Source organism: Citrobacter sp. RHB21-C05 (assembly GCF_013889015.1).
In the GTDB taxonomy this organism is placed as follows: Bacteria; Pseudomonadota; Gammaproteobacteria; order Enterobacterales; family Enterobacteriaceae; genus Citrobacter_A; species Citrobacter_A sedlakii.
Window position 1 is genome coordinate 3,441,364 of sequence record NZ_CP057611.1, and the last position, 230,686, is coordinate 3,672,049.

General features: G+C 54.5%; 191 protein-coding genes, 4 tRNA genes, 3 rRNA genes, 6 pseudogenes and 1 riboswitch (1 of these 205 cut by a window edge). Of the genes and pseudogenes, 81 read left to right on the forward strand and 123 right to left on the reverse strand.

What is annotated here, in order from left to right; genetic code table 11:
- Nucleotides 1–8 precede the first annotated feature (8 nt).
- The gene (gene prpB / locus HVX72_RS16490) at nucleotides 9–887 is read right to left on the reverse strand and encodes a methylisocitrate lyase (protein WP_042286117.1); all 879 of its coding nucleotides are present in this window, start codon (nucleotides 885–887) and stop codon (nucleotides 9–11) included.
- Between the two features lie 248 nt (nucleotides 888–1,135).
- On the opposite strand from prpB, the gene prpR reads away from it, so the two are divergent.
- From prpR to HVX72_RS16505, 3 genes are all read left to right on the forward strand, one after another.
- Nucleotides 1,136–2,731 (forward strand): propionate catabolism operon regulatory protein PrpR, encoded by a 1,596-nt coding sequence (gene prpR, locus HVX72_RS16495; protein WP_181821908.1) that lies wholly within the window; start codon nucleotides 1,136–1,138, stop codon nucleotides 2,729–2,731.
- A 627-nt stretch (nucleotides 2,732–3,358) separates the two neighbouring features.
- Entirely contained in the window at nucleotides 3,359–5,959 is a 2,601-nt protein-coding gene (locus HVX72_RS16500) for an autotransporter outer membrane beta-barrel domain-containing protein (RefSeq protein ID WP_181821909.1), read from the forward strand.
- Nucleotides 5,960–6,089: 130 nt separating this feature from the next.
- Entirely contained in the window at nucleotides 6,090–6,722 is a 633-nt protein-coding gene (locus tag HVX72_RS16505; protein WP_181821910.1) for a LysE family transporter, read from the forward strand.
- A gap of 10 nt (nucleotides 6,723–6,732) precedes the next feature.
- Here HVX72_RS16505 and HVX72_RS16510 read toward each other — a convergent pair whose 3' ends face one another.
- The 7 genes from HVX72_RS16510 to HVX72_RS16540 form a co-directional block, all read right to left on the reverse strand.
- Nucleotides 6,733–6,864, reverse strand: coding sequence for a DUF2474 domain-containing protein (locus HVX72_RS16510; protein ID WP_060569116.1), 132 nt, complete (start codon nucleotides 6,862–6,864; stop codon nucleotides 6,733–6,735).
- Nucleotides 6,864–7,874: a cytochrome d ubiquinol oxidase subunit II gene (cydB, locus tag HVX72_RS16515; protein WP_060569117.1), complete on the reverse strand. Its 1,011-nt coding sequence runs from the start codon at nucleotides 7,872–7,874 to the stop codon at nucleotides 6,864–6,866. Before cydB ends, HVX72_RS16510 begins: the two co-directional genes overlap by 1 nt.
- The gene (locus tag HVX72_RS16520; protein WP_042286123.1) at nucleotides 7,874–9,274 is read right to left on the reverse strand and encodes a cytochrome ubiquinol oxidase subunit I; all 1,401 of its coding nucleotides are present in this window, start codon (nucleotides 9,272–9,274) and stop codon (nucleotides 7,874–7,876) included. The genes cydB and HVX72_RS16520 overlap by 1 nt, the downstream gene beginning before the upstream one ends.
- Nucleotides 9,275–9,394: 120 nt before the next feature.
- A complete protein-coding gene (gene ssaA, locus HVX72_RS16525; protein WP_042286124.1) occupies nucleotides 9,395–9,496 on the reverse strand; it encodes a small effector SsaA in 102 nt (33 codons plus the stop codon).
- A gap of 313 nt (nucleotides 9,497–9,809) precedes the next feature.
- Entirely contained in the window at nucleotides 9,810–12,785 is a 2,976-nt protein-coding gene (locus tag HVX72_RS22240) for an autotransporter outer membrane beta-barrel domain-containing protein (RefSeq protein ID WP_249418865.1), read from the reverse strand.
- Between the two features lie 416 nt (nucleotides 12,786–13,201).
- A complete protein-coding gene (locus HVX72_RS16535; RefSeq protein ID WP_249418866.1) occupies nucleotides 13,202–16,195 on the reverse strand; it encodes an autotransporter outer membrane beta-barrel domain-containing protein in 2,994 nt (997 codons plus the stop codon).
- 449 nt (nucleotides 16,196–16,644) lie between these two features.
- Nucleotides 16,645–18,198: a peptide MFS transporter gene (locus tag HVX72_RS16540; protein ID WP_181821912.1), complete on the reverse strand. Its 1,554-nt coding sequence runs from the start codon at nucleotides 18,196–18,198 to the stop codon at nucleotides 16,645–16,647.
- 370 nt (nucleotides 18,199–18,568) lie between these two features.
- Here HVX72_RS16540 and paoA point away from each other — a divergent pair, with 370 nt between their 5' ends.
- From paoA to HVX72_RS16570, 6 genes are all read left to right on the forward strand, one after another.
- Nucleotides 18,569–19,141, forward strand: coding sequence for an aldehyde dehydrogenase iron-sulfur subunit PaoA (gene paoA / locus HVX72_RS16545; protein WP_181821913.1), 573 nt, complete (start codon nucleotides 18,569–18,571; stop codon nucleotides 19,139–19,141).
- Nucleotides 19,138–20,088 (forward strand): xanthine dehydrogenase family protein subunit M, encoded by a 951-nt coding sequence (locus tag HVX72_RS16550; RefSeq protein WP_181821914.1) that lies wholly within the window; start codon nucleotides 19,138–19,140, stop codon nucleotides 20,086–20,088. Before paoA ends, HVX72_RS16550 begins: the two co-directional genes overlap by 4 nt.
- Before the next feature lie 3 nt (nucleotides 20,089–20,091).
- Nucleotides 20,092–22,290 (forward strand): aldehyde oxidoreductase molybdenum-binding subunit PaoC, encoded by a 2,199-nt coding sequence (paoC, locus tag HVX72_RS16555; RefSeq protein ID WP_181821915.1) that lies wholly within the window; start codon nucleotides 20,092–20,094, stop codon nucleotides 22,288–22,290.
- Between the two features lie 9 nt (nucleotides 22,291–22,299).
- Complete coding sequence (locus tag HVX72_RS16560; protein WP_060571143.1) at nucleotides 22,300–23,232, forward strand: XdhC family protein; 933 nt, start codon at nucleotides 22,300–22,302, stop codon at nucleotides 23,230–23,232.
- Nucleotides 23,232–23,786 (forward strand): NTP transferase domain-containing protein, encoded by a 555-nt coding sequence (locus HVX72_RS16565; protein WP_181821916.1) that lies wholly within the window; start codon nucleotides 23,232–23,234, stop codon nucleotides 23,784–23,786. Before HVX72_RS16560 ends, HVX72_RS16565 begins: the two co-directional genes overlap by 1 nt.
- Before the next feature lie 310 nt (nucleotides 23,787–24,096).
- Entirely contained in the window at nucleotides 24,097–24,465 is a 369-nt protein-coding gene (locus HVX72_RS16570) for a hypothetical protein (protein ID WP_060571141.1), read from the forward strand.
- A gap of 35 nt (nucleotides 24,466–24,500) precedes the next feature.
- Here HVX72_RS16570 and ompA read toward each other — a convergent pair whose 3' ends face one another.
- The 5 genes and pseudogenes from ompA to HVX72_RS22245 all read right to left on the reverse strand — a co-directional run.
- Nucleotides 24,501–25,544, reverse strand: coding sequence for a porin OmpA (gene ompA / locus HVX72_RS16575; protein WP_181821917.1), 1,044 nt, complete (start codon nucleotides 25,542–25,544; stop codon nucleotides 24,501–24,503).
- A gap of 113 nt (nucleotides 25,545–25,657) precedes the next feature.
- Nucleotides 25,658–26,287, reverse strand: a complete 630-nt coding sequence (locus tag HVX72_RS16580) for a helix-turn-helix domain-containing protein (protein ID WP_181821918.1) — start codon at nucleotides 26,285–26,287, stop codon at nucleotides 25,658–25,660.
- A 203-nt stretch (nucleotides 26,288–26,490) separates the two neighbouring features.
- A pseudogene (locus HVX72_RS16585) lies at nucleotides 26,491–26,778 on the reverse strand (GNAT family N-acetyltransferase); the annotation flags it as partial.
- A 355-nt stretch (nucleotides 26,779–27,133) separates the two neighbouring features.
- A pseudogene (locus HVX72_RS16590) lies at nucleotides 27,134–27,524 on the reverse strand (hypothetical protein).
- Nucleotides 27,506–27,849 (reverse strand): annotated as a pseudogene (locus HVX72_RS22245) (glycoside hydrolase family protein); the annotation flags it as partial. The pseudogenes HVX72_RS16590 and HVX72_RS22245, both read right to left, overlap by 19 nt.
- A gap of 137 nt (nucleotides 27,850–27,986) precedes the next feature.
- On the opposite strand from HVX72_RS22245, the gene HVX72_RS16595 reads away from it, so the two are divergent.
- Genes HVX72_RS16595 through HVX72_RS16605 form a run of 3 tightly spaced genes read left to right on the forward strand, consistent with a single transcriptional unit; the run spans nucleotide 27,987 to nucleotide 30,912 of the window.
- The gene (locus tag HVX72_RS16595; protein WP_181821919.1) at nucleotides 27,987–28,349 is read left to right on the forward strand and encodes a GtrA family protein; all 363 of its coding nucleotides are present in this window, start codon (nucleotides 27,987–27,989) and stop codon (nucleotides 28,347–28,349) included.
- Complete coding sequence (locus tag HVX72_RS16600; RefSeq protein ID WP_181821920.1) at nucleotides 28,346–29,269, forward strand: glycosyltransferase family 2 protein; 924 nt, start codon at nucleotides 28,346–28,348, stop codon at nucleotides 29,267–29,269. The genes HVX72_RS16595 and HVX72_RS16600 overlap by 4 nt, the downstream gene beginning before the upstream one ends.
- Nucleotides 29,266–30,912, forward strand: coding sequence for a DUF6056 family protein (locus HVX72_RS16605; RefSeq protein ID WP_181821921.1), 1,647 nt, complete (start codon nucleotides 29,266–29,268; stop codon nucleotides 30,910–30,912). Before HVX72_RS16600 ends, HVX72_RS16605 begins: the two co-directional genes overlap by 4 nt.
- 329 nt (nucleotides 30,913–31,241) lie before the next feature.
- Here the strand turns inward: HVX72_RS16605 and HVX72_RS16610 are convergent, their stop codons facing one another.
- Together HVX72_RS16610 and HVX72_RS16615 are read right to left on the reverse strand one after the other, a co-directional pair.
- Nucleotides 31,242–32,336 carry an acyltransferase gene (locus tag HVX72_RS16610; protein ID WP_181821922.1) on the reverse strand — a complete coding sequence of 365 codons (1,095 nt, stop codon included), beginning with the start codon at nucleotides 32,334–32,336 and terminating at the stop codon, nucleotides 31,242–31,244.
- A gap of 59 nt (nucleotides 32,337–32,395) precedes the next feature.
- Nucleotides 32,396–32,515, reverse strand: a complete 120-nt coding sequence (locus tag HVX72_RS16615) for a tail fiber assembly protein (RefSeq protein WP_233459399.1) — start codon at nucleotides 32,513–32,515, stop codon at nucleotides 32,396–32,398.
- Between the two features lie 370 nt (nucleotides 32,516–32,885).
- Between HVX72_RS16615 and HVX72_RS16620 the strand changes: the two are divergent.
- A pseudogene (locus tag HVX72_RS16620) lies at nucleotides 32,886–34,052 on the forward strand (IS3 family transposase).
- Nucleotides 34,053–34,063: 11 nt separating this feature from the next.
- Here the strand turns inward: HVX72_RS16620 and HVX72_RS16625 are convergent.
- The 4 genes and pseudogenes from HVX72_RS16625 to proB form a co-directional block, all read right to left on the reverse strand.
- Nucleotides 34,064–34,411 (reverse strand): annotated as a pseudogene (locus tag HVX72_RS16625) (Arm DNA-binding domain-containing protein); the annotation flags it as partial.
- 163 nt (nucleotides 34,412–34,574) lie between these two features.
- Nucleotides 34,575–34,650: transfer RNA gene (locus tag HVX72_RS16630), tRNA-Thr, on the reverse strand.
- 113 nt (nucleotides 34,651–34,763) lie between these two features.
- A complete protein-coding gene (gene proA / locus HVX72_RS16635) occupies nucleotides 34,764–36,017 on the reverse strand; it encodes a glutamate-5-semialdehyde dehydrogenase (RefSeq protein WP_181821923.1) in 1,254 nt (417 codons plus the stop codon).
- An 11-nt stretch (nucleotides 36,018–36,028) separates the two neighbouring features.
- Complete coding sequence (gene proB, locus HVX72_RS16640) at nucleotides 36,029–37,132, reverse strand: glutamate 5-kinase (RefSeq protein WP_042286149.1); 1,104 nt, start codon at nucleotides 37,130–37,132, stop codon at nucleotides 36,029–36,031.
- A 288-nt stretch (nucleotides 37,133–37,420) separates the two neighbouring features.
- Here proB and phoE point away from each other — a divergent pair, with 288 nt between their 5' ends.
- On the forward strand, nucleotides 37,421–38,473 hold the full coding sequence (gene phoE, locus HVX72_RS16645; protein ID WP_060571109.1) for a phosphoporin PhoE: 1,053 nt from the start codon (nucleotides 37,421–37,423) through the stop codon (nucleotides 38,471–38,473).
- Between the two features lie 45 nt (nucleotides 38,474–38,518).
- Here phoE and crl read toward each other — a convergent pair whose 3' ends face one another.
- The 3 genes from crl to gpt form a co-directional block, all read right to left on the reverse strand.
- Nucleotides 38,519–38,920 carry a sigma factor-binding protein Crl gene (gene crl / locus HVX72_RS16650; RefSeq protein ID WP_042286152.1) on the reverse strand — a complete coding sequence of 134 codons (402 nt, stop codon included), beginning with the start codon at nucleotides 38,918–38,920 and terminating at the stop codon, nucleotides 38,519–38,521.
- A 57-nt stretch (nucleotides 38,921–38,977) separates the two neighbouring features.
- Complete coding sequence (gene frsA / locus HVX72_RS16655) at nucleotides 38,978–40,222, reverse strand: esterase FrsA (protein WP_042286154.1); 1,245 nt, start codon at nucleotides 40,220–40,222, stop codon at nucleotides 38,978–38,980.
- Between the two features lie 99 nt (nucleotides 40,223–40,321).
- Entirely contained in the window at nucleotides 40,322–40,780 is a 459-nt protein-coding gene (gene gpt / locus HVX72_RS16660) for a xanthine phosphoribosyltransferase (RefSeq protein WP_003863205.1), read from the reverse strand.
- 260 nt (nucleotides 40,781–41,040) lie between these two features.
- Here gpt and pepD point away from each other — a divergent pair, with 260 nt between their 5' ends.
- Nucleotides 41,041–42,498, forward strand: a complete 1,458-nt coding sequence (gene pepD, locus HVX72_RS16665) for a cytosol nonspecific dipeptidase (RefSeq protein WP_181821924.1) — start codon at nucleotides 41,041–41,043, stop codon at nucleotides 42,496–42,498.
- A gap of 41 nt (nucleotides 42,499–42,539) precedes the next feature.
- Here pepD and dinB read toward each other — a convergent pair whose 3' ends face one another.
- Entirely contained in the window at nucleotides 42,540–43,595 is a 1,056-nt protein-coding gene (dinB, locus tag HVX72_RS16670; protein WP_042286158.1) for a DNA polymerase IV, read from the reverse strand.
- Between the two features lie 262 nt (nucleotides 43,596–43,857).
- Between dinB and dpaA the strand changes: the two genes are divergently transcribed.
- Nucleotides 43,858–44,598, forward strand: a complete 741-nt coding sequence (dpaA, locus tag HVX72_RS16675; RefSeq protein WP_042286159.1) for a peptidoglycan meso-diaminopimelic acid protein amidase — start codon at nucleotides 43,858–43,860, stop codon at nucleotides 44,596–44,598.
- Here the strand turns inward: dpaA and HVX72_RS16680 are convergent.
- On the reverse strand, nucleotides 44,569–45,336 hold the full coding sequence (locus HVX72_RS16680; protein WP_181821925.1) for a class II glutamine amidotransferase: 768 nt from the start codon (nucleotides 45,334–45,336) through the stop codon (nucleotides 44,569–44,571). The two genes, dpaA and HVX72_RS16680, sit on opposite strands and share 30 nt — an antisense overlap.
- A gap of 48 nt (nucleotides 45,337–45,384) precedes the next feature.
- Complete coding sequence (gene lpcA, locus HVX72_RS16685) at nucleotides 45,385–45,963, reverse strand: D-sedoheptulose 7-phosphate isomerase (protein ID WP_028017728.1); 579 nt, start codon at nucleotides 45,961–45,963, stop codon at nucleotides 45,385–45,387.
- Nucleotides 45,964–46,202: 239 nt separating this feature from the next.
- Here lpcA and fadE point away from each other — a divergent pair, with 239 nt between their 5' ends.
- From fadE to HVX72_RS16705, 4 genes are all read left to right on the forward strand, one after another.
- On the forward strand, nucleotides 46,203–48,647 hold the full coding sequence (gene fadE, locus HVX72_RS16690; protein ID WP_181821926.1) for an acyl-CoA dehydrogenase FadE: 2,445 nt from the start codon (nucleotides 46,203–46,205) through the stop codon (nucleotides 48,645–48,647).
- Nucleotides 48,648–48,756: 109 nt separating this feature from the next.
- On the forward strand, nucleotides 48,757–49,527 hold the full coding sequence (locus HVX72_RS16695) for an amidohydrolase (protein ID WP_181821927.1): 771 nt from the start codon (nucleotides 48,757–48,759) through the stop codon (nucleotides 49,525–49,527).
- 936 nt (nucleotides 49,528–50,463) lie between these two features.
- Entirely contained in the window at nucleotides 50,464–51,321 is an 858-nt protein-coding gene (locus HVX72_RS16700; protein WP_181821928.1) for a DUF4225 domain-containing protein, read from the forward strand.
- Nucleotides 51,322–51,389: 68 nt separating this feature from the next.
- Entirely contained in the window at nucleotides 51,390–51,743 is a 354-nt protein-coding gene (locus HVX72_RS16705) for a hypothetical protein (RefSeq protein WP_181821929.1), read from the forward strand.
- Nucleotides 51,744–52,095: 352 nt separating this feature from the next.
- Here HVX72_RS16705 and HVX72_RS16710 read toward each other — a convergent pair.
- Nucleotides 52,096–52,172 (reverse strand) — tRNA-Asp (locus HVX72_RS16710).
- Nucleotides 52,173–52,306: 134 nt separating this feature from the next.
- The gene (gene dnaQ / locus HVX72_RS16715; protein ID WP_082636886.1) at nucleotides 52,307–53,038 is read right to left on the reverse strand and encodes a DNA polymerase III subunit epsilon; all 732 of its coding nucleotides are present in this window, start codon (nucleotides 53,036–53,038) and stop codon (nucleotides 52,307–52,309) included.
- A gap of 64 nt (nucleotides 53,039–53,102) precedes the next feature.
- Here dnaQ and rnhA point away from each other — a divergent pair, with 64 nt between their 5' ends.
- Entirely contained in the window at nucleotides 53,103–53,573 is a 471-nt protein-coding gene (rnhA, locus tag HVX72_RS16720; RefSeq protein WP_042286171.1) for a ribonuclease HI, read from the forward strand.
- On the opposite strand, the gene HVX72_RS16725 is transcribed toward rnhA, so the two are convergent.
- Nucleotides 53,570–54,292 (reverse strand): class I SAM-dependent methyltransferase, encoded by a 723-nt coding sequence (locus HVX72_RS16725; protein WP_042286174.1) that lies wholly within the window; start codon nucleotides 54,290–54,292, stop codon nucleotides 53,570–53,572. The genes rnhA and HVX72_RS16725 overlap by 4 nt on opposite strands.
- Before the next feature lie 33 nt (nucleotides 54,293–54,325).
- Here HVX72_RS16725 and gloB point away from each other — a divergent pair, with 33 nt between their 5' ends.
- Together gloB and mltD are read left to right on the forward strand one after the other, a co-directional pair.
- Nucleotides 54,326–55,081 (forward strand): hydroxyacylglutathione hydrolase, encoded by a 756-nt coding sequence (gloB, locus tag HVX72_RS16730; RefSeq protein WP_042286175.1) that lies wholly within the window; start codon nucleotides 54,326–54,328, stop codon nucleotides 55,079–55,081.
- 71 nt (nucleotides 55,082–55,152) lie between these two features.
- Nucleotides 55,153–56,520 carry a murein transglycosylase D gene (gene mltD, locus HVX72_RS16735; protein ID WP_042286177.1) on the forward strand — a complete coding sequence of 456 codons (1,368 nt, stop codon included), beginning with the start codon at nucleotides 55,153–55,155 and terminating at the stop codon, nucleotides 56,518–56,520.
- Between the two features lie 51 nt (nucleotides 56,521–56,571).
- On the opposite strand, the gene HVX72_RS16740 is transcribed toward mltD, so the two are convergent.
- The 3 genes from HVX72_RS16740 to HVX72_RS16750 all read right to left on the reverse strand — a co-directional run bounded on the left by HVX72_RS16740 (nucleotide 56,572) and on the right by HVX72_RS16750 (nucleotide 59,529).
- Nucleotides 56,572–57,342, reverse strand: coding sequence for a class I SAM-dependent methyltransferase (locus HVX72_RS16740; protein ID WP_181821930.1), 771 nt, complete (start codon nucleotides 57,340–57,342; stop codon nucleotides 56,572–56,574).
- 77 nt (nucleotides 57,343–57,419) lie between these two features.
- Nucleotides 57,420–58,220, reverse strand: coding sequence for an endonuclease/exonuclease/phosphatase family protein (locus tag HVX72_RS16745; protein ID WP_042286179.1), 801 nt, complete (start codon nucleotides 58,218–58,220; stop codon nucleotides 57,420–57,422).
- Nucleotides 58,221–58,350: 130 nt separating this feature from the next.
- Nucleotides 58,351–59,529 carry an MFS transporter gene (locus HVX72_RS16750; RefSeq protein ID WP_181821931.1) on the reverse strand — a complete coding sequence of 393 codons (1,179 nt, stop codon included), beginning with the start codon at nucleotides 59,527–59,529 and terminating at the stop codon, nucleotides 58,351–58,353.
- A 104-nt stretch (nucleotides 59,530–59,633) separates the two neighbouring features.
- Between HVX72_RS16750 and yafC the strand changes: the two genes are divergently transcribed.
- Nucleotides 59,634–60,539: a DNA-binding transcriptional regulator YafC gene (gene yafC / locus HVX72_RS16755; RefSeq protein ID WP_181821932.1), complete on the forward strand. Its 906-nt coding sequence runs from the start codon at nucleotides 59,634–59,636 to the stop codon at nucleotides 60,537–60,539.
- Between the two features lie 24 nt (nucleotides 60,540–60,563).
- Here the strand turns inward: yafC and dkgB are convergent, their stop codons facing one another.
- The 7 genes from dkgB to gmhB form a co-directional block, all read right to left on the reverse strand.
- Nucleotides 60,564–61,367, reverse strand: a complete 804-nt coding sequence (gene dkgB, locus HVX72_RS16760; RefSeq protein ID WP_181821933.1) for a 2,5-didehydrogluconate reductase DkgB — start codon at nucleotides 61,365–61,367, stop codon at nucleotides 60,564–60,566.
- Nucleotides 61,368–61,530: 163 nt separating this feature from the next.
- Nucleotides 61,531–61,607: transfer RNA gene (locus tag HVX72_RS16765), tRNA-Asp, on the reverse strand.
- 54 nt (nucleotides 61,608–61,661) lie between these two features.
- A 5S ribosomal RNA gene (gene rrf / locus HVX72_RS16770) occupies nucleotides 61,662–61,777 on the reverse strand.
- 128 nt (nucleotides 61,778–61,905) lie between these two features.
- Nucleotides 61,906–64,810, reverse strand: a 23S ribosomal RNA gene (locus HVX72_RS16775).
- Nucleotides 64,811–64,994: 184 nt separating this feature from the next.
- Nucleotides 64,995–65,070: transfer RNA gene (locus HVX72_RS16780), tRNA-Glu, on the reverse strand.
- 84 nt (nucleotides 65,071–65,154) lie between these two features.
- Nucleotides 65,155–66,696 (reverse strand): 16S ribosomal RNA (locus HVX72_RS16785).
- Together the 16S, 23S and 5S rRNA genes with 2 tRNA genes alongside form the textbook arrangement of a ribosomal RNA operon.
- A gap of 375 nt (nucleotides 66,697–67,071) precedes the next feature.
- On the reverse strand, nucleotides 67,072–67,632 hold the full coding sequence (gene gmhB / locus HVX72_RS16790) for a D-glycero-beta-D-manno-heptose 1,7-bisphosphate 7-phosphatase (RefSeq protein ID WP_042289808.1): 561 nt from the start codon (nucleotides 67,630–67,632) through the stop codon (nucleotides 67,072–67,074).
- A gap of 190 nt (nucleotides 67,633–67,822) precedes the next feature.
- Here gmhB and metN point away from each other — a divergent pair, with 190 nt between their 5' ends.
- The 6 genes from metN (at nucleotide 67,823) to proS (ending at nucleotide 73,411) form a co-directional block, all read left to right on the forward strand.
- Nucleotides 67,823–68,854: a methionine ABC transporter ATP-binding protein MetN gene (gene metN / locus HVX72_RS16795; protein ID WP_042289810.1), complete on the forward strand. Its 1,032-nt coding sequence runs from the start codon at nucleotides 67,823–67,825 to the stop codon at nucleotides 68,852–68,854.
- Nucleotides 68,847–69,500 (forward strand): methionine ABC transporter permease MetI, encoded by a 654-nt coding sequence (locus HVX72_RS16800; protein ID WP_042289812.1) that lies wholly within the window; start codon nucleotides 68,847–68,849, stop codon nucleotides 69,498–69,500. Before metN ends, HVX72_RS16800 begins: the two co-directional genes overlap by 8 nt.
- A 39-nt stretch (nucleotides 69,501–69,539) precedes the next feature.
- Nucleotides 69,540–70,355: a methionine ABC transporter substrate-binding lipoprotein MetQ gene (gene metQ, locus HVX72_RS16805; RefSeq protein ID WP_060570041.1), complete on the forward strand. Its 816-nt coding sequence runs from the start codon at nucleotides 69,540–69,542 to the stop codon at nucleotides 70,353–70,355.
- Nucleotides 70,356–70,473: 118 nt separating this feature from the next.
- Complete coding sequence (gene rcsF, locus HVX72_RS16810) at nucleotides 70,474–70,878, forward strand: Rcs stress response system protein RcsF (RefSeq protein WP_042289817.1); 405 nt, start codon at nucleotides 70,474–70,476, stop codon at nucleotides 70,876–70,878.
- Nucleotides 70,875–71,582, forward strand: coding sequence for a tRNA (N6-threonylcarbamoyladenosine(37)-N6)-methyltransferase TrmO (gene tsaA, locus HVX72_RS16815; RefSeq protein WP_181821934.1), 708 nt, complete (start codon nucleotides 70,875–70,877; stop codon nucleotides 71,580–71,582). The genes rcsF and tsaA overlap by 4 nt, the downstream gene beginning before the upstream one ends.
- Before the next feature lie 110 nt (nucleotides 71,583–71,692).
- Complete coding sequence (gene proS / locus HVX72_RS16820; RefSeq protein ID WP_181821935.1) at nucleotides 71,693–73,411, forward strand: proline--tRNA ligase; 1,719 nt, start codon at nucleotides 71,693–71,695, stop codon at nucleotides 73,409–73,411.
- A 50-nt stretch (nucleotides 73,412–73,461) separates the two neighbouring features.
- On the opposite strand, the gene nlpE is transcribed toward proS, so the two are convergent.
- The 3 genes from nlpE to HVX72_RS16835 are packed head-to-tail and all read right to left on the reverse strand — an operon-like array spanning nucleotide 73,462 to nucleotide 75,158.
- On the reverse strand, nucleotides 73,462–74,181 hold the full coding sequence (gene nlpE, locus HVX72_RS16825; protein ID WP_042289824.1) for an envelope stress response activation lipoprotein NlpE: 720 nt from the start codon (nucleotides 74,179–74,181) through the stop codon (nucleotides 73,462–73,464).
- Nucleotides 74,182–74,196: 15 nt separating this feature from the next.
- Complete coding sequence (gene arfB / locus HVX72_RS16830; protein ID WP_042289827.1) at nucleotides 74,197–74,616, reverse strand: alternative ribosome rescue aminoacyl-tRNA hydrolase ArfB; 420 nt, start codon at nucleotides 74,614–74,616, stop codon at nucleotides 74,197–74,199.
- The gene (locus HVX72_RS16835) at nucleotides 74,613–75,158 is read right to left on the reverse strand and encodes a YaeQ family protein (RefSeq protein ID WP_042289829.1); all 546 of its coding nucleotides are present in this window, start codon (nucleotides 75,156–75,158) and stop codon (nucleotides 74,613–74,615) included. Before HVX72_RS16835 ends, arfB begins: the two co-directional genes overlap by 4 nt.
- Nucleotides 75,159–75,346: 188 nt before the next feature.
- On the opposite strand from HVX72_RS16835, the gene HVX72_RS16840 reads away from it, so the two are divergent.
- Together HVX72_RS16840 and rof are read left to right on the forward strand one after the other, a co-directional pair.
- Entirely contained in the window at nucleotides 75,347–75,547 is a 201-nt protein-coding gene (locus tag HVX72_RS16840) for a YaeP family protein (protein ID WP_042289831.1), read from the forward strand.
- Nucleotides 75,534–75,794, forward strand: coding sequence for a Rho-binding antiterminator (gene rof / locus HVX72_RS16845; RefSeq protein ID WP_042289833.1), 261 nt, complete (start codon nucleotides 75,534–75,536; stop codon nucleotides 75,792–75,794). Before HVX72_RS16840 ends, rof begins: the two co-directional genes overlap by 14 nt.
- A gap of 86 nt (nucleotides 75,795–75,880) precedes the next feature.
- On the opposite strand, the gene tilS is transcribed toward rof, so the two are convergent.
- From tilS to rpsB, 20 genes are all read right to left on the reverse strand, one after another.
- Complete coding sequence (gene tilS, locus HVX72_RS16850) at nucleotides 75,881–77,179, reverse strand: tRNA lysidine(34) synthetase TilS (RefSeq protein ID WP_181821936.1); 1,299 nt, start codon at nucleotides 77,177–77,179, stop codon at nucleotides 75,881–75,883.
- Nucleotides 77,180–77,240: 61 nt separating this feature from the next.
- Entirely contained in the window at nucleotides 77,241–77,630 is a 390-nt protein-coding gene (locus HVX72_RS16855) for a VOC family protein (protein ID WP_042289838.1), read from the reverse strand.
- A 65-nt stretch (nucleotides 77,631–77,695) separates the two neighbouring features.
- Nucleotides 77,696–79,834 carry a lysine decarboxylase LdcC gene (ldcC, locus tag HVX72_RS16860; protein ID WP_060570037.1) on the reverse strand — a complete coding sequence of 713 codons (2,139 nt, stop codon included), beginning with the start codon at nucleotides 79,832–79,834 and terminating at the stop codon, nucleotides 77,696–77,698.
- Nucleotides 79,835–79,932: 98 nt separating this feature from the next.
- Entirely contained in the window at nucleotides 79,933–80,892 is a 960-nt protein-coding gene (gene accA, locus HVX72_RS16865) for an acetyl-CoA carboxylase carboxyl transferase subunit alpha (protein ID WP_042289841.1), read from the reverse strand.
- A 12-nt stretch (nucleotides 80,893–80,904) separates the two neighbouring features.
- Entirely contained in the window at nucleotides 80,905–84,387 is a 3,483-nt protein-coding gene (gene dnaE / locus HVX72_RS16870) for a DNA polymerase III subunit alpha (protein ID WP_042289844.1), read from the reverse strand.
- Nucleotides 84,388–84,411: 24 nt separating this feature from the next.
- Entirely contained in the window at nucleotides 84,412–85,008 is a 597-nt protein-coding gene (gene rnhB / locus HVX72_RS16875; RefSeq protein ID WP_181821937.1) for a ribonuclease HII, read from the reverse strand.
- Nucleotides 85,005–86,153 (reverse strand): lipid-A-disaccharide synthase, encoded by a 1,149-nt coding sequence (gene lpxB / locus HVX72_RS16880; protein ID WP_060570034.1) that lies wholly within the window; start codon nucleotides 86,151–86,153, stop codon nucleotides 85,005–85,007. The genes rnhB and lpxB overlap by 4 nt, the downstream gene beginning before the upstream one ends.
- Entirely contained in the window at nucleotides 86,153–86,941 is a 789-nt protein-coding gene (gene lpxA / locus HVX72_RS16885) for an acyl-ACP--UDP-N-acetylglucosamine O-acyltransferase (protein ID WP_042289853.1), read from the reverse strand. The genes lpxB and lpxA overlap by 1 nt, the downstream gene beginning before the upstream one ends.
- Before the next feature lie 3 nt (nucleotides 86,942–86,944).
- Entirely contained in the window at nucleotides 86,945–87,400 is a 456-nt protein-coding gene (fabZ, locus tag HVX72_RS16890; protein ID WP_003018528.1) for a 3-hydroxyacyl-ACP dehydratase FabZ, read from the reverse strand.
- A 103-nt stretch (nucleotides 87,401–87,503) separates the two neighbouring features.
- Nucleotides 87,504–88,529 carry a UDP-3-O-(3-hydroxymyristoyl)glucosamine N-acyltransferase gene (gene lpxD / locus HVX72_RS16895; RefSeq protein ID WP_181821938.1) on the reverse strand — a complete coding sequence of 342 codons (1,026 nt, stop codon included), beginning with the start codon at nucleotides 88,527–88,529 and terminating at the stop codon, nucleotides 87,504–87,506.
- A gap of 3 nt (nucleotides 88,530–88,532) precedes the next feature.
- Entirely contained in the window at nucleotides 88,533–89,018 is a 486-nt protein-coding gene (gene skp / locus HVX72_RS16900) for a molecular chaperone Skp (RefSeq protein WP_042289857.1), read from the reverse strand.
- A gap of 122 nt (nucleotides 89,019–89,140) precedes the next feature.
- Entirely contained in the window at nucleotides 89,141–91,570 is a 2,430-nt protein-coding gene (bamA, locus tag HVX72_RS16905) for an outer membrane protein assembly factor BamA (protein WP_042289859.1), read from the reverse strand.
- 31 nt (nucleotides 91,571–91,601) lie between these two features.
- A complete protein-coding gene (gene rseP, locus HVX72_RS16910) occupies nucleotides 91,602–92,954 on the reverse strand; it encodes a sigma E protease regulator RseP (RefSeq protein WP_042289862.1) in 1,353 nt (450 codons plus the stop codon).
- Between the two features lie 11 nt (nucleotides 92,955–92,965).
- Entirely contained in the window at nucleotides 92,966–93,823 is an 858-nt protein-coding gene (cdsA, locus tag HVX72_RS16915) for a phosphatidate cytidylyltransferase (protein WP_042289864.1), read from the reverse strand.
- A gap of 12 nt (nucleotides 93,824–93,835) precedes the next feature.
- On the reverse strand, nucleotides 93,836–94,594 hold the full coding sequence (gene ispU, locus HVX72_RS16920) for a (2E,6E)-farnesyl-diphosphate-specific ditrans,polycis-undecaprenyl-diphosphate synthase (RefSeq protein ID WP_042289866.1): 759 nt from the start codon (nucleotides 94,592–94,594) through the stop codon (nucleotides 93,836–93,838).
- A 306-nt stretch (nucleotides 94,595–94,900) separates the two neighbouring features.
- On the reverse strand, nucleotides 94,901–96,097 hold the full coding sequence (gene ispC, locus HVX72_RS16925; RefSeq protein ID WP_181821939.1) for a 1-deoxy-D-xylulose-5-phosphate reductoisomerase: 1,197 nt from the start codon (nucleotides 96,095–96,097) through the stop codon (nucleotides 94,901–94,903).
- 103 nt (nucleotides 96,098–96,200) lie between these two features.
- Nucleotides 96,201–96,758 (reverse strand): ribosome recycling factor, encoded by a 558-nt coding sequence (gene frr / locus HVX72_RS16930; RefSeq protein WP_042289871.1) that lies wholly within the window; start codon nucleotides 96,756–96,758, stop codon nucleotides 96,201–96,203.
- 333 nt (nucleotides 96,759–97,091) lie between these two features.
- Complete coding sequence (gene pyrH / locus HVX72_RS16935; protein ID WP_042289874.1) at nucleotides 97,092–97,817, reverse strand: UMP kinase; 726 nt, start codon at nucleotides 97,815–97,817, stop codon at nucleotides 97,092–97,094.
- Between the two features lie 152 nt (nucleotides 97,818–97,969).
- A complete protein-coding gene (gene tsf / locus HVX72_RS16940) occupies nucleotides 97,970–98,821 on the reverse strand; it encodes a translation elongation factor Ts (protein ID WP_042289878.1) in 852 nt (283 codons plus the stop codon).
- A gap of 138 nt (nucleotides 98,822–98,959) precedes the next feature.
- Nucleotides 98,960–99,685, reverse strand: coding sequence for a 30S ribosomal protein S2 (gene rpsB, locus HVX72_RS16945; protein WP_012904553.1), 726 nt, complete (start codon nucleotides 99,683–99,685; stop codon nucleotides 98,960–98,962).
- 322 nt (nucleotides 99,686–100,007) lie between these two features.
- Here rpsB and map point away from each other — a divergent pair, with 322 nt between their 5' ends.
- The 4 genes from map (at nucleotide 100,008) to HVX72_RS16965 (ending at nucleotide 104,933) form a co-directional block, all read left to right on the forward strand.
- Nucleotides 100,008–100,802, forward strand: coding sequence for a type I methionyl aminopeptidase (gene map / locus HVX72_RS16950; protein WP_042289882.1), 795 nt, complete (start codon nucleotides 100,008–100,010; stop codon nucleotides 100,800–100,802).
- Nucleotides 100,803–100,908: 106 nt separating this feature from the next.
- The gene (gene glnD / locus HVX72_RS16955) at nucleotides 100,909–103,581 is read left to right on the forward strand and encodes a bifunctional uridylyltransferase/uridylyl-removing protein GlnD (RefSeq protein ID WP_181821940.1); all 2,673 of its coding nucleotides are present in this window, start codon (nucleotides 100,909–100,911) and stop codon (nucleotides 103,579–103,581) included.
- Between the two features lie 31 nt (nucleotides 103,582–103,612).
- A complete protein-coding gene (dapD, locus tag HVX72_RS16960) occupies nucleotides 103,613–104,437 on the forward strand; it encodes a 2,3,4,5-tetrahydropyridine-2,6-dicarboxylate N-succinyltransferase (protein ID WP_042289888.1) in 825 nt (274 codons plus the stop codon).
- A 109-nt stretch (nucleotides 104,438–104,546) separates the two neighbouring features.
- A complete protein-coding gene (locus tag HVX72_RS16965) occupies nucleotides 104,547–104,933 on the forward strand; it encodes a DUF3461 family protein (protein ID WP_042289892.1) in 387 nt (128 codons plus the stop codon).
- A gap of 88 nt (nucleotides 104,934–105,021) precedes the next feature.
- Here HVX72_RS16965 and cdaR read toward each other — a convergent pair whose 3' ends face one another.
- The 3 genes from cdaR to dgt form a co-directional block, all read right to left on the reverse strand.
- Entirely contained in the window at nucleotides 105,022–106,179 is a 1,158-nt protein-coding gene (cdaR, locus tag HVX72_RS16970; RefSeq protein ID WP_042289894.1) for a DNA-binding transcriptional regulator CdaR, read from the reverse strand.
- Between the two features lie 147 nt (nucleotides 106,180–106,326).
- Entirely contained in the window at nucleotides 106,327–107,748 is a 1,422-nt protein-coding gene (degP, locus tag HVX72_RS16975; protein WP_042289896.1) for a serine endoprotease DegP, read from the reverse strand.
- A gap of 129 nt (nucleotides 107,749–107,877) precedes the next feature.
- Nucleotides 107,878–109,395: a dGTPase gene (dgt, locus tag HVX72_RS16980; protein ID WP_060570030.1), complete on the reverse strand. Its 1,518-nt coding sequence runs from the start codon at nucleotides 109,393–109,395 to the stop codon at nucleotides 107,878–107,880.
- A gap of 80 nt (nucleotides 109,396–109,475) precedes the next feature.
- On the opposite strand from dgt, the gene mtnN reads away from it, so the two are divergent.
- Genes mtnN through HVX72_RS16995 form a run of 3 tightly spaced genes read left to right on the forward strand, consistent with a single transcriptional unit; the run spans nucleotide 109,476 to nucleotide 111,628 of the window.
- Entirely contained in the window at nucleotides 109,476–110,174 is a 699-nt protein-coding gene (gene mtnN / locus HVX72_RS16985; protein ID WP_042289900.1) for a 5'-methylthioadenosine/S-adenosylhomocysteine nucleosidase, read from the forward strand.
- Nucleotides 110,167–110,967 carry a vitamin B12 ABC transporter substrate-binding protein BtuF gene (btuF, locus tag HVX72_RS16990; RefSeq protein WP_181821941.1) on the forward strand — a complete coding sequence of 267 codons (801 nt, stop codon included), beginning with the start codon at nucleotides 110,167–110,169 and terminating at the stop codon, nucleotides 110,965–110,967. Before mtnN ends, btuF begins: the two co-directional genes overlap by 8 nt.
- Nucleotides 110,968–111,004: 37 nt before the next feature.
- A complete protein-coding gene (locus tag HVX72_RS16995) occupies nucleotides 111,005–111,628 on the forward strand; it encodes a TRIC cation channel family protein (protein WP_042289905.1) in 624 nt (207 codons plus the stop codon).
- 120 nt (nucleotides 111,629–111,748) lie between these two features.
- Here the strand turns inward: HVX72_RS16995 and erpA are convergent, their stop codons facing one another.
- Together erpA and clcA are read right to left on the reverse strand one after the other, a co-directional pair.
- Nucleotides 111,749–112,093, reverse strand: a complete 345-nt coding sequence (gene erpA, locus HVX72_RS17000; protein WP_012904541.1) for an iron-sulfur cluster insertion protein ErpA — start codon at nucleotides 112,091–112,093, stop codon at nucleotides 111,749–111,751.
- 81 nt (nucleotides 112,094–112,174) lie between these two features.
- Nucleotides 112,175–113,596, reverse strand: a complete 1,422-nt coding sequence (clcA, locus tag HVX72_RS17005) for a H(+)/Cl(-) exchange transporter ClcA (RefSeq protein WP_042289908.1) — start codon at nucleotides 113,594–113,596, stop codon at nucleotides 112,175–112,177.
- A gap of 168 nt (nucleotides 113,597–113,764) precedes the next feature.
- Between clcA and hemL the strand changes: the two genes are divergently transcribed.
- Complete coding sequence (hemL, locus tag HVX72_RS17010) at nucleotides 113,765–115,045, forward strand: glutamate-1-semialdehyde 2,1-aminomutase (protein ID WP_181821942.1); 1,281 nt, start codon at nucleotides 113,765–113,767, stop codon at nucleotides 115,043–115,045.
- A gap of 113 nt (nucleotides 115,046–115,158) precedes the next feature.
- Here hemL and fhuB read toward each other — a convergent pair whose 3' ends face one another.
- From fhuB to hrpB, 10 genes are all read right to left on the reverse strand, one after another.
- Nucleotides 115,159–117,141: a Fe(3+)-hydroxamate ABC transporter permease FhuB gene (gene fhuB, locus HVX72_RS17015; RefSeq protein WP_181821943.1), complete on the reverse strand. Its 1,983-nt coding sequence runs from the start codon at nucleotides 117,139–117,141 to the stop codon at nucleotides 115,159–115,161.
- Entirely contained in the window at nucleotides 117,138–118,028 is an 891-nt protein-coding gene (fhuD, locus tag HVX72_RS17020) for a Fe(3+)-hydroxamate ABC transporter substrate-binding protein FhuD (RefSeq protein WP_042289916.1), read from the reverse strand. Before fhuD ends, fhuB begins: the two co-directional genes overlap by 4 nt.
- Entirely contained in the window at nucleotides 118,028–118,825 is a 798-nt protein-coding gene (fhuC, locus tag HVX72_RS17025) for a Fe3+-hydroxamate ABC transporter ATP-binding protein FhuC (RefSeq protein WP_042289917.1), read from the reverse strand. The genes fhuD and fhuC overlap by 1 nt, the downstream gene beginning before the upstream one ends.
- Nucleotides 118,826–118,873: 48 nt before the next feature.
- Nucleotides 118,874–121,138 carry a ferrichrome porin FhuA gene (gene fhuA / locus HVX72_RS17030; protein WP_181821944.1) on the reverse strand — a complete coding sequence of 755 codons (2,265 nt, stop codon included), beginning with the start codon at nucleotides 121,136–121,138 and terminating at the stop codon, nucleotides 118,874–118,876.
- Between the two features lie 213 nt (nucleotides 121,139–121,351).
- Entirely contained in the window at nucleotides 121,352–122,371 is a 1,020-nt protein-coding gene (locus tag HVX72_RS17035) for a fimbrial protein (protein ID WP_181821945.1), read from the reverse strand.
- A 5-nt stretch (nucleotides 122,372–122,376) separates the two neighbouring features.
- Nucleotides 122,377–124,869, reverse strand: a complete 2,493-nt coding sequence (locus tag HVX72_RS17040; RefSeq protein ID WP_181821946.1) for a fimbria/pilus outer membrane usher protein — start codon at nucleotides 124,867–124,869, stop codon at nucleotides 122,377–122,379.
- Nucleotides 124,870–124,905: 36 nt separating this feature from the next.
- A complete protein-coding gene (locus HVX72_RS17045) occupies nucleotides 124,906–125,619 on the reverse strand; it encodes a molecular chaperone (RefSeq protein ID WP_181821947.1) in 714 nt (237 codons plus the stop codon).
- A 55-nt stretch (nucleotides 125,620–125,674) separates the two neighbouring features.
- A complete protein-coding gene (locus tag HVX72_RS17050) occupies nucleotides 125,675–126,217 on the reverse strand; it encodes a fimbrial protein (RefSeq protein ID WP_181821948.1) in 543 nt (180 codons plus the stop codon).
- Between the two features lie 431 nt (nucleotides 126,218–126,648).
- The gene (gene mrcB, locus HVX72_RS17055; RefSeq protein WP_181821949.1) at nucleotides 126,649–129,183 is read right to left on the reverse strand and encodes a bifunctional glycosyl transferase/transpeptidase; all 2,535 of its coding nucleotides are present in this window, start codon (nucleotides 129,181–129,183) and stop codon (nucleotides 126,649–126,651) included.
- A gap of 143 nt (nucleotides 129,184–129,326) precedes the next feature.
- Complete coding sequence (gene hrpB / locus HVX72_RS17060) at nucleotides 129,327–131,756, reverse strand: ATP-dependent helicase HrpB (protein ID WP_181821950.1); 2,430 nt, start codon at nucleotides 131,754–131,756, stop codon at nucleotides 129,327–129,329.
- Between the two features lie 73 nt (nucleotides 131,757–131,829).
- On the opposite strand from hrpB, the gene thpR reads away from it, so the two are divergent.
- The 9 genes from thpR to panD all read left to right on the forward strand — a co-directional run bounded on the left by thpR (nucleotide 131,830) and on the right by panD (nucleotide 138,963).
- Nucleotides 131,830–132,360 (forward strand): RNA 2',3'-cyclic phosphodiesterase, encoded by a 531-nt coding sequence (gene thpR, locus HVX72_RS17065; protein ID WP_181821951.1) that lies wholly within the window; start codon nucleotides 131,830–131,832, stop codon nucleotides 132,358–132,360.
- A gap of 16 nt (nucleotides 132,361–132,376) precedes the next feature.
- Complete coding sequence (sfsA, locus tag HVX72_RS17070; RefSeq protein ID WP_181821952.1) at nucleotides 132,377–133,081, forward strand: DNA/RNA nuclease SfsA; 705 nt, start codon at nucleotides 132,377–132,379, stop codon at nucleotides 133,079–133,081.
- A 177-nt stretch (nucleotides 133,082–133,258) separates the two neighbouring features.
- Entirely contained in the window at nucleotides 133,259–133,714 is a 456-nt protein-coding gene (dksA, locus tag HVX72_RS17075) for an RNA polymerase-binding protein DksA (protein WP_003829221.1), read from the forward strand.
- Nucleotides 133,715–133,779: 65 nt separating this feature from the next.
- A complete protein-coding gene (gluQRS, locus tag HVX72_RS17080; RefSeq protein ID WP_181821953.1) occupies nucleotides 133,780–134,676 on the forward strand; it encodes a tRNA glutamyl-Q(34) synthetase GluQRS in 897 nt (298 codons plus the stop codon).
- Between the two features lie 105 nt (nucleotides 134,677–134,781).
- Nucleotides 134,782–136,179 carry a polynucleotide adenylyltransferase PcnB gene (gene pcnB / locus HVX72_RS17085; RefSeq protein ID WP_206255421.1) on the forward strand — a complete coding sequence of 466 codons (1,398 nt, stop codon included), beginning with the start codon at nucleotides 134,782–134,784 and terminating at the stop codon, nucleotides 136,177–136,179.
- Nucleotides 136,176–136,655 (forward strand): 2-amino-4-hydroxy-6-hydroxymethyldihydropteridine diphosphokinase, encoded by a 480-nt coding sequence (folK, locus tag HVX72_RS17090; RefSeq protein WP_060570018.1) that lies wholly within the window; start codon nucleotides 136,176–136,178, stop codon nucleotides 136,653–136,655. Before pcnB ends, folK begins: the two co-directional genes overlap by 4 nt.
- A gap of 118 nt (nucleotides 136,656–136,773) precedes the next feature.
- On the forward strand, nucleotides 136,774–137,565 hold the full coding sequence (gene panB, locus HVX72_RS17095; protein WP_181821955.1) for a 3-methyl-2-oxobutanoate hydroxymethyltransferase: 792 nt from the start codon (nucleotides 136,774–136,776) through the stop codon (nucleotides 137,563–137,565).
- 11 nt (nucleotides 137,566–137,576) lie between these two features.
- Nucleotides 137,577–138,431 carry a pantoate--beta-alanine ligase gene (panC, locus tag HVX72_RS17100; protein WP_181821956.1) on the forward strand — a complete coding sequence of 285 codons (855 nt, stop codon included), beginning with the start codon at nucleotides 137,577–137,579 and terminating at the stop codon, nucleotides 138,429–138,431.
- A 151-nt stretch (nucleotides 138,432–138,582) separates the two neighbouring features.
- On the forward strand, nucleotides 138,583–138,963 hold the full coding sequence (panD, locus tag HVX72_RS17105) for an aspartate 1-decarboxylase (RefSeq protein ID WP_042289947.1): 381 nt from the start codon (nucleotides 138,583–138,585) through the stop codon (nucleotides 138,961–138,963).
- 3 nt (nucleotides 138,964–138,966) lie between these two features.
- Here the strand turns inward: panD and HVX72_RS17110 are convergent, their stop codons facing one another.
- The 4 genes from HVX72_RS17110 to HVX72_RS17125 form a co-directional block, all read right to left on the reverse strand.
- Nucleotides 138,967–140,193, reverse strand: coding sequence for a polysaccharide deacetylase family protein (locus HVX72_RS17110; protein WP_181821957.1), 1,227 nt, complete (start codon nucleotides 140,191–140,193; stop codon nucleotides 138,967–138,969).
- Between the two features lie 85 nt (nucleotides 140,194–140,278).
- Nucleotides 140,279–140,719, reverse strand: coding sequence for a PTS sugar transporter subunit IIA (locus HVX72_RS17115; protein WP_042289954.1), 441 nt, complete (start codon nucleotides 140,717–140,719; stop codon nucleotides 140,279–140,281).
- A gap of 105 nt (nucleotides 140,720–140,824) precedes the next feature.
- The gene (locus tag HVX72_RS17120; RefSeq protein WP_042289957.1) at nucleotides 140,825–141,595 is read right to left on the reverse strand and encodes an ABC transporter permease; all 771 of its coding nucleotides are present in this window, start codon (nucleotides 141,593–141,595) and stop codon (nucleotides 140,825–140,827) included.
- Entirely contained in the window at nucleotides 141,592–142,518 is a 927-nt protein-coding gene (locus tag HVX72_RS17125; RefSeq protein WP_181821958.1) for an ABC transporter ATP-binding protein, read from the reverse strand. Before HVX72_RS17125 ends, HVX72_RS17120 begins: the two co-directional genes overlap by 4 nt.
- A 108-nt stretch (nucleotides 142,519–142,626) precedes the next feature.
- Here HVX72_RS17125 and can point away from each other — a divergent pair, with 108 nt between their 5' ends.
- Nucleotides 142,627–143,289 (forward strand): carbonate dehydratase, encoded by a 663-nt coding sequence (gene can / locus HVX72_RS17130; RefSeq protein ID WP_042289961.1) that lies wholly within the window; start codon nucleotides 142,627–142,629, stop codon nucleotides 143,287–143,289.
- A gap of 41 nt (nucleotides 143,290–143,330) precedes the next feature.
- On the opposite strand, the gene hpt is transcribed toward can, so the two are convergent.
- Nucleotides 143,331–143,867, reverse strand: a complete 537-nt coding sequence (hpt, locus tag HVX72_RS17135) for a hypoxanthine phosphoribosyltransferase (protein WP_042289964.1) — start codon at nucleotides 143,865–143,867, stop codon at nucleotides 143,331–143,333.
- Nucleotides 143,868–144,072: 205 nt separating this feature from the next.
- On the opposite strand from hpt, the gene HVX72_RS17140 reads away from it, so the two are divergent.
- Entirely contained in the window at nucleotides 144,073–146,463 is a 2,391-nt protein-coding gene (locus HVX72_RS17140) for a pyrroloquinoline quinone-dependent dehydrogenase (RefSeq protein WP_042289966.1), read from the forward strand.
- A 64-nt stretch (nucleotides 146,464–146,527) separates the two neighbouring features.
- Here HVX72_RS17140 and cueO read toward each other — a convergent pair whose 3' ends face one another.
- The gene (gene cueO / locus HVX72_RS17145; protein ID WP_181821959.1) at nucleotides 146,528–148,087 is read right to left on the reverse strand and encodes a multicopper oxidase CueO; all 1,560 of its coding nucleotides are present in this window, start codon (nucleotides 148,085–148,087) and stop codon (nucleotides 146,528–146,530) included.
- Nucleotides 148,088–148,253: 166 nt separating this feature from the next.
- Here cueO and HVX72_RS17150 point away from each other — a divergent pair, with 166 nt between their 5' ends.
- The 4 genes and pseudogenes from HVX72_RS17150 to HVX72_RS22250 all read left to right on the forward strand — a co-directional run.
- Nucleotides 148,254–148,601, forward strand: coding sequence for a YacC family pilotin-like protein (locus tag HVX72_RS17150; protein ID WP_042289971.1), 348 nt, complete (start codon nucleotides 148,254–148,256; stop codon nucleotides 148,599–148,601).
- A gap of 105 nt (nucleotides 148,602–148,706) precedes the next feature.
- Nucleotides 148,707–149,573: a polyamine aminopropyltransferase gene (gene speE, locus HVX72_RS17155; RefSeq protein ID WP_181821960.1), complete on the forward strand. Its 867-nt coding sequence runs from the start codon at nucleotides 148,707–148,709 to the stop codon at nucleotides 149,571–149,573.
- A 15-nt stretch (nucleotides 149,574–149,588) separates the two neighbouring features.
- A complete protein-coding gene (gene speD, locus HVX72_RS17160; RefSeq protein ID WP_181821961.1) occupies nucleotides 149,589–150,383 on the forward strand; it encodes an adenosylmethionine decarboxylase in 795 nt (264 codons plus the stop codon).
- 89 nt (nucleotides 150,384–150,472) lie between these two features.
- Nucleotides 150,473–150,724, forward strand: a pseudogene (locus tag HVX72_RS22250) (LysR substrate-binding domain-containing protein); the annotation flags it as partial.
- Here the strand turns inward: HVX72_RS22250 and HVX72_RS17165 are convergent.
- The 6 genes from HVX72_RS17165 to acnB form a co-directional block, all read right to left on the reverse strand.
- Nucleotides 150,699–151,469, reverse strand: coding sequence for a DeoR/GlpR family DNA-binding transcription regulator (locus HVX72_RS17165; RefSeq protein ID WP_060570714.1), 771 nt, complete (start codon nucleotides 151,467–151,469; stop codon nucleotides 150,699–150,701). The pseudogene HVX72_RS22250 and the gene HVX72_RS17165 overlap by 26 nt on opposite strands.
- Nucleotides 151,470–151,478: 9 nt before the next feature.
- Nucleotides 151,479–152,462 (reverse strand): D-threonate 4-phosphate dehydrogenase, encoded by a 984-nt coding sequence (locus HVX72_RS17170; protein WP_181821962.1) that lies wholly within the window; start codon nucleotides 152,460–152,462, stop codon nucleotides 151,479–151,481.
- On the reverse strand, nucleotides 152,452–153,723 hold the full coding sequence (locus HVX72_RS17175) for a D-threonate kinase (RefSeq protein WP_181821963.1): 1,272 nt from the start codon (nucleotides 153,721–153,723) through the stop codon (nucleotides 152,452–152,454). The genes HVX72_RS17170 and HVX72_RS17175 overlap by 11 nt, the downstream gene beginning before the upstream one ends.
- Nucleotides 153,720–154,673 (reverse strand): 2-keto-3-deoxygluconate permease 1, encoded by a 954-nt coding sequence (locus HVX72_RS17180; RefSeq protein ID WP_181821964.1) that lies wholly within the window; start codon nucleotides 154,671–154,673, stop codon nucleotides 153,720–153,722. The genes HVX72_RS17175 and HVX72_RS17180 overlap by 4 nt, the downstream gene beginning before the upstream one ends.
- Nucleotides 154,674–154,854: 181 nt before the next feature.
- Nucleotides 154,855–155,217 (reverse strand): protein YacL, encoded by a 363-nt coding sequence (gene yacL / locus HVX72_RS17185; RefSeq protein ID WP_042289991.1) that lies wholly within the window; start codon nucleotides 155,215–155,217, stop codon nucleotides 154,855–154,857.
- A 206-nt stretch (nucleotides 155,218–155,423) separates the two neighbouring features.
- Nucleotides 155,424–158,021, reverse strand: a complete 2,598-nt coding sequence (gene acnB, locus HVX72_RS17190) for a bifunctional aconitate hydratase 2/2-methylisocitrate dehydratase (RefSeq protein WP_042289993.1) — start codon at nucleotides 158,019–158,021, stop codon at nucleotides 155,424–155,426.
- A 400-nt stretch (nucleotides 158,022–158,421) separates the two neighbouring features.
- Here acnB and HVX72_RS17195 point away from each other — a divergent pair, with 400 nt between their 5' ends.
- Together HVX72_RS17195 and HVX72_RS17200 are read left to right on the forward strand one after the other, a co-directional pair.
- The gene (locus HVX72_RS17195; RefSeq protein ID WP_042289995.1) at nucleotides 158,422–160,008 is read left to right on the forward strand and encodes a DUF3300 domain-containing protein; all 1,587 of its coding nucleotides are present in this window, start codon (nucleotides 158,422–158,424) and stop codon (nucleotides 160,006–160,008) included.
- A gap of 12 nt (nucleotides 160,009–160,020) precedes the next feature.
- Nucleotides 160,021–160,812 (forward strand): DUF2950 family protein, encoded by a 792-nt coding sequence (locus HVX72_RS17200; protein ID WP_181821965.1) that lies wholly within the window; start codon nucleotides 160,021–160,023, stop codon nucleotides 160,810–160,812.
- Nucleotides 160,813–160,896: 84 nt separating this feature from the next.
- Here the strand turns inward: HVX72_RS17200 and lpdA are convergent, their stop codons facing one another.
- The 4 genes from lpdA to pdhR all read right to left on the reverse strand — a co-directional run bounded on the left by lpdA (nucleotide 160,897) and on the right by pdhR (nucleotide 168,011).
- Entirely contained in the window at nucleotides 160,897–162,321 is a 1,425-nt protein-coding gene (gene lpdA / locus HVX72_RS17205) for a dihydrolipoyl dehydrogenase (protein WP_042290330.1), read from the reverse strand.
- A 199-nt stretch (nucleotides 162,322–162,520) separates the two neighbouring features.
- Nucleotides 162,521–164,410, reverse strand: coding sequence for a pyruvate dehydrogenase complex dihydrolipoyllysine-residue acetyltransferase (aceF, locus tag HVX72_RS17210; protein WP_181821966.1), 1,890 nt, complete (start codon nucleotides 164,408–164,410; stop codon nucleotides 162,521–162,523).
- A 14-nt stretch (nucleotides 164,411–164,424) separates the two neighbouring features.
- Entirely contained in the window at nucleotides 164,425–167,088 is a 2,664-nt protein-coding gene (gene aceE, locus HVX72_RS17215; RefSeq protein WP_042290001.1) for a pyruvate dehydrogenase (acetyl-transferring), homodimeric type, read from the reverse strand.
- A gap of 158 nt (nucleotides 167,089–167,246) precedes the next feature.
- On the reverse strand, nucleotides 167,247–168,011 hold the full coding sequence (pdhR, locus tag HVX72_RS17220) for a pyruvate dehydrogenase complex transcriptional repressor PdhR (RefSeq protein ID WP_042290003.1): 765 nt from the start codon (nucleotides 168,009–168,011) through the stop codon (nucleotides 167,247–167,249).
- Nucleotides 168,012–168,573: 562 nt separating this feature from the next.
- Between pdhR and aroP the strand changes: the two genes are divergently transcribed.
- The 3 genes from aroP to HVX72_RS17235 all read left to right on the forward strand — a co-directional run bounded on the left by aroP (nucleotide 168,574) and on the right by HVX72_RS17235 (nucleotide 172,462).
- On the forward strand, nucleotides 168,574–169,947 hold the full coding sequence (gene aroP, locus HVX72_RS17225; protein WP_120714903.1) for an aromatic amino acid transporter AroP: 1,374 nt from the start codon (nucleotides 168,574–168,576) through the stop codon (nucleotides 169,945–169,947).
- A gap of 158 nt (nucleotides 169,948–170,105) precedes the next feature.
- Nucleotides 170,106–171,512: an MFS transporter gene (locus HVX72_RS17230; protein WP_042290006.1), complete on the forward strand. Its 1,407-nt coding sequence runs from the start codon at nucleotides 170,106–170,108 to the stop codon at nucleotides 171,510–171,512.
- The gene (locus tag HVX72_RS17235) at nucleotides 171,512–172,462 is read left to right on the forward strand and encodes a family 43 glycosylhydrolase (RefSeq protein ID WP_181821967.1); all 951 of its coding nucleotides are present in this window, start codon (nucleotides 171,512–171,514) and stop codon (nucleotides 172,460–172,462) included. The genes HVX72_RS17230 and HVX72_RS17235 overlap by 1 nt, the downstream gene beginning before the upstream one ends.
- 74 nt (nucleotides 172,463–172,536) lie before the next feature.
- Here HVX72_RS17235 and ampE read toward each other — a convergent pair whose 3' ends face one another.
- Together ampE and ampD are read right to left on the reverse strand one after the other, a co-directional pair.
- Nucleotides 172,537–173,391, reverse strand: coding sequence for a beta-lactamase regulator AmpE (gene ampE, locus HVX72_RS17240; RefSeq protein WP_181821968.1), 855 nt, complete (start codon nucleotides 173,389–173,391; stop codon nucleotides 172,537–172,539).
- Nucleotides 173,388–173,951, reverse strand: coding sequence for a 1,6-anhydro-N-acetylmuramyl-L-alanine amidase AmpD (gene ampD, locus HVX72_RS17245; protein WP_181821969.1), 564 nt, complete (start codon nucleotides 173,949–173,951; stop codon nucleotides 173,388–173,390). Before ampD ends, ampE begins: the two co-directional genes overlap by 4 nt.
- Nucleotides 173,952–174,038: 87 nt before the next feature.
- Here ampD and nadC point away from each other — a divergent pair, with 87 nt between their 5' ends.
- The 4 genes from nadC (at nucleotide 174,039) to hofC (ending at nucleotide 178,149) form a co-directional block, all read left to right on the forward strand.
- Entirely contained in the window at nucleotides 174,039–174,932 is an 894-nt protein-coding gene (nadC, locus tag HVX72_RS17250) for a carboxylating nicotinate-nucleotide diphosphorylase (protein WP_181821970.1), read from the forward strand.
- A gap of 192 nt (nucleotides 174,933–175,124) precedes the next feature.
- A complete protein-coding gene (ppdD, locus tag HVX72_RS17255) occupies nucleotides 175,125–175,562 on the forward strand; it encodes a prepilin peptidase-dependent pilin (RefSeq protein ID WP_181821971.1) in 438 nt (145 codons plus the stop codon).
- A 9-nt stretch (nucleotides 175,563–175,571) separates the two neighbouring features.
- Nucleotides 175,572–176,957: a type II secretion system protein GspE gene (gene gspE / locus HVX72_RS17260; protein ID WP_181821972.1), complete on the forward strand. Its 1,386-nt coding sequence runs from the start codon at nucleotides 175,572–175,574 to the stop codon at nucleotides 176,955–176,957.
- Complete coding sequence (gene hofC, locus HVX72_RS17265) at nucleotides 176,947–178,149, forward strand: protein transport protein HofC (RefSeq protein ID WP_181821973.1); 1,203 nt, start codon at nucleotides 176,947–176,949, stop codon at nucleotides 178,147–178,149. The genes gspE and hofC overlap by 11 nt, the downstream gene beginning before the upstream one ends.
- 72 nt (nucleotides 178,150–178,221) lie before the next feature.
- Here hofC and HVX72_RS17270 read toward each other — a convergent pair whose 3' ends face one another.
- Nucleotides 178,222–179,265 (reverse strand): GMP reductase, encoded by a 1,044-nt coding sequence (locus HVX72_RS17270; RefSeq protein WP_042290026.1) that lies wholly within the window; start codon nucleotides 179,263–179,265, stop codon nucleotides 178,222–178,224.
- A gap of 225 nt (nucleotides 179,266–179,490) precedes the next feature.
- On the opposite strand from HVX72_RS17270, the gene coaE reads away from it, so the two are divergent.
- Genes coaE through yacG form a run of 3 tightly spaced genes read left to right on the forward strand, consistent with a single transcriptional unit; the run spans nucleotide 179,491 to nucleotide 181,058 of the window.
- Complete coding sequence (gene coaE / locus HVX72_RS17275; RefSeq protein ID WP_181821974.1) at nucleotides 179,491–180,111, forward strand: dephospho-CoA kinase; 621 nt, start codon at nucleotides 179,491–179,493, stop codon at nucleotides 180,109–180,111.
- The gene (gene zapD, locus HVX72_RS17280) at nucleotides 180,111–180,854 is read left to right on the forward strand and encodes a cell division protein ZapD (protein WP_042290030.1); all 744 of its coding nucleotides are present in this window, start codon (nucleotides 180,111–180,113) and stop codon (nucleotides 180,852–180,854) included. Before coaE ends, zapD begins: the two co-directional genes overlap by 1 nt.
- A 9-nt stretch (nucleotides 180,855–180,863) precedes the next feature.
- Entirely contained in the window at nucleotides 180,864–181,058 is a 195-nt protein-coding gene (yacG, locus tag HVX72_RS17285) for a DNA gyrase inhibitor YacG (protein WP_042290032.1), read from the forward strand.
- A gap of 58 nt (nucleotides 181,059–181,116) precedes the next feature.
- Here the strand turns inward: yacG and mutT are convergent, their stop codons facing one another.
- From mutT to leuO, 23 genes are all read right to left on the reverse strand, one after another.
- Nucleotides 181,117–181,515 (reverse strand): 8-oxo-dGTP diphosphatase MutT, encoded by a 399-nt coding sequence (mutT, locus tag HVX72_RS17290; RefSeq protein ID WP_181821975.1) that lies wholly within the window; start codon nucleotides 181,513–181,515, stop codon nucleotides 181,117–181,119.
- Nucleotides 181,516–181,616: 101 nt separating this feature from the next.
- A complete protein-coding gene (secA, locus tag HVX72_RS17295; RefSeq protein WP_042290036.1) occupies nucleotides 181,617–184,322 on the reverse strand; it encodes a preprotein translocase subunit SecA in 2,706 nt (901 codons plus the stop codon).
- 61 nt (nucleotides 184,323–184,383) lie between these two features.
- Nucleotides 184,384–184,890 (reverse strand): secA translation cis-regulator SecM, encoded by a 507-nt coding sequence (secM, locus tag HVX72_RS17300; protein WP_181821976.1) that lies wholly within the window; start codon nucleotides 184,888–184,890, stop codon nucleotides 184,384–184,386.
- Nucleotides 184,891–185,164: 274 nt separating this feature from the next.
- On the reverse strand, nucleotides 185,165–186,082 hold the full coding sequence (gene lpxC, locus HVX72_RS17305; protein ID WP_042290041.1) for a UDP-3-O-acyl-N-acetylglucosamine deacetylase: 918 nt from the start codon (nucleotides 186,080–186,082) through the stop codon (nucleotides 185,165–185,167).
- Between the two features lie 100 nt (nucleotides 186,083–186,182).
- Complete coding sequence (gene ftsZ, locus HVX72_RS17310; RefSeq protein ID WP_042290043.1) at nucleotides 186,183–187,334, reverse strand: cell division protein FtsZ; 1,152 nt, start codon at nucleotides 187,332–187,334, stop codon at nucleotides 186,183–186,185.
- 62 nt (nucleotides 187,335–187,396) lie between these two features.
- On the reverse strand, nucleotides 187,397–188,659 hold the full coding sequence (gene ftsA, locus HVX72_RS17315) for a cell division protein FtsA (RefSeq protein WP_181821977.1): 1,263 nt from the start codon (nucleotides 188,657–188,659) through the stop codon (nucleotides 187,397–187,399).
- A complete protein-coding gene (gene ftsQ / locus HVX72_RS17320) occupies nucleotides 188,656–189,486 on the reverse strand; it encodes a cell division protein FtsQ (RefSeq protein ID WP_042290047.1) in 831 nt (276 codons plus the stop codon). Before ftsQ ends, ftsA begins: the two co-directional genes overlap by 4 nt.
- A 1-nt stretch (nucleotide 189,487) precedes the next feature.
- Entirely contained in the window at nucleotides 189,488–190,408 is a 921-nt protein-coding gene (locus HVX72_RS17325; protein WP_060570728.1) for a D-alanine--D-alanine ligase, read from the reverse strand.
- Nucleotides 190,401–191,876 (reverse strand): UDP-N-acetylmuramate--L-alanine ligase, encoded by a 1,476-nt coding sequence (gene murC / locus HVX72_RS17330; protein WP_181821978.1) that lies wholly within the window; start codon nucleotides 191,874–191,876, stop codon nucleotides 190,401–190,403. The genes HVX72_RS17325 and murC overlap by 8 nt, the downstream gene beginning before the upstream one ends.
- 57 nt (nucleotides 191,877–191,933) lie before the next feature.
- Nucleotides 191,934–193,001, reverse strand: a complete 1,068-nt coding sequence (gene murG / locus HVX72_RS17335; protein WP_181821979.1) for an undecaprenyldiphospho-muramoylpentapeptide beta-N-acetylglucosaminyltransferase — start codon at nucleotides 192,999–193,001, stop codon at nucleotides 191,934–191,936.
- Nucleotides 192,998–194,242, reverse strand: a complete 1,245-nt coding sequence (gene ftsW, locus HVX72_RS17340) for a cell division protein FtsW (RefSeq protein WP_042290057.1) — start codon at nucleotides 194,240–194,242, stop codon at nucleotides 192,998–193,000. The genes murG and ftsW overlap by 4 nt, the downstream gene beginning before the upstream one ends.
- Entirely contained in the window at nucleotides 194,242–195,558 is a 1,317-nt protein-coding gene (gene murD / locus HVX72_RS17345) for a UDP-N-acetylmuramoyl-L-alanine--D-glutamate ligase (protein ID WP_181821980.1), read from the reverse strand. Before murD ends, ftsW begins: the two co-directional genes overlap by 1 nt.
- A gap of 2 nt (nucleotides 195,559–195,560) precedes the next feature.
- Nucleotides 195,561–196,643: a phospho-N-acetylmuramoyl-pentapeptide-transferase gene (gene mraY / locus HVX72_RS17350; RefSeq protein WP_012904478.1), complete on the reverse strand. Its 1,083-nt coding sequence runs from the start codon at nucleotides 196,641–196,643 to the stop codon at nucleotides 195,561–195,563.
- Entirely contained in the window at nucleotides 196,637–197,995 is a 1,359-nt protein-coding gene (gene murF / locus HVX72_RS17355; protein ID WP_181821981.1) for a UDP-N-acetylmuramoyl-tripeptide--D-alanyl-D-alanine ligase, read from the reverse strand. The genes mraY and murF overlap by 7 nt, the downstream gene beginning before the upstream one ends.
- Nucleotides 197,992–199,479, reverse strand: a complete 1,488-nt coding sequence (gene murE, locus HVX72_RS17360) for a UDP-N-acetylmuramoyl-L-alanyl-D-glutamate--2,6-diaminopimelate ligase (protein ID WP_181821982.1) — start codon at nucleotides 199,477–199,479, stop codon at nucleotides 197,992–197,994. Before murE ends, murF begins: the two co-directional genes overlap by 4 nt.
- Nucleotides 199,466–201,220 carry a peptidoglycan glycosyltransferase FtsI gene (gene ftsI / locus HVX72_RS17365; RefSeq protein ID WP_042290065.1) on the reverse strand — a complete coding sequence of 585 codons (1,755 nt, stop codon included), beginning with the start codon at nucleotides 201,218–201,220 and terminating at the stop codon, nucleotides 199,466–199,468. Before ftsI ends, murE begins: the two co-directional genes overlap by 14 nt.
- A 152-nt stretch (nucleotides 201,221–201,372) precedes the next feature.
- On the reverse strand, nucleotides 201,373–201,738 hold the full coding sequence (gene ftsL / locus HVX72_RS17370) for a cell division protein FtsL (protein ID WP_012904474.1): 366 nt from the start codon (nucleotides 201,736–201,738) through the stop codon (nucleotides 201,373–201,375).
- Nucleotides 201,735–202,676 (reverse strand): 16S rRNA (cytosine(1402)-N(4))-methyltransferase RsmH, encoded by a 942-nt coding sequence (gene rsmH / locus HVX72_RS17375; RefSeq protein ID WP_042290070.1) that lies wholly within the window; start codon nucleotides 202,674–202,676, stop codon nucleotides 201,735–201,737. Before rsmH ends, ftsL begins: the two co-directional genes overlap by 4 nt.
- Nucleotide 202,677: 1 nt before the next feature.
- Nucleotides 202,678–203,136, reverse strand: a complete 459-nt coding sequence (gene mraZ / locus HVX72_RS17380) for a division/cell wall cluster transcriptional repressor MraZ (RefSeq protein ID WP_042290072.1) — start codon at nucleotides 203,134–203,136, stop codon at nucleotides 202,678–202,680.
- A 613-nt stretch (nucleotides 203,137–203,749) separates the two neighbouring features.
- A complete protein-coding gene (cra, locus tag HVX72_RS17385) occupies nucleotides 203,750–204,754 on the reverse strand; it encodes a catabolite repressor/activator (RefSeq protein WP_042290334.1) in 1,005 nt (334 codons plus the stop codon).
- 215 nt (nucleotides 204,755–204,969) lie between these two features.
- Nucleotides 204,970–205,461, reverse strand: a complete 492-nt coding sequence (gene ilvN, locus HVX72_RS17390) for an acetolactate synthase small subunit (protein WP_042290075.1) — start codon at nucleotides 205,459–205,461, stop codon at nucleotides 204,970–204,972.
- A gap of 2 nt (nucleotides 205,462–205,463) precedes the next feature.
- Nucleotides 205,464–207,188 (reverse strand): acetolactate synthase 3 large subunit, encoded by a 1,725-nt coding sequence (ilvI, locus tag HVX72_RS17395; RefSeq protein ID WP_181821983.1) that lies wholly within the window; start codon nucleotides 207,186–207,188, stop codon nucleotides 205,464–205,466.
- Nucleotides 207,189–207,515: 327 nt separating this feature from the next.
- Nucleotides 207,516–208,466: a transcriptional regulator LeuO gene (gene leuO, locus HVX72_RS17400; protein ID WP_042290078.1), complete on the reverse strand. Its 951-nt coding sequence runs from the start codon at nucleotides 208,464–208,466 to the stop codon at nucleotides 207,516–207,518.
- A gap of 656 nt (nucleotides 208,467–209,122) precedes the next feature.
- Between leuO and leuL the strand changes: the two genes are divergently transcribed.
- From leuL to leuD, 5 genes are all read left to right on the forward strand, one after another.
- Nucleotides 209,123–209,209, forward strand: coding sequence for a leu operon leader peptide (leuL, locus tag HVX72_RS17405; RefSeq protein ID WP_042290080.1), 87 nt, complete (start codon nucleotides 209,123–209,125; stop codon nucleotides 209,207–209,209).
- Between the two features lie 90 nt (nucleotides 209,210–209,299).
- Nucleotides 209,300–210,871, forward strand: a complete 1,572-nt coding sequence (gene leuA, locus HVX72_RS17410; protein WP_181821984.1) for a 2-isopropylmalate synthase — start codon at nucleotides 209,300–209,302, stop codon at nucleotides 210,869–210,871.
- On the forward strand, nucleotides 210,871–211,962 hold the full coding sequence (gene leuB, locus HVX72_RS17415) for a 3-isopropylmalate dehydrogenase (RefSeq protein ID WP_042290085.1): 1,092 nt from the start codon (nucleotides 210,871–210,873) through the stop codon (nucleotides 211,960–211,962). The genes leuA and leuB overlap by 1 nt, the downstream gene beginning before the upstream one ends.
- Nucleotides 211,963–211,964: 2 nt before the next feature.
- Entirely contained in the window at nucleotides 211,965–213,365 is a 1,401-nt protein-coding gene (leuC, locus tag HVX72_RS17420) for a 3-isopropylmalate dehydratase large subunit (protein WP_042290087.1), read from the forward strand.
- Between the two features lie 10 nt (nucleotides 213,366–213,375).
- Nucleotides 213,376–213,981, forward strand: coding sequence for a 3-isopropylmalate dehydratase small subunit (gene leuD / locus HVX72_RS17425; RefSeq protein WP_042290089.1), 606 nt, complete (start codon nucleotides 213,376–213,378; stop codon nucleotides 213,979–213,981).
- Nucleotides 213,982–214,069: 88 nt separating this feature from the next.
- Here the strand turns inward: leuD and HVX72_RS17430 are convergent, their stop codons facing one another.
- Complete coding sequence (locus HVX72_RS17430) at nucleotides 214,070–215,248, reverse strand: sugar efflux transporter (protein WP_042290091.1); 1,179 nt, start codon at nucleotides 215,246–215,248, stop codon at nucleotides 214,070–214,072.
- Nucleotides 215,249–215,365: 117 nt separating this feature from the next.
- Entirely contained in the window at nucleotides 215,366–215,479 is a 114-nt protein-coding gene (gene sgrT, locus HVX72_RS17435; protein WP_042290093.1) for a glucose uptake inhibitor SgrT, read from the reverse strand.
- A 93-nt stretch (nucleotides 215,480–215,572) separates the two neighbouring features.
- Here sgrT and sgrR point away from each other — a divergent pair, with 93 nt between their 5' ends.
- The 4 genes from sgrR (at nucleotide 215,573) to thiQ (ending at nucleotide 220,670) form a co-directional block, all read left to right on the forward strand.
- Nucleotides 215,573–217,228, forward strand: a complete 1,656-nt coding sequence (gene sgrR, locus HVX72_RS17440) for an HTH-type transcriptional regulator SgrR (RefSeq protein WP_060570737.1) — start codon at nucleotides 215,573–215,575, stop codon at nucleotides 217,226–217,228.
- Nucleotides 217,229–217,261: 33 nt separating this feature from the next.
- Nucleotides 217,262–217,386: riboswitch (TPP riboswitch) on the forward strand.
- 32 nt (nucleotides 217,387–217,418) lie between these two features.
- Entirely contained in the window at nucleotides 217,419–218,402 is a 984-nt protein-coding gene (gene thiB, locus HVX72_RS17445; RefSeq protein ID WP_181821985.1) for a thiamine ABC transporter substrate binding subunit, read from the forward strand.
- Complete coding sequence (thiP, locus tag HVX72_RS17450; protein ID WP_181821986.1) at nucleotides 218,378–219,988, forward strand: thiamine/thiamine pyrophosphate ABC transporter permease ThiP; 1,611 nt, start codon at nucleotides 218,378–218,380, stop codon at nucleotides 219,986–219,988. The genes thiB and thiP overlap by 25 nt, the downstream gene beginning before the upstream one ends.
- Nucleotides 219,972–220,670, forward strand: a complete 699-nt coding sequence (gene thiQ / locus HVX72_RS17455) for a thiamine ABC transporter ATP-binding protein ThiQ (RefSeq protein ID WP_042290102.1) — start codon at nucleotides 219,972–219,974, stop codon at nucleotides 220,668–220,670. The genes thiP and thiQ overlap by 17 nt, the downstream gene beginning before the upstream one ends.
- Nucleotides 220,671–220,755: 85 nt before the next feature.
- On the opposite strand, the gene HVX72_RS17460 is transcribed toward thiQ, so the two are convergent.
- Both HVX72_RS17460 and araC read right to left on the reverse strand, forming a co-directional pair.
- Nucleotides 220,756–221,523: a DedA family protein gene (locus HVX72_RS17460; protein WP_042290105.1), complete on the reverse strand. Its 768-nt coding sequence runs from the start codon at nucleotides 221,521–221,523 to the stop codon at nucleotides 220,756–220,758.
- An 85-nt stretch (nucleotides 221,524–221,608) separates the two neighbouring features.
- Nucleotides 221,609–222,487 carry an arabinose operon transcriptional regulator AraC gene (gene araC / locus HVX72_RS17465; RefSeq protein ID WP_042290107.1) on the reverse strand — a complete coding sequence of 293 codons (879 nt, stop codon included), beginning with the start codon at nucleotides 222,485–222,487 and terminating at the stop codon, nucleotides 221,609–221,611.
- Between the two features lie 339 nt (nucleotides 222,488–222,826).
- Between araC and araB the strand changes: the two genes are divergently transcribed.
- The 3 genes from araB (at nucleotide 222,827) to araD (ending at nucleotide 226,838) form a co-directional block, all read left to right on the forward strand.
- Nucleotides 222,827–224,536 carry a ribulokinase gene (gene araB, locus HVX72_RS17470; RefSeq protein WP_042290110.1) on the forward strand — a complete coding sequence of 570 codons (1,710 nt, stop codon included), beginning with the start codon at nucleotides 222,827–222,829 and terminating at the stop codon, nucleotides 224,534–224,536.
- A gap of 10 nt (nucleotides 224,537–224,546) precedes the next feature.
- Nucleotides 224,547–226,049: an L-arabinose isomerase gene (araA, locus tag HVX72_RS17475; protein ID WP_181821987.1), complete on the forward strand. Its 1,503-nt coding sequence runs from the start codon at nucleotides 224,547–224,549 to the stop codon at nucleotides 226,047–226,049.
- Nucleotides 226,050–226,142: 93 nt separating this feature from the next.
- A complete protein-coding gene (araD, locus tag HVX72_RS17480) occupies nucleotides 226,143–226,838 on the forward strand; it encodes an L-ribulose-5-phosphate 4-epimerase (protein WP_181821988.1) in 696 nt (231 codons plus the stop codon).
- Between the two features lie 38 nt (nucleotides 226,839–226,876).
- Here araD and HVX72_RS17485 read toward each other — a convergent pair whose 3' ends face one another.
- Complete coding sequence (locus tag HVX72_RS17485; RefSeq protein WP_042290118.1) at nucleotides 226,877–227,260, reverse strand: DUF4751 family protein; 384 nt, start codon at nucleotides 227,258–227,260, stop codon at nucleotides 226,877–226,879.
- Between the two features lie 430 nt (nucleotides 227,261–227,690).
- Here HVX72_RS17485 and polB point away from each other — a divergent pair, with 430 nt between their 5' ends.
- Both polB and rapA read left to right on the forward strand, forming a co-directional pair.
- Complete coding sequence (gene polB / locus HVX72_RS17490; RefSeq protein WP_181821989.1) at nucleotides 227,691–230,042, forward strand: DNA polymerase II; 2,352 nt, start codon at nucleotides 227,691–227,693, stop codon at nucleotides 230,040–230,042.
- Between the two features lie 280 nt (nucleotides 230,043–230,322).
- On the forward strand, nucleotides 230,323–230,686 hold the 5' end (the start) of the coding sequence (gene rapA / locus HVX72_RS17495) for an RNA polymerase-associated protein RapA (RefSeq protein ID WP_181821990.1). The gene runs 2,543 nt beyond the window's last position; 364 of the gene's 2,907 nt are visible here — the first part of the coding sequence; it begins with the start codon at nucleotides 230,323–230,325; its stop codon lies beyond the right edge, outside the window.

Genomic DNA, 230,686 nt, shown 5'->3' on the forward strand with positions numbered 1-230,686 from the left:
GCGAAGCGTTACTTCCGGTTCAGCGCGTCCAGCGCCTCCTCGTACTGGTAGTAATTGATGCTCTCGTACAGCTCGTTGCGGGTTTGCATCATGTCGATGACGCTTTTTTGCGTCCCTTCCTGACGCAGCACGTTATAGACCTGTTCCGCCGCGCGGTTCATCGCGCGAAACGCCGACAGCGGGTACAGCGCCATCGCCACGTGGGCGCTGCGCAGTTCATCGGTGGTAAACAACGGCGTCGCGCCGAATTCGGTGATGTTGGCGAGGATCGGCACATTGACCGCGTCGGCAAACTGTCGGTACATGGCAAGCTCGGTGATCGCCTCCGGAAACAGCATGTCGGCTCCCGCGTCAACGTAGGCCTGCGCGCGATCTATCGCCGCGTCCAGGCCCTCTACCGCCAGGGCGTCGGTGCGCGCCATGATCACAAAGTCGGGATCGGTTCGGGCATCCACCGCCGCGCGAATGCGATCCACCATCTCCTCTTTCGAGACGATCGCTTTGTTCGGTCGGTGACCACAGCGCTTAGCGCCGATCTGATCTTCAATGTGTAACGCCGCCGCGCCGGCTTTGATCATTGACCTTACGGTGCGGGCCACGTTAAAAGCCGACGCGCCAAAACCGATGTCGGCATCCACCAGCAGCGGCAGCGGGCAGACGTCGGTGATGCGACGAATGTCGGTCAGCACGTCATCAAGCGTTGAGATCCCGAGATCCGGCAACCCCAGCGATCCTGCCGCCACGCCGCCGCCGGAAAGGTAAATCGCCTGGTAGCCTGCGCGCTGTGCCAGCAGAGCGTGGTTAGCGTTAATGGCGCCGACTATCTGAAGCGGGTTTTCTTGCGTAAGGGCCGCGCGAAATGCCTGACCCGGCGAGTGTCGTGACATATTTTATCCTTTGTTATCAAGTTGTGAACATCGTTACTCTCCACAAAGCAAAGGCTATGCCAGGTGCCGCACCCGATTAAGAAAAATAAAAAACACTGATATGACAATACGATAGATAAACCCCGCTGGCAGATAGCGAAAAAAAGCGTGTCAGCTAACGTTTCATAAAATGTTCCGCGTTGTTTCATTGCAACATAATTGAAACACGACTAAACCCATTATTCGGTCTCTTCACGTTTAGGTTTGCTATGACAGCTTCGCCTCTCCCTCCACGGATCAATGACGACAAACCGGTCATCTGGACCGTCTCGGTGACGCGGCTGTTCGACCTGTTTCGCGACATCAGCCTCGAGTTCGATCATCTGGCGACCATCACCCCTATTCAGCTTGGCTTTGAAAAAGCGGTAACCTACATTCGCAAAAAGCTGGCGACCGAACGCTGCGACGCCATCATCGCCGCAGGTTCTAACGGCGCGTACCTGAAAAGCCGTCTCTCTGTTCCAGTGATCCTGATTAAACCGAGCGGTTTTGACGTACTGCACGCGCTGGCGAAAGCGGGAAAACTGACCGCCTCGATCGGTGTGGTGACGTATCAGGAGACGCTGCCGGCGCTTATCGCCTTTCAGAAAACATTTGGTCTGCAACTGGAACAGCGCAGCTACGTCACCGAAGAGGACGCGCGCGGGCAGATAAACGAACTCAAGGCTAACGGCATTGAGGCGGTGGTCGGCGCGGGGCTCATTACCGATCTCGCCGAGGAAGCCGGTATGACGGCGATTTTTATCTATTCTGCGGCCACAGTGCGCCAGGGATTCAGCGATGCGCTGGATCTGACGCGAATGACCGCCCGCGTAACGGCCTCTTACGCGTCCGATCGGGCGCTGCGTACCCGCTATGCCCTGGAGGATATCCGTGGCGCGTCCGGACAAATGGAACAGGTGCGTCAGACCATCATGCTCTACGCCCGCTCCCGCGCCGCGGTGCTGATTCAGGGCGAAACCGGCACCGGCAAAGAGCTGGCCGCGCAGGCCATTCATCGCGAAAGCGGCGTACACGCGGGGTCTCGCAGCAACATCGCCTCCCGTCCGTTTGTCGCTGTGAACTGCGGTGCGATTACGGAATCGTTGCTGGAAGCAGAACTGTTCGGCTACGAGGAGGGCGCTTTTACCGGCTCCCGACGCGGGGGGCGCGCCGGACTGTTCGAAATCGCCCACGGCGGAACGCTGTTTCTGGACGAGATAGGCGAGATGCCATTGCCCCTGCAAACCCGTCTGCTGCGCGTACTGGAAGAAAAAGAGGTGACCCGGGTGGGCGGTCATCATCCTCTCCCCATCGATGTGCGGGTTATCAGCGCCACCCACTGCAATCTGGAAGAGGCAATGAAACACGGTCAGTTCCGCCGCGATCTCTTTTACCGCCTGAGCATTCTGCGCCTCGCTCTGCCTGCGCTGCGCGATCGCCCTGGCGATATCGCTGCGTTGGCTGAGGGGTTTTTAAAACAGTCGCTGGCAGCCCTGAACGTCCCGTTTACCGATACCGTCCGCAGCGGTCTGGCGCAAAGCGCAGCCGTTCTGGTGACCTACCCGTGGCCGGGAAATATCCGCGAGCTGCGCAATATGATGGAGCGTCTGGCGCTGTTTTTAAGCGTCGACCCCATGCCGACGCTGGATGCGGATTTATTACAGCGGCTGCTGCCGGAACTGTCAGAACGTGACGAAGCCGTATCTCCATCCACACGACTGACGGCCAGAGAAGCGCTCGACCGCTTCAATGGCGATAAATCCGCCGCGGCTCAGTTTCTTGGTATAAGCCGCACGACATTCTGGCGGCGGTTAAAACAGTAATCCCCCGTTTCAGAATGTTCACTTTTATCGGAACTGACGTCTTTATAGATAACCAACGGATGCCAAAATATATTCTTACATCCGTCATCAGATTATTCGGCAAGCAAAAAACATTTAATTGATAATAATCCTAAAAACACAAACAAATTTCTCAAATATGTCACTGATTAAAAATTGACATTTATCAAGCAATATTTAAAAAGCGCGCTTACAAAGCGTAAAATTAATGATGCCACTACGTGATTACACAAGGGTCAAATGATGAATATTTTAATGTTATCCAACTACCTTTGAGTAATTTCACTTACCGCAACCCTGTACCATCCCTTTGTTTTACCTTGTTTTCCAGCATAGTAAACACATCCCCGGCATGAAAGGAAACATTAAGCATCATAACGAAAGACGGTGAGATTGCGGTTCCCGGTACTGTCTGTATGACGCAATTAATTGTTTAAATCTATCAATGTCAAGCAAGAGTAATAAATAAACGATTGAAACTTTTTGACTGACAGCGAATAGTTAAAAGGCAGGAACGCAAACATATAAGCAATCTATTAATGCCCGTTATTACAGACAGGCATTGTTGCTTATCACTTCTTTTATTTTAAAACTTACGGACGAGTGATCATGAAAAAACACACGTTATATTTTCGTTCTTCTTTGTTATCCCTCGCAATTTCAGCGGCGCTGGCCTCAACCGCAGCGGCAAATACTATCAATGCGCTGACCTTTCCCCCCCCTTCCGACGCTAATGCCATTATTACGATTAATAACGATAATAATGTCTTACTCTCGGCATCTGAAAATACAGACCCGGCCTGGGATCGCTTTGGCTCCCTGCGGGTGGGTGAAAATAGCGACGGCTCGCTGATCATTGACAATCGGGCGATTACCACCGACGCCGGGATGATTGGCAACAATGCAACGGGCAGCGTCACACTCCAGAGCGGCGCCGCGTGGACACTGAAAGGGCTAAATCTGGTGCTGGGAACCCACGACGGTTCCGGTACGCTTGTGGTTAACAGCGGCAGCCGCGTCAGCGGGATTAACGAACTGCGGATCGGCGAATACGCCGCACAGGCCTCTGGAGAAGTGAACATCGACGGAGCCGGTTCGTCTGTATCGTCCAACTGGGCGGTGGTGGGCGATCAGGGAAAAGGCAAACTGACTATCACCAACGGCGGCTCGCTTACCCTCAGTGAACACATGAACATTGGCTATGTGGGCAATACCCTGAACTCAAACCGCGAAGGCGCTGGCGAAACGCGGGTCGACGGCGCAAATTCACAGCTGAATGTCGCCCAGGGCATCTATCTTGGCGGGTTTACCACTACGCCTAATGACGCCACCGGCAGTCTGACCGTCAGCAATGGCGCGACGATCAACTCCGGCACGCTTATCTGGTTGGCGGTGGGCGAAGGCAGCACCGGTATCCTGAACATTGGCGGCGCGCAGGGAGAAACCGAACAGGCGGCAGGCTCAATTAACGTTCCACGAATTCATCTTGGGAATACCGACGGCGTCAGCACGGCGGTGCTCAACCTGAACCATAACAGCGATGATTTCGTGCTTGGCGCCAACATTACCGGCACCGGCGAGGTGAATCATCTCGGTTCGGGAACGTCCACCCTGACCGGTGCGAGCAATTACCGGGGCAATACCCACGTCGCCAGTGGGACACTGCGTGCCGGAGCGGTTAACACGCTGAGCGCGAACTCGGACTACCTTGTCGACAGCGGCGCCAGTCTCGATCTGAATGGTTACTCTCAAACGGTCAACTCGCTGGTGCTTGACGGAAACGCGACGCTGTCGGCTGACACACCGTCTGACGGTACGTTTACGCCCACCACGTTGACCATTAATGGCGATTACGCCAGCAACAACGGGCTACTGTCCCTCCGTACCGCATTGGGTGATGATCTTTCCGCGACCGACAAACTGGTGGTAAAAGGCGATACCTCAGGCACGACGCGCGTGAGCATCGTTAACGCAGGCGGCAGCGGCGCGCAAACAGTTGAAGGCATCCAGGTCGTCAATGTTGAAGGCGCGTCGGCCGGCAGCTTTGTGAAAGAAGGCCGTATTGTCGCGGGCGCGTATGATTATGATCTGACGAAACGGGATAACCAGAACTGGTATTTGACCAGCCTGGCCTCCGTGACGCCACAACCTCCCGTCCCACCGGTGGACCCTGAAGAACCTGAACAGCCGGAAGAACCCGATGTTCCGGTGCCACCTGCGCCGGAAGGCACGCATCAGTATCGCCCGGAAACGGGTAGCTATCTGGCGAACGCACTTGCCGCCAATACGCTGTTTAACACTCGCCTGCACGATCGTTTGGGCGAGACGCAATACACCGATCTGTTAACCGGTGAAAAGAAAGTGACCAGCCTGTGGATGCGACACGTTGGCGGTCATCAGCGCTTTAAAGACAGCTCCGGCCAGATCAGCACCCAAAGTAACCGCTACGTGATCCAGCTTGGCGGCGACATTGCCCAATGGAGCAGTGACGGCCAGGATCGCTGGCACCTGGGCCTGATGGGCGGTTACGCGAACAGTAAGAGCCGCAGTCACGCCAGTCTCACGGGCTACACGTCACGCGGCGAGATCAGCGGATATAGCGCCGGCGTTTATGGCACATGGTACGCCAATGACGCCGACAAAACTGGCGCCTATCTGGACGCATGGGTGCTCTATAACTGGTTTGAAAATACCGTATCCGGACAGGGACTGGCGTCAGAGAAATATGATTCCGACGGGATCACCGCTTCGCTGGAAACAGGCTATACCTTCAGCCTTGGCGCCAGTCGCGATGGGCGTACCCGTTACTGGTTGCAGCCAAAAGCCCAGCTTACCTGGATGGATGTGCAGGCGGACAATCACACCGAGAAAAACGGGACCCGGGTGGTCGATGAAACGGATGGCAACCTGCAAACGCGCCTGGGCATTAAAGCTTTTATGCAGGGCCATAATGCCATCGATGACGGTAAAACGCGCACCTTCCAGCCGTTTGTCGAAGCGAACTGGATCTACAACAGCCAGAACTATGGCGTGAAGATGGACGATATTCGCAGTGAAGTGAAAGGCACGCGCAATATCGGCGAACTGAAAGTGGGTGTGGAAGGGCAACTCAACGCTCGCCTGCAACTGTGGGGTAATGTCGCTCAGCAGGTAGGCGACAAGGGTTACAGCGATACGCAAGGCATGTTGGGGTTGAAATATACATTCTGACAGACGCGCCACCCGCGGCAACGCGGGTGGTTTTTCTCTTCCCTTCTCTCTTTGTGATCCCCCTCGCATCGCCATCCATCGGTGAAAAATAGGATGACATCAGATCGTTCATTTGACAGAAGCGTGGTGTATGGACCCTTTACATGCCGTATTTCTTACCGTCAGCCTGTTTGTCCTGACCTTTTTTAATCCCGGCGCGAATCTCTTTGTCGTGGTGCAGACCAGCCTCGCTTCCGGACGGCGCGCCGGAGTGCTTACCGGACTTGGCGTCGCCGCTGGCGATGCGCTTTATTCGGGGCTGGGACTGTTTGGCATGGCAACATTAATCACGCAATGCGAGGCGCTGTTTTCGCTGATAAAAATTGGCGGCGGCGCCTATCTGCTGTGGTTTGCATGGAACAGCCTGCGCCGCCAGGACACACCGCAAATGAGCCCGCTCGCGCAGCCGGTGGCGGCGCCGTGGACGGTCTTTTTCCGTCGCGGTTTGCTGACCGATTTATCAAATCCGCAGACAGTGTTGTTTTTTATCAGTATTTTCTCCGTCACGCTCAGCGCGGATACGCCGACATGGGCGCGGATGATGGCCTGGGCGGGCATCGTGCTTTCTTCCATTATCTGGCGCGTCTTCCTCAGCCAGGCCTTTTCGTTACCTGCGGTCCGTCGCGCGTATGGGCGGATCCAGCGCGTCGCCAGCAAAATTATTGGCGCAATTATCGGTTTGTTTGCCCTGCGCTTGATTTACGAAGGCATAACCCATCGCTAATCTTTTGTGCTCAGGAACGAAAGCCCGCAGAGGTCATCAGCACTCTGAACAGCGCGCCGACCGCCGCCAGCAGCAGAACGCTGGCGCACCAGATGGCGATCAGCCATACCACGCGGTGGGACCATTTTTTGATTTTCGCCATCAGTGATATCCCTCTCCGTGACGGATTTTTCCGCGGAATACGTAGTAGCTCCAGAAGGTGTACGCCAGGATCACCGGGATGATGATCAGCGCACCTACCAGCATAAAGCCCTGGCTTTGCGGCGGCGCGGCAGCTTCATGCAGGGTGATCCCCGGTGGAATAATATACGGCCAGATGCTGATCCCGAGCCCGCTGAAACCGAGGAAAATCAGCCCCAGGGTCAGCAGAAACGCGCGGGCATGAAAGTCCGGTCGATACAGACTGCGCCACAGCCACAGGCTGAAGACGATGACCAGCAGCGGAACTGGCAGGAAATAGTACAGATTCGGCAGCGAAAACCAGCGTTCGGCAATCGCGCTCTGCGTCAGCGGCGTCCACAGGCTGACCACCGCCATCACCAGCAACAGGACGATCAACAGCGGACGGGCCAACTGCCGCATCCGGCTTTGCAGCGGATCTTCGCTTTTCATGATAAGCCAGGTCGCGCCCAGTAATGCATAGGTGATGACCAGGCCGAGGCCGCAGAACAGGTTAAACGGCGTCAACCAGTCCAGTTGCGAGCCGCTGAAGGCGCGTCCACTGACCTGAAAACCGCTGACTACCGCGCCGACCACGATCCCCTGGCAGAAGGTCGCCAGTATCGATCCGACAATAAACGATTTATCCCAGAAGGCGCGGTGTGATTCCGTGGCCTTGAAGCGGAACTCAAAGGCCACGCCACGGAAAATCAGCCCGAGCAGCATCAGCAGCAGCGGAATAGTGAGCGCGTCGGCAATCACCGCGTAGGCCAGCGGGAACGCGCCGAACAGTCCCGCGCCGCCCATCACCAGCCAGGTTTCGTTACCGTCCCAGACCGGCGCGACCGAGTTTACCATCACGTCGCGGTCATGCTTATCGCGAATAAACGGAAACAGAATGCCAATCCCGAGGTCGAAGCCGTCCATGACGATATACATCAGGGTGGCGAAGACGATGATGGCAAACCAGATTACAGACAGATCGAGCGTCATCAGCGTTTCTCCTGATCGAGCGGTTCACCCACCGCGGAGATGGGACGTGCCGGGCGGCCATCGGTTTCAGAGGTCGGTTCCTCCAGCGGTTGCGGTCCCTTTTGGATCAGGCGGATCATATAGAGATAGCCGACGCCAAACACCAGCGAGTAAACCACAAAGAACGCCAACAGGCTGATGCTCATCTGTAGCGTGCTGTGCGCCGATACCGCGTCACGGGTACGCAACAGGCCGTAAACCACCCACGGCTGTCGCCCAACTTCGGTGGTCACCCAGCCCGCGAGGATCGCGATCAGCCCTGATGGTCCCATCCACAGCGCGAAATGCATAAAAGGGCGGGAGTGATATAACCGGTTTTTGTAGCGCAACCACAGGCTGGCGAGTCCCAGCAAAATCATCAGCACCCCCATCCCCACCATCAGACGAAACGACCAGAACACGATGGTTGAGTTGGGGCGCTCATCTTTTGGATAATCCTTCAGGGCGGGTACCTGCTTGTCGAGACTGTGGGTCAGAATCAGGCTGCCTAACGCGGGGATCTCCAGCGCATAGCGGGTTTCTTCCGCGTCCATATCCGGCCAGCCCACCAGCGTCAGCGGCGTGGGTTCGCCCGGCGTGTTTTCCCAGTGTCCTTCAATGGCGGCGATTTTCACCGGCTGATGCTCAAGGGTATTCAGACCATGCATATCGCCAATCAGCGCCTGCACCGGCGCCACCAGCATCGCCATCCACAGCGCCATGGAAAACATTTTGCGGATTGCGGGTGTATCGTTGCCCTTCAGCAGATGCCAGGCCGCCGAAGCGCCGACAAACATTGCGCTACTCAGAAACGCCGCCACCGACATGTGCAGCAGGCGGTAAGGGAATGACGGGTTAAAGATAACGGCGAACCAGTCCACCGGCACCACCTGACCGTTAATGACCTCGAAACCCTGCGGCGTGTGCATCCAGCTGTTGGACGCGAGGATCCAGAAGGTGGACATCAACGTGCCCAACGCCACCATGCAGGTGGAGAAAAAGTGCAGGCCCGGCCCGACTTTGTTCCAGCCGAAGAGCATCACCCCCAGAAAACCGGCTTCCAGGAAGAAAGCCGTCAGCACTTCGTAGGTCAGCAATGGGCCGGTAATACTGCCGGCAAACTGCGAAAAACCACTCCAGTTGGTACCGAACTGGTAAGCCATCACCAGACCGGAAACCACCCCCATGCCGAAATTCACTGCAAAGACTTTAACCCAGAACTGATATAACGAACGCCAGACCGGATTATTTGTTTTTAACCAAAGTCCTTCCAGTACAGCCAGATAGCTGGCTAAGCCAATAGTGATAGCCGGGAAAATAATATGAAACGAAACGGTAAAGGCAAACTGGATTCTTGCCAGCAAAAACGCATCAATATCCATATTTTCTCCCGTTTATATGACGATACCTGCGCATAGAGACAACGACATCCAATAATTAAACGTTAAGCGAAGCGTAAAAATACTCCCCCACGTTAAAACAGGGGGGAGAGATTCACCCGGTCAGGATTTTTTCTTTGGGGTGCTGTCTGGCTTATCGCCGGATTCCGGGGCTTCGGAAGGATCATCTTTTTCGACAGCGAAACGGTTAAGGTGATAAAGCATAGTGCCTCCTTCGGTTATTTTCGCGCGATGCAAATATCACCAATCGTTACCGTTTAAATAGACTTCGGCAACGCTCTGGATATTTTCCTCGCACCATCATTTATTGCCTGTTAACAAGCCTGTCTGACCATTAAGAATAGACGCTAAGCCCCGATATTCAAGGCAAGAAAATAGCGAAGCGAGGGAAAGGAAATAGTGTCAGTGGGAATTTGAGATTTTCGGATAAAAGCCGGATGGCGGCGGTGAACTGCGCCTCATCCGGCTTACATGATTGTTTACAGGCCCGGTCGCGCAGCGCCACCGGGCCGTTCCGTTAAAACGACGCTTTAATGCCAATCATCGCCGAGGTGTCGCTGTAGCCTTTATCGCCAATCTGCTGGCCGACGTTGCCCCACAGGGAGACGTTCTTCGTCAGCTGGCCTTCCACACCGGCCTTCAGCTCGCCGATATTGCGGGTGCCGTCCAGATCCACGTTGTCACCGTTCATCGACACGCCGAACTCCTTGCTATTGTGGATCCAGTTCGCTTCGACAAACGGCTGGAAGGTGCGGTCTTTACCGTCATCCAGTTTGTTGTGGCCCTTGCCGAACAGACGCACGCCGACGCGGGTCTGCACGTTGCCGTCACCGTGGCCTTCCACGCGGGTGCCGTTGGCTTCGCGGTGTTCGTCCGCCTTCACGCCCATCCAGGTGACCTGCGCTTTCGGCTGGATGTACAGCGCGTTACGCTCGCTGATGTCCGCCAGTTTCCAGGTGTAGCCGGATTCCACCGACGCGGTGAAGCCTTTTGAGTCGTACTCTTCGGATTCGACGCCGCGACCGGAAATGGTGTTGTCAAACCAGCTGTACTGCGCCCAGGTATCGACATACGCGCCTTCGTGGGTGGCGTTACCCTGTAACCAGGTGCCGTACAGACCGACGCTGTAACCGCTGATGCGGCTGTCGGCGCGGTTGCCGTTACGCTGGTTTTCCGCCCGAGCCTTCTGGTTGGCATAGCCCGCCATCAGACCAAGGTGGAAACGGTCGGTGTTGTCGGAAGACCACTGAGCGATGTCGCCGCCAAGCTGCATCACATAGCGGTTGGCCTGCATATCCAGCTGGCCGCTGCCGTCCTGCTGGCGGGTGTGACCACCGACGTTGCGCAGCCACAGGCTGGTCACCGCTTTCTCGCCGGTCAGGGCGTCGACGTAGTGGGTTTCGCCCAGGCGGTCGTGCAGACGGGTGTTAAACATCGTGTTCGCCGCCTGCAGGTTCATACCGTACAGACCCGCTTCCGGACGCACCGCGTGCTCGCGCGGCGTCTGCGGCTCAGGTTGCGTCGGCGCTTGCGGAGTCAGCGGATCTACCGGGTCCACTGGCTCAGTCGGATCAACCGGTTCCGGCTGTGGTTCCGGCGTCAGCGCGCTGGTCAGATACCAGTTTTTCTCATTCTGCCCTTCCCCACGTTGCAGGGTGTAGTCATACGCCCCCGCCACGATACGCCCGTTCTGGGTAAACACACCGTCAGAATTTCCCGCCACGCTGATAAGCTCAATACCGTCAGTGGTCAGGCCGCCTGCGCCGCCCGCGTTCAGCACCGTCACGTTCGTGTTACCGGAGGTGTTGCCCTGCACAACCAGCTTATCGGTTGCAGAGGTATCATCGCCCAGTTGGGTGTTCATCACGAGATTACCGTTGACGCCGGTATAGTCGCCGTTCACCGTCAGGGTTTTAAACGTCGCCGCGTCGCGGGTCAGCGAACGGGTCGTCGCGCTGGACGGCATAAAGGTCAGCGTCGAATCGTTCAGCGACAGGTTGGTCAGCTGCGAGTCTTTGGTCATATTCCAGACCGATTGCTCCGCCAGCGACAGGTTGCTCACCGCATCGTCAGTGGTTGCTGCGCCGCCATCAAAACGGGACTGGTTAATCGCGGTGATATCAATCGTCGCAGCATCTTTTGCCTCCAGCGTCCCGACAATATAGACTTTCTGCGGATTGATGGTCACGCGGGAGTCGGCATTTTCAGCCAGGATCGCGACAGCATCCGGGTCGTTGTAATTCACCCCCATCCGCACCTCGCCATTCAGGGTGATTTCGCCGCCCTTATCCGCATGGAGATAATTCCAGCTACCGCTGCGGGTGGCGTCGACAACGTCAATATCCAGACTGCCGTTAACGGCGATTTTCCCTGCGGCTAACGCCTGATCCATCGAGGCATACAGCCCGGTGCCCGTTGTCTGCTGATGCCCTTTCGCATCAAAAGTGATACTCAGATCGTTGCCGGTATAGACCGTCGAGCCCATTGAGTCGACGCCATCAAGCACCGTCTGATCCGCGCCTGCGTTAAGTCGCATCGTGGTGGTGCCGACGGTAGTGACAGCGGCATCCACATCGACGCCCGGAAAACCGTCTGACAGCCAGATACCGGACGCCACGCCGCCAACGGCGTTGACGGTGACGTCAAGGACTGTATCGCCAAGCGCTTCAACTTTGCCGCCGTTAGCGCTAATCCCGTCAGCAAACTGATCGGCTACCGAGGTCACGGTCGCATTCTGATAGCGAATAAGCGAACGGGCACTCTCTTCCATCGCTTCGGAAATGATCCCGCCAGCATACCCCGTCCCCTTACTGTTGAGGATAACGTTCTCAGCTTCAATGCGGGTGCCATATTTTGCATACACGCCGAAAGCATTGCTGTTTGCCCCGGTCACCGTGGTATTCACAGTGGTATTACCGCTTAAGAGAATGGAACCATTGTTTTTCGCGCCATAAATCCCGGCGATCCCTTTATCATCACGCTTATGGCTCATGTTAACCGTTAAATCATCAGCAACGATCTGCGCCTGTTGCGCATTCAGGGGGGCGCTGATGTTTTCTTCAGTCATAATCGTGACCGCAGACATAAAATCATAATCAGCGTCAAGCGGCAGATCCGGTCTGTTGGGTCGGGTTCCGGGAATATAATCACCCACAATCTGATTCACGGTAGAACCGGAACCTAAGTTAATGGTGCCGCTGTTGTACAGCAGCACCGTCCCGCTGGCCAGCATGAAATCGCCCGTTTCTAACTCCCCATGGCCACTCACCAGCGCCGTTCCGCCCGGGTTATTAATGGTCACGCTGCCGTTATTGGCGACGGAGATAGTGTTATGTTCACCCGAAGTACTGACGATGCTATATGTCCCACCGTCGGCAAGCTCCCCGCTTCCGGTCATCACGCCATTTTCATTATAAAGTTCAGCATGAACATAGTTGGTCATCAACAGGCTGCTGATAAGGAGCGCTGTTGTGGTTAATTTAAATTGTTTCATATCGGTATCCGTAACAGACATCGCGGCACTAAAACGTATTGCGTGCAATAACGTCATGGCCGATGTGCAATTTCTGGGTTAAACAAAAGTGAATAAACGCCGGTTATTCCGGGAGTGGTCTTTGCTGGTGCTCACGGTGGCTTCTGTGCGCCATTTTCCACCTGCACAGCAACAGGACAAATGAAATGACCTTAGCTAAAAAATTAAATTTATTATCTAAATATAAAAACAATACCTGTTTAATATATAAGCATTTTATTTATTAGCAGTGTTTTATTCTTTTAAATTCAGAGCGGGAAAATCTTAAGATCGCCCCGTTAAGCAATACCCACTTTTTTAGAGTGGGTATTTCCGCAGTGTAAGTATCACCGGTAAATGTCGGATAAGGCGCAACGCGCCTTATCCGAGGTGACTTATCAGAACGACGCTTTAATACCAATCATCGCCGAGGTGTCGCTGTAGCCTTTGTCGCCGACCTGTTGGCCGACGTTGCCCCACAAGGAGACGTTCTTCGTCAGCTGGCCTTCCACACCGGCCTTCAGCTCGCCGATATTGCGGGTGCCGTCCAGATCCACGTTGTCACCGTTCATCGACACACCGAACTCCTTGCTGTTGTGGATCCAGTTCGCTTCGACAAACGGCTGGAAGGTGCGGTCTTTACCGTCATCCAGCTTGTTGTGGCCCTTGCCGAACAGACGCACGCCGACGCGGGTCTGCACGTTGCCGTCACCGTGGCCTTCCACGCGGGTGCCGTTGGCTTCGCGGTGTTCGTCCGCCTTCACGCCCATCCAGGTGACCTGCGCTTTCGGCTGGATGTACAGCGCGTTACGCTCGCTGATGTCCGCCAGTTTCCAGGTGTAGCCGGATTCCACCGACGCGGTGAAGCCTTTTGAGTCGTACTCTTCGGATTCGACGCCGCGACCGGAAACGGTGTTGTCAAACCAGCTGTACTGCGCCCAGGTATCGACATACGCGCCTTCGTGGGTGGCGTTATCCTGTAACCAGGTGCCGTACAGACCGACGCTGTAACCGCTGATGCGGCTGTCGGCGCGGTTGCCGTTACGCTGGTTTTCCGCCCGCGCTTTCTGATTGGCGTAGCCCGCCATCAGACCAAGGTGGAAACGGTCGGTGTTGTCGGAAGACCACTGAGCGATGTCGCCGCCAAGCTGCATCACATAGCGGTTGGCCTGCATATCCAGCTGGCCGCTGCCGTCCTGCTGGCGGGTGTGACCACCGACGTTGCGCAGCCACAGGCTGGTCACCGCTTTCTCGCCGGTCAGCGCGTCGACGTAATGGGTTTCGCCCAGGCGGTCGTGCAGACGGGTGTTAAACATCGTGTTCGCCGCCTGCAGGTTCATACCGTACAAACCGGCTTCCGGACGCACCGCGTTTTCGCGCGGGGCCGGTGCTGGCCTCTGCGGTTCCGGTTGTGCTGGTGGTGCCACCGGATCGACAGGGTCCAGAGGGTCTACAGGGTCTGTGGGATCTACCGGATCGACAGGGTCTACGGGATCTACCGGATCCGGATCGGGTTCCGGCTGCGGGTCCGGCGTCAGGCCGCTGGTCAGATACCAGTTTTTCTCATTCTGGCCTTCTCCGCGCGCCAGAGTGTAGTCATACGCCCCCGCCACGATACGTCCGCTTTGTTTGAACTCGCCGTCAGAATTCCCGGCCACGCTGATAAGCTCAATACCATCGGTGGTCAGCCCACCTGCGCCACCTGCGTTCACCACCGTCACATTGGTGGCACCGGAAGTGTTGCCGTTAACGATCATCCGGTCAGTCTGAGAACTGTCGTCGCCCAACTGCGTGCGCATGATGATAGTGCCGTTATTGCCCGCGTAATCGCCGTCTACCGTCAGGGTTTTAAACGGCACCGTTTCGCGCGTCAGATTACGGCTACTCGCCATAGCCGGGGCAAAGTTCAGCGTCGCGTCATTCAGCGTCAGGTTAGTGACGCTGGAAGAGTCGGTCATATCCCAGCGGCTGCTGCTGCCGTTAAACGCCAGATCGATCACCCCGTCAGAGACTTTTTTCGTGCTGCCGTAGAGATACGAGTTGTCGCCGGTTTTAATGTTAACGACATGTCCGCGTTCGGAGTGAATGTCGCCCCACGCCATAAACTTATTGTTGTTGCTGATATCGACAGAACCGTAAATGGCGAGCAGATCGCCTTTCGCGCTCGCCAGCCCCTGCTGGCTGCCCAGCGTAACGTCGCCGAGAATGCGCGCGTTGGTGCTGCGTAACAGTTCAACCCGGTCGCCGCCCTGCGTCTGTACGTTCAGCGTGTTGAGCACAATGTCCTTCGCGTCCACGCCCTGGAGGCCGTACATATTGGTGCTTTCACCGCCGGTCAGAGAAATATCCACGTCGTTTATTCTGACGCTGGACTCTTCACTACCGTGAAACAGTGCGCCAATCACGCTGGTGTCTCCGGGCGCCGCTACCTTGACATTGAGATTATTCATCGTCAAATCAGAGACTTCGCCGAGGAAAGAGAGCCCGGTGTTTAAAGCAAACGTATAGACGTCTTCGTTATTAGTAACGTCGATATTCACGTTGTTAAAGTTGATCTTATTTTCTCTGCCGGGTCTGGCCGTGGTCACATAGTGATCTTCAAGCACCAGCCCCTTCACCCCACTTCTCGCGCTGTCCGTGTTAATACGGATATTGGTGTCGCCTTCAAAATCGCCGTTGCTGCCCACGTTCATCCCCTCCAGATAGGACGCGGAAGTGGACTGCAAATCGACGTTAATATCACCGGTCACCTTCGTACTCAGGCCGCGTAACTCCAGGGCTTCAACGGTCGTGGTGCCCACTTCGCTGGGGGACTTGCTGTCAGCATAGTTGACGGTCAGGTTGTCCAGCGCGATGGTTGAATCCCGATATGAGGTGATGGCGGAGGCCATAATGCTTGACGATACCGTCACCGGGTCGGTAATCGTCATATCAATACGGGTGTCGCCCGTAAGAACCACATTCCCGCTGTTGTCGGCAGAAATGCCAATCGTCGGAACGCCGGTCTGGGTGATAGAGAGATCTTCGGCTTTAAAAGTGCCGCCATAGACCCGAACCGCATCAGCGACGGAGCTGGAGAGCGTCTTATAGCCAATAGTGGAGCCTTTACCGAAATCCAGCATACCACCGCTGACATACACGCTGGCGCCGGTGTTGCCTTCCGGACTGACCATATCAATTTTACCGTTAACCGTAACGCTGGCGTCACTTGCCGATACGCCGATATATTCCATGGCGGCGCCATCGGCAATAGTTAACGTGCGATCAGCTACAGGCGTGCGGCTATCAATAACGATGCGTTCGCCTTCAGCGTAAACCGGAAGCGAAGCGGCAGACAAAATTGAACTTAATAATAAGGCGATTTTACTGGGTTTAAATAAATAAAAAGACATCACAGGTTTCATAATTAAAAAGTACTCCGTTACCTGACGAGCCATATTTTCCAGGCAAATATTCCCATTTGCCTGTACGACATAAATACGTGAGGGATAGTGACTTAAAAGATGGTTGCCAGCAGCAACCGTTTCGATAGGGCTATTTTCGCGGCTGAATGAGGGGATCTCAAATGAAATAACCTTAACTCCACCTCAGACAGTAAATCTGAAATAAAGAATATTAGCAGAGCTAAATTCTTTAAATAATCTTAAATTAAGAATTAAAAACCAGAAAAGTAAGAAAAGATCATTTCTTAAATCTCAAAGAAGAAATAACGCTTCTGCCCCTCCTCCCTTTAAGACTTTTCGTTATATGGCGATAAACTGCGGAAGATGCTTTTTTTATTTATGGCAAAAATAAACCGGCGCCTTTAGCACCGGTTTGAAAATAAAGGTTTTATTGTTATTCAGGCATGGCTTATCGGTTTTTGCTCCGTCTTCTGCTGGGCATTTTCCAGCATCCGGCGTACCGGTACAATCAACACTATTAATACGGCGGCGCAAATCAACAAGGCGATGGAACAACGGGCGAAGAGGTCTGGCAACATATCCAGTTGGTCGGCTTTTACATGACCGCCGATCAGTCCCGCCGCCAGGTTACCCAGCGCGCTGGCGCAGAACCACAATCCCATCATCTGTCCGCGCATTCTTTCCGGCGCCAGCAGCGTCATGGTCGCCAGACCGATCGGACTCAGGCACAGCTCGCCCAGGGTCAGCATCAGTATGCTGCCCACCAGCCAGAACGGCGACACGCCCGCCCCACCGTTGTTCAGCACGTTTTGCGCCGCCATCATCATCAGGCCAAAGCCCGCTGCCGCGCAGAGAATACCAATCACAAACTTGGTGATACTGCCCGGACGCACATTTTTACGCGCCAGAGCAGGCCACGCCCAGCTGAATACCGGCGCCAGCAGGATGATAAACAGGGCGTTGATCGACTGGAACCAGACAGCCGGGATCTCAAAATCGCCCACCATACGGTTGGTATAGTCGTTAGCAAACAGGTTAAACGAGGTTGGTTTTTGCTCAAACGCCGACCAGAAGAAAGCGGCGGAAACCAGCAAAATAAAGCAGACCAGCAGTCTCGCGCGTTCTTTGCGGGTCAGTCCGGCAAAGACAAACAGATAAATAAAGTACAGCGCCACGGAGGCGGCAATGACGTACACCAGCATGCTGGCGACCGCCACCGGATTGATAACGATCACCCCTTGCGCGATCAGCGTCACAATAATGGCGACGCCCACCGCCAGTGCGATCAGCCACGCGCCCACGCCGTTTTTCTTCGCCACCGGACTGTTCCAGGTGGAGTCCAGGCCAACTTCCCTGTCATAGCGTTTCATGGCCGGAACGGCAAACACGCGGAAGATGATCAGCGCCACCAGCATCCCGATCCCGCCGATACCAAAGCCCCAGTGCCAGCCGTGGGTTTTAATCAGCCAGCCGGAGATCAGCGGGGCGATAAACGACCCCATGTTGATGCCCATGTAGAACAGCGAAAAGCCACCGTCACGCCGCGCATCACCTTTTTTGTACAGGGTTCCGACCATCACTGAGATACAGGTTTTGAACAGGCCAGAGCCCAACACGATAAACATCAGGCCGATAAAGAACAGGTTATCGCCCATCCAGGCGGAGAGCGCGATAGACAGATGACCCAGCGCGATCAGAATCGAGCCATACCATACCGCCCGCTGCTGGCCGAGCCAGTTGTCCGCCAGCCAGCCGCCCGGTAACGCGGCCAGATACATCGTCCCGGCAAAAATCCCAACGATAGCGGAGGCATTTTCGCGCGCCAGTCCCATGCCGCCTTCGTAAACCGTCGCCGCCATAAACAGAATTAATAATGGACGAATGCCGTAAAAGGAAAAACGTTCCCACATTTCGGTGAAGAACAAGGCGCCCAACGGATAAGGATGGCCGAAGAACGTTCGGCTTTCGTTTTTATTAACAGAGGAATGCATAATTTCTCCCGAAAGGGTGTGTCGTTTTGCTTGTAGACACTGAATTGCCGCCGGTCCTGAGAATAGTCAGGCCGATCATTACATTCAGCGAAATATTATTTAACCATTTGATAACCATGCGGCAGTTTTGTCTAGTGCCGAAGGGGGGACTTTAAGGCAAAAACTCGACAATCGTCTAGTTTTATAGATTTTCTGTTGGCAAAAACGGAAATGTGATTGACTTCCCTTTATCGCTTCTCGCTGCGTGGCTCCCCTCTCTGTTTTAAGACTAATCCCAGCGCCAGTGCCGACTATGCTTAATGTTTAAAAAACGTCCTTAGCGATTCAAACACGTTTTTCATTTTCCTTTTTTACCGACCGGAGGCCTGGCATGAGCAACCTAGGCAATAACCAGGGTGAGAATCATCTGCCCGTAACGCCGCCACCTGAAATCGTCCCCATCACCCTGAATGTCAACGGCAAGCCGCAGCAGTTGCACGTGGATACCCGCACCACCCTGCTGGATGCGCTGCGTGAGCATCTGCATCTGACCGGCAGCAAAAAAGGCTGCGATCATGGACAGTGCGGCGCCTGTACCGTACTGCTGAACGGTCGTCGCATCAACGCCTGTCTGACTCTGGCGGTGATGCACCAGGACGCCGCAATCACCACCATTGAAGGGTTGGGCACGCCCGACGCGCTGCATCCTGTGCAGGCCGCTTTTGTGCAACATGACGGCTACCAGTGCGGCTACTGTACGCCGGGTCAGATTTGCTCTTCCGTCGCGATGTTGCAGGAGATCGAAGAGGGGATCCCCAGCCACGTTACGCTGGATCTGGTCTCGCCGCCGGAAATGACCGCGAACGAAATTCGTGAACGGATGAGCGGCAATATCTGCCGCTGCGGGGCATACAGCAATATCCTTGCCGCCATAGAAGATGCCGCCGGGGAACTGAAACCATGAAAGCCTTTACCTACGAGAAAGCGGCAACGCCCGCAGACGCGGCCTCCAGCGCCCGCCGTCATGGCAATGCGAAATTCATTGCGGGCGGCACGAATCTGCTCGATCTGATGAAGCTGGAAATTGAAACGCCCACCCACCTGATCGATGTGAACGGTCTGGATCTGGATCAGATTGAGGCCAGCGCCGACGGCGGCCTACGGATTGGCGCGCTGGTGCGCAATACCGACCTGGCGGCCGACGAGCGTATTCGCCGTGACTACGCGGTGCTTTCCCGCGCCCTGCTGGCTGGCGCGTCGGGTCAGTTGCGTAATCAGGCCACGACGGCGGGAAACCTGCTGCAGCGCACGCGATGCCCCTATTTTTATGATACCCACCAGCCCTGCAATAAACGCTCGCCGGGCAGTGGATGCGCCGCGCTTGGCGGATTCAGCCGTCAGCATGCCGTGGTTGGCGTCAGCGACGCCTGCATCGCCACCCACCCCAGCGATATGGCCGTGGCGATGCGCCTGCTTGACGCGGTTGTCGAGACGGTGAACCCGGACGGCAACGAGCGCCGTATTCCCGTCGCTGATTTTTATCGCGCCCCGGGCGACACGCCGCATCTCGAAAATGTCTTACAGCCAGGCGAGTTTATCGTTGCCGTTACCCTTCCCCCTCCCGTGGGTGGGACGCATATTTATCGTAAGGTGCGCGATCGGGCCTCATATGCGTTCGCGCTGGTCTCGGTTGCCGCCATTGTGCAGCCAGACGGCACCGGACGCGTGGCGCTCGGCGGCGTCGCGCACAAGTCCTGGCGAAAGGCGGAAGCCGACGCACAACTGCCGCACGGCGCGCAGGCGGTGTATGACGCGCTGTTTGCCGACGCGCATCCCACGGCGGAAAACGCATTCAAGCTGATCCTGGCGAAGCGGACGCTCGCCTCAGTGCTGACAGAAGCGGGGGCATAAGCGATGAAATTTGAAAAACCAGCAGGAACCAATCCTGTCGATCGGATGCGCGTAGTGGGTCAACCGCACGATCGTATTGATGGCCCCAAAAAAACCACCGGTACCGCCCCTTACGCCTATGAATGGCATGATATCGCACCGGATGTGGCGTACGGCTATATCGTTGACGCCGCGATCGCGAAAGGCCGTATTATTTCGATGAATACCCAGCCCGCGCTGAACGCGCCGGGGGTATTCGCGGTGGTGACCGCAGAAAACGCCGGTCCGCTCGGCAAGGGCGAGCGTAACGCCGCCTCGCTACTGGGCGGACCGGACATTGAGCATTACCAGCAGGCGGTAGCGCTGGTCGTGGCGGAGACCTTCGAGCAGGCGCGCGCGGCGGCCTCTCTGGTCCATGTTGAGTACCAGCGCAAGCCGGGCGCATACGATCTGGCAAAAGAGAAGCCGTTGGTCACCACCGCGCCGGAGGATCAGCCCGATCAGGACGTCGGCGATTTCGCCACCGCATGGGCAACGGCGGCGGTGAAGCTGGACGCGATCTATACCACGCCTGACCAGAGCCATATGGCGATGGAGCCTCACGCCTCGATGGCCGTCTGGGAAGGCGACAAACTGACCCTCTGGACGTCAAACCAAATGATTAACTGGGCACATACCGATCTGGCCGAAACGCTGAACATCCCGCAGGAAAATATCCGCGTGATCTCGCCTTATATTGGCGGCGGCTTTGGCGGCAAGCTGTTCCTGCGCAGCGATGCCCTGCTGGCGGCGCTGGGGGCGCGAGCGGTGAAGCGCCCGGTCAAAGTCATGCTGCCCCGCCCGCTGATCCCGAACAACACCACCCACCGTCCGGCAACCATCCAGCATATTCGCATCGGCACCGATCGCGACGGTAAAATCAGCGCTATCGCCCATGACAGCTGGTCCGGCAACCTACCCGACGGCACACCGGAAACGGCCGTTAATCAGACCCGGTTTCTCTATGCAGGCGCGCATCGTCATACCGGTTTGCGCCTCGCCAGGCTCGATCTGCCGGAAGGCAACGCCATGCGCGCGCCCGGAGAAACGCCGGGGTTGATGGCGCTGGAGATCGCGATCGACGAGATGGCGATCAAGGCCGGCGTGGATCCGGTTGAATTTCGCATTCTTAACGACACGCAGGTGGATCCGGCCAACCCGGATCGCCCTTTCTCGCGCCGTCAGTTGATCGCCTGTTTGCGCACCGGCGCTGAGCGCTTCGGCTGGCAACAACGTCACACCACGCCGGGAGAAGTCCGCGAAGGCAACTGGCTGATCGGCATGGGCATGGCGGCGGGTTTTCGCGATAACCTTGTCGCCCCTTCCGGCGCGCGGGTGGCGCTGGACGCCAGCGGTACGCTGACCGTTGAAACAGACATGACTGACATCGGCACCGGCAGCTACACCATCATCGCCCAGACGGCGGCGGAGATGCTCGGCCTGCCGCTGGAAAGCGTCGACGTCAGGCTGGGCGACTCCGCCTTCCCCATTTCCGCCGGTTCCGGTGGACAGTGGGGCGCCAATACCTCCACCGCAGGCGTATACGCCGCCTGCGTCAAGCTACGGGAATCCATCGCCAAAAAACTGGGCTTCAACCCCGAGACGGCGGTATTTGAAGCAGGAGAAATCTGCGGCGACGGACGCCGGGTTTCGCTTCGCGAGGCGACAGCAGACGGTGCGCTGAGTGCGGAAGATAAGATCGAGTTTGGCGATTTAGCGGAGAAATACCAGCAGTCCACCTTTGCAGGCCACTTTGTGGAAGTCGGCGTTGACGCCGCGACCGGCGAGATCCGGGTACGCCGGATGCTGGCGGTGTGCGCCGCGGGCCGCATTCTGAATCCGAAGACCGCCCGCAGCCAGGTGATTGGCGCCATGACCATGGGGATTGGCGCCGCGCTGATGGAAGAGCTGGCGGTGGACACGCGGCAGGGTTATTTCGTTAACCACGATCTGGCGGCGTACGAAGTGCCGGTACATGCTGATATCCCTGAGCAGGAGGTGATTTTCCTGGATGACACCGACCCGATCTCCTCGCCAATGAAAGCGAAAGGCGTCGGCGAGCTGGGGCTTTGCGGCGTCAGCGCGGCTATCGCTAACGCGGTCTATAACGCCACGGGCGTACGGGTGCGGGATTATCCGGTCAGACTGGATTCGTTGCTCAGTGAGCTGCCGGATGTGGTGTAAGGAGAGTGTATGCAGCAATCGCTTATCGGCCTGACGGACGCGCCGGGCAGGACGCCCCAGGCTGCCTTTCTGACCGATGATAGCCGGGATATTTTACGCTTTGCTCTGGAGGCGTTAGCGAACGGTATGGGGGCGGCGCTGGTGACGCTGGTCGACATCCGCGGCGGCGCGGCGCGTCCGCTGGGGGCGCAGATGACCGTACGCGAGGACGGACAGTATTGCGGCTTTGTTTCCGGTGGGTGTGTGGAAGGGGCGGTCGCCTTTGAAGCGATGGAGGCGATCCGCTGCGCTCAGGATCGCACTGTGCGCTACGGTGAAGGCTCGCCGTGGTTCGACATTGTGCTTCCCTGCGGCGGAGGGATTACCCTCAACATTCATACGCTGCGTTCGGCACAGCCGCTGCACGAAGTCTTGCATCAGCTTGAACGCCGCCAGCCCGTGACGTTGCGCTACTGCCCGACCTCACAAACGTTAGCCGTTCAGCCTGGTTACAGCAAAACACGCTGGCGCAACGGCGAATTTGCGCTGGGCTTTCGCCCCTGCGTGCGGGTCATGATATTTGGTCGCTCCGTGGAGGCGCAGACCACCGCGCTGCTCGCCGAAGCGGCGGGCTACGATGTGCAGCTTTGCGCCGACGCCACGCTTTTCCCGCCACCGGATGCCGATACGGCGGTACTTTTGCTCTGGCACGATCTTGACCGCGAATTTCCCGTTTTGCAGGCGGCGCTGGCGGCAAAGCCGTTTTATATCGGCGCGCTGGGCAGTTACCGCACGCACCAGAAACGGGTTGCCCGACTTTGCGAACACGGCTGGCGACAGAAGGATATCGCCCGCATCAACGCGCCTGTGGGCATTTTTCCCAAAGCGCGCGATGCCCGCTCGCTGGCGCTGTCAGTGCTGGCGGATGTGGCGGCGACGCGGCTGAAAAGCGAAGCATCCTGATGCCGTCGCCGGTGGTGATTATTCTGGCGGGCGGAAAAGGCGAACGCTTTACCAGGGCTGGCGCCTCCGGGCATAAGCTGGATGCGCGGATTGGCGCGGATTCAGTGCTCGGGCATGTGCTTCGGGCGGTTGACGATGCCGGGTTGCGCTGGCACCTTGTCCGGCCCGCTGGCGGAACAAGCGGTATGGGGGTATCCATTACGCAGGGGGTTCGCGCGACGGCTGAGGCGAGTGGATGGTTGCTCCTGCCTGCGGATTTACCGTTGATTCGTCCTGCGTCGCTGCAAGCTATCGCGGCGGGGTTAGCGCAATATTCGGTGGTCGTGCCCTGGTATCGTCAGCAGCATGGGCATCCGGTCGGGTTTGGACGTCGTTGGCTACCGCAGCTGCTGGCGCTGTCTGGCGACACGGGCGCGAAGGCCATCGTGCATACTGCGCGAACGGAAAACGAAGTCTACGATCTGGCGCTGGACGATGCGGGCATCACGTTTGATATCGACACCCCCGACGATTTGCGGGCGGCCCGCCTGCATAGTCATACAGAACGGCGGTAACAGGGAACGCGCGCATCCTGCGTCGGGCCGTTATAGTCCGGCTGTTACATGGCCTGACCTTCACGCTGGATGATTATAATACCCCTATGACCTTATCTTTTATTTTCCTTGCCTGCCACACGGTATGCCGGAATAAGCCGCAACGAATTAACCCGGTCGCATAGCAATGCGCACTACGGCCTGGATGTTTAATTCGTTATTTAAAAATAAACAATCTTTCTCTATAGCATTCGTAGCCAGTCTGGATAATTGCGTTGACTTACTTGCCAGGCCAACACAGATGAAAAGATTATCCCGAAATGTTTTGTTTATGACTTTATTTACGCTCACCGCCTGCAGCGCGACGGGAGCAGATAAGATTGAACCAATCCGACAGATGCAAATTCCGCTTGTGCAACCGAACGATAGCGCGGCGAAAATACCTTTATCGCAGCTTGCTTCGTTGTACCAGTACAATCATCAGCATATCTCTACGCTGTCGGCGTCGATAAAAACGCGTTATTTGCAGGAAGTGAAGCCGAAAGAGATATTTGAACACGATAATGACGTGCAGCGCGTTTACGCAGCGTTATCGAAACTGGAAGAGTTGCAGATGATGAATGAACATTACTTTACGGAGAGAAATGAGACGGGGTTACGCAAAATTGAAAACGCCTTGTCTCCGCTTATTCGTGGATAAAAAAAACCGACACGTCGTGTGTCGGTTTTTTTCATTTACGTGTCGCTGATTTCCACGACCACCCGGCGGTCCGGTGACAGACAGTTAATCAGTGTCTGCCCTTGCTGGCCGTCACACTGTGCGCCGGTGACGGATTCGCTTTCGCCACGACCCTCGGCGCGAATATTTTGCGCCGGGATCCCCAGCGTCATCAGCGCGTCGGCCACCGTCTGCGCGCGGCGGGCGGAGAGTTCCTGATTATACCCCTCGCTGCCAGTACGATCGCTGTACCCTACTACTACGGTGGATTTATCTTTCGCAGGCTGCAGACCCGGGCTGTTATAAAGCTGACGAATGGCTGACTGGCCTTCTGCAGTCAACGTTGCCGAGTTGTAGTCAAACATCACGTCAGATTTCAGGTTGAAATGCCGCGGTTCCGACGCGGGTGCGGGCGCGACAACCGGGACCGCCACGGCAGGCGCATCATCGTGTTGACCAAAGCGGTAGGTTACGCCGGCTGTCACGGAACTGACGTCACTGCTTACGCCAATCTGATTGGCGTTGCCGACGTTGCTGACCCACTGGTATTCGACACGGCCAGCCCAGTTTTTATTGAAGGCGTATTCCGTACCGACGGCCGCCAGTGGACGCACGCCAGTTTCAAAACGGTTATGCCCGCTGACGTCAGACTCCGCGCGATAGCCCATCGCCCCTGCACGGCCATAAACATCCCAGTTATTCGTGACGGCATAGCTGGCTTTCAGAGACATTTGCAGACCCTGCGCCTTCAGTTTTGCCCCCGAGCCACCGTGCTGACCGGCGATCTGCATATTGCCTAAGTAGTCGTAACCGCCTTCCACCGCCAGCCACGGGGTGATTTGATAGCCGGTGTAAATCCCTCCGCCGACGTTATCACGATCGATATTAAAATGATTCGAGTCATTATTATTTTCGACCGCTTTGGCACCGGTTTTCGCATCAAAATAATGTGACCAGCCAAATTTTGCGCCGCCGTACCAGGTGCCCGCGTCCGCTGCCGCGAAGGCAGATGTAGCGCTGAACGCATTCGCGATAATTAAAGCTATTACTGTCTTTTTCATGTATTTCCCGTTTACCTGAACCTGAGTTAGATTCGTTTGCAAAGTGACTCAGTGGGCAAACGATATAACGAAAGTCGCAACGGGTTAATTCGTTTTCTGTTTAATTTTAAATTTTAAAAACTCTCGGGAAGATGACCCAGTTCAAGCAGATACCCCCCGCGCTTGAAGGTGATATATTTCCCCTGTTTGAGCGCAGAGAGGACGTTCAGTATACTACTGCGCGATAAAAGCGTGCGATCCTGAATATAGTCAAGAATGGTGGTACGCATACGCGTTTCTTCAGGCAATAATATCATTTCATGCAGATGGTTACGTATTACCGAATAGGTACGTTGCTGCACGATCTGCGCATCGCGATATATCAGATATGCCGTATGGTAAGAGAGCAACGCCGCCACGTCTTCCCAGACGCCCTCCTGACGAAAGCGCGCCGCCGCCAATTGCGCATCAACACGCAGTACCGTGGAGACTGATTCTGCCCGCAATATATGACCTTGTGTCGGTTGTATCATTTCTGCGATTCCGAACAGATGCGGTTCGTAAACCGTAACGATCAAAAGACCATCCGAAGCGCGAAGAATGGACAGTTCGCCCTCCAGCAGTAAATACATCTGCTGGCGGCCTTTATAAGTCCAGGTCATCCGTTTTCGCGGTGCAACGGTCAGTTTTTCTGCGACCGGCTCAATGATCGCCGTCAGGCGGGCGATGGATTCCTCGGGGCGAACGGGAGGTAAAACAAGCATGACGGATCCTTATCACTGAAAAGTGATGTCAGTATAGTCCAGTCGGGACGCGCAATAAGATAGTCAAAAACGTATTCATGCTTCGTTGTAAAAAGTCAGGGGAAAGAAATGACTGCCGGGATGACTGCCGGGATGACTGCCCTGCGTGATTATCTAACCCTACAGGAATTTATTTTCCTGATGAGCATAAATGTTGTTTATTTTTAAATTTCGGACGCGTTACGCCGGGTAAATTGCTGTTCGATGATACGGTTTCCCCACTGGTCGCCCTGCCACTCTTTTTCAAGCCTGAAGCCAAAAGATTCATACAGCCGACGCGCCGCCGTCAGCTTATTAAAGGTCCATAAATGTACCGTATGGAAGCCTTTCTCATCACAAAACCGCATGGCTTCAGCCAACAGTCTTCGCCCGATGCCATGCCCCCGGCAGCCATCATTCAGAATGAACCAGCGCAGGTGCGCCTCCCCTTCCTGTAAATCTTCACCGTCAATACGCCCATGATTAGCAGGTCATCTTACCGAACACGCGAGCAAAATCGACCGCGATTATTAGCCGAAATGTCACAAATACGCCACGAGAGGAGAACATAGCTTACTTGAACGCAAGGTAATTATATGAAAAAGAAAGGTGCGATAATAGGAGTAAAACGCGACAAATAACCTATTGTATTTATTATTAAACAAAACCAATGTACCCAAAGTGATATCCATTTTCATTTCGCTCCCGATTGAAGAACAAAACAGGCTATTCCGTAGCCCTTTACCACGTCTGCCAGCTATACTTATCCAGTAGTAACTGCCGCAGACATTCGTCGGTTTCTAAATCCGCCTGCAGTTTTCGTCGCTGTCAGTTCCCGCTTTGTCCGCCCCCCTGCACGGTTCCTGCATCAAATCCGGTGATGGAGTTGGCCGCGTCGAGGGCGCGCTGACGCAGCTGCACAACGTGATCGTTAAAATTGCACTTAGTATGATTCGGGTCGTTAACATATTTCACTACATCACGGTAAATGGTTCGATAAATCACTTTGCCTTCGGCGCTGACCGCTGCCGCTTTCCGCTCGCCGGCGACGACTATTTTCTCTGCCTTTTTGTTCTTTTTTGCATACTCGCTGCTAAATCTTGTCGCTGTGGGCGTACCAGCCTTTGAGATAACTGGCATAATATGTACCGGCGAGCAGCGCCAGCAATATGACCAGCGCTGACAGTTTCGCTTTTATGGTTAATGGTCTATCCTCCAGCACGTCAGCGCACCTTCCTGACCACGGTGAGAAACCTGTCCGTGGCAACCATCTTTTTGACCTTTGGTCTATCGGCAATCCCGACTTCCATCGAAGATCCAACGCCTGATTTCAGCACATGCGCTTTTGCGGTCACCAGCATTGATGCGCTTAGAGACATCGAGGGGAAACACTTACTGGGGTCAATGTTGTATGGGCAGAAGGATGCTATCCCCACTTTCTGTGGTTTGGTCAGCGGCACTTTACTATTGCGAGCCACTCAAGCCAGCGCCTTATTACGTTCGATGGCGTGTACCTGATCGCATTTCGCCTGCGTCAGCTTCATTACGCCCTAAGGGAAATGTGTAAGTAATGGCATAAAGTTAAAACGCATGCGCGGTTGGAATCCTGACTATATGCTTGTCGATCAAAGCCCTGAGCAGTGCTACACTTCAGACTTTTCTGAATTCACTAGTTTTTATCATGTTGAAGTTATTTGCTAAATACACATCTATAGGTGTTCTGAACACGCTAATACACTGGGTTGTGTTTGCTATCTGCATTTACGGACTGCATACAACTCAGTTTCTAGCCAACTTCGCTGGTTTTGTTATTGCTGTGTCGTTCAGTTTTTACGCCAATGCGAAAATTACATTTAACGCTGCGACTTCAACCCTACGCTACATGCTGTATATCGGGTTCATGGGGGCGCTGAGCGCTACAGTGGGCTACGCTGCTGACTTGTGCGGAACTCCGCCACTGGTGACGCTAGTCACGTTTTCCGCTATTAGCCTGGTATGCGGATTCCTCTATTCAAAGTATATCGTCTTCAGGGATACGAAATGAAAATCTCTTTGGTCGTTCCGGTCTTCAATGAAGAGGCCACGATTCCTATTTTCTATAAAACGGTTCGCGAGTTTGACGAATTGAAACCATACGAAGTTGAGATAGTTTTCATCAATGATGGAAGCAGGGACGATACGGAGTCGCTCATTAATGCACTTGCAGTATCCGACCCACTTGTCGTTCCGCTGTCATTAACAAGAAATTTTGGCAAGGAACCAGCGCTGTTTGCCGGACTTGACCATGCAACCGGTGAAGCAGTAATTCCGATTGACGTCGATCTGCAAGACCCGATTGAAGTTATCCCTCACTTGATTAAAAAATGGCAGGCTGGCGCGGACATGGTACTGGCAAAACGCACTGACCGGTCAACTGATAGCCGTCTGAAAAGAAAATCCGCTGAGTGGTTCTATAAGCTCCACAACAAAATTAGCAATCCAAAGATTGAGGAAAATGTTGGCGACTTTCGCCTTATGTCCCGTGCAGTGGTAGAAAATATTAAGCTCATGCCAGAACGCAACCTGTTTATGAAAGGTGTTTTGTCATGGGTTGGCGGCAAAACTGACGTGGTTGAATACGCCCGCGCTGAGCGCGTGGCCGGTGATTCGAAATTCAACGGCTGGAAGCTCTGGAACCTGGCACTGGAAGGCATAACCTCGTTCTCAACATTTCCACTACGTATCTGGACATACATCGGGTTAGCTGTAGCCGGTGTTGCATTTCTGTATGGTGCCTGGATGATATTCGACACGCTGGCATTCGGCAATGCTGTTAGAGGATACCCATCTTTGCTGGTTTCGATTTTGTTCCTTGGTGGAATACAGCTAATAGGTATTGGTGTACTGGGTGAGTACATTGGTAGGATTTATGTTGAGGTTAAACAGCGACCTAAATATATTTTAAAATCAGGAAAGAAGATATGAAAAAAATAGGAATAACTGAAATCCTTTGCTGTGCAGCGATTTTCTTATTAGTTCTTGCACCATCATTATATATTCCAATGCATTCAGATGATTATTCATATTATTTGATGGGAATGTCATTTGATAAACATTATGCGCATTATATGAGCTGGAGTGGAAGGATCGTTGCCGACCTGATTAGCCCTCTTCTTTTAACCACTATGCCTCATTGGGCATATGAGATGATAAACAGCATAGCGTTCGCGCTCCTGATTATTTTCGTTTCTTCAATTCCAGCACGTTCTGAAGGCTCAAGAAGGCTGTCATTTGCCATTATAGTATCCTTAATCTTCATGCTTTACTGGATTGCAAATCCAAATCTTGGCCAAACTTCCTTCTGGATTGTCGGTTCAGCTAATTACCTGTGGACAAACCTATTTATAGCAATATTTTTGGCATACCTTCTCCGTTGCTCAAGGGGGGGGAGAACTAACATTCCACTACTGGCTGTATTAGCATTGCTTGCTGGTTGCTCAAACGAAAATACATCGGTGATGGTTTTGCTTATTACAACCTTCATAGTTTTCTATGAGCAATTATCAAAACAAGTAAAAATCACGGCTATAGTTGGTGTTTTAATTGGAGCAGTATTTTTAATTCTTTCGCCAGGTAATATGGCAAGAGCATCCGTACCTGTTTTTGAATCATGGTATTCAACAAGCATACTCCATAGAATATTTGTACATTTTTTTTATAGGTTTCCGCAAGCAGCTGCTGAGTACTGGCCTGTTTATATAGTGCTGGTTGCGTCCTTAGTAGTTGCCTCCTTTGCAGGTAGTTTGCGTAAACAATCGTTGGTTTATGTCACTGTATTTTTCATTGCCAGCATCATGGCTAATGCTATTCTTGTGGCATCTCCTGTTTTCCCTCCTCGCTCGATGAGTGGAGGCCTATTCTTTCTTCTTATAGCAACATCGTTTGCATTATCTGATGCAGTAGATGCGAAAGGTAAATTTGAAAAAGCGCTTATAGCTGCTTCGCTTGCATTCTCAATATTTTATTTCTTACCGTCATATACATTTTTCAATATGGCGATGCAGAAGACATATGCACAGTCTAAGATTAGAGACTCTATCGTCATTGATGGGAAGGAATCAGGTAAAGAAAATATTCATATACCGGAATTCTATTTCTCTCAACTAATAAAACCCTATGATAGATTCGATTTATCACACACAAGGTTTATGGCAAATTATTTCGGTGTGAAATCAATTAACACTTTCAAAATCAACTTTGATTATTCAATGATCGATAAAGGTATAGCGAAGGATGTAAACCTACGCATTAATGATAATACCTATATTAAAAAAATGTCTTTCTATCCTGAAACTTTTGGTATTAGAAACTTTATCGTAATGGAGTTGAACAAACCAATTAGTGCTTCAAAAACGCCTCGCCTGCATGGTTTCATGCATGTATATTTAAAAGGAAAGTCAAAATACATAAATGCAGACTTTGATCTTAACGCTATAGACCTGAATGGAAGGTATTTTATCGGCAAGGACATCAAAGGTGCAAAATATGATATGATAGATAGAATCTATATCGGGACATATAATACCACAACAGGTAAAAGAGTGTTTGAGAACACCATAAGGTTTTAAGTTATAAAGGTGCGGCCTCGGCCGCACCATATTTTAATTATGACATATAACTATGTACATCACTGCACCGCCCGCAGCAGTTAAATTCTGAGTGCTCCCTGTACTGGTTGATTTGACTGTATAAGCTCCAGCAGAATAGTTCATATCCCGTGTTGACATTGCCATGTTTCTTAAATCTATTGTGATCTCCCCATAAATACCACCGACTTGAACAATGACAGTTAGTTTGGCGACCCTGGCCTAAAAACAGTACAGTGCTAAATCAGAGATCAGGGAGGAGATTAATAATTCAAAAGGCCACTACCATGATGTAGGTGGCCTGATATCCCTTAAGATGCATTATACTTGGCATCTTTCTCAGATTTAATAATTTGTTTGCTGTACTGCTTACTCAACCTTATTACTGGCTTCTCAATGCCCACATGGCACAGCCAGGACAATACTAAAAGCGTAACAAGCATTACCAAGCCATGCGCTATCAATGTAGCGTCGGTAATTCCTGAGTAATAAAAATATTGCCTGAAGAACATGAAGGACGCACCATGCATCAAATATAAAGGATAGGATATATCCCCTAAAAATTTTAAGGCTATATGTAAGGGTTTGATTACAAGCAAATCACCTATCAAAAAAAACATTGAGCAGACAGCAACGGTGATCATTGTAAATACAATTTTATTGGTACCAACGATAATATTTATTTGATTTCCTTGTGCAGGATAAAAGATAAAAACAGCAGAAAACATGAAAGCTATCGCAGAGAATAAAAACTTATTCCTCCCTACGTACTTTAACAAAAGATGCGCGATGACAATCCCAAAAACAAAGAAATAAATCTGATTTATTGGATTAATATACGCAGCCCACTGCTCAGCAATGCCGCTAGATGGTTCAAGATAGAACGCTGAACAATATCCCAGAAGAAAAATTGATGCCAGTACCACAGTGATCAACCCAAATCTATTTTTAACCATCATTATAAACACAGGGAAAAAAATATAGAACACAACTTCATTGCCAATTGACCACCCACCCATCAATATATATTCAGTGGGATTTGTTAAACCAAAAATCAAAAATATATTTTGCGCATACTTCCATATATCTATAGCAAATCCGTTTAAATATTTATAGCCAAATATAGTGAATAGGATAAGCCCTACCCAATATACAGGGGCTAATCTCAAGAATCGCCTTACTATAAAAACAAAATAATCAGAAATGCTCCAACTATCATTTCTATGTGCTAAATAAAGAGCCATTCCGCTTATTATATAAAATGCTGATACTGCATAAATCCCCAACCGTCCTAAAACCGCCCCCGAATCATTTAACCCCCAACTAGTAAATGAGGTAGAAAAGTGATAAAAAACAATACTTAAAGACATTAAACCACGTAAATAGTCTATTGATTGAACGCGCATAGAAACCCCACATAAAAAGTATGCGCATAAAGTACCAAATTGCCAATGAGAGGTAAATTTTACTTCTGAGGTTTTTCAGGCCAGGTAACGTCAGGAGCAAGCGAAGTGACAACCCGGATTATCAGCAAACGATATTTTTTCCATGCTTTCAACTCTGCTATTTCATCATCATTCGCCATATCAAGATCCACGGCATCCTAAAGGGGGTCAATCATAACTGTGGTTTCAGCCAGCAATCTTATCTTGGTTTGATCAGCTTCAGCAATGCTCTCTTCTTTGGGAATTTCTGGCTTTGGCGGAGGAGTTAAAACGCCATTTTAATAGTACCTTGCGATTATGCATTCACCGTCATTTCCTTACAGAACAGATATGTCTCCTTCTGGCGGAGCCTGCTTACTTTCGCCATCCTATACGATGATATTTGTGATTAAACCGCTCCCATCAAACACTGCATAATTAACCATCAGGCGTATACTCTATAGTGGCACACTGAATTTGGCCACCTGAACAGAGGTGATATGCTCACCTCAGAACAACACAGGTGCACCAATGAAAAGAAGAAATTTTAGTCCTGAATCCAAACGAGAATCAGCTCTGCTGGTTGTCGACCAAAATTACACCGTCTCTGACGCTGCCAGGGCAATGGATGTTGGTCTTTCCACGATGACGACATGGGCCAAGCAACTGCGTGATGAGCGTCAGGACAAAACGCCAAAAACCTCCCCGATAGCGCCGGAACAAATCGAAATACGCGAACTGAAGAAAAAGCTCCAATCTATTGAAACGGAAAACGAAATATTAAAAAAAACTACCGCGCTCTTGATGTCAGACTCCCTGAACAGCTCTCGACAATCGGGATACTCAGGGCGCGTTATCCTGTAGCCACTCTCTGCCATGTGTTCGGGGTTCATCGCAGCAGCTACAATTACTGGAAAAACCGTCCTGAAAAGCCAGACGGCAGACGAGCTGCATTACGCAGTAAGGTACTTGAACTGCATGGCATCAGCCGTGGTTCGGCCGGAGCAAGGAGCATCGCCACTATGGCAACCCAGAAAGGCTACCAGATGGGGCGTTGGCTTGCTGGCAGGCTCATGAAAGAGCTGGGCTGGTGAGTTGCCAGCAGCCCACTCACCGGTATAAGCGTGGCGGTCATGAGCGCGTTGCCATCCCGAATCACCTTGAGCGACAGTTCGCTGTAACGGAGCCACACCAGTTTGGTGCGGTGACGTGACCTATATCTGGACAGATAAGCGCTGGGCGTACCTCGCCGTTGTTCTCGATCTGTTCGCAAGAAAACCAGTGGGCTGGGCAATGTCCTTCTCGCCGGACAGCAGACTCACCATGAAAGCGCTGGAAATGGCATGAGAAAAGCGCGGCAAGCCCGTTGGGGTGATGTTCTACAGTGATCAGGGCAGTTATTATACGAGCAGGCAGTTCAGGCAGTTACTGTGGCGATACCGGATCAAGCAGAGTATGAGTCGGCGCGGAAACTGCTGGGATAACAGTCCGATGGAGCGCTTCGTCAGGAGTCTGAAGAATGAATGGGTGCCAGTGACAGGTTACGTAAGCTTCAGCGATGCTGCACATGAAATAACAGCTTATATCGTTAGGTATTACAGCGCGCTCAGGCCGCACGAATATAACGGCGGATTACCACCCAACGAATCGGAAAATCGATACTGGAAAAACTCTAAAGTGGTGGCCAGTTTTAGTTGACCACTACATCCTGACCATCGGCTCACCTTCGTTCCGTGCCATTCAACCGCCACAGCCTGAAACGTGTTGTTGAGCTGCACATCGCGAACCAGCTTTTCTTCTTTCTTGGCGAAAGACGGATCGATGCCCTCGGCCAGCTTTTTCTTGGCTTCATCACGTAGTGCCCTCGCTTGTGCAAGGGACACTGCCGGATAGAACCCAAAAGCTATACGCTTCTCTTTTCCATTAAAGCGATATTTCATCCGCCGTTATCTGGAACCAGAGGGAACAACCTCAAGATACAAACCAGCACCATCTGCCAGCTTATAGGCTTTCTCTTTGAGTTTGGCAGCGTCTACCTGTCTCGCATTAAGCTTCATTGGGGGGCATCTCTCTGGACCGAACACAGAATGCCCCACTTATGCCCCCAACTGTGACTTGATTTCGGTTGAGTCCAGTTGATAACAAGAGATAAGAAGCTGGTCAGAAACCGCAGTATACGGGCTTTGAGTTGATTTCGGTAGGCCTGGGAAGAGCTTGAAATGGTGCCGATAATAGGAGTCGAACCTACGACCTTCGCATTACGAATGCGCTGCTCTACCAACTGAGCTATATCGGCCCTGAAAGGACGTGTCCACGAGCGTGAACACGGGGTAGAAGGTTAAAACTAACCGGGCGATGCGTCAATGGCCTTGCGATTCAAATGCCTATTTTTGCATCATCCGGTTGGTTTTACGCACGAATCGTATCGTCGCCGATGCCGATCCACTTGTATGTGGTCAGCGCCTCGAGCCCCATCGGGCCGCGGGCGTGAAGTTTCTGCGTGCTTACCGCCACTTCCGCGCCCAGGCCGAACTGACCGCCATCGGTAAAGCGCGTGGAGGCGTTGACGTAAACAGCGGAAGAATCCACTTCATTCACAAAGCGGTTTGCGTTGTGAATCGTACGCGTCAGGATAGCGTCTGAATGTTGGGTACCGTGTTCGCGGATATGCGCGATAGCATCATCAAGATCGGCAACGATTTTTACGCTCAGATCCAGCGACAGGAACTCATCGTCGTACTCTTCCGCTTTCACTGCTACAACGTGTGCCGGACCCGCGCTCAACGGCGCAAGCGCGTTAGCATCCGCATGCAGCGTTACGCCGCTTTCTGCCATCTGCTGACTCAGCGCGGGCAGGAAACGTTCGGCAATGTCCTGATGCACCAGCAGGGTTTCCACGGTATTACAGGTGCTCGGACGCTGGGTCTTGGCGTTGACGATGATATTCAGCGCCGGTTTAATGTCGGCGCTGTCATCAACAAAAATATGACACACGCCGATCCCGCCAGTGATGACCGGGATAGTCGACTGCTCGCGGCACAGCTTGTGTAGCCCGGCGCCGCCGCGTGGGATCAGCATATCGATGTATTTGTCCATCCGCAGCATCTCGTTCACCAGCGCGCGGTCAGGGCTGTCAATCGCCTGAACAGCGGCTTCCGGTAAACCGCAGGCTTTAAGCGCTTGCTGGATAACGCCTACGGTTACCGCGTTGGTCCGATACGTCTCTTTACCGCCGCGTAGAATGGCGGCGTTGCCGGTTTTCAGACACAGCGAGGCGACGTCCACGGTGACGTTAGGGCGCGCTTCATAAATCACGCCAATCACCCCCAACGGAACCCGGCGACGCTCCAGACGCAGTCCGCTGTCCAGCAGCCTGCCATCCATCACCTCCCCGACCGGATCGGCCAGATGGCATACCTTACGCACATCGTCGGCAATCGCCTTCAGACGCGCAGGGGTGAGCGCCAGACGATCGAGCATCGCTTCGCTCAGGCCGTTGTCACGCGCTCTCGCCACGTCCTCGGCGTTGGCGCTGAGGATGATGTCCCTTTGCGCTTCCAGCTCGTCGGCGATTTTTTCCAGCACGCGATTTTTTTCACGGCTGGAGAGCAGCGCCAGTTGGTACGACGCGGCTTTTGCCGCTTTGCCCATGTGTTCCAGCATCTGTCTGCTCCTTAGCGGGTAATCATATCATCACGATGAACGGCGACCGGGCCGTATTCGTAGCCCAGAATCGCATCAATCTGCTGTGAGTGGTGTCCGGCAATGCGGCGTAGCGCGTCGCTGTTGTAGCGGCTTACGCCGTGGGCGATGTCGCGCCCTTCCAGATTACAGATGCGGATCACTTCACCACGCGAGAAATTGCCTGTCACGCTTTTAATGCCTTTTGGCAGCAATGAGCTGCCGCGCTCCAGAATGGCGGCGGTCGCCCCTTCATCGACGCTAATTTCCCCGGCAGGCGGCGCGCCGAAGATCCAGCGCTTGCGGTTTTCCAGCGGCGAGGCCTGGGCGTGAAAACGGGTACCCACGGAGAGACCTTCCATTACGTCACCAATCACGCCCGGCTTGCTGCCTGCGGCGATAATAGTGTCGATACCGGCGCGGCAGGCGACGTCGGCGGCCTGCAGTTTGGTGCTCATGCCGCCCGTTCCCAGACCAGAAACGCTGTCGCCGGCAATCGCGCGCAGCGCGTCATCAATACCATAAACGTCTTTGATCAGTTCTGCCTGCGGATCAGTGCGCGGGTCTGCGGTGAACAGCCCCTGCTGGTCGGTCAGCAGCAACAGTTTATCCGCGCCCGCCAGGATAGCCGCCAGCGCCGAAAGATTGTCGTTATCGCCCACTTTGATTTCAGCGGTCGCCACCGCGTCGTTCTCGTTGATCACCGGAACGATATTGTTATCAAGCAGCGCGCGTAGCGTGTCGCGGGCGTTAAGGAAGCGTTCACGGTCTTCCATATCCGCGCGGGTCAGCAGCATCTGTCCGACGTGAATACCGTAAATCGAAAACAGCTGTTCCCACAGTTGAATCAGACGACTCTGCCCTACCGCGGCCAACAGTTGCTTGGTGGCGATGGTGGCGGGCAGTTCCGGGTAGCCCAGATGTTCGCGCCCGGCGGCAATCGCGCCAGAGGTAACGATAACAATACGATGTCCTGCGGCGTGCAGCTGCGCGCACTGACGAACAAGTTCTACGATGTGGGCACGGTTCAGGCGGCGCGATCCGCCCGTTAGCACACTGGTGCCGAGTTTTACCACCAGCGTCTGGCTGTCACTCATGATTCTCTGCCGTTCAAAATAGGGAAAATGATATCAAACGAACGTTTTAGCAGGACTGGCCCCGGTTGCCAACAAGCAGCGCACAAAGCATGAAATTTTGTTGCGCAGGATCAGCAAGCGTAGCGGCAAAGTTTGACGGTTTTATTACCGTGATAAATAAAACCTCTTTTTTAAAATTATTCTGACTTTGTCATAAAACTTTCATTGCAGAACGATAAAAACCATCCTGTTTTTTTCACGGGGACACTCCCAATGAATAGTTGCGCGTTAGATAAATCAGGACTGAAAATGAAAAAGAGCACTCTGGCATTAGTGGTGATGGGAATTGTTGCATCGGCATCCGTGCAGGCAGCAGAAGTGTATAACAAGAACGGTAATAAACTGGACGTGTATGGCAAAGTGAAAGCGATGCACTATTTCAGCGATGATAATGCAAAAGACGGCGACCAGACCTATATCCGTTTTGGCTTTAAAGGCGAAACGCAGATTAACGATCAGTTGACCGGTTACGGTCGCTGGGAAGCTGAATTCGCCGGCAATAAAACCGAAAGTGAGAGCGGTCAGAAAACGCGTCTGGCATTTGCCGGTCTTAAATTTGGTGAATATGGCTCGTTTGACTACGGTCGTAACCTCGGCGCGCTATATGACGTCGCCGCCTGGACCGACATGTTCCCGGAATTCGGCGGTGATGGCCTGGCGCAAACCGATAACTTCATGACCAAGCGCGCCAGCGGCCTGGCCACTTACCGCAACACCGACTTCTTCGGGATGATCGACGGCCTGAATATGACCCTGCAATATCAGGGCAAAAACGAAAATCGCGACGTGAAGAAACAGAACGGTGACGGCTTCGGCACTTCACTGAGCTATGACTTCGGCGGCAGCGACTTCGCGATTATCGGCGCATACGCCAACTCTGACCGTACCAATGAGCAGAATCAGCAGGCGCGCGGCCAGGGGCAAAATGCAGAAGGCTGGGCGACCGGTCTGAAATATGATGGTAACGATATTTACCTGGCCACTATCTATTCTGAAACCCGCAACATGGCGCCAATCTCCGGCGGTTTTGCCAATAAAGCGCAGAACTTCGAAGCCGTTGCGCAATATCAGTTCGACTTTGGTCTGCGTCCGTCTCTGGGCTACGTGCAGTCCAAAGGCAAAGATATTGAAGGCGTTGGTGATGAAGATATCGTGAAATATATTGATGTCGGCATGACGTACTATTTCAATAAAAACATGTCCGCCTTTGTTGATTACAAAATCAACCAGATCGATGACGACAATAAGCTGGGCGTGAGCAGCGATGACATCGTTGCGCTGGGTATGACTTATCAGTTCTGATGATACATTGCCGGATGGCGTTTCGCGCATCCGGCATTTTTCGCTTTATGCGCTTAACTTCACCGGTTCATCGGCGAAATCGTCAGCAGGTTCCAGCGAAAGCTGTAGTGAGTTCAATAACTCACGCAGCTTCTCGTGAAATTCTCGCAGGGTATATTCCAGTCGCTCAACCACTTCGGTATCCTTAATCGGAACCGCCTTCCAGTCCCCCGCTTTGTCAAACAGACCAAACTGGTAACTGTAAGTGAAGCGATTTTCCTGTGCTTCCAGTTCCATCCACCAGCCCCAGAATTCGCGCAGCTCAGGCGCAGGCTTCACGTTGACGCAAACTGCCAGGCAATCGAAAAAGAATCGATTATCTTCGCACTTGCCTTCACGGATGTAAGGACCTAGCGCGGTAAACTTCTTAATCAACCTGCTCTTCGGGTGTCCACTCGGTAACGTCATTGCGATCTCCTGTTATGAAGCAACTGTTTTACCAAAACAGTAGAATTTAGCAAATTATTAACACAATCTCTTTTCAATCCAGTGCGTGATTTCCTGGAGCGCTTTGTCAAAATTGCGATACACCGGGTTAAACGGTATCTCTAAAAGTTTACCATCGGCGGATGAAGAGGTGATTAAACGCGACTCCTCCTCCGGACTGAACGGATCGTTCTTCCAGAAGCCCGACAGCATGGGCGTCGGGCAGCGTCTGCCGAGCAGTCCCTGCACCTTCAGCGAGTAGCGATTAAGCTCAACGCACAGCGCGTCGTCGGAGGCGTCGTGCATCCCCAGCCGGCTCGCCAGCACGTCAAGATACATTTCCGGTACGGCGCGCTGGCGTTGCACGTCGCTAAGCAACGCGTGTACAACCGGGCCGAGGCAGGCTACCGCTTTCAGACGCGGCGACTCAAGATAAGCGAGGCGCACCGCCACGTTCGCGCCAAAGCGGAAACCAAACGCCGCCACGCGGGTGTGGTCCACCCACGGTATGTTAGGCAACGCTTTCAGCACATGCTGATGCAACAGGCTGGAATCCTGAGTGAGTTTCCACTTCGACGAGAACCCTACCGACGGCATATCCAGCGTCAGCATGGCGATGCCGCGCGGGGCGAAGTAACGCTCATACAAGGTGTAATAATCAGTTTGCATGGCGTCGAGGCCGCCGCACATCAGTACGGTCGGGAACGGCCCGTCGCCTTTCGGCATATGTAAAAAGCCGGTCACGGGCGAACCGCCGGGAATAGCGAACTCCATTTCACGCAGCGTACCGGGCAACCGCTGCGCCGCCTCTTCATAAGCCCGGTTAGCCAACGCCTGCGCCTGCTCAGCCAGCTCGTCGCCTTTCAGATGTGGGTAGGCGGCAATATTATACAGCGTGGACGCATGCAGCCAGTGGCGACCGCTGCGTTCAGCGTCCTGCTCCTGACAAGCCTTCTGCTGCCAGTCCATCGCCTGTTTCGACCATTCATAAATCCAGTTGCCGCCGCGGTAGCCAACCACCGTATCGTACAGTTCAGCGTCGGTGCGCTCGGCTTCGCTCATGACGATGCGCGCCTGCACGTCGAGGATTTCCCACGGGTCCACGCCGCGCCAGATCCACATCAGGCGGTTAATCATACGATACCAGTGGGGAACGTTTTTACCGTCCAGCGTGGATTGCACCGGCGACTGCGTACCGGCATTGAACCGACGAACCAGGGTCGACGTTTCAGGATGTTTAAAGCGGGGTTTGAACAGGGTTTCACTGAGGTTAGCCTGTGACATGCGTGCAGCCTCCTTAAATACTTACTGAGGCTTATTGTAACCTGTCATGGCGTAAAGAGAACAACGCCCGGCATTGCCAGGCGTTGAAACGTGCGGAGATTAGCGACCAGAAATCGGCGGAACGAAGACCACGCCCATATCCCATGGCTGCTCAATCCAGGTATCCTGCGGGATATCAATAACATAGTCGTCCACCAGCGGACGGCCTGCCGGTTTGGCAAAGATCGTGACGAAGTGGGCTTTCGGATACATTTCGCGGATAGCCACCGCGGTTCCACCGGTATCGACCAGATCGTCGATGACGATGAAGCCTTCACCGTCGCCTTCCGCGCGCTTGAGCACTTTCAGTTCGCGCTGGTTGTCGTGATCGTAGCTGGAGATGCAAACGGTATCGACATGACGAATACCCAATTCACGCGCCAGTAATGCGCCCGGTACCAGACCACCACGGCTAACGGCAATAATGCCTTTCCACTGTTCTGAAGGCATCAGGCGAGCTGCCAGTTTGCGTGCGTGAATCTGCAACATGTCCCAGGTGACGACGTATTTTTCGCTCATGTGAAGTGTCCCAGCCTGTTTATCTACGGCTTAAAAAGTGTTCGAGGGGGAAATAGGTTGCGCGAGATTATAGAGATCTGACGCAGCAAAAACCAGTGTTTCGCGGTATCCGCCCCTCTTTTTACGTGCTTTATACTACCCGCCGACAAAGAAAGTGGTATTCTCAACCGCATTGCGCAAGCCTGACTTGTGGTAATGATTAACCTGCTAACCCTGTGTGCGACAAGCCTGTTTGCCGTACACCGATGAGGAGACTCAACGTGTCTGAACTGTCTCAGTTATCACCACAACCGCTGTGGGATATTTTTGCCAAAATCTGCTCCATTCCGCATCAGTCCTATCATGAAGAACAGCTCGCTGAGCACATTGTTGGCTGGGCGAAAGAGAAAGGTTTCCACGTAGAGCGCGACCAGGTCGGTAATATCCTGATTCGCAAGCCCGCGACCGCAGGCATGGAAAACCGCAAGCCGGTCGTGCTGCAGGCGCACCTCGACATGGTGCCGCAGAAAAATAACGACACCGTACACGATTTCACCAAAGATCCTATTCAGCCCTATATCGACGGCGAGTGGGTAAAAGCGCGCGGCACCACTCTGGGGGCAGACAACGGCATTGGTATGGCCTCTGCGCTGGCGGTTTTAGCCGATGACAGCGTAGTCCACGGACCGCTGGAAGTGCTGCTGACCATGACCGAAGAAGCCGGAATGGACGGCGCGTTTGGTCTGCAGGCCAACTGGCTGCAGGCGGACATTCTGATCAATACCGACTCTGAAGAAGAGGGTGAGATCTACATGGGCTGCGCAGGGGGGATTGATTTTACCTCTAACCTGAAGCTTGAGCGCGAAGCCGTTCCGGCGGGCTTCCAGTGCGTTAAGCTGACCCTGAAAGGGTTGAAGGGCGGCCACTCCGGCGGCGAAATCCACGTTGGCCTCGGTAACGCCAACAAGCTGCTGGTGCGCTTCCTCGCCGGTCATGCGCAAGAGCTGGATCTGCGTCTGGTCGACTTTAATGGCGGCACCCTGCGTAACGCGATTCCGCGCGAAGCGTTTGCCACCGTTGCGGTTGCGGCTGACAAGGTCGAGGCGCTGAAAGCGCGGGTCAATACTTACCAGGCTATCCTGAAAAACGAACTGGCAGAGAAAGAGAAAAATCTCGTGGTTCTGCTGGAGACGACGACCAACGAGAAAGCGGCGCTGACCGCGCAGTCTCGCGACAGCTTTATTCGTCTGCTGAACGCGACCCCGAACGGCGTGATCCGCAATTCTGACGTCGCCAAAGGCGTGGTGGAAACGTCGTTAAACGTGGGCGTGGTCACCATGACTGACGACAACGTAGAAATTCACTGCCTGATCCGTTCGCTGATCGACAGCGGTAAAGACTACGTGGTGAGTATGCTGGATTCTCTCGGCAAGCTGGCAGGCGCGAAAACCGAAGCGAAAGGCGGCTACCCGGGCTGGCAACCGGATGCTAACTCGCCGGTGATGCACCTGGTGCGGGAAACCTATCAGCGTCTGTTCAACAAGACGCCGAACATTCAGATCATCCACGCAGGTCTGGAATGCGGTCTGTTCAAAAAACCGTACCCGGACATGGACATGGTTTCCATCGGGCCAACCATTACCGGTCCGCACTCGCCGGATGAGCAGGTTCATATCGAAAGCGTGGGTCATTACTGGACGCTGCTGACGGAACTGCTGAAAGCGATCCCGGCAAAATAAGTCGGTAATCCATACCGGATGGCGCTACGCCATCCGGTCGTCTATAACCCCAGCAGTAACTGCCGCTCCAGCTGCGGATCAAGCAGCGTAACGTGTAATCCCACCAGGCGAACGCCTCGCCCTCCCCGTCTTTCGTCCCAGGTTTTACGCGCGGTAGAAAGTAAATCGTCTTTGTTCAACCGCGGCCAGACGTGTTCCTGGGTGGTTTGCTGAAAATCATTAAATTTTAATTTCACCCCCTGACGGGCGATTAATAAATCCGGTTTGACCTTTGCCAGACGGCGTTCAAGCTCGGGGTATAAGCGCTCGATGATTGCCTCACATTCCGACCAGTGATGAATATCTTCCGCCATCGTCCGTTCGACACCCACGGATTTTCGCAGGCGCTCGCTGTTGACGTCCCGCTCGTCAATTCCCTGACTGCGCTCCCAGATAATGCGTCCGAATTTGCCAAAGCGTTTTAACAGCGTCGCCAGGTCAAAATGCTGAATATCGCCGCAGGTACGCAGTCCCATACTTTCCAGTTTTGCCGCAGAGACTTTTCCAACGCCGGGGATTTTTTCCAGCGGCAGCGTTTCGAGAAATGCCGGAACGTCTGCTGGCGTGATCACGTACTGCCCGTTTGGTTTATTCAGATCAGAAGCGATTTTTGCCAGAAATTTTACCGGTGCGACGCCCGCAGAGGCGGTCAACCGCAGTTCGTTAAAAATGGTCTGGCGAATTTCCTGAGCGATAAGCGTCGCGGAGCCATGACAGTGGGTGCTGTCGGTGACGTCAAGATAGGCCTCGTCCAGCGAGAGGGGTTCAATGCGCGAAGTGTAGCGGGAGAAAATTTCGCGGATATGTTCTGACGCTTCTTTATACGCATCGAAACGACCGGGTAATAAGGTGAGGTGCGGGCATAACTTTAACGCCATTCCGGTGGGCATCGCGCTGCGCACGCCAAACTTTCGCGCCGGGTAATTAGCGGTGCTGATCACGCCACGCCGCTCCCGGCTGCCGCCAATGGCGATGGGAATATCGCGCAGCGCGGGGTTGTCGCGCATTTCAACCGCGGCGAAAAAACAGTCCATATCAACATGTATGATTTTACGCATCGCCCCTCCCACACACTGTTTAAGTATACAGTATTTTTAGGGAATGAGAAGTCAATGAAGAACCCATAATGTGGTGTCAAAAGAGATGCAATTAAAGAAATGTCTTAATTCGTTTTAGCGTAAAGTGTAAACACGACACGCGGGGGTTGCGAAAAACTGCCGTGGTGCTAATGTGAGCGCTTAAAATCCAGATTCGTCCGATTTTGGGTACTGATATTTGCCGTTCTGGCATGTGTAACCGTTTTATCAAGGAACAAGCAGTATGCGTAAAATCGCATTGTTTATTGCGATGCTTTTGATCCCGTGCGTGTCATTCGCCGGTTTGCTGAGTAGCAATAGCTCCACGACGCCGATCAGCAAAGAGTATAAGCAGCAGTTGATGGGTTCGCCTGTCTATATTCAGATCTTTAAAGAAGAGCGCACGCTTGATCTCTACGTTAAGATGGGCGAACAGTACCAGTTGCTCGACAGCTATAAGATTTGTAATTACTCCGGCGGTTTAGGCCCTAAACAGCGCCAGGGAGATTTCAAAAGCCCGGAAGGTTTTTACAGCGTTCAGCGTAGCCAGCTCAAACCGGACAGCCGTTTCTATAAAGCCATTAACATTGGCTTTCCTAACGCCTATGACCGCGCACACGGTTATGAGGGCAAGTATCTGATGATTCACGGCGCCTGCGTGTCCGTTGGCTGTTACGCCATGACCGACAGCGGGATTGACGAGATTTTCCAGTTCGTCACCGGCGCGCTGGTGTTTGGCCAGCCGAGCGTTCAGGTCAGCATCTACCCGTTCCGCATGACCGACGCCAATATGCAGCGTCACAAGTACTCTTATTACAAGTCGTTCTGGGCGCAGTTAAAGCCAGGCTACGACTACTTTGAGCAGACCCGCAAGCCGCCGACCGTTTCCGTTGTCGATGGCCGCTATGTGGTCAGCAAGCCGTTGAGCCACGAGGTGGTTCACCCGCAGCTGGCGTCAAACTATACGCTCCCCGAGACAAAATAACGCCCACTCGCCTGGCATGATCTTTTGCCAGGTTTCATTGCCCGTCAGCGGTTGAGTGGCGATCACCGAGACCACATCGTTAGGTGTGGTCTGCGAGCTGAAGTCAATTTCCACATCCTGATCCAGCAGCGTAGCGACGCCAAACGGCGCCCGGCGCGTGATCCAGTACAGATTCGTTGAGCAGAACGCCATCACATAGCGTCCGTCTGACAGCAGCATATTGAACACGCCTTTTTCCCGCAGCACCCCCGCCAGCGTCGCGATATATTTAAACACCGAGGCCATGTTGCCCGGCGTGCGTGGGTAACGCAGGGTGAGCTTATGCAGCATCCAGCAAAACGCCTTTTCACTGTCTGTTTCGCCAACCGGACGGAAGTTGCCGGTTTCGAGAGATTTATAACCGCTAAGCTGCCCGTTATGGGCATACGTCCAGTTACGCCCCCACAGCTCGCGGGTAAAAGGATGGGTGTTCTCCAGCGCCACTTCGCCGCGATTCGCCTGACGAATATGGGCTATCACCGAGCAGGATTTTATCGGATACTCCTGTACCAGTCTGGCGATGGGTGAGTTAAAGCTGGGTTGGGGATCTTTAAATGTGCGACATCCTTTGCCTTCATAAAAGGTGATACCCCAGCCGTCTTTATGCGGTCCGGTGCCGCCCCCACGCTGTACCAGCCCGGTAAAACTAAAGCAAATGTCGGTGGGCACATTGGCGCTCATCCCGAGCAGTTCGCACATATATCACCTCCACAACAGCGGGGGACCAGTTTGCCCCCCAGCGAAGCCTTACTTAACCATCTCTTTTTCGATCAGTTGGATCAGGATATGGATCACTTTAATGTGGATTTCCTGAATACGATCGGCGTAGCCAAAATGCGGCACGCGAATTTCGATATCGGCCGTTCCCGCCATTTTGCCGCCGTCTTTGCCAGTCAGGGTGATCACTTTCATGCCCTTTTCGCGCGCTGCGGCGATGGCTTTGATCACGTTGCCGGAATTGCCGGACGTGGAGATCCCTAACAGTACATCGCCTTCGCGCCCCACGGCTTCGACGTAACGAGAAAAGACGTAGTCGTAGCCAAAATCGTTGCTGACGCAGGAAATGTGGCTGACGTCAGAAATGGCAATCGCCGGATAGCCCGGACGGTTTTCACGGTAACGGCCGGTCAGTTCTTCCGCAAAGTGCATAGCGTCGCAGTGGGAGCCGCCGTTGCCGCAGGAAAGCACCTTACCACCCGCCTTAAAACTGTCTGCCAGCAGGACCGCCGCGCGCTGAATGGCGTGAATGTTGGCGTCATCTTTTAAAAAGTTAGCCAGCGTTTCCGCCGCTTCGTTCAGTTCGTTACGAATAAGATCCTGGTACATGAGGATATCCTTCAGCATGAATGTAAATGACAGAATGCAGTGTACCGGATAGCACCGGAAGCGAGAAGCACAAGCCTCGCTCATCCCCCGTCCTTTTGATTTTTCGTGCCGCGACAAACGGCAACAATGTGAGCTTCGTTGTAATTATTTTGTAAACACATTGCTAAAAGAATTTACATCCACTACAACCTAATCATCACAAGTGGTCAGACCTCCTACAAGCAAGGGAGCTTTTCGTTATGATGATTTTGAGTATTCTCGCTACGATTGTTTTGCTCGGCGCGCTGTTTTATCACCGCGTGAGCTTATTCCTTAGCAGCCTGATCCTGCTCGTATGGACGGCAGCACTCGGTGTGGCCGGACTGTGGAACATCTGGCTGTTGGTGCCTCTGGCCATTATTCTGGTGCCGTTTAACGTGACGCCAATGCGCAAGTCGATGATTTCCGCGCCGGTGTTCCGCGGCTTCCGTAAGGTCATGCCGCCAATGTCGCGCACCGAAAAAGAAGCCATCGATGCCGGGACCACCTGGTGGGAAGGCGATCTGTTCCAGGGGAAACCGGACTGGAAAAAACTGCACAATTACCCGCAGCCGCGCCTGACCGCAGAAGAACAAGCGTTTATTGACGGTCCGGTAGAAGAAGCGTGCCGCATGGCGAACGATTTCCAGATCACGCATGAGCTGGCGGATCTGCCGCCCGAATTATGGGCCTTCCTGAAAGAACATCGCTTCTTCGCGATGATCATCAAAAAAGAGTACGGCGGTCTGGAATTTTCTGCCTACGCCCAGTCGCGCGTGTTGCAAAAACTGTCCGGCGTTTCCGGGATTCTGGCGATTACCGTTGGCGTACCCAACTCATTAGGCCCCGGGGAACTGCTGCAACATTACGGTACCCAGGAGCAGAAAGACCACTATCTGCCTCGCCTGGCCCGCGGTCAGGAAATTCCCTGCTTTGCGCTGACCAGCCCGGAAGCGGGTTCCGATGCGGGAGCCATTCCGGACACCGGTATCGTCTGTATGGGTGAATGGCAGGGTCAGCAGGTGCTGGGGATGCGCCTGACCTGGAACAAGCGTTACATCACGCTCGCGCCGATCGCCACCGTACTGGGGCTGGCGTTTAAGCTGTCTGACCCGGAAAAACTGCTGGGTGGTGAAGAAGAGCTCGGCATTACCTGCGCGTTGATCCCCACCTCGACGCCTGGCGTAGAAATTGGTCGCCGCCACTTCCCGCTGAACGTGCCGTTCCAGAACGGTCCAACGCGCGGCAAAGATGTCTTTGTGCCGATCGATTACATCATTGGCGGGCCGAAAATGGCCGGTCAGGGTTGGCGTATGCTGGTGGAATGCCTCTCGGTCGGCCGTGGGATCACCCTGCCGTCAAACTCGACGGGGGGCCTGAAGTCCGTCGCCATGGCGACCGGCGCTTATGCCCATATCCGTCGACAGTTTAAAATCTCTATCGGTAAGATGGAGGGTATTGAAGAACCGTTGGCGCGCATCGCCGGTAACGCCTACGTGATGGACGCAGCGGCGTCGCTGATTACCTATGGCATTATGCTCGGTGAGAAACCGGCTGTCCTGTCGGCCATTGTGAAGTACCACTGTACGCATCGCGGTCAGCAGTCAATCATCGACGCGATGGATATTACTGGCGGTAAAGGCATTATGCTGGGTGAAGGCAACTTCCTTGCCCGCGCTTATCAGGGCGCGCCAATCGCGATTACCGTTGAAGGCGCGAATATCCTGACCCGCAGCATGATGATCTTTGGTCAGGGCGCGATACGCTGCCATCCGTATGTACTGGAGGAAATGGCCGCCGCGCAGAACAACGACGTTAACGCATTCGATAAGCTGTTGTTTAAACATATCGGTCACGTCGGCAGCAATAAAGTTCGCAGTTTCTGGCTGGGTCTGACGCGCGGCCTTACCAGCGCCTCGCCAACCAGCGACGCAACCAAACGTTACTACCAGCATCTTAACCGTCTGAGCGCAAACCTGGCGCTGCTGTCCGATGTTTCTATGGCGGTGCTGGGCGGTAGCCTGAAGCGTCGCGAGCGTATCTCCGCGCGTCTGGGGGATGTATTGAGCCAGCTGTATCTGGCCTCGGCGGTGCTGAAGCGGTATGACGATGAAGGCCGTCATGAGGCTGACCTGCCGCTGGTTCACTGGGGGGTTCAGGATGCGTTGTATCAGGCAGAGCAGGCCATTGACGATCTGTTGCAAAACTTCCCAAATCGTCTGGTTGCCGGTCTGCTGAACGTGGTGATCTTCCCGACCGGTCGTCACTATCTGGCGCCATCGGATAAGCTGGATCATAAAGTGGCGAAAATCCTCCAGGTGCCAAACGCGACGCGCGACCGTATTGGCCGCGGCCAGTACCTGACGCCGAGTGAGCATAATCCGGTAGGCCTGCTGGAAGCAGCATTGCGTGACATCATTGCCGCCGAACCAATCCACCAGCGGATCTGTAAAGAGATTGGCAAAAACCTGCCGTTTACCCGTCTGGACGAACTGGCGCAGAACGCGCTGGCGAAAGGCTTGATCGACAAAGATGAAGCCGCCATTCTGGTCAAAGCCGAAGAGAGCCGTCTGCGCAGCATCAACGTGGATGATTTCGACGCCGATGCGCTGGCGACACAGCCGGTAAAGCTGCCGGAGAAGACGCGTAAAGTCGAAGCGGCATAACGCTTTCGCCTCATCGTTTAGCCCTGCTCCGGCAGGGCTTTTTATTGCCCCCGTTTCCTGAAACCTCGTGCTACAGTGTTTGGATGCTGTTCAAAAAGGAGTATCGACCATGCCTGCCCTGAAAATTACGCTGCTGCAACAATCGCTGGTGTGGATGGATGGTCCCGCTAATTTACGTCATTTTGACCTGCTGCTTGAACTGATGAGCGGACGCGATCTGATCGTTTTGCCGGAAATGTTCACCACAGGCTTTGCCATGGAGGCCGCCAGCAGCGCACTTTCTCAGGAGGACGTGATTGACTGGATGCGCGGCAAGGCGCGACAAACAAATGCGATGATTGCCGGTAGCGTAGCCCTGCCAGGCGAGACAGGAGCGGTAAACCGCTTTTTGCTGGTTGAGCCCGAAGGAACGGTACACTTTTACGATAAGCGTCATTTGTTTCGCATGGCGGACGAGCATAAATATTATCAGCCGGGTGACACCCGAAAAGTGGTCGACTGGCGCGGCTGGAGGATCCTACCGCTGATTTGCTATGACCTGCGCTTTCCGGTGTGGTCGCGTAACCGAAACGACTACGATCTGGCGCTGTACGTCGCCAACTGGCCCGCTCCCCGTTCGCTGCACTGGCAGACGCTGCTGGCGGCGCGCGCTATCGAAAACCAGGCTTACGTGGCGGGATGTAATCGCGTCGGCACCGACGGCAATGGACATCACTACCGAGGCGACAGTCGGGTAATCAATCCTCAGGGCGAAATCATTGCGACCGCGGACGCCCACCAGGCGACACGGATCGACGCAGACCTGTCGCTGAGCGCACTGAAGGAATATCGGGAAAAGTTTCCCGCCTGGCAGGACGCGGACGGGTTTACGTTAGGGTGAGCGTTGAAGCCATGCAAAAACGACGAAAGCCTGAATCATTTCACGTCCGGCATCGCCTTCTGACGCATTTTATAAAGAAATGAATTACACCTACAAGCACTATTTTATCGATCCCCTGCGCAACTGGTGAAATCTTTATATTTGACCAATGCGTATGTTTGACCTCTTTGAATGTATATACAGAAATTATACATTGTCGTCATTCAATAACAAACCATAAAAAAAGACATCACTACCAGCCTGTACAGCAGGATTAGGAAGGACGCATTTTTAGTAACCATGTTAAGCATATTATTTCACACCAATAATCTAATAGTTTTTCAAATGGCCAGAACCTACTATATAGAGGCTGGAGTCCACCCCGAAAATAGAGTAATAAAATAGCCTGAATCACTTACATGACAGACGCCTTCATACTTAAACAACTTAGGGATAAAACGTAGTGAAATCATATACTCCCTGGCACTCAAACTAAAAAGTAAATATATCTACAGCCCGATGCATACCACAACAGCCTGGAAGAATCTAGCTTACCCCAGGCAATTCAAAGATAGATACTGAAGATGCTTTTCATACAACTTTTAGATATATTCATCATTCTAATATTATCTATTATCAAAAAGCAAATAGTCTAATTATACAATTTATGAATTTATTACAACTAATAACCAAATGCAGGAGTTATGTAGTTACATACCGTTCAAGAACTGGTATTGTATCCCGGATTCGCTGATGAAATAAGGATAAAAAAATCTGTGGTAAGTAGATAAAAAGAAAAAAAGAATCCCACCGGTTTGTTGTACTTATGGGGCTGTACTATGGCAGTGACCAGCATGATGTAAAGTATGTACGATATAAACAACCATCTTATTACTATTTCATATTAAAAGAGAAAAACCGATAAATTTATCAAATAAAAAGCAAAGAGAATTTTATATGAATAAAAACATTCAAAGTGGAAATGATAAAGATAATGCTATAAGTGTCTTTATTAAATCACAAGGAGAGTATGAAGCTGCGGCTTTGAAAAAACTGACTATCACAGCTTCTGGTTTTATCAAACATGATAAAGTACGATATGATTTTGTGACAAATGTAGAAGCATTTATAGAAGCCCAACTCGAATGTATTAATGGCAATGGATCGCATGGAGAAAAAAATCTGGCTTTGAATTATTTACAACAGGAACAAGAATATCTTGAGAAACAGATAATCTGGTTGCAATCTAAACAGGTAAAACCAGCAGCATTAGTTGAAGTAAGAATCATAAATGGCGTATTATCATATATCGTGAAAAGCATTGGTTTAATCGGTGGAATAATTCAGATGGTATCTGGAGGTTTCCTTATGCTTGCAGGTTCCCCAACAGTCGTCGGTTCAGCCGTCGGCGCTATGCTCTTTTTGCATGGAATTACCAATGTATGGGAAAATGGCCGCAGTTTATTTTTTGGAGATGACAATGCAACAGGACCTATGACATATATATATGGTGAGGTCGCCAATATATTAGGTTTTGACAGAACTTATGGAAAGTTAGCCTTCGCTGGAATCGATCTAGGTTTATCCGCAGTTGCGTTATTCGGAACCAAGTTAGTACCAGACGCCTGTAGACTATTTCGTTATATCCCCTCAGATTATGAGATGGGTTTCCGAACGATGAGTGCTCTGGAATTGTCTGCTGAAATATTCCCTGATGCGGCAACATTATATTCCGGAACTCAAACCTATTTTTCTTTACCTGAGCCGATGCCTGAACCCCCTCCTCAACCGCTTATCCCTTTTAATGATTATTAGTTGTAATGACATGTATTCATAACATATTCTGACTTCTGTATAATGTTTTTGATATAGAGAAAATTAAAATGAATGAAGATGAATTAATCAAAATAATGTATGAAAATAATTTTTCAAAAAAACAAGTAAACAAATTAAAGAAACTCTCACAAAAATATTCAACCTCACTTTATGAGACAGTTTCTGAACTTGCACGTCGTTTCTTTCGCTCCTTATTCATGCATATTCTGACATTTATATTGGTTTTTCATTCATATATCCGCCTCAGTGAAGAGCATGGACACACTTTACAAAATATCTTATTTTCCATTGGGGTCTTATGCTTGGCATATGTAATAATAGATTTATTTGCTCCATTATCTCAGGGATACAAGGCCAGAAAAGTCATACAACAAGCCCAAAGAAAAGAGAACTCTAAATGAGTATATGCCTAGCCAAACCAATGATAACACCTGCTAATTATGAGTATTAATAATGAAGAACGATGATCCGTCTTATCAATTTGAACAGTGCGCAGACAGGTATTTTTTGCTTGAATATTGTGCACATACATCCAAAAACAAACACAACGGACTTAAATAAAAAATCAATATATCTGGCCACTATAGCTGACATTAAAAATAACATTACGAAAAATACCTAGAGCCCTCGATATGTTATCTTTTCTGAAGTATGAAGGATTATATTATGTCGTTCCGACTTTAGGGTGAGATGTTGAAGCCATGCAAAAACGACGAAAGCCTGAATCATTGCTGATTCAGGCTTTCTGAATAGTGGCGGAACGGACGGGACTCGAACCCGCGACCCCCTGCGTGACAGGCAGGTATTCTAACCAACTGAACTACCGCTCCGCGTTGTGTTCCACTTGGGAACGAAGCGCATATTACGGATTGGTATGCACCCCGTCAACGCTTTTTCTCATGTTTTTAATCATTTGCTCTAAATTTCACCCGGACGGCGATTTTTACATCATTAACGGCCTGACTTACGCCCGCCAAAGGCAACTTCCGCCCTTTTTCTCAACCAGGTCAAGACGCGATTCATGGGCGGCGACCTCCTCATCAGAGGCAAAAACAACGCGTAGTTTGCGAGCCTGACGCACAAGACGCTGGATTGTCTCTTCACCCTGTTGCTGCTGAGTTTCCCCTTCCATGGCAAAAGTCATCGACGTTTGTCCGCCCGTCATCGCCAGATAAACGTCGGCCAGGATTTGGGCATCGAGCAATGCGCCGTGAAGCGTACGTTTGCTGTTATCGATCTCATAACGCGAACATAACGCATCAAGGCTGTTGCGCTTGCCGGGGAACATCTTTCTTGCCAGCGCCAGACTGTCGGTAACTTTACAGAAGGTGTTGGTTTTAGGGATATCGCGATTGAGCTTCGCGAACTCGTAATCCATAAAGCCGATATCAAACGACGCGTTATGAATCACCAGCTCTGCGCCACGGATATAGTCGAGAAACTCATCGGCCACTTCGGCAAAGGTTGGCTTATCCAGCAGAAACTCATCCGCAATTCCGTGAACGCCGAACGCTTCCGGGTCCACCAGCCGGTCAGGCTTAAGATAGATATGAAAGTTATTGCCCGTCAGACGCCGGTTGATGACTTCCACCGCGCCGATCTCAATGATCTTGTGCCCCTCGTAGTGCGCACCAATCTGGTTCATACCGGTGGTTTCGGTATCGAGGACGATCTGTCGTGTAATTGCAGTGCTCATAGCGGTCATTTATGTCAGACTTGTCGTTTTAGGGTTCGATTCAATTACAGGAAGTCTACCAGAGATGCTTAAACAGGTAGAAATTTTCACCGATGGCTCCTGCCTGGGTAATCCCGGTCCGGGAGGTTATGGGGCGATTTTACGCTATCGCGGACGCGAGAAAACCTTTAGTGAAGGTTATACCCTCACCACCAACAACCGCATGGAGCTCATGGCGGCGATCGTTGCGCTGGAGGCGCTCAAAGAACATTGTGAAGTCATTTTAAGCACCGACAGCCAGTACGTGCGCCAGGGGATTACTCAATGGATCCACAACTGGAAAAAACGCGGCTGGAAAACGGCAGAGAAAAAGCCGGTAAAAAATGTCGATTTGTGGAAACGGCTTGATGCAGCGCTCGGCCAGCATCAAATAAAATGGGAATGGGTAAAAGGCCACGCAGGCCATCCGGAAAACGAACGCTGCGACGAGCTGGCGCGCGCAGCAGCCATGAACCCAACCCGGGAAGATGTCGGTTATCAGACAGAAGAAGCTTAAGCGTCCGGTTTGCGAAATTGCCGGGTGGCGCCCACGGCCTGGGGAATTCGCGCTTTGGTTTTGCTCTGTTTCATTGGGTTAAGCGTAAGCGGAATCGTGCGCTTACGCGCCACAATCGTCTGCATACAGCCCAATGCAGGAAGATGCGCGCTCAGCATTTTTCCGCCGTTCTTTTTCCACGGCAGCACATGAAAGCGGCTGTAATACATCACCTCAAAATTCAACAAGGACAGCCAGTCCAACTGGCGCATCAGCGTAAACATTCGGCTATTGTAAGGAGGTGACTTACGCAGCACCGGCACCAGCTTACGCAGCCCCATCAGGCTCACCGGGTTAAAACCGCTGAGCACCAGCCAGCCATCATCAATCAGTACACGATCGGCTTCGCGCAGTAGACGGTGAGGATCGTCGCACCAGGGGAGCGTGTGCGCCAACAGGCAGACATCGACCGATTTCGGGGCGAAAGGAAGATGTAGCGGATCGGCCTGAACCTGGACAGGCGAGCCTTTGGTCGACACATTGACCTGATGAGACACCGCGCAGGCTTCTGTGTTGATTTCTGCGCTTAAATTGCCCACCTTAAGCAGGTGAAATCCATACATTTTAGCGAACCACGGATTAAGCTGTTGTTCCAGCGCCTCACGATAGTACTCGCCCCAGGGCAAATCGCCCCAGCGATCGGGTGCTACAACTGTCTGAGGGTTCCTTGCCGGTTTCATCACAACCATCCGTTACGCATAGAGAGGTAATAAATGAATCTTAACAGTATTCCGGCGTTTGAGGACAACTACATCTGGGTTCTGAGTGATGACGAAGGTCGTTGCCTGATTGTCGATCCGGGCGACGCCGCGCCAGTCCTGCACGCCATTGCCGAGAATCATTGGCAACCCGAAGCCATTTTATTGACGCATCACCATAACGATCACGTTGGCGGGGTAAAAGAACTGGCGCAAAACTTTCCACACCTGGTGGTATACGGACCGGCAGAAACACAAAATAAAGGCGCTACGCATATCGTCAAAGAGGGCGATTCCGTGCCCATTTTGGGACATGAATTTAGCGTATTCGCTACCCCGGGTCACACTTTAGGACATATCTGTTACTTTAGTCATCCTTACCTTTTTTGCGGCGACACGCTTTTCTCGGGCGGTTGCGGACGGCTATTTGAAGGGACTGCCAGCCAGATGTATCAATCCCTTAAAAAAATAACCGCACTTCCTGATGATACGCTTGTTTGCTGTGCTCATGAGTATACGTTAGCAAATCTTAAGTTTGCTTTAAGCATTCTTCCGCACGATTCGTTCATAAATGATTATTATCGTAAAGTTAATGAGTTACGGGTAAAAAAACAAATGACACTACCCGTAATTCTGAAAAATGAGCGGCAAAATAATATTTTTCTGCGAACGGAAGATCCTGATTTAATTAATGAAATTAACAAAGAAACAATATTGCAACACCCTGAACAGCGTTTTGCATGGTTAAGGTCAAAGAAAGACACCTTCTGACAATTCCGGGTTGCCTTTTCAAAACTTCGCCGTTATGATCGGTCGTCTTTTAAGCAACTATTGACACACACATGAAGGCAAAAGCGATATTACTCGCCTCTGTCCTGCTCGTGGGTTGCCAGTCGTCTCAAAACGCAGGCAATGTCCAACAGCACGCACAGAGCCTTTCTGCAGCTGGTCAAGGGGAAGCAGGAAAGTTTACGAGTCAGGCGCGATGGATGGACGATGGGACGTCCCTCGCGCAGGATCAAGACTTGTGGGCTTTCATTGGCGACGAGCTAAAGATGGGAATTCCGGAGAATGACCGGATTCGCGAACAGAAACAAAAGTATTTACGCAATAAGAGCTATCTCCACGATGTAACTTTACGGGCAGAGCCGTATATGTACTGGATAGCCGGGCAGGTTAAGAAACGTAACATGCCGATGGAACTGGTACTACTACCCATAGTGGAGAGCGCTTTTGATCCTCACGCAACGTCTGGCGCCAATGCCGCAGGTATCTGGCAGATCATTCCGAGCACGGGACGCAATTACGGTTTAAAACAGACCCGCAATTATGATGCGCGTCGCGACCTTGTGGCCTCCACAACCGCAGCGCTCGACATGATGCAGCGTCTGAACAAGATGTTTGATGGCGACTGGTTACTGACCGTAGCGGCGTATAACAGCGGCGAAGGTCGGGTCATGAAGGCAATCAAAGCGAACAAGGCGCGTGGGAAATCCACCGACTTCTGGTCGTTGCCGTTGCCGCGTGAAACGAAGCTGTATGTGCCTAAGATGCTGGCCTTGAGCGATATTCTTAAGAACAGTAAACGTTACGGCGTGAGTCTGCCCACCCCGGACGAAAGCCGGGCACTGGCGCGTGTACGTTTGAGCAGCCCGGTTGAAATGGCGCAGGTTGCAGACATGGCGGGGATTTCCGTCAGCAAGCTGAAGACCTTTAACGCGGGAGTGAAAGGCTCCACGTTGGGCGTTAGCGGTCCACAGTATGTGATGGTGCCAAAGAAGCATGCAGAGCAACTGCGTGAGTCGCTGGCTTCCGGCGAGATTGCCGCCGTGCAGTCTACGTTGGTGGCCGATAACACGCCGCTGAACAGTCGTAGCTATACCGTTCGTTCAGGCGATACACTTTCCGGCATTGCTTCACGTCTCGGCGTGAGCACCAGAGATTTGCAGCAGTGGAATAAACTGCGCGGATCATCGTTGAAAGTGGGCCAAAGCCTGACGATCGGCGCTGGCAGCAGTGCACAGCGACTGGCCAATAACAGCGACAGCATTACCTATCGCGTGCGGAAAGGCGATTCGCTGTCGAGCATTGCTAAACGTCACGGCGTAAACATCAAAGATGTGATGCGCTGGAACAGCGATACGGCAAATCTGCAGCCGGGTGATCAGCTGACGTTGTTTGTAAAAAACAACGCTACGCCGGACTCCTGAAGGCGGTAATAAAAATAAAGGCACTGGATTCCCCCCCAGTGCCTTTTTTATTTATGCCGCTTTGTGGGCTTCAACCATTATCGTGTCGCTGCAGAATGAACCGTCGCCCTGTAAGTCGAAGTAAGCTTTTACTTCTGCCGAGGCACTCTCCTGATAAATACGGATCGCCTCCACCAGCGCTGCGGGAGTTCGCATTCTCGTAACCCATGAATGGAACTCCAGCGACAGACGATCGGTCAATAACGAGTCGGCCACGAGACTCGCCTCGCTGATCAACGACAGCCACTCGCCAGCAGAATAATTACGCACGTGGGAGGTGTCCCGCAACGCTTCAACGGTCTGTAACCAGATATCCCGTACCGGATGTCCTGGGGACATAACATCCATCACGATCAATACCCCGCCCGGCTTCAGTACCCGATTCACTTCCCGCAACGCCCGTCCGACATCATGCCAGTGATGTGCGGAGTATCGGCTAATAACCACGTCAAAAACGCCGTCTTCAAATGGCAAGGTTTCGGCATAACCCTGACGGGTAGTGATATTGCTAAACCCCTTCTCGTTTGCGGCGTGAGCGACAACATCGAGCATCTGAGAGGATAAATCATACGCCACCACCTCTTTGACGTTCTGCGCCGCGACGAAGCTGGCATGGCCGGCGCCACACCCCATGTCCAGCAAGCGGGCCTGCGGCAAAGAGGACAGGCGTGCCGCCAGACGCTGTAAGTCGCGTCCGGAGGCATGTACTGCGCTGGTTAAATAAGCGCTGGCCTGAGAGCCAAACTGTTTTTCAACGTTATCGTGGTGGGAGTGGAATGTCATTGTGCTGTCCTTTCGTTGTTGACAAGATAAAGGGCAGCACCGCGACAGGTCTGCCCCAACGGCAGACCTGACTCACCTTATTGATCAGGTTTGCCGGGACTGAATTCGACGAGTAGCGGATTGTGATCGGAAGCGCGCGTCACCAGTACGGAAGCCTCGCTGACGTTCAGACCACGGTAAAAGACAAAATCGAGAGGACGACCAAACGCCCGACGGCGCTGATCGTCAGTAAAGCGAACCTGCCGCAGGGACATCTCACGCGCAAAGCGATACAGCGCATTCATACGACGTCGGCTCCAGGCGTTAAAATCACCGGCCATAATTACCGGACCACTGTGATGCGCTATCTGGTCACCGATGGGAAGTAACTGCTTACTGTACACATCAACCCCCAGACTAAAGTTCACTGCGTGAATATTCACGACCATCAGCAGTCGCGTATCCGGTAACGGATAGACCGTGACCAGTGCAGACTTGGCGAGACGCAGTATCGGCTCACGCTCGCGAAGAGGACAACAATAAACCGGATGCGCGGCTGACAGCGTCATCACCCCGGACGGGTGCTGCGGCAACACAAACGCCGGTACCTGATCGGCCGCCAGATAGTTAGCGGTCGCAAACTGGACCAGCTCCGGCGTGGTCTGAGCTTCCTGTAATAACACCAAATGCGCGTCTTTACCGAAATTTTTCAGCACCGACAGCCATTCTGCCCGCTGCTGCTTGAATATGTTCCACACCAGGATGCGTATCCGATCTTCACTGCTTAACGGCGCCCCGGCGGGTAATGCCTGGCCGATGCTCGAAAACGACCCGGGCGGCAATATCCGCTCAGCGGGTTGTCCGGCAACGTAGCGCATGGCATAGGTGTTTTTTCGCACTTTTAACTTTCAAACCTCTGTAACGTCAACCAGTCCGGTGTCGGACTGGTTCTTCTGTTATAGGGATTTTAGCTCACACTTTCAACGACCAATTACTGTTTGTTTGTAAGTAAGCGCTGACTTAAGCCACTTACCCCAGTGCGACCACGCGTTGCGGCTTGTCCATTCGGCCACTGACGCCGAGCAATAAAAAAGCGCCCAAAACAATCAGCGCGCCGATCCACGGCGTCTGCGCCAGCCCAACATGCTCAACCGTCAGCCCGCCGATCACCGATCCCAGCGCAATGCCAATATTAAAGGCGGCAATATTCAGCCCCGACGCGACATCAACCGCATTTGGGGTAAACAGCTCAGCCTTTTGCACGACATAGACCTGCAGTCCCGGAACATTGCCAAACGCGAAAATCCCCATCACCAGTATCGTTGCCAGCGCAGCGTAGTGCAGGGTGGCCGTGAACTGAAACACCATCAGCAGGAGAAACAACGCCGCAAAGATAAATTTTAGCGCGGGTACCGCACCATGCTTATCTGCCAGTCTGCCGCCCCAGATATTCCCCACCGCCACGGATACGCCATATCCCAGTAAGATCCAGCTCACCGCTGAGGGTGAGAACCCCGCAAGCTCCTGCATCATCGGTGCGAGAAAAGTAAACGCGGTAAAGACGCCGCCATACCCGAGCGCGGTAATGGCATAAATAAGCAGCAAACGTGGATGCGTTAATACGCGCGGTTGATCGCGGAGGGATGCCGCGGCGCGTCCGGGTATGTTCGCCGGAATCAATAGCTGGCTGCCGATCAGCGCTATAACGCCTAACAGGGAAACCGCCAGAAACGTTTCACGCCAGCCAACATGTTGACCGATAAACGTCCCCAGCGGCACGCCAGTGACCAGAGCCACTGTCAGCCCACCAAACATAATAGCAATGGCGGATGCCGCTTTCTCTTTTGGCACCAGACTGGTCGCGATGGTGGAGCCAACGGAGAAAAATACCCCATGAGCCAATCCGGTAAGTAGCCGGGCAATAATAAGGGTCGTGTAACCCGGCGCCTGCCAGGCCAACAGATTACCCGCCGTGAACAATACCATCAGCGCGACCAGGAGCTGCTTACGCGGTAAGCGCCCTGTCAACGCGGTCAGCACTGGCGCGCCAATAGCAACACCCAGCGCATAGATAGAAACCAGCATCCCCGCCGAAGGAAGGGAGACAGATAACTGTTCGGCAATGGTCGGCACCAGCCCTACAATCACAAACTCGGTGGTACCAATAGCAAATGCGCTTATTGTTAGCGCGAATAACGCGAGAGGCATAAATTACTCCAGTTCATCACTATTCAGATGACACGCAGTATGCCGGGATGGTTTAATAACAAAAATATCCAAAATAACAATACAATTTTGCTTCAGAGGCAAAAATGAAAGCGACATCGGAAGAACTTGCTATCTTTGTATCAGTGGTGGAAAGCGGAAGCTTTAGCCGCGCAGCGGAACAACTTGGTCAGGCAAACTCAGCAGTCAGCCGGGCCGTTAAAAAACTGGAAATGAAGCTTGGCGTCAGTCTCCTTAACCGTACTACCCGTCAGCTCAGCCTGACGGAAGAAGGCGAACGTTACTTCCGGCGCGTACAGTCCGTACTGCAGGAGATGGCTGCGGCAGAGACCGAGATTATGGAGACGCGAACCACGCCGCGTGGCCTGCTGCGCATTGACGCGGCCACGCCAGTCGTTCTGCACTTTCTGATGCCGCTGATTAAACCGTTTCGTGAACGTTATCCAGAGATTACCCTTTCTCTGGTTTCTTCCGAGACCTTTATCAATCTTATTGAACGGAAAGTGGATGTGGCTATCCGCGCGGGCACATTGACGGATTCGAGCCTGCGCGCCCGACCATTGTTTACCAGCTACCGTAAAATTATTGCCTCGCCAGAGTATGTATCGCGTTTTGGTAAACCCGAGACGGTAGAAGAGTTGAAGCAGCACCTTTGCCTGGGCTTTAGCGAACCGGTCTCGCTTAATACCTGGCCCATCGCCTGTCGCGACGGTCAGCTTCACGAAATTATATGCGGTATTTCATCGAATAGCGGAGAGACGCTTAAACAGCTTTGCCTTAGCGGCAACGGCATTGCCTGTCTGTCAGATTATATGATTGATCGGGAGATCGAGCGGGGTGAGCTGATTGAGCTCATGGCCGATAAACGTTTGCCGGTAGAGATGCCATTCAGCGCGGTGTATTACAGCGATCGCGCGGTGAGTACTCGCATTCGGGCGTTCATCGACTTTCTGAGCGAACATATCAAAACAGCTCCCGAAGGAGCTGTCTGAAAGGGAGAAGGCACAGATCAGGAATTAATCCCACTGTGGCGCCAACCCCTCGGGACTGACCAGGCGATCGTTACAGTCCAGCGTGGCGATTGCGTGTTTATCTTCAGCATCCAGCTTCAGATTCAGCGCCTGAAGATTACTCGCGAGGTTTTCCCGTTTTGTGGAAGAGGGAATGACTGAAAAGCCTTCACCTATTGCCCACGCCAGGATCACCTGGGCTGGCGTTGCGCTATGCTTCGCTGCAATACGGGAAATCACTTCATCATTCAGAGCTTTACCATACGCCAGGGTCATGTAAGAGGTGATATGGATGCCGTGCTGTTTTGCCCACTCAACCACTTTACCGTTTTGCAAATAAGGCGACAGCTCAATCTGATTTGTCGCGATATTATCAACGCCTACGGCGGCAATGGCTTTTTCCATCAATGGGATAGTGAAGTTCGAGATACCGATTTCACGAGTGAGTCCTTGCTCTTTCGCTTCCAGCAATGCCTGCATAAATTCTGCAACCGGAACAGCATCATTAGGCGAAGGCCAGTGGATTAGCGTCAGATCGACATAATCGGTACGTAGCTTTTTAAGACTCTCTTTCAGGCTGGGAATGAGCTTGTCTTTGCTCAGATTTTCAGTCCAGATCTTGGTGGTGATGTATAACTCACCGCGTGGAATGCCGCTTTCTGCAATCGCCTGCCCTACTGCCGCTTCATTGTCATAAATTTGTGCCGTATCGACAGCACGATAGCCCAGCGCGAGAGCTGTTTTCACGGACGCAATAACCACGTCGTCCTTAAGACGAAAAGTACCTAAACCAAATGCCGGGATAGCCATAAAATTCCTCGTTAATTCTGTATGTTTGTAAACTCAAAGGATTATGACGTTCCGGTGCAGCTGGAAAAAGAGCGTAAAGCGCAGAGGATTTTTGCGAATTTGGCAATAATGGAACGGCAGGCAAAGAAAAAGCCCTGAGTGTTAACTCAGGGCTCTTAATAAGTGGCGGAACGGACGGGACTCGAACCCGCGACCCCCTGCGTGACAGGCAGGTATTCTAACCAACTGAACTACCGCTCCACCGAATTTTTCTACAACCACTGATTTTTACATCAGTTTACTGCTTAATTTGATGCCTGGCAGTTCCCTACTCTCGCATGGGGAGACCCCACACTACCATCGGCGCTACGGCGTTTCACTTCTGAGTTCGGCATGGGGTCAGGTGGGACCACCGCGCTACGGCCGCCAGGCAAATTCTTTGTGCTCTGTACGCAATACTTTATCGCATCAGCAGCGCTGGCTGCGCAAACTATTGCGTACTTAACTCTGAATCAATGCTGAAAATCTCTCAATTCCGCCAAAACATCTTCGGCGTTGTAAGGTTAAGCCTCACGGTTCATTAGTACCGGTTAGCTCAACGCATCGCTGCGCTTACACACCCGGCCTATCAACGTCGTCGTCTTCAACGTTCCTTCAGGAGACTTATAGTCTCAGGGAGAACTCATCTCGGGGCAAGTTTCGTGCTTAGATGCTTTCAGCACTTATCTCTTCCGCATTTAGCTACCGGGCAGTGCCATTGGCATGACAACCCGAACACCAGTGATGCGTCCACTCCGGTCCTCTCGTACTAGGAGCAGCCCCCCTCAGTTCTCCAGCGCCCACGGCAGATAGGGACCGAACTGTCTCACGACGTTCTAAACCCAGCTCGCGTACCACTTTAAATGGCGAACAGCCATACCCTTGGGACCTACTTCAGCCCCAGGATGTGATGAGCCGACATCGAGGTGCCAAACACCGCCGTCGATATGAACTCTTGGGCGGTATCAGCCTGTTATCCCCGGAGTACCTTTTATCCGTTGAGCGATGGCCCTTCCATTCAGAACCACCGGATCACTATGACCTGCTTTCGCACCTGCTCGCGCCGTCACGCTCGCAGTCAAGCTGGCTTATGCCATTGCACTAACCTCCTGATGTCCGACCAGGATTAGCCAACCTTCGTGCTCCTCCGTTACTCTTTAGGAGGAGACCGCCCCAGTCAAACTACCCACCAGACACTGTCCGCAACCCGGATTACGGGCCCACGTTAGAACACCAGCCATTAAAGGGTGGTATTTCAAGGGCGGCTCCACGCAGACTGGCGTCCACGCTTCAAAGCCTCCCACCTATCCTACACATCAAGGACCAGTGTTCAGTGTCAAGCTATAGTAAAGGTTCACGGGGTCTTTCCGTCTTGCCGCGGGTACACTGCATCTTCACAGCGAGTTCAATTTCACTGAGTCTCGGGTGGAGACAGCCTGGCCATCATTACGCCATTCGTGCAGGTCGGAACTTACCCGACAAGGAATTTCGCTACCTTAGGACCGTTATAGTTACGGCCGCCGTTTACCGGGGCTTCGATCAAGAGCTTCTCCTTACGGATAACCCCATCAATTAACCTTCCGGCACCGGGCAGGCGTCACACCGTATACGTCCACTTTCGTGTTTGCACAGTGCTGTGTTTTTAATAAACAGTTGCAGCCAGCTGGTATCTTCGACTGATTTCAGCTCCATGAGTAAATCACTTCACCTACATATCAGCGTGCCTTCTCCCGAAGTTACGGCACCATTTTGCCTAGTTCCTTCACCCGAGTTCTCTCAAGCGCCTTGGTATTCTCTACCTGACCACCTGTGTCGGTTTGGGGTACGATTTCGTGTTACCTGATGCTTAGAGGCTTTTCCTGGAAGCAGGGCATTTGTCACTTCAGCACCGTAGTGCCTCGTCATCACGCCTCAGTGTTAAAGTGAACCGGATTTACCTGGAACACACACCTACACGCTTAAACCGGGACAACCGTCGCCCGGCCGACATAGCCTTCTCCGTCCCCCCTTCGCAGTAACACCAAGTACAGGAATATTAACCTGTTTCCCATCGACTACGCCTTTCGGCCTCGCCTTAGGGGTCGACTCACCCTGCCCCGATTAACGTTGGACAGGAACCCTTGGTCTTCCGGCGAGCGGGCTTTTCACCCGCTTTATCGTTACTTATGTCAGCATTCGCACTTCTGATACCTCCAGCATGCCTCACGACACACCTTCAACGGCTTACAGAACGCTCCCCTACCCAACAACACATAGTGTCGCTGCCGCAGCTTCGGTGCATGGTTTAGCCCCGTTACATCTTCCGCGCAGGCCGACTCGACCAGTGAGCTATTACGCTTTCTTTAAATGATGGCTGCTTCTAAGCCAACATCCTGGCTGTCTGAGCCTTCCCACATCGTTTCCCACTTAACCATGACTTTGGGACCTTAGCTGGCGGTCTGGGTTGTTTCCCTCTTCACGACGGACGTTAGCACCCGCCGTGTGTCTCCCGTGATAACATTCTCCGGTATTCGCAGTTTGCATCGGGTTGGTAAGCCGGGATGGCCCCCTAGCCGAAACAGTGCTCTACCCCCGGAGATGAGTTCACGAGGCGCTACCTAAATAGCTTTCGGGGAGAACCAGCTATCTCCCGGTTTGATTGGCCTTTCACCCCCAGCCACAGGTCATCCGCTAATTTTTCAACATTAGTCGGTTCGGTCCTCCAGTTAGTGTTACCCAACCTTCAACCTGCCCATGGCTAGATCACCGGGTTTCGGGTCTATACCCTGCAACTTAACGCCCAGTTAAGACTCGGTTTCCCTGCGGCTCCCCTATTCGGTTAACCTTGCTACAGAATATAAGTCGCTGACCCATTATACAAAAGGTACGCAGTCACCCCATAAAGAGGCTCCCACTGCTTGTACGTACACGGTTTCAGGTTCTTTTTCACTCCCCTCGCCGGGGTTCTTTTCGCCTTTCCCTCACGGTACTGGTTCACTATCGGTCAGTCAGGAGTATTTAGCCTTGGAGGATGGTCCCCCCATATTCAGACAGGATACCACGTGTCCCGCCCTACTCATCGAGCTCACAACCGGTGTGGTTTTGTGTACGGGGCTGTCACCCTGTATCGCGTGCCTTTCCAGACACTTCCACTACCACACTGGCTGATTCAGGCTCTGGGCTGCTCCCCGTTCGCTCGCCGCTACTGGGGGAATCTCGGTTGATTTCTTTTCCTCGGGGTACTTAGATGTTTCAGTTCCCCCGGTTCGCCTCGTTAACCTATGTATTCAGTTAACGATAGTGTGACGAATCACACTGGGTTTCCCCATTCGGACATCGCCGGGTCAAAGGTTCATATCACCTCGCCGACGCTTTTCGCAGATTAGCACGTCCTTCATCGCCTCTGACTGCCAGGGCATCCACCGTGTACGCTTGGTCGCTTAACCTCACAACCCGAAGATGTTTCACTTCTGATTGCGATAATTGAGAGACTCACGAACAACTTTCGTTGTTCTGTGTTTCAATTTTCAGCTTGATCCAGATTTTTAAAGAGCAAATATCTCAAACATGACTCGTAAGTCAGTTTTGAGATATAACGGCCGGCGACTTTCACTCACACAAACCAGCAAGTGGCGTCCCCTAGGGGATTCGAACCCCTGTTACCGCCGTGAAAGGGCGGTGTCCTGGGCCTCTAGACGAAGGGGACACAAAGTCTCAATCGCAAGACGCCTTGCTTCTCTACATCTATCAGACAATCTGTGTGGACACTACAAAGGCAGGTTCTTTAAGGTAAGGAGGTGATCCAACCGCAGGTTCCCCTACGGTTACCTTGTTACGACTTCACCCCAGTCATGAATCACAAAGTGGTAAGCGCCCTCCCGAAGGTTAAGCTACCTACTTCTTTTGCAACCCACTCCCATGGTGTGACGGGCGGTGTGTACAAGGCCCGGGAACGTATTCACCGTGGCATTCTGATCCACGATTACTAGCGATTCCGACTTCATGGAGTCGAGTTGCAGACTCCAATCCGGACTACGACATACTTTATGAGGTCCGCTTGCTCTCGCGAGGTCGCTTCTCTTTGTATATGCCATTGTAGCACGTGTGTAGCCCTGGTCGTAAGGGCCATGATGACTTGACGTCATCCCCACCTTCCTCCAGTTTATCACTGGCAGTCTCCTTTGAGTTCCCGGCCGGACCGCTGGCAACAAAGGATAAGGGTTGCGCTCGTTGCGGGACTTAACCCAACATTTCACAACACGAGCTGACGACAGCCATGCAGCACCTGTCTCACGGTTCCCGAAGGCACAACCGCATCTCTGCAGTCTTCCGTGGATGTCAAGACCAGGTAAGGTTCTTCGCGTTGCATCGAATTAAACCACATGCTCCACCGCTTGTGCGGGCCCCCGTCAATTCATTTGAGTTTTAACCTTGCGGCCGTACTCCCCAGGCGGTCTACTTAACGCGTTAGCTCCGGAAGCCACGCCTCAAGGGCACAGCCTCCAAGTAGACATCGTTTACGGCGTGGACTACCAGGGTATCTAATCCTGTTTGCTCCCCACGCTTTCGCACCTGAGCGTCAGTCTTCGTCCAGGGGGCCGCCTTCGCCACCGGTATTCCTCCAGATCTCTACGCATTTCACCGCTACACCTGGAATTCTACCCCCCTCTACGAGACTCAAGCCTGCCAGTTTCGAATGCAGTTCCCAGGTTGAGCCCGGGGATTTCACATCCGACTTGACAGACCGCCTGCGTGCGCTTTACGCCCAGTAATTCCGATTAACGCTTGCACCCTCCGTATTACCGCGGCTGCTGGCACGGAGTTAGCCGGTGCTTCTTCTGCGGGTAACGTCAATGACTGCGGTTATTAACCACAATCCCTTCCTCCCCGCTGAAAGTACTTTACAACCCGAAGGCCTTCTTCATACACGCGGCATGGCTGCATCAGGCTTGCGCCCATTGTGCAATATTCCCCACTGCTGCCTCCCGTAGGAGTCTGGACCGTGTCTCAGTTCCAGTGTGGCTGGTCATCCTCTCAGACCAGCTAGGGATCGTCGCCTTGGTGAGCCGTTACCTCACCAACAAGCTAATCCCATCTGGGCACATCCGGTGGCAAGAGGCCCGAAGGTCCCCCTCTTTGGTCTTGCGACGTTATGCGGTATTAGCTACCGTTTCCAGTAGTTATCCCCCTCCACCGGGCAGTTTCCCAGACATTACTCACCCGTCCGCCACTCGTCAGCAAAGCAGCAAGCTGCTTCCTGTTACCGTTCGACTTGCATGTGTTAGGCCTGCCGCCAGCGTTCAATCTGAGCCATGATCAAACTCTTCAATTTAAGTTTGATGCTCGTGAATTAAACTTCGTAATGAATTACGTGTTCACTCTTCGAGACTTGGTATTCATTTTTCGTCTTGCGACGTTAAGAATCCATGTCACTTTGAGTGCCCACACAGATTGTCTGATAAATTGTTAAAGAGCAGTTGCGACGCGCTTCAGCGCTCTGTCGCGAGGTGGCGTATATTACGCTTTCCTCTTTCAGAGTCAACCCTGAATTTCAGGATTTTTCTCTTCAACCGGACCGGCTGTTTGTGTGAAGTGATTCACATCCGCCGTATCGATGGAGGCGCATTATAGGGAGTCGTCTCAGGAAGACAAGCGGAAAAATGCAGATTTATTTCAACCGCTCACCTTTTGAGCACAACGCTTACTTTTACTGCTGTTTTATCGCTAAAGGCAGGTCTGCCAGACTATTAATCACCCAATCCGCGGCATTTTCTGCTTCTGGCGTCACAGGCTTACCGGTACGTACCAACACTTTGGTTCCGACCCCTGCCGCCAGCGCGGCCTGCATGTCTTCTAATTTATCGCCCACCATATAAGACGCCGCCATATCAATATGCAGAAAATCGCGAGCAGAGATCAGCATGCCTGGATGCGGTTTACGACAATCGCAAACCTGACGAAACTCCTCTACGCTTCCCTGTGGGTGATGGGGACAATAATAGATACCGTCGAGATCAACATCGCGGTCTGCCAGCGACCAGTCCATCCATTCTGTTAAGGTTTCAAACTGCGCTTCAGTAAATTTGCCGCGCGCAATGCCGGACTGGTTGGTGACAACCACCAGCGCATAGCCCATTTTTTTAAGTTCACGCATGGCGTCAATGACACCGTCGATGAATTCGAATTCGTCGATCTCATGTACGTAGCCGTGGTCCACATTGATAGTGCCGTCGCGGTCGAGAAAAATTGCGGGTACAGACTTTGCCACCTTTTATAGCTCCTGAATAAGGCATGTGGCGCTAGTATCGCATTTTTCGGCAGGCAAGAAAGTGCTCATCGTAGAAAGCCTGATTGATTTAGACGTCTGGATGCCTTAACATCCATTTTGTTGACGGCGATTCACCGCTTCAGACAGACAAAAATGCTACGGCTAACTTCATTACGATAATAAATAATCAATGATTAAACTTTCGAATATCACCAAAGTGTTCCAACAAGGGACCCGCACCATTCAGGCGTTGAACAATGTCAGCCTGCATGTCCCTGCCGGACAAATTTACGGTGTGATTGGCGCATCAGGCGCCGGTAAAAGTACGCTAATCCGCTGTGTCAACCTGCTGGAGCGCCCGACAGAGGGGAGTGTGTTGGTAGGCGGGCAGGAGCTGACCACGCTTTCTGAATCTGAGCTGACCAAAGCGCGTCGCCAGATCGGCATGATTTTCCAGCACTTTAATCTGCTGGCCTCCCGTACGGTTTTCGGCAACGTGGCGCTGCCGCTGGAGCTGGACAACACGCCGAAAGAGGAGATCACACGTCGCGTGACCGAATTGCTGGATCTGGTGGGTCTGGGCGATAAGCACGACAGTTACCCGGCCAATCTTTCCGGTGGTCAAAAACAGCGTGTGGCGATTGCCCGTGCGCTGGCAAGCCAGCCCAAAGTGCTGCTGTGCGACGAAGCCACCAGCGCACTGGACCCGGCAACCACACGTTCGATCCTCGAATTACTGAAGGACATTAATCGTCGCCTCGGTCTGACCATTCTGCTGATCACACACGAGATGGATGTGGTTAAGCGTATCTGTGACTGCGTGGCCGTGATCAGCAACGGCGAACTGATAGAACAGGATACGGTCAGTGAAGTGTTTTCCCACCCGAAGACCCCGCTGGCGCAAAAATTTATCCAGTCCACGCTGCATCTCGACATTCCGGAAGATTATCTGGAGCGTCTGAAACCGACCCCCGAAGCCGATAGCGTACCGATGCTGCGCATGGAGTTCACCGGTCAGTCGGTTGATGCGCCGCTGCTTTCCGAAACAGCGCGTCGCTTTAACGTCAATAACAACATTATTAGCGCGCAGATGGATTACGCCGGCGGCGTGAAGTTCGGCATTATGCTGACGGAAATGCACGGCACTCAAGAAGAAACACAAGCCGCCATTGCCTGGCTGCAAGAACACCATGTAAAAGTAGAGGTACTGGGTTATGTCTGAACCGATGATGTGGTTGCTGGTTCGTGGCGTCTGGGAAACGCTGGCGATGACCTTTGTATCCGGATTCTTTGGTTTCGTTATCGGTTTACCGGTTGGCGTGTTGCTCTACGTCACGCGTCCCGGGCAAATTATCGAAAACGCGAAGCTCTACCGCATTCTTTCCGCGGTGGTGAATATCTTCCGGTCAATTCCGTTTATTATTCTTCTGGTCTGGATGATTCCGTTTACTCGCGTCATTGTCGGAACCTCAATCGGACTGCAGGCCGCGATAGTGCCGCTTACCGTTGGCGCCGCGCCGTTTATCGCCCGCATGGTGGAAAACGCGCTGCTGGAAATCCCAACAGGATTGATTGAAGCGTCACGCGCGATGGGTGCGACGCCGCTGCAAATCGTGCGTAAAGTTCTGCTGCCCGAAGCGCTGCCGGGTCTGGTGAACGCGGCGACTATCACGCTGATTACCCTCGTCGGCTATTCAGCCATGGGAGGCGCTGTGGGCGCTGGCGGTCTGGGCCAGATCGGTTACCAGTATGGCTATATCGGCTACAACGCGACCGTGATGAATACGGTGCTGGTATTACTCGTCGTTCTGGTTTATTTAATTCAGTTCGCAGGCGATCGCATCGTTCGGTCTGTAACGCACAAGTAACGTTAACCACAACACAAATAACTCATTAAGGAAATAAGCATGGCGTTCAAATTCAAGACCTTTGCGGCAGTAGGAGCCCTGATTGGTTCTCTGGCTCTTGTGGGTTGCGGACAGGATGAGAAAGATCCCAACCACATCAAAGTGGGCGTTATCGTCGGTGCTGAACAGCAGGTTGCCGAAGTTGCGCAGAAAGTCGCAAAAGAAAAATACGGGCTGGACGTAGAACTGGTGACGTTCAATGACTACGTGCTGCCTAACGAAGCGCTGAGCAAAGGCGACATTGATGCCAACGCCTTCCAGCACAAACCGTATCTGGATCAGCAGATCAAAGATCGCGGCTACAAACTGACGCCTGCGGGCAATACTTTTGTCTACCCGATTGCGGGCTACTCCAAAAAAATCAAATCGCTGGATGAACTGCAGGATGGCGCGCAGGTCGCCGTACCAAACGATCCGACCAACCTCGGTCGTTCGCTGCTGTTACTGCAAAAAGTGGGTTTGATCCAACTGAAAGACGGCGTGGGCCTCCTGCCAACCTCACTGGACATTGTCGGAAACCCGAAAAATCTGAAAATTGTCGAACTGGAAGCCCCGCAACTGCCCCGTTCTCTTGATGATGCGCAGATCGCCCTGGCGGTGATCAACACCACCTATGCCAGCCAGATCAACCTGACCCCGGCGAAAGACGGTATCTTTGTGGAAGACAAAGATTCCCCGTACGTCAACCTGATCGTCACCCGTGAAGATAACAAAGATGCGGAAAACGTGAAGAAATTCGTGCAGGCCTATCAGTCTGACGAAGTCTACGAAGCTGCCAATAAAGTCTTTAACGGCGGCGCAGTGAAAGGCTGGTAATTTTTAGGCTCTTTTCTCAAACTGTAATATCATTCAGGACGGGCACTTGCCCGTCTTGTCATTTATGCAAGCTCCTGATTCAATATCTGACAGTTAGATCATTCATTGAGGAAATATTATGCGTGCTTTACCGATCTGTTTATTGGCACTCATGCTGAGCGGCTGTTCCATGCTAAGCAGATCCCCCGTTGAACCTGTTCAAAGCACTCCAACCCCACCTAAAGCGGAGCCGGAAAAACCTAAAGCGCCGCGCGCAGCTCCTGTCAGAATTTATACCAGTGCTGAAGCGCTGGTCGGCAAGCCGTTCCGCGATCTGGGTGAAGTCAGCGGCGACTCATGCCAGGCAACGAATCAGGATTCTCCACCGAGCATCCCTACGGCCCGTAAGCGTATGCAGATTAACGCGTCAAAAATGAAAGCGAATGCCGTCCTGCTGCACAGCTGTGAAGTGACCAGCGGTACGCCGGGCTGCTACCGTCAGGCTGTCTGCATTGGTTCTGCGCTTAACATTTCGGCTAAATGAGTCATTTTCAGTTTGAGCAAATCGGTGTCATTCGCTCACCTTACAAAGAAAAGTTCGCCGTCCCTCGCCAGCCGGGTCTGGTAAAGAGCGCGCATGGCGAACTGCACCTGCTGCCGCCCTTTAATCAGGCCGATGCCGTCCGTGGCCTGGAGGCGTTCAGCCATCTGTGGGTGCTCTTTGTGTTTCATCAGACAATGGAAGGCGGATGGCGTCCGACCGTACGTCCGCCTCGCCTTGGCGGCAATGCGCGCATGGGGGTCTTTGCCACCCGCTCGACGTTTCGCCCAAACCCTGTCGGCATGTCGCTGGTTGAGCTAAAGGACATTTCCTGCCACAAAGAACGCGTCATTCTGAAGCTCGGCAGTCTGGATCTGGTTAATGGAACGCCGGTTATCGACATTAAGCCTTATTTGCCGTTCGCCGAATCGCTTACAGATGCCCGGGCCAGCTATGCGCAACATGCGCCAGTGGCCGAAATGCAGGTAAGCTTTAGTGATGAACTTGAGCGGCAATTCCCGACGCTGGAAAAACGCTACCCGCAGCTTAAAACATTTATTCGCGATGTGCTGGCGCAGGATCCGCGTCCCGCTTATCGTAAAGGTGAAGAAACAGGGAAAACGTACGCGGTCTGGTTGCATGATTTCAACGTGCGCTGGCGCGTAACGGAAACGGGATTTGAAGTCTTTGCGCTCGAACCCCGCTAATTTCATGCCCTTCTCTTTTGACATCCCTTTCTCGCTGGTAAACTAAATCACTTTTTTTGTGTCAGGCTCACGTTGAGCCTGTTCGATCGTCCAACTGGAACCGTAACAACATGCGTACTAGCCAATATCTGCTCTCCACTCTGAAGGAGACACCTGCCGACGCCGAGGTTATCAGCCATCAGCTGATGCTGCGCGCCGGGATGATCCGCAAGCTCGCCTCCGGGTTATATACCTGGCTGCCGACTGGCCTGCGCGTTCTGAAAAAAGTCGAAAACATCGTGCGTGAAGAAATGAACAACGCCGGCGCGATCGAGGTGTCTATGCCAGTGGTTCAGCCAGCTGACCTGTGGCAAGAGAGTGGCCGTTGGGAACAGTACGGTCCGGAATTGCTGCGTTTTGTTGACCGTGGCGAGCGTCCGTTCGTACTCGGCCCAACCCATGAAGAAGTCATCACCGATCTGGTGCGTAACGAACTCAGCTCATATAAGCAGCTGCCGCTGAACTTCTTCCAGATCCAGACGAAGTTCCGTGACGAAGTGCGTCCGCGTTTCGGCGTCATGCGCTCCCGCGAATTCCTGATGAAAGATGCCTATTCTTTCCACACCTCGCAGGAATCCTTGCAGGAAACCTACGACACGATGTACGCCGCCTACAGCAAAATCTTCACCCGTATCGGTCTGGAATTCCGCGCAGTGCAGGCTGACACGGGTTCGATTGGCGGTAGCGCGTCTCACGAATTCCAGGTGCTGGCGCAGAGTGGCGAAGATGACATTATCTTTTCTGACACCTCTGATTACGCCGCCAACATCGAGCTGGCCGAAGCCGTCGCGCCAAAAGCCCCGCGCGCTGCCGCGACGCAGGAGATGACGCTGGTTGATACGCCAAACGCGAAAACTATCGCGGAGTTAGTTGAACAGTTTGCTCTGCCGATTGAGAAAACCGTGAAAACGCTGTTGGTGAAAGCGGTTGAAGGCAGCAGCTATCCGCTGGTTGCGCTGCTGGTTCGCGGCGATCACGAACTGAATGAAGTTAAAGCGGAAAAACTGCCGCAGGTCGCCAGCCCGCTGACCTTCGCAACTGAAGCGGAAATCCGCGCCATCGTCAACGCAGGCCCGGGTTCACTTGGTCCGGTCAACATGCCGATCCCGGTTGTCATCGACCGTACCGTTGCGGCGATGAGCGATTTCGCGGCAGGCGCTAACGTTGACGGCAAGCACTACTTCGGCATCAACTGGGATCGCGACGTGGCAACGCCGGAAGTGGCAGACCTCCGTAACGTGGTCGCAGGCGATCCGAGCCCGGATGGTCAGGGTACGCTGCTTATCAAGCGCGGCATCGAAGTGGGTCATATTTTCCAGTTGGGTACCAAATACTCCGAGGCGCTGAAAGCCGCCGTTCAGGGTGAAGATGGCCGTAACCAGATCCTGACCATGGGCTGCTACGGAATCGGCGTAACACGTGTGGTTGCAGCCGCGATTGAGCAAAACTACGACGAGCGCGGCATCGTGTGGCCCGACGCTATCGCACCGTTCCAGGTCGCTATTCTGCCTATGAATATGCATAAATCTTACCGTGTGCAGGAACTGGCGGAAAAACTGTATGCCGAACTGCGAGCCCAGGGCATTGAAGTGCTGATGGACGACCGTAAAGAACGTCCAGGCGTGATGTTCGCGGATATGGAGCTGATCGGTATTCCTCACACTATCGTGCTGGGCGACCGTAACCTCGACAATGACGACATCGAATACAAATATCGTCGTAATGGCGAGAAGCAATTGATTAAAACCGGTGACATCGTTAGCTATCTGGTTAAACAGATCAAAGGCTGATGCACAAAAAACCCCGCAGCCGCGGGGTTTTTCTTTTTCATACTCATGCGCTATTGCTGAGCACAGCTTTTACCCGGCATAAACGTAATCGCTTTATCCGCGTTCAGGGTCTTCACTGGCGCTCCCGTGTCCGGGTTGGCTTCAAGCGTGAAGTGCCCTTCCACCGACAACAGGACGGGTTTTTCGCTGTTCCCTCTGGCAGCAAGATAACCGCGCTCAAGCTCGGCGTTATTCGCCACAGAAACACGCTTACCAGTTGCACAATCGGTAAAGGTCGCTGCATCTGCCATATAGAAATACATACCGCGCATCGGCATTGGGGTTACCGGTAAAGTGGCCTTCACGGGTTCGAGCGTATAGTTAAACTGCGACTCAACCGGGTTGCCTTCACGGTCGAGCATCTCAAGCGCATCGCCTTTAGCGCGATAATACGCTTTCTCGCCCTTACTGTCGGTGAGCACCAGCTTATCGGCGGTCCGCGCCCAGGTACCATAGGAAGCAAAGGAAGATGGTTCGTCACGGACGCCCTGGTAGCGTTCATTCATCACCCAGGTGCCATCTTTTTCAAGAAACAACGAGGTTTCAATTCCTTCACAATCTGCGCACGGTAAAATGCCCCGCCAGCTTTGCTGCATCGGTTTAAGTTCCGCAGCCTGCGTCGGTTGCAGGACATCGACTTCTGAACGGTTGTTACAACCTAACAATGAAAAAAGCGAAAGCGCTGCTATCGCCGAAATGAGTGTCTTTTTCACCCCGAATTCCTTCTGCATTTTTATTCCTGCCCGTCAATCCACGCGACGGACTTTACCGCGGAGGGCTTTCACTGTGGATTTTTGCGCTTTCGAAGACAATCTTCGTTCTTTCGAGGCGCGCGTTGGCCGGGTTGCCCGTCGGCTTTTTTGTTCCGCGGTGAGTTCTTTGATCACTGCCACCAGTCGGGCCAGCGCCGCTTCACGGTTTAGCGTCTGGCTTCGGTATTCCTGCGCCTTAATGATAATGACGCCATCAGGGCTAATCAGGTGATGACTGGCAGCAAGTAAACGTTCTTTGTAATACTCTGGCAGGCCAGAGGCCCGGATGTCAAAACGCAAATGGATCGCCGTTGAGGCTTTATTCACATGCTGTCCGCCTGCGCCCTGCGCGCGAATTGCCGTAATTTCCAGCTCATCATCGGCGATAGAGACGTTTCGCGAAATAACAATCATGCCGGTTGTTGCCAGGCAGCCAGATGAATTTCCAGATTATTCTGAGCATCCGAAAGCCAGATGGCTCCGTCCTGAATGGTGGCTTGCAACGTCATCGTCCGTTCCGCGAAGGCGCTTAACTTCGCCAGTTGCTCATCATCAAGATACCAGACTGCCAGATTCGGAAACTGTGCGCACTTATTCTGGTTCTGCTGCCACCAGATCTGCGCCGCTCGACTGTTGTAAGCAAACAGCGCAACGTTTTTCGCCTGGGTGCAGGCTTTCTTGATCCGCCGCTCTTCCGGTAACCCCAGTTCAATCCACAGATCGATCCCCAAATGGTCGTTACGCAGCCAGGCCTCCGGCTCGTCTTCTGCGCTCAAACCTCGCGTAAACTGCAAGCGCTCATCCGCATATTTGATCCACGCCAGCAGGCGCAGCATCATGCGCTCCTGGGTTTCTGAAGGATGACGGGCCAGCGTCAACGGCGCGTCCAGAAACTGGTTGCGGTCCAGGTCCGCCACATTTACCACGGCTTTGTATATTGTCGCTTTAAGCGCCATGAAAAAACTCCTTTCGAATCAGGCAAACATTGTAACGAAAACGACGACAAAAGGCTGTTAATGGTTCGGCTATCAAGCTGCTGATTTCGGCGGAATGGCTGTGGTATAGTCACCTTGCTAAACAGAGTTTATCTTCGTAGGCTTAGACTTGCATCCACGGTGAAGTCAGAATACTGACAGGAGGGCATGTGGAAAAATATTGTGAGTTAATACGCAGGCGGTATGCGGAAATAGCCAGCGGAGACTTAGGGTATGTCCCGGATGCGCTGGGGTGCGTTTTAAAGGTGCTTAACGAAATGGCCGCAGACAGCGACCTTTCAGAGTCGGTCAGGGAAAAGGCGGCGTATGCTGCTGCGAACTTACTGGTGAGCGATTATGTCAATGAATGAAACATATCAACCCATCAATTGCGATGACTACGACAACCTTGAGCTCGCCTGCCAGCATCATCTGTTGCTGACGCTGGAACTGAAAGATGGCGAAGTTCTGCAGGCAAAAGCCAGCGATCTGGTGTCGCGTAAAAATGTGGAATACCTGATTACCGACGTTGCAGGTGAAACGCGCGAACTGCGTCTCGACAAAATCGCCAGCTTCAGTCACCCGGAAATCGGTACCGTGGTGGTCAGCGAATCCTGAATAGTGGTCGCCGGATGGCGCTACGCTTACCCGGCCTACAATGTGCGGTTACTGTAGGAGGAATAAGCGTAGCGCCATTCGGCATTTTAGTCTGCTTCCCGCCATAACAGCTGTAGTCCCTCTTCCTCCACCGCCATCCCTTCATCAGTGACAAAAACGCCAGCGGCAGCAATGAGCGTATCGCCGTAAAACAGCAAAGGCGTAGTATCACGTCGCCAGGGTGGAACCCCGAGTTCCTGCCAAACCTTCTTCAGCTTACGTCCACCGTTCCGTCCGACGATATACAGCAGGCCCGGCGCTTTAAAGCGAATGGAAACCGGTTCATCCGTTCGCGGTGTTCTCAGTTCACCGCCGGGCGCCAGCGCGACTTCGCCCAGCCCGGCGGGCAGCATGAGCGGCTTGCGCCTGTCTCGCCATGCCAGCGTCGTTTCACTCTGACCGCCAACCGATTTTATCCACCACAGCTGCGCCTGGTAGCGGCGAACCTCATACGCGCCAAAACGCAAACAGGGTGCAGCGTCTTCACGCGCCAGCGCCACTTCCTGCCAGATGCGCTCAAGGCCGTCACGCGAGGGCATCGGCGCATCCTTCGTCGCCAGCCAGCGGCGGATCACTGCGGCGCGGCGAGACTGGCTCATCGACAGCAGCGGCGCGAGCTGCAGCGTACCGTGCGGGGTAACGCAGCCTGACAGCTCTTCCGCCAGCAGTTCATCCAGCAGGCTTTCCTGGCTGGCGCACAGCGCCGCGCTGCGCGCCGTCGCTTCAGCAAAATGCGGCCAGCGCTGTTGCAGAAGCGGCAGCACACGCAGGCGCAGGAAGTTACGATCGTAGGCATCATCCTGATTGCTTTCATCTTCAATCCAGCGAAGCTGATGATCCGTTGCCCACTTTTCCAGGTCGCGACGGCTTTGCTGCAGCAAGGGACGAATAAGGTGGGTACCCGCAAACGCGGACACCTCGGCCATTGCGGAAAGTCCCGCCGGCCCACTACCGCGCTTGAGCGCCAGCAGAAATGTTTCACATTGATCGTCAAGATGCTGGGCGGTCGCCAGCACTTCCCCTGGCAACAGCGCCTGTGCGAATGCTTTATAGCGCGCCTGTCTGGCATGCGCTTCCGTGCCCAGCCCTTCATGCGCCAGCTGTACGCGCTCAACCACCAGCGGCACCTGCCACTGCGCGCATACCGCCTCACAGTGCGCCACCCACGCATCGGCATGAGTGCTCAGGCCGTGATGAATATGAATCGCCCGTAGCGTGATACCTGGCTGCTGGGCCCGCCATTGCACGAGTTGATGCAGAAGAACGGTAGAGTCCAGCCCGCCGCTGTATGCGACGAGAATTTGCTGAGCGCTAAACAGTGAAGTCTTCAGGGTGAGTGTAGTCATGGCGATTATTTACAGTGACGTTGCCCGGCACGTTACCGGGCAATCCTCGCGATCGCAAGTCTCACTGTTCATACAGTTCGAGCGGCAGGCCATCCGGATCGTTAAAAAAGGTGAAACGCTTGCCGGTAAACGGATCAACGCGTACAGCTTCGCATTTGACGTTTTTCGCCGCAAGGTGCGCGATAGCCTTCTCCACGTCATCAACGCTGAAAGCCAGATGGCGCAGACCGCAGGCCTCCGGTCGGCTTGGGCGCTGCGGCGGAAAGGGGAACGAAAACAGCTCAATGACATATTGCCCGTTCAGCGCGAGATCGCCTTTCCAGGAATCACGCTCCTCTCTGTAAGCTTCACTCATCAGGGTAAAGCCCAGCACATCGCAGTAGAACGCCTTACTTACCGCATAGTCGGTGGCGATAATTGCAATATGATGAACCTGTTTTAATCCCAGCATAGTGTCAGTGTCTCCATGTTATGTTATCTGCACGTTACCCGCCCGGGGTCCGCGAAAGCAAGCCGTTACGCGCTTTTTAAGACTCGTACGTGGTACACGCCATCATCATCCTGTTTTGCGCCGTGAATATCCGTTTCAAAGCCAGGATAGTGGTGCCCTATCGAGCAGAGCATCAGGAGAAAGTCGAGCACCGCGCGGCTCTGCTCGGTGATCATCTCCCCCGGCATCAGCAGCGGCACGCCCGGCGGATACGGCAGGATCATATTAGCTGACACTCGCCCAACCAGTTGATCCAGCGTTACCGTCTCCACCTCGCCTTTGATCTGCCGCTGCCACGCCTGATGCGGCGTCATAATCATATCCGGCAGCGTGTCGAACGCCCGCAGCATGAGCCCGGAAAGATCGTGTTGGCGAATCAGTTTATGGATCCCCTGCGCCAGATCCTGAATGCGCATATTGCGATAAAAATCAGGATCTTCAGCGTACAGATCCGGCAACATGTTCTTCACTCGCAGGTTAAGATCATAGGCCCGCTTAAATTCGGTCAAACCGCGCAACAGTCCCATTGCCCGGGTTTTATCAATACCGATACTGAACAAAAACAGTAAATTGTAGGGGCCGGTTTTCTCAACGACCACGCCGCGTTCATCAAGAAATTTCGCCACCAGCGCGGCGGGGATGCCCTCATCGCTCATGTTCCCTTGCTCATCCATCCCCGGCGTCAGGATCGTGACTTTCACCGGATCGAGAAACATATGATCGTCGTCGGCGTCGGTGAAACCGTGCCAGTCCGCGCCTGGCGCGACAGGCCAGCATTCGGCTTCATCGACCTCCTCCGGCTGCCAGATATCAAAGAACCAGCCCTCGGACTCCTCTCGAAGCCGCTGAATCTCTTTGCGAAAATGCAGCGCCCGCTCCACCGAGCGGTTAATTAACCGCTTGCCCGGGTTACCGCGCAGCATCGCCGCTGCCGTTTCAATGGAGGCGACAATGGGATAGCTCGGCGAAGTGGAAGTGTGCATCATAAACGCTTCATTAAAGGTCTCTTCGTCGTACTCACCTTTAATATGAATCAGAGAAGCCTGGGATAGCGCGGCCAGCATCTTGTGCGTCGATTGCGTTTCGAAAATCACTTTTCCGGGCACCCGATCGCCACTCATGCCGCTTTTACCCTGGTAGATGGGATGAAAATGCGTATATGGCACCCAGGCGGAATCAAAGTGGATCGACGGCACATCCAGCGTCTGCTTGATCCAGTTGGTGTTGTAGAGCAAGCCGTCATAAGTTGAGTTGGTAATGACGGCGTGTACCGGCCACTGCGCCTGCGGCGTTTCGGTGACTTTACGTTCAATACTCGCGCGCGTGAACTCGCGTCGGGGGATGCCGCCCAGGATGCCGAGCGCATTCCGCGTCGGTTTCAGCCATAAAGGGACAACGTCGCTCATCATCAACAAATGCGCCAGCGACTTATGACAGTTGCGGTCAATCAGCAGCGTGCTCCCCGTCGGCGCGGCGTACATGCCAACGATTTTATTCGATGTCGACGTCCCGTTGGTCACCATGTAGCTCTGTTCAGCGCCGAAGGTGCGGGCAATATACTCCTCGGCTTCCAGATGCGGGCCGCTATGATCGAGCAGCGAACCGAGTTCTGTGACAGAAATCGAGACATCCGCCTTCAGCGTATTGCCGCCGAAAAAATCATAGAACAGACAGCCTACCGGACTCTTTTGATAGGCGGTTCCCGCCATGTGTCCCGGCGTACAGAAGGTGTATTTCCCCTCTTTCACATAGGTGAATAACGCTTTGGTGAAAGGCGGCGTAATATTGTCGAGATACTCACCGGTATATTGACGGATACGCGTGGCGATATCTTCCGCCTGTCCCAGCGCGTACTCAAAAAACCACAGCGCCATACGCATATCATGTACGCTGACATCCATGGTGGAATGGGTATTGATAAAAGCGTACAGCGGCAGATATTCGTTTAACTGATTAATGTCGCTGCACAGATCGAGACTGTATTCATCCCAGTCAAAAATAACGCCGCAAATACGCGGATTGTGTTCAATAAACTTCAGCAGATCGACGCTGTTTTGTGGCCAGATAATCTGGAACCCTTGCGATTGCAGCGCGCGCTCAAGCTCCTTAATGGGCTCATCTTTATAAAAAACGCCGTGTGGTCCCATAATGGCAATGATATTCATGCGCTCCTCCTGGAAAATCCTTAGCTAATCATAGACTGTTCAAACCGCAGGTAAAAAAAAGGGCCACAATTCGTGGCCCTTTTCAGAATGGTCAACGCTTACGCGTAGCCGTAGCTCATCAGACGCTGATAGCGACGGTTTTTCAGATCGTCAGTGCTTAGCACATCAAGATCCGCAAGGTCAGCCAGCAGTTGCGCTTTCAGCGACGCGGCCATTGCTTCCGGGTTACGGTGCGCGCCGCCCAGCGGTTCCTGAATAATGGAATCGATCAGCTTCAGCTCTTTCAGGCGTGGCGCGATAATCCCCATCGCTTCTGCGGCCAGCGGCGCTTTATCTGCGCTTTTCCACAGAATGGACGCACAGCCTTCCGGAGAGATAACCGAATAGGTGCTGTATTGCAGCATATTCACTTTGTCACCCACACCGATCGCCAGCGCGCCGCCGGAGCCGCCTTCACCGATAACGGTGCAGATGACCGGCACGCTGAGGCGCGACATTTCGCGCAGGTTACGCGCGATGGCTTCAGACTGGCCGCGCTCTTCCGCCCCGACGCCCGGGTAAGCGCCCGGGGTGTCAATGAAGGTCACGATCGGCATCTTAAAACGTTCGGCCATTTCCATCAGACGCAGCGCTTTACGGTAGCCTTCTGGCGCTGGCATACCGAAGTTACGACGGATTTTTTCTTTGGTTTCACGGCCTTTCTGATGGCCAATGACCATCACCGGACGACCATCCAGACGCGCGATACCGCCGACAATTGCTTTGTCGTCCGCATAAGCGCGGTCGCCCGCCAGTTCGTCAAATTCCTCAAACGCCAGGCGAACATAATCCAGGGTGTAAGGACGCTGCGGGTGGCGCGCCAGTTGGGCTACCTGCCATGCGCCGAGATCGGCGAAGATTTTGCGCGTCAGTTCTACGCTTTTTTCACGCAGACGATGCACTTCTTCATCGATGTTAATATCCAGTTTCTCGTCCTGACGGCTCACCGCAGTCAGAGAATCGATTTTTGCTTCCAGCTCGGCAATCGGCTGTTCAAAATCAAGGAAATTCAGACTCATAGTATTCCTGTATTAGTCAAACTCCAGTTCCACCTGCTCCGAACCAATGAGGCCACGGAGATCGTTGAGTAAACGATCGCTCGGAGAAACGCGCCACGTCGCGCCAAAACGCAACCGCGCGCGCGCATCCGCCCTCTGATAGTAGAGATGTACTGGAATTGTCCCCGAGCGGTGGGGTTCCAGAGACTGACGGAGTCGGTTTAAAAGCTGGTCATCAATTTGCCTGTCCGTCAGCGAGATAGCAAGCCCGCGAGCATATTTTTCCCGGGCTTCGTCAATATCCATCACTTCGCGGGCGGTCATTTTAAGCCCCCCGCTGAAGTCATCAAAGCTGACCTGTCCGCTGACGATAAGTATGCGGTCTTTTTCCAGCAGTTGCTGGTATTTATCCAGAGCGTCGGTAAATAACATGACTTCAAGACGTCCGGAACGGTCATCCAGCGTACAGATGCCGATACGATTGCCGCGCTTGGTGACCATAACCCTTGCGGCAATGACGAGCCCCGCAGCCGTGGTGACTTTACCACGTTCTGTCGGATGCATGTCTTTCAGCCTGTAGCCTCCGACATAGCGCTCAATTTCTTTTAAATACTGGTTGATGGGGTGCCCCGTCAGGTACAGACCCAACGTTTCGCGCTCGCCATCCAGCACCACCTGCTCCGGCCACGGCTGGCAGCTGGCGTAGGACTGCTCAATTTGTTCCGGCTCTTCCGCCAGTACGCCGAACATATCGGCCTGACCAATCGCTTCCGCTTTGGCATGTTGATCGGCGGCCTTTAACGCATCGCCAAGCGAATTCATCAACGCGGCGCGGTGGGGTCCCAGGCGGTCAAACGCCCCGGACATAATTAACTTTTCCAGTACCCGGCGGTTCAGTTTTTTGGTGTCAGTACGGGCGCAAAGATCGAACAGCTCGCGGAAGTATCCGCCGTTGTTGCGCGCCTCGATGATCGCCTCAATCGGGCCTTCACCAACACCTTTGATCGCCCCGATACCGTAAACGATCTCACCTTCGTCGTTAACGTGAAAGTGATACAGGCCGGAATTGATGTCCGGCGGCAGGATCTTCAGCCCCATCCGCCAACATTCGTCCACCAGACCTACCACTTTTTCCGTGTTATCCATATCGGCGGTCATAACCGCCGCCATAAATTCGGCGGGATAGTGCGCCTTCAGCCATAGCGTCTGATAGGAGACCAGCGCATACGCGGCGGAGTGTGACTTGTTAAATCCGTAACCGGCGAATTTCTCCACCAGGTCAAAGATTTTCATCGCCAGTTCGCCGTCGATCCCGTTCTTCTTCGCGCCCTCTTCAAAGACAGATCGCTGTTTGGCCATCTCTTCCGGCTTTTTCTTACCCATCGCACGACGTAACATGTCCGCGCCGCCGAGGGTATAACCAGACAGCACCTGGGCGATCTGCATGACCTGTTCCTGATACAGGATGATGCCATAGGTCGGTTCCAGTACGGGCTTCAGGCTTTCGTGCTGCCACTGTACGTCAGGATAAGAAATTTCTTCACGCCCGTGCTTACGGTCGATGAAGTTATCCACCATCCCCGACTGCAGCGGGCCCGGGCGGAACAGCGCCACCAGCGCGATCATATCTTCAAAGCAGTCAGGTTGCAGACGCTTGATCAAATCTTTCATGCCGCGGGATTCAAGCTGGAACACCGCCGTGGTTTCCGAGCGTTGCAGCATGTCGAAGCTTTTCTTGTCATCCAGCGGGATGGCCGCAATATCCAGCGGCGGCTCGCCGTTTTTCTCACGACGGGCGTTAATCATTTCCAGCGCCCAGTTGATAATCGTGAGCGTTCGCAGGCCGAGGAAGTCAAACTTCACCAGCCCGGCGTATTCCACGTCGTTTTTATCAAACTGCGTAACCGGGTGCAGCCCCTGCTCATCGCAATACAGCGGCGCAAAATCGGTAATTTTCGTCGGGGCGATAACCACACCACCGGCGTGCTTACCGGCGTTACGCGTGACGCCCTCCAGCTTACGCGCCATGTCGATCAGCGCTTTGACCTCTTCGTCGGCTTCGTAGATTTCCGGCAGTTGCGGCTCAGCTTCAAACGCTTTTGCCAGGGTCATGCCCGGATCGGGCGGCACCAGCTTTGAAATACGGTCTACGAAGCCATACGGATGGCCCAGCACGCGGCCCACGTCACGGATAACCGCTTTCGCCGCCATGGTACCGAAAGTAATAATCTGCGATACCGCATCACGCCCATACATGTCCGCCACGTGCTCGATCACCTGGTCGCGTTTCTCCATACAGAAGTCAACGTCGAAGTCAGGCATCGAAACACGCTCCGGGTTAAGGAAGCGTTCGAACAGCAGGTCAAATTCCAGCGGGTCGAGGTCGGTGATTTTCAGCGCGTAGGCCACCAGCGATCCCGCGCCGGAACCACGGCCTGGCCCGACCGGCACGCCGTTATCCTTCGACCACTGGATAAACTCCATCACGATCAGAAAGTAGCCGGGGAACCCCATCTGGTTAATAACCTGTAGCTCAATGTCCAGACGCTCGTCATATTCCGGGCGGCGTTTTTTACGCTCTTCTGCATCCGGGAACAGGAATTCAAGACGCTCTTCAAGACCTTCTTTCGATTTCTTGACCAGATAGTCTTCGGTGGTCATATCACCGGTCGGAAACTGCGGCAGGAAATATTCGCCCAGACGCACCGTCACGTTACAGCGTTTGGCGATCTCAACGGTGTTTTCCAGTGCTTCCGGAATGTCCGAGAACAGCTCGCACATCTCCTCTTCCGTACGCATATACTGCTGCGGCGAATAGTTACGTGGGCGCTTAGGATCGTCGAGAGTAAAACCGTCGTGAATGGCGACGCGAATTTCATGCGCGTCAAAATCATCGCTGTTAATAAAGCGCACGTCGTTGGTAGCGACGACCGGCAAGCCGCGCGCTTCCGCCAGTTCTACGGCTGCGTGCAAATAGCTTTCTTCATCCTGTCTGCCGGTACGGATCAGCTCAAGGAAGTAACGATCCGGGAAATGCGTTTCATAGAACGAGACGCACTCTTCAACCAGCGCGCTATTACCCCGCAACAGGCTGCGGCCAACGTCGCCCATGCGTCCACCGGAAAGCAGAATTAACCCCTCTTTCAGTTCGATCAACCAGTCGCGATCGATAACCGGACCCGCCGCGCCGTAGCCGCGTTGATAGGCTTTAGAAATGAGCAGCGTAAGGTTCTGATAACCGGTGTTATTCGACGCCAGCACCGTTAAATGGGTGAGTTCTTCGCCCATTTGTTCGCTCTGAACGTGGAAATCGGCGCCAACAATGGGTTTAATCCCGGCGCCATGACCCGCCCCGTAGAACTTCACCAGACCGCAAAGGTTGGTAAAATCGGTGATCGCCAGCGCGGGCATGCCCAGTGCGGCCGCCTTTTTCACCAGCGGTCCGGTTTTGGCCAGCCCATCGATCATGGAGTAGTCGCTGTGCACCCGCAGGTGGACGAAACGAGGTTCAGACATCTTCAGATTCCTTTAACCCAGAGATCAGGACGCGAGTCCCAGTGCGCGTTTGACCGGGCCAAAGCTGCGTCGATGGTGCTCTGTCGCGCCATGAGCAGCCAGCGCCTCCAGATGAAAAGCGGTTGGATACCCTTTGTGCTGGGCAAAACCGTACTGCGGGAAAACGCTATCCAGCGCGGCCATTTCCGCATCCCGCGTGACTTTCGCCAGAATAGACGCAGCGCTGATTTCCGCCACACGGCTGTCGCCTTTTACCACCGCCATTGACGGTACCGGCAGCGCGGGGCAGCGATTGCCGTCGATGAGCACGTATTCCGGCGCAATATGCAGACCAGCGACCGCACGCTGCATCGCCAGCATGGTGGCATGAAGAATATTCAGCTCATCTATCTCATGCGGCTCCGCACGGCCCAGACTCCAGCTTAACGCTTTTTCTTTGATTTCGTCATACAGCGCCAGACGGCGCTTTTCAGATAATTTTTTAGAATCGTTAAGACCCACAATCGGACGCGTCGGGTCGAGAATCACAGCGGCAGTCACCACCGCGCCGACCAACGGTCCCCGTCCAACTTCATCCACACCGGCGACTAAATGCGTGTGCGGATAAACAAATTCGATCATTGTGCTAACTCCAGAACCGCGTCAGCCGCCTGCTCGTCGGCATTGCAGCGGATCTGCTGATGCAGTTCGCGGAAAGTATCATGCATCGCATGGCTGGTTTTACCGTTAGCCAGAAGCGGCAGTAGCGCTTGCGCGAGTTTCTGCGGCTCGCACTCTTCCTGCAGCAGCTCTTTGACGAGTTCTCTCCCTGCCAGCAGATTCGGCAACGACACATAGTCGGTTTTCACCAGCCGCTTCGCCAGCCAGAAGGTAAACGGCTTCATGCGATAGCCTACCACCATCGGGCACTTCGCCAGCATACACTCAAGCGCGGCGGTTCCCGACGCCAGCAGCGCGGCGTCGCTGGCGACCATCGCTTCGCGTCCCATCCCGTCAAGCAGATGCACGGACAGTTCCGGTGCGACATCCGCTTTGATTTTCTCAAACTGTTCGCGCCGTTTGGCATTCACTAACGGCACCACGACTTCGAGATCGGGGTAATGCTGACGCAAGCGCTGCGCCGTTTTCAGGAAGTCGGCGCTGAGCATCTCCACTTCTGCGCCACGGCTACCGGGCAGCAACGCCAGGCAATGGGCGTCATGCGGAATGCCCAGGACATCACGGGCCGCGTTTTTATCCGGGTCAAGCGGCATGGCATCCGCCATCGTGTGTCCAATAAAACGGCACGGCACGTTATATTTATCGTAAAACGCTTTTTCGAAAGGCAGAAAAGCCAGCACCATATTGGTGGATCTGCCTATTTTGAAAACACGTTTCTGCCGCCACGCCCAGACGGACGGACTGACATAATGAATGGTTTTGATACCCTGTTTTTTCAGGTTGCCTTCCAGGGTGATGTTGAAGTCAGGCGCATCAATCCCTACAAAGACATCCGGCTTAAGCCCGGTAAAACGACGGGTTAAATCGGCGCGAATGTGCAGCAGGCGACGGAGGCGTCCAAGCACCTCAACAATCCCCATAACCGCCAGTTCTTCCATTTCGTACCAGGCTTCACAGCCTTCAGCCTGCATACGCGGCCCCGCTACGCCGACAAAACGGGCGTGGGGGACACGCGCCTTCAGGGCGCGGATCAAGCCTGCGCCAAGAATATCGCCGGAGGTTTCTCCGGCGACCAGGGCAATCGTTAAAGGACGCTGTTCAGCCATTAACGAATCAAACCGCGCGTTGAGCGGGCAAAAAAGTCGCTGAACGGTTGCACTTCCGGATACTGCTTCGCTAGCTCGGCGATTTCCGGTTTTGCTTCATCCAGCGTTTTACCGCTGCGATACAGCGCTTTATATGCGTTGCGGATCGCGGTGATCGCTTCGCGGGTAAAGCCGCGGCGCTTCAGCCCTTCAATGTTCACGCCAAACGGCGTGGCGTGGTTGCCCTGCGCGATAACGAACGGCGGAACGTCCTGAGCGACGCCAGAACAGCCGCCCACCATCACGTGCGCGCCGATAATACAGAACTGGTGCACGGCGGTCATGCCGCCGATGATGACGTAATCGTCCAGCGAAACATGGCCCGCGAGGGTTGCGTTATTCGCCAGAATACAGCGATCGCCTATTGTGCAATCGTGCGCCACGTGGGCGTTGATCATCAGCAGGTTATCGCTGCCCACCTTCGTTAATCCACCGCCCTGCACCGTGCCACGATGAATGGTTACGCTTTCGCGAATGCGGTTACGATCGCCAATTTCCACACGGGTCGGTTCACCAGCGTATTTCAGATCCTGGTTCACTTCACCGATAGAGGCGAACTGATAAATCTCGTTATCACGGCCAATTTTGGTGTGGCCATTCACGACAACGTGAGACTTCAGTACGGTACCCTCACCAATTTCAACATGGGGTCCAACGAGACAAAAAGGTCCAATGTGGACGTTAGCGCCAAGAGAAGCGCCTTCTTCCACAATGGCGGTTGGATGAATAAAGGCGGATTTATCAATCACGTATCAGGCCTCCCGGCTACGAGCGCACATCATCGTTGCTTCGCAAACTACTTTACCGTCGACCAGAGCAACCCCTTTGAAGCGGGTCAGGCCACGGCGCGTTTTCTCGAAAGTCACTTCCATGATCATCTGATCGCCAGGCACGACAGGACGCTTAAAGCGCGCTTCATCAATACCTGCGAAATAGTAAAGCTCTCCCGGCTCCAGTTTACCCACGCTTTTAAACGCCAGAATACCGGTAGCCTGTGCCATTGCTTCCAGAATCAGAACGCCCGGAAAGATCGGCTTGCCCGGGAAATGTCCCTGGAAAAACGGCTCGTTAACGGAAACATTCTTCACTGCGCGGAGAAAGCGACCTTCTTCAAAATCCAGCACCCGATCCACCAGCAAAAACGGGAAACGGTGCGGCAGAAGTTCTAAAATCTCTTCAATGTGCAGAGTATGAGTGTTAGTAGTCAAAATACTCTTCCTGTCCAAATATACTAAAAGCCAATAATAACACGGCCTGCCGCAATCGTATGAATGCCGACAGGCCGTAAAGTATGTGTGACCGGGTGAGAGTTTAGTCTTGTTGATTAACCTTGCGCTCAATCGCTTTGAGACGCTTGCTCATATCATCAATGTTCATCACCAGTGCGGCTGTCTTACGCCATACTTTGTTAGGTTGCAGCGGAATGCCTGAGGAATAGACGCCAGACTCCGTGATGGGACGCATCACCATCCCCATGCCCGTCACCGTCACCTTGTCGCATATTTCCATATGGCCATTAATGACGCTGGCGCCGCCAATCATACAGTAACGGCCAATCTTCAGGCTGCCCGCCATAATGACGCCACCGGCAACCGCCGTATTGTCGCCAATCACAACGTTATGCGCAATCTGACACTGGTTATCAATGATAACACCGTTGCCGATCACCGTATCATCCAGCGCACCACGGTCGATGGTGGTACAGGCGCCGATCTCCACGCGATCGCCAATAATGACGCGACCAAGCTGCGGGATCTTCACCCAGTTGCCGCGATCGTTGGCATAGCCAAAACCGTCAGCGCCAATCACCGTACTGGACTGGATCAGGCAATTCTCACCTATCTGGATGTCGTGGTAAACCGTTACATTCGCCCATAAGCGCGAGCCGGCACCAATTTTCGTATTTTTCCCGACGAAGCAACCCGCGCCGATAACCACGTTATCGCCCAGCGCTACGCCTGATTCAATGACCGCATTTGCGCCGATTGAAACATTGCTACCCAGCGTCGCCGTCGCATCTACCACCGCACTTGGTGCGATATTCTGCGCCGGCTGCGGCGTGGTATCTAAAATTTGCGCCATTCGCGCATACGTGAGGTAGGGATTCTTCACTACCAGCGCGGCGCTTTTAGCAAAAGGAAGATCGTCCTGCGTCATGACAACGGCAGACGCCTGGCATAACGCCAGGTGCTCACGGTATTTCGGATTCACCATGAACGTAATGTGACCCGTTTGCGCAGATTGCATGGACGCAACGCCGGTGATGACGATATCGCCATCACCGTGTAATTCTGCATCCAACTGCTCTGCTAAATCAGACAGTCGAATTGAAGGCATTACTTATTTAACCTGTTTCAGTACGTCAGCAGTAATATCTTTTACATCGCTGCTGTTGTAAGCAACGCTGTTCGCGTCAACGACCAGATCGATGCTCTGGCTGTTGGCAACGGATTTCACCGCAGTCTGGATACGGGTAACCAGTTTGCCACGTTCTTCGTTGGAACGACGTGCGCGATCCTGCTCAAAAGCCTGCGCTTTCTGAGAGAACGTCTGGCGCTGCGCCATCACGTCTTTTTCCAGCTTGGTACGTTCGCCACCTGCTTTCATGGACTGCAGACGCTGCATTTTGGACTGCAGGTCAGTTTCCATACGTTGCAGTTCGCTGGCGCGGCTTTTGAACTCGTTTTCCAGCGTTTTGGAAACGCCAGTCTTCTGCGCAACCTGCTGGAACAGGCTACCCATGTTGACGATTGCAATTTTGTCAGCAGCCTGTGCAGACGTAACCATTGCTAAACCGAGACCTGCCGCTAATAACCACTTTTTCACAATAAACTCCTTACCATCCCATTTGCACCCGAAGGTGCAGTTCTTTGCGTGGCCAGGCGACCCCATGCAAGATCGCCTAAAGTCATCGCTACACTACCATTACATTCCCTTGTGAAGAACCGTTACCAGGTTTTACCAATGTTAAACTGGAACTGTTCTGCTTTGTCTCCATCGTACTTTTTAAACGGCTGGGCGTAGGAGAATACCAACGGCCCCAATGGGGACATCCATTGTAATGCGATACCAGCGGACATACGGATATTGCTCGGATCGCTGTAATCAGGATAGCCTGAGAAACGGCTGGAATCCCAGTTTGTATCCCAAACGGTACCCATATCCCAGAAGAAGGAGGTACGTACCGAGTTCGCGTATTTATCGCTGATAAACGGCGTTGGGGTAATGAACTCAAGGCTGGCGACAGCCATTGCGTTACCGCCCACTGCGTCATCGGATTCACACGGCGCCGTGTTGGTGCTTGCACATTCGTTATCGTAGTCATCATCGCCATCATGACGGCTGCTGGCTGGCAGATAGACCGCTTTCGGACCGATGGTGTTCGACTGGAAACCACGTACGGTGCTGGAGCCGCCCGCATAGAAGTTTTCATAGAACGGCATCTCTTTGCCGCCGATACCATCACCGTAACCCCAACGCGTACGACCCAGCACAACCCATTTGTGGTCGTCATCGATCGGCACATAAGTCGCGGTGTCCAGCGTCGCTTTGTAGTATTCGTTATCAGAACCCGGAATGGTCACTTTACCGTTCAGGTTGATACGCGTACCTTCCGTCGGGAAGAAGCCACGGTCGAGCTTGTTATACGTCCAGCCGTAGTTAAAGGTGAAGTCATCCGCGGCGAAGCTGTTGCGATCGTTCGTCGGGTCCGGGTTTTCCCCCATCGAGTTCAGATAACGCCACATGGCGACCTGCGGCTGCATGTTGGACAGTTTGTTATGCACATAACCGAGGCCCGCGCGCAGCGTGTTGTATTCATTCACCGGGAAGCCCAGCGTCACGTCCGTACCGTAGCTCTTGTTGGTATAGTCGGACAGATCCGCGTCATCCGCCTGGAAATCGTTATAGAACACGCGACCGCCGAGACTTACGCCGTCAACGGTGAAGTACGGGTTGGTCACAGACAGTTCGGTATAGGTCTGGTAGTCGTTCTTCGTACCATTGATCCCTACCGCATAACCGGTACCCAACCAGTTATCCTGCTGTACGCCCGCCTGGAAGCTGACGCCGCTTTCTGTACCGTAACCGATACCGAAGTTGAAGCTACCGGTGTTACGCTCTTTCACCTTGTAGACCACGTCCACCTGGTCCGGGCTACCCGGAACGCGCTGGGTGTCAGTATCGACGGTTTCGAAGTAACCTAAACGGTTCAGACGTTCTTTACCCTGATCGACCAGATCGCTGCCCAGCCATGCCCCTTCCATCTGACGCATTTCACGACGCAGAACGGCATCTTTAGAGGTGTCATTGCCTTCAAAACGGATCTTACGTACGTAGAAACGGTTACCCGCATCAACGTTGACGCGCAGGTTAACGGTTTTATCCGTATCGTTGATTTCCGGCTGAGACTGAACGCGTGGATAGGCGTAACCATAGCGACCAAGAAGCTTTTTAATGTCATCTTCCATTTTGGTCACTTTGGTGCCGTTATACAGCTCGCCCGGCTCGATTTTGGTCAGGCTTTCGATCTCAGCAGAGTGACCCGCCAGGTTACCGCTCACCTGCACGCCAGAAAGCTTGTACTGATCGCCTTCCGTGACGTTAACGGTGATATAAATGCCTTTCTTGTCCGGCGTCAGGCTGACCTGAGTAGAGTCAATGTTGAAGCGCGCGTAGCCGCGATCCAGATAGTAGCTGCGCAGGGTCTCTAAGTCGCCCGCCAGTTTCTGTTTCTGGTATTTGCGATCGCCGACCACGTTCCACCACGGCACTTCGTCGCGCAACTGGAAGTGAGAGATCAGTTCGTTGGTACTGAAAGCATGGTTGCCAACGATGTTGATCTGCTGGATCTTCGCGGACACGCCTTCCTGGAAGACCAGTTTCAGGTCAACACGGTTACGCGGCAGCGGAGTCACCACCGCTTTAACGCTGGCGCTGTATTTACCGACACTGTAGTAGAAGTCTTCCAGCCCTTTTTCGATATCGGCAATGGTGGTGCGATCCAGAGATTCGCCGACACGCACGCCAGACGCCTCGAGGTTTTGCTTCAGCATATCGTCTTTCACCGATTTGTTACCGGAGAACGTGATGCTGGCAATAGTCGGGCGTTCTTTTACCTGAACCAGAAGGGTATCACCATCACGAAGGACGCGGACGTCCTCAAAGTTGCCGGTGGCAAACAGAGCGCGAATGGTATTACTGATATCTTCATCATTAACCGTGTCGCCTGTGCGCACCGGCATACTGAGGAGGGCCGCACCAACGGCGACACGCTGCAGGCCTTCGAAATGAATGTCCTTCACTACGAACCCTTCAGCACCGTATACGGTGGCGCTGCTAAACAGCAGCGACGCTATGAGCAACTTTTTCATCGCCATCGTTATTATGCGTTCTTCCTAACTAACTCTCTTACAACCGAGAGAAATCATTGAAAAGTGCAAGCCCCATTAACAGCACCAGCAAAATCGAGCCAATGCGATAACTAAAGTCTTGAACCCGCTCGGATACCGGCCCGCCCTTAAGCTTTTCAATCGCCAGGAACAGCAGATGCCCCCCGTCAAGAACGGGCAGCGGAAACAGGTTGATTATCCCGAGGTTCACGCTGATAAGCGCAAGGAACATCAGGTAATATATCACCCCGAACTCCGCTGACATCCCAGCCCCCTGAGCGATAGAAATCGGCCCACTGAGGTTGTTCAGTTTCACATCACCGGTTATCAATTTTCCCAGCATACTGACCGTCAGCTTCATCAACTGCCACGTTTTATCCGTGGCCTGTGCGATGGCGCTAAACGGCCCATACTGGCGTACTGTCTTGTACTCATCCGGCAGAGGAATGATTTTCGGCACAACGCCGGCAAAACCTTCCGCCTTTCCGTTACCCGATTTGGTATCCGGGATTAACGTCAAAGACAAGGCACTCCCCTGCCTTTCAATTTCCAGCGCTAACGGCTTACCGGGATTATCGCGCACAAGCGTCACGAAATTCATCCATTGCGTTAACGGTTGACCATCGACTTTAACGATCCTGTCGCCAGCTTGCAAACCCGCTTTACTTGCCGCGGACTGCGCCTGCACTTCTGACAGCACCGGTTCGATCTGAGGCCCGCGCGGTCGAATCCCCAAAGAAGATACAGGATCTTCCTTGTCTGGCTCAAATGCCCAATGACGCAAATCCAGCGTTTTCTCCTGACGCTGGTTACTGCCAAAAGGCGCGACGCTGAGCGTCGTCTGCTCGTCGCCGATTTTCGCGACCAACTGTAAACGCACCGCATCCCAATCAGGGGTTTCGATACCGTCAATGGCTTTAAGTTCCGTTCCCGGCGCAATTTGCGCGTCGGCGGCAATCGAGTTGGGGGTTATTTCACCAACCACCGGACGAACGCCAGGGACGCCGATGATAAACACCAGCCAGTAAGCGAAGATGGCAAAAAGGAAATTAGCAACCGGGCCGGCGGCGATAATTGCGGCACGCTGACCTACGGTTTTGTTGTTGAACGCGTGGTGGCGCAGTTCCGGAATCACCGGCTCAGCGCGCTCATCCAGCATTTTGACGTAACCGCCCAGCGGGATAAGGGCGATAACATATTCAGTACCAGACCTGTCGGTACGGCGCCAAAGCGCTTTACCAAAGCCAATGGAAAAGCGCTCTACACGGACACCGCAACGCCGTGCAACCCAGAAATGACCAAATTCATGCACGGTGATAAGCACGCCCAGTGCAACAATGAATGCAGCCAGATTCCAGAGAATACTCAGCATAAAACCTTCCGTTAAAGCGTTTTGAATACCAGTAACAACAGGCACGCAAAGACCGGTACTGCCGCCGTCAGGCTATCAATACGGTCCAGAATACCACCGTGTCCTGGAATCAAATGACCGCTGTCTTTAATTCCTGCTTCACGCTTGAACATGCTCTCAGTAAGATCGCCCAGCACAGAGGCCAGCGCGGCAATAATAGAGCAAATTAACAAGGTGACCGGCGCAACGTCCAGGTTCGCCCACATGCTGTAACCCCAGGAGATTACCGCTGCTGTCGCGAGACCGCCAAAAAAGCCCTGCCAGGTTTTCCCTGGCGACACCTTCGGCGCCAGCTTATGTTTGCCAAACAGTTTGCCAAACATATACGCCCCGGAGTCCGCGCCCCAAACGAGGATCATGACATAGAGTAGCCATATCGCGCCACTGTAATGATTATCGTCATAATGCCAGGCGCGAAGCGCCAGCATGCCCCAGAAAAAGGGAACGATAGTCAACACGCCGAAAATTATGCGTAATGTCTTCGAATTACGCCAGATCGCCGCTGAACCGGGATAGAAAAACACCAGGAGTAAAGCAACGATCCACCAGCCTAACGACGCCCAAAGTGAGACCTCGACCAGCGGCTGGTGAATATTATGATGGTATTCCGGCAGTAAAAACAGCATTAGCGCGAGTAACAGCCCGCACAGTACCGCCAGCCATACGCGTTGCGTGCGAGTGGCAAAACCGCTTAACTGTCCCCATTCCCACGCGGCCAGCATACACACCAGCAGCGTAACAATAGCGAACCCCACCGGCGGCAGTAGAAACAGCGCCGCGATGACCACGGGTATTAAAACAAAAGCAGAAATCAGGCGATACTTCAGCAAAAGCGACCCCCATCAGGCTTTGTCATCACCGGGCTCGGTGCCGCCGAAACGACGCTCTCGATTAGCAAAGGCATGCAGCGCACCTTCAAAGTCTTGTTCATCGAAATCGGGCCAGAGCACATCAGTAAAGTAAAGTTCGGCGTAGGCAATTTGCCAAAGCAAAAAGTTACTTATTCTATGCTCTCCCCCAGTCCTAATTACTAAATCCACCGGAGCCAGCTCATGCATACAGATTTGTTGGTTGAGCATTTCTTCATCAATCTGTTCCGGGCGCAGTACACCGTCCTGCACCTGTTCCGCCAGTTTTCTGACTCCCTGGACAATATCCCAACGTCCGCCGTAATTCGCCGCAATGTTCAGCGTCAGCCCGGTATTCTGGGCAGTTAGCGCTTCCGATTTACGAATACGTTCCTGCAAACGCGAGTTAAATCGACTGGTATCGCCAATAATGCGCAGGCGGACGTTATGGCGGTGCAGGCTTTTGACTTCGCTGTCAAGCGCCCACACAAACAGCTCCATTAACGCGCTAACTTCCTGCGCTGGTCGGTTCCAGTTTTCACTACTAAAGGCATACAGCGTTAACGCATCAATACCGTTGTTGGCAGCAAAAGAGACGGCCCGGCGGACGGATTTCGCTCCGGCCTTATGCCCGAATGCCCGAATCTTCCCTTGCTTTTTTGCCCAGCGACCATTGCCATCCATAATGATCGCGACATGACGACAGCCATGTGCTGGCAAATTTTCGCTTACTGGTTGAGTTGCAGACAACATAACGCGTTTTTAGTCCCTGAAAGGATTTAGCGGTACTCAGGAATACAGAAGCCTTTTACACTTCATCTCTCAGGCTGCCACTTGTCAGCTTGCTGTCCCGCGTCACGTACCGCTGTACGCGCCCGGGAACGCATCCACTCGCCGCCCTGATGCAACCTGAATGATTTTGCGTATCCACAAAAAAGCCGTGTCAAACCACGGCTTGCCTGACCGAAAAAAGCCAAATACCTGCGATCAGGTGGCGCAGACTATATCACTGAAGCCCAACGCTAACAAATAGCACGATCTTCTGTAGCCGGATTATCCTCAGCTTGCGAGACGCGTCACTTGTTTTCTGGCGACTTCTCGCGCAATGGCATCCACTCGCAGGACGTCATCCACACTCTGAGGCTCTTGCAGGTCCATCTGTTCCAGCACAGCTAAATTGAGATCGGCAATATCGGTAAAGCGAAGTTCTTCAGCAAGAAATGCAGCAACGACGATTTCGTTTGCCGCATTCAACGCAGTGGTTGCCGCCTGCCCTTGCTCAAACGCTTCCATTGCCAGTTTCAGGCACGGATAGCGCTCATAGTCCGGCGCGCTAAAAGTCAGCGCGCTGAGCTGGCAGAAATCGAGCGGCTTAACACCCGAGGTCACGCGATTCGGCCAGGCCATGGTATGGGCAATTGGCGTACGCATATCCGGCTCCCCTAGTTGCGCCAGAACGCTGCCGTCCTGATAACGCACCATTGAGTGAATAACCGACTGCGGATGAATCAGCACGTCCATCTGGCGGGCACTGGCGTTGAACAACCAACGCGCTTCTATGTATTCCAGACCTTTATTCATCATGGTGGCGGAGTCGACGGAAATTTTACGCCCCATCGACCAGTTCGGGTGACGGCATGCCTGCTCGGGCGTCATTGAGGCCAGATCGCGCAGCGGCGTTTCCCGAAACGGGCCACCAGACCCGGTAAGCAAAACCGACATCACGCCATTTTGCTCAAGGTCAGCGTATCCCAGATTGTGTTGAATGGGTTGGGGCATACTCTGAAAAATAGCGTTATGCTCGCTGTCCACCGGTAAAAGCCGTGCGCCACTTTGCTTTACCGCATCCATAAACAGGCGTCCGCAGGTGACCAGCGACTCTTTATTGGCCAGCAGAATGGTTTTACCGGCGCGAATGGCGGCCAGCGTCGGCAACAGCCCTGCTGCGCCCACAATGGCCGCCATGACTTGATCCGCGTCATCCAGCGCCGCCATCTCACAGGCTGCCTGCTGCCCGCTAAGAACCTCTGTGCGGCAACCATGTTGCTGCAACGTGGCTTTTAGCAGCGTTGCGCTGGCTTCGTCATCCATCACCGCGTAATGCGGGGAGAATTCCAGGCACTGCTCCACCATACGGGTGACATTCTTACCTGCCACCAGCGCGACAACGCGAAAGTCGTCAGGGTTCTGGCGCACCACGTCAAGCGTGCTGCAACCAATAGAGCCGGTCGAGCCCAGAAGGGTTATGTGCTTCATTGAACGTCCAGTCTGAAAGTGAGACAGGGTAAAAGGTAAAAAGCAAAACGCCGCCAGCCGATCCAAAAGATCTTCTGAGCGGCGTTTACGTCGTACCGGTGAATCAGAACTGCATCAGTTCCGCTTCTTTGTCTGCCAGCGCCGCTTCCACTTTCTTGATAGCGGCATCGGTCAGTTTCTGAATATCGTCCTGAGAACGACGGTCATCATCTTCGCTGATCTCTTTGTCTTTCAGCAGCGCCTTGACTTTATCGTTAGCGTCACGACGCACGTTACGCACGGCAACGCGAGCCTGCTCCGCTTCGCCACGCACGATTTTCGTCAGGTCTTTACGACGTTCTTCAGTCAGCGGCGGCAGTGGAACACGGATATCGCTGCCGGCAGAACTTGGGTTCAGACCGAGGTCAGACGCCATGATCGCTTTTTCAACGGCCGGGCTCAGAGAGCGGTCAAATACGTTGATTTTCAGGGTACGGGAATCTTCTACCGTTACGCTTGCCAGCTGACGCAGCGGCGTCGGCGTACCGTAATATTCCACAACAATGCCATCCAGCAGGCTGGGAGAAGCACGACCCGTGCGAATTTTGCTGATTTGGGTTTTGAATGCTTCAACGCATTTGTCCATGCGTACTTCAGCATCTTTTCTGATATCGCTAATCACGTTACGAATCCTTGGAAACTAGTCTCAGTCAGACCAGACAATTGCACATAGTGGAAATGCGCTTAGTATAGCCCTGATTAAAATATTACGGGTAATCCCGCGATACTGACGCAAAATCTTACCGCGATTTCTGCACAAAATCATTCAGGTTGTATCAAGGCGGCAGTTGAACGACAAATTTGTCAGGAACAAATTTGAACAGCCGCAGGCGTCCTTCAGTGAGGGACAAGGATGCCCCTCATTTATTCCCAGCAGCTTACACATGTAAGTGACTGGGGTGAGCAAAGGCAGCCAACGCAGAGACAGCCTGAAAGATGAAGTGTAACACGGGAATTACTCCGTGATTAACGTCCCTTCTTTCTCACCCATGACCACACGACGCAGCGCGCCCGGCTTGTTCATGTTGAACACGCGAATCGGCAATTTGTGGTCACGCGCCAGCGTAAACGCCGCCAGATCCATCACTTTTAGCTCTTTTTCCAGCACTTCGCTGTAGGTCAGTTGCTCGTACATGGTGGCCGACGGATCTTTTGCCGGATCGGCGGTGAATACACCATCCACCTTGGTTGCTTTCAGGACAACGTCCGCTTCAATTTCAATACCGCGCAGGCAGGCTGCAGAGTCGGTAGTAAAGAACGGGTTACCGGTCCCGGCAGAGAGGATCACCACGCGGTTATTACGCAGCAGGCTGATCGCTTCCGCCCAGCTGTAGTTGTCGCACACGCCGTTAAGCGGAATCGCCGACATCAGGCGAGCGTTCACATAGGCGCGATGGAGCGCATCGCGCATCGCCAGGCCGTTCATCACGGTGGCCAGCATGCCCATGTGGTCGCCCACAACGCGGTTCATTCCCGCTTTCGCCAGACCTGCGCCACGGAACAGGTTACCGCCACCAATAACCACACCAACCTGAATCCCCAGTTCAACCAGTTCTTTGATTTCCTGAGCCATACGATCCAGTATGCTTGCGTCAATACCGAAGCCTTCCGAACCCTGCAGAGCTTCGCCACTCAACTTAAGCAGAATACGTTTATAGACGGGTTTTGCATTGGTAGCCATGTTTCTTTCCTGAGACTGTCAACGATTTAAAAAGGGGGTAAATTCTGGCGACAATGATATGTCGCTTCTCAGTACAACGAAATAAGAGCCATACTGATTTTGCGTGACGGGTGACAAAAAGAAGCCGCCCTCAGGCGGCTCCTTTTCAATCATTAAGACTGCTTGGACATTGCAGCAACTTCTGCTGCGAAGTCAGTCTCAACTTTTTCGATGCCTTCGCCCACTTCGAAGCGGATGAAGCCAGTCACGTCAGCGTTGTGCTCTTTCAGCAGCTGACCAACAGACTTGCTCGGATCCATAACGAAAGGCTGGCCAGTCAGAGAAACTTCGCCGGTGAATTTCTTCATGCGGCCTTCAACCATTTTCTCTGCGATTTCTTTCGGCTTGCCAGACTGCATGGCGATGTCCAGCTGTACCTGGTATTCTTTCTCTACCACTTCAGCAGACACGTCTTCCGGCTTAACGAATTCCGGCTTGCTTGCCGCAACATGCATTGCCAGCTGCTTAACCAGTTCTTCGTCAGCGCCTTTCGCGGCAACCAGAACACCGATGCGCGCACCGTGCTGGTAGCTACCCAGAACGTCGCCTTCCAGGGAAGCGATACGACGGATGTTGATGTTCTCGCCGATTTTCGCAACCAGCGCAACGCGCTCTTCTTCGAACTGCGCTTTCAGTACTTCAACGTCAGTGATTTTACCCGCAACCGCTGCGTCCAGTACTTTGTCAGCGAAAGCCTGGAAACCGCCGTCTTTCGCAACGAAGTCAGTCTGGCAGTTAACTTCCAGAATGAACGCGATATTGCCTTCGATTTTGGTTTTGATTACGCCGTCAGCAGCAACGTTGCCTGCTTTTTTCGCTGCTTTGATCGCACCGGACTTACGCATGTTTTCGATTGCCAGCTCGATGTCGCCATTCGCTTCAGTCAGTGCTTTTTTGCAATCCATCATGCCTGCGCCAGTACGCTCACGCAGCTCTTTTACCAGGGATGCGGTAATTTCAGCCATTCTAAAATCCTCGGAAGATTTGATCTGCCCGGCGTCAAACCGCACAGATTTAAAAGTGAAAAAGGGGGCCATTGATAGGCCCCCTAACCAAACGTGATACTACCTGGTCCAAAAAGGGGCTCGAACGAGCGTTCCTTATTATTCAGCTTCTACGAAGCTTTCTTCCGCCTGGGAAGCCAGATCCTGAGAACGGCCTTCACGAACGGTTGCAGCGACAGCGCCCAGGTACAGGCTAACAGCACGGATTGCGTCGTCGTTACCCGGGATAACGAAGTCAACACCGTCCGGATCAGAGTTGGTATCAACGATAGCAAATACCGGAATACCCAGGTTGTTTGCTTCTTTGATAGCAATGTGCTCGTGGTCGGCATCGATAACGAACAGCGCGTCCGGCAGACCGCCCATGTCTTTGATACCGCCCAGGCTGTTTTCCAGTTTCTCAAGCTCACGCGTACGCATCAGCGCTTCTTTCTTGGTCAGCTTTTCGAAAGTACCGTCCTGAGACTGAGTTTCCAGGTCTTTCAGACGTTTGATGGACTGACGAACGGTTTTCCAGTTAGTCAGCATACCGCCCAGCCAGCGATGGTTCACGAAGAACTGATCGCAGCTGTTAGCAGCTTCTTTCACCGCTTCGCTTGCAGCGCGTTTAGTACCAACGAAAAGGATTTTACCTTTACGAGAAGCAATCTTGTTCAGCTCAGCCAGCGCTTCGTTGAACATCGGTACCGTTTTCTCAAGGTTGATGATGTGAACTTTGTTACGCGCACCGAAGATGAACGGCTTCATTTTCGGGTTCCAGTAACGGGTCTGGTGACCGAAGTGAACACCAGCCTTGAGCATGTCGCGCATGGAAACAGTTGCCATGATTAAAACCTCTATAGATAAAGTTGGGGTTATGCCTCCACGTATCCCATATTACCGACCCCAAAGGGCACCCCGGAATATGTGCCGATACGTGTGTGTTGTTACACAAAGTGAGATATGTCGCTTCCGTCCATCTTGTGTAGTCTCGAATGGAACGGAAGTCCGGCGCGCTTTATACCACAAATACGCCGCCGACACCAATAATTGTTGGCTGAGTGTGCTGTTAATGATTCTCAATTTGGCACGGGGTGCGCCTGACTGATACCATTGACAATACTTACACTAGTATTGTCGAAAAAATCGACACCGATGGACAGATTACATGGCTATCTCAATTAAGACCCCTGAAGAAATCGAAAAAATGCGCGTCGCGGGCCGTCTGGCCGCGGAAGTGCTGGAGATGATCGAACCGCATATCAAACCGGGCGTCAGCACGGGCGAACTGGATCGTCTTTGTAACGACTACATCGTCAACGAGCAGCACGCGATTTCCGCCTGCCTCGGTTACCATGGTTATCCGAAATCCGTCTGCATCTCTATTAATGAAGTGGTATGCCACGGGATCCCGGACGATGCCAAGCTGTTGAAAGACGGCGATATCGTCAACATTGACGTGACTGTCATCAAAGACGAATACCACGGCGACACCTCAAAAATGTTTATCGTCGGCAAGCCGACTATCCTGGGCGAGCGTCTGTGCCGCGTCACGCAGGAGAGCCTGTATCTGGCCCTGCGTATGGTAAAACCGGGCATCCGTCTGCGCGCCCTGGGCGCGGCGATTCAGAAATACGCGGAAGGCGAAGGCTTCTCTGTGGTGCGCGAATACTGCGGACACGGTATTGGCCGCGGCTTCCATGAAGAACCGCAGGTACTGCATTACGATGCGGACGACGGCGGCGTGGTGCTGCAACCGGGCATGACATTCACCATTGAGCCAATGCTGAATGCCGGTGATTACCGCATCCGCACCATGAAGGATGGCTGGACGGTAAAAACCAAAGACAGAAGCTTGTCTGCACAGTATGAGCACACTATTGTAGTAACCGAAAACGGCTGCGAAATTCTGACCTTACGCAAGGATGACACTATCCCGGCGGTCATTACGCACGACGAATAACTGATTGCCTGATGGCGCTGTCGCTTATCAGGCCTGGAAATTGCAGTGTTCCCTGGGCCGGATAAGGCGTTTCGCCGACATCCGGCTTTTTAATGGGTGGCGCATAATGAATACTCTTCCTGAACAGCACGCGAATACCGCACTTCCCACCCTTCCCGGCCAGCCGCAAAACCCAGGCAGTTGGTCGCGTGACGAACTCACCGTCAGCGGGATAAAGTCCCACATCGATACCTTCCAGCAATGGCTGGGCGACGCGTTTGACAGCGGGATCTCCGCCGAGCAGTTGATCGAAGCCCGAACCGAGTTTATTGATCAACTGCTGCAACGGTTGTGGATTGACGCGGGATTCGGGCAGATTGCCGATCTGGCGCTGGTCGCCGTCGGCGGCTACGGTCGCGGCGAACTGCATCCGCTTTCCGACATCGATCTGCTGATCTTAAGCCGCAAAAAATTACCCGATGACCAGGCGCAGAAAGTGGGTGAACTGCTGACGCTGCTGTGGGACGTAAAGCTGGAGGTCGGTCACAGCGTACGTACGCTTGAAGAGTGTCTGCTGGAAGGGCTGTCGGATCTGACCGTCGCCACCAACCTGATCGAAACCCGGCTGCTGATTGGCGACGTGGCGCTGTTCCTTGAGCTGCAAAAACACATTTTCAGCGAAGGCTTCTGGCCGTCCGACACGTTCTACGCCGCCAAAGTCGAAGAACAGAACCAGCGCCACCAGCGCTATCACGGCACCAGCTATAACCTCGAGCCGGATATCAAAAGCAGCCCCGGCGGCCTGCGCGACATCCATACGCTACAGTGGGTCGCCCGCCGTCACTTTGGCGCCACCTCCCTTGATGAGATGGTCGGTTTTGGCTTTTTGACCCAGGCCGAACGCGCGGAGTTAAACGAGTGCCTGCACATACTCTGGCGGATCCGCTTTGCGCTGCATCTGGTGGTGCCCCGTTACGACAACCGTCTGTTGTTTGACCGCCAGCTTAGCGTCGCCCAGCGTCTCAACTACCGTGGCGAAGGCAACGAGCCGGTCGAGCAAATGATGAAGGATTTCTTCCGGGTGACGCGGCGGGTCAGCGAACTGAACCAGATGCTGCTCCAGTTGTTTGACGAAGCCATCCTCGCCTTGCCGGCGGACGAAAAGCCGCGCCCGATCGACGACGACTTTCAACTGCGTGGCACGCTGATCGACCTGCGTCACGACGATCTGTTTATCCGCGAGCCGGAAGCGATCCTGCGGATGTTCTATACCATGGTCCGCAATAGCGCGATCACCGGGATCTACTCCACCACCCTGCGCCATCTGCGCCACGCCCGACGTCATCTGAACCAGCCGCTGTGCTACATCCCGGAAGCGCGTTCGCTGTTTCTCAGCATGCTGCGTCACCCTGGCGCGGTCAGCCGCGGCCTGCTGCCGATGCACCGCCATAGCGTGCTGTGGGCCTATATGCCCCAGTGGTCGCACATTGTCGGACAGATGCAGTTCGATCTGTTCCACGCTTACACAGTGGATGAACACACCATTCGCGTGATGCTGAAGCTGGAAAGCTTCGCCAAAGAAGAGACCCGCCAGCGCCACCCGCTGTGTGTGGATCTGTGGCCCCGTCTGCGTCAGCCGGAGCTGATTCTGATCGCCGCTCTGTTCCACGACATCGCCAAAGGGCGCGGCGGCGACCACTCCGTGCTGGGGGCGCAGGACGTGCTCAAATTCGCCGAGCTGCATGGCCTGAACTCGCGGGAGACCCAACTGGTGGCCTGGCTGGTACGGCAACATCTGCTGATGTCAGTTACCGCCCAGCGCCGCGATATTCAGGATCCGGAGGTGATCAAGCAGTTTGCCGAAGAAGTACAGACGGAGCACCGCTTGCGCTTTCTCGTCTGCCTGACAGTAGCCGACATATGCGCCACCAACGAAACGCTGTGGAATAGCTGGAAGCAAAGCCTGCTGCGCGAACTGTACTTCGCCACAGAGAAACAGCTGCGCCGCGGCATGCAGAATACGCCAGATATGCGCGAGCGCGTACGCCATCATCAGCTTCAGGCGCTGGCGCTATTACGGATGGACAATATTGATGAAGAGGCGCTGCACCATATCTGGTCGCGCTGTCGCGCCAACTATTTTGTCCGTCACAGCCCAAATCAACTGGCCTGGCACGCGCGACATCTGCTTCAGCACGACCTGAACAAGCCGTTGATTTTGCTCAGTCCGCAGGCGACGCGCGGCGGAACGGAAATTTTTATCTGGAGTCCGGACCGACCTTACCTGTTTGCCGCCGTCTGCGCTGAACTGGACAGGCGTAATCTCAGCGTCCACGATGCGCAGATCTTCACCACCCGCGACGGCATGGCAATGGATACGTTTATCGTCCTGGAGCCGGATGGCAGCCCGCTGTCGTCCGATCGCCACGAAGCGATCCGCTCAGGACTGGAACAGGCGATCACCCAGCGCAGTTGGCAACCGCCGCAGCCGCGTCGCCAGCCGGCTAAATTGCGTCACTTTACCGTGGATACCGAAGTGACGTTTTTGCCGACGCACACTGACCGGAAATCGTTCCTCGAACTGATTGCGCTCGACCAGCCCGGACTGCTGGCGCGGGTCGGGCAAATTTTTGCCGATCTGGGAATTTCGCTTCACGGCGCCCGAATTACAACCATTGGCGAGCGAGTAGAAGATTTATTCATAATCGCCACCGCGGACCGGCGTGCCCTTAATAATGCGCTCCAGCAGGAAGTGCATCAACGGTTGACAGAGGCCCTCAATCCAAACGATAAAGGGTAGTGTGTTTTTTTATTAGGGAAAGAGTTTACCAATGCAGCAGTTACAGAACGTTATTGAGACCGCTTTTGAGCGCCGTGCCGAGATCACGCCGGCGAATGTAGATACCGTGACCCGTGAAGCGGTGAATCAGGTGATTTCCCTGCTGGATTCCGGCGCACTGCGTGTTGCAGAAAAAATCGACGGCCAGTGGGTAACGCACCAGTGGCTGAAGAAAGCGGTACTGCTCTCTTTCCGTATTAACGATAACCAGGTTATCGACGGCGCGGAAAGTCGCTACTTCGATAAAGTGCCGATGAAATTTGCTGACTATGACGAAGCGCGTTTTCAGAAAGAAGGCTTCCGCGTGGTGCCACCTGCGGCGGTGCGCCAGGGGGCGTTCATTGCCCGTAACACCGTGCTGATGCCGTCTTACGTTAATATCGGCGCCTATGTTGATGAAGGTACGATGGTTGATACCTGGGCGACCGTCGGCTCCTGCGCGCAGATCGGTAAAAACGTTCATCTCTCCGGCGGCGTCGGCATCGGCGGCGTACTGGAGCCGCTGCAGGCGAACCCGACCATCATCGAAGATAACTGCTTTATCGGCGCGCGTTCAGAAGTCGTGGAAGGCGTGATCGTGGAAGAAGGTTCCGTGATTTCGATGGGCGTTTACATCGGCCAGAGCACCCGTATTTATGATCGTGAAACCGGCGAAGTGCATTATGGCCGCGTTCCGGCAGGTTCTGTTGTCGTTTCCGGCAACCTGCCGTCGAAAGATGGCAAATACAGTCTTTACTGCGCGGTGATTGTGAAAAAAGTCGATGCCAAAACGCGCGGCAAGGTCGGCATCAATGAGTTGTTACGTACCATCGACTGACAATGATTTGAAAAAGCGGGCATAGCCCGCTTTTTTTATCGCCTGAAGTGGCGGAAACGGGGCTTTTCGTTAATTATTCATAGGTTATGTTGAGATTAAGGGTACCGCTATGTACGACAATCTGAAAAGTCTGGGCATTACCAATCCTGAAGAAATCGATCGTTACAGCCTGCGGCAAGAAGCCAACAACGATATCCTGAAAATCTATTTCCAGAAGGATAAAGGCGAATTCTTTGCCAAGAGCGTGAAGTTTAAATACCCACGGCAACGTAAAACCGTGGTCGCCGACGGTATTGGGCAGGGTTACAAAGAGGTGCAGGAGATCAGCCCCAACCTGCGCTATGTTATCGACGAGCTGGATCAGATCTGCCAGCGCGATCGCACCGAAGTCGATCTGAAGCGCAAGATCCTTGACGACTTACGCCATCTGGAAAGCGTGGTCGCGAATAAGATCACCGAAATTGAGGCCGATCTGGAAAAATTGACGCGTAAGTAAGCGATTGTTGCCAGATGGCGCCGCCCACGTCCAGCCTACGCCCCCTGTCCTTTGTAGGCCCGATCAGTGCTGCGCCATCAGGCAAAAATTACCGTTGTTCATCAAGTTGTAGCGCCACATACAATAACAATCTGTCGTCAAAATTCCCCAGATCCAGCCCGGTCAGCTCTGAAATACGGTTCAGTCGGTACTCCAGCGTATTACGATGAATAAACAGCGCCTTTGACGTCGCCAGCGGCTGCACATTATGACGGAACCACGCCGCCAGCGTTCGGCGCAACAGGCCGTTATTATCCATTGCCTTCAGTCGCGCTAAAGGGCGCGCCAGCTCGTTAGCCTGCCAACCGCCGCGCAGACTGTCGAGCAGCACCGGCAACATTAAATCCTGATAAAAATAACTGCGGCTGTCCGGCATGCGCTGCTTGCCGACCATCATGGTAGTGCGGGCGGTACGGTATGAGCGGGCGATACTGCCGGGGCCGGTAAAGTAGTTGCCCAACGCGACGCGAAAACGCAGTTGCCCATTCTCTTTCATCCGCGAAATAAGCTGCTCAACGCGCCTGCGGTGATCTTCTGCATCCCAGCGACCAAACTGATTCAGCGCCGGTTTTAACACCACCATTTCGGTCAGCGAGACAATCGCGATCAGGTTATTGCGCTCGGGGGTGGTCAGCGCATTTTGCAATTGCTGCAGTTCCGCCATGGCGCTGTCGACGCCAAGCTGTCCGCTGTCGACTTCGACCACCGCCACCACGCGCGGCTGATTGAGATCGATGCCCAGACGCTGCGCCCACTCGGTCAGCGCCGGGGTGTTTTCTTCCGCCTGAATCAGGTTCATCACCAGTTCTTCACGCAGACGGCTGTCCTGCGCCAACAGGTGCATCAGACGTGACTGCTCCAGCATCATTTCTGCCGTCATGCATACCAGCTCGCCATATTTGCGCAGGTGCTCCGGCTCGCCGGTCAGACCGATCACGCCAACGATCTCCCCTTCCAGACGCAACGGCAGGTTGATCCCCTGACGCACACCGTGTAAGTGCCGCGCCACCGCGTCGTCAATATCAACCACGCGTCCCTGAGAGAGCACCAGCAGCGCGCCTTCGTGCAATTCACCAATACGCTCACGATCGCCGCTGCCGATAATCCGCCCGCGGGCATCCATTACGTTGATATTGGTATCAATGATGCGCATCGTCCGCGCCACGATATCCTGCGCCATTTTGGTATCAAGATGCCAGCCAGCCATAAACCCTCCTGTGAGCAGAGCTCAAGCATAAGGAAGATGACTAATCGCAGCATTGTGCAAATGCACAAAGCGAAGCAAAGAAGTATGGAGTTGTGGGGGGTATCACAAAAAGAACCCCCTTCCCTGTTCGGGAAGGGGGTGGGGAGATTACTGCATCAGCAAATAGATGGAGCTATCGCCACGCTGAATATTCAGCGCGAGGACAGACGGCTTGCTGTCGAGGATCTTGCGCAGCTCAGCGATGTTTTTCACCGCCTGCTGGTTAGCGCCGACAATCACGTCTCCTTTCTTCAGACCAATCTGCGCCGCTGGAGAATTCGCTTTCACGTTATTCACCACCACGCCTTGATCCTTGCCTTTGTTGCTCATTTCAGCGCCCTCAATGCCGCTGAAAATAGAGCTGGAATCCACCTGATTCTGGCTGCTCTGCTGCAGTTCCAGATTCACGGTCACCGGCTTGCCGTCACGCAACAGTCCGAGGGTGAGCTTGCTGCCAACCGGCATGGTGCCGACCTGCGCGCGCAGCGCGGCAAAGCTGCTGATGGGCTTGCCGTTCAGGGAGGTAATAACATCCCCGGCTTTAATGCCCGCTTTCGCCGCCGAAGAGTTTGGCATCACCTGGCTGACGAACGCGCCGCGCTGTGCGTCGACTTTCATCGCCTTCGCCAGCTCAGAGTTCAGTTCGGTACCCATAATGCCCAGCTCGCCGCGTTTCACCTGACCGAATTCCACCATCTGGGATGTGAGGTTTTTCACCATGTTGCTTGGGATGGCGAAGCCGATACCAATGTTGCCGCCGTCCGGCGCAAGGATAGCGGTGTTAATACCGATCAGTTCACCATTAAGGTTAACCAGCGCGCCACCGGAGTTACCGCGGTTGATCGCCGCGTCGGTCTGGATAAAGTTTTCATAGTTTTGCGCGTTCAGACCGCTACGGCCCAGCGCCGAGACGATACCGGAAGTGACGGTTTCGCCCAGACCAAACGGGTTACCGATGGCCACCGTGTAGTCGCCGACACGCAGCGCGTCGGAGTCAGCCAGTTTAATCGCCGTCAGGTTTTTCGGATCCTGGATTTGGATCAGCGCGATGTCAGAGCGCGGATCTTTGCCGACAATTTTGGCATCGAATTTACGGCCATCGCTCAGCTGTACTTTGATTACCGTGGCGTTGTCCACCACGTGGTTGTTGGTGACGACATAGCCTTTCGCGGCATCAATAATGACGCCAGATCCCAGCGCCATGAATTTTTGTTGCTGGCCGCCGTTACCCCCCGGGCCTCCCTGACAGAACGGGGAACTCTGGAACGGAGAACCCTCCTGGCAGAACGGGGAGTCATCACCAAAGAACTGCTGGAAATTACGCGGCATACGCGGCGTATTTACGGTTGTGCTACCTTCAACGTTAATGCTGACCACCGATGGCATCACTTTTTCGAGCATCGGCGCCAGACTTGGCATCTGCTGAGCGGTCGTTGCTGAGGCGGTTTCAGCAGCCGTGGCAGAAAGCGGAGATAACGCCAAACCTAAACTCAGAGCCAGTGCACTCATTGCTAATGTGGTTTTTTTCATGTGTATCAATCTCGATTAACAGATAACGCAAAATTGCTGTGTACGTCAGATTCATTTTATAGCGCTAAGTTCCGGACAAAAGTTTATGGAAAAAGTAAAAATTTATTGTCCGTCTTTACAAAAGTTGCTTTATTGCTCGACCGCCATGAGCCGTCGATATTCATCCCACGCATAGAGGTCTGTCATGCCGCTGATATAATCCTGGATCAGACGGCAACGATAATAATATTCCAGCACCGGATACTCGGGGGAATCTGACGCTAATTTACTGACGGCTTCAATGTACGCCAGTCGATGACGAGTGGAGAGTTTCTGAAATAATCTGGATTCTATCGGAAAGCGTATCAGCCGCTCTTTTTCTACCAGCTCGCTGAAGTCTGCTAATGGAAGACTTAATAAAGGCCGGTAAATGTCTAATAAACCACTGATAACGCGATACCCCTGCAGCTCGAGTTGTTCCACGTCGGGGTGGCTAAACACATGTTTTATGGCGACATTTTTATAGAGCTTAAGCAAACGGCTAACGCTGCTGCCATCTTCCAGTAACGCCTGATTAAAGGTGCCCTCAAAGATCTGCTCAAGATTATCAATAAAACGCTGCGCGGCATAAGGCACCAGCTTATTTAGCGTGTTCACCCGCAAATACATAAAGAATTGATCTTCCGTACTCCGACTCAGCGTATTTGCGCGGGATTTCTCCCACGCATTTTCCACCACCTGCGCAAACAGAGAGCCTTTTTCGTGCTCGCCCCAGGCCTCGTGCAAATGGTGATACAACTGCTCTACGCTGAAAATTCTTTTCTCTACGGCGTCCTCAAGATCGGCCACGCAATAAGAAATATCGTCAGCGGCTTCCATGATCCAGGTTAATGGAAAGCGACTGTAAAGCGCGAGATCAAGTTCCTGACGTAACCTTGCAATATAGGACTCTTCAGAAAGATAGTAGCCCGGTTTTTTCATTAAATAATGATGCGTCGTAGGCGTTTCCCCCCGCCACCATGCCGGACGGGTATATTTTAAAATCCCGCCCACCTGCGCCCAGGTCAGGTTCATGCGCATTAAGGTATGCACCAGACGTATCCCCTGCGCATTGCCTTCGAAATGGCATAAATCCTGGCGGACTTTGCGCCGGATGTCATTCAGGGACTCCTCCCCTTCGCTCAGGCGCAGCGCGGCGACAATACAGCGGTCCTCCGTCAGCGGCTGGCTTTCGGCATCTGCCGGATGCAGACGCTGGCGAAACCAGTCGTTGATTGCCGCTTCGCCAAAATGACCGAACGGCGGATTCCCAATGTCGTGCATCAGGCAGGACATTTCGACAATGCTTTCGAAGGGACCGGTCAGTTCGTCCAGCCCGTAATGCGCCAGCAGTTGCAGTTCCTTAAGACGGCTCAGCACTTCTTTGGCGATATAGCGTCCCACCTGCTGCACTTCCAGCGAATGGGTAAGACGGGTGCGCACCGCCGCGTTGCGCTCCAGCGGAAACACCTGCGTCTTTTGCTGCAAACGGCGGATCGCCGGAGAGTTAATAATGCGCCCACGGTCACTCTCAAAGATGCGCAGGATCTCATGCTCAGTCTTCACCCCCTGAGGTGAGCGGTAACGACGATGCCAGTTTATTTTTTTGCGGAAATCAATCTGAGCCATCTCCTCCCCCATGAACATGCACTTCCCGTTAAGCGCATGATAGACTATGCCTTTAAATCTCACCTGGCGCGAGTAAATCTATGAAAATCGGCATCATTGGTGCAATGGAAGAAGAAGTTACGCTGCTGCGTGACAAAATCGAAAACCGTCAAACGTTCAGCCTGGGCGGTTGTGAAATCTACACCGGTCAGTTAAACGGCACCGACGTTGCGCTGCTGAAATCCGGCATTGGTAAAGTGGCTGCAGCGCTGGGCGCGACGCTGCTTCTTGAACACTGCAAGCCGGACGTGATTATTAATACCGGTTCCGCAGGCGGTCTGGCGCCAACGTTAAAAGTGGGTGATATCGTGGTGTCTGATGAAGCACGCTATCATGACGCCGATGTTACCGCCTTCGGCTATGAATTCGGTCAGCTTCCGGGCTGCCCGGCAGGGTTTAAAGCCGACGAAACGCTGATCGCGGCGGCGGAATCCTGCATTGCGGCGTTAAACCTGAACGCGGTTCGCGGGCTAATTGTCAGCGGCGACGCCTTCATTAACGGCTCCGTGGGGCTGGCGAAAATCCGCCATAACTTCCCGCAGGCGGTTGCTGTTGAAATGGAAGCTACCGCGATCGCGCACGTCTGCCATAACTTTAAAGTTCCGTTTGTGGTGGTTCGCGCTATTTCTGACGTCGCAGACCAGCAGTCGCACCTGAGCTTTGACGAGTTCCTGGCCGTCGCGGCCAAACAGTCCAGCCTGATGGTCGAAACGCTGGTGCAGAAACTGGCGCATGGTTAACGCATTCTTCAGGGCGTTTGTCGCCCTGCTGATTCTGCTGCCGGTGTGGCTGTCAGCCGCACCGCGCGTGATTTCCCTTTCTCCCGCCAATACCGAACTCGCCTTTGCCGCAGGCATCACCCCCGTCGGCGTCAGCAGCTATTCCGACTATCCGCCAGCGGCAAAGAATATTGAACAAGTGTCCACCTGGCAGGGCATGAATCTGGAACGCATTGTGGCGCTGAAACCCGATCTGGTTATCGCCTGGCGCGGCGGCAATGCGGAACGACAGGTTAATCAGCTCACCTCGTTAGGGATCCAGGTGATGTGGGTGGATGCCGTCACCATCGAACAAATTGCCGACACGCTGAAAAAATTAGCCGCCTGGAGCCCGGAGCCGGAAAAAGCGCAACGCGCCGCACAAAGCCTGCTGGACGACTATCATCAACTAAAATCGGCGAACGCGGCGAAAGCCAAAAAACGCGTCTTTCTCCAGTTTGGCATCAATCCGCCGTTTACCAGCGCAAAAGGATCGATTCAAAACCAGGTGCTGGAGCTGTGTGGCGGAGAAAATATCTTTGCCAATAGCCGGGTTCCCTGGCCGCAGGTAAGCCGAGAACAGGTGCTGGCGCGCGCTCCGCAGGCGATCGTGGTGGCAGGCGATGCGGATGAAACCCGCAAAATTCAGCGATACTGGGGCGATCAGCTCACTATTCCGGTTATTCCTTTAACCAGTGACTGGTTTGAACGCGCCAGCCCGCGTATTATCCTCGCCGCAAAACAACTCTGTAGTGCGCTTTCACAGGTGAAGTAAAACCCGTCACAGCACGGCTGGTCTTGAGGATAACGTGATGCTCGTCTATTGGCTGGATATTGTCGGTACCGCGGTATTTGCTATCTCTGGCGTATTGCTGGCTGGAAAATTGCGCATGGACCCGTTCGGCGTACTGGTTCTGGGCGTCGTGACAGCCGTCGGCGGTGGAACGATCCGTGATATGGCGCTGGATAACGGGCCGGTGTTTTGGGTGAAAGATCCGACCGATCTGGTGGTGGCGATGGTCACCAGTATGCTGACGATATTGTTGGTGCGCCAGCCCAGGCGCTTGCCCAAATGGATGCTGCCGGTACTCGACGCCGTCGGTCTGGCGGTATTCGTCGGGATTGGCGTCAATAAAGCGTTTATTGCCGGCACCGGTCCGTTGGTCGCAATCTGTATGGGCGTGATCACCGGCGTCGGCGGCGGGATTATCCGCGACGTGCTGGCGCGTGAAATCCCGATGATTTTGCGGACTGAGATTTACGCCACAGCCTGCATTATTGGCGGAATTGTTCACGCCACCGCGTTTTATACTTTTGCGATCCCGCTGGAAACGGCAAGTATGATGGGGATGATCGTGACATTATTCATTCGCCTGGCGGCGATCCGCTGGCATCTTAAGCTGCCGACGTTTGCATTAGATGAGAATGGGCGTTAAGGCATCGGGGCGAGAAGCGCAGGCCGGATAAAACGTTAGCCGCCATCCGGGACATCGCCCGGCGGCGTTACGCTTACCGGGCCTGTAGAACGGTTAACCGGCGGGACAACCGGCAACTGATCAAATACTGAACGAAGAACCACACCCGCAGGTGCTTTTCGCATTCGGGTTGGTTACGACGAAGCGTGACCCTTCCAGACCTTCAGTGTAATCCACGGAGCCGCCAACCAGATATTGCAGGCTCATCGGATCAACCACCAGACCCACACCCTGTTTCTCGATGGTCATATCACCTTCGTTGACCTGATCGTCAAAGGTAAAACCATACTGGAAGCCGCTGCAACCACCACCGGTAATATACACGCGCAGCTTCAGATTCGGGTTATCTTCGTCAGCGATCAGGCTTTTCACTTTATTGGCTGCTGCTTCAGTAAATTGCAGTGGCAGCGCTACGTCATCACTCATATTTTTGCTCCAAACGACATCGGCAATTGGGCAAATTCTGACCCAATACGAAAATCATTATCTAATACCCTGGTATTTCATTCAAGTATTCTCGCCAGCGGCCGCCGTCTGGCTTTTTGCCGCCTGTTCCGCTTCCTGCTTCGCCAGGGTGCGGGCAAGAATGGTGGAGTATAGCGGTTTTCCGCCGAGGAATTGCGCCAATAGTGTTGCGCCGAGACAGGTAATAATCATTGGCAAAATGAGCTGGTAATTGTCGGTCATTTCCAGCACCAGCACGATGCCGGTCAGCGGCGCGCGTACCGACGCCGCCATCAGCGCCCCCATGCCGGCGATAGCAAAAGTGCCAGCTTCCAGCTGATAGTGCGGAAAGAAGGCCGCCGCCGCCATGCCGAACGCGGTTCCCAGCAGCGTGCCGAGCGCCAGCATCGGGGCGAATATTCCACCCGGCGCGCCGGAGGAGAAACAAAGCAGCGTAGTGATTACCCTGGCGACAAAGATAAACAACAGTAATCCGACGCTAAAATTGCCCGCCGCAGCGATGGGGATCAGATTAAACCCGCCGCCTGCCGCTTCGGGTTCAATCAACCCGAGAATACCGCACAGTCCGCCAATCGCGCCGCCCATCAGCACCCATTTGGTGATATTGCCGCCGTGAAAGCGCTGGAACATATCCTGCGTACGCAGCACCAATCTATTAAACAGCGGCCCCACGCAGCCAAAAATCATACCGAGGATCAGATAGAGCCACAGCGTATTCACCGGCGCGTTAGACAGTTTACCGACCTCGATAATCGGTGCTTCGCCATTGACCACGCGAAAGACAATGCTCGACATAATCACGCCCGTGAACACAGCCTTAATGGAAATCAGGTTATAGCGAAACTGCGGACGCATCTCTTCGATGATAAACAAAATGCCCGCCAGCGGCGCATTAAACGCCGCGGAAAGACCGGCTGCCGCCCCGGTAGCCAGCAGCGTATGGCGAGCTTCGGCGCTGCGCATACGAAAAATATCCAGCACCATCCGGCCAATGTTGCCGCCGATCTGGACCGTTGGCCCTTCGCGCCCCAGCACCATACCGGCCCCCAGCGTCCCCATCCCGCCGATAAATTTCACTGGCAGCACGCGCCACCAGCGCACCGGACGCAGCTCTTCCAGCGCGCCTTCGATCTCCGGGATCCCGGAACCACCGGCTTCCGGCGCGAATTTGCGCACCAGAAAATAGCCCACCATGGCGAGCAGAGCGGAAAGCACAAATGCCAACGGCCAGACGAGAAACGCGTGATCGGCAACGCTGACCAGCGTGCTGATACGCATGTTCTGCACCCAGGTCACCGCTTTTTCGAACGCCACGCCGACCAGGCCGGTCACGGTGCCGACCACCGCCGCCATCAATAAGATCGCCAGTGGCGTTTTGTCCCGCTCAAGCAATCGACGGATTTGATCCCGGCGCCGCAAGCGCACGATTTGCTGTGCTTCAAAAGAGGGAGTTTCTGTCTTCATCAGATGATCATTAATTGGTAATACAAATGCAGAGGCGGCATTGTACTCGCCTCTCGCCGGAAAATCCCCTGCAAATCGTGATGTTTCAAATGCGCAAAACTTTCATAACCTTCTCTGAATAATTAGAATAGCGGGCATTCACTTTTTCTACGAACCAGGAATCCATCCATGAGTAAGTCTGAAAACCTCTATAGCGCGGCGCGTGAGCTCATCCCCGGCGGCGTTAACTCTCCTGTTCGCGCCTTTACTGGCGTGGGTGGCACTCCGCTGTTTATCGAAAAAGCTGACGGCGCGTATTTGTACGATGTCGATGGTAAAGCCTATATCGATTACGTCGGCTCCTGGGGACCGATGGTGCTGGGACACAACCACCCGGCCATCCGTAATGCGGTGATCGAAGCCGCCGGGCGTGGTTTAAGCTTCGGCGCGCCAACCGAAATGGAAGTGAAAATGGCGGCGCTGGTGACGGAACTGGTGCCGACGATGGACATGGTGCGCATGGTAAACTCCGGTACTGAAGCAACCATGAGCGCCATTCGTCTGGCGCGCGGTTTTACCGGGCGCGATAAAATCATTAAATTCGAAGGCTGCTACCACGGCCACGCCGACTGTCTGCTGGTGAAAGCCGGCTCCGGCGCGCTGACGCTGGGTCAGCCAAACTCGCCAGGCGTGCCGGCGGATTTCGCCAAACACACGCTAACCTGCACCTATAACGATCTGGATTCCGTCCGCGCCGCGTTTGAGCAGTTCCCGCAGGAGATCGCCTGCATCATCGTTGAGCCGGTCGCGGGCAACATGAACTGCATCCCGCCGCTGCCGGACTTCCTGCCGGGTCTGCGCGCCCTGTGCGATGAATTTGGCGCATTGCTGATCATTGATGAAGTCATGACCGGCTTCCGCGTCGCGCTGGCGGGCGCGCAGGACTATTACGGCGTAACGCCGGATCTGACCTGTCTGGGCAAAATCATTGGCGGCGGTATGCCAGTGGGCGCCTTCGGCGGCCGTCGCGAAGTGATGGATGCACTGGCGCCAACCGGTCCGGTGTATCAGGCAGGGACGCTGTCCGGAAACCCAATTGCGATGGCGGCAGGGTTTGCCTGTCTGAACGAAGTGGCCCAGCCGGGGGTCCATGATACGCTGGACGAACTGACGACCCGTCTCGCCGAAGGTCTGCTGGCAGCCGCACAGGAAACGGGTATTCCACTGGTCGTAAACCATGTCGGCGGCATGTTCGGCCTATTCTTTACCGATGCGAAAACGGTCACCTGCTATCAGGACGTGATGGCATGCGACGTAGAACGCTTTAAGCGTTTCTTCCACCTGATGCTGGAAGAAGGCGTGTACCTGGCGCCGTCGGCGTTTGAGGCGGGCTTTATGTCGATCGCACACAGCATGGACGACATCAACAACACTCTCGACGCCGCGCGTCGGGTGTTTGCAAAGCTGTAATAACGAGAAGGTTATCCATCGCAGGCCGGGTGAAGCGAAACCGCTACCCGGCCTTTTTATTGTCTGAAGGCGACGCCAGACGTTTTATCTGGCCGACAACGCAGACTGCCGTCTTATCGACTCTGCTTACGCAGCAGATAAATAAAGTATGGCGCGCCAATAAAGGTGGACAGTATTCCGGCCGGGATCTGATACGGGAACATCAGCATTCTGCCGCACCAGTCAGCAAACACCAGCAGTAATCCCCCCGCCAGGGCCGACATCACCATATGCGGCAGGGTGCGGCGAAAGCCCAGCATTCGCGCGATATGCGGCGCCATCAGCCCGACAAAACTTAACGGGCCGATGGTCATCGTCGCCGTGGCCGTCAGGCATGCCGCCAGCAGCAGCAGCGCAATACGCGACGGCGTCAGCGCCATCCCCACCGCCCGCGCGGTATCGCCACCCAAGGGTAAAATCGTCAACCAGCGACGGCACAGCGGCGCGATCGCCAGCAGAATCACCATCACGACGCCAGTTCGCAGCACCTGCTCTTCCGACGCGTTATAGGTTGACCCTGAAATCCAGGTCAGCACTTCCGCCATGCGCGGATCGCCGCTGGCCTGTAGCATCATCAGCAGCATCGTAAACGCCGTGCTGAGCGCCATCCCCGCCAGCAGCATCCGGTGAGGTGAAAAACCCCCGCGTCCGGCGGCAATCATAATGATCAACAGCGTCCCCGCTGCGCCGAGACTCCCGGCGGGCAGCAGCCAGCCAAACGCGTTGCCTGGCACCAGAAACAGCATCAGGACGACGCCAAACGCCGCACCGGAGCTGATCCCAAGCACTTCCGGACTCGCCATTGGGTTACCGGTCAGACGCTGGATAATACACCCCGCCACCGCCAGCATGACGCCGGCGATAAGCGCCGCCAGAATACGCGGCCAGCGCCACGGCATCAGTTCATCCAGCAGCGCCCCGCTCGCCCAACTCCAGCCATGGGCGTCGCGACCCAGCGAAAGCGCCACATACGCGCCAAGCAACAAAATGACCAGGCCCGCCAGCGCGTAACCCGCCACGTGCTGGCGCTCTGCGGCCACGCGATTGCTGACGTTCATATCCGGCGCGCTCATACTGCGTAAACGCGGCAGTAGCCATAGCAGCAGCGGCGCGCCAATCAACGCCGTCACCGAACCGGTAGAGACCTCCATCCACACGCGGCTCAGCCAGATAATCACCTGATCGGAAAGCCAGAGGATCAGCGCGCCGATCAGCGGCGCGAGAATCAGGCGCGGCAGCAGGCGGCGCGCGCCGAGCATTTTCGCCAGCAGCGGCGCAAACAGGCCAATAAAGCCGATGATCCCGACCGCGTTGACCAACAACGCGCTAAGCACTATCGCCAGCGTCAGAGCCGCCAGACGCGCCAGCGACAGCGCCAGGCCCAGATTACGCGCCACGCCGTCATCCAGCCCCATCAGCGTCAGCGGACGCAGCAGCAACAGCGTAAGCATCACGCCACCGAGCAGTTGCGGCCAAAGGCGCTGCACGCCGCTCCAGTCAGTTTGTGTCAACGTACCGGTGCTCCAGAGGAACATGCTTTGCAATTGATCGTGATGGAATAACACTAACAGCTGGTTAATCGCCCCGCAGTAGAGGCTTACCACCAGACCCGCGAGGATCAGCGTGACGGGTGAAAGGCGCTTGCCCCACGCGACGCCAAACACCAGCGCGCCAACGATACACGCCCCGGTGAGCGCGGCAAACTGCGCCGCCATCGCTCCCGGAATCGCCCATAGCGTCGTTACCGTAATCCCCAACTGAGCGCCCGTCGCCACGCCGAGCGTGGTCGGTTCCGCCAGGGGGTTACGCAGCACCTGCTGGAACAACACGCCCACCAGACCCAGTCCGGCCCCCACCAGCAGAGAAATCACCAGCCGCGGCAGCAGGCTGTAGTGAAACATCATCTGTTCGATAACGTTGATATCCGGCGCCCACAACGCCTGCTGCCACTGGCTACGCGGCAGCGCGAGGGAAAGGTTTCCCCAGGTTAAGCCCGCCGCGATAACACACAGCAGAACCAGCAAAAAAGCCGGGAAGAACGCGATACGTTTACTCACGCTTTGCCTCCCAGCGCGTTATCGAGAATGCGTACAAAGTGCATTGTCGATAACGTTGCGCCATAAAACCACACTGCCGGCACGCGCTGGAAGCGCCCTTCGCGTACAAACGGCATCGCCCGCCATAGCGGCGTACGCATCAGCGTAGCCATCTCTTTATTGTTGCCATGATCAAAACAGAGCACATCGGCATCTTTGTACGCGGCAAGGCGATCGATCCCCACCGCCGTGCTGCCCCAGAAGTTGGTTTCCCCCTGCCAGGCGTTGCGGATCCCGTACTCATCCAGCACCTCCTGGAACAAACAGTTCGGACCAAAGACCAGCATATGACGGGCATCGAGCAGGGTAATCAGCAGCAACGGACGCGTGCCTCGTTGAACGAAGCGCGGCTTTTTACTTTCGATAAACCGATCGAATTCACTGAGATGCCGGGCTGCCGCCGCGTCCAGATTCAGCAGTTGCGCCATCTCATTCAGCGACTTACGGGCCACCGCCAGGGGCTTATTGCCGTCGCTAAAGTTAAAACCGCGCCCGGGCGCGATGCGCGCCAGCTTCTCCGGGGACGGACCATAACCTGTCGACCAGAACATGTACGAAGGCTTCATTTCGGTCAGCAGTTCGAGATTAGGTTCGGTACGCAAACCAATATCGATGACCGACGCCGGGAGCGGCGGCTCGTTCACCCATAGCCGGTAGTTAGGAATATCTGCAACGCCATATGGCGTGATACCGAGCGCCAACAGTAGCTCGACCGGCAGCCATTCCAGCGCCACAATGCGATGCGGATCAACAGATGCCGCACGCGCCTGGCTCATCTGCCAGATGAGCGGAGAGAGCGCCATCGCCGTTAATAAACGACGACGCGTTAATTGGTGTAATCCGTTCATTAATAAACAAAACTCACGGGAGCAGCACCGGTCGGATGCGGCAGAATACCCATCGGGATACCGTATATTTGCTCCAGCGTCTCGCTGCGCATCAGTCCGGCAGGTGTGCCCTGGGCTATCATTTCACCGCCGCGTAGCGCAACCAGGTAGTCGCAATAGCGCGCGGCCATGTTGATATCATGCAACACGGCAATGACCGTCAGACCACGCTGCTGGCTTAAGCGGTGCACCAGCGCCAGCACATCCACCTGATGGGCAATATCCAGCGCCGAAGTCGGCTCATCGAGCAGCAGGCAGCGGCTGTCCTGCGCCACCAGCATCGCAATCCACGCGCGCTGACGTTCGCCGCCGGAGAGGCTGTCCACCAGACGATGCGCCAGCGGTTTTAAGCCCACCAGCGTAATGGCTTCCTCCACTTTTTCTCTGTCCGCTACGCCAAAACGCCCCAACGCCCCGTGCCACGGATAACGCCCAATCGCCACCAGTTCGCGGACGGTCATGCCCTCCGCCTGCGGCAACTGCTGTGGCAGATAAGCTACCTTTCGGGCGAAAGCTTTGCTGCTCCAGCTGTCCAACGGCTGATCGTCAAGGAGGATCTCCCCTTCGGACGGCGGCTGATGGCGACCCAGCATTTTCAGCAAGGTGGATTTACCGGAGCCGTTGTGACCGATCAGCCCCGTCACTTTCCCCACCGGGAAGGTTAACGACAGAGGATGCAGAAGCGTGCGCCCGGGAACGCGAAAGGCGACATCACGCAGTGCAAAAGTGGTATCGGGAAGAGGGGTGTGTTCCTGCATAGCGGCCAACTTGTAAAACGGGCACGCAAAGCGTGCCCAAAAGAGAAATTAGAAACGGAAGGTTGCAGTTGCAACGACCTGACGTTCCGCGCCCCAGAAGCAGCCATAAGTATTAAAGCAGCTGGCGACATATTCGCGATCAAACAGGTTGTTCACGTGCAGGGCGACATTCGACCCCGCCATGCCCACGCGTGCCAGGTCGTAACGGACCAGCGCATCCACCAGGGTATAGCTGCCGACTTTAAAGGAGTTCGCCGGATCGCCGTAGCTGGAGCTGGTATAGCGAACGCCAGTGCCCAGCGTCAGGCCGGAGAGCGGGCCGTCAAAGACCGTGTAGTCGCCCCACAGGGAAGCCATGTGTTTTGGCACCTGTGCCGGGGTGTTGCCTTTGTAGCTGGTGTCGGTGGTGTATTCCGCATCGGTATAAGTATAAGAGCCCACCACGTTAACGCTGGCCGACAGCGCTGCTTTCGCTTCAATTTCCACGCCACGCGAGCGAATTTCACCACCGTCAATCGAGAAGGTAGAACCAGGCGTAGGGTCAGCCATCAGGTTGTTGGTTTTGGTCAACTGGTAGACGGCGCCGGTGATAACGATCGGACGATCGTTCGGCACATACTTCACGCCCGCTTCGTACTGCTTACCTTTTGATGGCGCGAAGATATTGCCGCTCGCGCCGGTCAGGGAAGCCGGTTCAAACGACTCGCTGTAGCTGAAGTATGGGGTTACGCCGTTATCAAACAGGTAGTTAACGCCGCCGCGCCAGGTGAACTCTTTGTCCTCACGGGAATCGGTGGTGCCAAAAACACGATTCAGAGAATCCTGTTTCGCCCAGTCATAGCGACCGCCGAGGGTCACCAGCACTTTATCCCACTGCATCTGATCCTGCACATACAGACCGGTTTGTTTCTGCTTATTCAGAATTTGATAGGGACCGGAAGTATTCGGGTCCTTCGAGTTGAAGTCAAAATCACCGCGGTCAAGGTTATAAATATCAGATGGCGCTACGGAACCGGCATAGCCAAACCAGGAGTCGATATCGTTACGCATACGCATAAAATCAACGCCGGTCAGCAGCGTGTGATCGACAGAGCCGGTGGCAAACTGGCTCTGCAGTTGGGTATCCACCGCAAAGTTCTCCAGCTTCTCATTGTCGATAACATACTGACGGGTCAGGGTGTGGCCCCATTGCGACTGAGGAACGCTGGCGCACGGAGTCTTTTTAAGCGCTGCTTCGTCTTTGGTATAGGCAGGGTCCGAGCACATGCCGTAACCGTAGACGCTGTTCTGCTCAACTTTGTTCTGCGCGTAACGCAGGTTCTGACGCACAGTAAAGGTATCGTTGAATTCGTGGTCGAAGCTGTAGCCCACCATCTTCTCGTTACGGGAATAGGTGTTGTTGTTCGCCCCTTCGTTGAAGTCGGTCGGCAGACGCTTACCGTTCGGCAGCGTGGATACCGTCCCCTCTTTCGGCAACCAGCCGTAATAACCGGTTTCCGGCTCGTTCTGGAAATACGAGAGGAAGGTGAAGTTGGTTTTATCATCCGGACGCCAGCTGAATGACGGCGCGATGGCGTAACGTTGTTCTTCCGCGCCCTGCTGTTGGGCATTCGCCGAGCGCGCCAGACCGGTTAAACGGTAAGAGTAAACGCCGTCATCATCCAGCGCGTCGCTGAAGTCGAAGCCGGTCTGGAACAGGCTGTCGGTGCCCATTTTAAACTGCACTTCTTTCAGCGGTTCGGTGGTGGGACGCTTACTGACCATATTCAGCAGGCCGCCCGGGTTGCTCTTACCGTACAGGACGGAAACAGGACCGCGCATTACTTCTGCGCGTTCCAGCATGTAAGGGTCGATCACCGCGTCGTTATAGAAGTTACCCTGCATCTTCAGACCGTTCAGATAGTTATTCTGGCTTTGGCCGTCAGCAGCGAAACCGCGGATGATCAGATAATCATAGGTATTGGACGCGCCGCGAGTGCCGACAGCAACGCCTGGCGTATAGCTCAGCGCCTCTTTCACTGATTTAGGCTGATGCAGCGCCATCTCTTCCGCAGTGACCACTGAAATGGACTGCGGTACTTTCTGGATCGGGGTATCGGTTTTGGTCGCCGTGGCAGACTGTCGCGCCGCGATGGTCGCCGCCGGACCCCAGGCGCTTTCCTGCGGAGCAGGCGCAGCAGTTACGGTAATGGTTTCTTCTTTCGGTTGAACCGCCGCCTGTGCATAGACAGACATGCCGCTAACCGCTGTGGCTACTACAACTGCGATTTTACGCAGAGAGTATGTTGGCTGAGCAGTTTTATAACGCGCCATTGGTATATCTCTGATGGAAAGTGAATGATAACGTAAACGAGAATTATTATTATGACGGCAGAATAATATTCGAAACGCTGGCGAGATAGCAAGCAATACGCGTCCCTGGCAAAACTAAGGGGTTAAGAATTATCCAGATGAAAAGAAAGGGTTAAAACAAGCGCCCTGAGGTTAACAAAATGCTCAGGGCTCAGAGAGAACAAAAACCGAGGTTTACCGATAATAAACTTCAAAGGTCGCTACAGCATCGACCTGTCCACCCTTTATCGTACCGGTTTTGATATATCGGGCTTTAAGCGGAATGGTCACTGACTGGTCCTGAACCGTGTTACCTGTTGCGGTGTAGTCCCGATCAAACTGAAGCACCGTATCATTGTTGTCAAGAATCTGGATGCCAATGCCCTCAGCCGCATTTTCGCCTGTCGCAATAGAAAGCACATCCCCATCCTGCACGCCCGTTGAGCCTGAGGTTGTGAAGCGATAATCAACCTTAATGCCCGCATCACACCGCTCGAGCTGAATTTTAAAACTGTCGTCAGAAACCACCTTCGAGACATTGTTCGTGAAGTCGTGCGCCGTGATCGTGGCTAACGGTACCGTGATATTGTTTTCCATCAGTTGGCAAGTATTGGATTTAATATCGATTGTGGTTGAATTAAAGCGTAACTGACCGATGACTTTATCGTCGTATTTCCAGTCCGCGATCAGTTTACTGGTGTCAAGCACACCCGATGAAACAGGTCCGGTAACCACGAGCTGAACGGCAGCATGGAGGGTGATGGGATAGGCAGCATCTATTTTTTTTACTGTGTCGGTTCCTATGTGCCAGGGAGTGATCAGGTTTTCAGGGCCTAACGTTTCATTTGCGAAATTAGCCCACGCAGCGCGGAAACCAATCCCTGGAATGCCCGTTGCGTAAACCCCCTCGAGGGAACTTGTTGTAACCAGATCGGCGTCACTAAGTCCGCCGGTATATCCTTGATGAATATTACCGTTAGCATCGCAGGCAACCGTTATTTGCGCACTGGTCAGTTCCTCCGAATAAAGAATTTGACCGACAACGGCATCTTTACTGACGACCAGTGGCGGCAAGGTAAAGGTAACCTGCGCTGCATCAGGTCCCCCTTTAGTAATGACACAGCTTGCCGTGGCGTAAAAACTCAGGCCATTGCCAGTAAGCACCAGTAGTGCAATGACAAGACCCCGTAAAATCCTCTCGCGTATTCTGTTCATCTTTTTTACCTGCTCTGTAGGCATGCGACGGACGCCGTATAGATTCTGGCCTCCAGGGTTTCCGGCACAGTGACGCTTCCTTCACATTGCGTATCCGGCGTTTTTCCCCACTGAACGGTAAACCGCTGTGTCCCGTTTAAGCCCGTGACGTACGCTTCGCCGTCGTCACCGACAAGGGCTGTCGTCCCCTCCAGACTCAGCACCGCGCCGAAAGGCACTTTCCCCTGACCCAGGTTGAGCGTGAGCAGCGCGCGTTTTCCTTTACGCGCAGTGAAATCCGCCGCCACCGCTGCGCCTTTTGTCGGCGTGACATCAACCGAAGCATCCTGAATATCAATGTCATCGTGGCCAAGCGTGTTTACCGTTACGGTATTTCGTCGATAGTTGGTCAGCGTAGGGACAATCGCATTTCCCCAAAAATCGGTATAGATCCCCTGAGAATTCTGCACTTTCACATTGTCGCCATGATCTATATGAACGACTGCAAACGCATCCTGCAGCGACTGTCCGAGCGTGATGCCATGAGGATGGGCCACCACGGAGCCTTGTACGCCATAGCTCCACTGTTTCGTCTCTTTTTGATAGCTATAGCTGGTGTTGAACTCGCCATAGGAGGCGCGATAGCGAGAGGATAAATAGGCGCCATAACCTTTATCATGGTTAGCATAGGTTTGCTGCACGTTATAACTTAAGTTATTGTCTTGTAATAAGGTTCCACTGACGCCCACCTGATGGGAGGTTTCTCCGTGCCGGGTGCTGCTCAGATTGTATGTCGCCCAGGAATTAGCCATCCAGCGCGACAACGGAACGGTAAAGCTCACTGACACTTGCTGATCGTTATCCGATGAGGGCGTCTTCGTCAGGCTGTAGTTCAGTGACCAATTGATCCCCTCCCAACTGCTGCTGTAGCCCATACTGATGCTACGTTCATGCCCGTCCATGTCCCAGTAGTCTTGCTGGTAAGCATTGGCGTAAATCGATCCCCAATCATTGAGCGACTGCGAGAGATTTAACTGCAAGCGGCTACGGCGATTATTGGTACTGCGATAGCTGTAAATATCATCTTCATCGTAGTCATCGTTACGCTGATCAAGCGCTTCCTGAAACGTGTAAAAACCCGATGTGGAATAGCGATAGCTGGCCAGGGTTAACGTGGTGTCGGTTACGGGAAAATCTTTGGCGTACTGGGCGCGCCAGGACTGCCCTTTCGCGTCATTGCGATCGTGATTAAACGCGGTTTTCGCCGTAGTAAAATCGAGAGAGAAGGAGCCGTACCCCTGGAGATCGGCGCCGACACCAAGCAGAGCCGCATGGTACATCGACGCGCCAAGTCCTCCACCGTAAACGGTGATGCCATACGGTAACCCGTAGATCAGCGTTGCCTGACCAAAACCGGGCTCTTCACCGTTATCGACATCACGGTACTTCCCGGCGGCAACGCTGTATTTCACCGCGCCGTCTCGTAACATAACGGGAACCGACGAACTCACCTGGATGAAACTGCGTTCCGTACCATCCGATTCCTGTACAGTCACCTCCAGGTCCGCGCCAGCCGTCACTTGCGAAAGGTCGTGAATTTCAAACGGTCCGGGGGAGACATTGGTCTGATAAATGGTGTACCCGTTTTGCTTAACCGTCACTTTTGCGTCGCTATTCGCAATGCCGCGAACCACCGGGGCAAATCCTTGCAAACTGCCTGGCAGCATACTTGTGTCCGTTTCCAGCTTCACGCCAGTCATCTGTACGCTGTCAAACAGCTCGCCATTTGTATACGTTTGCCCTACCTCAAGCTGGCTTCTTAGCCACTTGATATCGCGTTCCAGCGTAGTGCTAAGCGACTGCCATCCCTCTTCGTCACCCCAGTTACTGCTGTTCCGCAAGCGCCATGCGCCAAGATTGATACCCGAGTTCAAACTTGCCCAGTTAGAGATATTGGTCGTGCTATTTGAATGCTGACGAGAGCCGGAAAAATAATAGCTCGTCCACACAGCGGGCATTCCGTCATCCCAGGTTCTCGGGTTGCTGTCCCCTGCCAGGAGAAGATCCCGGTAAATTTGCGGAATGCGCAACTGCAGCACATGTGTATCCTGATTAAAGTCATAACTCGCGTCAGGAATATATTGACTGATATCATCGACAAGCGCGTCATCGTCCAGGTGATTAAAGCTGGAAAGCGTGTCTACCTTGACGCCCAATTCCCGGAGTTCACCTTTGGTCAACTCCGGAAGCAGTTTCTTTTTATCTTTGGAAAGCGTGTAATTAAGATTGCGAGCGTCGAGGCGCTGTTGGTCCCACACTATCGTTGTCAAATATTGGCCTGGCGATAAACCATTATTTTTCAGATAGGCTTCCAGCGCGCCTGTATTCTCGAGCGGCGTATCCGTTTCAAGCACGCTGAGATTAAAATAATCTTCTGCAATAACAGGGAAATTTAACGCCAGTATCGATAATGTGCATGTATTTAACGTAAATGCACGAAGTTTGCGATATATAGCCATTATGACGCTCTCTAAATACAAGGTTCCCGAAAAAAATCATAAAGGCCGCTTTTGCACTTCCGTTTCAGATCCAAAGTCGTTCATTGCAGACCACGCAACGTCCCCTTTTGCGCCCGCAGGTATCTCGAAAGATTGCTCGCTAAAGGGGGCCAACATCATGCTGAGCGCACTTGGCATATTTGAATTTCCTACCGGTTTAGCGTCACGCCCACCCACGGTTAGCTGTCCGAAAGTGATGAAAAAGGGAGAAGGATTTTTAACAGCCATACGATTACCGGTTCGCTTAAACTCTAAGGATTTCCAGGCATCTCTTGCATCGCTATCGCTTAACCCCGCAGGGCGATAAAAAAGCTTCAGTTTCGTCTTTATGGCAAATTGCAGCATATTTTTATCGCGCATATTTTCCGGGATCGCAGAAACAGACTTCACATTTGTCATAAAAATGGACTCGCGATCCTGAGGCAGCGCGTTTTCATGTCCCGTATAAACAATATGCAGTAGGGTTTGTCGGTTTTCATCAATCTTATAAATGGGGGGCGTAATAACAAAGGGCGCTTTGCTATCGTCGAGGTTGCTCACCCAACTTTGTACGAGATAACGTTTATCGGTATCTTTATTTTTTAACGCTATCTGGACTTCCGCCTGCTTAGCCGGGTAGACGATGCGCGTTCCGCCCAACACGATACCTGCCATTGCGGAATGCGATAACATGAAGAAAATAAAAGCGTATATATAGCGAAAGTTATTCATACTCTTTTTCAGTCCGTTGAAAAAACTGGCCCGCCCCGGGCCAGCAAAAATATCCTTAACGATAGAGCAAGGTATAGGTTGTTTCAGCAGAGTAATCACCCACCGTTGGCGCTGTGCTTCCTACCTGAATGACTTCAGCGGTATAGTTAAAAGCAACGTTCGCGCTATTGGCCTTATCCAGTGATGAGTCGGGTTCTGAACCATCAAATTTCACATAACTACTGCTTCCCTCAGGCAACAAGCGAACCCCTAAGTTTTTAGCTTTACCAGTAGTTGTTAATACTTCATCGGAATAACCGTCGATGCGGGTGCCTTCGAATTTAACGTTCAGTTTGCTGATAGAAGCATCACATTCCGTCAGGGCGATTTCGACTTTTTGCGTGTCGCCCACCTTTTTATCGGCGCCAAAAGCAGTCGCGGACAAATCATTAAATGTCACCGTTCCGTTAGTTGCCGTCCCGTTGATATTAACGACACAACTATCATTAAGGATTTTGCCGCTAAACGTTATCGTTCCTGTATCAACAGCCATGGCTGGTGCAGAGAGCGCCGCGGTTAAACTGATTGCCAGCAGTGATAACACTGATTTTTTGCACATATAGCATTCCTTACTTATGCTCAATAATTGATAAAATGAATAAATACTGGAGAAAATAACAGATAAGGCGGACGTTACGGAGAACTCCATTACGCCTTCAATATTTACATTTACAGTTTCAATATTGAAAACAGCACATATCCTTTGCCTGAAAACCTCTCCTAAAAATATTATTATATTAAACTGCGGGAATGAACACCCTACGGAATGAGGAAAACGACAAGATTATACGCAAATGCCTGTATTATTTAGGAAATAAAAAACCTGATTTTTATTTAAAATGAAATTAAGTTAAATTAAAATTCATGAAATAAATATAACTAATATTATATTTGACATTATCTAACCATTGACGCCGTTTGCTTTTATAAAAGAAAAAGCCAGATGTTATTCTGGCTTTTTCTCATGACATCAACGGGCACAGCGTCGCGTTAGTTACCGCCAAACATATCTTTGATCCAACCGGCCACGCCGTCACTGTCTTTCTTCTCTTCCTGTGGCGCCTGCTGCTGTTGTTGCTGCGGCTGAGAAGATTGATCGAACGGGTTACCTGACGGTTGCTGCTGTTGCAGCATTTCACCCTGTTGGCAAAGCGCGTCAGGATCGGTTGTCCACACCGGCAATGTACGCATCCCGCCGCTGCAAACAAAGTTGCCGTCATAGTCCACGCCCATATCAACGATATCTTCCGGCGGCGTTAAGGTCAGCGGCGTCGGCGTCTGATTCGCCAGATAGCGCTGGTAAATCGACATCGCCCCGCTCGCGCCATAGAGCTTCGTCGGCTGGTTGTTATCACGGCCTACCCAGGTAATCGTCACCTGACTACCGTCAATCCCGGCAAACCAGGTGTCCACGTTGTTATTGGTGGTCCCGGTTTTGCCCGCCAGATGCAGGCCCGGATACTTCGCGCCAAGCTGGCGACCGGTACCGCGCTGGACAACTTGCTGCATCGTCCACAGCGTCATGTACGCCGCTTGCGCCGGAACGGCGCGCTCCGCCTGCGGGAAGCTTTGATACAGCACGGTGCCATCTTCCGCAATCACCGAACGCAACGCGGAGAGCGGCGCACGGTTACCGCCGCTGGCGATTGTCTGGAACGCTTGCGCCACTTCGACAGGCGTCAGGTTAAGCGCTCCCAGCAGCATGGCCGGAACCGGATGCAACTGATCTTTTGGTACGCCCAGTTTTGCCCAGGTGTCAGTCACCGCAGGCAGGCCCAGCGCCATCCCCAGATTCACCGTCGGCACGTTCATCGAACGCGTCAGGGCATCGACCAGCATTACTTTTCCGCTTTCGCTATAGCGACGGTCATCGTTCTGCGGCGACCAGACCTGGCCGTTTGGCTGACGCAGCGCAATCGGCGCATCAGCGATCCACGTATTCAGGCGATAAATCTTTGGCTGGCTCAGGGCGGTCAGATAAGTAGCCGGTTTTGCCAGAGAACCAATCGAACGGCGCGCCTGCATCGCACGGTTATAGCCCGCAAACTGCGGTTCGGCGCCGCCGACCATCGCGCGCACTTCGCCGCTGAAGCGGTCCACCACCACGATCGCGGTTTCGAGATCGCTCAGCTTACGCTGCTTTTTCAGTAGCGGAATGCCTTCCACCGCCGCTTTCTCGGCGGCATCCTGCGCCACGGAATCGAAGGTGGTGAAAATCTTCACGCCGGAGAGATCTTTCACCTTATCGCCGAGCTTCGCCTGCAGTTCCTGACGCACCATCTGCATGAATGCCGGCTGCGGCGAGATCACCCCACCACGCGGCTGCACGCCCAGCGGACGCGCGCTCAGCATATCGTACAGTTCCTGATCGATGATCTGCTGCTGTTGCAGCAGGCGCAGCACAAGGTTACGACGCTCCAGCGCCAGCGTCGGGTTACGCCATGGGTTATAAATGGACGCCCCTTTCACCATTCCGACCAGCAACGCCTGCTGATCAAGGCTTAACTCTTCCACCGGGCGGCCAAAGTAGTACAGACTCGCCAGCGGGAAGCCGCGGATTTCGTTATCGCCGCTCTGTCCGAGATACACCTCGTTCATATACAGCTCAAGGATGCGGTCTTTGCTGTAGCGGGCGTCCATCAGCAGCGCCATATAAGCTTCGTTGGCCTTACGCCAGTACGAACGCTCGCTGGTCAGGAACAGGTTTTTCACTAACTGTTGCGTCAGCGTACTTGCCCCCTGCACCGTCCGTCCGGCGGTCAGGTTCGCCAGAACCGCGCGGCCAATAGAGTACAGACTGACGCCGTCATGCTCGTAAAAGTGACGGTCTTCGGTCGCCAGCAGCGTATCCACCAGCAGATCCGGGAAGCCGCTGCGCGGCACAAACAGACGCTGCTCGCCGTTTGGCGAAGAGAGCATGGTGATCAGACGCGGATCGAGACGGAAAAACCCGAACTGGCGGTTATTATCCATGTTCACGATCGTGTCCAGATGGCCGCCATCAAAGGTCAAGCGCGCGCGCACCTGCCCCTCTTTGCTGTCCGGGAAATCAAACGGACGGCGGATCATTTCAATGCTGTTGGCCTGCACGGTAAACTCGCCGGGACGCGTCATCTTCGTCACCTGGCGATACTGCGTCGCTTCCAGCAGCCGCACCATTTCGTTCTTACTGACCGGCATTTCCGGCTCGAGATTCACCATCCGGCCATAAACGGCCGCGGGCAATTGCCAGACTTTGCCATCAATACGACTGCGGATTTTTTGATCCAGATAAACGCCGTAAATGGCGAACAGCACCAGAAAAACAATCGCTATTTTCAGCAGCAGCCACAACCAGCCGCGTTTACCACGAGGCTTACGCCCTTTGCCCTTACCTTTACGCGGCATCGGTTCTTCATCCTCATAGTCATCATCATAATCGTCGTCGTACTCATCATCTCTGAGTTGGCGACGGCTCACCTTTTGTTTCACCGGACGCGAGGGTTTCCCTTTGCGTCCAATCGGCTCGCGGTCATTCCCGGCCATGTTTTTTCTCCGCAACGTTCAGGCGCAAAGGCCCGATTTTCAGTTCTTCTGTCACCCGACAGAAGAAGAAATCTCTCAATTTATCGCTCGCTGTTTTGCCAGATAACGCTTTGCTTACCGGCTTACAGAGGACATTCGTCCCATTATGAATACTTTTTGGTACGCCGCGTGGGCGCGGTATTCGCCGGGTCGTCAGGCCAGACATGTTTGGGGTAGCGTCCTTTCATCTCTTTTTGTACCTCGCGGTACGCCCCCTGCCAGAACGCGCTTAAATCTCGCGTAATCTGTAAGGGCCGCTGGGCGGGCGATAAGAGTTCCAGTACCAACGGCACGCGCCCTTCGGCGATGGTCGGCGTATTGGCCTCGCCAAACATTTCCTGCATTCGGACCGCCAACGCGGGCGGGTTATCCTCATGATAACGAATGGCTATCCGACTTCCTGTCGGCACAGTGTAATGTGTGGGCAGCGAACTCACCAGACGTTGCTGCAGAGGATAGTCGAGCAGTCCCAGCAAAGCCTGATGAATATTCAGCGATTTCAGATTTTTTAACGAATGCACACCGGCCATATGCGGTAGCAACCAGCGCTCAAGATTCGCCAGTAGCGTCTGATCGTCCACCGCAGGCCAGTCATATTCCGGCAGCCACTTCGCCGCACACTGCAAACGCAGACGCAACTGCACCGCTTCCGGCGTCCAGTTGAGCACATCCAGCCCCCTGTCGCGGATCCCGTTCAGCATCGCCAGATGCAGCTCGTCTTCCGAGGGTTTCGCCAACGGCTGTACTTTCACCGTCAGTTGTCCGATGCGCATCCTGCGCCACGCTTTGAACGTCCCCTGCGCCTCATCCCATTCAATCGTGTCCGACTGCTGCAACAGTTCCGGACATTGCCGGACAAGCGCGTCGATGTCCAGCGGCAACGCCAGCAGGATCCGCGCGTCCGGCGACGCACTGCCCTGCAGCAAGAGCGGGGCGATCAGCCATTCATGACGTCCCAACGCATCATCGGCGTCCAGCACTGCGCCCATGCCGTTTGCCAGTTGATAACGTCCGTCCAGACCGCGCCGTCGCGCCACGCGATCGGCAAAGGCGTACGCCAGCAATGGCGCGATCCGCGAGACGTCCGCGACGCCGCTGCGGCTATTCAGGCGTTTCAACAGTTGCTGGCTGCGCTGCTGCCAGGCGGGCTGATGGCGTGAAAACGCTACGCCAAGATCGGTATTTCCCCCGCGCGGCGGCTCTTCGAGGATCGCCGCAAGCTGGGCGGCGGTCGCGGCGGCGTCGGGATCGGAAGCGCTCACCAACATAGCAGCCAGCCGCGGGTCGTTGCCCAACGCCGCCATCTTTTGCCCTCTTGCGCTCAGGCGTTCGCCATCCAACGCGCCCAGCATCTGTAACAGCCGTTTCGCCGCCTGTAAGTGTATCGCGGGCGGCAGATCCAGCCAGGTTAACTGTGCGGGATCGCTGCATCCCCATTGCAACAGCTCCATCAGCAGGCCGGAGAGATCGCTATGCAGGATTTCGGGATCCCCTTGCGCAGCGGCGCGTTCCGCCTGTTCTTTGGCGATCAGATGCAGGCAAATGCCCGGCGCCAGACGTCCGGCGCGACCGGCACGCTGGGTCATTGACGCCTGACTGACGCGCTGCGTAATCAGCCGGGTCAGCCCGGTACGCGCGTCAAATCTGGCGACACGCTCCTGGGCGCAATCGACCACCAGTCGGATGCCTTCGATGGTCAGACTGGTTTCGGCGATATTGGTCGCCAGCACCACTTTACGCATTCCCGGCGGCGCAGGCAGGATCGCCGTACGCTGGGCATTCAGCGACAGCGCGCCATACAGCGGACAGAGAAGGACATCGCTGCCGACACGCGCGCTCAGATGTTCCTGTACGCGCTGGATCTCGCCGACGCCGGGTAAAAACAACAGCAGCGAACCCGGTTCCTGGCGCAGCAGTTCGGCGGTGGCGACGGCAACGGCCTCATCAAAACGCAGTTGCGCCGCCAGGGGTTGATAGCGGCGCTCAACGGGGTAAGCGCGCCCTTCGGACACCACCACCGGCGCATCCGGCAGACGCTGCCGCAGGCGATCGTTATCCAGCGTGGCGGACATGATCAGCAGCGTCAGGTCGTCGCGCAGCCCCTGCTGCACATCAAGCAACAGCGCCAGCGCCAAATCCGCCTGCAGACTGCGCTCGTGGAATTCATCAAGGATCACCAGGCTGACGCCGCTTAGCTCCGGGTCGCGCTGTATCATTCGCGTCAGCACCCCTTCGGTGACCACCTCCAGCCGCGTGGTTGGCCCCACGCAGGATTGCGCGCGCATCCGGTATCCCACCGTTTCGCCGGGCTTTTCGTTCAACAGCTCCGCCAGCCGCTGCGCCACATTACGCGCCGCCAGACGACGTGGCTCAAGCAGGATAATCCGTCCGTCAAAGCGTTGATGGGAAAGAAACTGCAGCGGCAGCCAAGTGGATTTACCGGCGCCGGTCGGCGCGCTCAGCAGAACCTGCGGCGCAGAATCCAGTGCGGCAAGCAGTTCAGGCAGTACGGCGGCAACAGGCAATGACGTCACAAATGGCTCCAGAGGGTTAACATTCTTCGCGCTGCATTGTAGCATCGCGTTAATTCATAACCGAGTACCGAAGATGTCTGAGCCGAAACGGCTGTTCTTTGCCATTGAGCTGCCCGCCGACGCGCGCGCGCAAATTGTTCACTGGCGCGCGGCGCACTTTGCCCCCGAGGCGGGGCGACCCGTAGCGGCCGACAACCTGCACTTAACGCTGGCGTTTTTAGGCGACGTTAGCGCCGACAAAAAACAGGCGTTAGCTACGCTGGCCGGACGCATTCGCCAGCCTGCTTTCACGCTGACGCTGGACGATGCGGGGCAATGGCTGCGCTCCCGAGTGGTCTGGCTCGGAACGCGCCAGTCGCCGCGGGGTTTACTGCAACTGGCCAATATGCTGCGCGCCCAGGCCGCGCGCAGCGGCTGCTACCAAAGCCCGCAGCCGTTTCATCCGCACGTAACTTTGCTGCGCGACGCCAGTCATGCGGTCGCCATTCCCGCGCCCGGTTTTTGTTGGTCGTTTCCGGTAACTGAGTTTACGCTTTACGCCTCCTCGTTCACCCGGGGACGAACCCGATACACGCCGTTGCAGCGCTGGACGCTCAGCGAATAATTTAAGGACACGCGTGATGCAGTTTTCTCCCCCCCTCCAGCGCGCCACGCTGGTTAAGCGTTACAAACGTTTTTTAGCCGATGTGATCACACCCGACGGAACCGAACTCACGTTACACTGCCCAAATACTGGCGCAATGACCGGTTGCGCAGAACCCGGGGACACCGTCTGGTATTCGACGTCAGAAAATACTAAACGCAAATATCCGCATACCTGGGAATTAACTGAAACCCAAAATGGCGCGCTTATTTGTGTTAACACATTATGGGCGAACAGGCTGACGAAAGAGGCTCTGGAGCAAGGCAGGGTTTCAGAACTTTCAGGATACAGTACCCTGAAAAGCGAAGTAAAATACGGCGCCGAACGAAGTCGCATCGATTTTATGTTACAGGCAGATTTCCGGCCTGACTGCTATATTGAAGTGAAATCGGTAACGCTGGCGGAAAAGGATTTCGGTTTTTTTCCCGATGCCATCACTGAACGAGGTCAGAAACATCTTCGGGAATTGATGAGCGTAGCGGCTGAAGGCAAACGCGCCGTGATTTTTTTCGCCGTTCTGCATTCCGCCATTACACGGTTTTCACCTGCGCGCCATATTGACGCGAAATACGCGCAACTATTGATTGAGGCACAGCGTAAGGGGGTAGAAATTCTGGTTTATAAAGCGGAACTTTCTGCCGAGAGTATGACTCTTAAAGAGCCATTACCCATTACTTTTTAGTGATGTAAAATTTTGGTTATTTAGTATTCTGGTCGCGTGCGCAAATACGCTTTTCCTCACAGGGTTGTCAAGTGTTACGTTTAGTTAATTGCTATCCGGAAAAGCATCTGCTATTTATAGCGACCTGATTTTTCCCCCGAACATGGGGATCGATAGTGCGTGTTAAGGAGAAGCAACATGCAAGAAGGGCAAAACCGTAAAACATCGTCCCTGAGTATTCTCGCCATCGCTGGGGTGGAGCCGTACCAGGAGAAACCGGGCGAAGAGTATATGAACGAAGCCCAGCTGTCGCACTTCAGGCGTATTCTTGAAGCATGGCGTAATCAACTTAGGGATGAAGTCGATCGCACCGTTACTCATATGCAGGACGAAGCTGCCAACTTCCCTGACCCGGTAGACCGTGCCGCGCAGGAAGAAGAGTTCAGCCTTGAGCTGCGTAACCGTGACCGTGAGCGCAAACTGATCAAAAAGATCGAGAAAACGCTGAAGAAGGTTGAAGATGAAGATTTCGGCTACTGCGAATCCTGCGGTGTGGAAATCGGTATTCGTCGCCTGGAAGCGCGTCCGACAGCCGATCTCTGCATCGACTGCAAAACGCTGGCTGAAATTCGCGAAAAACAGATGGCGGGTTAATCCCCACCGTTTGATCACGTTTACACCAGGCGGGGACTTCCCCGCCTTTTCATTTGTCCGTAACGATGACTGACTCACACTATATTGGCCGCTTCGCCCCTTCCCCTTCCGGCGCACTGCATTTTGGCTCCCTGATTGCCGCGCTCGGCAGTTATTTACAGGCGCGAGCCCAAAACGGCATCTGGCGCGTACGCATCGAAGATATCGATCCTCCTCGTGAAGTTCCCGGTGCCGCTGACACCATTCTGCGCCAGCTGGAACATTACGGTCTGCACTGGGATGGCGAAATACTCTGGCAATCCCGTCGCCATGAGGCGTATCGCGAGGCGCTCGCCTGGCTGCGCGATCACGGGTTGAGCTATTACTGCACCTGCCCCCGCGCGCGCATTCAACGCATCGGCGGTATTTATGACGGCCACTGCCGCGACAAGCATAACGGGCCGGATCAGGCAGCGGTACGCATCAGGCAACGTCATCCGGTCACCCGCTTTCACGATCGCCTGCGCGGTGATATTCAGGCCGACGAACGGCTGGCGCAGGAAGATTTTATTATTCATCGCCGGGATGGGTTGTTTGCCTATAACCTGGCGGTGGTGGTGGACGACCATTTCCAGGGCGTCACGGAAATCGTGCGCGGCGCCGATCTCATCGAACCAACGGTTAGACAAATTTCGCTCTACCAGTTGTTCGGCTGGACAGTGCCCGACTATATTCATTTGCCGCTGGCGCTGAATGCGCAGGGCGCAAAACTGTCTAAACAAAATCATGCGCCTGCTTTGCCGCAGGGCGACCCGCGTCCTGTCCTCATTGACGCGCTGCGCTTCCTCGGACAGCGTATTGCGCCAGACTGGCAGGCCATGCCAGTGGAGGCGATTCTTCAGTTCGCCACAGAGAACTGGCGCCTGGCAGACGTGACGGAATCGGCATCTGTAAATCCGCCATTCTCAAACGCGTCGTGCTGAGCTATGATTAGCCGCTATTTTTGCTCGTTGTCTTTCGCATTTTCATAATCCGAAAGCCCGCGGGTAAATTGATTTGATTGATGATTGACACTACCGAGGTGCACTATTTTTACCCGAGTCGCTAATTTTTGCCGCAAGGTGCTAAGCCGCGAGGAGAGCGAGGCAGACACTGCCGTCGCCCGTCCACATATGACGGTCATCCCACGCGAGCAGCACGCTATTTCCCGCAAAGATATCAGTGAAAATGCCCTGAAGGTAATGTACAGGCTCAACAAAGCGGGATATGAAGCCTGGCTGGTTGGCGGCGGCGTCCGCGACCTGTTGCTGGGCAAAAAACCCAAAGATTTCGACGTGACCACCAACGCGACGCCGGATCAGGTACGCAAACTGTTCCGCAACTGTCGCCTGGTCGGTCGCCGATTCCGTCTGGCGCACGTGATGTTTGGTCCGGAAATTATTGAAGTCGCCACCTTCCGCGGTCACCACGAAGGCAGCGAGAGCGATCGCACGACCTCCCAACGTGGGCAAAACGGTATGCTGCTGCGCGACAATATTTTCGGCTCCATTGAAGAGGACGCCCAGCGCCGCGACTTTACCATTAACAGCCTGTATTACAGCGTCGCTGACTTTACTGTCCGTGATTACGTGGGCGGTATGAAGGATTTACAGGACGGCGTCATCCGTCTGATCGGCAATCCGGAAACCCGCTACCGTGAAGATCCGGTGCGGATGCTGCGCGCGGTGCGTTTCGCCGCCAAGCTGGACATGCGCATCAGCCCGGAAACCGCTGAGCCGATCCCGCGTCTGGCGACGCTGCTGAACGACATACCGCCAGCCCGTCTGTTTGAAGAGTCGCTGAAGCTGCTCCAGGCAGGCTACGGCTACGAGACCTATCTTAAGCTGCGCGAATACAGCCTGTTCCAGCCGCTGTTCCCGACCATTACCCGCTATTTTACCGAAAACGGCGACAGCCCAATGGAGCGCATCATCGCCCAGGTGCTGAAGAACACCGATAACCGTATTCACAACGACATGCGGGTGAACCCGGCGTTCCTGTTTGCCGCCATGTTCTGGTACCCGTTACTGGAGATGGCGCAGAAAATCGCCCAGGAAAGCGGCCTGGCCTACTACGACGCATTCGCTCTGGCAATGAATGACGTGCTGGATGAGGCCTGCCGTTCGCTGGCGATTCCAAAACGCCTGACCTCACTGACCCGTGATATCTGGCAGCTTCAGCTACGGATGTCCCGCCGTCAGGGAAAACGCGCGTGGAAGCTCATGGAACATCCGAAATTCCGTGCGGCTTACGATCTGCTGGCGCTGCGCGCCGAAGCGGAAAAAAGCGCCGAGCTGCAACGCCTGGCACAATGGTGGGGCGAATTCCAGGTCTCTGCGCCGCCAGAGCAGAAGGGCATGCTCAACGAACTGGATGAAGATCCGATGCCACGCCGCCGCAATCGTCGCCCGCGCAAACGCGCCCCGCGTCGCGAGGATACCGCGTGACCCTTGCTTATATCGCGCTTGGCAGCAATCTGGCCTCCCCCCTGGAACAGGTTAATGCTGCCATAAAATCGATTGGCGACATTCCGCAGAGCCGGATTGTCGCCGTCTCCTCTTTTTACCGCACGCCGCCCTTAGGTCCCCAGGATCAGCCGGATTACCTGAACGCGGCGGTCGCGCTGGACACTGACCTTGCGCCGGAGACTCTGCTCGATCATACCCAACGTATTGAACTGCAGCAGGGGCGCGTACGCAAAGCCGAGCGCTGGGGTCCGCGCACGTTGGATCTCGACATTATGCTGTTTGGCGATCGTGTCATTCAGACCGAGCGCCTGACTGTTCCCCATTACGATATGCACAACCGCGGCTTTATGCTTTGGCCGCTGTTTGAGATTGCGCCCGATCTGCGGTTTCCGGATGGAAAATCGTTACAACAACGCCTCGCCGAACTCGGCGAAGAAAAACCCGAACGCGGGTAAATCCCCCTCCCCTTTAGCGTTTACTGCTTTCACGCCAATCGATTGCTTAAAACAATTGCCCCCCTGAATGTGACTGTTAGAATGCCGATAAATATGACGTTCACCATCAGGAAATGTTATGAAACCAACCACTATCTCACTGTTGCAAAAGTGCAAACAGGAGAAAAAACGCTTCGCCACCATTACGGCTTACGACTACAGCTTCGCTAAGTTATTTGCCGACGAAGGCATCAACGTGATGCTGGTGGGCGACTCGCTGGGGATGACCGTTCAGGGCCATGACTCCACCCTTCCTGTTACCGTTGCGGATATCGCCTATCACACGTGCGCGGTACGGCGCGGCGCACCGAACTGCCTGCTGCTTTCTGACCTGCCGTTTATGGCGTACGCGACGCCGGAGCAGGCCTTTGAAAACGCGGCGGCGGTGATGCGCGCCGGGGCGAACATGGTCAAGATTGAAGGCGGCGCATGGCTGGCGGATACCGTAAGAATGCTCACCGAGCGTGCCGTTCCGGTCTGCGGTCACCTGGGGCTAACGCCGCAATCGGTCAATATTTTCGGCGGTTACAAGGTTCAGGGGCGCGGTGACGCCGGGCAAGCGCTGCTTGATGACGCGCTGGCGCTGGAAGCCGCGGGCGCACAGTTGTTGGTGCTCGAATGCGTGCCGGTTGAACTGGCAAAACGCATCACTGACGCGCTCACCATTCCGGTGATCGGCATTGGCGCGGGCAACGTGACTGACGGTCAGATTCTGGTGATGCATGACGCTTTCGGCATCACCGGCGGTCATATTCCGAAATTTGCCAAAAATTTCCTTACCGAAGCAGGCGACATGCGCGCCGCGGTGCGGCAGTATATTGCCGAGGTGGAGTCCGGCGTCTATCCGGGCGAAGAACACAGTTTCCATTAAGGAGTTTTGTTGTGTTGATAATTGAAACCCTGCCGCTGCTGCGCCAGCATATCCGCAGAGCCCGCCAGGAAGGAAAACGCATTGCGCTGGTTCCAACCATGGGCAACCTGCACGACGGTCATATGAAGCTGGTTGATGAAGCGAATGCCCGCGCCGATATCGTGGTAGTCAGCATCTTCGTTAATCCGATGCAGTTCGACCGCCCGGACGATCTGGTGCGTTATCCGCGCACGCTGCAGGAGGACTGTGAGAAGCTGAACAAACGTAAAGTCGATTTTGTTTTCGCGCCAGCAGCCGATCAAATCTACCCGCAGGGCACCGAAGGCCAGACGTATGTTGAGGTTCCAGGTCTTTCCACCATGCTGGAGGGCGCCAGCCGCCCGGGCCATTTCCGCGGCGTTTCCACCATCGTCAGCAAGCTGTTTAACCTCGTTCAGCCGGATATCGCCTGTTTCGGTGAAAAAGATTTTCAGCAACTGGCGCTGATCCGCAAAATGGTGGCCGATATGGGCTACGACATTGAAATCGTCGGCGTACCAATTATTCGCGCCAAAGACGGTTTAGCCCTCAGTTCACGCAATGGTTATTTGACCGCGGAGCAGCGCAAAATCGCCCCGGGTTTATACAAGGTCATGTGTGAGATTGGTGAAAAACTGCAGGCCGGCGAGCGCGAACTGGATGAAATGATCGCCCTTGCGGAAAAAGCCCTGAATGAGAAAGGTTTCCGCGCCGATGATATTCAGATCCGCGACGCCGACACCCTGCTTGCGCTGACGGAAACCAGCCAGCGGGCGGTCATTCTGGTGGCCGCGTGGCTGGGACAGGCGCGCCTGATTGACAACCAGACGGTAACATTAACCCAGTAGACAGGGGTTAAAAATCGGGCAATACTGCCTGCGAAAATTCTCAAGGCAGGGCGCGCCCTGCCGGGTTAACGACAGTACATACTCATCAATCTTCTCAGGCGTCCTGTACAGGGACAGCCTGAATGATGACGAATATTTTAAGGTAGACGTTATGATTCGCACTATGCTGCAGGGCAAACTCCACCGCGTGAAAGTGACTCAGGCGGACCTGCACTATGAAGGTTCCTGCGCCATCGATCAGGATTTCCTCGACGCCGCCGGGATCCTTGAAAATGAAGCTATCGATATCTGGAATGTATCGAATGGCAAACGCTTTTCCACCTATGCAATTGCCGCCGAGCGCGGTTCGCGCATTATCTCCGTCAACGGCGCGGCGGCGCATTGCGCCAGCGTGGGGGATATTGTGATCATCGCCAGCTTCGTCACCATGTCCGACGAAGAAGCGCGCCGCTGGCGGCCAAATGTCGCCTACTTTGAAGGCGACAATGAAATGAAACGCACCGCAAAAGCCATTCCGGTTCAGGTTGCCTGATATCTACCCCTGCGGCTGATTGCTGATCAGCCGCGACATCGTCTCCAGCGAGTCCGTTCTCAGGATGTACAGGCGCTTCAGCAATAACGGATTATCTCCCGGCTTAACCTTCCCTTTTACCGTCGTCACCGCCAGATGAAATCCGGCGTCTTTCGCGGCCTTAACCGCCGTCGCGTTATAACCGCCAAACGGATACGAAAGGTAACGCACCTGCGGCGTAAACTGCGCCAGCGCCCGGCGTGAACGTTTGAAATCAAAGAGAATATTATGGTGGCTGCGGCTTAACAGAATGGGATGACGATAGCCATCAACCCGATGCAAAAAGTGGGTATGCGACTGAAGGTCAAAAACATCACGGATGTGGTTAAGCTCGGAAACACTCATAAACTGTAGCGAACGTGGATCCCACTTCTGCGGTCGACCTTTTATGCGCGAGGTGATAATGAACGCGGTGGCCTTCATGCCGTACTGCTTCAACACCGGATACGCATAGCGGCTGACGGACTTGAGACCGTCATCAAAGGTAATGACCACCGCCTTCCCGGGCAGGTTCATTTTATTGCGCACATACCCTTCAAGCTGCGCCATCGTAAGCGTGGCGTAACCCTGGTCCCGCAGCCAGGTCATCTGGTTACTGAATGCCCGCACGCTGGTGGTTGTCGAAGTATGACGAAAGCGGGTGTTTTCTTCATCACGCAGAATGTGGTGGTAAGTGAGCACCGGCAGCCCCTTGTCCTCCTGGGCATCCAGCGCGCTTATCCAGGCCAGCCGCTCGCCAATGCGGATTTGATACCAGGTCTGGTTAAGCCGATCCTTCAGCTTACTGATGACGGGATAACGTAAGTTTTCCGCCAGCACGCCAAACGGCGCGCTGCCCACATTCGGGGCGTTGTAAACGGGCGTCGCTTTCCAGGTCACCAGGTTTTGGTTACTGAGTGGCTTATTGAGATCGCCTAAGCTGTCTTCAACCCGCTGTTTGCCCTGTACCGGCGCCAGGTGCCCTTTATCGATAAAGCCGGTTCCGAAGCCAAATGAAAATTCATAATAGTCAGCCGCCACGGGGATGACCGCAAGGATTTGCCCGGCGCGAATGTTCCCCACCGTTATCATTTTGTCGCCAATCTGCGCCCAGATCGCCGCATCTTCGGTGGTTTGCATATAACGGGCAGGCAACGCCGCGCTGACGACTGTAGAGACACACAGCAGCAGAAAGAGAAGGTATTTTTTCATGACACGAACCGGGAAAGAGACAACGCGAGGATTGTATCAATTCATCTCTGTGATCAAAATGCCCCAGCGCCTGTCCCGTCAGGCGCTAGCAGTCATACAGATCGTGCAACAGCACAAACGGTGGATTCTTTTGCTGCTGATGCCAGAGACTGGTTACCTCCGGCGCGCCACGCGACACAATATGATGGCGAAACGCCTCGCTGCTCATCGTTGCGCGGAAGGGGAGCATCTGCTCCAGCAGGGGAAAATGGATGCCGGAAATGACTTCACAACGGGGATGTTTGTGGCTCATCAGTGACGCCACCCGATACGGCGCAGCACCAGACGTATCGGTTAAAAATATGACGCCGTCGCCGGTATCCGTTTCGTGCAGCGCATCGCACAACATCCTGCTCAGCATGTTGGCGCTCAGACCGCGCCAGAAATTCACCGCCCGGCATTGCGCCAGTGGGCCATATTTCGTTTCCAGACGCTCCAGCAGTTCCTCTGCTTTATCGTCATGACAGGTAATCACCCAGCCTAACATTGTTCGCCTCCTTAGCAGGCAAGTAGTTTATCAGGGTGATAAATAGAGAATGATGACAGCGGTCAAATGTTATCCCCTCCCCGAACGGAGAGGGGAATGAGGCCATTAGCTACGCAGGCCGCGACCGCGCTGGATTAGCGTCCAGCACAGCAGATAAAACGCGACGATAAACACCACCAGCACACCGAACGTGGTCACCAGCGGCACATCGTGAATGCCGAGGAAACCGTAGCGGAAGCCGCTGATCATGTAGACGATAGGGTTCAGATGCGACAGCCCCTGCCAGAACGGCGGCAGCAGCGTCAGGGAGTAGAACACCCCGCCCAGATAGGTCAGCGGCGTCAGCACGAAGGTTGGGATCAGGCTGATATCGTCGAAGGTTTTTGCAAACACGGCGTTAAGCAGACCCGCCAGCGAAAACAGTACTGCGGTCAGCACCAGCGTCAGTGCGACAAACACCCACGAATGCACCTGAAAGGGCACGAAGAACAGCGAAATCGCCGTCACCAGAATACCCACGCATAAACCACGCGCCACGCCGCCGCCGACAAACCCGGCGATGATGACGTGGGTAGGCACCGGCGCCACCAGCAGTTCTTCGATGTTGCGCTGAAACTTGGCGCTGAAGAACGAAGAGGCAACGTTCGCGTAGGCGTTGGTAATGACCGCCATCATGATCAGGCCCGGCACGATAAACTGCATGTAGCTGAAGCCATGCATTTCGCCGATTCGCGAACCGATCAGGTTACCAAAAATAATAAAATACAGCGTCATGGTGATAACGGGCGGCACCAGCGTCTGCACCCAGATGCGCATGAAGCGATGAATTTCTTTCGCCCAGATACTTTTCAGCGCGACCCAGTAAAGCTGCATCATGCGCGATCTCCTTGTTTTTCATGAACCAGTGACACAAACAGCTCCTCAAGGCGGTTCGCTTTGTTACGCATGCTCAATACCTGAATGCCCTGCTCGCTGAGCTGGCTGAACACGCTGTTGATCCCTTGTTCGCGCAGGACTTCCACTTCCAGCGTGGAGGTATCCACCAGCCGGTATTGATAGCCGTTCAGCTTTGGCAGCGGGCTTTTCGGCGCCAGGTCGAGAATGAAGGTTTCGGATTTCAACTTCGACAACAGAGTCTTCATTGAGGTGTTTTCCACCAGCTCGCCATGCTGAATAATACCGATGTTGCGGCACAGCATTTCCGCTTCTTCCAGATAGTGGGTGGTGAGAATGATCGTGGTGCCTTTGTCGTTTAAATCCTTCAAAAAACCCCACATTGAGCGGCGAAGCTCAATATCCAGCCCGGCGGTTGGCTCATCAAGAATCAACAGTTTCGGCTCATGCATCAGGGCGCGGGCGATCATCAGGCGACGCTTCATCCCGCCGGATAACATCCGCGCGCGTTCGTTACGCTTCTCCCATAAATCGAGCTGTTTCAGATACTTTTCGCTGCGCTCGACCGCTTCTTTACGTTCGACGCCGTAGTACCCCGCCTGATTCACGACAATTTGCTGCACCGTCTCAAAAGGGTTGAAGTTAAACTCCTGCGGCACCAGTCCCAGCTGGCGTTTGGCGTTGACGATATCTTTTTCAAGATCGTAGCCAAACACGCTAACGCGCCCGGACGTTTTGTTAACAAGCGAACTGATGATGCCGATGGTGGTCGACTTTCCTGCCCCGTTTGGTCCCAGAAGCGCATAAAAATCACCCGCTTCGACCTGCAAATCGATACCGCGCAGCGCCTGAACGCCCCCCGGATACGTTTTTTTAAGTTGTTGAAGTTCCAGTGCAATGGTCATAAATTTTTACTTACCTTACGTTCTTACACTTTATATGTGGTTTAAATAATCGCGGAGTTGCCCTATATTAGCCCAACGCACTTATTTGGTTACAGGTCGTTAACCTCCATGAAAGACATAGATACACTCATCAGCAACAATGCACTATGGTCAAAAATGCTGGTGGAAGAGGATCCCGGATTTTTTGAGAAACTGGCGCAAGCGCAGAAACCGCGCTTTCTATGGATTGGATGTTCCGACAGTCGCGTTCCCGCAGAACGTTTAACCGGACTCGAGCCGGGCGAATTATTTGTTCACCGTAATGTGGCCAACCTGGTCATCCACACCGATCTCAACTGCCTCTCTGTGGTGCAGTATGCCGTCGATGTGCTGGAAGTTGAACACATTATTATCTGCGGCCACTACGGATGTGGCGGCGTGCAGGCGGCGGTTGAAAACCCGGAACTGGGTTTAATCAACAACTGGCTGCTGCACATCCGCGATATCTGGTTCAAACATAGCTCATTGCTCGGTGAAATGCCGCAGGAGCGTCGGATGGACACCTTGTGTGAGCTGAACGTAATGGAACAGGTGTACAACCTGGGCCATTCCACCATCATGCAGTCGGCGTGGAAGCGCGGTCAGAAAGTGACGATTCACGGCTGGGCGTACGGTATTCACGACGGGTTGCTGCGCGATCTGGAAGTGACGGCCACCAACCGCGAGTCGCTGGAACAGCGGTATCGTCAGGGCGTGTCTAACCTCAGTAAGAAACACATCAATCACCGCTAATTGACCATGCCGGGCGGCAACGCCATCCGGCATGTCTTCGCTTACTCGTCCAGCAGAACCACTTTACCGACATACGGCAGATGGCGATAACGCTGCGCGTAATCAATGCCGTAGCCCACCACGAACTCATCCGGAATCGAAAAACCGATAAATTCCACCGGCACGTTCACTTCACGACGGGAGGGTTTATCCAGCAGAGTGCAGATCGCCAGCGATTTCGGTTCGCGCAGCCCCAGGATCTCGCGCACTTTCGACAGCGTATTCCCGGAATCAATAATATCTTCCACAATCAGCACGTCTTTGCCGCGAATATCTTCGTCCAGGTCTTTGAGGATTTTCACGTCTCGGGTAGTAGACATGCCGCTACCGTAGCTGGAGGCGGTCATAAAATCGACTTCATGAGATACCTGCACTTCACGGCACAGGTCCGCCATAAACATGAATGACCCCCGCAGCAGACCCACCAGCACCATTTCACTGCCGCTGTCTTTATAACGTTCAGTAATCTGACGACCCAGTTCGGCAATACGCGCTTTGATCTCCGCTTCAGGGATCATGACTTCTACAGTATGTTTCATATCTCTAACCATATGATTTAAAAACAAATCACTCAATGCCTGCTCCAGATGAACCGGCATCGAAATGCAAGGCACGCAGTATACCAGTAAAAGTATTTATTCGCGGCATCTGTTGATAAAGCTCATTTTGTGATGACGATCACACATGTTAAATCCTATAATTAATTGCTATTAAAAATTTAACAAATTGAGATGGTGTCTTTTTATGGCTGAAAACAATGCACGTTCGCCACGGCTTCTCGTGACGCTAACGGCCCTCTTTGCCGCGCTCTGCGGGCTGTATTTACTGATCGGCGGCGGCTGGCTGGTCGCTATCGGCGGCTCCTGGTACTACCCGATCGCCGGTCTGGCGATGCTGGGCGTCGCCTGGCTGCTCTGGCGCAGCAAGCGCTCCGCGCTGTGGCTGTATGCCGCTCTGCTGCTCGCCACTCTGATCTGGGGCGTATGGGAAGTCGGCTTCGACTTCTGGGCGCTGACGCCGCGCAGCGACATTCTTGTCTTCTTCGGCATCTGGCTGATTTTACCTTTTGTCTGGCGTCGCCTGATAATTCCTTCCGGCGGCGCGGTCGCCGCCCTGCTGGTCGCCCTGCTGATCAGCGGCGGGATCCTGACCTGGGCGGGTTTCAACGATCCGCAGGAAATTGACGGCACGCTCAGCGCCGAGTCGACGCCAGCCGAGCCTATCTCGCCGGTGGCTGACGGTGACTGGCCTGCCTACGGGCGCAACCAGGAAGGCCAGCGCTATTCCCCGCTGAAGCAGATTAACGCCGATAACGTCCACAAGCTGAAGGAAGCGTGGGTGTTTCGTACCGGCGACCTGAAGCAGCCGGACGATCCGGGCGAACTGACTAACGAAGTCACGCCTATCAAAGTGGGTGACACGCTGTATCTGTGCACCGCCCACCAGCGACTGTTCGCGCTGGATGCGGCGACGGGGAAAGAGAAATGGCATTACGACCCGGAACTGAAACCGAACGAGTCTTTCCAGCACGTCACCTGCCGCGGCGTCTCCTACCATGAAGCGAAGGCCGACACAGCCTCTCCGGAAGTGATTGCCGACTGTCCGCGCCGCATCATCCTGCCGGTAAACGATGGACGTCTGATTGCGCTGAACGCGGAAAACGGCAAGCTGTGCGAAACCTTTGCCAACAAAGGCGTGCTGAACCTGCAAACCAATATGCCGGATCAAACGCCGGGTCTGTACGAACCGACCTCGCCGCCAATCATTACCGATAAAACGATTGTGATTGCCGGGTCGGTCACCGATAACTTCTCCACCCGCGAAACGTCCGGAGTGATCCGCGGTTTCGACGTTAACAACGGTAAACTGCTGTGGGCGTTCGATCCGGGTGCGAAAGATCCAAATGCCATTCCTTCGGATGAGCACACCTTCACCTTTAACTCACCGAACTCGTGGGCGCCTGCGGCCTATGATGCGAAGCTGGACCTGGTTTATCTGCCGATGGGCGTCTCCACGCCGGATATCTGGGGCGGCCACCGTACGCCGGAGCAGGAACGCTACGCCAGCTCCGTTCTGGCGCTGAATGCCACTACCGGTAAGCTCGCGTGGAGCTATCAGACCGTTCACCACGATCTGTGGGATATGGACCTGCCCGCTCAACCGACGCTGGCGGATATTACCGTCAACGGCCAGACCGTGCCTGTTGTCTACGCCCCGGCGAAAACCGGCAACATTTTTGTCCTTGACCGTCGTAACGGCAAGCTGGTCGTCCCGGCGCCGGAAACCCCGGTACCGCAGGGCGCCGCAAAAGGCGACTACGTCACCAAAACCCAGCCGTTCTCCGAGCTGAGCTTCCGTCCGACGAAAGATTTGACCGGTGCGGATATGTGGGGCGCCACCATGTTCGACCAGTTGGTGTGCCGCGTGATGTTCCACCAGTTGCGCTATGAAGGTATCTTCACCCCGCCATCTGAGCAGGGTACGCTGGTGTTCCCGGGTAACCTCGGGATGTTCGAATGGGGCGGTATCTCCGTCGATCCCAACCGTCAGGTGGCGATTGCCAACCCGATGGCGCTGCCGTTCGTTTCGAAGCTGATCCCGCGTGGTCCGGGTAACCCGATGGAGCAGCCGAAAGACGCCAAAGGCACCGGCACCGAGTCGGGTATTCAGCCACAGTACGGTGTGCCCTACGGCGTGACGCTGAATCCGTTCCTGTCACCGTTTGGTCTGCCGTGTAAGCAACCGGCCTGGGGGTATATCTCAGCGCTGGATCTGAAAACCAACGAAATCGTCTGGAAGAAACGCATTGGTACGCCGCAGGACAGTATGCCGTTCCCGATGCCGGTTCCGGTTCCCTTTAATATGGGAATGCCGATGCTCGGCGGACCTATCTCAACCGCCGGTAACGTGCTGTTTATTGCCGCCACTGCCGATAACTACCTGCGAGCTTATAACATGAGCAACGGGGAAAAACTGTGGCAGGGTCGTCTGCCCGCAGGGGGCCAGGCGACGCCGATGACCTATGAGGTCAACGGTAAGCAATACGTGGTGATTTCCGCCGGGGGTCACGGTTCGTTTGGTACGAAGATGGGCGACTATATTGTCGCGTATGCCCTACCGGACGGCGAGAAGTAACGCTTATGCCCGGGTAACGCCGGGCATACCGCCGGGGGCGCCATCACAGCCGCCCCCGGCATTTTTATACGGTAAATCCTAACATCATCCCCGTATCTTCATGTTCCAGCAGATGACAATGCGCCATATAAGCATGTTCTTTTGGCGCGTCGTGATCGAACTTCACTAACACTTCACTCACCCCGCCTTCAACCCGAACCGTGTCCTTCCATCCGCGGCGATGCGCCACTGGCGGCTGTCCATTTTCTGACAGAATACGGAACTGCGTACCGTGAATATGGAACGGATGCAGCATCATGTCGCCAACGCCAGAAATCACCCAACGTTCATGTTGTCCTTTGCTGGCGGCAAACATCGGTTTGTTCATGTCAAAGGCGACGCCGTTGATCATATTGGCATTGTGGAAGTCAACATGCCCGCCGTGGTTCATCTTATCCATACCGCCGTGCTGCATATGGCCCTTATGCCCCTGCATCTGGCCATGATTCATACCCGACATCGCCTGCGGACCATACTTCTTCATCAGCAATTGCATGCCCATCATGTCAAGCATCGGGTCCATAGATAGCTGCAATTTACGTACGGTCAACCCGTCAAGCGACGGCAGGGCTGGCAATGTCGCGAGCGTGTCCGGCAGCGTCCCGGAGGCGTTTACCGCCACTGGCTGAATGCGCATCACCGGGTGCGGCTTATCAAACGGCGCGACCGCCATCCCCATCTGGCTGACGGGCAGGGTCACAAGGTCGAACGGCTTACCGTCGCTCACGTCCACCAGCACCTCAAAGCGTTCGCCCATCAACATCGGCAGTTCAGCCACTTTTACCGGCTCAGGCAACAGGCCGCCATCGCTGGCAATGACATAGAATGGACGCTTATCGCTGGTCGCAAAATTAAGCGAACGGGCGTTACAACCGTTGAGCAGACGCAGACGCAGCCAGCCGCGCGGCGCAGCATGTTGTGGGTAAAGCGCCCCATTGGTCAGCAGCGTATCGCCAAACCATCCGACGGCGGCAGTCATGACGTCCAGTTGATAGTCTATCTGCCCGGCGTCGGTAAAGCGCTTGTCCTGAACAATGACCGGCACATCGTCAATGCCCCACTGTTTCGGCAACAGCAGTGTGTGGATCTCGTCGTCTTCAATCATCACCAGACCGGCCAGCCCCATCGCCACCTGACGCCCGGTTTTGCCATGCTGATGGGGATGAAACCAGCAGGTCGCCGCGCGCTGTTCGGGCGTAAAGGTCACGGTGCGTTTTCCCCCGGCGGGAATAATGCCCTGCGGGCCGCCATCCACGTCGCCGGGCACTTCCAGCCCATGCCAGTGCACCGTGGTCTCTTCCGCCAGTTGGTTATGAATATCCACCGTCACCGTTTTACCGCGCTGTAATTTCAGGGCCGGACCAAGCACGTTGCCGTTATAACCCCAGGTCGTCGCCGTCTTCCCGGCAAACGTTGACTGCCCTGCCTGAATCGTCAACGAGAGACGATGACGGGCATCGGGAGTCAGAAGATTCGGAATGGGAAGCGCAGGGCGCTCAGCGGCAAAAACAGCGCGGCTCCACAGCGGCAAAGCCGACGCCACCCCAAGCGCCACAGAATATTTTAAGAAATCACGACGTTGCATAATCACTTCCTTATTTTGCAGCAGGCGAAAACAGCCCAATCCTTGAGCATAGACCCTCCCCTTACGGGAAGGTCAAGTTTATGACATCACGCTGAACAATAATAAAAGTCGTCGCCTTGCCAACAGTGTGCTAACGTTTAGTTTCCGTGATGCCGTGGTAGAAGCAATGAAGACGTTTTTCAGAACCGTGCTGTTCAGCAGTCTGATGGCTGTTTGCGCGAACAGTTATGCGCTCAGTGAATCTGAAGCCGAAGATATGGCCGATTTAACAGCCGTTTTTGTTTTTCTGAAAAATGACTGCGGCTACCAGAATTTACCCAACGGGCAAATTCGGCGCGCGCTGGTCTTTTTTGCTCAGCAAAACCAGTGGGACCTCAGTAATTACGACTCCTTCGATATGAAATCGCTCGGCGAAGACAGCTATCGCGATCTGAGCGGTATCGGTATTCCCGTCGCTAAAAAATGCAAAGCGCTGGCGCGCGACTCGCTGAGCCTGCTCGCCTACGTCAAATAAAATCATGCTACCCTGTTGTTGACATCATGACCGTGCATCCGCGGTCATAGTTAGCTATTATGTTGCGCCCTTTTTAACGGGTGTTAACAATGGAGGTATCAACCTTTGGCCGACAAACAGCAGTGGCATGAAACGCTACACGACCAGTTTGGACAGTACTTTGCCGTCGATAACGTGCTTTATCACGAGAAGACCGAACATCAGGATCTGATCATCTTCGAAAACGCCGCCTTTGGCCGCGTCATGGCGCTGGACGGGGTGGTGCAAACTACCGAGCGCGATGAGTTCATTTATCATGAAATGATGACTCACGTTCCGCTACTGGCCCACGGCCACGCGAAACACGTGCTGATTATTGGCGGCGGCGACGGTGCGATGCTGCGTGAAGTCACCCGCCACAAAAACGTTGAAACCATCACCATGGTGGAGATCGATGCGGGCGTGGTCTCTTTCTGCCGCCAGTATCTGCCTGCGCACAACGCTGGCAGCTATGACGATCCGCGTTTTACCCTGGTGATCGACGACGGCGTTAATTTCGTCAACCAGACGCAGCAAACCTTTGATGTGATCATCTCCGATTGCACCGATCCGATCGGCCCCGGCGAGAGCCTGTTCACCTCGGCGTTCTACGAAGGCTGCAAACGCTGCCTGACCCCCGGCGGGATCTTTGTCGCCCAGAACGGCGTATGTTTCCTGCAACAGGACGAAGCTGTCGACAGTCACCGCAAGCTCCGCCATTACTTCGCCGACGTCGGGTTTTATCAGGCAGCAATTCCCACCTATTATGGCGGCATCATGACCTTCGCCTGGGCGTCCGATAACGACGCGCTACGTAGCCTGTCGACCGAAATCATCCAGGCGCGTTTTCACAGCTCAGGTCTGAAGTGCCGCTATTACAATCCGGCTATCCATACAGCAGCCTTTGCCTTACCCCAGTATCTGCTAGACGCACTGACCGCCTCGTCGTCCTAAGGAGAAGATAAGAAATTGAAAAAACTGAAACTGCATGGCTTTAACAACCTGACCAAAAGTCTGAGTTTTTGTATTTATGATATCTGCTACGCCAAAACCGCCGAAGAGCGCGACGGCTACATCGCCTATATCGATGAACTGTATAACGCCAATCGTCTGACCGAAATCCTGTCAGAAACCTGCTCCATCATTGGCGCCAATATTCTGAACATCGCCCGTCAGGACTACGAACCGCAGGGCGCCAGCGTCACCATTCTGGTGAGCGAAGAACCCGTCGATCCGCGGCTTATCGATAACACCGAGCATCCAGGTCCCCTACCGGAAGCAGTGGTCGCCCATCTCGATAAAAGTCACATCTGCGTGCATACCTACCCGGAAAGCCATCCGGAAGGCGGTTTGTGCACCTTCCGCGCGGATATCGAAGTGTCAACCTGCGGCGTGATTTCCCCGCTTAAAGCGCTAAATTACCTGATCCACCAGCTTGAGTCCGATATCGTGACCATCGACTACCGTGTTCGCGGCTTTACCCGCGACATTAACGGCATGAAGCACTTCATCGACCATGAGATCAACTCTATTCAGAACTTTATGTCTGAAGACATGAAGTCGCTGTATGACATGGTGGACGTCAATGTGTACCAGGAAAATATTTTCCATACCAAAATGCTGCTTAAAGAGTTCGATCTTAAGCACTATATGTTCCATACCCGTCCGGAAGATCTGACCGAAGCCGAGCGCAAAGACATTACCGCGGCGCTCTGGAGAGAGATGCGTGAGATTTACTACGGGCGCAATATCCCGGCGGTGTAACGTTTACCAACGTGCCGGATGGCGTCATCCGGCAAATCGGTTCTGTGTTTCGCCCGAAGTGTTTCACCCAATATGGACATGGCCGTGGTCGGCCCCGCCAGGGACGATGGGCGCTATCTGACAGTGATATGGAAGCGCAGGCGGCAAGATTAGGCCCCGGTCTGGCCTACGTCCCCAAGGAGTGAGTTCGTGAAGATTTAGCCCACGGCAGGCTCATCCGGACGCTACAGAACCACAGTTTGGGCCTGGAAGGGGCGTTTTTGTATTATCCGCGTCGCAACGTGTCGCCCGCCCTGAGAGCGGTGATCGCTCCCTTTAAATTTCAGGTTGTACCAGCGTAAGAGCCACGGAGTGGGCTTTCAGCTCAGCCTGGACAGGGAAGGGCAGATTTACATCGGTCACCACATCGGTAAAACGGCTCAGCGGCGCTACGTTGAACAGCGAATGCGCGCCATATTTGCTGCTGTCGGCCAGCAGAACCTTGCGTTGGGCGTTAGCGATAATCTCCTGCTTCAGCCCTGCTTTGTCTTCCGTCGGCGTCGTGACGCCCTTTTCCATACTCCAGGTGTTACAGCTCATGAAGGCGATATCGGGATAGACGCTACGCAACATTTTGCGACCAAACTCGCCGATGCAGGACTGACTGCTGTCATCAATGCGGCCACCTACAATGGTGACTTCAATCTGGCGAAACTCGGACAAAAACAGGGCGATATGCAGATCGACGGTGATCACCCTGAGCGGCAGATGAGTCAGGCATTTTGCCAACTCCAGCATGGTGGTGCCGGCGTCCAACACCACTGCGTCGCCCGCCTGTACCATTGAGGCGGCAAAACGCGCGATCGCCCGCTTTTCAGCAGGCGATCGTAATTGCTTTTCATTGGTTGTGGGTTGCGCCGGTTCAAAGCGTCGCAGAGCAACACCGCCGTGGCTGCGGCTGATCACGCCCTGTTCATCCAGCTTGATCAGATCGCGTCGGATCGTCGCGGGCGATGCTTCTACCGCATCTACCAGCTGTTCCACGGTCACCAGCGTATGATTTTTCAAATACGCCACAATCTTATCCAGACGGTGTTGTCCTTTCATAACAGGAAATTACGCCAGTTGCATTGCCAGTTTAATCGATACGGCCATGCTCTCAGATTTTGCTTTTCCCGTCCAGGCGATATCAAACGCCGTCCCGTGATCGGCAGAGGTACGAATAAACGGCAGACCGGCGGTGATGTTCACGCCATCATAGAAACCGAGCAATTTGAGCGGAATATGCCCCTGATCGTGGTACATCGCCACCACCATGTCATATTGGCCTTCGTACGCCTGTAAAAACACGGTGTCCGGCGGACATGGGCCGTAAACGTCTGTTCCCTTCGCCTTCATGTTTTCAATGGCTGGCGACACAATGCGAATTTCTTCATCGCCAAACAGACCGTTTTCACCTGCATGGGGATTGACCCCGGCAACGGCGATGCGCGGTTGGGCGAAACCAACACGCTTCAGGAAGCGATCCGCGATGCCGATGACCGTCTCCACGCGTTTTCCGTTGAGGGTGTCGAGAAACTTGCGTAACGCAATATGGGTCGAAACGTGAATCACCTTCAGCTTGTCGGTGTAAAGCACCATCGCATAGTCACGGCTTTCGGTAAGCGTCGCCAACAGTTCGGTATGTCCCGGGTAATGATGCCCCGCCAGATGCAGCGCTTCTTTATTCAGCGGCGCGGTGGCGATGGCGTGTACATCGCCTTTCAGTGCCAGCTCTGTCGCACGTTTTACGCAACGGTAGGCCAGATCGCCCGCCTCGGCCTGCACTTTACCTGGCTCCAGCGCCTCCGGCTGCGCCAGCGGCTCGTCGATGACGTGAATCACGCCCGGCGTAAATCGCGCCTGCGTGACACCGTCAATCGCGCGAAAGGTCACCCCTTCCGCCAGCCCTTTGGCTTGCAAACGTTTGAGGGTTTGCAGGCATCCCACCACCACCAGCGGCGCGCCGTTAAGTTCATCTTCACAAAGCGCTTTGACAATAATTTCCGGACCGATACCCGCCGGATCGCCCATCGTAATCGCAATTGTTTTAGTTACCACTGTACATCTCCTCAATAAAATAAAGCGCATCACAAAGGGTGCTGTCTGAACCGAATCCGCCTGCTTTCGTGATCACCGGAAGGTCGTCGATTTCGCTGTTCACAAACGTCCCGCAGGGAATGCAGGGCGCGACCTCGCTCTGGATGCGATAGCCTTCCGCGCCAAGCGCGCTGGCAACCGCAGTGGCGATATCTCCTCCGGTCAGGAACAGCCCGCCAATACGCGCCTGTTCGATAATGCGCAGCGTAATGGTCCCGAGGCGTTGGCTGAGCATCTCACCAAGCTGCTGGCGGCTCACGCCTGCTTCAGTACACAGCGCGTCGATCATCTGCCGATCGTCCGCGCTCCGGCTGGTGCGGAGAATCGTGTGCTGCTGGCGGCCGAGCAGCGCGCAGGCCTGCTCCACCAGCGCGGCGATTTCCTGTTCGGCCTGCGCCGAAATCAGCCGTGAGGCATCAATGTCCACCACGCTGGCGCGCGCCTGGCAGAGCGCTTTTTCAACCTGCCGCCGCGTGGCTTCGCTCATCGATCCGGCCACCACCAGCACCGGCAGTTCCTGCTTCTCCTGCATGAACATTCTGACCGGTAGCGCGTTCGCCAGTCCGGCAGCGCCGACCAACAGCGGCAGCGTAGCCTGTTCACAAATAGCCTGGGCAATCAGCGACAGATCGCGATCTTCTACCGCATCGACCACCACCATGCATTCCCCCTCGGCGGCAAAAGCCCTCAGCAACGCGCTGAGCTGTCCGCGTCGCACGTCATCGAGCGACACGTCACGTACCGGGATATCGCTTTGTAGCGCAATCAGCTCCGCAATGCGCGAGGAGAGAATCGGCGTTTTCGGATCGCTGGCAAATTCGGTTTCCAGTAGCGGCGTACCGTTGACCAGACATAATCCGTCACGGGTGGTGCGCCCGGCAGCGGGGATCGCCGCCGCGATCACCGCCAGCGTCCGGTTGGCGGCACGCATCGCCGCCGTCACTTCCGCGCCGACGTTGCCGCGAAAGGTGGAATCAATTTTCTTGTATACCAGCGGGAGCGTCTCACCTTCGCACCAGGGCGCTAACGCCTGCGCTACCGCTTTCGCCGCCTGCTCTGCGGGTATCGCGCGGCTTTCGGTGTTGATCACCAGCACATCCGCGCGACGCGAAGGCTTTTGCTCCGGCGTCAGCATCACCTCGGTGCGCGCCCCTTTCTTCGCCAACTGCACGCCGGTATCGTTAGAGCCCGTAAAGTCGTCGGCGATAACGATCATCTTCATGCTTTTTCCTCCTCAGCGACCTGACGCGCCTGCTTTTTGGCGACCCACGAGGTCAGGACAGGCGTCAGAATCGCGGTTGTGATCACCGATGCGGCAATCAGCGGGGCGGCTGCGGCAGCTACTTCCGCCAGCGACGGGTCTGCCTGGGCAATCGCCAGCGGCGTCGCCACCGCGTTCCCGGCGGTGCTGGAGGCCGCCGCGCCGGCAATGCCGGTTCCCCCCACCAGACGGTCGGCGCGAATGTTAAAGAAACCGCCGACGAAGGTGGTCAGTACGCCAAGCAGAATGCCTGCCAGACCGCCCTGCAGCAGCATTTCAAGGTTGATCCCCGCACCCAGCGCAAACGCGAAGAATGGGATCAACAGTGGCCCCCCTTTGGTCAGGAAGTCGCGCATGTTGGGATCAAGGTTACCGAGGATCATCCCCACCACCAGCGGAACCAGCACCGCGACCAGCGCCATGATCGGTATGTTCGCCATACCCGCCGCGCCCAGCGCGATCATCGTAAAGAACGGCCCGTCATTCAGAGACAGAATGGAAATAGCGCCGACATCACGCTCGTTGCCAAACTCCCCCACAAGCGCCGCGTAAAGCCCGCCGTTTGAGTTACTCATCGCCGCAATGATCGCCACGCCGCTTAAGCCGAAGATCCCTTCCGCACCGAACAGATGCTCAACGCCCAGGCCAATCGCAATGGCGACCAGCAGTTTGGTCAGGGTTATCGTACCGCCCTGCAACAGCGCCTGAGGTGCGGCTTTCACGCTAATCCCCGCCCCCATACAGAGCAGGAAGGCGCCAATCAGCGGCGCCGCGCCGTTTTTGAACAGCGCGGTGGTGAACCCGCCGATCTCCAGCGCCTGTGGGGCAAAGGTATTGATAATGGCGCCGATCACCAGTGGCACAACCATCATGCCGCCGGGTACGCGTTCTATTGCCTTTTTGATGTTCATGGTCTTCCCGCCTGTTGTTATGTTGTGATTAAATAAAATCACAAAGATTATATTTAATCAAATTTAAAGCACAAACGCGCCAGATCACAGATTCAAAATGATTAATAAAAATCAACAAGGACTTTTACGGTTAAAAAAAAGCCGGACACTGGCGTCCGGCCTTGTGGATGATTGAATTCACTCAGGATTGCGCTAAAAAATCCCGATAAGCCCGCACCACCTGAAGAAAATCCTCCACGCCGCACAGCGACAGGCTCTCTTCATCGTAGTAGTTCATGCCTTCTTCCATCTCATCGCCCGTAAACTCCAGCTGGTTTGCGCGGATCATCACCTCCTCGCCGTCCATCCAGAGCGTGTATTCATGACCCGCCCGCTGCCAGGAACGTTCACTGCCTTTTACCGCGCGTGCGGCCTGTTCCACTTCATCGAGCAACGCCAGGTTATCCTTCACTTCTTCATTAAACCAGTGCCCGACCACTTCGTGGCCCATCGACATACGCACTTTTACCCCACCGGTAACATCGCGCAGAAATTCGTAATCCATAAGGTGTTCCTCTGCAAAGCCCTTGAGCTAATTATCGCAGCAGAGAGGAAGAAAAAAAGCGTGAGAGGCGGGAGGAATGAAAATAAAAAAACCCACCGCCGTTGCGATGGGTTGTCTCAGCCTGTGGGCCTGATAAGCGCAGCCGTCAGATTAACCCGTACCGGATGGCGGCGTAACGCCTGTCCGGCACGGGAAAACCATCAAAACTACACTGCCGTCTGGAAGATCACCCCGTCAGCTTTCTCGGTGTACTGAGACAACTGGTCGAAGTTCAGGTAGCGGTAAGTATCGACAGCGGTTTTATCCACCTGCGCCACATAGGTCTGATACTCTTCCGGCGTCGGCAGTTTACCGATCAGCGCTGCAACCGCCGCCAGCTCCGCAGAGGCCAGGAAGACGTTCGCCCCGGTCCCCAGACGGTTCGGGAAGTTACGGGTAGAGGTGGAGACCACCGTCGCACCGTCAGCCACGCGCGCCTGGTTACCCATGCACAGCGAACAGCCCGGAATTTCGATACGCGCGCCGCTCTTACCGAAGACGCTGTAATAGCCCTCTTCCGTGAGCTGCGCGGCATCCATGCGGGTTGGCGGCGCGACCCACAGACGGGTCGGCAACTGGCCTTTGTGCGCATCCAGCAGCTTACCGGCCGCACGGAAGTGACCGATGTTGGTCATACAGGAACCGATAAACACTTCGTCGATCTTCTCGCCCTGTACGTCGGAAAGCAGACGCGCATCGTCCGGATCGTTTGGCGCACACAGGATCGGCTCTTTGATATCCGCCAGATCGATGTCGATTACCGCCGCGTACTCTGCGTCAGCATCGGCTTCCAACAACTGCGGATCCGCCAGCCATTTTTCCATGCCCTGAATACGGCGTTCCAAAGTGCGACGATCGCCGTAGCCTTCCGCAATCATCCACTTCAGCAGGACGATGTTGGAGTTCAGATACTCAATGATCGGCTCTTTGTTCAGCTTGATGGTGCAACCGGCAGCAGAACGCTCGGCAGAGGCGTCTGTCAGCTCGAACGCCTGCTCGACTTTCAGATCCGGCAGACCTTCGATTTCCAGGATGCGGCCAGAGAAGATGTTTTTCTTACCTTTCTTCTCAACGGTCAGCAGACCCTGTTTGATGGCATACAGCGGGATCGCATGAACCAGATCGCGCAGGGTGATGCCCGGCTGCATTTTGCCCTTAAAGCGCACCAGCACGGACTCAGGCATGTCGAGAGGCATCACGCCGGTCGCCGCGGCAAACGCCACCAGGCCGGAGCCCGCCGGGAAGGAGATGCCGATCGGGAAACGGGTATGGGAGTCACCGCCGGTGCCCACGGTATCCGGCAACAGCATACGGTTGAGCCAGGAGTGGATCACGCCATCGCCCGGACGCAGCGACACGCCGCCACGGTTCATGATGAAGTCTGGCAGCGTGTGGTGCGTGGTGACGTCGACCGGCTTCGGATACGCCGCAGTGTGGCAGAAGGACTGCATGACCAGATCAGAGGAGAAGCCCAGGCACGCCAGGTCTTTCAGTTCATCACGTGTCATTGGGCCGGTGGTGTCCTGAGAACCAACGGAAGTCATCTTCGGCTCGCAGTACGCGCCAGGACGGACACCGGTTACGCCGCAGGCGCGGCCAACCATTTTCTGCGCCAGCGAGAAGCCGCGGCTGCTTTCCGCCACGTCTTTCGCCTGACGGAACACGTCTGAATGCGGCAGGCCCAGCGCTTCGCGCGCTTTGGTGGTCAGGCCACGACCGATGATCAGCGGGATACGGCCACCGGCGCGCACTTCGTCGATCAGCACGTCCGTTTTTAACTCAAACGTGGCCAGCAGTTCATTGGTTTCATGGTTACGCACTTCCCCTTTGTACGGGTAAACGTCAATCACGTCGCCCATGTTCAGGTTGCTCACATCCACTTCAATTGGCAGCGCGCCCGCGTCTTCCATGGTGTTAAAGAAGATAGGAGCAATTTTACCGCCGAGGCACAGGCCACCGCCGCGCTTGTTCGGCACGTGCGGAATGTCATCGCCCATGAACCACAACACAGAGTTGGTGGCGGATTTACGGGAAGAGCCGGTCCCCACAACGTCGCCGACGTAGGCCAACGGGAAGCCTTTTTGCTGCAGGGCTTCGATTTGTTTGATCGGACCGACCACGCCAGGCTGATCCGGTTCGATACCTTCACGGGCGTTTTTCAGCATCGCTAACGCGTGCAACGGGATATCCGGGCGGGACCAGGCGTCCGGTGCCGGAGAGAGATCGTCGGTGTTGGTTTCACCGGTCACCTTAAAGACGGTAACGGTCATTTTTTCGGCCAGCGGCGGACGGTTCAGGAACCATTCGGCATCCGCCCACGACTGCATCACCTGTTTTGCAAATACGTTACCCGCTTTGGCTTTTTCTTCCACATCGTAGAAGTTATCGAACATCAGCAGGGTATGGGACAGCGCTTTGGCGGCAATCGGCGCCAGCGTGTCGTTGTCGAGCGCGTCGATCAGCGGATGGATGTTGTAACCACCCTGCATGGTGCCAAGCAGTTCGATGGCTTTTTCTGGCGTAACCAGCGGGGAGGTCGTTTCGCCTTTGGCGACGGCAGCGAGAAAACCCGCTTTAACGTAGGCGGCTTCATCGACGCCAGGGGGAACACGGTTGATTAACAGGTCTAACAGGAATTCTTCTTCACCCGCAGGCGGGTTTTTCAGCAGCTCGACGAGCGCGGCCATTTGGGTTGCATCTAAGGGTTTGGGCACAATCCCCTCGGCGGCACGTTCAGCTACGTGCTTACGGTATTCTTCTAGCACGACGGTTCTCCTCGCTCTCATTGTCATAGTGCGGCGCTTTTATCGATGGGCGATTTTCTTCACGCTCCTGTGAGACAGCAGTTAGTAGGGTAAATGCCCGGTACCGCAACGGGCAGAATAACAGGATTTTAGTGGGGTGTTAATGTGTTTACAAAAAAGCAACATAAAAAAGTGGCTGAATCGTTAAGGATGGTCTAATGCGCTTTTCGGTATCCCTTAAAGGGGAGGAAGCACTGTTACGAGTGGATACATTATTTTCGATTTTAATAATCACTCTACTGTAACGATCCCAAGATTAGTCAAAAATTAAACTATCGTCTCTTTATACTCCCGCAACACTGCACCTGCGGGTGGCAGCAATTCGACCATAGCGATTTCTTCAGGAATCGGGAGTAAGAAAATGACGTTGCCCTTCAAACCCCACGTGCTGGCGCTGGTCTGTAGCGCTGGGTTATTCGCCGCATCCGGCGTGATGTATGTAAAAAGCCGGACGCCAGAAGCCCCCACTCAGCCGGTTCCTGTCACCGCGTCTGCGCCTGCTCCCGCCGCGCCGGTGGCGAAACCCACATTTACCACCGCGCAAATCGATCAATGGGTCGCCCCCGTGGCGCTGTATCCCGATCCGCTGCTGTCCCAGGTGTTAATGGCCGCCACCTACCCGGCAAACGTGGTGCAGGCGGTACAATGGTCGCGTGATAATCCCACGTTGCAGGGCGATGCTGCGATTCAGGCCGTTTCCGGACAACCCTGGGACCCGAGCGTGAAATCACTGGTGGCGTTTCCGCAACTGATGGCGTTGATGGGAGAAAACCCGGAATGGGTGCAAAATCTGGGCGACGCCTTTCTGGCGCAACCGCAGGATGTGATGGATGCGGTACAGCGACTGCGTCAACTGGCGCAGCAGACGGGTTCACTGAAATCCACGCCGCAGCAAACCGTCACCAGTACGCCAAAGAAAAACGTCGCCACACAGGCCTCGTCAACGTCCCAGACCACGAACGTGCAGTCGACCACGCCGACGGTCATTAAAATTGAACCGGCAGACCCGCAGGTCGTCTACGTACCCAACTACAACCCCACAACGGTGTACGGCGCCTGGCCAAATACGGCTTATCCGCCCGTCTACCTGCCGCCGCCTCCGGGAGAGCAGTTCGCCAGCAGCTTTGTACGAGGCTTCGGTTACAGCCTCGGCGTTGCCACCACTTACGCGCTGTTCAGCAATATTGACTGGGACGACGACGATGACCACCACCATGATGACGATCATCACCATCATGATGATGGTGACTCTCATCATGACGGCTATCAGCATAACGGCGATAACATCAACATTAACGTTAACAACTTCAACCGTATCACCGGGCAGAACCTGAAAGAACAGAATCTGACCTGGCGCCATAATCCGGCATACCGTGACGGCGTTCCCTACCGCAACAGCGCCACCGCACAGCGTTTTCATCAGACCAGCGTCAGCGGTGGGTTAAGCGCAACGCCGCAGCCCGCTCCAGCCAGCCGTGACAGCCAGCGCCAGGCGGCAATGGCGCAGTTGCAACAGCGTCAGACATCTTCACGTGACGTCCAGCGTAACGCCGCCTCGCAGCAGTTAAACCAGATTGCCCAGCGCAATAATTACCGCGGCTACGATACGGATCGCGCCAGCGCTCATCACCAGACGGTACATAAACCGACAGTTGGGCAGCAGCAACAGCACCGTGAAGCGCGTAAAACGAAGGTACAGCAGCACCCGCTTTCAGAACAGCAGAGGGACAACGCGCGTCAGCGAATCGCCTCCGCCACGCCTGAGCAGCGCCAGACGTTCCGGCAACATCATGCCAATGTGTTTAGCGGCAACGACAGCCGTTCGCCAGACTGGCAATCGCAGCAGCGACGCGGTCAGGAAAGCCGTCGTATCAGCCACTTAAGCGATGAGCAGCGCGCCACCGCGCGTGAACATATATCTGAGCATCATGAATTTCGTCGTCGTTGATCGGAGCCGATAATGAAAAATATCTTGTTTAGCGCCCTTCTGTTCTCACTGCCGCTGATGGGCTATGCGCAGCAGAACTTCGCCTCGCCGGACGAGGCGGCCAACGCCTTCGCCTCCGCAATCGCCAGTAAAAACGACACGCAGCTCACCGCGCTTTTAGGGGATAACTGGCGGCAATTTCTCCCGCCGGAGGGCGCCGACCCGGAAGCGGTCGCGCGTTTTAACCGCGACTGGAAAATCAGCCATCAGGTGGTGCAAAACAACAACGTTGCGCATCTGAACGTGGGGAAAGAAGGCTGGCAGCTTCCTGTTCCTGTCGTGAGGTCCGCAGCGGGATGGCATTTCGATATGGCCGCCGCTCAGGAGGAGATCCTCACGCGCGCCATTGGCCGTAATGAGCTATCGGCTATTCAGGCCATGCGCGCCTATGTGGATGCCCAGTATGATTACTGGCAGCGCAAGCAGATGTTCGCGACCAGACTGATCAGCAGCGAAGGTCAGCAGGATGGGCTTTACTGGCCAACGCGGCCAGGCGAAAGGCCCAGCCCGTTAGGCCCGGCGTTCAGTTCCGATCGTCACGCCGAGGGTTACCATGGTTATCGGTTCCGCGTAATTGCCAACGACAACGACAAAGGTTTTGCTCTTCTGGCCTGGCCCGTCTCGTGGGGAGAGACAGGGGTCATGAGCTTTATGGTGAATCAGGATGATCGGGTGTATCAGGCTGATTTAGGCAAAGAGACGGAGAAGCGCGTTACGGCAATAAATCAATACAGTGAAGATGAACCGTGGAAGCCTGTTAACTAGCAGACACAAAAAAGCGGCTTACAAGCCGCTTTTTATTTGCCCGACGGCACGTTGCTTATCGGGCTTACAATCGAACCGGGAAGATTATTTCTTCTTCGCTTTCGGGTTCGGCAGGTCGGTGATGCTGCCTTCAAACACCTCAGCCGCCAGCCCCACGGATTCGTGCAGCGTCGGGTGAGCATGGATGGTCAACGCGATGTCTTCCGCGTCGCAACCCATTTCGATCGCCAGACCGATTTCACCCAGCAGCTCGCCGCCGTTAGTACCGACAATCGCACCACCAATGACACGATGAGACTCTTTGTCGAAAATCAGCTTGGTCATGCCGTCCGCGCAGTCGGAAGCGATAGCACGGCCAGAAGCAGCCCACGGGAAGGTGGCGGTTTCGTAGCTGATGCCTTTCTCTTTCGCTTCTTTCTCGGTCAGACCGACCCACGCCACTTCTGGTTCAGTGTAGGCGATGGACGGAATTACTTTCGGGTCGAAGTAGTGTTTCTTGCCGGCGATAACTTCAGCGGCAACATGGCCTTCATGGACGCCTTTATGCGCCAGCATCGGCTGACCGACAATATCGCCGATAGCGAAGATGTGCGGCACGTTGGTGCGCAACTGTTTGTCAACGCGGATAAAGCCACGGTCGTCCACTTCCACGCCCGCTTTACCGGCGTCGAGGTTTTTACCGTTCGGCACACGGCCAATCGCTACCAGCACCGCGTCGTAACGCTGGGCTTCAGCAGGCGCTTTTTTGCCTTCCATGGAAACGTAGATACCGTCTTCTTTCGCTTCAACGGCAGTCACTTTGGTTTCCAGCATCAGGTTGAATTTCTTGCTGATGCGCTTGGTGAAGACTTTAACGATATCTTTGTCAGCCGCCGGGATCACCTGGTCGAACATTTCAACCACGTCAATCTCTGAACCCAGCGCATGGTACACGGTTCCCATTTCCAGGCCGATGATACCGCCGCCCATAACCAGCAGGCGCTTAGGAACGGTTTTCAGTTCCAGAGCGTCAGTGGAATCCCAGACGCGTGGATCTTCATGCGGAATAAACGGCAGTTGGATCGGACGGGAACCCGCCGCGATGATCGCGTTGTCGAAGTTGATTACGGTTTTGCCGTTTTCACCTTCCACTTCCAGGGTGTTCGCCCCGGTAAATTTACCCAGACCGTTGACCACTTTCACTTTACGGCCTTTGGCCATACCCGCCAGACCACCGGTCAGCTGAGTGATAACTTTCTCTTTCCAGGTACGAATCTTGTCGATATCGGTTTTCGGCTCACCGAAGACGATACCGTGTTCAGCCAGCGCTTTGGCTTCTTCGATCACTTTCGCAACGTGCAGCAGCGCTTTAGAAGGGATACAGCCGACGTTCAGACAGACACCACCGAGGGTGTTGTAACGTTCTACGATTACGGTTTCCAGACCTAAATCAGCGCAACGGAAGGCTGCAGAGTAACCTGCCGGGCCTGCCCCAAGTACCACGACCTGAGTTTTGATTTCAGTACTCATCATGACCTCTTAATTGATTTCCGGCGATCCCTGGTCTTGTCGCCCATCGTCCACCGGGTCGTTCTATCCGCCCGTATTTTACAAAATTGTTAACAATTTTGAAACAACAAAACGGCAACGATTTATCTTTAGCACCAATAACCCCAATGACAACATGAGATTACCAGAAAAAAGCCGGCCGTCGGGCCGGCTTTTTTGCTTACATCACCAGACGGCGAATGTCAGACAGCATATTGTTAATGATGGTAATGAAACGCGCACCATCAGCACCGTCAATCACACGGTGGTCGAAGGAGAGAGAGATCGGCATCATCAGACGCGGCACAAACTCTTTACCGTTCCACACCGGCTCCATCGCAGACTTGGAAACGCCAAGGATAGCGACTTCCGGCGCGTTGACGATCGGCGCGAAATGGGTGGTGCCCAGGCCGCCGATGCTGGAGATGGTGAAGCAACCGCCCTGCATTTCGCCCGCAGTCAGTTTGCCGTCACGCGCTTTCTTCGAGATCGTGGTCAGTTCACGGGAAAGCTCAGTCACGCTCTTCTTGTTCACGTCTTTAAAGACCGGAACCACCAGACCGTTCGGGGTATCAACCGCAACACCGATGTTGATGTATTTCTTCAGCGTCAGGCGCTGACCGTCTTCAGACAGTGAGCTGTTGAAGCGTGGCATCTGCTCAAGCGCAGCAGCAACGGCTTTCATGATGAACACAACCGGCGTGTATTTGACGTCCAGTTTGCGTTTTTCAGCTTCAGCGTTTTGCTGTTTACGGAACGCTTCCAGATCGGTGATATCGGTCTTGTCGAAGTGCGTAACGTGCGGGATCATCACCCAGTTACGGCTCAGGTTCGCACCAGAGATTTTCTGGATACGACCCAGTTCCACTTCTTCGATCTCGCCGAACTTGCTGAAGTCCACTTTCGGCCATGGCAGCATGCCCGGGATACCGCCGCCAGCGGCTGCAGCAGGTGCAGCTTCAGCGCGTTTCACCGCGTCTTTCACGTACGCCTGAACGTCTTCGCGCAGGATACGACCTTTACGGCCTGTACCCTTCACTTTCGCCAGATTCACGCCGAATTCGCGCGCCAGGCGGCGAATCAGCGGGGTGGCATGGACGTAAGCGTCGTTCTCAGCGAACTCGGATTTGCCTTCCGCTTTTGCCGTAGGCGCCGCAGCAGGGGTTTCAGCTTTCGCCGCCGGCGCCGGAGCAGCCGCTTCCTGCTTAGCCGGAGCCGCAGCAGGCGCCGCGCCTTCCACTTCGAAGACCATAATCAGAGAACCGGTTTTGACTTTGTCGCCGGTGCTGATTTTGATTTCTTTAACGGTACCCGCGAACGGCGCCGGTACTTCCATCGACGCCTTGTCACCTTCTACGGTGATCAGGGACTGCTCGGCTTCAACCTTGTCGCCGACCTTGACCATCACTTCGGTCACTTCAACTTCGTCACCGCCGATGTCCGGTACGTTAACGTCTTTCGCGCCGCCAGCCGCAGCCAGCGCAGCAGCCGGAGCCGCTTCCGCTTTTGCTGGCGCCGCAGCGCCTTCAGCACCCGCCACCTCGAAGACCATGATCAGAGAGCCAGTGGACACTTTGTCACCGGTGTTGATCTTGATCTCTTTCACGGTACCTGCGAACGGCGCCGGTACTTCCATCGAAGCTTTGTCGCCTTCAACGGTGATCAGAGACTGTTCCGCCGCAACGGTGTCGCCCACTTTGACCATGATTTCGGTGACTTCAACTTCATCACCGCCGATGTCCGGCACGTGAACGTCTTTCGCTGCCGCTGCAGCAGGCGCCGCCGGGGCCGCTTCTTTCTTCTCTTCTGCCGGAGCAGGCGCAGCGTCAGCTGCACCGTCGGCGGAATCGAAAATCATGATCAGTTTGCCGGTCTCGGTTTTGTCGCCAACGGAGACTTTGATCTCTTTGACGATGCCAGCCTGCGGAGACGGAACTTCCATAGAGGCTTTGTCGCCTTCTACGGTGATCAGCGACTGTTCAGCTTCAACTTTGTCGCCAACCTTGACCAGGATCTCGGTGATTTCAACTTCATCTGCCCCGATGTCCGGTACTTTGATTTCGATAGCCATTATTCTTTTACCTCTTACGCCAGACGCGGGTTAACTTTTTCTGCATCGATGTTGAATTTGGTAATTGCATCCGCAACCACTTTCTTATCGATTTCGCCACGTTTAGCCAGTTCGCCCAGTGCCGCTACCACCACGTAGGACGCATCCACTTCGAAGTGATGACGCAGGTTTTCACGGCTGTCAGAGCGACCGAAACCGTCGGTACCCAGTACGCGGTAATCATCTGCCGGTACATAAGTACGAACCTGTTCAGCAAACAGTTTCATATAGTCAGTTGATGCGACAGCCGGTGCGTCGTTCATCACCTGAGCGATGTACGGTACGCGCGGGGTTTCCAGCGGGTGCAGCATGTTCCAGCGCTCACAATCCTGGCCGTCACGCGCCAGTTCGGTGAAGGAGGTCACGCTGTATACATCAGAACCCACGCCGTAATCTTTCGCCAGGATCTCTGCCGCTTCGCGGACGTGACGCAGGATAGAACCCGAGCCTAAGAGCTGAACTTTACCTTTGCTACCTTCGAGGGTGTCGAGTTTATAGATACCTTTGCGGATACCTTCCTCAGCGCCTTCCGGCATAGCCGGCATGTGGTAGTTTTCGTTCAGCGTGGTGATGTAATAGTAAACGTTCTCTTGTTTTTCACCGTACATGCGCTCCAGACCGTCATGCATGATGACCGCCACTTCGTATGCGTAAGCCGGATCGTAAGAGATACAGTTCGGGATAGTCAGAGACTGAATATGGCTGTGACCATCTTCATGCTGCAAACCTTCGCCGTTCAGGGTCGTACGACCGGAAGTACCGCCAATCAGGAAGCCGCGCGCCTGCTGGTCGCCCGCTGCCCAGCACAGGTCGCCGATACGCTGGAACCCGAACATGGAGTAATAGATGTAGAACGGGATCATCGGCAGATCGTTAGTGCTGTAAGAGGTCGCAGCCGCCAGCCAGGAAGAACCTGCGCCCAGCTCGTTGATACCTTCCTGCAGGATCTGACCTTTCTCGTCTTCTTTGTAGTACGCAACCTGCTCACGGTCCTGCGGGGTGTACTGCTGGCCGTTCGGGCTGTAAATACCGATCTGACGGAACAGACCTTCCATACCAAAGGTACGCGCTTCGTCGGCGATGATCGGAACCAGACGATCTTTGATCGACTTGTTCTTCAGCATCACGTTCAGGGCGCGAACGAAAGCGATAGTGGTGGAGATCTCTTTGTTCTGCTCTTCCAGCAGCGCGCCAAAATCTTCCAGGGTCGGCAGCTCCAGCTTCTCGGTGAAGTTAGGCTGGCGGCTCGGCAGGTAACCGTGCAGCGCCTGACGACGTTCGTGCAGGTACTTGTGCTCTTCAGAACCTTCCGGGAAGGTGATGTACGGCAGTTTTTCAATGTCAGCATCGGATACCGGCACGTTGAAACGATCGCGGACGTAGCGAACGCCGTCCATGTTCATTTTCTTCACCTGGTGAGCGATGTTTTTACCTTCGGCAGAGTCGCCCATGCCGTAACCCTTAATGGTATGGGCGAGGATGACAGTCGCTTTGCCTTTGGTTTCCTGCGCTTTTTTCAGTGCAGCGTAGACTTTCTTCGGATCGTGGCCGCCACGGTTCAGGGCCCAGATCTGCTCATCAGTCCAGTCTGCCACCAGCGCGGCGGTTTCCGGATACTTGCCGAAGAAGTGCTCACGCACGTACGCGCCGTCTTTTGATTTGAAGGTCTGGTAGTCGCCGTCAACGGTTTCGTTCATCAGTTGGATCAGCTTACCGCTGGTATCTTTACGCAGCAGCTCATCCCAACGACCGCCCCACATGACTTTAATCACGTTCCAGCCCGCGCCGTCGAAGATGCCTTCCAGTTCGTTAACGATTTTGCCGTTACCGGTGACCGGGCCGTCCAGGCGCTGCAGGTTACAGTTGATGATGAAGACCAAGTTGTCCAGTTTTTCGCGGGTCGCGATGGTGATAGCGCCTTTGGATTCCGGCTCGTCCATTTCACCGTCGCCCAGGAAGGCGTAAACGGTCTGTTTGGAGGTGTCTTTCAGGCCACGGTGTTCCAGATATTTCAGGAATTTAGCCTGGTAAATAGCGCCGATTGGACCCAGCCCCATAGAGACGGTCGGGAACTGCCAGAATTCCGGCATCAGTTTCGGGTGCGGGTAGGAAGACAGGCCGTTGCCATGCACTTCCTGGCGGAAGTTATCCATCTGCTCTTCGGTCAGACGGCCTTCCAGGAATGCGCGTGCGTAAACGCCCGGCGAGATGTGGCCCTGGAAATACACCAGGTCGCCGCCATCCTGCTCGTTGCGGGCGCGGAAGAAGTGGTTGAAGCAAACGTCATATACGGTTGCGGAAGACTGGAAGGATGCCATGTGGCCGCCCAGCTCGAGGTCTTTTTTAGACGCACGCAGTACCGTCATGATGGCGTTCCAGCGGATAGCAGAACGAATACGACGCTCCAGCTCCAGATTGCCCGGGTATTCCGGTTCATCTTCAACGGCAATAGTGTTGATGTAATTGCTTGCCCCTGCACCTGCCGCCACTTTCACGCCGCCTTTGCGGGCTTCGGAAAGCAGTTGGTCGATCAGATACTGAGCGCGCTCAACACCTTCTTCACGGATGACCGATTCGATCGCCTGTAGCCAGTCGCGAGTTTCGATCGGATCCACGTCATTTGGGAAACGTTCTGACATGGGTTATTCCTTATCTATCTAATACGTTGAGTTATCTGGAACCTGTCCCATTAAACTTTCGTCGGAAAGCTTAATAAGACAGGTTCTGCGTTTAGTTGCCGCGCACATTTTTGCGCTTTATTAACAACATCTTCTGGTAAACGAGCTGCCAGAAAAAACTAATTCTTGCGCTGTTCCAGACGGCGTAAGGCGCGTTCACGACGACTTTCCTCACGGCTTCTGTCCAGCAATATCTCTTCGATAAACGCCAGGTGGCGATGCGATGCTTCGCGCGCCTCCTCGGGGTTACCGGCCATGATCGCTTCGAAAATACGGGTGCGGTGACTGCTCACCAGCGGAAGCATCTCGCGACGCGAATAGAGTAATTCGAAGTTTTGCCGGACATTCTGGGCCAACATCGGCTCCATACACCTTAGCAGATGGAGCAAAACCACATTGTGTGCCGCTTCGGTGACAGCAATTTGATATTGCAGAACCGCATCGGACTCAGCGTCCAGGTCACCCGACTCCTGCGCCAGCTCAATCGCATGGTGCAGTTCGCGAATCCGCGTTTTGTCTTCGTCCGTGCTGCGCAGCGCCGCGTAATAGGCCGCAATGCCTTCCAGCGCGTGGCGCGTCTCGAGCAGGTCAAACTGGGATTCAGGATGATCGGAGAGCAATTCTACCAGTGGGTCGCTGAAGCTCTGCCACAGGCTGCTCTGAACAAAAGTGCCGCCGCCCTGGCGACGAAGCAACAGGCCCTTCGCTTCGAGACGTTGGATCGCCTCACGCAGGGAGGGACGGGAGACGTCGAACTGTTTCGCCAGTTCGCGTTCCGGTGGGAGTTTTTCGCCGGGGCGCAAGGTGCCCTCAAGAATCAAAAACTCCAGCTGTTGCTCAATCACATCGGATAATTTTGGTTGGCGGATTTTGCTGTAGGCCATGATGTCCTGTCTTAAGCCATTTGCCCGGAGTCAATTGGTCTTACCAATTTCATGTCTGTGACGCTAAAGTAACAAAGTATTCACCTTCTGTCCATACAGGTTTTGATTGAAATCAGGAAACCACGCACATTTTAACAACATTACAGAAATAACGTATCAAACATGTAACTATGCACAAATGTTAAATTTACCGCCTCCGCGCCAGTTTTAACCTTATTGAAACGAAATAAAATCCAAATTGAACCGATTCACTCGCATACTAATGCAAATAAAATAAATAAATAGGCAATCTGTTGGGCTGAGATATGGCGTGTGAGATTAACGAAGGGCTGTTACATCTGCTTTCTTTTTATGCAACTCGTCATCAACCATTCATAAAGCAGGTGCATTCGCCTGCGCATACCATTATTCTTATCCAGACAAAAGAGTTCCGGCGACATTTCATTAAACACAACTGTAAACAAAAAAATACAACAAACGGAATCGTTAACTTACACACGCATCCTGCGTCGTTACTACATAAACGCTCATCACAGAAAGAGCGCACCACACACGAGGTTTCATGATGGACAGTCAGCAGCACGGCGAGCAGCTTAAGCGCGGGCTAAAAAACCGCCATATCCAGCTAATCGCGCTGGGCGGCGCAATCGGGACAGGCCTGTTCCTGGGAAGCGCCTCCGTTATCCAGTCAGCCGGTCCCGGTATCATTCTGGGTTATGCGATCGCAGGGTTTATCGCTTTTCTGATCATGCGTCAGTTAGGGGAAATGGTAGTGGAGGAGCCGGTTGCCGGTTCGTTCAGCCACTTTGCCTATAAGTACTGGGGCAGTTTTGCCGGTTTTGCCTCCGGCTGGAATTACTGGGTGTTGTATGTGCTGGTCGCGATGGCGGAACTGACCGCCGTCGGTAAATACATCCAGTTCTGGTATCCGGAGATCCCGACCTGGGTCTCGGCGGCGGCCTTCTTTGTGCTGATCAACGCGATCAACCTGACCAACGTGAAAGTGTTCGGTGAAATGGAGTTCTGGTTCGCCATTATTAAAGTGATCGCCGTGGTGGCGATGATTCTGTTCGGCGGCTGGCTGCTGTTCAGCGGCAACGGCGGCCCGCAGGCTACCGTGCGCAACCTGTGGGAACAGGGCGGCTTCCTGCCGCATGGCTGGACCGGGCTGGTCATGATGATGGCGATCATTATGTTCTCCTTTGGAGGGCTTGAGCTGGTGGGGATCACCGCGGCGGAAGCCGATAACCCGGAGCAAAGCATTCCGAAAGCGACCAACCAGGTTATCTACCGTATTCTGATCTTCTATGTTGGCTCACTGGCAGTGCTGCTTTCCCTGCTGCCGTGGACGCGCGTAACCGCCGACACCAGCCCATTTGTCCTTATCTTCCACGAGCTGGGCGACACCTTTGTGGCGAATGCGCTGAACATCGTGGTGCTGACCGCGGCGCTGTCGGTGTATAACAGTTGCGTCTACTGCAACAGCCGAATGTTGTTTGGCCTTGCGCAGCAGGGCAACGCGCCAAAAGCGCTGCTTTCCGTCGACAAACGCGGCGTACCGGTCAATACCATTCTGGTTTCTGCGCTGGTCACCGCACTGTGCGTACTCATTAACTATATGGCGCCGGAGTCGGCGTTTGGCCTGCTGATGGCGCTGGTGGTTTCCGCACTGGTCATTAACTGGGCGATGATTAGTCTGGCGCACATCAAGTTCCGTCGCGCGAAACAGCAACAGGGCGTTAAAACGCGCTTCCCGGCTCTGCTCTATCCGCTCGGAAACTGGGTCTGCCTGCTGTTTATGGCTGCGGTACTGGTAATTATGTTAATCACGCCGGGAATGGCGATCTCAGTCTATTTGATCCCCGTATGGCTGCTGGTCCTGGGCGTCGGTTATCTGTGCAAACAGAAAACGGCGAAGACCGCCAAAGCGCATTAATTCTCTTCCCCTCGCCCGCCCGCCGGGTGAGGGGTGTTATCTGCTTCACACTTTCCTGCCAATAGCTATTTCGTCCATATCAGCGGCGCTATCCTGCAACGCAATTATTCACTCGCAGACGAATAATTCACTCCATCACCTGATGGGGAGACGTCTCAATGGAAAAGGGTAAACTTTCGGTACGAGAGAAGATTGGTTATGGCATGGGCGACGCCGGATGTAACATCATCTTTGGCGCCATCATGTTGTTTGTTAACTATTTTTATACGGATATTTTTGGTCTGGCACCCGCATTGGTGGGCGTACTGTTACTGTCTGTGCGCGTCATTGACGCGGTCACCGACCCGGTGATGGGCGCCATCGCCGATCGCACCCAAAGTCAATATGGTCGTTTCCGCCCCTGGCTGCTGTGGATCGCTTTCCCCTATGCGCTGTTCAGTATCCTGATGTTCACCACCCCGGACTGGACGTATAACAGCAAGGTTATCTATGCGTTTGTCACCTATTTCCTGCTGTCGATCACTTATACCGCCATCAATATTCCCTATTGCTCGTTAGGCGGCGTGATCACCAACGATCCTAAAGAACGCGTGGCCTGCCAGTCTTATCGCTTTGTGTTAGTCGGTATCGCGACGTTGCTGCTGTCGCTTACGCTGCTGCCAATGGTCGACTGGTTTGGTGGCGGCGACAAAGCCAAAGGCTACCAGATGGCGATGACCGTGCTGGCGATTATCGGCATGTGCATGTTCCTGTTCTGCTTTGCCACCGTTCGCGAGCGCGTCCGCCCTGCCGTTCCCACCCACGATGACATGAAGAACGATTTTAAAGACGTGTGGAAAAACGATCAGTGGGTGCGCATTTTGTTACTGACGCTGTGCAATGTCTGCCCGGGCTTCATTCGGATGGCGGCGACCATGTACTACGTGACCTGGGTGATGGGACAAAGCACCCACTTCGCCACGCTGTTTATCAGCCTGGGCGTGGTTGGCATGATGATCGGCAGTATGCTGGCGAAAGTGCTGACCGACCGCTGGTGCAAGCTGAAAGTGTTCTTCTGGACCAACATCGCGCTGGCCCTCTTCTCCTGCGCGTTTTACTTCTTCGACCCGAAAGCCACCGCGTTGATTGTCGTGCTCTATTTCCTGCTGAATATTCTGCATCAGATCCCGTCGCCGCTGCACTGGTCGCTGATGGCGGACGTTGACGACTACGGCGAATGGAAAACCGGCAAACGTATCACCGGCATCAGCTTCTCCGGTAATCTCTTCTTCCTGAAGCTGGGCCTGGCGATCGCCGGGGCGATGGTAGGCTTTCTGCTCTCCTGGTATGGCTATGACGCTGGCGCGAAAACCCAGAGCGACACGGCAATCAACGGCATCGTACTGCTGTTTACGGTGATCCCGGGCGTCGGTTATCTCATTACCGCGGGCGTGGTACGTCTGCTGAAAGTCGACCGTGAACTGATGAAACACATACAGGACGATCTGGAAAAGCGCCGCACCAATTACCGCGAGCTTAACGAATATCAGGAACTGAAAGCCGCTGAAAGCGTAAGGAAAGCCTAATGCAAGACTGGCCAAACCCCTTTATTGAGCAACGCGCCGATCCGTTTATTCTGCGAGACGGCTGCGACTACTACTTTATTGCCTCGGTGCCGGAATATGATCGGCTGGAAATCCGACGGGCGAACACCCTGGAGGGCCTGCGCAGCGCGGAATCGGTTATCGTCTGGCGTAAACCGGAAACCGGCCCGATGTGCGAGCTGATCTGGGCGCCGGAAATTCACCGCATCAACGGTAAGTGGTATATCTATTTCGCCGCTGCCCATACCCAGGCGCTCGACAAACTGGGGATGTTCCAGCACCGGATGTACGCGCTGGAATGTGCGGATGCCGACCCGCTCACTGGCGTCTGGTACGAAAAAGGCCAGATCAAAACGCCGTTTGACACGTTCGCGCTCGATGCCACTACCTTTCATCATCAGGGAAAACAGTGGTATCTGTGGGCGCAAAAATCCCCGCATATCGCGGGTAACTCCAACATTTACCTTGCCGAGCTGGAAAACCCGTGGACGCTCAAGGGCGAGCCGGTGATGCTCAGCAAACCGGAATATGACTGGGAGTGTCGGGGCTTTTGGGTCAACGAAGGTCCGGCGGTGCTCACGCATGGCGACAGATTGTTCATTAGCTACTCCGCCAGCGCAACGGACGAGAACTACTGCATGGGGCTTTTATGGATTGATATGAACGCCGATCCGAAAAACCCGGCGAACTGGCATAAATCGCCGCGTCCGGTCTTTGCCACCAGCTATGAAAATCGTCAGTACGGCCCGGGCCATAATAGCTTTACGCAAACACCGGAAGGAGAAGATGTGCTGGTGTATCACGCACGCAACTACACCGAAATTGAAGGGGACCCGCTCTACGATCCCAACCGTCACACCCGCCTGAAGCGCGTTCGTTGGGATGAAAACGGGATGCCTGATTTTGGCGTGCCGCCAGCGGATACTCTCTGACACGCAGCCCGGCGGCGCAACGCTTACCGGGCGACCCCTACCGGATAAGCGCTGTACGCCGGCCACTCAATCCACTACACCAGCGCCCCGTAAATGGTCAGGAAAGCGATCGCCACTACCACCACCAACGACGTTTTCTTGGCCATCGATACCGCCGCTTTCGGCGTCTCGACCTTATCGGTATGCGGTTCCCGCGCCAACGAGAACTGCGCCAGTCGGGTTAACACCTGGTACTGCGCGGTATGCATGTCGGCCAGCGAGGCAAACCACGCAGGAAGCGCTTTCTCTCCGTGCCCGATCAAGGCGTAAACCACGCCTGCCAGACGCACCGGGATCCAGTCCAGCACGTGAAGAATGGCGTCAATACCCGACTGCAAACGCTCATGCGGCGTCAGGTAACGCGCCAGCCACGACTGCCATGAGCGCAGAAAAGCATAGCCCACCAGCAGCACCGGCCCCCACTGACCGCCGACGATCAGCCAAAACAGAGGCGCAAGATAGAAACGGAAGTTAATCCACAGCAGCGCGTTTTGCAGTTCACGTAAAAACTCGCGCTCATCGCAATCCGGCGGGACGCCGTGGATCAGGGTGAGCTCACAGGCCATTGCCTTACGGGCGTGGGCGTCATCGCGCGAAGCCGCCTGGAGATAGGCGTGGTAATGCATCCGCACTTTCCCGGCGCCAATGCACAGCAGCCCCAGCAGGATCCACGCCAAAATCGTCGGCACATTGAACAACAGCCCCTGAAGCGCGCGTAAAAGCAGGGATGCGACCGCCATCGCAATAAACGTCATCCCCAGCGTACGCGCCATCGAAAAACGCGTAATGCGCCGAAATAACGCTTCCAGGCGGTGATCGAGCTGCCAGTGCTCTCCCAGTTTGAACAGGCGCTCAACAAACAGCACCAGTAGAGTCGTAAACAGCGTCATGTCATCTCCTTATCTGACGAGGGGGTGACCAGAGCGCGAAACCTCGCCCAGTCAAAAGCGGGGCCGGGATCGGTCTTGCGATCAGGCGCAATATCACAATGTCCGGTTATGTTATCGGCAATCGCCGGGTAATACGTTATCAGCGTGCGCGTAGTGGCCGCCAGCTGTTGGTACTGCGCATCGGTGTAGGCCAGCGTATCGGTGCCTTCCAGCTCAATGCCAATCGAAAAATCATTGCAGCGCTCGCGACCCCGGTAACGGGAAACGCCAGCGTGCCACGCGCGTTTATCGAAAGGAACATACTGAACGATTTCACCGTCACGGCGAATCAGACAATGTGCGGAAACACGAAGATGCGCGATTTCCGCAAAAAAGGGGTGAGCGGTGGGATCAATTGTTCCAGTGAATAGCGCATCGATCCACGGGCCGCCGAATTCGCCGGGCGGCAGGCTGATATTGTGCACCACCAGCAGAGAAGGATGGTCGTCATCCGGGCGGCAATCATAATGAGGAGAAGGGACGCGCCGCGCCTCTGCCAGCCAGCCCTTGTATAACAACATGCAGGATCTCCTTTTGAGTGGTGCTTATAGCCGCTTCAGAGTAGCATGTTTCTACCTTATGATTCGTTAGCAATTTGGAGTTTTATCATGCCGCCTCGCCGTTATAACGCTGACTACCGACGTGACGCGCTGTTGGAACGCATTAATCTGGATATCCCTGCCACTGTCGCCCAGGCGCTGCGCGAAGATTTAGGTGGCGAAGTGGATGCCGGCAACGACATTACGGCACAACTTTTGCCGGAAAATACCCGCTCTCACGCGACCGTTATCACGCGTGAAAATGGCGTTTTTTGTGGCAAACGCTGGGTGGAAGAAGTGTTTATTCAGCTGGCTGGCGATGATGTCACTGTTACCTGGCACGTCGATGACGGCGACAGCATCCTCGCGAATCAACCGCTGTTCGAGCTGGACGGTCCTTCCCGGGTATTGCTCACGGGTGAGCGTACCGCGCTGAACTTCGTACAAACCCTTTCCGGCGTCGCGAGCGAAGTGCGTAAATATGTCGAACTGCTGGCGGGGACCAAAACTCAACTGCTGGACACACGTAAAACGCTGCCGGGACTGCGCACCGCATTGAAATACGCCGTGCTATGCGGCGGCGGCGCCAATCACCGCCTGGGCCTTTCCGATGCCTTTTTAATCAAAGAAAACCATATTATTGCTTCCGGATCCGTTCGTCAGGCGGTGGAAAAAGCCTTCTGGCTGCACCCGGATGTGCCGGTGGAAGTCGAAGTTGAAAACCTTGATGAGCTGGATGAAGCGCTGAAAGCGGGCGCAGACATCATCATGCTGGATAATTTTGAAACCGAGCAGATGCGTGAAGCGGTTAAACGCGCCAACGGGCAAGCGCGACTGGAAGTTTCCGGCAACGTGACGGACAAGACGCTGCGCGAATTTGCGCAAACCGGTGTCGATTTCATTTCCGTCGGCGCGCTCACTAAGCACGTGCGCGCGCTGGACCTTTCGATGCGTTTCCGTTAACCCTCTTTGCCCGGTGACGCTGTCGCTCACCGGGCCTGTCTGGCGCTTTTCTCGAGCCGCCTCGTAAATACCTTGTCCTGTGATGAAACGCTGACAACTTCCTCTGAACCCTGATTCCCGTTTCTCTTTTTGATGCTCGCGTGTCTTTATCCCGTTTGCCAAAGTGACCGCCACTTACTCAAGGAGCGAACAATGGATAAACAACGTGGATTTACCCTGATCGAACTGATGGTGGTCATCGGCATTATCGCCATTCTCAGCGCCATCGGCATTCCGGCGTACCAAAACTATCTGCGCAAGGCCGCGCTAACGGACATGCTGCAAACATTTATTCCTTACCGCACTGCAGTCGAACTGTGCGCGCTTGAACATGGCGGCATCGTCACCTGCGATGGCGGAAGCAACGGCATCCCCTCACCCACTACAACGCGCTATGTCTCAGGAATGAGCGTGGCGAAGGGCGTGGTATCACTCAGTGGTCAGGAGAGCCTGAACGGTCTGATCGTCACGATGACGCCGAACTGGGATAACGCAAACGGCATTACGGGCTGGACGCGTAACTGCACTATTCAGAATGACGGTGCGTTACAGCAGGCTTGTGAAGATGTTTTTCGTTTTGACGGCAACTAAGGAGCAGCGATGAATACCGCTCAACTTACCGCCCTTTGTCAGCGTCATAACGGCATCTTACTTGATGCAGACAGTGACGTGGTACACGTCGCCGTCGTGGACGCGCCGTCTCATGAACTGCTCGACGCTTTGCATTTTGCGACGACAAAACGCATTGAGATCGCCTGCTGGACACGCCAGCAAATGGAAGGGCATTTGCATCATCCGCCACAAACGCTACCTGCGGTCGTACCGGAAGCCAGCCTCAGCGCGGCAGCATTGCTGGATAAAACCCTTCAGGCGGCGATGACTAAACGCGCATCCGACATCCACATTGAGCCTGCGGAACACCATTTCCGCATTCGACTGCGTGTTGACGGGGTGTTATACAACCTGCCCACTGTCGCCAAAGAAACGGGATTAGCCCTGACGGCCCGCCTGAAGGTGTTAGGTCAACTGGATATTGCTGAACACCGCCTGCCGCAGGATGGGCAGTTCACCGTCGGGCTGGCCGGTTCCACCGTCTCGTTTCGTATCGCCACGTTACCCTGTCGTCATGGCGAAAAGGTTGTTTTGCGTTTGTTGCACCAGGTTAGTCAGGCGCTGGATGTCACCGCCCTGGGGATGCATGACTCGCAGCTTTCGGCGTTCATTCATGCCTTGCAACAACCCCAGGGGCTGGTGCTGGTGACCGGACCGACGGGCAGCGGAAAGACGGTGACACTGTACAGCGCTCTCCAGATGCGAAACGCCACGGAGGTGAATCTGTGCAGCGTTGAAGATCCAGTGGAAATCCCGCTGGACGGCATCAACCAGACGCAGATCCATCCGCGTGCGGGGCTCACCTTTCAGGGCGTCTTACGGGCGCTGTTACGCCAGGATCCCGATGTCATTATGATCGGAGAGATCCGCGACGGCGAAACAGCCGAAATCGCCATTAAAGCCGCGCAAACGGGTCATCTGGTGCTTTCCACGCTGCACACCAACTCCAGCTGCGAGGCACTGATCCGCTTGCAGCAAATGGGAGTGGCGCGCTGGATGCTCTCCTCCGCCTTAAATCTTGTGGCGGCGCAACGGCTGGTCAGAAAGCTCTGCCCTCACTGTCGACGGCTGACTAACGACCCGATCCGTTTGCCGCAGACATTATGCCCAACCGCGTTGCCGCGCTGGCAAGCGGTAGGCTGCGAGCACTGTTATCACGGCTTTTATGGGCGTACGGCGCTGTTTGAAGTCCTACCCGTTACCGCTGAACTACGCCAGCACATCGCCAGTGGCGCGCCCGTTGAAGCACTGGAAGGTTATGCCCGACAAGCCGGTATGCTCACGCTTTTTGAAAGCGGCTGCCGCGCCGTCGACCAAGGGTTAACGACCTTTGAAGAGCTGGTACGCATTCTGGGGATGCCCAATGAGCAGTAAAACGCTTTGGCGATGGCAAGGCATTGACAGCGATGGCTTACCTGGCGAGGGCGCATTATGGGCCGAAAGCCAGGCTTTACTGGTACTGGCGCTCGAACAGCGCAAGATAACGCCACTGCGCGTGAAGCCGCTGCGCGTTAACCGCGCGCTGTGGCGCGCCGGGAAATGTTCGGAAGTGATTCATCAACTCGCCACGCTGCTGAAGGCGGGCCTGACGCTCTCCGACGGGCTGGCGCTTCTCGCCGGACAACAACCGGGAAAACAGTGGCAAGCGCTGTTGCAGAGCCTGGCGCACGAACTGGAGCAGGGTACGCCCCTCTCCAGCGCGCTGGCGCAATGGCCAGATGTTTTTCCTCCGCTGTATCAGGCGATGATTCGCACCGGTGAACTGACCGGAAAGCTCGACGAATGCTGCTTCGAACTGGCCCGGCAGCAAAACGCCCACAAACAGTTAAGCGATAAGATCAAGAAAGCGTTGCGTTATCCCTTTATCATTCTGGCGATGGCCTTCTTTGTGGTGCTGGCCATGTTGCACTTTGTCTTACCCGAGTTTGCCGCCATTTACCGGACCTTCAACACGCCCCTACCGGCGCTGACGCAGGGGATCATCACGTTCGCCGACTGGAGTGCAAACCGGGGCTGGTTGATTTTACTGCTGAGCGGCGGAGTCATTGCGGCAAACAGCGCGGTGAAGCATCGTTCCTCATGGCTGATAACGCGCCAGCGCTGGCTGCTGCGCATACCGGTAATGGGTCGCCTGCTCAGGGGGCAAAAACTCACGCAGATTTTTACCATTCTCGCGTTAACACAACGCGCAGGGATCGCATTTTTACCGGCGCTGGAGAGCGTACGGGAAAGCCTGCAATGTCCCTACTGGTCCCAGCGACTGGCGCAAGTCCAACGTGATATCAGTCACGGTCTTCCGGTCTGGCAGGCATTTCAAAATGCGCAAGTCTTCAGCCCGCTGTGCCTGCAACTGATTAGAACAGGAGAAGTTTCCGGTTCACTGGACACGATGCTGCATAATCTTGCCCGGCATCATAGTGAGAACACGCTGGCGCTGGCCGACAGTCTCGCCACATTGCTGGAACCTGCTTTGCTGGTCATTACGGGGTTAATTATTGGCACGCTGGTGGTTGCCATGTATCTGCCGATATTCCATCTGGGGGATGCGATGAGCACAGTAGGCTGAAGCGATTGAAGAGCGGGAACAGAACTCAAAGCCGGATTAGGCATTCATGCCTAATCCGACAAACGGAAAGGATTACAGGCTGTTGAAAATGCGGTTTTCCTGTTCCTGTACGCGGATAAAGGTCGTGCGTTTGGTCAGTTCTTTAAGACGCGATGCGCCAACGTAAGTGCAGGCAGAACGCAGGCCGCCGAGGATATCACGGGCTGTGTTTTCCACCGGGCCACGCAGAGGAAGCTTAACGGTTTTGCCTTCCGCTGCACGGTACTGTGCAACGCCGCCAACGTGACGGGTCATGGCCGATTCGGAACTCATCCCGTAAAACAGCATGAACTTCTCGCCATTTTCTTCAACGATCTTGCCGCCGCTCTCTTCATGCCCTGCCAGCATACCGCCAAGCATCACGAAGTCAGCGCCGCCACCAAAGGCTTTAGCCACATCACCTGGCATAGTGCAACCGCCGTCACTGACAATCATTCCGCCCAGACCGTGCGCCGCATCAGCGCATTCGATCACCGCAGAAAGCTGCGGATAACCAACACCGGTTTTGACGCGCGTGGTGCAGACAGACCCCGGCCCGATCCCGACTTTGACGATATCGGCGCCGGAGAGGATCAGTTCTTCGCACATCTCGCCCGTCACAACGTTACCGGCGCAGATCGTTTTCGTCGGCCAGGCTTCACGCGCTTTTGACACGAACTGAACGAAGTGCTCAGAGTAACCATTGGCCACATCAATGCAGACAAAGTTCAGCGCCGGGCTTAATGCCAGAATCTGTTTGGTTTTCTCAAAGTCCGCGTCAGAAGTACCGGTAGAGACCATCACGTGTTTCAGCACGTTGGCAGGCGCTTCACCGATAAACGCGGACCACTCTTCAACGGAGTAATGCTTATGGACGGCGGTCAGAATATCGAATGAGGCAAGCGCGGTCGCCATCTCGAACGTCCCGACGGTATCCATATTGGCGGCAATGACAGGTACGCCAGACCAGGTCTGACCTGAGTGTTTGAAGGTAAACTGACGTTCCAGCTCAACATCGGAACGGCTTTTAAGAGTAGAACGCTTAGGGCGGATAAGAACGTCTTTAAAACCTAACTTCAGATCTTCTTCAATACGCATGTGCGGATTCCTGGGGTTAAGGGCTATAAGTATGAGAGCGCAACTCCAGTGACGCTATCATACGCACTAATCAGTGCCGCGCAAGACTGCGAAATTCTCTTTTTTTACGCTACAATCCCATAAATTTACCTGGTGAAAGGCGGGACAGCTTTAGCGCCATTTCACTCTGATGCGATCAATATTCAACCAATTGATTATTAAAATAAATGACCGGGAACTGAGCTTATGAGGTATACAGTGGCCTTAACGGGCGGCATTGGCAGCGGCAAGAGTACCGTCGCCAACGCGTTCGCTGACCTCGGAATTCAGATTGTTGATGCAGATATGATTGCCCGCCAGGTCGTCGAGCCTGGCCAGCCCGCGCTGGCCGCTATTGCCGGCCACTTCGGTCAGGCGTTACTCGACGCAGACGGTAGGCTACAGCGTCGTCTGCTACGCGAGCGGATCTTCGCCAATCCGCACGAGAAAGCCTGGCTAAATGCCCTGCTGCACCCGCTTATTCAGCAGGAGACGCAGCGCCAGTTTCAGCAGGCGACATCCCCTTATGTACTTTGGGTTGTTCCTCTGCTGGTTGAAAATGGCCTGACGACCAAAGCGAACCGCGTTCTCGTGGTCGACGTGACGCCCGAGACGCAGCTTTTACGCACCATGCAGCGCGACGATGTTACCCGCGCACATGCCGAACAGATCCTCGCCGCCCAGGCAACACGTGAAGCGCGCCTTGCCGCGGCAGACGATGTTATTGATAATAACGGCGCACCAGAGTCCATCAGGTCGGATGTCGCCCGCCTGCACGCGCTGTATTTACAGCTTGCGTCGCAGTTTGTCTCACAGGAAAAACCGTAATGCACACCCACGTCCTTTTTGAACACCCGCTCAATGAAAAAATGCGTACATGGCTGCGCATTGAGTTTTTGATTCAACAACTTTCGGTTAATCTCCCCATCGCCACCCATGCGGACGCACTGCATTTTTTTCGCAATGTCGGGGACTTGCTGGACGTGTTCGAACGCGGGGAAGTGCGTACAGAATTGCTGAAAGAGCTTGAACGCCAGCAGCGTAAACTTCAGGCATGGATAGAAGTACCCGGCGTCGATCAAAGCCGTATTGAAGCACTGCGCCAGCAGCTAAAAACGACGGGAACTGTTTTGATTTCCGCGCCGCGTATCGGGCAGTTTTTACGCGAAGATCGGTTAATTGCGCTGGTTCGCCAGCGCCTGAGCATTCCTGGCGGCTGCTGCAGTTTTGATTTACCCACGCTGCACATGTGGCTGCATTTGCCACAGGCTCAGCGTGACGCACAAGTGGATGCCTGGCTTGCCAGCCTGAATCCGCTAAACCAGGCGCTGACGCTGATCCTCGATCTCATTCGCAACTCCGCGCCGTTCCGCAAACAGACCAGCCTGAACGGTTTTTATCAGGATAACGGCGAAGATGCTGATTTATTGCGTCTCAATTTGCCGTTCGAATCTCTGCTTTATCCGCAAATTTCCGGTCACAAGAGCCGTTTTGCCATTCGTTTTATGCCGCTTGATAGCGAACACGGCGTGGTACCTGAGCGCCTCGATTTTGAGCTGGCCTGCTGTTAAGGAGTAAAAATGTCAGAAACGATCACCGTCAACTGCCCTACCTGCGGTAAAACGGTCGTCTGGGGCGAGATTAGCCCGTTTCGCCCGTTCTGTAGTAAACGCTGTCAGTTAATCGATCTGGGAGAATGGGCCGCCGAGGAAAAACGCATTCCGAGCAGCGGCGATTTGTCAGACAGCGACGACTGGAGCGAAGAAAAACAGTAACCGTCGCCTGGAGGTCGGATGGCGCAATTCAGTGTGCTTATCCGGCCTACAAAAGTGTTCACCCCTGAAAAGCGTGTTTTAGCTTCGCAATGACCGGTTCGTTAGCGGGTGGAAAATCATCTTCCCTGAGCGCCTCAATAGCAACCCACTTGCCTGGTTGACCTTCCTTGCCCCACGGCTCTCCCAGCCAGGCTTCCACCAGCCAGAACCACAGGGTGACATGCCGGTCCGGAAATTGATATTCCAGCTTTTCAAACAGCGTGACGGTCGTCGGGGTAATCCCCACCTCTTCCTGTAACTCCCGGCTCAGGGCTTGCTCCGGCGTTTCACCCGATTCAAACTTTCCTCCGGGAAATTCCAGCTTATTCGCCATATGCGCATCAGCGGCGCGCTGGGTGATAAAAATTTCATTTTGCGGATTACGGATAATCCCGACCGCGATGTGCAGTGTTTTCATCTTGTCGCATCCATAAAAAAGGCACAGTCTCCCGCGCCTTTTTGTTGGTCACTTACCGTTGACCGGATAAACGTAGCGTTACCCGGCAATGATGCCTGGGCTCAGCTCAGGCGGCCATGGCACTGTTTGTATTTCTTGCCGGAACCACACGGGCACGGATCGTTACGGCCAACTTTGCGTTCGCCGGTTTGCGCTGCCAGATCAGCCGCCGCCGCGCTATCGTCGTCCTGATGGCTCAGCTGTTGCATCTGCGCCAGACGTTCCGCTTCTTCGCGACGCTGCTGCTCCATCGCTTCCACTTCTTCCGGCATACGTACCTGGACCTTACTCAGCGTGCTGATCACTTCATACTTCAGCGATTCCAGCATCGCGGCGAACATCGCAAAGGACTCACGCTTATATTCCTGCTTCGGATCTTTCTGCGCATAGCCGCGCAGGTGGATACCCTGACGCAGATAGTCCATCGCCGCCAGGTGTTCTTTCCACAGCGAGTCGAGCGTCTGCAACATCACGCCTTTTTCGAAGTGACGCATCATCTCAGCGCCGACCACTTCTTCTTTACGCTGATACACCTCGATAGCCTGCGCAAGAATACGCTCGCGCAGGGTCTCTTCGTGCAGTTCCGGCTCTTTATCCAGCCACTCCGCGATCGGCATGTCCAGATCGAAGTCATTTTTCAGACGTTCCTGCAGGCCAGGGATATCCCACATTTCTTCCAGCGACTGCGGCGGAATGTAAGCATCGATGGTTGCTTTAAACACATCCTCGCGAATGCTGTTAATGGTTTCGCTCACATCAGAGACATCCAGCAGTTCGTTACGTTGGGTGTAGATCGCGCGACGCTGATCGTTGGCGACGTCATCGTATTCCAGTAACTGTTTACGAATGTCGAAGTTACGGCTTTCCACTTTGCGCTGGGCGTTAGCAATAGCTTTGGTTACCCACGGATGTTCGATGGCTTCACCCGGTTTCATGCCGAGCTTACGCATCATGCCGGACACGCGGTCAGAGGCGAAGATACGCATCAGCGCATCTTCCATTGACAGGTAGAAACGGGAAGAACCCGCATCCCCCTGACGGCCCGAACGACCGCGCAACTGGTTATCGATACGACGGGATTCGTGACGCTCTGTACCAATAATATGCAGACCGCCCGCAGCCAGTACGGCATCATGACGCACCTGCCAGTCTGCTTTGATCTGCGCAATTTGTTCTGGCGTCGGATTTTCCAGCGCGGCGACTTCCGCCTGCCAGCTACCGCCCAGCATGATATCCGTACCACGACCCGCCATGTTGGTCGCGATGGTCACGGCTGCCGGATACCCCGCCTGGGCAACGATAGCCGCTTCGTTGGCGTGGAACTTGGCGTTCAGGACGTTATGTTTGATGCCCGCTTTCGTCAGTTCATTAGACACCACTTCCGATTTCTCAATCGAGATGGTTCCCACCAACACCGGCTGGCCTTTTGCGGTACGCTCTTTAATATCTTCAATGATGGCCTGAATTTTTTCCGCTTCGGTCATGTAGACCAGATCCGGCATATCTTTACGGATCATCGGACGGTTGGTCGGCACCACCACGGTGTCCAGCTTGTAAATGGAGCTGAATTCGAACGCTTCGGTATCTGCCGTACCGGTCATACCGGCCAGTTTTTCATACAGACGGAAGTAGTTCTGGAAGGTAATCGAAGCCAGCGTCTGGTTCTCGTTCTGGATGTCCACGCCTTCTTTGGCTTCAACCGCCTGGTGCAGACCATCAGACCAGCGACGCCCCTGCATAGTACGCCCGGTGTGTTCGTCAACGATAATGACTTCACCGTCTTTAACGATGTAATCAACGTCGCGGGTAAACAGCGCGTGCGCGCGCAGCGCGGCGGTAACGTGATGCATCAGCATGATGTTGCCCGGAGAGTACAGCGACTCGCCTTCATCCATAATGCCTTCTTTTACCAGCAGTTCTTCAATCAGCACCAGACCGCGTTCGGTCAGGTTAACCTGGCGCGCTTTTTCATCCACCGAGAAGTGTCCCTCACCCTGGAAGGTGTCGGAGTCCTCTTTTTCCTGACGAATCAGGTGTGGGATGATTTTGTTCACTTTCTTGTACATTTCCGAGCTGTCTTCAGCCGGACCGGAAATGATCAGCGGAGTACGCGCTTCGTCGATCAGGATGGAGTCAACCTCATCCACCAGCGCATAGTGCAGTTTGCGTTGGACGCGTTCTTCAGGGCTGAACGCCATGTTGTCACGCAGGTAGTCAAAACCGTATTCGTTATTGGTGCCGTAGGTGATGTCAGCGGCGTAGGCTTCGCGCTTGGCGGGCGCAGGCATACCCGGCAGGTTAATGCCGACGGTCATGCCGAGGAATTCAAACAGCGGACGGTTGTTTTCGGCGTCACGCTGCGCCAGATAATCGTTGACTGTCACCACGTGTACGCCCTTTCCGCTCAGCGCGTTCAGGTAGGCGGGCAGCGTCGCGGTCAGGGTTTTACCCTCGCCGGTACGCATTTCTGCGATGCAGCGATCGTTCAGAACCATACCACCGAGCAACTGCACGTCGAAGTGACGCATACCGAATACGCGCTTGCTCGCTTCACGCACCACGGCGAACGCTTCCGGGATCAAGCTTTCCACGCTAGCGCCTTTCTCGAGACGCGCACGGAACTCTCCGGTCTTGGCTTTCAGCTCTTCGTCGGTGAGTTTTTCCATTTCCGGTTCCATGGCGTTGATCACGCCGACCACTTTACGCATACGACGCAGCGTGCGATCGTTACGGCTACCGAATACTTTAGTTAACAATTTGATTAGCATATTAAAATCTCAAACGCCCCGCACAGCGGAGTCATAATTATCAGAGGAAGGTTTTCTGTTTTTAGCTGAGGCGTTGAGGACCGGCACGAATACCCTGCGCCAGGCTTATCCAGGCAGGAACGGTAAAGACGGCCAGCGGCATGAAATGGGCGTACGCGACGCGCTGCGGAGTCGCAGCGGGCGTGCCTTCCTGAGTCAGCAGCGCGCTGAGCGTGTTCAGTAAGGCTAAATGATGCGCCTGAAGCGGCGACGGCTCTTCGACCACGGGCAATGCCTGCGGCGCCATGGCGAAGGAGAGATGGCGGATAACGGTGCGGATGGCGTGCTGATGCCAGTAATCGACAGTAAAATTAGGCCGACGGTTGGAGGCTTCCAGCAAAGCAAGCTGGCTGAAATTAACGCTGACCTGTTGATCGTGGCGACTGGCCGCCGCTTTAGCTGGCGTGTTGGGTTCCGCGGCATTGCTGAGCGCAGGCAGGCCAAGACTCGCCGCGACCATCCCTAATAAGAGATGCGGCCAGAAATAGCGTCTACCTAACTGTCGCCAACGCGTCAGTATTCCACTCACGTTAAAGCCATCCCATAAATGTTATTCAAACGTTTTTTGCGCACAAATCTTATCATTAATGCTCAGGTACTACAGCAGTATTGATGAGAAGATACGGTTAAAAACGCTTAAGAAACCAGCGTTCGCACAGCATTTTAGTGCAGAATGAGTTTTGACATTGAAGAAAGTCTGTTACCCATACCGGCCCGCTCAACGAGCAAAAAAAAACGACTGGCTTACCTGGCCGGAGAGAGTGCCAGATTTACCAGTCGAATTTATGCGACAACGCGTGTCGTTATGCCAGTACGGTCGATGGTGCTTTGAAAGCCAACGGCAGTTCTGCGTCGTCTTCGAAGGTCACATATTCCCAGGCTTCCTGTTTTGCCAGAACAGCCTGCAACAATTTGTTATTCAATGCATGACCGGACTTATACGCGGTAAATGCACCAATAATGTTGTGACCACACATGAACAAGTCACCAATCGCGTCAAGCATTTTGTGACGAACGAATTCGTCTTCAAAACGCAGGCCGTCTTCGTTCAGTACGCGATAATCGTCAACAACGATGGCACAATCGAAGCTGCCGCCCAGGCACAGGCCGCGGGACTGCAGATATTCGATATCACGCATGAAGCCGAAAGTACGCGCGCGGCTGATCTGACGCATAAACGCGTCAGCAGAGAAGTTCATCGCATAGCGCTGCGTGCTGGAGTCGATCGCCGGATGGTTAAAGTCGATGGTGAAATCCAACGTAAAACCATTGTATGGCTTGAACTCAGCCCACTTGTCGCCATCTTCGACGCGAACGGTCTCTTTGATGCGAACAAATTTCTTCGCGCTTTTCAGTTCTTCGATACCGGCGTCAAGGAGCAGGTAGACGAACGGCGCAGCGCTGCCATCCATGATCGGGATTTCCGGAGCATCGACTTCAATAACGATGTTATCGATACCTAAACCCGCCAGCGCCGCATTCAGGTGCTCAACGGTTGAAATCCGTACATCATGCTCGTTGACCAGACACGTACAGAGCATGGTATCACGCACAGATTTGGCATCGGCCGGAAAATCTACCGGTGGATTCAAGTCGGTGCGACGATAGATGACCCCGGTGTTGGCCGGCGCAGGGCGTAAGGTCAGGGTGACTTTCTTGCCGGTATGTAAACCGACGCCAGTCGCCTGAACGATACGTTTAAGTGTCCTTTGTTTGATCATCGTATAATCTCGCCAAATTACCTATCCAACCGAAGTGTACTATACATTCGGTGGGCCAGTTTAGCACAAAGAGCCGCGAATCCCAACTTCCAGCTAATTCTTAATCAGCTTGCTTACGCAGGAAGGCAGGAATATCCAGATAATCCGGCTCTTTCGCGGTCTGCGGCGTATTGTCGTTCACCACTTTTGCGGCTGGCTTCTGCTCCTGGGTCAGCGGCGCCATGCCGTGCTGCTGGTAACGATCCAGTACCGGCTGCTGTACCTGTTTGTTGGTCACCAGCGTGATTTCCGGACGTTTGTCCATACCAATTCCGGTCGCCACGACGGTAACGCGCAGTTCGTCGTTCATATCCGGGTCCAGAGAAGTACCGATAACCACGGTCGCGTTATCCGAAGCAAACGCACGGATGGTGTTCCCCACGGTTTCAAACTCATCCAGACGCAGGTCGAAGCCCGCGGTGATGTTAACTAGCACGCCGCGCGCGCCAGACAGATCGATATCTTCCAGCAGTGGAGAAGAAATCGCCATTTCAGCCGCTTCTTCCGCGCGGTCTTCACCGCTTGCCACGCCGGAGCCCATCATCGCGTAGCCCATTTCGGACATCACCGTGCGCACATCCGCAAAGTCGACGTTCATCAGACCCGGACGGGTGATCAGCTCTGCGATACCCTGCACCGCGCCTTTCAGCACGTCGTTCGCCGCGCCAAACGCGTCAAGCAGAGAAATACCGCGACCCAGCACTTTCAGCAGCTTGTCGTTCGGAATGGTGATCAGCGAGTCCACATGCTTGGACAGCTCAGTGATCCCCTGCTCCGCAAAGGCCATGCGCTTTTTGCCTTCAAAGTTGAAAGGCTTGGTCACCACGGCAACGGTCAGAATGCCTAAATCTTTTGCGACTTCAGCAACCACTGGCGCGGCGCCGGTACCGGTACCGCCGCCCATGCCCGCGGCGATAAACACCATGTCTGCGCCATCCAGCGCGGCACGCAAGGCTTCACGGTCTTCATCCGCAGCGTTGCGCCCCACTTCCGGGTTTGCGCCGGCGCCCAGACCTTTGGTAATTCCGCTACCAATCTGAATGGTCTGGCCAACCGCAGTTTTACGTAACGCTTGCGCGTCAGTGTTCACTGCGAAGAATTCGACACCCTCAATGCGCTCGCGCACCATGTGCTCAACGGCATTACCACCGCCGCCACCGACGCCGATGACTTTAATCACCGCGTCGTTGGTTAATTCCATTGGTTCAAACATAATCTCTCTCTCCGTTGTGCCTGTCGCCTGAGACCGTAATTTTCGCCGGTCTCATAAAAAAATTAAAACTCTTTACGCAGCCAGCTGTTGATACGCTTGATCCACGAGCCGACCGAAGCTGTTACGCGTTTTTCTACTTCAGCTTCACCATTTAAGTGGGACTCTTTCCCGTAGTGAAGCAGCCCCACCGCCGTCGAGTAATACGGCTCCTGAGCGTAATCCGTCAGACCAGTAATATTCAGCGGCGCACCGATACGCACCTGCGTATGGAACACGCGCTGGGCGCAGGCAGCAAGACCTTCGATCTGCGCTGCGCCACCGGTTAACACAATCCCCGCCGCAAGATGATGTTTCACCCCCTGCTGGCGAAGCTGTTCCTGTAATTGCAATATTTCTTCGTTGACCAGGTTGAGCAGCTCGGTGTAGCGCGGCTCAATAACCTCCTCCAGCGTTTGTCGTTGCAGACTGCGCGGCGGACGACCGCCCACGCTCGGCACTTCAACGCTTTCGTCTTTACCGACGATGGAACCCAACGCGCAGCCATGGCGAACTTTGATCGCTTCGGCGTCGCTTGGCGGCGTACCGAAAGCGTAGGCAATGTCGCTGGTGACCACGTTACCTGCATAAGGTATCACCTTGGTATGGCGCAACGCCCCGCCAGTATAAACGGCGATATCCATTGTACCACCCCCGATATCCACGACGCAGACGCCCAGTTCACGTTCATCTTCCGTCAATACGGAATAGCTGGCCGCCAGGCCGGCAAATATCAGTTGGTCAACTTTCAGGCCACAACGTTCAACGGCTTTCACAATGTTTTTTGCCATATCGTTGTGGCAGGTGATCAAATGCACTTTCGCCTGCATTCGCACCCCGGAAAGACCGACAGGATTTTTGATGCCTTCCTGATAGTCAATCGCATATTCCTGCGGAATCACGTGCAGCACACGGTGCTCATCGCGTACGCGCACCGACTTCGCGGTATGCACGACGTTTTCCACGTCTTCCTGCGTCACTTCTTCTTCGGAAATCGGCACCATGCCGATTTCATTCTGACAGCTAATGTGCTTGCCGGAAAGCGCCAGATACACAGAGGAAATCTGGCAATCCGCCATCAGTTCTGCCTGGTCGATAGCGCGCTGTACGCACTTCACTACCGACTCAAGGTCATTAACCCCGCCTTTATCCATACCGCGCGACGGGCAACTGCCCACGCCAATGATATTGACCATACCGTCGGGCAGAACTTCCCCTACTAAAGCGGCAACCTTCGCGGTGCCAATCTCCAGTCCAACTACCAGTTTTCTGTCCGTCGCCTTGATCATTGTTGTTCTGCCTGTGCCTGATTCTGTTGCTGAGTAGATTCCTCAGGCGGTAAGGGCGCCCACCCTACTGCCGCACCTGAGTCATAACGCAAATCAACGTAGCTAATCCGTTTGCCATCGGTTTGCGCCTGCTGCTGTAAAACCGGATAGAGTTCTACAAAGCGAGCCAAACGTTTCATCGTGTCGCCCCTGCCAAGGTTGAGCTTAATATCGTTATTCAGCGTCAACTGCCAGGAACGACGTGCGGTCATCGCCGCTTCCTTCAGAGTAAATCTGTCCTTCGCCAGTATCTGTCCCATCTCGCGATAGCCCTGCAACACTTCACTTGCGCTGCCTTCCGGGCCATACAGCATCGGCAGGACCTGTTTGCTGGTACGTTCTGACGGCACGCTGAAAGCATTTCCTTCGGCGTCCACCATATGCTGATCATTCCAACGCGCTATCGGCACATATTCAACCAGATGAATCTTCAATTCATCGGGCCATTGCTTTCTGACGCTGGCCTGCTTGATCCACGGCAGGCGTTCAATCTGGTTCTGAATGATATTGACATCCTGCGTCATGAAGGTGCCGGGCGCGCCCAGCGCCAGAATTGACTGCCTGATATCATCATTTTTCGTGTAGTGCCGCTCGCCGGTTAACACCAGTTTTGACAGCGGTAAACGCTGCGCGTCTTCCATCCAGCCCAACACCACCCAGCCGCTGACAAACACGGTACACAGCACCGTCAGCAGAAATAAAATTCCTGCAAGACGCGTTCCATTATTGCGACGTGATGAAGACACCTCTTCGTCACTGTTTCGCGTGTTCAGCGCCGCCTGCGACATATCAGTCCGCCAACTCCAGAATACGTACCACTAACTGCGAGAAGCTCATCCCAGCCTGTCGCGCCGCCATCGGCACCAGACTGTGGCTGGTCATACCCGGTGAGGTATTCGCTTCCAGCAGATAAAACTGCCCATCGCTATCCAGCATGGCGTCAATACGCCCCCAACCTTCGCAACCTAACGTTGACCATGCTTTTTGCACTAAAGCGCGCAAATGGGTCTCCTGATCGGATTCCAGACCCGCCGGGCAGAAATATTGTGTCTCATCAGACAGATACTTCGCCTCATAATCATAGAAGGTTCCAGCGGGTTGGATACGTATCGACGGTAAAATTTCTTCACCCAGTATCGCGACGGTAAATTCCGGTCCGCTAAGCCATTTTTCAATCAATACTTCTTCATCATGCTGAAATGCCAGCGCTAAGGCGCTATGTAAACCATCATATTCCGAAACTTTCGACATGCCGACGCTGGAACCTTCGCGGCTGGGCTTCACGATCAGCGGTAAACCGAGCGCAGAAATTTCCGTGACGACCGCCTCGCTGAGGCCTTTCTCAAACTGGGCGCGAGTCAGCGCCACCCATGGCGCAACGGGTAACCCCGCGCCCTGCCACAGCAATTTACTGCGCAATTTATCCATGGAGATGGCAGAAGCCATCACGCCGCTGCCGGTATACGGCAGGCCGATCAACTCCAACAATCCCTGTAACGTACCGTCTTCGCCCCCACGACCGTGCAGCGCGATAAAGACTTTCTGAAACCCCATCGCTTTCAGTTGCGTCACGTCGGTCTCTTTCGGATCGACAGGATGCGCATCCACGCCGCCTTCACGCAGCCCGGCGAGCACCGCCGCGCCGGAATTCAGCGACACGTCACGTTCAGCGGATGTCCCCCCCAGCAGGACCGCGATTTTATCAGCCATGTTGCTCGTCCTCCTGAATTTGCGGCTTCAGTTTGATTTCAGCTAAGGAACGCGCGATTTTGCCGATATTTCCCGCACCCTGCACCAGAATTAAATCATTGCCGGTTAAGACCGGCGCCAGCATTTCAGCGACCTGCGCCGGATCGGGAACCAGAATCGGGTCGATCTTACCGCGCCCGCGAATCGTGCGGCACAGCGAACGGCTGTCAGCGCCCGGAATCGGCGTTTCCCCGGCGGCATACACATCCAGCATCAACAGAGCGTCAACCTGAGTCAGCACGTTAGCAAAGTCGTCGTACAGATCGCGGGTACGCGTAAAGCGGTGCGGCTGAAACAGCATCACCAGGTTTTTATCCGGCCAGCCCGCGCGAGCGGCTTTGATAGTCGCGTCCACTTCCGTCGGGTGATGACCGTAATCATCCACCAACATCGCCGTTCCGGCCTTGCCATTTACTGGCTCAAGCGGGAATTCCCCGAGGAAGTCGAAGCGGCGACCGGTGCCCTGGAAACTTTCCAGCGCGCGTAGAATAGCATCGTCGGCAATGCCCTCTTCCGTCGCCACCGCCACGGCAGCCGCGGCGTTCAACGCATTATGACGCCCCGGAGCGTTCAGGGTTACACGCAGCTCAGGCATCCCCTGACGCAGCAACGTAAAATGCCCCTGCGGACCGATCTGCTGATAATCTTCCACGCGAACGTCAGCATCATCGCTAAAGCCGTAAGTCGTGGTCTGACGCCCGACGCGCGGCAACAGCTCACGGATCACCGGGTCGTCAACGCACATCACCGCACGACCATAAAACGGCAGGTTATGCAGGAAATTAATGAACGTCTGCTTTAAATTTTCGAAGTCGCCATGGTAGGTATCCATATGATCGGCTTCGATGTTAGTGACAATCGCCACCATCGGTTGCAGGTGCAGGAACGATGCGTCGCTCTCATCTGCTTCCGCAATCAGATAACGGCTATGCCCGAGACGCGCATGCACGCCCGCCGCTTTCACCAGACCGCCGTTGACAAAGGTGGGGTCCAGGCCCGCTTCCGCGTATATGCTGGAAACCATCGCGGTGGTGGTCGTTTTGCCGTGCGTCCCGGCAATTGCGATACCATGACGAAAACGCATCAGCTCCGCCAGCATCTCCGCGCGGCGGATCACCGGTATGCGCGCTTCATGCGCCGCCACGATCTCCGGGTTATCGGCGGAGATCGCGCTGGAGACCACCACCACGCTGGCGTCGAGCACGTTTTCCGGACGATGGTTAAAGTAAATCGTCGCTCCCAGATTGGTAAGCTGCTGCGTCACCGGGTTTGGCGCTAAGTCGGAACCACTGATCTGATAACCTTCGTTAGCCAGAACTTCGGCAATACCGCCCATACCGGCACCACCGATGCCGACAAAGTGAATGTGCCGAACGCGACGCATTTCGGGCACGATGGAACGCAGTTTTGCCAGTTGTTGTGTATTCATTCTTTACGCCATTAACTACTTCAAAAAATTCGTGCAGCGCAACACGCGCTGCGAGGGTTAAGCCCGGGCTGCCAGGCTGACTTCTTTCGCCACCCGTTCAGTGGCATCCGGGATGGCCGTCGCGCGCGCGCGTTGCGCCATCTCCAGTAATACGTCCCGATCCCACCCGGACAGGGTGTTCACAACGGCATCCACGGTAAACTGCGGCTGCTCAAGGATTTTAGCGGCGCCCGCTTTTTCCAGCGGTAGCGCATTCCAGTACTGCTGTCGGTCTTTGTGCTGGAAAGGCACAAACAGCGCAGGTAAACCGGCTGCGGCGATCTCACTGACCGTCAGGGCGCCTGAACGACATACCACCACATCGGCCCATGCGTAAGCGGCGGCCATATCATCTATAAATTCAGTCACTTTATGCTGCGGTTGCCCGGCGCTGGCGTAAGCCTGTTCGACCGCCTGCTGTCCGCCTTTTCCGCTTTGATGCCAGATGGTCACGGCATTACCGAGTTTCGCGGCAACCTGCGGCAGCGTTTGATTCAGTACGCGCGCCCCCTGGGAACCACCGACCACCAGTATGCGAATCGGGCCAACACGCCCTGGAAGGCGATCCTGCGGCAGCGGTAACGCCAGCACGTCAGTCCGAACCGGGTTCCCTACCACTTCCGCATTCGGGAACGCGCCCGGGAAAGCCTGCATAACCTTGGTGGCAATTTTCGCCAGCCATTTATTGGTTAGCCCGGCAATGCCGTTTTGTTCGTGCAGCACCACCGGAATACCCAATGACCACGCGGCAAGGCCGCCGGGGCCGGAAACATAGCCGCCCATCCCCAGCACCACGTCAGGCTTAAATGACTTCATGATCGCGCGCGCCTGACGCCACGCATTGAAAATACGCAGCGGCGCGGCCAGCAGCGCGTTGACGCCTTTCCCGCGCAGCCCGGAGATGCGGATGAAATCAATGTCAATTCCGTGCTTCGGAACTAAATCCGCTTCCATACGGTCTGCGGTGCCCAGCCAGCGAACATCCCAGCCCTGAGCCATTAAATGGTGCGCGACCGCCAGCCCCGGGAACACATGTCCGCCGGTACCGCCCGCCATCACCATCAACCGCTTCGCCTGACCCCTCATCGTAAACCTCGTGTAAACGCCTGGGCTTTTTCCAGACGTGTTTCATAATCAATTCGCAGCAACATCATAATTGCCGTCGACATAATCAACAGACTTGAGCCACCGTAGCTGATAAGCGGCAGCGTCAGACCTTTGGTTGGCAGCATCCCCGCCGCGGCCCCCACGTTAACCAGCGCCTGGAAACTAAACCAGATCCCGATAGAGCAAGCCAAAAAGCCGGAAAAGCGGTGGTCAATCTGTAACGCCTTACGGCCAATCGACATCGCGCGAAAAGCGACGAAGAATACCATTAAAAGTGCCAGTACCACACCGATATAACCCAGTTCTTCCCCAATAATGGCGAAGATGAAGTCGGTATGCGCTTCCGGCAAATACTCCAGTTTCTGTACTGAGTTACCCAGCCCTTGTCCCCAGACTTCCCCGCGACCGAACGCCATCAAAGACTGAGTGAGCTGATAACCGCTACCGAATGGGTCTTCCCACGGGTTCCAGAACGAAGTCACGCGGCGAATACGATACGGTTCTGCGAGGATCAGCAGCACGACCGCCGAAATCCCCATGCCGATGATAGCGATGAACTGCCACAGCTTCGCCCCGGCCAGAAAAAGCATCGCCAGCGTGGTGACGAACAGCACCACAACGGTGCCGAGGTCAGGCTGCGCCAGCAGCAAAACCGCCAGTACGAGGATCACGCCCATCGGTTTTAAAAAGCCGCGCAGGTTGTTCCGCACTTCGTCAACCTTGCGCACCAGATAATTCGCCAGGTAACAGAACAACGACAGCTTGGTGAATTCCGCCGGCTGAATACGCAGCGGCCCGAGCGCAATCCAGCGCGATGCCCCGTTCACCGAGCTGCCGACCACCAGTACGATCAACAGCATGATGATCGAGGCGATCAGCATCGTGGTGCTGTAGCGCTGCCAGAACTCCATCGGCAGGCGTAGCGTGATCATCGCCAGACAAAATGCCAGTAAAATATAGAGCGCGTCACGTTTGGCAAACAGGAACGGATCGCCCGCCAGACGCTGGCCTACCGGCATAGATGCCGAAGTCACCATCACGAAACCGATCGCCGCCAGGCCAAAAGTCAGCCACAGCAGCATACGGTCATACATCACCAGGCTGTCGGTGTCTTTATCCCGCGAGCCCATCACCCAGCCTTTCAGCGCCGCAAAGATCCAGCCCAGGATGCCAAATCCCGGCAGGCGCGGCAGTCTCAGGCGAGGGAGAGATAAACGCATCAACCTAACTCCTTCGCCAGACGGGTAAAGACCTCACCCCGTTGCTCAAAATTCTTAAACTGGTCGAGGCTGGCGCAGGCCGGAGAGAGCAGAACCATATCACCCGACTTCACGCGCGGCGCCAGCAGGCGCATTGCTTCTTCCAGGGTTTCTGTCTGTTCGGCGATCTCCGGACGCAGCGCGGCAAGCTGCGCCCCATCGCGACCAAAGCAGTACAGCCGCACGCGATCGCCGTCAAGGTAGCGCGCAAGCGACGAAAAATCCGCCGACTTGCCGTCGCCGCCCAGCAGCAGATGCAGCGTGCCATCAACGTGCAGCCCGTTCAGCGCCGCCTCGGTACTGCCCACGTTGGTGGCTTTCGAATCGTTGATCCAGCGCACCCCGTTGTGCTCCAATGCCAGCTGGAAGCGATGCGCCAGGCCGGTAAAGGTGGTCAGGGCTTTCAGGCTGCTGGCGCGCGGTAAACCTGCGGCGTCCGCCAGCGCCAGCGCCGCCAGGGCATTGGTATAATTGTGCTGCCCGCTGAGTTTCATCTCTTTCACGTTCAGCACTTTTTCGCCTTTCACCCGCAGCCAGGTTTCGCCCTGCTGGCGGTTAAGGTGGTAGTCACCCATGTTTACGCCGAAGCTGACGCAACGCGCATCGGCGCCGCGCACCGGCATAGTCAGCGCATCGTCAGCATTGACGACGCACACTTTGGCGTTCTCATAGACGCGCAGTTTCGCCGCGCGGTACTGCTGCAGACCAAACGGGTAGCGATCCATATGATCTTCAGTCACGTTGAGGATCGTCGCCGCCACCGCCTGCAGACTGGAGGTGGTTTCCAGTTGGAAACTGGACAATTCCAGAACGTACAGTTCGCGCTCGGCATCCAGCAGCATCAACGCGGGCAGGCCGATATTGCCGCCGACGCCGACGTTTACGCCTGCCGCTTTCGCCATCTCGCCCACCAGCGTGGTGACCGTACTTTTGCCGTTCGAGCCAGTAATCGCCACAATCGGCGCCTGCGCTTCACGGCAGAACAGTTCAATATCGCCGACAATTTCCACGCCTGCGTCGGCGGCGGCGCTCAGCGCCGGGTGCGCCAGGGCAATACCAGGGCTGGCGACAATCAGATCCGCCGCCAGCAGCCAGTCTTCATTCAGGCTGCCAATGTGGCGCTCAACCGCTTCGGGTAGTTTATCCAGCCCCGGCGGCGTCGCCCGGGTGTCCATCACGCGAGGAGCCACGCCGCGGGCAAGAAAAAAGTCCACGCAAGAGAGTCCGGTAAGCCCCAGACCGATAATGACGACGTTTTTGCCCTGGTAATCAGCCATGATTAACGTACCTTCAGCGTTGCCAGGCCAATCAGCACCAGCATCAGCGAAATAATCCAGAAGCGCACAATCACGCGCGGTTCCGGCCAGCCTTTCAGTTCATAATGGTGATGAATCGGCGCCATGCGGAAAATACGCTGTCCGCGCAGTTTAAAGGAGCCGACCTGCAGGATCACCGACAGGGTTTCCACGACAAACACGCCGCCCATAATCACCAGCAGGAACTCCTGACGCAGCAGCACAGCAATAATCCCCAGCGCGCCGCCCAGCGCCAGCGAACCGACATCGCCCATAAAGACCTGCGCCGGGTAAGTATTGAACCACAGGAAACCTAATCCCGCGCCGACTATCGCCGTACAGACGATTACCAGTTCCCCCGCATGACGCAGATACGGAATATGCAGATAGTTAGCGAAATTCATGTTACCGGTCGCCCACGCCACCAGGGCAAATCCCGCGGCGACGAAGACGGTAGGCATAATGGCTAAGCCATCCAGACCGTCGGTCAGGTTCACCGCATTCCCCGTCCCCACAATCACGAAATACGCCAGCAGGACGTAGAACAGGCCCAACTGCGGCATGACGTCTTTAAAGAACGGCACCACCAGCTCGGTGGCAGGCGTATCTTTTCCGGCGAGATACAGGGCGAAAGCCACACCCAGCGCAATCACCGACATCCAGAAATACTTCCAGCGGGCAATCAGCCCTTTGGTGTCTTTACGCACCACTTTGCGGTAGTCGTCAACAAAACCAATAATGCCGTAGCCAATCAACACAACCAGTACACACCAGACGTACGGGTTGGACGGATAAGCCCACAGCAGCACGGAAATCACAATCGCCGTCAGGATCATAATGCCGCCCATCGTCGGCGTCCCACGCTTGCTGAAGTGAGATTCCGGACCGTCGTTACGCACGACCTGACCGAAGGAGAGCTTTTGCAAACGGGCAATCATGCGCGGGCCCATCCATAAGGAGATGAACAGCGCGGTCAGCAGGCTGACGATGGCGCGAAACGTCAGATAGGAAAAGACGTTGAAGCCGGAATAATATTTGACCAAATGTTCGGCCAGCCAAACTAACATGTTCCATTCTCCTGTAATGCGCGTACTACCTCTTCCATGGCGGCACTACGTGAACCCTTCACTAAAATGGTAATGATCTGTTGCTCTGCAATCAGCGCCTTCAGACGGGCGATCAGCGCGGATTTGTCCGCGAAATGCTCGCCTGTGCCGCTGGCCTCGCTGATGGCATGGCTCAGTTTTCCTGTACTCAGTACACTGTCGATCCCCGCCGCGCGCGCGGCAGTGCCGACCTGCACATGGCACGCTTCGCTTTCTGCGCCCAGCTCCGCCATATCGCCCACCACCAGTACGCGGTAGCCCGGCATTTCGGCCAGGACCTGTACGGCGGCGGTCATCGATCCGACGTTAGCGTTGTAGGAATCATCCAGCAGCAGCTTGTTTTCTGCCAACTGAACCGGGAACAGACGTCCCGGCACCGCTTTCAGATCCGCGAGGCCGGATTTGATCGCCTCCAGCGGCGCGCCGACAGCCATCGCCAGCGACGCTGCCGCCAGCGCATTGGCGATGTTGTGACGCCCCGGCAGCGGCAACAGCACATCAATGCCCCCCACCGGCGTCTGGAGGGTGAACTCCGTACCGTGCGAGGTCACATGGATGTTGGTCGCGGTAAAATCGCTGTTGGCGGCATTCGGGGAAAAGCGCCAGACTTTACGGTCGCCAATCACGCTTTGCCAGTTCAGCCAGTCGTTGTTATCGGCATTCATAATGGCAATGCCGTTTTCCGGCAGACCGGTATAGATTTCGCCTTTCGCCTTCGCCACGCCCGCCAGAGAGCCGAAGCCCTCAAGATGCGCGGCGGCCAGATTATTCACCAGCGCCGCTTCTGGTCGCGTCAGGCTGACGGTCCACGCAATTTCGCCCTGGTGATTGGCGCCTAATTCAATAACGGCAAAGTCATATTCTTCGGTTAACCGCAGCAGCGTCATCGGTACGCCGATATCATTATTAAGATTGCCTGCGGTGTATAAGGTTTTGCCACACTGGCTCAGAATAGCGGCGGTCATCTCTTTGACGGAGGTTTTGCCGGAGGAACCGGTCAGCGCGACTACGCGAGCCGGTACCTGCGCGCGAACCCACGCGGCCAGTTCGCCAAACGCCAGACGGGTGTCCTGAACGACAAGCTGCGGCAAGTCACAGTCCAGCGGACGGCTGACCAGCAGCGCCCCCGCTCCGCCCTCTTTCGCCTGGGCGGCAAAATCATGGGCGTCAAAGCGTTCGCCTTTCAGCGCCACAAACAGGCAGCCCGGCGTCAGTTTGCGCGTATCGGTGGTCACGGCGTCGAGGGTCAGATCGTCCCCTTTCAGTTTGCCGTTAAGGATGCCGGCAAGTTGACTGAGCGTTACGCTAATCATGCGATAACCCCCAGCAGCCGCGCTGCGGTTACGCGGTCAGAATAGTCGAGACGCTGCGTGCCGATGATTTGGTAATCTTCATGACCTTTACCCGCTACCAGCACCACGTCGTTTTCTTTCGCCTGCATAATGGCGTTCGTGACCGCCTCGGCGCGGCCTTCCATCACCCGGGCGTGTCCGGCATCCAGCATTCCCGCCAGAATGTCATCGATAATAGCGCGCGGTTCTTCGGTACGTGGATTGTCGTCGGTAACGACAACCACATCGGCAAACTCTTCCGCGATCGCCCCCATCAGCGGACGCTTACCTTTGTCGCGATCGCCGCCACAGCCAAAGACGCACCAGAGCTGACCGGTACAGTGCAGACGCGCCGCCTGCAACGCTTTTTCCAGCGCATCCGGGGTGTGGGCGTAGTCAACCACCACGGTGGTTTTACCCGGCGCGCTGAACACTTCCATGCGACCGCAAACCGGCTGCAAACGCGCGGCGGTTTTCAGCAGTTCGCTCAGCGGATAGCCCAGCGCCAGCAGCGTCGCCAGCGCCAACAGCAGATTACTGACATTAAAGGCGCCCATCAGACGGCTTTCGATTTCGCCTTCACCCCAGCTTGAAGCAAAGCGAATCGTCGCGCCGCTATCGTGGTAGTTCACGTCGACTGCCTTCAGCCAACGGCCATGGCAGTTCGGGTTGATGTGGTCTTCCATCGAGACGACAACCGCGTCCGGCAGATTTGCCAGCCAGCGGCGACCCACTTCGTCATCCGCGTTGATAATGGCCTGACCATAATGATGCGTGGAGAAAAGCAGCCATTTTGCCGCTTCGTACTGTTCCATGTCACCGTGATAGTCCAGGTGATCGCGGCTGAGATTGGTAAAGACGCTCGCGGCGAATTTCAGCGCCGCCACGCGATGCTGCACCAGACCGTGCGAAGAGACTTCCATTGCGCCAAAGGTGGCGCCTTCATCGACCAGTCCCGCCAGGACATGCTGCACATCTACCGCCGACCCGGTGGTATTTTCAGTCGGGATCACTTTCCCCAACAGGCCATTGCCGACGGTGCCCATCACCGCGCTGGTTTCGCCCAACAGTTGGCTCCACTGCGCCAGCAATTGTGTGGTGGTGGTTTTACCGTTGGTGCCGGTCACGCCAACCAGACGCATGTTTTCAGAGGGTTCGTGATAAAAGCGACCAGCCAGTGCAGATAAACGTTCGTTCAGTTGGCTCAGATAGATGACCGGTACGCCGTGCATTTCACGAACTTCGCCGTCGGTCGCCTCTTCTTTCGCTTCTGCAATAATGGCAGCCACACCTTGCGCTATCGCCTGCGGGATATATCGACGCCCGTCCGCCTGATGACCTTTCACTGCCACAAAGAGATCGCCCGAAGCAGCCACGCGGCTGTCGAGTGTCATCTCTCGCAGTTCTCTCGCAGGTAAACCTGGTACCCACGGAGCAAGAAGGTCGCGCAAATTACGATCTGCCACCTGTTCCCTCGCCTTGATTAATTACGAATTCACTTTTTTCGCCCGTGGCCAGCGCATCCGGCTCGATGTTCATGGTGCGCAGTACGCCGCCCATGATGGCACCAAAGACCGGCGCGGACACGGCGCCGCCGTAGTATTTACCCGCCTGCGGATCGTTGATAACAACAACCAGCGCAAAGCGCGGCTGACTCGCAGGCGCAACGCCCGCGGTATAAGCAATGTATTTGTTGATGTAGCGGCCATCCGGTCCGACTTTTTTCGCCGTCCCGGTTTTAATCGCGATGCGATAACCTTTAATTGCCGCTTTCACGCCGCCACCGCCCGGCAGGGCCACGCTTTCCATCATATGTACGACGGTGCGCACGATGGATTCCGGGAAGATGCGTTCTCCCGGAACAGGGGGATCAACTTTGGTGATCGACAGCGGACGGTAAACCCCGTAGCTGCCGATGGTTGCGTAGACTCGCGCTAACTGTAACGGCGTTACCATTAGCCCGTAGCCGAAAGAGAAGGTGGCCCTCTCTATGTCAGACCACCGTTGTTTTTGAGGATATAAGCCACTGCGTTCTCCGACCAACCCCAAATTGGTCGCTTTTCCCAGCCCAAAACGTGAGTAAGTGTCTACTAACGCTGAGGACGGCATCGCTAACGCCAGCTTAGAAACACCGACGTTACTCGACTTCTGTAGAACCCCGGTCAGGGTCAATTCGCTGTAGCGCGCCACGTCTTTGATTTCGTGACCGTTAATTCGATAGGGAATGGTGTTGAGCACCGTGTTCTCGTTGACGATACCCCGCTGGAGCGCCGTCATGACCACCATCGGTTTGACGGTGGAACCCGGTTCGAAAACGTCGGTAATGGTCCGGTTACGCATCGCGTCTTTCGGCGTACCGCTGAGGTTGTTCGGGTTGTAGGACGGGCTGTTCGCCATCGCCAGGACTTCGCCGGTGTTCACATCCACCAACACCGCGCTGCCGGATTCCGCTTTGTTAAACGCCACCGCGTTGTTCAGCTCGCGATAAACCAGCGCCTGCAGGCGCTCATCAATACTCAGCGCCAGGTTGTGCGCCGCCTGGCTGTCGGTGGAGGAGATATCCTCAATCACGCGGCCATAGCGGTCTTTACGCACCACACGTTCGCCAGGCTGGCCGGTCAGCCATTTGTCGAAGCTTTTTTCGACGCCTTCGATACCCTGGCTGTCAACGTTGGTGAACCCGATGAGGTGAGCGGTCACTTCGCCGGAAGGGTAGTAGCGACGTGATTCTTCACGCAAATGAATACCCGGTAGCTTCAGCTTTTTGATGTAGTCGGCCATATCCGGGTTGAGCTGACGCGCCAGATAGATAAAGCGCCCTTTCGGATTGGCGTTAATGCGGGCAGCCAGCTGATCGAGCGGGATATTAAGCGCGGTGGAGAGCGCTTTCCAGCGATCCCCGACGCTGACTCCACCCGCGTCATGCACTTCTTTCGGGTCCGCCCAAATCGCTTTCACCGGCACGCTGACCGCCAGCGGACGCCCGGAACGGTCAGTGATCATACCGCGGGAAGTGGCGACTTCCTGGACGCGCAGCGAACGCATGTCGCCCTGACGCACCAGCATATCCGGGGCGATAATCTGCAACCAGGCCACGCGGCCCAGCAGAAAACCCAGCGCCAATAAAATGCAGCCGCAAAGCAACGCAAAACGCCAACTGATAAAGTTGGTTTGTTCTTCCTGGCGTTTCGCTTTTATACGCGTCATGCTTCAAGCTGCCTCTGCGTTGGCTGCGCACACGTCTCCCGGTCGCTTACGTGTGTAAGCGCCTGGAGATTCATGTGCTCGCTGCCTTGATGCATCATGAATGCTTTTGCGTAGCGTGTTTCCTGCATTGCTTTCATGCGTCGCGCTGTTCCTTATTTTTGGACTACGATATTTTCTTGTGAGGGATCAACATGCTGCATTTGCAGCTTTTCCGTTGCGATCCGTTCCACCCGGCTATGGTCGCCGAGCGCGTTTTCTTCAAGGATCAGGTTGCGCCATTCAATATCCAGCGCATCACGCTCCAGAACCAGTTGTTCACGCTGCGCGGTCAGTAACCGCGTATGGTGAGCGGTCGTTACCACCGTCACCGCCGTCACAATGATGCAAATGAACAGGCAGAGTGGCAGCTTCCCGAATCGCAAAAGATCGTCACCGATCACGCCAGGCAAGGCATGGCGCTCGTTGCTTCCTATCGATCCCTTCACTTTGCTAAGGGCTTCTGTCACTCTGCTGATCATGCGTTCGTCCTCTCTGCAATGCGCAGAACTGAACTACGGGCACGAGGATTTTCTGCGACCTCTTTTTCACCCGGCATCAACTTGCCTAACGCTCTTAACTCACGGCCGCCCAGTTTACTGAGCTGCGCTTCCGTCATCGGGATCCCGGCGGGCACTTTCGGACCGCGGCTTTGCTCGCGCATAAAGCGTTTCACAATGCGATCTTCCAGCGAGTGGAAGCTGATGACAGAAAGCCGCCCACCCGGGGCCAGCACGCTGAGCGAGCTTTTTAGCGCCTGCTCTATCTCCTCCAGTTCACTGTTTACCCAGATGCGCACCGCCTGGAAGGTACGGGTCGCGGGATGTTTGAATTTGTCCTTCACCGGTGTTGCCGCCGCGACCACCTCCGCCAGCTCTTTGGTACGGGTCATCGGCTGCTCGCGGTTACGTTCAACGATGGCGCGGGCGATGCGCTTCGCAAAACGCTCTTCGCCAAAGGTTTTCAGTACCCAGGCAATATCCGCTTCTTCCGCGGTTTGCAGCCACTCGGCGGCGGACTGGCCGCGCGTCGGGTCCATCCGCATGTCCAGCGGGCCGTCGCGCATAAAGGAAAAGCCACGTTCAGCATCGTCGAGCTGCGGTGAAGAGACGCCAAGATCGAGAAGAATCCCGTCGATCTTGCCGGTAAGATCGCGCTCGCCGACATAGTCAGCCAGCGCCGAAAAAGGTCCATGAATGATGGAGAAGCGCGGATCATTGATGGTTTGCGCAACGGCGATCGCCTGCGGATCGCGATCGATTGCCAGCAAGCGCCCTTCTTCGCCAAGCTGCGAGAGAATGAGGCGCGAGTGGCCACCGCGACCAAATGTCCCATCAATGTAGATGCCATCTGGACGAATGTTCAGGCCGTTGACGGCCTCGTCGAGCAGCACCGTGGTGTGTTTAAAGTTTTCCATCATCTTATAGAGACAAGTCCTGCAGGCGTTCCGACAACGTCCCGGTAGCGCTCTGCTCTGCGTCGATATCTTCCTTGACCTGTTGATACCAGGTCGTTTCATCCCACAGTTCAAATTTGTTGAACTGTCCAACCAGCATCACTTCTTTCGTCAGACCGGCATGTTGCCGGAGAACAGGCGCTATCAGCAGGCGACCGGCGCTGTCCATCTGACATTCGCTGGCATGACCCAACAGCAGGCGCTGCACGCGGCGTTCTACCGGGTTCATGCTCGACAGACGCGATAATTTTTGCTCGATAATTTCCCATTCAGGCAGGGGGTAAAGCAGCAGGCATGGGTGATGGATGTCAATGGTGCAAACCATTTGACCGGTAGCGTTCTCGATCAGTTGATCCCGGTAACGGGTGGGCACGGCTAAGCGCCCTTTACTGTCGAGATTGACTAACGTTGCTCCCCGGAACATGCCAGCTCAACCCCTTATCACCACTTTGCCCCACAAATTCCCACTGAAAGGAGTTTACGGAGCGGAGGAAAAGCTTGTCAAGCGAGTCACAACGCTTACCAGAGTAAAAAACCCAATGTTTACGGCTAATATCAGCGTTGATTAAATTCTGTCCAACGAGCGAAGCAAATTAACGTCATGAATATTTGTAAGAAAAAATCCAAATACCCCTCCTCGTTTTTAAACGAACTTCTCTTCTCCTAAAGAAAATATAAAGTGTCAGTTTGCGACGCGAGCGGCATTTTAGGACATATTGCACTGCGAATACAGTCCCTGTTTAGCGCGGTTAACGCCGCGCGCCATCAAGCCAGCCGAGACTTTCGTAAAGAAGAAAAGGAAAGTGTCTGTTAATTCGGCAATTCGCGACAAACCTGTAACAAAAAAATACAAAACGGGCTGCGGTAAACGCTGTAATTACCCTTCGGGCCCGCACATGCGTTTAAAAAATCGTTTATTTGCCGTCGGGTGAGATAATACTAAGGAATAATCTTAATTCTGCTGGGGGTATTGTCTGGAAGGCATATTTCCCGCAGACCAGATTAACGCGAACGCCACCTGGACTGCGGTAAGGTTATCAGTTGCGGCTGAGAACGCCGCGACGGTACAAGTTACGTTTGATTCGCGTTAAGCCAGGCTTCGGTTTGCGCGGTTCGTCGAGACTCGCCAGCACGATCTCCAGCACGCGTTCCGCCACGTCGCGATGACGCTGCGCTACCGCCAGTACCGGGCACTGCAGGAAATCCAGCAGCTCATTATCGCCAAAGGTTGCAATGGCCAGATCGGAAGGCAGCTTGCCGTCGCGACGCAACGTCACATCCATCACGCCCTGCAGCAGAGCGAAGGACGTGGTGAATAGCGCCTGCGGCATCGGGTGTGTTTCCAGCCATTTTTCAAACAGCTGCGCAGCCGCTTCGCGCTCGTAGCTATTGGCGTACAGAAAGTGAACCTCACGCGGATCGTCTTTCCAGGCGCTGCGAAAACCCTGCTCCCGCAGGAAACTCACGGACAGCTCCGGCAACGCGCCGAGATAAAGTACCGTTTCAGCGGGGAATTTACGCAACTCTTGCGCCAGCATTTCCGCATCGTCCTGGTCGGCGCCGACGACACTGGTGAAATGTTCACGATCCAGCGCGCGATCCAACGCCACAATCGGGAAGGAGTCATTCGCCCAGCGTTGATAGAACGGATGCTCCGGCGGCAGCGAGGTGGACACGATGATCGCGTCAACCTGACGCTGCAAAAGATGTTCGATGCAGCGCATTTCATTGTCCGGCTGATCTTCCGAACAAGCAATCAGCAGTTGATAGCCGCGCTGACGCGCCTGGCGCTCAAGATAGTTTGCAATGCGGGTGTAGCTTGTGTTCTCAAGATCGGGGATCACCAGCCCGATTGAGCGCGTGCGTCCAGCGCGCAGCCCGGCAGCCACGGCGTTCGGGTGGTAATTATGCTCGCGTACCACTGCCATGACTTTTTCGACAGTCTTGTCGCTCACGCGGTATTGCTTTGCTTTTCCGTTTATCACGTAGCTTGCAGTCGTTCGCGAGACACCGGCCAGCCGAGCGATTTCATCCAGTTTCACAATTGCCCCTTGCATAAAAAGTACAAACCATAACCATTGTAACGGCATGGATTAGTTTCATTAACATTCAAGCGCAGAATAATGACTGCGGCAACCGCTTTTGTTCCGGGTTTCCGCTGATTTCGCAAAAAAAAGCCCAACTTTAACCGTTGGGCTTGCGGATCAAGAATAAAGGTAGAGCGGTTAAACGTTAACGTCACGCTTCCACCCAGGCGTTAGCGCATGATTTTATCGCCGCGCGACAACCCCACGACGCCGGAGCGGGCCACCTCGACAATTTTGGCCACCTCGCGCAGCGTCGCCAGAAACGCGTCCAGCTTATCGCTGGTTCCTGCCAGTTGTACTGTGTAAAGGGTTGGCGTGACGTCAATAATCTGTCCGCGGAAGATTTCCGTGTTGCGCTTCACTTCCTCCCGGCCATAGCCGCTGGCCTGAAGCTTCACCAACATAATTTCCCGTTCAACGTGCGCCCCCTGCCCCAGCTCACTCACCCGCAGGACATCGACCAGCTTGTGCAGTTGTTTTTCGATCTGCTCCAGCACTTTTTCATCGCCTACCGTCTGGATGGTCATACGGGAAAGCGTAGGATCGTCCGTTGGCGCAACGGTCAGGCTTTCAATGTTGTATCCGCGCTGGGCAAAGAGGCCAATAACGCGCGACAGCGCGCCGGACTCGTTTTCCAGCAGTACTGATAATATCCGGCGCATAATCAGGTTCTCTCCGTTTTGCTTAACCACATTTCGTCCATCCCGCCGCCGCGAATCTGCATCGGATAAACGTGCTCGCTGCCATCGACGTTAACGTCGACAAACACCAGACGGCCGCTTTGCACCTGGGCCAGCGCCTCGCTTAACGTGTCTTCCAGCTCTTCAGGACGGGAAATCCGAATACCGACATGCCCGTAGGCTTCCGCCAGACGGACAAAATCGGGTAGCGACTGCATATAAGACTGAGAATGGCGACCGGAGTAAATCATGTCCTGCCACTGTTTCACCATTCCCAGATAGCGGTTATTCAGGTTGAGCACCAGCACCGGAAGTTCATACTGAAGCGCGGTCGACAGTTCCTGGATATTCATCTGGATACTGCCGTCGCCGGTAACGCACACAACCGTTTCGTCCGGCAGCGCCATTTTTACGCCCAGCGCGGCTGGCAGTCCAAAGCCCATCGTGCCGAGGCCGCCAGAGTTGATCCAGCGACGCGGTTTGTCGAAAGGATAATACAGGGCGGCGAACATCTGGTGTTGGCCGACATCAGAAGTGACGAACGCATCGCCACGGGTCAGACGCCAGATAGCCTCAATGACCGCCTGCGGCTTGATGCTTTCGCTGTGGGTATCATATTTCAGGCACTGGCGGGCGCGCCAGCGCTCAATCTGCTGCCACCAGTCACGAATATCATCCAGCGGTTGTTGCGCGGTTTCCTGAGGCAGGAGTTCCAACATCTGCTCCAGCACCAGACGCGCATCCCCCACGATAGGAATGTCTGCCGTCACCGTCTTTGAGATAGACGTCGGGTCGATATCGATGTGCAATACCGTTGCATTCGGGCAATATTTCGCCAGATTATTGGTGGTGCGATCGTCGAAACGGACGCCAACGGCAAAAATCACATCGGCATTATGCATCGTCATGTTGGCTTCGTAAGTGCCATGCATGCCGAGCATCCCCAGCGCCTGACGATGGGTCGCCGGGAAAACGCCCAGCCCCATTAATGAGGAAACGACCGGCAGATTGAGTGTTTCGACAGCCTGACGAAGCGGCGCATAGCAGCCCGCCGTCACCGCCCCGCCGCCGACGTACACCACCGGTTTTTTCGCCGCGACGAGCGTTTGCAGCGCGCGTTTGATCTGTCCTTTATGGCCGCCGGTGGTAGGGTTATAAGAACGCATACTGACCGAATCAGGCCAGCTATACGGCAGTTTATTTGCCGGATTAAGAATGTCTTTGGGTAGGTCGACCACCACTGGCCCTGGTCGGCCGCTCGCTGCCAGCCAGAAGGCTTTTTTCAGCACCTGAGGGATATCTTCTGTCTGCTTAACCAAAAAGCTGTGCTTCACTACCGGGCGGGAGATCCCCACCATGTCGCACTCCTGGAAGGCGTCGTAGCCGATTAGCGAGGTCGCCACCTGGCCGGAAAGAATGACCAACGGAATGGAATCCATATAGGCCGTGGCGATGCCGGTAATGGCATTGGTGGCGCCCGGACCTGAGGTCACCAGTACGACTCCCACTTCTCCCGTCGCCCGCGCCAGGCCATCAGCCATATGCACGGCAGCCTGTTCATGGCGGACCAGCACGTGATCGATGCCGCCAACCGTATGCAATGCATCATAAATATCGAGGACTGCGCCCCCGGGATAACCGAATACCTGCTTAACGCCCTGATCGATGAGCGATCGGACGACCATCTCGGCTCCAGACAACATCTCCATGGCCTGCCTCACTGAATGACGAATAACGCGTGTTATTAAGTACAAAACACATTAACCGCTCGTTACTGCGCAGGCAATTCACTATCGGTTTTCTGACAGAAGGGAAATAAGAACAAACGAAAGGAAAGCGCCAAAGAAACGGGAAATTACACCAAATATGATTCTTTCGTTAATGAATAATCGCTTAAACCAGAAGGCTTGCAGAGAATCATCAATTTTTTGATCGATATGCCACCGCGCGCGCCAATCAATTCAGCATATAATTTCATAAAGAATGAAATAAAAAGAATAAACCGGATGTTCACACCCGGTTTATTTTGCCTACGCTTAGCGCTTGCAAACAGACGCCAGCAGTTCTTCCATCCATTGATGGCCCTTGTCCCGGCCTGCCGCTTCATGCCAGGAGAGATAACAGGTTCGACTATTAAGTTTTAACGGCAGCGGCAGCACTTGCAGATCCAGCGATTCAGCAAACTCATCCGCCAGCCAGCGCGGCGCAATCGCCACTAACTGAGTCTGCGAAACCACATTAAGCACGCTAATTAATGCCATTCCCTGATAGGCAATGCAGGATTGTTTATCCGCAGTGTCATACCACGGCTGGCTGAACGAGGCAAAACGGTCCAGAGACACAACGGCATGCTGTTCATTATAAACATCGCTTTCCAGTAATGGACCGCTAATACGCGGGTGCTTACGGCTGGCGACGAGAACCATTTCATCTTTAAACAGAGGGATACTGGTAAATTCAGGGCGACGGAATTCCTCATAACTAATAACGAATTCGGTTTCCTGATAACGTAATTGATGCTCTGTATTTTGATTTAATGAAGATTTGAAAACGACATGAATATTCGGCGCAATCTGCTCAACACGATTATAAATCAGGGAGGTAAGCACATTGTCCAGCGGGCTGCAGACGCAAAGATTAAACACGCGTTCACTGCTGGCCGGTTCGAAACCGGAACCCGGTAATTCATTTTGCACTAATTGCAACGCCTGGCGAACCGCGCCAAAAAGCTGGAAGGCGCGTGCGGTCGGTTGGATCCCACGGCCATAGCGCACAAACAGTTCATCGTTGAACATCACTTTCAGACGCGCAACCGCGTTGCTTACCGCGGGCTGCGACATCCCAAGGGCATGAGCGGCCCGCGTAATATTTTGTTCCTGCATCACCGCATCGAAGACTGTCAACAGATTAAGATCAACCATACGAAGCTGCGGCTTTTCCATCTCTATAAGAGGTGTATGAGGTTTATCATTTTTTACTTCTGGCATACTTAACTCCACTGTCACGCTTACTCCCTTTTCCAGCCGGAATGCAGAGAAATAATCTCAGAAAATATGATTTACCATGCATATAAAATAAGAAAAAGGGTACGGATAAAAATTAGGAAAACATAAAGATGCAAAAACAAAACACGAATAAACAGCGCAGGCGTGATGTGGCATCCTTCACGACACGACGAATCAATAAGTTTTAATGACGCGTGCAATATAAACATAAGCCAGACAAATAAACAATCATGTGTTTTATGAATAATACTTTAAGTATTAATTAAATGTTTATATTACTCTGTCGTTAATTCTTAACATTAGCTTATCAATAAACGGTTTTCAGTAAATGTTAATTTATTCATTATCGTTATAACAGCCTAAAAATCATAGAGATAACCAATCTTTTTCGGACGGTGCACATCCCGTATTTCTCTCACTAATTGAAAAAAAATATGCTTAAGTATGACAAAAGATGAAAATTATGTACGCGCGCTACGCGTTTATTCCGGAAGAGGGGCAAAAGTTCAGCACAATTAGCTAAAGCAACGGGTGAGATTTCTCCTCGCCGTGGCGGCCTTTTTGGCAAACGGGGTTGACATCAGCAGCGGTATCCAGTACCACTAAAAGCATATCGCATTCGCCTGGAGTTAAACTTAATGATACGTATCGCCCGCTTTAACGGTCTACTACTACTAAACGCATTTTCGTTGCGCGGTAGACTGGTGAGCGGCATTCAGCATTAAGTCAGCATCCAGTTAGATAAAAAACCCGCGCCGTTGCGCGGGTTTTTTTATGCTCGAAGCAAGGCGCCCTCAAGACCAAGGACCTAAACCATGAGCCAGCAAGTCATTATTTTCGATACCACTTTACGCGACGGAGAACAGGCGTTACAGGCAAGCCTGAGTGTGAAAGAAAAACTGCAGATTGCGCTGGCCCTCGAGCGCATGGGCGTAGACGTAATGGAAGTTGGCTTTCCGGTTTCCTCACCAGGCGACTTTGAGTCTGTGCAAACCATCGCCCGCCAGGTGAAGAACAGTCGAGTTTGCGCCTTAGCCCGCTGTGTGGAAAAGGACATCGACGTTGCGGCAGAGTCGCTGAAAGTGGCCGAGGCCTTCCGGATTCATACCTTTATCGCCACCTCGCCAATGCATATCGCCACCAAGCTGCGCAGTACGCTGGATGAGGTGATCGAACGCGCGGTGTACATGGTGAAACGCGCACGAAATTACACTGACGATGTTGAGTTCTCCTGTGAAGACGCGGGCCGTACGCCTGTCGCCGATCTGGCGCGGGTGGTGGAAGCCGCCATCAACGCAGGCGCCAGAACCATCAATATTCCCGACACCGTTGGCTATACCATGCCCTTCGAGTTTGCCAACATTATTTCCGGTCTGTATGAACGCGTGCCCAATATCGATAAAGCCATTATCTCCGTCCATACTCACGACGATTTAGGTTTAGGGGTTGGCAACGCGCTGGCCGCCGTGCATGCGGGCGCTCGCCAGGTGGAAGGCGCAATGAACGGCATTGGTGAACGCGCCGGCAACTGCTCTTTGGAAGAAGTGATCATGGCGATCAAAGTGCGCAAGGATATTCTGAACGTCCACACCCGCATTAATCATCAGGAGATCTGGCGCACCAGCCAGTTGGTCAGTCAAATCTGCAATATGCCCATCCCGGCGAACAAAGCGATTGTCGGTAGCGGCGCCTTCGCCCACTCCTCCGGTATTCACCAGGACGGCGTACTGAAAAATCGTGAAAACTACGAAATCATGACGCCGGAATCGATCGGCCTGAATCAGGTGCAGTTGAACCTGACGTCCCGTTCCGGACGCGCGGCGGTAAAACACCGCATGGATGAGATGGGATATAAAGAAAGCGAGTACAGCCTGGACGATCTGTACGACGCGTTCCTGAAACTGGCGGATAAAAAAGGCCAGGTATTCGATTACGACCTGGAAGCGCTGGCATTCATCAATAAACAGCAGGAAGAACCTGAACATTTCCGCCTGGACTACTTCAGCGTGCAGTCTGGCTCAAACGATATCGCGACCGCCTCGGTGAAACTGGCTTGCGGTAATACTGTAAAAGCTGAAGCGGCAAACGGTAACGGCCCGGTCGACGCCATTTACCAGGCGATCAACCGTATTACCGATTACCACATTGAACTGGTGAAATACGGCCTGTCCGCTAAAGGTCACGGTAAAGACGCGCTGGGCCAGGTGGATATCGTCGCTCACTATAACGGTCGCCGCTTCCATGGCGTCGGTCTGGCGACAGACATCGTAGAATCCTCCGCCAAGGCGATGGTGCACGTACTGAATAACATCTGGCGCGCCGCTGAAGTCGAAAAAGAATTGCAACGCAAAGCTCAGAACAACGAGAACAACAAGGAAACCGTGTGATGTCGAAGAATTACCATATTGCTGTTTTGCCGGGTGATGGAATTGGCCCGGAAGTGATGGCGCAAGCCCTGAAAGTCCTGGAAGCGGTTCGCGGCCGGTTTGATATGCGTATTACCACCAGCCACTACGATGTCGGCGGAGCCGCCATTGATAATCACGGTCAACCGCTGCCGAAAGCGACCGTAGAAGGCTGCGAGCAGGCCGACGCCGTGTTGTTCGGCTCCGTGGGTGGCCCAAAATGGGAACATTTGCCGCCAGATCAACAGCCGGAGCGCGGCGCCCTGCTGCCGTTGCGTAAACACTTCAAATTATTCAGCAATCTGCGTCCGGCGAAACTGTATCAGGGGCTGGAAGCGTTCTGCCCTCTGCGCGCCGACATCGCGGCAAATGGCTTCGACATCCTGTGCGTACGTGAATTGACTGGCGGCATTTACTTCGGCCAGCCGAAAGGCCGCGAAGGTAGCGGTCAGCATGAAAAAGCGTTCGATACCGAGGTGTATCACCGTTTTGAAATTGAGCGTATTGCGCGCATCGCCTTTGAATCCGCCCGCAAGCGCCGCCGTAAGGTAACGTCTGTTGACAAAGCCAACGTCCTGCAAACGTCTATTTTGTGGCGCGAAATCGTCAACGACGTCGCTAAAGCGTATCCGGACGTTGAGTTGGCGCACATGTATATTGATAACGCCACCATGCAGTTGATTAAAGACCCGTCTCAGTTCGACGTATTGCTGTGTTCCAACCTGTTTGGCGACATCCTGTCTGACGAGTGCGCAATGATCACCGGCTCCATGGGAATGTTGCCGTCCGCCAGCCTGAACGAGCAGGGCTTTGGTCTGTATGAGCCAGCAGGCGGCTCCGCGCCGGATATCGCCGGGAAAAATATCGCGAACCCTATCGCGCAGATTTTGTCGCTGGCGCTGCTGCTGCGCTACAGCCTGGATGCGGATGAGGCGGCAACCGCCATTGAACGCGCTATCAACCGCGCATTAGAAGAAGGCATCCGCACCGGTGATTTAGCCCGTGGCGCCGCTGCCGTTGGTACCGATGAGATGGGCGACATCATTGCACGCTATGTCGCGGAAGGGGTGTAATCATGGCTAAAACGTTATACGAAAAATTATTTGATGCGCACGTGGTGTACGAGGCGCAAAACGAAACCCCGCTGTTATACATCGACCGCCATCTGGTGCATGAAGTAACCTCCCCGCAGGCGTTCGATGGCCTGCGCGCGCATGGTCGTCCGGTTCGTCAACCGGGTAAAACCTTCGCGACGATGGACCATAACGTCTCGACGCAGACGAAAGACATCAACGCCTCCGGTGAAATGGCCCGTATCCAGATGCAGGAACTGATCAAAAACTGCAACGAATTCGGCGTTGAGCTGTACGATCTGAATCACCCGTATCAGGGCATCGTTCATGTGATGGGGCCGGAACAGGGCGTTACCTTACCGGGCATGACCATCGTCTGCGGCGACTCCCATACCGCCACGCACGGCGCGTTTGGCGCGCTGGCGTTCGGCATCGGCACCTCGGAAGTTGAACACGTACTGGCGACGCAGACCCTGAAGCAGGGTCGCGCGAAAACCATGAAGATTGAGGTCAAGGGCCGCGCGGCGCCGGGTATCACGGCGAAAGACATCGTGCTGGCGATTATCGGTAAAACTGGCAGCGCAGGCGGCACCGGCCACGTCGTGGAGTTCTGCGGCGACGCGATCCGCGCCCTGAGCATGGAAGGCCGTATGACCTTGTGCAACATGGCGATTGAGATGGGCGCGAAAGCGGGTTTGGTCGCCCCGGATGAAACCACCTTCAACTATGTGAAAGGCCGTTTGCACGCCCCGAAAGGCAAGGATTTTGATGATGCGGTTGCGTACTGGAAAACGCTGCAAACCGATCCGGACGCCCGCTTCGATACAGTTATCACCTTACAGGCTGAAGAGATTGCGCCACAGGTCACCTGGGGCACCAATCCGGGCCAGGTGATGTCGGTAACCGACATGATCCCCGATCCGGCTTCTTTCGCCGATCCGGTTGAGCGGGCAAGCGCAGAAAAGGCGTTGGCCTATATGGGGCTGAAGCCTGGCGTGCCGTTAACGGAAGTAGCGATCGATAAAGTATTTATCGGCTCCTGTACCAATTCACGTATTGAAGATTTACGCGCCGCAGCGGAAGTGGCGAAAGGACGGAAAGTGGCGCCAGGCGTTCAGGCGCTGGTGGTGCCAGGGTCCGGTCCGGTAAAAGCGCAGGCGGAAGCGGAAGGTCTGGATAAGATCTTCATTGAAGCGGGCTTTGAGTGGCGTTTACCGGGCTGCTCAATGTGTCTGGCGATGAACAATGACCGTCTGAATCCGGGCGAGCGCTGCGCCTCAACCAGCAACCGTAACTTTGAAGGCCGTCAGGGCCGCGGCGGACGTACCCATCTGGTCAGCCCGGCAATGGCCGCTGCTGCCGCCGTCACCGGCCATTTCGCCGACATTCGCAGCATTAAATAAGGAGACCACCATGGCAGAGAAATTTACCCAACATACCGGCCTGGTTGTCCCGCTGGATGCCGCCAACGTCGATACCGACGCCATCATTCCTAAACAGTTCTTACAGAAGGTTACCCGCACCGGTTTTGGCGCGCACCTGTTTAACGATTGGCGCTTTCTGGATGACAAAGGCGAGCAGCCGAATCCGGCGTTTGTGCTCAACTTCCCGGAATATCAGGGCGCGTCTATTCTGCTGGCGCGGGAAAACTTCGGCTGCGGTTCATCCCGTGAACACGCCCCCTGGGCGCTGACCGACTATGGCTTCAAAGTGGTGATCGCACCGAGCTTCGCCGATATCTTTTACGGCAACAGCTTTAACAACCAGTTGCTGCCGGTGAAGCTGAGCGATGAAGAGGTCGATGAACTGTTCACACTGGTGCAGGCGAATCCGGGGATTTATTTTGAGGTGGATCTGGAAGCGCAGGTCGTTAAGGCGGGCGAAAAGCGCTACAGCTTTACTCTTGATGCCTTCCGCCGTCACTGCATGCTGAACGGTCTGGACAGCATCGGTCTGACGTTACAGCACGAGACGGCTATCGCCGCTTACGAAGACAAGCAGCCCGCGTTTATGCGCTGATTGTCCTCCTGCGATGCGCTTTTAATTCACAGCGGCTTCGCGCTATCCGGCCCACAAACGCCCTTCCTGTGGGCCGGATACTCTCTCCTCAGACATCCTTCACCTGGCTGGTCATATACAGCGTTACCACAGAGATCGCCGCAATCACCCAGTAAACGGCATAATGCCCGACGCTCTGCGCCACCGCCCCCTGAATCACTCCCGCGAGGATCACGCCGGTTGAGATGCTGTTGGTGAAGAGCGTCGTCGCCGACCCCGCCCTGCCCGGCATCAGATCCTGAAACCAGAGCATCCCAATTCCGGCGACGATCCCGATGAACACCGCGTTGAACACCTGGAGAATCAATAGCGCCGCGTGGCTGTGAAAGACAATCAGACCGAGATAAAACAGCACGCCCGCCGCTACTGCAGTCACCATCATCCGGCGCTTGCCAAAGCGTTTGACATAAAAACCTGCGAGGATCATCGCCGGAATTTCCAGCCCTGCCGCGGTCCCCATCAGGATCCCGGCAAGCTTATCCGGCAACCCCAGCTCAGCGCTGATCCATAGCGGCATATCAATGATGTACATGGTGTTGCAGGTCCACATTAGCGTGGAGGCGATAAACAGCATGCGAACGTTGTTGTCCTGCCAGCCGCTAACCCGGGTGACAGGTACATCGGCCGGTTGTTCAACCCGCGCCACCGATGGCAGCATAAAGGCGATCAGGACAAAGCTCAGCGCAAAAATTCCGGCAGCAATAGAAAACATCACCGTAAAGCCATAGTTAAGCGCCAGCATAAACGCCAGCGGCGGGCCGATCACCCAGGCCAGGGAAAGCTGCGCACGCATCACCGAACTGAACATCACCACTTCCCGCGCCGAGCTGTCGGCGTATTCCCGCGCCAACGCAAACAGCTGCGGCATCGCGGTATTCGCCAGCGACGCCAGCAATACGCCGCAGGTGATCAGCGTCAGGTAATGACGGTTAAAAGCAAACAACAGGGCGTTGCCAATGGCCATCAGGCAACAAAACAGAATCAGTCTGCGCCGGTCGCCCTGGCTGTCGGAGCGCTTTGCCAGCGCGAGACTGACGCCAATCCCGGCGATGGCGTTGACGGTGTAAAACAGCCCCACCCAGAACGGCTGCGCCCCCACTTCACGGCTCAGGAAAAGGCTCAACGTCGGCGCCTGTAGCGCGCCCGCGATGCCCATCATAAAGGCGACCAGCATAAATGCCGCATAAACACCGTTGAGACGTCGTCCCATAGTCATGATCCAGAGCATAAACCTTTCCTTAGCGCGCAGCGGAAACGAAAAAAGCCAGCAGATAATACCTGCTGGCGGGGTGAAAAACACCAATACTCAGTCACACATGATGTCTGCCAATCCGGGGTCGCGATGTCACTCCCACTGCATCAGTTCTTCCAGCATCTTTAAGCGCTGCGGTGCGCTCAGGCAAGCCAACCAGGACAACTTTTCTGTCGCGGAAAAATACTTCAGATAGAACTGGCGCATTGTTGACCCCTTCATCGTGCTTCATCGGGATTCATTATTGGCCTAATATAGGGATAATAAAATTGCTGAGTTTTTCGCTGGAGTTCCCCTTTTATGTCTTCTGGTCGTCTGCAACAACAATTTATCCGTTTGTGGCAATGCTGCGACGGCAAAACCCAGGACACCACGCTCAACGAGCTGGCGGAACTGCTGAACTGCTCGCGTCGCCATATGCGCACTCTGCTGAACACGATGCAGGCGCGCGGCTGGCTGACGTGGGAAGCGGAAGTGGGCCGTGGCAAACGCTCTCGTCTGACGTTCCTCTACACCGGACTTGCGCTCCAGCAGCAGCGCGCGGAAGATCTGCTGGAACAGGATCGGATCGATCAACTGGTGCAACTGGTGGGCGACAAAACCGCCGTTCGCCAGATGCTGGTGTCACATCTTGGACGCAGCTTCCGCCAGGGGCGTCACATCCTGCGCGTCCTGTATTATCGTCCTTTGCAAAACCTGCTGCCGGGTACGGCGCTGCGGCGCTCAGAAACGCATATCGCCCGTCAAATCTTTAGCGCCTTAACCCGGGTAAATGAGGAAAATGGGGAACTGGAAGCCGATATTGCGCATCACTGGCAGCAAATTTCCCCGTTACACTGGCGTTTTTTTCTGCGTCCGGGCATTCATTTTCACCACGGTCGCGAACTGGAAATGGATGACGTGATCGCTTCGCTCACACGAATTAACACCTTGCCACTGTACTCGCACATTTCCCGCATCAATTCGCCAACGCCGTGGACGCTGGATATTCACCTGTCGCAGCCTGACCGCTGGCTTCCCTTACTGCTGGCGCAGGTGCCCGCGATGATCCTGCCGCGCGAATGGGAAACGCTGAACCATTTCGCCAGTCATCCTATTGGCACCGGCCCCTATGCGGTAATGCGCAACACGCGTAATCAGTTAAAAATTCATGCTTTTGATGATTTCTTTGGCTATCGGGCGCTAATCGATGAAGTTAACGTCTGGGTGCTGCCGGATATCGGCGATGAACCGACCGGCGCGCTGACGCTGGAAGGCCCCACTAACGATGAAAAGGCCATTGAAAGCCGGCTGGAAGAAGGCTGCTATTACCTGCTGTTTGACGCCCGCACCCACCGTGGCGCAAATCAGGAGGTCCGGGAGTGGGTCAGTCGCGTCCTGTCGCCGAGTAATCTGCTCTACTATGCCGACGAGCACTATCAGCGCCACTGGTTTCCCGCTTATGGCCTGCTACCTCGCTGGCATCATGCCCGTCCGGGCCACGGCGAAAAACCTGCCGGGCTGGAATCCCTCACCCTGACCTATTACCACGATCATATCGAACACCGGGTCATTGCGCAGATCATGAGCCAACTGCTGGCGGAACATCAGGTAAAGCTGAATATACAGGAGATCGACTACGATCAGTGGCACGCCGGAGACATTGAAAGCGATATCTGGCTAAACAGCGCCAACTTCACCCTTCCACTCGACTTTTCGCTGTTCGCGTATCTCTGTGAAGTTCCGCTGTTGCAGCACTGCATTCCGCTGGACTGGGAGGCGGACGCCGCCCGTTGGCGCACCGGTGAGATGAACCTGGCGGCCTGGTGTCAGCAACTGTTAGCCAGTAAAGCGATCGTCCCGTTGATTCACCACTGGCTGATCATCCAGGGACAGCGCAGTATGCGCGGTTTACGTATGAACACGCTTGGCTGGTTCGACTTTAAATCGGCATGGTTTGCGCCACCAGACCCGTGATTGCTGCATAGCAACAAAATCATTACACTAACGGCGTTCTCAACGGGGTGCTGATAAACATACACAACGTCATTCAGGATGAGGTGTACAGGCTGAGAAAATACCCGTCGAACCTGATCCGGATAACGCCGGCGAAGGGATTTGAGGCTACCGCTCAAAATCCTTTGCCACCCATCTATTGAGGTGCAAAGTGCTTAAAAAATGTCTTCCTCTGCTGCTTCTATGCGCAGCGCCCGTGTTCGCCAAACCTGTGCTTACCGTTTATACCTATGATTCGTTTGCCGCCGACTGGGGTCCCGGCCCGGCGGTCAAAAAAGCGTTCGAGGCTCACTGTGATTGCGAACTGAAATACGTGGCGCTGGAAGATGGCGTATCGCTGCTCAATCGCCTGCGTATGGAAGGGAAAAACAGCAAAGCCGACGTGGTGTTGGGGCTGGACAACAACCTGCTGGAAGCCGCCACGCAGACCGGGCTGTTCGCTAAAACCCCGATCCATACCGATGCCGTAAACGTCCCTTTCACCTGGAATAACGACACGTTTATTCCTTACGATTACGGTTGGTTTGCCTTTGTCTATAACAAGACAACGCTAAAAAATCCGCCAAAAAGTTTGAAAGAGTTGGTAGAAAGTCCGGAAAAATGGCGTGTGATCTATGAAGATCCCCGCACCAGTACGCCGGGTCTTGGCCTGCTGCTGTGGATGCAGAAAGTGTATGGCGATAAAGCGCCGGAAGCCTGGCAAAAGCTGGCGGCGAAAACGGTCACCGTCACCAAAGGCTGGAGCGAAGCGTACGGTCTGTTCCTGAAGGGAGAAAGCGATTTGGTGCTGAGCTATACCACCTCTCCCGCGTATCACCTCATCGAAGAGAAAAAGGATAACTACGCGGCGGCAAATTTCAGCGAAGGGCATTACGTGCAGGTGGAAGTGGCGGCGCGCACCGTCGCCAGCAAGCAGCCTGAGCTGGCGACGACGTTCCTGCGCTTCATTCTCACGCCCGCCTTCCAGAGCGCCATCCCGACCGGCAACTGGATGTATCCGGTTACCACCACCCCACTGCCCGCCGGGTTTGAGACGTTAACCAAACCAACCACCACGCTGGAATTCACGCCAGCTGAAGTGGCAAACCACCGTCAGGCCTGGATTAGCGAATGGCAACGCGCCGTCAGCCGCTAATTCCCGGCTGGCTGCTGCCCGGTCTTAGCGCCGCCACGCTGATGGTGGCGGTCGCGCTGGCCGCATTTCTGGCGCTGTGGTTTAACGCGCCGCAGGGGGAATGGTCCTCGCTCTGGCAGGACAGTTATCTGTGGCACGTGGTGCGCTTTTCCTTCTGGCAGGCGTTTTTGTCAGCTGTGCTGTCGGTCTTCCCGGCGATATGGCTTGCCCGCGCGCTCTACCGGCGTCGTTTTCCCGGCCGTTTGGCGCTGCTGCGCCTGTGCGCGATGACCCTGATCCTCCCGGTGCTGGTGGCGGTATTTGGTATCCTTAGCGTCTATGGACGACAGGGTTGGCTGGCTTCGCTCTGGCAGACGTTCGGGCTGGAATGGACCTTCTCTCCTTACGGTTTGCAAGGTATCCTGCTGGCCCACGTTTTTTTCAATATGCCTATGGCAAGCCGACTTCTGCTGCAGTCGCTGGAAAATATTCCCGGCGAACAGCGTCAGCTCGCCGCCCAACTTGGTCTTCGCGGCTGGCATTTTTTTCGTTTCGTCGAGTGGCCGTGGTTGCGCCGTCAAATCCCGCCCGTCGCCGCCCTTATCTTTATGCTCTGTTTCGCCAGCTTTGCCACCGTGCTATCGCTCGGCGGCGGGCCACAGGCGACCACTATCGAGCTGGCGATTTATCAGGCGCTGAGCTATGACTACGATCCGGCGCGCGCGGCGATGCTGGCGTTGATCCAGATGGTGTGCTGCCTGGCGTTGGTGCTACTGAGCCAGCGCTTAAGTAAAGCCATCGTTCCCGGAACCACGCTGGTGCAGGGGTGGCGCGATCCGGACGACCGCCTGCACAGTCGGATTAGCGATACGCTGCTTATTCTCCTCGCGTTACTGCTGTTACTGCCGCCGCTGCTGGCGGTGATTGTTGATGGCCTCAACCGCCATCTTTGGGACGTACTGGCGCAACCGATCCTGTGGCAGGCAATGTGGACCTCGCTGCGCATCGCCCTGGCGGCAGGCCTGCTGTGCGTGATCCTCACCATGATGCTCCTGTGGAGTAGCCGCGAACTGCGGGCCCGTCAGCATGTGCTGGCAGGGCAAACGCTGGAACTGAGCGGAATGCTGATCCTCGCCATGCCCGGCATTGTGCTGGCGACCGGTTTCTTTTTGCTGCTCAATAACAGCATTGGTCTGCCGGCGTCGGCGGACGGCATCGTGATCTTCACCAATGCGCTGATGGCGATCCCTTATGCGTTAAAGGTGCTGGAAAACCCCATGCGTGACGCCGCCTCCCGCTACTCAATGCTGTGCCAGTCGCTGGGGATTGAAGGCTGGCGGCGGCTCAAGGTTGTGGAGTTACGCGCTCTGAAACGACCGCTTGCGCAGGCGCTGGCTTTCGCCTGTGTGCTTTCCATCGGTGATTTTGGCGTGGTGGCGCTGTTCGGTAATGACGATTTTCGGACGCTGCCGTTTTATCTGTACCAACAAATCGGCTCGTACCGCAGTCAGGACGGCGCCGTGACCGCACTGTTACTGCTGTTGCTGTGCTTTATGCTTTTTACCGCTATCGAGAAATTACCAGGACGACATGCTAAAACTGACTGATATAACCTGGCTTTATCATCATTTGCCGATGCGCTTTACGCTTTCCGTGGCCCGGGGCGAGCAGGTAGCCGTTCTGGGGCCTAGCGGGGCGGGGAAAAGTACGCTACTGAACCTGATCGCCGGTTTTCTTACTCCTGCCAGCGGCACGTTGATGATTGAGGGCGACGATCATACCGCTACCCCCCCTTCTCGTCGTCCGGTGTCGATGTTATTTCAGGAAAATAACCTGTTCAGCCATCTGAACGTGCAGCAAAACATTGGGCTGGGGCTGGATCCGGGGTTGAAGCTCAGCGCCCTACAGCGCGAGAAACTGATGCATATCGCGCGGCAAATGGGCATCGACAACCTGATGCGCCGCCTGCCCGGCGAACTGTCCGGCGGTCAACGTCAGCGCGTTGCGCTGGCGCGCTGTCTGGTACGCGATCAGCCCGTGCTGCTCCTTGATGAGCCGTTTTCCGCTCTCGACCCCGCCCTGCGTCAGGAGATGCTGGCGTTAGTCAGCGATGTCTGTCACAACCGACAGTTAACGCTGCTGATGGTTTCACACAGTGTGGAGGACGCCGCCCGCATCGCCCCCCGCTCCGTTGTCGTGGCCGATGGGCGAATCGCCTGGCAAGGCAAAACCGATGAATTGGTCAGTGGGAAAGCCAGCGCCTCGGCATTGCTGGGAATTAAAGGGTGATGGTTGTCATGGACGCTTCGCTTTCCCGGCCTACAGTGAAACACGTCTGTAGGCCAGATAACGCGCAGCCATCCTTCAGCCAGAATCAGACGCCGACCACCTTCAGCAGGATATCCACATAGACTGGCATTAGCGGATGACGAATCAGCATCACCAGCGCAACAATCCCCAGCGCCAGCACGCCAGGCGCGAGCCACAGCAAACGCGCTTTTGGGAGAAACGCAGTTAACCGGTCGGTTGCCGCCTTTCCACTTCGCCACAGGCGCCAACACAGCCAGCCGCCAACCCATAACAGGAGCGCCGTTGCCAGCAGTAGCCATTTAAACTCGCCGCTCTGCATTCCCGCAGGAATATCGATCGCCGCCCCCGCCAGTATCCCCGGCAGAAAGTAAAACGGCGGCCAGAGCAGACAGCCGATGATATTGGGGGTGATAAATTTCGAGACCGGCAGATCGAGCATTCCTGCCACCATCGGCACCAGCGGACGCGTCGGCCCGACAAACCGTCCGACCAGGATCGTAAACATACTATGTTGATGCAGCGCATGTTCGGTTTTATCCAGCAGCGCCTTGTTTTTCTTAAGGAATGACCAGCGATGCAGCGGCTTTTTAAAGCGCCATCCCAGCCAGAATGAGATCCAGTCGCCGAGCAGGCAACCCACAATCCCCGCCAGCCACGCGTGCCAGAAATTAAGCTCGCCGCTACCGATTAGCGCGCCCAGTCCGGCCATCAGTACGGTGCCGGGTAAAATCAGACCGACCAGCGCCAGCGATTCCAGAAAGGCCACCAACACCACGGCTATCAAAGCGTACATGGCGGACTGCAGAATGAAGTGTTCCAGAAATGCTTGCATAGTTCGTCCGTCAGTTTTACGAAACAGGGATTCTGCAAACCCCTCGCTGCTTCGTCAAGCCATCAATTGTCTGAATAGTTACAGCTTATGACACCTTCACTGACACATCATTCACTTTTTCCTCACATCCCGCGCGGAACTCACTCGGGCTGGCGCCGGTGCATTTTTTAAAGACCCGGGAGAAATAAAGCTGGTCGTCAAAACCTACGTTACGTCCGACGGTGGCTATTGGCATACGCGTAGTGCTGAGCAGCAGTTTCGCCTGGCTGATACGCTGGTCCTCGCGCCAGCTCAGCACGCTGATCCCCAACTGCTGGCGGAACAGATGCGAGAGACGCGACGGCGACAGGCAAACATGCTGGGCAACGCTGGCGATATCAAAATGGCTGTCGGCGAGATGGTCGCTAATATACTGGCAGGCGTCGCGCACGCGGTTGTCCATTGGCGGATGCAGCGAGGCGTTTATCGCCTCCATACGGCGTAACAGGAGCTGTTCCAGCAGGTTAATCGCCAACAGTTCGGAATAGCGTCCTTCCCCCTGCCCGGCGCTGATGATCTGACCGAATAGTTCATTGAAGTGTGGCTGATGGGCTTCGTCCGGGCGGAAAAAACCGGTCTGGGCGAAAATCGGCGGCCAGGCCAGCCATTCTTGCCAGTAGGCGCGCGGACGGAAGTAAACCCACTGGTGATACCACTGGCTGGCATCCGGATGACGTCCATAGTGATGAATTTCACCCGGTGGAAACAACAAAATATCGCCGGGGCGGCAAACAAACTGCTTCCCCTGATTATTAATCACACCCTCTCCACGAATGGTGAGATTGAGAATATAGCCTTTCATCCCCAGCGGGCGATCGATAAAGAAATCGAGATAGCCGTTGGCGTCGATGGGCGTTAACCCCGCCACCAGATGCGCGTTAAACGAGTAGCCGGGCAGGAGGGGATCATTTTGCGGTTCAGCCATAATTTCACGACTCCCGAAGTTCGGTGAGGAAACAAATTGTCCATATTACGTAAAAGGGTGTTATCTGCGTCCTGCTTTGCCCTGGCGTTGTTGCTGGCAGAGCATCAACTCCGCTTTTTCACAGCATTTTGTAACAAAACTGCGCGGTCAGAGCGATAAAAACTGATAACAAAAGTGTCTATAACTACGGCAGAAATGTCCACATTGAATATTTGCACGGCGTCACACTTTGCAATGCTATAGCATTTTTATCCATAAGATTAGCGGATCCTGCCTGACGGTTTTTATCCCCACTCACTACTGTTTCTCCATACCCGTATTTCTGGATGGAGTAAGACGATGGCGATTGCAATAGGCCTCGATTTTGGCAGTGATTCAGTGCGAGCGCTGGCGGTGGATTGCGCCACCGGCAGCGAAGTGGCAACCAGCGTTGAATGGTATCCCCGCTGGCAAGAAGGGCGCTACTGCGATGGCCCGAACAACCGGTTTCGCCATCATCCGCGTGACTACATCGAATCAATGGAAGCAGCGCTAAAAAGCGTTCTCGCTGAACTGAGCGCCGCGCAACGCGCAGAGGTGGTCGGAATTGGCGTCGACAGCACAGGTTCCACCCCTGCGCCGATTGACGCCGACGGCAACGTCCTGGCCCTACGTCCGGAGTTTGCTGAAAACCCAAACGCGATGTTCGTTTTGTGGAAGGACCACACCGCGGTGGAAGAGGCGGAGGCCATTACCCGTCTGTGCCATACGCCGGGCAAAGCGGACTATTCCCGTTATATCGGCGGTATTTATTCCAGCGAATGGTTCTGGGCGAAAATCCTCCACGTCACCCGCGAGGACAGTGCCGTCGCACAGGCCGCCGTGTCGTGGATAGAGCTTTGCGACTGGGTGCCCGCCCTGCTTTCTGGCACTACCCGTCCGCAGGATATCCGCCGCGGGCGCTGTAGCGCCGGACATAAATCGCTGTGGCATGAAAGCTGGGGCGGCCTGCCGCCCGCCAGCTTCTTTGACGAGCTTGATCCCCTCATTAACCAGCATTTGCCCTACCCGTTATTCAGCGAAACCTTTACAGCCGATCTGCCGGTTGGCACGCTGTGCGCGGAATGGGCGCAGCGTCTCGGCCTGCCGCAGAGCGTGGTGATCTCCGGCGGCGCGTTCGATTGCCATATGGGCGCTGTGGGCGCAGGCGCGCAGCCGAACGCGCTGGTAAAAGTGATCGGCACGTCAACCTGCGACATTCTGATTGCCGATAAGCAAAGCGTGGGCGATCGCGCGGTGAAAGGGATCTGTGGTCAGGTTGACGGCAGCGTCGTCCCCAATTTCATCGGGCTCGAAGCCGGACAGTCCGCCTTTGGCGATATCTATGCCTGGTTTGGCCGCATTCTCGGCTGGCCGCTTGAGCAGCTTGCCGCCCAGCATCCTGAGCTAAAAACGCAGATCAAAGCCAGCCAGAAGCAACTGCTGCCCGCGCTCACCGAAGCGTGGGCCAACAATCCTTCGCTCGATCACCTGCCGGTGGTACTCGACTGGTTCAATGGACGCCGTACGCCAAACGCCAATCAGCGTCTGAAAGGGGTCATTAGCGACCTGAATCTGGCGACGGACGCCCCGGCGCTATTCGGCGGTCTGATTGCCGCCACAGCCTTCGGCGCGCGCGCCATTATGGAGTGCTTCACTGAACAAGGCATTGCGGTGAATAACGTCATGGCGCTGGGCGGTATCGCCCGTAAAAACAAGGTCATTATGCAGGCCTGCTGCGACGTCCTGAATCGCCCGTTGCAGATCGTCGCCTCCGATCAGTGCTGCGCGCTGGGCGCGGCGATCTTTGCCGCCGTGGCGGCAAAGGTGCATGCCGACATCCCTGCCGCTCAACAAAAGATGGCGAGTGCGGTGGAAAACACGCTGCAACCCCGCCCTGAACAGGCGCAGCGCTTCGAACAGCTTTATCGCCGCTACCAGCAGTGGGCGGTGAGCGCCGAGCAACATTATCTTCCGACTGCCGCCCCGGTCATCAACGCACCGGCTCACCAGGCAACCCTGACTCATTAAGGACACGACAATGACAATTTTTGATAACTATGAAGTGTGGTTTGTAATCGGTAGCCAGCACCTTTACGGGCCAGAAACGCTGCGCCAGGTCACTCAGCACGCCGAACACGTCGTTAATGCTTTGAACAGCGAAGCCAAACTGCCGTGCAAACTGGTATTAAAGCCGCTGGGCACCACGCCGGATGAGATCACCGCCATTTGCCGCGATGCAAATTACGACGATCGCTGCGCGGGTTTGGTGGTCTGGCTGCATACGTTCTCTCCTGCGAAAATGTGGATCAACGGACTGACGACCCTTAATAAGCCGCTGCTTCAGTTCCACACTCAGTTCAACGCCGCCCTGCCGTGGGACAGTATTGATATGGACTTTATGAACCTGAACCAGACCGCACACGGCGGTCGCGAGTTCGGTTTCATCGGCGCGCGTATGCGTCAGCAGCATGCCGTAGTCACCGGTCACTGGCAGGATAAGACGGCACAGGATCGTATCGGCTCGTGGATGCGTCACGCGGTCTCAAAACAGGATACGCGTCATCTGAAGGTCTGCCGTTTCGGCGATAACATGCGCGAAGTGGCGGTCACTGACGGCGATAAGGTCGCCGCACAGATCAAGTTCGGCTTCTCGGTGAATACCTGGGCGGTGGGCGATCTGGTGCAGGTGGTTAATTCCATCAGCGACGGCGATATCAACGCGCTGATCGACGAGTATGAAAGCCGCTACACCCTGACGCCTGCTACGCAGATCCACGGCGAAAAACGGCAGAACGTGCTGGAAGCGGCGCGCATCGAGCTGGGAATGAAGCGTTTCCTCGAACAGGGCGGCTTTCACGCGTTTACCACCACTTTTGAAGATTTGCACGGCCTGAAACAGCTTCCTGGTCTGGCCGTACAGCGTCTGATGCAGCAGGGCTACGGCTTTGCGGGCGAAGGCGACTGGAAAACCGCCGCTCTGCTTCGCATCATGAAGGTGATGTCAACCGGTCTGCAGGGCGGCACCTCATTTATGGAGGACTACACCTACCACTTCGAGAAAGGCAACGATCTGGTGCTTGGCTCGCACATGCTGGAAGTGTGTCCGACCATCGCGGTGGAAGAAAAACCGATCCTCGACGTGCAGCATCTCGGCATTGGCGGTAAAGACGATCCCGCGCGTCTGATCTTCAACACCCAAACCGGTCCGGCGATTGTCGCCAGCCTGATCGACCTGGGCGATCGCTACCGCCTGCTGGTGAACTGCATCGACACCGTCAAAACGCCGCACTCGCTGCCGAAACTGCCGGTCGCCAATGCGCTGTGGAAAGCGCAGCCGGACCTGCCTACCGCCTCTGAAGCGTGGATCCTGGCGGGCGGCGCCCACCATACCGTCTTCAGCCACGCGCTGGATCTGAACGATATGCGCCAGTTTGCTGAAATGCACGATATCGAAATCGCCGTTATTGATAACGAAACCCGCCTGCCCGCCTTTAAAGACGCGCTGCGCTGGAATGAAGTGTATTACGGATTCAAACGTTAACCAGGTAATTGCCTGATACGCCTCACTTATCCGGCCTGATCAAGGTGTAGGCCGGATAAGGCGTTTACGCCGCCATCAGGCAAGGAGACAAACATGTTAGACGATCTTAAACGCCAGGTGCTGGAAGCGAATCTGGCTTTGCCGCAGCATAATCTGGTGACGCTCACCTGGGGGAATGTCAGCGCCGTTGACCGCGAGCGCGGCGTGTTCATCATCAAACCGTCCGGCGTTGAATACAACGCGATGACCGCCGGGGATATGGTGGTGGTCAGCCTTGCGACAGGTGAAGTCGTGGAAGGAACGAAAAAACCGTCTTCCGATACCCCCACACACCGCCTGTTGTATCAGGCTTTTCCATCAATTGGCGGTATCGTACACACGCATTCCCGCCACGCAACCATCTGGGCACAGGCCGGACAGCCGATCCCTGCCACCGGTACCACCCACGCCGACTATTTCTACGGTACGATTCCCTGCACGCGTAAAATGACCGATGCGGAAATTAACGGCGAGTATGAATGGGAAACCGGCAATGTGATCGTGGAAACCTTCGAAAAACAGGGCATTGATGCCGCCCAGATGCCGGGCGTACTGGTACATTCTCACGGCCCCTTCGCCTGGGGTAAGAATGCTGAAGATGCGGTGCATAACGCCATAGTGCTGGAAGAGGTCGCCTACATGGGGATTTTCTGTCGCCAGCTTGCCCCGCAGCTACCCGATATGCAACAAACCCTGCTTGATAAACATTATCTGCGCAAGCATGGCGCAAAAGCCTATTACGGCCAGTAACACGCCGTTGCGCGTCCAGACAGAGACGCGCAACTTATTTATTCGGGAAGATATTCGGCGAATCGACTTTTGAATAAACAATTATTCGCGCTGATATATTCTATCGCATTATCAAAATAACCGCGTATTTCCTCCCCTTCCAGAGAATGAAAAAAGACGTAATCAACGATCGTTGACTGCCACCGTTGCCCGTGTAAAAAATAATTAATCACCGTATCGCGATGGCCATTTCGACGATCGTGACCTTGCCAATGAAAAAAAGCATTTCCATCTTCAATAGTTTCAGTACGCCAAATCTGCCCTGTCCATGTTTTATACTCAATATATTTACTGACGGTGTTCACCGACGGCCTTGAAACCAGCGTATTTACAAAAACATAGTTATGATAATTATTCTGATGTATTCGAGTAAATTCATTCATATACCCACTCCATGAAAAAAAAACGCCCGTTCCCTAAGCTGAACAATAATCATCTACTTAAAACAAAATGATAACAGAGAGATATTCCCGACGAAATCGAACCGCATCCTTTTTATTCAGCAATAGATAAATTTAAATATATATTATATTTTATCGATAGGTTACCCAAATATATATTATATTCAGTCAAAGCAATCGGGCGTTTCAAAAGAAAGTTTTACACTTACGTTTAATGAAAACAAATAAAAATTGCTAAATTTTGCTATTCCGAGAAACAAGTAACAAAATCAAACAGGCACTAATCCGAATTATATATAATGTCCTCATTCAGACTTTATAAAGGTTGCATTCGTCAATTACTGTACAAAATAACAGTATTCTTTTTCAAACCAGGTTATACTGAAGACACATAAGCGAACAGGTATACAGCGTGGCGCAGGCAGGTTTTATTTTAACCCGACACTGGCGGGATACGTCGCAGGGAACAGAGGTCTCATTCTGGCTGGCTACAGACAGCGGACCTTTGCAGGTGACGCTTGCCCCTCAGGAATCCGTCGCCTTTTTCCCAGAACAGCAGACGCCACGGGTAAAATCACTTCTGGCCGCCGAAAACGGCTATCGCCTGGCGCCGCTTCGTCTCAGAGATTTTCATCGCCAACCGGTGTCTGGTCTTTACTGCCGTTCGCACCGACAGCTAATGCGTCTGGAAAAGCTGCTGCGGGAAAATGGCGTCACGGTGTACGAAGGCGATGTGCGTCCGCCAGAGCGTTACCTGATGGAACGGTTTATCACCTCCCCGGTGTGGCTAGAAGGCGAAGCGCGTCACGGCGCAATCGTCAATGCGCGGCTCAAGCCGCATCCTGACTATCGTCCGCCGCTGAAATGGCTCTCACTGGATATCGAAACCACCCGCCACGGCGAACTGTATTGTATTGGCCTGGAAGGCTGCGGCCAGCGCACCGTGTATATGCTTGGCCCGGCGAACGGCGACGCTTCCACGCTCGACTTCCAGCTTGAGTACGTCGCCAGCCGCCCACAGCTTCTGGAAAAGTTGAATGAATGGATTGCCCGCTATGACCCGGACGTCATCATCGGCTGGAATGTCGTGCAGTTCGATCTGCGCATGCTGCAAAAGCACGCCGAGCGCTACCGCGTTCCGCTGCGCTTTGGCCGCGACAACAGCGAACTGGAATGGCGCGAGCACGGGTTTAAAAATGGCGTATTCTTCGCTCAGGCCAGAGGTCGACTCATTATCGATGGCATAGAAGCGCTGAAGTCAGCCTTCTGGAACTTCTCGTCATTTTCCCTTGAGGCCGTCTCGCAGGAATTACTCGGCGAAGGCAAGTCGATTGATAACCCGTGGGATCGTATGGATGAAATCGACCGCCGGTTCGCTGAAGACAAACCCGCGCTCGCCACCTACAACCTGAAAGACTGCGAGCTGGTCACCCGGATCTTCCATAAAACCGAGATTATGCCGTTTCTGTTGGAACGCGCCACGGTCAATGGTTTACCTGCCGATCGCCACGGCGGTTCGGTCGCTGCCTTTGGACACCTCTATTTCCCGCGAATGCATCGGGCAGGTTATGTTGCGCCCAATCTCGGCGAGGTTCCCCCGCACGCCAGTCCAGGCGGCTACGTGATGGATTCACGCCCCGGTTTGTACGACTCTGTGCTGGTGCTGGATTACAAAAGCCTGTATCCGTCAATTATCCGCACCTTTTTGATCGACCCAGTGGGTCTGGTCGAAGGGATGGCGCACCCGGATCCCGCGCACAGCACCGAAGGTTTCCTTGATGCCTGGTTTTCACGGGAAAAACACTGTCTGCCTGAGATCGTGACCACGATCTGGCAAGGTCGCGACGAAGCCAAACGTCAGGGGAATAAACCGCTTTCCCAGGCGCTCAAAATCATTATGAATGCCTTTTACGGCGTGCTCGGCACCACCGCCTGTCGATTCTTCGATCCCCGGCTGGCCTCGTCAATTACTATGCGTGGCCATGCGATCATGCGCCAGACCAAAGCGCTGATTGAAGCGCAAGGTTATGATGTGATCTATGGCGACACAGACTCCACGTTTGTCTGGCTGAAACGCGCCCACAGTGAAGCAGACGCGGCGGAAATTGGCCGCTCGCTGGTTGATCACGTCAACGCCTGGTGGAAGCAGGAACTGCAACGGCAAAACCTCAACAGCGCGCTTGAGCTGGAGTATGAGACGCATTTTTGCCGCTTTTTGATGCCGACCATTCGTGGTGCGGATACCGGCAGTAAAAAGCGCTATGCCGGGCTTATCCAGGAAGGCGATGCGCAACGGATGGTCTTTAAAGGGCTGGAGACCGTACGTACCGACTGGACGCCGCTCGCGCAGCAGTTCCAGCAGGATCTGTACCTGCGAATTTTCCGTCATGAACCCTATCAGGACTACGTGCGGGAGACGATCGCTAAACTGATGGCCGGTGAGCTTGACGATCGGCTGGTTTACCGCAAGCGGCTGCGTCGTCCGCTAAGCGAATACCAGCGCAACGTTCCGCCGCATGTCCGCGCGGCGCGGCTGGCGGATGAAGAAAACCTGAAGCGGGGTCGTCCAGCGCAATACCAGAACCGTGGCACCATAAAGTACGTCTGGACGATTAACGGCCCGGAGCCGCACGATTACCAACGTTCGCCGCTGGATTACGAGCATTACCTGACGCGCCAGCTGCAGCCCGTCGCTGAAGGTATCCTGCCTTTCATCGACGATAATTTTGCTACACTACTGACAGGACAATTAGGGTTATTTTGACGCGTGACGAATCCGCCGCCATCCATTACCATAGCGCCCTTTCCATTCCTGGACCCAAATAATCTTGCTGCCCACTTAGCGACTATCCCGGTAGGCGCCAGGCATGGCGGCAGGGTCGTTATACTCACCATAATTCGAGTGACGGGCTGGCGACGACGACGCAAATCCGCAGACGCTTCCTGAGGGTAAGTGACGGGAGTGAGCGAGTCGCGCCAACGCATCTGCAGCCTGAAGTATGTCGAGTATTGCCTGCAATTAAAGATATAGAGCCGAACAAAATATGCCTTTTACACTTGGTCAACGCTGGATCAGCGATACAGAAAGCGAACTGGGACTTGGAACCGTTGTCGCCATGGATGCGCGTACCGTCACCCTGCTTTTCCCTTCTACCGGCGAAAACCGTTTGTATGCGCGCAGTGACTCCCCTGTAACCCGCGTGATGTTCAACCCTGGCGATACCATTACCAGCCACGAAGGCTGGCAGCTGCAAATCGATGAAGTAAAAGAAGAAAAGGGTTTGCTCGCCTACATTGGCACCCGTCTGGACACCGAAGAAAGCGGCGTAATGCTGCGCGAAGTCCTGCTGGACAGCAAACTGGTGTTCAGTAAACCCCAGGATCGCCTGTTTGCCGGACAAATCGATC

Coding starts and splice junctions, on each gene's coding strand:
- prpB (WP_042286117.1), bottom strand. CDS start 887: ATGTCACGACACTCGCCGGGTCAGGCATTTCGCGCGGCCCTTACGCAA.
- prpR (WP_181821908.1), top strand. CDS start 1,136: ATGACAGCTTCGCCTCTCCCTCCACGGATCAATGACGACAAACCGGTC.
- HVX72_RS16500 (WP_181821909.1), top strand. CDS start 3,359: ATGAAAAAACACACGTTATATTTTCGTTCTTCTTTGTTATCCCTCGCA.
- HVX72_RS16505 (WP_181821910.1), top strand. CDS start 6,090: ATGGACCCTTTACATGCCGTATTTCTTACCGTCAGCCTGTTTGTCCTG.
- HVX72_RS16510 (WP_060569116.1), bottom strand. CDS start 6,864: ATGGCGAAAATCAAAAAATGGTCCCACCGCGTGGTATGGCTGATCGCC.
- cydB (WP_060569117.1), bottom strand. CDS start 7,874: ATGACGCTCGATCTGTCTGTAATCTGGTTTGCCATCATCGTCTTCGCC.
- HVX72_RS16520 (WP_042286123.1), bottom strand. CDS start 9,274: ATGGATATTGATGCGTTTTTGCTGGCAAGAATCCAGTTTGCCTTTACC.
- ssaA (WP_042286124.1), bottom strand. CDS start 9,496: ATGCTTTATCACCTTAACCGTTTCGCTGTCGAAAAAGATGATCCTTCC.
- HVX72_RS22240 (WP_249418865.1), bottom strand. CDS start 12,785: ATGAAACAATTTAAATTAACCACAACAGCGCTCCTTATCAGCAGCCTG.
- HVX72_RS16535 (WP_249418866.1), bottom strand. CDS start 16,195: ATGTCTTTTTATTTATTTAAACCCAGTAAAATCGCCTTATTATTAAGT.
- HVX72_RS16540 (WP_181821912.1), bottom strand. CDS start 18,198: ATGCATTCCTCTGTTAATAAAAACGAAAGCCGAACGTTCTTCGGCCAT.
- paoA (WP_181821913.1), top strand. CDS start 18,569: ATGAGCAACCTAGGCAATAACCAGGGTGAGAATCATCTGCCCGTAACG.
- HVX72_RS16550 (WP_181821914.1), top strand. CDS start 19,138: ATGAAAGCCTTTACCTACGAGAAAGCGGCAACGCCCGCAGACGCGGCC.
- paoC (WP_181821915.1), top strand. CDS start 20,092: ATGAAATTTGAAAAACCAGCAGGAACCAATCCTGTCGATCGGATGCGC.
- HVX72_RS16560 (WP_060571143.1), top strand. CDS start 22,300: ATGCAGCAATCGCTTATCGGCCTGACGGACGCGCCGGGCAGGACGCCC.
- HVX72_RS16565 (WP_181821916.1), top strand. CDS start 23,232: ATGCCGTCGCCGGTGGTGATTATTCTGGCGGGCGGAAAAGGCGAACGC.
- HVX72_RS16570 (WP_060571141.1), top strand. CDS start 24,097: ATGACTTTATTTACGCTCACCGCCTGCAGCGCGACGGGAGCAGATAAG.
- ompA (WP_181821917.1), bottom strand. CDS start 25,544: ATGAAAAAGACAGTAATAGCTTTAATTATCGCGAATGCGTTCAGCGCT.
- HVX72_RS16580 (WP_181821918.1), bottom strand. CDS start 26,287: ATGCTTGTTTTACCTCCCGTTCGCCCCGAGGAATCCATCGCCCGCCTG.
- HVX72_RS16595 (WP_181821919.1), top strand. CDS start 27,987: ATGTTGAAGTTATTTGCTAAATACACATCTATAGGTGTTCTGAACACG.
- HVX72_RS16600 (WP_181821920.1), top strand. CDS start 28,346: ATGAAAATCTCTTTGGTCGTTCCGGTCTTCAATGAAGAGGCCACGATT.
- HVX72_RS16605 (WP_181821921.1), top strand. CDS start 29,266: ATGAAAAAAATAGGAATAACTGAAATCCTTTGCTGTGCAGCGATTTTC.
- HVX72_RS16610 (WP_181821922.1), bottom strand. CDS start 32,336: ATGCGCGTTCAATCAATAGACTATTTACGTGGTTTAATGTCTTTAAGT.
- HVX72_RS16615 (WP_233459399.1), bottom strand. CDS start 32,515: ATGGCGAATGATGATGAAATAGCAGAGTTGAAAGCATGGAAAAAATAT.
- proA (WP_181821923.1), bottom strand. CDS start 36,017: ATGCTGGAACACATGGGCAAAGCGGCAAAAGCCGCGTCGTACCAACTG.
- proB (WP_042286149.1), bottom strand. CDS start 37,132: ATGAGTGACAGCCAGACGCTGGTGGTAAAACTCGGCACCAGTGTGCTA.
- phoE (WP_060571109.1), top strand. CDS start 37,421: ATGAAAAAGAGCACTCTGGCATTAGTGGTGATGGGAATTGTTGCATCG.
- crl (WP_042286152.1), bottom strand. CDS start 38,920: ATGACGTTACCGAGTGGACACCCGAAGAGCAGGTTGATTAAGAAGTTT.
- frsA (WP_042286154.1), bottom strand. CDS start 40,222: ATGTCACAGGCTAACCTCAGTGAAACCCTGTTCAAACCCCGCTTTAAA.
- gpt (WP_003863205.1), bottom strand. CDS start 40,780: ATGAGCGAAAAATACGTCGTCACCTGGGACATGTTGCAGATTCACGCA.
- dinB (WP_042286158.1), bottom strand. CDS start 43,595: ATGCGTAAAATCATACATGTTGATATGGACTGTTTTTTCGCCGCGGTT.
- dpaA (WP_042286159.1), top strand. CDS start 43,858: ATGCGTAAAATCGCATTGTTTATTGCGATGCTTTTGATCCCGTGCGTG.
- HVX72_RS16680 (WP_181821925.1), bottom strand. CDS start 45,336: ATGTGCGAACTGCTCGGGATGAGCGCCAATGTGCCCACCGACATTTGC.
- lpcA (WP_028017728.1), bottom strand. CDS start 45,963: ATGTACCAGGATCTTATTCGTAACGAACTGAACGAAGCGGCGGAAACG.
- fadE (WP_181821926.1), top strand. CDS start 46,203: ATGATGATTTTGAGTATTCTCGCTACGATTGTTTTGCTCGGCGCGCTG.
- HVX72_RS16695 (WP_181821927.1), top strand. CDS start 48,757: ATGCCTGCCCTGAAAATTACGCTGCTGCAACAATCGCTGGTGTGGATG.
- HVX72_RS16700 (WP_181821928.1), top strand. CDS start 50,464: ATGAATAAAAACATTCAAAGTGGAAATGATAAAGATAATGCTATAAGT.
- HVX72_RS16705 (WP_181821929.1), top strand. CDS start 51,390: ATGAATGAAGATGAATTAATCAAAATAATGTATGAAAATAATTTTTCA.
- dnaQ (WP_082636886.1), bottom strand. CDS start 53,038: ATGAGCACTGCAATTACACGACAGATCGTCCTCGATACCGAAACCACC.
- rnhA (WP_042286171.1), top strand. CDS start 53,103: ATGCTTAAACAGGTAGAAATTTTCACCGATGGCTCCTGCCTGGGTAAT.
- HVX72_RS16725 (WP_042286174.1), bottom strand. CDS start 54,292: ATGAAACCGGCAAGGAACCCTCAGACAGTTGTAGCACCCGATCGCTGG.
- gloB (WP_042286175.1), top strand. CDS start 54,326: ATGAATCTTAACAGTATTCCGGCGTTTGAGGACAACTACATCTGGGTT.
- mltD (WP_042286177.1), top strand. CDS start 55,153: ATGAAGGCAAAAGCGATATTACTCGCCTCTGTCCTGCTCGTGGGTTGC.
- HVX72_RS16740 (WP_181821930.1), bottom strand. CDS start 57,342: ATGACATTCCACTCCCACCACGATAACGTTGAAAAACAGTTTGGCTCT.
- HVX72_RS16750 (WP_181821931.1), bottom strand. CDS start 59,529: ATGCCTCTCGCGTTATTCGCGCTAACAATAAGCGCATTTGCTATTGGT.
- yafC (WP_181821932.1), top strand. CDS start 59,634: ATGAAAGCGACATCGGAAGAACTTGCTATCTTTGTATCAGTGGTGGAA.
- dkgB (WP_181821933.1), bottom strand. CDS start 61,367: ATGGCTATCCCGGCATTTGGTTTAGGTACTTTTCGTCTTAAGGACGAC.
- metN (WP_042289810.1), top strand. CDS start 67,823: ATGATTAAACTTTCGAATATCACCAAAGTGTTCCAACAAGGGACCCGC.
- HVX72_RS16800 (WP_042289812.1), top strand. CDS start 68,847: ATGTCTGAACCGATGATGTGGTTGCTGGTTCGTGGCGTCTGGGAAACG.
- metQ (WP_060570041.1), top strand. CDS start 69,540: ATGGCGTTCAAATTCAAGACCTTTGCGGCAGTAGGAGCCCTGATTGGT.
- rcsF (WP_042289817.1), top strand. CDS start 70,474: ATGCGTGCTTTACCGATCTGTTTATTGGCACTCATGCTGAGCGGCTGT.
- tsaA (WP_181821934.1), top strand. CDS start 70,875: ATGAGTCATTTTCAGTTTGAGCAAATCGGTGTCATTCGCTCACCTTAC.
- proS (WP_181821935.1), top strand. CDS start 71,693: ATGCGTACTAGCCAATATCTGCTCTCCACTCTGAAGGAGACACCTGCC.
- nlpE (WP_042289824.1), bottom strand. CDS start 74,181: ATGCAGAAGGAATTCGGGGTGAAAAAGACACTCATTTCGGCGATAGCA.
- arfB (WP_042289827.1), bottom strand. CDS start 74,616: ATGATTGTTATTTCGCGAAACGTCTCTATCGCCGATGATGAGCTGGAA.
- HVX72_RS16835 (WP_042289829.1), bottom strand. CDS start 75,158: ATGGCGCTTAAAGCGACAATATACAAAGCCGTGGTAAATGTGGCGGAC.
- rof (WP_042289833.1), top strand. CDS start 75,534: ATGTCAATGAATGAAACATATCAACCCATCAATTGCGATGACTACGAC.
- tilS (WP_181821936.1), bottom strand. CDS start 77,179: ATGACTACACTCACCCTGAAGACTTCACTGTTTAGCGCTCAGCAAATT.
- HVX72_RS16855 (WP_042289838.1), bottom strand. CDS start 77,630: ATGCTGGGATTAAAACAGGTTCATCATATTGCAATTATCGCCACCGAC.
- ldcC (WP_060570037.1), bottom strand. CDS start 79,834: ATGAATATCATTGCCATTATGGGACCACACGGCGTTTTTTATAAAGAT.
- accA (WP_042289841.1), bottom strand. CDS start 80,892: ATGAGTCTGAATTTCCTTGATTTTGAACAGCCGATTGCCGAGCTGGAA.
- dnaE (WP_042289844.1), bottom strand. CDS start 84,387: ATGTCTGAACCTCGTTTCGTCCACCTGCGGGTGCACAGCGACTACTCC.
- rnhB (WP_181821937.1), bottom strand. CDS start 85,008: ATGATCGAATTTGTTTATCCGCACACGCATTTAGTCGCCGGTGTGGAT.
- lpxB (WP_060570034.1), bottom strand. CDS start 86,153: ATGGCTGAACAGCGTCCTTTAACGATTGCCCTGGTCGCCGGAGAAACC.
- lpxD (WP_181821938.1), bottom strand. CDS start 88,529: ATGCCTTCAATTCGACTGTCTGATTTAGCAGAGCAGTTGGATGCAGAA.
- bamA (WP_042289859.1), bottom strand. CDS start 91,570: ATGGCGATGAAAAAGTTGCTCATAGCGTCGCTGCTGTTTAGCAGCGCC.
- rseP (WP_042289862.1), bottom strand. CDS start 92,954: ATGCTGAGTATTCTCTGGAATCTGGCTGCATTCATTGTTGCACTGGGC.
- ispU (WP_042289866.1), bottom strand. CDS start 94,594: ATGTTGTCTGCAACTCAACCAGTAAGCGAAAATTTGCCAGCACATGGC.
- ispC (WP_181821939.1), bottom strand. CDS start 96,097: ATGAAGCACATAACCCTTCTGGGCTCGACCGGCTCTATTGGTTGCAGC.
- pyrH (WP_042289874.1), bottom strand. CDS start 97,817: ATGGCTACCAATGCAAAACCCGTCTATAAACGTATTCTGCTTAAGTTG.
- tsf (WP_042289878.1), bottom strand. CDS start 98,821: ATGGCTGAAATTACCGCATCCCTGGTAAAAGAGCTGCGTGAGCGTACT.
- rpsB (WP_012904553.1), bottom strand. CDS start 99,685: ATGGCAACTGTTTCCATGCGCGACATGCTCAAGGCTGGTGTTCACTTC.
- map (WP_042289882.1), top strand. CDS start 100,008: ATGGCTATCTCAATTAAGACCCCTGAAGAAATCGAAAAAATGCGCGTC.
- glnD (WP_181821940.1), top strand. CDS start 100,909: ATGAATACTCTTCCTGAACAGCACGCGAATACCGCACTTCCCACCCTT.
- dapD (WP_042289888.1), top strand. CDS start 103,613: ATGCAGCAGTTACAGAACGTTATTGAGACCGCTTTTGAGCGCCGTGCC.
- HVX72_RS16965 (WP_042289892.1), top strand. CDS start 104,547: ATGTACGACAATCTGAAAAGTCTGGGCATTACCAATCCTGAAGAAATC.
- cdaR (WP_042289894.1), bottom strand. CDS start 106,179: ATGGCTGGCTGGCATCTTGATACCAAAATGGCGCAGGATATCGTGGCG.
- degP (WP_042289896.1), bottom strand. CDS start 107,748: ATGAAAAAAACCACATTAGCAATGAGTGCACTGGCTCTGAGTTTAGGT.
- dgt (WP_060570030.1), bottom strand. CDS start 109,395: ATGGCTCAGATTGATTTCCGCAAAAAAATAAACTGGCATCGTCGTTAC.
- mtnN (WP_042289900.1), top strand. CDS start 109,476: ATGAAAATCGGCATCATTGGTGCAATGGAAGAAGAAGTTACGCTGCTG.
- btuF (WP_181821941.1), top strand. CDS start 110,167: ATGGTTAACGCATTCTTCAGGGCGTTTGTCGCCCTGCTGATTCTGCTG.
- HVX72_RS16995 (WP_042289905.1), top strand. CDS start 111,005: ATGCTCGTCTATTGGCTGGATATTGTCGGTACCGCGGTATTTGCTATC.
- erpA (WP_012904541.1), bottom strand. CDS start 112,093: ATGAGTGATGACGTAGCGCTGCCACTGCAATTTACTGAAGCAGCAGCC.
- clcA (WP_042289908.1), bottom strand. CDS start 113,596: ATGAAGACAGAAACTCCCTCTTTTGAAGCACAGCAAATCGTGCGCTTG.
- hemL (WP_181821942.1), top strand. CDS start 113,765: ATGAGTAAGTCTGAAAACCTCTATAGCGCGGCGCGTGAGCTCATCCCC.
- fhuD (WP_042289916.1), bottom strand. CDS start 118,028: ATGAACGGATTACACCAATTAACGCGTCGTCGTTTATTAACGGCGATG.
- fhuC (WP_042289917.1), bottom strand. CDS start 118,825: ATGCAGGAACACACCCCTCTTCCCGATACCACTTTTGCACTGCGTGAT.
- fhuA (WP_181821944.1), bottom strand. CDS start 121,138: ATGGCGCGTTATAAAACTGCTCAGCCAACATACTCTCTGCGTAAAATC.
- HVX72_RS17035 (WP_181821945.1), bottom strand. CDS start 122,371: ATGAACAGAATACGCGAGAGGATTTTACGGGGTCTTGTCATTGCACTA.
- HVX72_RS17040 (WP_181821946.1), bottom strand. CDS start 124,869: ATGGCTATATATCGCAAACTTCGTGCATTTACGTTAAATACATGCACA.
- HVX72_RS17045 (WP_181821947.1), bottom strand. CDS start 125,619: ATGAATAACTTTCGCTATATATACGCTTTTATTTTCTTCATGTTATCG.
- HVX72_RS17050 (WP_181821948.1), bottom strand. CDS start 126,217: ATGTGCAAAAAATCAGTGTTATCACTGCTGGCAATCAGTTTAACCGCG.
- mrcB (WP_181821949.1), bottom strand. CDS start 129,183: ATGGCCGGGAATGACCGCGAGCCGATTGGACGCAAAGGGAAACCCTCG.
- thpR (WP_181821951.1), top strand. CDS start 131,830: ATGTCTGAGCCGAAACGGCTGTTCTTTGCCATTGAGCTGCCCGCCGAC.
- sfsA (WP_181821952.1), top strand. CDS start 132,377: ATGCAGTTTTCTCCCCCCCTCCAGCGCGCCACGCTGGTTAAGCGTTAC.
- dksA (WP_003829221.1), top strand. CDS start 133,259: ATGCAAGAAGGGCAAAACCGTAAAACATCGTCCCTGAGTATTCTCGCC.
- gluQRS (WP_181821953.1), top strand. CDS start 133,780: ATGACTGACTCACACTATATTGGCCGCTTCGCCCCTTCCCCTTCCGGC.
- panB (WP_181821955.1), top strand. CDS start 136,774: ATGAAACCAACCACTATCTCACTGTTGCAAAAGTGCAAACAGGAGAAA.
- panD (WP_042289947.1), top strand. CDS start 138,583: ATGATTCGCACTATGCTGCAGGGCAAACTCCACCGCGTGAAAGTGACT.
- HVX72_RS17110 (WP_181821957.1), bottom strand. CDS start 140,193: ATGAAAAAATACCTTCTCTTTCTGCTGCTGTGTGTCTCTACAGTCGTC.
- HVX72_RS17115 (WP_042289954.1), bottom strand. CDS start 140,719: ATGTTAGGCTGGGTGATTACCTGTCATGACGATAAAGCAGAGGAACTG.
- HVX72_RS17120 (WP_042289957.1), bottom strand. CDS start 141,595: ATGATGCAGCTTTACTGGGTCGCGCTGAAAAGTATCTGGGCGAAAGAA.
- HVX72_RS17125 (WP_181821958.1), bottom strand. CDS start 142,518: ATGACCATTGCACTGGAACTTCAACAACTTAAAAAAACGTATCCGGGG.
- can (WP_042289961.1), top strand. CDS start 142,627: ATGAAAGACATAGATACACTCATCAGCAACAATGCACTATGGTCAAAA.
- hpt (WP_042289964.1), bottom strand. CDS start 143,867: ATGAAACATACTGTAGAAGTCATGATCCCTGAAGCGGAGATCAAAGCG.
- HVX72_RS17140 (WP_042289966.1), top strand. CDS start 144,073: ATGGCTGAAAACAATGCACGTTCGCCACGGCTTCTCGTGACGCTAACG.
- cueO (WP_181821959.1), bottom strand. CDS start 148,087: ATGCAACGTCGTGATTTCTTAAAATATTCTGTGGCGCTTGGGGTGGCG.
- HVX72_RS17150 (WP_042289971.1), top strand. CDS start 148,254: ATGAAGACGTTTTTCAGAACCGTGCTGTTCAGCAGTCTGATGGCTGTT.
- HVX72_RS17165 (WP_060570714.1), bottom strand. CDS start 151,469: ATGAAAGGACAACACCGTCTGGATAAGATTGTGGCGTATTTGAAAAAT.
- HVX72_RS17175 (WP_181821963.1), bottom strand. CDS start 153,723: ATGAAGATGATCGTTATCGCCGACGACTTTACGGGCTCTAACGATACC.
- HVX72_RS17180 (WP_181821964.1), bottom strand. CDS start 154,673: ATGAACATCAAAAAGGCAATAGAACGCGTACCCGGCGGCATGATGGTT.
- yacL (WP_042289991.1), bottom strand. CDS start 155,217: ATGGATTACGAATTTCTGCGCGATGTTACCGGTGGGGTAAAAGTGCGT.
- HVX72_RS17195 (WP_042289995.1), top strand. CDS start 158,422: ATGACGTTGCCCTTCAAACCCCACGTGCTGGCGCTGGTCTGTAGCGCT.
- HVX72_RS17200 (WP_181821965.1), top strand. CDS start 160,021: ATGAAAAATATCTTGTTTAGCGCCCTTCTGTTCTCACTGCCGCTGATG.
- lpdA (WP_042290330.1), bottom strand. CDS start 162,321: ATGAGTACTGAAATCAAAACTCAGGTCGTGGTACTTGGGGCAGGCCCG.
- aceF (WP_181821966.1), bottom strand. CDS start 164,410: ATGGCTATCGAAATCAAAGTACCGGACATCGGGGCAGATGAAGTTGAA.
- aceE (WP_042290001.1), bottom strand. CDS start 167,088: ATGTCAGAACGTTTCCCAAATGACGTGGATCCGATCGAAACTCGCGAC.
- pdhR (WP_042290003.1), bottom strand. CDS start 168,011: ATGGCCTACAGCAAAATCCGCCAACCAAAATTATCCGATGTGATTGAG.
- aroP (WP_120714903.1), top strand. CDS start 168,574: ATGATGGACAGTCAGCAGCACGGCGAGCAGCTTAAGCGCGGGCTAAAA.
- HVX72_RS17230 (WP_042290006.1), top strand. CDS start 170,106: ATGGAAAAGGGTAAACTTTCGGTACGAGAGAAGATTGGTTATGGCATG.
- HVX72_RS17235 (WP_181821967.1), top strand. CDS start 171,512: ATGCAAGACTGGCCAAACCCCTTTATTGAGCAACGCGCCGATCCGTTT.
- ampE (WP_181821968.1), bottom strand. CDS start 173,391: ATGACGCTGTTTACGACTCTACTGGTGCTGTTTGTTGAGCGCCTGTTC.
- ampD (WP_181821969.1), bottom strand. CDS start 173,951: ATGTTGTTATACAAGGGCTGGCTGGCAGAGGCGCGGCGCGTCCCTTCT.
- nadC (WP_181821970.1), top strand. CDS start 174,039: ATGCCGCCTCGCCGTTATAACGCTGACTACCGACGTGACGCGCTGTTG.
- ppdD (WP_181821971.1), top strand. CDS start 175,125: ATGGATAAACAACGTGGATTTACCCTGATCGAACTGATGGTGGTCATC.
- gspE (WP_181821972.1), top strand. CDS start 175,572: ATGAATACCGCTCAACTTACCGCCCTTTGTCAGCGTCATAACGGCATC.
- hofC (WP_181821973.1), top strand. CDS start 176,947: ATGAGCAGTAAAACGCTTTGGCGATGGCAAGGCATTGACAGCGATGGC.
- HVX72_RS17270 (WP_042290026.1), bottom strand. CDS start 179,265: ATGCGTATTGAAGAAGATCTGAAGTTAGGTTTTAAAGACGTTCTTATC.
- coaE (WP_181821974.1), top strand. CDS start 179,491: ATGAGGTATACAGTGGCCTTAACGGGCGGCATTGGCAGCGGCAAGAGT.
- zapD (WP_042290030.1), top strand. CDS start 180,111: ATGCACACCCACGTCCTTTTTGAACACCCGCTCAATGAAAAAATGCGT.
- yacG (WP_042290032.1), top strand. CDS start 180,864: ATGTCAGAAACGATCACCGTCAACTGCCCTACCTGCGGTAAAACGGTC.
- mutT (WP_181821975.1), bottom strand. CDS start 181,515: ATGAAAACACTGCACATCGCGGTCGGGATTATCCGTAATCCGCAAAAT.
- secA (WP_042290036.1), bottom strand. CDS start 184,322: ATGCTAATCAAATTGTTAACTAAAGTATTCGGTAGCCGTAACGATCGC.
- lpxC (WP_042290041.1), bottom strand. CDS start 186,082: ATGATCAAACAAAGGACACTTAAACGTATCGTTCAGGCGACTGGCGTC.
- ftsZ (WP_042290043.1), bottom strand. CDS start 187,334: ATGTTTGAACCAATGGAATTAACCAACGACGCGGTGATTAAAGTCATC.
- ftsA (WP_181821977.1), bottom strand. CDS start 188,659: ATGATCAAGGCGACGGACAGAAAACTGGTAGTTGGACTGGAGATTGGC.
- ftsQ (WP_042290047.1), bottom strand. CDS start 189,486: ATGTCGCAGGCGGCGCTGAACACGCGAAACAGTGACGAAGAGGTGTCT.
- HVX72_RS17325 (WP_060570728.1), bottom strand. CDS start 190,408: ATGGCTGATAAAATCGCGGTCCTGCTGGGGGGGACATCCGCTGAACGT.
- murC (WP_181821978.1), bottom strand. CDS start 191,876: ATGAATACACAACAACTGGCAAAACTGCGTTCCATCGTGCCCGAAATG.
- murG (WP_181821979.1), bottom strand. CDS start 193,001: ATGAGGGGTCAGGCGAAGCGGTTGATGGTGATGGCGGGCGGTACCGGC.
- ftsW (WP_042290057.1), bottom strand. CDS start 194,242: ATGCGTTTATCTCTCCCTCGCCTGAGACTGCCGCGCCTGCCGGGATTT.
- murD (WP_181821980.1), bottom strand. CDS start 195,558: ATGGCTGATTACCAGGGCAAAAACGTCGTCATTATCGGTCTGGGGCTT.
- mraY (WP_012904478.1), bottom strand. CDS start 196,643: ATGTTAGTTTGGCTGGCCGAACATTTGGTCAAATATTATTCCGGCTTC.
- murF (WP_181821981.1), bottom strand. CDS start 197,995: ATGATTAGCGTAACGCTCAGTCAACTTGCCGGCATCCTTAACGGCAAA.
- ftsI (WP_042290065.1), bottom strand. CDS start 201,220: ATGACGCGTATAAAAGCGAAACGCCAGGAAGAACAAACCAACTTTATC.
- ftsL (WP_012904474.1), bottom strand. CDS start 201,738: ATGATCAGCAGAGTGACAGAAGCCCTTAGCAAAGTGAAGGGATCGATA.
- rsmH (WP_042290070.1), bottom strand. CDS start 202,676: ATGATGGAAAACTTTAAACACACCACGGTGCTGCTCGACGAGGCCGTC.
- mraZ (WP_042290072.1), bottom strand. CDS start 203,136: ATGTTCCGGGGAGCAACGTTAGTCAATCTCGACAGTAAAGGGCGCTTA.
- ilvN (WP_042290075.1), bottom strand. CDS start 205,461: ATGCGCCGGATATTATCAGTACTGCTGGAAAACGAGTCCGGCGCGCTG.
- ilvI (WP_181821983.1), bottom strand. CDS start 207,188: ATGGAGATGTTGTCTGGAGCCGAGATGGTCGTCCGATCGCTCATCGAT.
- leuO (WP_042290078.1), bottom strand. CDS start 208,466: ATGCCAGAAGTAAAAAATGATAAACCTCATACACCTCTTATAGAGATG.
- leuL (WP_042290080.1), top strand. CDS start 209,123: ATGATACGTATCGCCCGCTTTAACGGTCTACTACTACTAAACGCATTT.
- leuA (WP_181821984.1), top strand. CDS start 209,300: ATGAGCCAGCAAGTCATTATTTTCGATACCACTTTACGCGACGGAGAA.
- leuB (WP_042290085.1), top strand. CDS start 210,871: ATGTCGAAGAATTACCATATTGCTGTTTTGCCGGGTGATGGAATTGGC.
- leuC (WP_042290087.1), top strand. CDS start 211,965: ATGGCTAAAACGTTATACGAAAAATTATTTGATGCGCACGTGGTGTAC.
- leuD (WP_042290089.1), top strand. CDS start 213,376: ATGGCAGAGAAATTTACCCAACATACCGGCCTGGTTGTCCCGCTGGAT.
- HVX72_RS17430 (WP_042290091.1), bottom strand. CDS start 215,248: ATGCTCTGGATCATGACTATGGGACGACGTCTCAACGGTGTTTATGCG.
- sgrT (WP_042290093.1), bottom strand. CDS start 215,479: ATGCGCCAGTTCTATCTGAAGTATTTTTCCGCGACAGAAAAGTTGTCC.
- sgrR (WP_060570737.1), top strand. CDS start 215,573: ATGTCTTCTGGTCGTCTGCAACAACAATTTATCCGTTTGTGGCAATGC.
- thiP (WP_181821986.1), top strand. CDS start 218,378: ATGGCAACGCGCCGTCAGCCGCTAATTCCCGGCTGGCTGCTGCCCGGT.
- thiQ (WP_042290102.1), top strand. CDS start 219,972: ATGCTAAAACTGACTGATATAACCTGGCTTTATCATCATTTGCCGATG.
- HVX72_RS17460 (WP_042290105.1), bottom strand. CDS start 221,523: ATGCAAGCATTTCTGGAACACTTCATTCTGCAGTCCGCCATGTACGCT.
- araC (WP_042290107.1), bottom strand. CDS start 222,487: ATGGCTGAACCGCAAAATGATCCCCTCCTGCCCGGCTACTCGTTTAAC.
- araB (WP_042290110.1), top strand. CDS start 222,827: ATGGCGATTGCAATAGGCCTCGATTTTGGCAGTGATTCAGTGCGAGCG.
- araA (WP_181821987.1), top strand. CDS start 224,547: ATGACAATTTTTGATAACTATGAAGTGTGGTTTGTAATCGGTAGCCAG.
- araD (WP_181821988.1), top strand. CDS start 226,143: ATGTTAGACGATCTTAAACGCCAGGTGCTGGAAGCGAATCTGGCTTTG.
- HVX72_RS17485 (WP_042290118.1), bottom strand. CDS start 227,260: ATGAATGAATTTACTCGAATACATCAGAATAATTATCATAACTATGTT.